Raw genomic sequence first — 224,274 nt, 5'->3', positions numbered from 1 at the left:
TACACCCGCGGACATGGAACTCGTTCGCACAATGGAACACAACCTGTGCACGCGGACGGAAGACGTGCAGACGAACGCGTTTTCTTACAAGGCGTGGACCTCTAGTTGCGTTGCGAGAGCGGGAAATATGAACAAAGTGATTTGGCCTTCCAAACAATTGCTTTGATACGCATCGAAACCAGATGTCGCGACCAACGCATATCTGATGCGTTCGCTGCGACATCACAGCGTCAACGATTTGCCTTGCCACGCCATAGCGCAAGTTATAATCTTCTATTCTAAGTTGTCGCCCCGCCAGCCCCGGGCGACGCTGAAGACCAAAAATAAACGGCGGGCTTTACGGCCCGCCGTTTATTGAGCGAAGGGTCGCAGCAGGCGCCTGGCGCCGCTCCTCGATGTGCTCTAGCAATCAAGACAGCCCCCCCAGCTGGTTAGCGCCCCGGCTCGATGCTGGTGTCGACAAACCGCCGAAGTCATTTGACTGCGGGCCCCTGATCGACGACAAGCCGCCATGGCCAAAAAACCTGGAACCAATCCCAAAGGCGAATTCGCCTTCTTCAACGTCTTCTATGAAGACGATTCCCAACGCTCCAACCGCCGCGTTCCTAGCGAATTGCTCGGCGGCCTCGACGGCGACGAACCCGCGCGCGGCTTCATCATGGAGCAGGACCGCGAGATCGCCGAAAAGTCCGGCCGCCCGGCGCTCGAGATCAAGCGGATCGAGCGGGTCGGGGCGAAGAAGAAGTAGGCGCTGGCCGCGAAGCGCGGACGTCAGCACAAACAAAAACGGCGGGCCTTGGGCCCGCCGTTTTCGTTTGGATGAATGCCCGGGTCAGGCCCTGGCATGACGATCCGAATTAGTTGTCCAGGAAGCTCCGCAGCTTCCGGCTCCGCGACGGATGCTTCAATTTCCGCAGCGCCTTCGCTTCGATCTGACGAATACGTTCGCGGGTCACCGAGAACTGCTGGCCGACTTCTTCCAGCGTGTGGTCGGTGTTCATGCCGATGCCGAAGCGCATGCGCAGCACGCGCTCTTCGCGCGGGGTGAGCGAGGCGAGCACGCGCGTGGTGGTCTCGCGCAGGTTCGACTGGATCGCGGCGTCGATGGGGAGGATCGCGTTCTTGTCCTCGATGAAATCGCCGAGATGTGAATCCTCTTCGTCACCGACCGGCGTCTCCAGCGACAGCGGCTCCTTGGCGATCTTGAGGACCTTGCGGACCTTCTCCAGGGGCATGCCGAGCTTCTCGGCGAGCTCTTCCGGGGTCGGCTCGCGGCCGATCTCGTTGAGCATCTGGCGCGAGGTGCGCACGATCTTGTTGATCGTCTCGATCATGTGCACGGGGATGCGGATGGTGCGCGCCTGGTCGGCGATCGAGCGGGTGATCGCCTGCCGGATCCACCACGTGGCGTAGGTCGAGAACTTGTAGCCGCGGCGGTATTCGAACTTATCAACGGCCTTCATCAGGCCGATGTTGCCTTCCTGGATCAGGTCGAGGAACTGCAGACCGCGGTTGGTGTACTTCTTGGCGATCGAGATCACGAGACGGAGGTTGGCTTCCACCATCTCCTTCTTGGCCTGGCGTGCCTCGCGCTCGCCCTTCTGCACCGAGTGCACGATCTTGCGGAACTCGACGATCTCGAGGCCGGTGAGCGCGGCGAGCTGGTGCACCTCGTGACGGAGGTCCTTGATGCGGTCCTTCTCGATATGGACGAAGTTCTTCCAGCCCTTGGCCGAGAGCTTCGAGACGCGGTTGAGCCAGCGCGGATCGAGCTCCGAGCCGGTGTAGTTGCGCAGGAAGTCCTCACGCGCGACGCCATGGCTGTCGGCAAGGCGCATCAGGCGGCCCTCGTGCGACACGAGGCGCTTGTTGATGTCGTAGAGCTGCTCGACCAGTGAGTCGATACGCGCCTGATTCAGGCGCAGCGACTTCACCTCGACGATGATCTCGTCCTTCAGCTTGCGATATTTGCGTTCCTGGTGCGGCGAGAGCGAGGGCCCGTGCGAGGTGCTCTCGAGCTGGTTCTGGATGTCCTGCTCCTGAAGCTTGCGCAGCTTCTTGTAGCTGTCCGCGATCTTGTCGAAGATCTCGACGACCTTCGGCTTGAGCTCGGCCTCGATGGCCGCGAGCGACATCTGGTTCTCGAACTCGTCGTCCTCGTCCATGTCGGCTTCGGCGGCGGCTTCGCCCGGATCCTTCTCGCCTTCGCCGGCACTGCCGGGCGCAGGCGTGGCGCGGAACGGGGTCGGCGACGGCGGCGCGGCGGGCGGCGCAACATGCGCCGGCGCAGCTCCGTTCACGGCTGCGGCCTCGCCGCCTTCGGCGGACGCTTCGCCGTTCTCGCCGGTCGGACCGCCGATCATCGCATTGTTCATGCCGCCCTTGGCGTCGGGCCCGGCATAGGTCGCTTCGAGATCGATGATGTCGCGAAGGAAGATCTTGCCTTCGTTGAGCTCGTCGCGCCAGATGATGATGGCCTGGAAGGTCAGCGGGCTTTCGCAGAGGCCCGCGATCATCGCCTCGCGGCCGGCCTCGATGCGCTTCGCAATCGCGATTTCGCCTTCGCGGGACAGAAGCTCGACCGTGCCCATCTCGCGCAGATACATGCGCACGGGATCGTCGGTGCGCTCGCCCGGCTCGCTCTTCTTGACCTCGGTGACGGCCTTCTGCGTGACCTCGACGAGCTCGTTGTCGGTCTCGTCCTCGCCGCCCTCGTCCTTGTCCTCCTCGCCGTCGCTATCGTCGGCTTCGGTGACGTTGATGCCCATGTCCGAGAGCATGGACATGATGTCCTCGATCTGCTCCGGAGAGGTCTGGTCGGACGGCAAAACTTCGTTGAGCTGATCGAAGGTCACGAAGCCGCGCTTCTTGGCCTGCTTGATCATCTTCTTCACGGCCGCGTCGGACAGATCGAGCAACGGCGACGGCGCGTCCTGGGAGTCCTTCTCCGGCGCGTCCGCTGCCTTGTCGTCTTTCTCTTTGTCCTTCGCCTGCAGCGTCTTTGCCTTGGTGGCCATCCATTGCTCCTAAACGCGCTTCATGCAGAAGGCCGAACGGCCCGCCCGCCTGAATTCACTTGAACCTGTTGTTCGACGCTCTCGCTTCGTCAGATCGCGACACGGAAAGGGCGGCGCGCCTATCTCTCGCCACCCCGACCTTTCTCTCGCCGGATTTGCCTAACGCTTCGTGAGCCCCTTTGTCGCAGCGGATGCAGGTGTAGTGCCAACAGCGATTGCGCGGATTCATTCCTGACGCGTCTGTTCTGCCTGCGGCCGCCTGGTGGCCAAAGTGCTACAAGACCGTTAAGCCTCGATTAACCCTGTTTTTGCCGCCAAACCTTGGATTTGGCGAGTCTTTTAGCGGTTCCGGTCCCGGCCGTCCGCATGATTCTTTCATCACACGCTCTTCTGGAACCGGCCCGACAGCTCGCCAAAACCCTCGATCAGGGCCTCGGTACCGTCGACTTCTCCTATCCGAGCCTTGACGTCACGCAGCCACGCCAAATTGGCCTCGCTGGGGTCCTCCCCCAAGGCCAGCTCGGCGTCCTTCAGCTCTCTAAGTAGTGAATGGTATTGCCGATGCAAGGCAACGAGCTGATGCCAGGTGGAGAGAACGTCGTCCCGGGCCGCGCCCTCGCGGGCACCCCACACCGCTGCAGTCGTGATACCGTTCTCAACCCTTTGAAGAAGCTGTGAGAATCCACCCTTCTCGATATCGGCTCGCATCTTCTCGGCCAGCTCGCCGGGGTCCGGCGAGTGGTGGTGGTCGTTGGCGAAGGCGGCGATGATACCGGCCCGGAGCTTATGGGCCTCGGGATGGGCCAGCTCCAGGGCGGCGACCTCCTCAAGGTGGTCATGCAGCAGCCAAGGGTGGTTGATCAGGATTTGCAGGATCAGGGCTTCGCGCCGGGATATGGCGCTGCGCTGGCCCTTCATGATCGGGCTGGCTGCCAGCTGGGGGCTCGCCGCCTGATAGGGGCCGGAGGGGATAAAGGCAGGCCCCGGGGCTCCACGCCGCCCTTGGCTACCGAATCCCTGGCCCCCGAATCGATTCGCCTGCCCCCCGTTGCGGGGCTGGAAGGAGCGGCCGGAATTGCCTTGGAAATTGCCCCGGCCGGCAAAGCCGCCGCGTCCGCCCTCGGGCGCGAAGGTGCGTCGAAGCCGTTCGGCAAAATCGTCGCGATAATAGCGCCGCACCACCTCGTCGCGGATGCCGTTGGACAGCTCCTTGACGCGCGCTTCCAGCGCGGCACGGCGTTCGGGCGTGGCAAAGTTGCCGCCTTCGAGTTCGCGCGACCAGATCATCTCGGCGAGCGGCTTCGCCGCCGCGATGACATCGTCGATCGCGCCGCGGCCGCCCGAGCGGACGAGATCGTCGGGGTCCTGCCCTTCCGGCAGCAGCGCAAAGCGCAGGCTCTTGCCCGGCGCAAGAAATGGCAAGGCGAGGTCGGCCGCGCGATAGGCGGCCTTCTGTCCGGCGCGATCGCCGTCGAAGCAAAGGATCGGCTCGTCCGCCATCTTCCAGAGCAGCGCGAGCTGGTTTTCGGTCAGCGCGGTGCCGAGCGGCGCCACGGCACCTGCAAAGCCTGCCGTCACCATGGCGATGACGTCGACATAGCCTTCGACCACGATCAGCGCGCTGCCAGCGTGGGTGGCTTTGCGCGCAGTCTGGTGATTGTAGAGATTGTCGCCCTTGTGGAAGAGCGGCGTCTCCGGCGAGTTCAGGTATTTTGCCGGAACGTCCTTTTCCAGCGCACGCCCGCCGAAGGCGATGACGCGGCCACGCAGATCCGTGATCGGAAACATCACGCGATCGCGGAAGCGATCGTAGGGCACGGGAATGTCGTTGCCGGCAACGAGCAGCCCCGTCTCGATCATGTCCTCGACGGAAACGCCGAGCTTGCCGAGATGCTCCTTCAGCGCGAAGCGCTCGGGTGGCGGCGGCGCATAGCCGAGGCGGAACTGCACTTGCGTCGCCGGCGAGATCGCGCGATCGGCGAGATAGCCGCGCGCCTTGGCGCCGACGCGCGAGGCCAGCGTCTCGGCGAAGAATTTCGCCGCGAGCTCCATGACATCATGCAGCGTGCGGCGCCGCTGCTCGTGCCGCGCCGCATCCGGCGTCACCGCCGGCAGCGGCAGGCCCGCCATGCCGGCGAGCCGCTCCACGGCCTCCGCGAACGGCAGGCCGTCGGTCTCCATCACGAAGGTGATGATGTCGCCGTGCTTGCCGGAGGAGAAGTCGTGGTAAAATCCCTTCTGGTCGTTGACGTAGAAGGACGGCGTCTTCTCCTGCTGGAACGGCGACAGCCCCTTCCATTCCCGCCCGGCCTTCTTCAGCTTCACGCGCTTGCCCACGACTTCGGAGACCGAAAGCCGGGCACGAAGCTCGTCGAGGAACTGGGGCGTGAAGCGCATGGCGTGTATGTAACGCGAATCCGGGTGAGTCGGGCGAAGGATCAGGGATATAGGTGCGGCCCGGCCAAAAGTCAGGTTTGTCAGGATTATACGCGCTGTTCACAGCCCTTCCGTCATTCCGGGGCGCGCGGAGCGCGAGCCCCGACCGACAGAAAGCTTGAATCCAACCCGGTTCCACGCTTCGATAGGCCATGTTCAGGACGTTTCGAGGCGGCCATAGCGGGGGTTGGCGCGTCACCTCGATTTCGCCAGTGACGGGCGAGCCCCTGCCCTTCATGCCGGCGCTGTCGGTCGTCGACAGCGATGCCGTCGCATTGCCGCTGGTGCCCTCGCGCAATGCGTGGCGACTGGTGGGCGTAGCGAGCAGCTTGCGCTACACCGAGCGCGCCGAGAAGCAGCAGCTCACCGCGGTGCAGGCCGGGCTCGGCCGGCTCGAGGCCACCTCCGCGGCGCTGATCCCGATCCGCAAGTCGCAAGCCTGGTGGGAGCTGACGCAGGAAGAGCGCCGCAAGATTTTCGAGGACAAGTCGCACCACATCGCGAGCAGCCTGCGCTTCCTGCCAGCGATCGCCCGGCAGCTCTACCACAGCCGCGACCTCGGCGGCCCCTTCGACTTCCTGACCTGGTTCGAGTTCGCACCCGCAGATGCCTCGCTGTTCGAAGAGCTGGTGGCGATGCTCAGGGAGACCGAGGAGTGGACCTACGTCGAGCGCGAGGTGGACGTGCGCGTGGTGAAGGAAGTGCTCTCGGCTTAATGATCCAGGAAGCGTCCGGTCTCGATGACGGGCAGATCGCCGACCGGCCAGTTGTAGACATAGGTCCAGGCCTTCTCCGTTGTGCCGTCAGGCAACGTCACGTCAATCAGCGCGCGCAGATATTCGGTCGGCTCCGGAAAGCCCTCGCCGCAGGCCTCGTACATGTCGAGCTCGCGCAGGAGCTCGTCGGGCACGCGCAATTGAAAAAGCTCACCATGGACGACATCGGAGGCTGCGTTCGACAGCAGCAATCCGGGATAATGCTTCACGAGAACGAGCCGGCCGCGACACGTCGCGTCGCCCAAAAAGTCCGCATGTCCTGCAAGCAGCCGCGCCATCGGATGGTCGAAGCCGCGCATCAGGGTGCCGTAGACGAAAAGTCGATCGGAGGTCATGGGGTGTCTATAGCCGTCAATCGAGCGAAACGACAGCCGCACATTTCCTTCGTCCAGCGAAGTCCCGGGGGCAAGCGAGATTTGGTCTTGTGATGAATCGCCGGCAACGGCATCGTCTGGCGATCATGACGATTTTGGGTGGACCGACCTGCAAGCCATTGCTGCCCAATTTAGACTGTAACTGCTTTTTCCATAGGCAATCAGGATGGACTTGAACACGGCCGACGCGACCGATCAACTGCTCGGCGCGGGGGACATTCCGCCGGTGCATGAGGTCAATGCGGATGGGGCATCGCCTTTCCTGCTCACCTCGGATCATTACGGACGGATCTTGCCGCGCGCGCTCGGCGACCTCGGCGTCGCGGCAAGCGAGCTCACGCGGCACATCGCCTGGGACATCGGCATTGCCGGCGTCGCTGAGCGGCTGGCAAGAATGCTCGATGCGCATCTGATCGCGCAGCGCTATTCGCGGCTCGTGATCGACTGCAACCGCTCCCCCGGCGTCGCAAGCTCGATCCCCGTGTTCTCCGAAGCGACCGCGATCCCGCGCAACGAGAGCATCTCCGAGGCCGAGCGTACGGCGCGGCGGCGCGAGATCTTCGAGCCCTATCACCGCCGCATCGATGCCGCGATCGACCGCCGCCTGCACCACGCGCGGCCGACGGTGCTGGTGTCGCTGCACAGCTTCACACCGGTTTATGCCGGCGTCGCCCGGCCCTGGCACATCGCCGCGCTTTATAACCGCGACACCGTGCTGCCGCAGCTGCTGCTGAAACATTTGCGCGCTGAAGGCGATCTCGTCGTCGGCGACAACGAGCCCTATGCGGTGAGCGACCTCAGCGACTACACCATCCCCGTCCACGGCGAAGCCCGCGGCCTCGTCAACACCGGCATCGAGATCCGCCAGGATCTGATCGCGGATCAGTCCGGCCAGCAGCAATGGGCGGAGCGGCTGGCGAGGATTTTTGCGGAGATCGAGCTGGAATTGCGCAGCGAGAGGCTAGTCGACTAGCCGCCCCGCGTCGCGACGAACACCGCGAGCGCAGCGAAAATCGCAGCGATGCCCCACAGCAGCCAGGCGATGCGGACGGGGCCGCTTGTATCGAGTGTTGCCTCGGCCGGGTTGTCGGGATTGACGCGCACCTCGACGGTCGCGCCGTGCTTGTAGCGCGACATCAGCTTCTTCAACATCTCGTCGGACCCCGACCGCGTCCCGGCCGCGACGCGCGCGCATTCATTGGTGTAGCTGACGTTCTGATAGCGATAGGTGTAGGTCACGCGCTTGCCGAACATCTCGGTGCCGCGGCGCTCGCCCGGCTCGCTGGCCTCGTGATATTGCTCGACCCCCGACAGCTTGATCGTGCCCGGCACCACCGGCCAGCGCGCCGCCTTCAACGCCTGCCGCCGCACCCCATACCCCATCAGCGCGATGACGAGGCCGAACGCGCCGAAGCCGACGACGAGGCCCGCGAGATCGGGCCGCCCGATGTGGTGCGCAAGGTAGGCATAAGTCTGGTTGAGACCGAACGCCGAGCCGAACACGACGCCAAACGCGATCGCCGTGCCGATGCCGAGGCAGCCCCATAGCCCCTTGGGCAGGTCGCGCTCGAGCACGGCCTGATCGGGATGGCGCGGATTGTAATAGACGGTGACGACACTGCCGGCGGGATATTTTGCGAGCTTCTCGGCGACCTCGAAATTGCCGAGATCCTCGCCGATCGAGATGCGGTTACAGCTCAGCTTGCGGCTGCCGACCGGATATTCGTAAGTCACGTTCGCAAAATTGCGGCTTTCGAGCCGATAGCCTTCCTCGCGGTCGCTGTCAGACACCCTGACCTCGCGCACCTCGGCGACCGAACGGACGACCTTGCCCGATGCCTGCGGCCAGCTTCGCGCCTCGCGCACCTGCCAGGTCTTCACGACGGCGGCGACCAATAACAGCCCGAGTGGTGCGAACAGCATCGCGTAGACGAACCAGGGCAGCTCGGGCACGGCCAAATTCCTTCGTCAGCGGCAATGCCCGATTGGACGCATCGCCGCGGACGAAGGTTCAACAGGCTATCGGCTCATTTGGCCCGGATGAGCGCCAGCCAGATGCCGCCACCGATCATGAAGCCGCCGGACACGCGCGACACCAAGCGGGTGCGGCGCGCCGAGAAAAAGCCGCGGACCTGACCGGCAAGCAGCGCGTAGATTCCGTCCGTCAGGCCGGCAAGCACCATGAAGGTGATTCCGAGCACCAGGACCTGCGAGAGGTGATCCTTGCTCATGTCCATGAATTGCGGAATGAACGCGCCGAAGAACACCAGCAGCTTCGGGTTCGACAACGCCACGACAAAGCCCTGCAAGAGAAAGCCGCCGCGAGGGGGAGGCGGAGGCGCGTCGGTGTCGACGCCTTCAACCGGAGCGCGGATCAGCTTGATGCCGAGCCAGACCAGATAGGCCGCGCCTGCGAAGCGCACCCAGTCGAACCAATAGCCCATCGTCGCCATGAGCGAGGTGAGGCCGACCGCAAGGATGCCAATCACGATTAACAGCCCCATCTGCACGCCGAGAATGTTGGTCAGCGCCGCGCGCGTGCCGTGACGCAGGCCGTTGGCGATGACGAGGGTGACGATCGGCCCCGGCAGCAGGGCCAGCGCAATGCAGGCGGCGACGAAGGCGAAATAGGCTTGCATGGACATCATGGGGAGGACTCGCTGAGAGCGGTTTGGCGCATTAATGCATGACACTCACTTGCCGTCCAGCGCCGCGGTCGCCCATACCTTCATCTCCGGCGTCTCCAGGAACGCCAGCGCCGCACGCTGCACGGCGCCTGCTTCGCCACGCCCCTGGGCCGCAGCGACGAAGAGATCGCAGCGGCGCGAGACGGCGATGCCGATCGCGGCATGGCGGACGCCGTCGGCCGTATCGAGATCATAGCGCCTGGCACGGCCGCGCATCTCGCCAAGTCCCACTTCCTCACCCGGTGCGACGGCGGCAAAGCGTGGGCTGATCAGATCGATGTCGGCCACGCGATCGACCTCATCATCGTCGGCGACGCCGCGGTCGCAATTGCAGAAGCCGCGCTTGGCGCGCACGTAGAGCTCGGTTCCCGCGCAGGCACCGTCGCAGCGGAACGCGCGGCCGGCGGGCCAGCCGTCGCGCGGGAACGGCCATGCGACTTCGCGCCAGCCCGCTGATTCCACCGCCGGCGCCGGCGCAAGCCGATAGGCCCCGACGCCGGACACGCCGAGCGCGATGGCCACAGTCGCAATCGCCGCCCCGCGCCGCACGTCAGTTCCTCGGCAGGCCGGCGGCCGCGCGCGCCGGTCCGGTCAGCTCGAGGATATGCAGACCGGTGTTGGCGCGGTCGACGATGTAGATGTAGCCGCGATCATCCGTCTCGACATTGTTGGTCTGGATCGCGACCTTGCAGCGCTCGCCGCCCTCGACGGGAATGCAGCGCTTGTCGGTGGCCTGCGTGATCGCCGGGATGAAATAGCCGACCTCCTTCGGATGATAGGGATCGCGGATGTCGAGCGCGCGCACGCCCGCATTGAAGAAGGCGATGAAGGCCATCTTCTTGTAATAGACCGGCGCCATGCTCTCGTTCGAGGAGTGCGAGCCGAAGCGGCCGCCGCGCTGGCAGAACTGTCCGCCCGCCTCCGGCACGGTGTAGCTCGAGATCATCATCGGCCGCGTCTCGGTGGTGACGTCGGCGAACCACACCATCTGCCGCGCCTCGCCGCATTCGTTCAGAATCGCCTCGTCGACGATCATGACGATGTCGCGGGTCTTGCCGTCCTTGTCCTCGGCGAATTCGGCGACGGGCATGTCGAGCATCGGGAACGTCGTGTGCGCGCCGTTGAAGGCGGACATCGGCATGCGCGAAATCTCGGGATAGCGCAGATTGTCCGGCGTCGGCTCCTTCGGCCCGTTCAGCAACTTGTCGCGATCGACGATCTGCAAAATGCCGCCCTTGTTGGTGCCGTAGCCGAAGAACACGCGATTGCCGTCGGGCCCGGTCGAGATCGGCCCGTGCAATTCGGTCGGCACGGCGCCGGTCGAGCCGGGCTCCTGGCCGGGCAGGCCAAAGTCGCGGATTTTCTGCGGATGCGCGGGATCGCCGAGGTCGTAGATTTGCGTCATGCGCCGCGTGCGCCAGTCTGGCGCGCCGGAGACGAGAAAGGCGATGCCGGTGTCGCACTCCCACCAGCTTTTGTGGGTGTCCTTCAACCCGCCGATGCGGGTGACGAGCACGGGATTAGCGGGGTCGGCGACGTTCCAGATCTCATGCGCCTCGCTACCGAAGGTGCGGAGCATGTAGACCGCATTGGGATCGCCCTTCGGCAACGACTTGCCGTCGCAAACCCGTACCATCTGCGCGCCGCCGGATTCGTACTTGCCTTCCTGTCCCGGCAGATGCCGCAGATATTTTGGACGCGCGGGATCGGTGACGTCGACGATGGACGTTCCGTTCGGTTCGGCCTGCCCCGTCATCGGATTGACGGGCGCGGGCACGTCGTCGGTGCCGCCGTGATGGCCGATATAGGCGATCCAGCGATCGCCCTGGCGATGGATGGTCGGCTGGTACGCGCTGCGCGCCCGCAGGTCGTTGGTGCCGACCAGCTTCATGTTGGACGCTTCCGGCGGCGCGCCGATGGTCTGCTTCTGTTGTGCCTGGGCCGTGATGCTGCAGGCGAAAAGGACAAGACCTGCAGCGAGTGGGACGCAACGGAACATCAAGGCTCTCCCGGAACCAATCTGCGTTGGCTGGGCTTCAAGGCTAGCACAGCCATTTCCGGGCGCCAAAGACACCATCTTGACATGCAACCATTTGGTTGCCTATTATTGCCGCCATGGATGAAGTCTTCAAAGCGCTCGCCGATGCGTCACGACGGTCGCTGCTGGACAGGCTTCACGCCAGGAACGGCCAGACGCTGAACGAACTCTGCGAGGGCCTTGCGATGACGCGTCAGGCCGTGACCAAGCACCTTGTCATCCTCGAAGAGGCCAACCTGGTCACGACTGTCAGGCATGGCCGCGAGAAGCTGCATTACCTCAATCCGGTGCCGATCCATCAGATCGGCGAACGCTGGATCAGGAAATTCGAACGCGGCAAGCTCGCCGCGCTCAGCGAGTTGAAACGTCAGTTGGAGAAGCGCGATGAGTAAGCCCCAATTCGTCTATGTGAGCTATATCGAGACCACGCCGGAGAGGCTGTGGGAGGCGCTGACGTCGAGCGAGTTCACGAGGCAATACTGGTTCGGCGCCGAGGTCCGGTCGGACTGGAAGGTCGGCTCACCCTTCGCGCTCACGCTCGACGGCGAGGTCACCGATTCCGGCGAGATTCTGGAGGCCGATCCGCCGCACCGCCTGTCCTACAGCTTCAAGCACCAGAAGTTCGAAGAGCTGCGCGGCGAGCCGATATCGCGTGTCGTCTTCACGATCGAACCGTTCGGCCCGCTCGTGCGTTTGACCGTGTTGCATGACGGCTTCGTCGAGGGTGGCAAATATCTCGGCGCCGTCTCCAACGGCTGGCCGGCGATCCTGTCCCAGCTCAAGAGCCTGCTCGAGACCGGCAAGCTACTCGGCATTCCACGCGCAGCCCTCAACAAGGGATTCGACGCAAAATGAACCTCGATCAGTTCAAACCGCCGACGGTCTACACCATCTACATCGCCTCCACGCCGGAGAAGGTGTGGGAAGCGCTGACCTCGGCCGAGTTCAGCAGGAAGTACTTTTCCGGCTTTGCGGTGGAGATGGAACGGAGGCTCGGCGGCAGTTTCATCGTGCGCGCGCCTGACGGTTCCGAGCACATCTCGGGTGAAGTCTTCGAATACGATCCGCCGAACAGGCTGACGGTGACATGGAACGTCAACTGGCCCGACCTCATCGCAAAGCTCGGCAGCACGCTCGTCACCTACGAGATCGAGCAAGCAGGCGAAGCCGTCCGTCTCACCATGAGCGAACGCCACGACCGCGAGCTCAGCGACGACATCCTCTCCGGCGGCCGCACCGGCTGGCCTGCGATCCTGTCTGGGCTGAAGAGCCTGCTGGAAACGGGCAAGGCGCCGCAGATCAAAATGACACCGCCAGCGCGGATGCTGGCGGCGTTGAAGGCGATGGGGATCAAGGTGCCGTGAGCGGGACGGGTCTGTCTCCGCGAACTGGGAATCGTAGGGTGGGCAAAGGCGCATTTGCGCCGTGCCCACCATCTTTCTGAATGGTGGACACGCTTCGCTTTGCCCACCCTACGACACTGCCCAAGGGGCGAAGGAAAGCGGAGACGAGCTACACCGGCACCACCAGCCGCCGATAGAGGTGCCATGTCGCATGTCCGAGCACGGGCAGCGTCACGACCAGTCCGAGAAAATACGGCAGCGCCGAGACGATCAGCAACATCACGATCACCGCCGCCCACGAGATCATCGGCAACGGGCTGGTCACCACGGCGCGCACGCTCGTCACCATGGCGGTGACGAAATCGACCTCGCGGTCGAGCAGCAGCGGAAACGACACCACCGTCAGCGAAAACAAGATCAGCGACAGCGCGGCACCGACCGCGTTGCCGATGGCGAGGAACAGCAAGCCCTCATTCGTCGTCAGCACCACCGTCATGAATTCCTGCAAGCTCGAGAACGAGGCGTGCAGGCCGAGCAGCAGCGCGATGAGCAGCCGCACCTGGTACATCCAGATCACGAACACGAACAGCGTGACGAAGGCCATCCAGCCGATCTCGCTGCGCGCGCGTATCGCCGACCAGATCGCGCCGAAGGAGACCGGCTCGCCGCGCTCGCGGCGGCGGCTGACCTCGTACAGACCGATCGCCACGAACGGCCCGATCAATGCGAAGCCGGCCGCAAGGGGATAGACGAGATAGACCATGCCGAAGGCGGTGAGACAGAGCATGATCGCGATGCCGCCGCCTGCGTAGAGCGCGCCGAAGCAGAGCCCGTAGAGCGGCAGCGCCTGGAAATCCCGCAAACCCTCGACCAGCGCCTCGGCGATGTCGGTCGCCGCCACGCGACGCACCACTGGATCGACTTTGCCCGAGATCGACATGCGGCTCCCTCTCCTCGTCACCGGCACGATCTCCGTCGCGCGCAATCCCGATATTAGCGCCCTCGCGACCTGCGCGCACGCGCGCGTTGATTGCGGGATGACGGTATCCCGGGAGGCCCGACACCAGCCCAACAAAGCCTCGCGGGCGAAGTTTCCGGGGGCTCATCCGTGATGTGCGCGGCGGAAATTTTCCCCGCGGGGGCCTTTTCGGCGCGATGCCTATGGACTGAGCGGAGGGTGGTGCCGCAGATTGCATCTTCGAACCAGCACGCGCGACGACCAAAATTGGACCGCCCGACCGATGAGCTTGCGTACCCGGCTACTGATACTCGTCATTGCGGCCATGCTGGTGCCGGCCATCCTCGTCGGCTTACGTTTCGTGCAAAATCGCAGCAGCGAAATCGACGCAGCCCTGGCCAATCTGACCGCGACAGCCGACGACATTGCAAGCGACCTGGACGAGAAGATCCAGGGCACCACCCAGCTTCACTATGGTCTCGCCCGTGCACGTGACCTCGACACGCGCGACAAGGCGGCGTGCTCGGCGTTCCTGTCGGAAGTGCGCGAGGAATACCCACAGTTCACCGGGATATTGACCATCGATCCCGACGGTAGCCTGTTCTGCGATTCGCTGCGGACCAACCGCACCCTCGACCTCCGGGATCGCGCCTATTTCAAGCAGGCCCTGGCGTCGCGCGACATCGCGCTCGAGCCGGTATTCGGCCGGCTGACCGGACTATCGGTGCTCCAGATCGCCTATCCGGTGCGATCGGAGACGGGCGCCCTGAAGCTGGTCCTGCTCGCCTCCTTCAACCTGCGCAAATTCGCGGAGTTTCACGACAAGCGGCTGCTCGGCCAGAAGGAGATCCTGCTCCTCGACAGCAAGGGAACGGTTCTGGTCGCCCCCTCCCGCGGAGGCTGGACCGAGCCGGTCGGCACGTCGATCGCGGGATCCGACCTGCTCCGCTTCGCCGCAACGCCCGACCGGAAGGCGTATCAGGAGGTGACCGATCGCGACGGCCGGACGCATGTCTGGGCTGTCGCCGCCCGCTCGCCTTCGACCCGCGATGCCGGCCTCTACATCATGGTCGGACGGTCCAAGGATGGACTGGTCGCGGCGGCGAATCGCCGGCTCTACGAGGATGTGGCGATACTCGCGGTGGCCTCGCTGCTGCTGCTCGCGGCCGTCTGGATCCTTGCGACCGTGAGCGTCGGGCGCCAGGTCGGACGCCTCGCCACCATGGCGAAGAAACTTGGGCTCGGAGATCTCAGCGCGCGAATTCCGCCTCCCCACCCGGGCGGGGAGCTGGGCGGATTGATGACCCTGCTCAACGGCACCGCCGAGTCGCTCGAGCAGCAACGCGCCGCCATCGCCGACCTCAGCCACAAGCTCAGCCAATCCCAGAAGATGGAAGCCATGGGCCAGCTCACCGGTGGCGTAGCGCACGATTTCAACAACCTCTTGACCGTCATTCTCGGCAACTCCGAGCATCTTGCCGACAGGCTGGCCGGCAACCAGGAACTGCACCGGATCGCCAACGACATCGCGACCGCCGCCGAGCGCGGCTCCGACCTGACGCGGAGCCTGCTCGCCTTCGCGCGCAAGCAGCCCCTGAGGCCGCGAGACATCGACATCGCCGCGAAGATTGGCGAGATGGAGCAGTTGTTGCGCCGGCCCCTGGGCGAGCACATCGAATGCACCTTCGCGCTCGAGCCGGATGTGTGGCTGACCAGCGTCGATCCCGGCCAGCTGACAACGGCGCTGCTCAATCTCGTGCTCAACGCACGCGACGTCATGCCGCTCGGCGGCAAGCTGACGATCGAGGTGCGCAACACCTCGCTCGGTGAATCCGACCTCGACGTCAACGGCGAGCCGCGGCCGGGCGACTACGTCATGGTGGCCGTGACCGACACCGGCAGCGGCATGACTGCCGAGGTGGCGAGCCGGGCGTTCGAGCCGTTCTTCACCACCAAGGAGGTCGGCAAGGGCACCGGGCTCGGCCTGAGCATGGTCTACGGCTTTGTGCGGCAATCGGGCGGCGTCGTGCAGATGCAGTCCGAACCGGGACGAGGCAGCGTCGTCAGGCTGTTCTTTCCCCGCCTTGCGACGCAACCGAACGAGCATCCGTCACCCGCGGAACGGATCGTCACCCCCGACGGAAGCGAGACCATTCTTGTCGTCGAGGACGACGACATGGTTCGGGCCTATGTCGAGAGCGAGCTGAAGACGCTCGGCTATCGCGTCATCGCGGCGTCGAACGGTCCCGCGGCTCTCGAATTGTTGCGCCGCCCCGGCGACATCGACCTGCTGCTCACCGACGTCGTGATGCCCGGCGGCATGTTCGGGCCGGAGCTTGCCAGGCAAGCGACCGGCTTGCGGCCCGGGCTCAAGGTGCTCTTCACCTCGGGCTACACCCAAAATCCCGTCAAGACGCCCGACGGGGTCGGCGACGCCCGCATCCTGACAAAACCGTTCCGGCGGAAGGATCTTGCCGCGATGCTGCGATCCGCCCTGTCGGCGCCGCCGCGCTGAAATCAGGAAGAGAACGCCAGCCGAAGCGCCACGCCGAGATTGGCCGCGAAGAGAGCCGCGTCGATGACGAAGATCCTGAGCATCGGACCTTTCAGCACGGGCCAGTAGGCCACTCCGACGCGCCCTCCGCGCATCAGGACCGGAAGGTTATAGGCGAATTGGCTGAAGTGGCAGGCGGCAAAGAACAGGAATAGCGCGAGCTGCGCCTCGATCGGCTGGAAGAAAGCCGGACGAGCGGCCAGAAGATACAACGACAAAAGCCCGATCGGCAGATTCATCCCGCCCAGGAACGCCACGCTGGCGGCAAGCGTCGGCGCGATCGGATTGCCGCGCTCTTCGCGCGGCAAGAGTATCTTCAGCGTGTTGCCCTGGGCGATGCTGAACTGGATGAAGGCGCCGCCGAACCAGAGCGTGTTGAGGAGCAGGACGAAATCCGAAAGGCGCATGATCATTTTCCGTAGAAGGCTTCGCTGCGCACCACACGGCCCGCATCGTCGAAATCCATGAACTCGCTGGCGCGCGTCTCGCCGAGCTGCCACCACACCGTCAGGCGCGCGATCGCCTCGTCCCAGCTCCAGTTCAGGATCTTCAAGTCGGCGCTTTCGATATGGCCATAAGCCTCGCGCCAATAAGCGCGGATGTTCTCGGCGCCGGTGACGACCGGAGAACCGGTCAGTGACAGAGCCAGAGGGCTGCGCATCTGCGCATCTTCCGCAAAATGCGCGACGACCGCGTCGATATCGACCCGGCACCAGCTCGCACACCATGCCGCGATAAAGCGCTCGGCGGCCGCGCGATCCATTCTCCGTCCGCTCATGGCGGAGCCCTCCCCTGGCTCGTTGCCGGGAAAGTGGCAAAGCTCGCGCTTCATGTCAACTATATTGACTTGAAGAATCGTCAGTTGTTGTCGGCGATCGCCCCCATGACGGCCATCCATGCCGTCGCACCCGGCACCCCGGCACGATCGAACGCTTCGCGTAGGACCTTGCGTTCGTGGTCCGATGCTTTTTGCTCGATGCGTCGCCCGGCCTCCGTCAGGCGCAACAGTTTGGAGCGGTGCTGCTCGGGCGCTCGCTTCGACGTCAGCAGCTTGCGCTCCAGCAGCAAATTGAGCGGCCGGTTCAGGGCCTGCTTGGAGATGCCGAGGATCTCGATCAGCGCGCCGATCGCGATATCGGGACGGCGCGCCACCACGTAGAGGATGCGGTGGTGTGGACGCGACAGGCCCTGCTTCGCAAGATATTCGTCGGCCTCCAGCGTCATCCCGCGCCAGCCGTAATACATGAGCTCCAGCGCCGCATCGAGATCGTGCAGCTTCGGAAGTGAGGCGCGGTGAAGCCCCGCAGCTTGAGACGTCTTTGCCATTGTCTGAAAGAGCCTAACCTCGTGCCCGCAGCTCGCGCCGCAGCACCTTGCCCGTGGCCGTCATCGGCAGTGTCTCCGCGAACGCGACGAAGCGCGGATATTCGTGGGCGGCGAGTTGCACCTTCACGAATTCCTGGATCTCGCGCGCGAGCGTGTCGCTTGCCGCGAAGCCGGGACGCAGCACGATCCAGGCCTTGATCGATTCGGTGCGGATCGGATCGGGGATGCCGACCACCGCCGCCATCGCCACCGACGGATGCTTCATCAGCGTGTGCTCGATCTCGGACGGGCCGACGCGATAGCCAGCGGTGGTGATGACGTCGTCCTCGCGGCTGACATACCAGAAATAGCCGTCCTCATCCCGGGTACCGAGATCGCCGGTCAGCAGGAATTCGCCGGCATATTTCTTCGCCGTCGCGTCCGGATCGCGCCAGTATTCGAGCATCGTGCACGGACACGGCTGGCGCACGCCGATGATGCCGCGCTGCCCCGTCGGCAGTTCCTCGCCCTTGTCGTTGACGATGCGGACGTCGAAGCCTGGCGTCGCCTTGCCCATCGAACCCGGGCGGATCGGAAACAGGTTCGAGTTGCTACCGATCACGAGGTTGCACTCGGTCTGGCCGAACACCTCGTGCGCATCGATGCCGAACGTCTCGCGCACCCAGCCGAGCAGCTCGCCGCCGAGCGATTCACCGCCGGTGAAAATGCTGCGCAGCTTGACGCCCGGATGCTTCACGCCGGCCTGCCGCATCAGCTTCAGCGCGGTCGGCGGCAGGAAGACGTTGCGGACACCGAGGTCGGCCATCATCTGCATTGCCGCCTGCGGCTCGAACTTTCGCGCGCGGTGTCCCACCAGCGGGATGCCGTGATACCAGAACGCGAACAGGCCGTTGACGAGGCCGCCGATCCACGCCCAGTCCGCCGGCGTCCACATCAGATCGCCGGGGCGCGGCAGGAAGTTGTGGCACATCTCGACATTCGGCAAATGGCCGAGCACGACGCGATGCGCATGCAGCGCGCCCTTCGGATTGCCCGTCGTGCCTGACGTGTAGATGATCAGGGCGGGGTCATCGGCGGAGGTATCGACGGTCGCAAAGTCCTCGGACGCGGTTTCGATCGCCGACCAGAACGGTTTTGCGCCGGCGTGGACGGCGCCGCTCGCGACATAGATGTCCTGCAGATAGGGCAGCCGATCGCGGACCCTCGTGAGCTTCTCCCAGCCCGCCTCATCAGTGATGATGGCTCTTGCTTGCGAATTCGACAGGCGGAATTCCAGCGCGTCCTCGCCGAACAGCGCGAACAGCGGGATCGAGATCAGCCCGGAGCGGAACGCGGCCATATGCGCGATCGGCAGCTCCAGCGACTGCGACAGGAACACCGCGACGCGGTCGCCGCGCACAAGCCCGTCGGCCTTCAGCACATTGGCGAAGCGGCGCGACATCTCCGCGACCTCGTCGAACGAGGTGCGCGTGGTTGCGCCGTTCTCGTCGACATAGAGCAGCGCGAGGCGGCCCGTGCCGTCGGCATGGCGGTCGCAGCACGCCTCCGCCATGTTGAAGCGCGCCGGGACGTCCCAGCGGAAGTTGCGATAGAGCTCTTCGTAGGTTGCGGCTTCGGTCAGCATGGGCTTGGATCGTTTCCCGTACTCTCGGCGTCATGGCCGGGCTCGTCCCGGCCATCCACGTTCTTCTTGCTTGGCAACCACTTTAAGCGCGTGGATGCCCGGGACAAGCCCGGGCATGACGATGCGGAGGCATCCCCTAACGGCGCAGCGTCCGAAAGAATTTCCTGACGTCGCCAACATACAGCTCCGGCTGCTCGAATGCGGCGAAATGCCCGCCCTTCTCCATCTCGCTCCAGTGCGTGATGTTAGGAAAGTTCGGCTCCATCCAGCGCCTGACCGGCGTGATGATCTCCTTGGGGAACACGGCGACGCCGGTCGGCACCTTCACGATCGGGGTCGTTCGGCGCCTGCCAAAACTCTCCCAATAGAGCCGTGCGGAGGAGGTCGCCGTCTCCGTTGCCCAATAGAGCATGACGTTGTCGAGCAGCTCGTCCTTGTCGAAAATGTTTTCGGGATGGCCGTCGCAATCGGTCCAGGCCCAGAATTTTTCCAGTATCCAGGCCGCCTGCCCGCTCGGTGAATCCGTCAGACCATAGCCGAGCGTCTGCGGCCGGGTCGATTGCTGCCTGGAATAGCCGGAATCGAGATCGACATAATGCTTGAGGCCGGCGAGCGCGCGCTTCTCTTCCGCCGTCGGCTCGCCCTCGACCTTCGGCGCCGCGTTGAAGGCGAGCGTGATGTGGATGCCGGCGCAGTGCTCGGCGTCCTGCGCGCCCAGCGATGTCGTCACCGCCGAGCCCCAGTCGCCACCCTGCGGGCCGTAACGCGCGTAACCGAGCCGATCCATCAACTTCGCCCAGGTTGCGGCGATGCGGTCGACGCTCCAGCCGGTGGTCTTTGGCTTGGCGGAGAAGCCAAAGCCCGGCAGCGACGGACACACCACATGAAACGCATCCGCAGGATTACCGCCATGCGCGGCAGGATCGACCAGCGGCGCGATCGCCTTCTGGAATTCCACGATGGAGCCGGGCCAACCATGGGTGATGATCAGCGGCAGCGCCGACGGCTCCTTCGAGCGCGCATGCAAGAAGTGGATGTCGAGCCCGTCGATCTCGGTGGTGAATTGCTCGAAGCGGTTCAGTTTTGCCTCGCGCGCCCGCCAGTCATAATTGTTCGCCCAGTAGGCGCAGATCTCCTGGATCCATTTCAGCGGCGCGCCCTGGCTCCAGTCGTCGACCAGCTCCGCATCCGGCCAGCGCGTGCGGGCGAGGCGCGATTTGAGGTCGGTGAGAATGTCGTCGCTGATGGCGATGCGAAACGGTTTGATGGCGCCGGTCATCGGTTGCCTCCGATCTTTTCTGGCGGAGAGACTAGGCCGGATTGCCGCGGCGACAAAGGTGCCCCTCCTCCCCTGGAGGGGGAGGATCGGTTCGCATAGAGCGAAGCGGCATGCGAACCGAGGTGGGGTGACAGTCTGTCCACCGACGCGCTGCCCGAGTGGAGAGATCACCCCACCCCGCTCGCGCTTCGCGCGATCGATCCTCCCCCTCCAGGGGAGGGTAAGAGCTCAGCCCGTCAGCGCGGCCTTCACCAGGCCGCTGGCCTTGCCGAAATCCATCTGACCGGCGTACTTCGCGCGCAACACCGCGATCACCTTGCCCATGTCCTTCATGCCGGCAGCGCCGGTCTCGGCGATGGCATCCGCGATCGCCTTCTTGACCTCGTCGTCCGACATCTGCTTCGGCAGATAGGCCGAGATCACCGCGATCTCTTCGCGCTCCTGGGCGGCGAGCTCGGCACGGCCGCCCTTGTCGTAGAGCTCGACCGACTCCTGGCGCTGCTTGATCATCTTCTGAAACACGCCGAGCAGATCGGCGTCCGACAGCGGCGGCTTGCCGTTGCCGCGCGCCTCGATGTCGGCGTTCTTGATGGTCGAGTTGACCATGCGCAGAGTGGACAGCTTGCGCTCGTCCTTGGCCTTCATGGCCTCCTTGACCGCGTTGTTGATGTCGTCGCGCAGCATGATCGTGATCCCTTCGAATATCCGACGCCTGATCTAGGCCGTTCGCGGCCCTGAGACAACCGGGGCCTCCAGCCATTCGACCAGCGCCCGCGTCGCCGCCTCGGGCTGCTCCGGCTGCGGCAGATGCCCGCAACGCTCGAGGATCACCAGTCTAGCGCCCGCTATGCCCTCCGCCATCTCCTTGGAGAACGCGTTCGGAATCGTGTTGTCCTGATCGCCCGTCAGCACCAGCGTCGGGCATTTGATCGTCGCCAGCGTCGGCCGTGAATCCACCCGCGTGATGATCGCGGTCTGCTGTCGCAGATAGCCTTCGACGCCGACGTCCTCACCCTGCTCGTGCACGAGCTTCCGAATGCCGAGGTCGTCGCGGCGAGAGGGATGCACCAGCTCGGGAAAAATCTCCTCGCGCGTCGCGCTCAGCTCGCCGCGCCTGGCCCGTTCCATCAGGCCGCGGCGGCGCGCGGTCGCTTCCGGTGTATCGGGCCCGGCCTGGGTGTTGATCAGCGCGAGCTTCAAAACCCGCTGGGGCGCCTGGCGCATGATCTCGAGCGCGATGTAGCCGCCCATGGAGTGGCCGGCGAGCGCGAAGCGCGGCGGGGCCTCGCTCAGCACGCGCCGGGCGATCGCCGCCATGCTGTCGTCGCGGATATGGTTGGCAATCATCACCGGGCCGAACCGCCAGAGTGCGGGGACCACCGGGGCGTAGATCCGGGCCGAGGAGGCCAACCCCGGAACCAGCAGAAGCGGGGTGGTCTGATCCATTATTGCCTCGCGAGCCCGGGAAATTGGCGGAAATTATTCTGCCAAGCTTAAGTGCCTGAGGAGGCCTGTCAAATATGCAAAAACGCATGTGAATCGGCGCTGGTCCGCTTTGACGGCGGCGACGGCCCGGACTATGAACCGGGCTCATGACACAACATGACAGCGATACCGCCTGGCCGGACCACAAACCGACCGCGCTCCTCGTGCTCGCCGATGGCACGGTGCTCGAAGGCTTCGGTCTCGGCGCCGAAGGCCATGCCGTCGGTGAGGTCTGCTTCAACACCGCGATGACCGGCTATGAGGAGATCCTCACCGATCCCTCCTATGCCGGCCAGCTCATCACCTTCACCTTCCCGCATATCGGCAATGTCGGTACCAACGAGGAAGACATCGAGACGGTGAACATGGCCGCGACGCCCGGCGCGCGCGGCGTGATCCTGCGCACCGCGATCACCGATCCCTCGAACTACCGCGCCACCAAGCATCTCGACGCCTGGCTGAAGGCCCGCGGCATCATCGGCCTGTCCGGCATCGACACCCGCGCACTGACCGCGCTGATCCGCAGCAAGGGCATGCCCAATGCCGTGATCGCGCACGCCAGGAACGGCGAGTTCGATCTGCATGGCCTGAAGGAAGAAGCGCGCGAATGGCCTGGCCTCGAGGGCATGGACCTCGTGCCGATGGTCACCTCGGGCCAGCGCTTCACCTGGGACGAGACGCCCTGGCTGTGGGACAAGGGTTTTGGCCGCCAGGAAAACCCGCAGTTCAACGTCGTCGCCATCGACTACGGCATCAAGCGCAACATCCTGCGCCTGCTCGCCGGCGTCGGCTGCAAGGTGACGGTGGTGCCGGCGACGACCTCTTCGGAAGACATTCTGGCGATGAAGCCGGACGGCGTGTTCCTGTCCAACGGCCCCGGCGATCCGGCCGCGACGGGTAAATACGCGGTGCCGGTGATCCGGGACGTGATCAAGTCGGGCACACCGACGTTCGGCATCTGCCTCGGTCACCAGATGCTCGGCCTCGCCGTCGGCGCCAAGACCAAGAAGATGCATCAGGGCCATCACGGCGCCAATCATCCCGTGAAAGACGAGACCACCGGCAAGGTCGAGATCACCTCGATGAACCACGGTTTTGCGGTGGACGAGGCGACACTGCCGAAGGGCGCGACGCAGACCCACATCTCGCTGTTCGACGGATCCAATTGCGGCATCCAGCTCGACGGCAAGCCGGTGTTCTCGGTGCAGTACCACCCCGAGGCCTCGCCGGGCCCGCGCGACTCGCACTATCTGTTCCAGCGCTTCGCGGATCTGATGCGGCAGAAGAAGAGCGCGTAACGCTGGCTCTCCTGCAATTGCCTTGACGACACCGAGCCCGGGCCTTGACCCGGGCTCTTGTCATCCCGGGCTCGCCGCCGCGGTTCGCCCGGACGCGAGGAACGTCGTTTCACGCCCCTCGTTGATTCCTGCTACGCTCACGCAGGAGCCCTGCCATGTCCGTTGTCAGCGACAATGCCGAGCCACTCGCCATCGTGTTCGAAGATGACGGGCTCGTGCCGAACAACATCCTGCCCTTCCTGGTCTATCAGGGTGCGGTGAAGCTCGATTCCAGGCGTCCCGAGGCGACCATCGAAAACCTGTTCGAAGCGAATAGCTGGGGCGGCACGTGGCGCAACGGCGTCTACGACTATCTGCACTATCACGCGACGGTGCATGAGGTGCTCGGCGTCGCGCGCGGAAGTGCCCGCGTGCGCTTCGGCGGCGATCATGGCCAGGAGCTGGAGATCAAGGCGGGCGACGTCGCGATCCTGCCGGCCGGCACGGGGCATCAGTGCATCAGCGCGAGCGACGATTTCTGCATCATCGGCGCCTATCCGCCGGGATCGAAGATGGAGATCACGCGGCCGACGCTGGAGAATCACACGAAGGCGCTGAGGACAATTCCGACCGTGAAGGTACCGGAGTCCGATCCGGTGAGAGGCAAGGATGGTCCTCTTGTCAGATTGTGGAAACGGCGCTGACCTTCTTGCACGGTTAAGCGTGATCATCTTCGCGCGATCGCGACATCGCTGCGCCTTGACTCCGTCGACCTCCGGCACATAGTCGCGAAGGTTGTATTTCTTCATTTTGCTATGTTGTTTTCCCCGCGCACCGTTGGAGTCGATCATGATGTTCTCCAGCCGTTGCCAGTGCATCAACTGCATCACCCCGCCCCACATTCTCAAGAAGCTGCTCAACAACAGTGACAACCGGATTCGCGACGCCGCCTTGCGGACCTTGTTGTCGACGTCGCGCCTGAGAGGCGAGCGCGCCGTCCGCGGACTCCTTGCGGCAGCAGCCGCCCCGTCATCGCACGGCCGGCGAACGATATCGGACTGCGGCAACTCCACCCAGCTCGGTTCAGCGACGGTCGCCCGCACCGAGGATGGCGCCAAGTCGAAAGACAACACCGTGAATCGGGCGTTCGAGGGCCTGGGCGATACGCGAGAATTCTACCAGCAGATCCTCGATCGCGACTCGATCGACGGACGGGGGATGCGCCTCAACGGCTTCGTGCATTACGGTGACGCCTTCAACAACGCATTCTGGGATGGCACCCAGATGGTGTTTGGCGATGGAGATGGCGTTCTCTTCACCGACTTCACCAAGTCGATCGACGTCATCGCTCACGAACTCACGCATGGCGTCACCGAGATGACTGCAGGACTGGTCTATCATAATCAATCGGGCGCCCTAAACGAGTCGGTCTCCGACGTATTCGGTTCGCTCGTCAAGCAATGGACGCTGAAGCAGACAGCCAATCAGGCGGACTGGCTGATCGGCGCCGAGGTGTTCACGCCCGATATCGGCGCGGACGCGTTGCGATCGATGAAAGACCCCGGCAAGGCCTTCAACAATCCGACGCTCGGCAAGGACCCGCAGCCGGACCACATGCGGAAATACGTCAACCTGCCCGACACGGATGACGGCGACAATGGCGGCGTGCACATCAACTCCGGCATTCCCAACAAGGCATTCTTCCTGACCGCGACCGGCATCGGTGGATTTGCCTGGGAGGCGCCGGCGCATATCTGGTATGCTGCGCTCCAGGCGTCGACCCCGACGACGGAATTCCAGGAGTTCGCCGACACGACCTATCTCAAGGCGGGGCAGCTTTTTGGCAGCACTGAGCAGCAGGCGGTGGCCGCCGCATGGAAGGAGGTCGGTCTCTCGATCAGCGGCGCCCGTTCGCTGGGAGGGACCATCGGTCGGATGCGGCGCGTGGCGACGAATGGCCACGACGATGCGGCAGACATCTCGCGGCAGATTGCCGAATTGACCGCACAGATCACGGCGCTGTCGCGTACGGTGGAAGGCATGCAGCAGGGCCGGCCGCATTAGGAGCGGCAGCTCGGTTATCCCGTGACCAGGAGGCCGAGCGTAGATAACATGCGGCCATGAAGATCAGCCTAGCTCAACACGGCGGACAGGGCGCGGGAGTTTTTCTCCAGCGCCCGCCGCTCGTGGTCGATTCGGCCGTGCTCGATCCTGCCAAGGCGAAGGAGCTCGGCGAACTCGTGGCAGACGCCGTCGCCGCCCGCCCCGCGCCGCCGCGCACCGATAGCGGACGCGACCTGATGTCGTACGCGATCTCGATCGAGAACGACGGTCAGCACACCGTGCTCTCGGGGGCCGATACCGCCATGTCGCCTGAATTCGCCAAATTGCTGGCATGGCTGCAGCGCCACGCCAGATCGCGATGACGGCGCTCAGGCCGCCCTATCCTATGGTCCCAATTCCGCCGTCGTCCCCGACAGGCGAGCGGAGCGAGCGATGATCCGGGTCCATAATCCCAAGAACAAGTTTGGCGAAGACTCGTGATGACCAGCCCGCGCCACAACCACTCCTGTGGTTATGGTCCCGGATCGGCCCGCGCTTAAGGCGCGCTTGTCCGGGACGACAGCGGAGTATGCGTCCACTGATGTAATGGCACGGCGCGCAAGAAGCGCGCCTTTGCCCACCCTACGCAATTCCCTACGCCTCGTTGCCGCCTTCCTGGCGCGTGGCCTCGAACAGGAACCACGTCCGGCGCTCGGTCTCGTCGATGAAGTTTTCGAGGATGCTGGCGCTGGCGACATCGCCGGCGTCGTCGCAGACCTCGTGTGCCTTACGCATCGCCGCGGCGACGTGCCTGTTGTCCTGCATCAGCTCGCGCAGCATCTCGCGTGGCGGGACGTAGTCCTCGTTGTTGTCCTTGATGGTCTGGAGCTTTGCGACCTGGCCGATCGACTTCAGCGTGGTGCCGCCGATCTTGCGGACGCGTTCGGCGAGCTGGTCGGTGGTGGCGAAGATCTGGTCGGACTGCTCGTCGAGCAGCAGATGATAGTCGCGGAAATGCCGGCCGCTGATGTGCCAGTGGAAATTCTTGGTCTTCAGATAGAGCGCGAACGCATCGGCCAGAAGCACGTTGAGCGCCTCCGAGACCTTCTTGACCCCGTCCGGCGACAGATCGGTGGGGGTATCGAGATCGGGCGAGACCTTGGTGGGGGCTTTGCTCACGGGAGACCTTCCTGTTAGGACGCGGACATTGACGGCGCACCGTCGCACCCCTAACGCAAGGCGGGCAGCGCCGGTTCCTTGACAGGAACCGTTTGGCCGGGACCTACAAAATACCATGGACGATTGGATCGATTATTACGACTCCACGCATACGATCTATGTCAGCAAGCTGCATCGCGACTTGCACTTCCAGATCATCGCGCGGGACATCATCGGCTACATCTCATCGCCCGAGGCGACCGTGCTCGACTATGCCTGCGGCGAGGCGTTGTCGGCGAGCCAGGTGGCCGCGGCCTGCGGCAAGCTGATTCTCGCCGAGCCCGCCCCCGGCGTGCGTGGCCGGCTGATCGCGCGATTTGCCCCGAACACCAAGATCCGCGTCCGCTCACTCGACGACGTCCGCAAAATGCAGGACCAGTCGATCGACCTCGCGGTGATGAACTCGGTCGCGCAATACATGACGCCGGAGGAGCTCGATGCCGCGCTTGTCAACATGCGGCGATTGCTGACCCCGTCCGGCAAGCTCGTGCTCGGAGATATCTTGCAGCCCAATGTCGGCATGTTCAGGGATGTGATGGCGCTGCTCAGCCTCGGCCTGCGTCACGGCTTCCTGAAGGACGCGCTGATCGGGCTGATCAGCACCGCGCTGTCAGATTACCGTCATCTGCGCACGCGCATCGGGCTTCAGCGCTATGGCGAGGACGAGATCGTCGCCAAGCTGACCGCGGCCGGCTTCGCTGTCCAGCGCGCCCACACCAATATCGGCCATAATCGCTGGCGCATGACCTTCATCGCGCGGCCGCCTCTGGTTCGTTAAGCATAATGACTGCCCGAGGTGGCTTGTCACACGCCGATAGGTAAAGATCGTCGCGGCCCGGTGGCGGAAGCGTCTACGCGAGGGCGGTGCAACGCTCTTCATCCTGGTTCAAATCCAGGCCGGGTCTCCACGCTTCGCCCCTGCGGGGCTACGCGTGGCGCAGCCACGCCAGGCCCGAAGGGGCGTAGCGTGTCCGGCGTAGCTGTAGCGAAGCGAAAGCGAAGACGGACGGGATCTCAGCTGTCTGCGCGCAACCCGCTCAACTTCAATCCACTTCGACCGTCTCGCACTCGGGCAGCAGCTGTAGCCGGTCGGCATCCTTGGCTGCGGAGCTGAGGACAGCATCGAGCAGCCCCGGAAAGCGCACGTCCAGATCCTCGCGGCGGAGCCGCATGAAGCGGTTGGTGCCAGCCACGCGCGTCAGCATCAGGCCGCATTCGCGCAGCTTGGCGAAATGGTAGGCGAGGTTGGATTTGCCGGCGAGGCCGCTGAAGTCGCCACAGCAGAGCTCGCTGCTGACACGTTCCTGCTGGGCGAGCTGATAGACGATGGCCAACCGGATCGGATCACTCAGGCAATCCAGAACCATCGGCAGCTCGATCTGCTCGCGGGTGGGATGAAGAGGCGTGCGGCTCATGGTTCGGAATCATAGCAAACTGGCCGCGATGTTCAATAGTTCTTGAACCAATTGACTTCTCAGCCATCGCGTTCAATAGTTCAAAAAACGTTGAACATGGGATATTGTCCAATGAGCGTGTTCTGGCTGGCTCTCGCGGCCTTCGCGATTGGTACCGAAGGCTTTGTCATTGCAGGGCTTTTGCCGTCGATCGCCGCCGATCTTTCGATTTCCGTCCCGGCCGCCGGCCAATTGGTCACCGCCTACGCCCTCACCTATGCGGTGGGTTCGCCGATCCTGGCGGTGACACTGAACAATATCGACCGGCGCACCGTGCTGGCCCTGGCGCTATCGACCTTCATCGCCGGAAATCTCGTCGCGACGCTGGCTTCCAGCTACGCCCTGCTGCTGGCCTCCCGCATGCTGATGGCGCTGGGCTCCGGACTGTGCATGCCGACGGCGCTCGCCGTATCGGTGGCCGTCGCCGCGCCCGAACGGCGCGGCCGCGCGGTGGCGCTGGTCACCTCGGGCCTCACGGTTGCGACCGTGATCGGCGTCCCGCTCGGCAATCTCGTCGGCAGCCTGCTCGGCTGGCGCGCGACCTTTGCCATGGTGGCGCTGATCGGCGCGGTTGCGCTTGCCGGCCTGCTGCTTGGCCTGCCCCGTGGCCTGCCGCGCAACACCGCCTCGCTCAGCGAACGGCTGGCGGTGGCGCGTCACAGCAATGTCGTGATCGCGCTTCTGATCACCATCTTATGGGCGCTCGGCGGCTTCACCGTGTTCACCTATTTCGCAGTCCCGTTGCGCGGCCTCGGCTTCGACGCCGCGCAGATCAGCCTCGCACTGCTGGTGTTTGGCGGCGCCGCCGCCATCGGGAACATGCTGGGCGGCGTCCTGGCCGACCGGCTTGGGACGCTCGCCACCGCAGGTCTCGGGCTCGCCGGCATGGCGAGCGCCCTGATCCTGCATTCGCTGGTCCTGAAGTTGATGCCGGGACAGGCGCATTATGCGGTGCTGGGCGCGATCTTCCTCTGGGGCATCTCGGGCTGGGCGTTCTATCCGGCTCAGATCGCCAGCATCATCCGGATCGAGCCGCAGGCCTCGATGATCGCACTCTCGCTCAACGCCTCCGCCATGTATCTCGGCTTCGCCATCGGCGGGGCCCTGGGTGGCGCGGTGCTGGCCACCCTCTCGCCGACCGACCTTGGCTGGATCGGCGGATCGAGCGTTGCGGCCTCGCTGCTGGTGCATCTCGCCCGTGGCTGGCAGGCACGTCCAAAACCCGTCAAAATTGCCGGTTGATGGGCGTTTTTCGGGGTTTCGCCGCCCCGAAAACTGGTCTAAGACCCACCCGCGCGCGAGGGGAGACCCCGCGCTCTCGGCTCAAGGGGACGCGCGGCAAGCGCGCCCTTTTTTTGTGCCCAAATTCCACTTCGGCGAGAGTTGATGCCCAAACGTACAGACATCACCACCATCCTGATCATCGGCGCCGGTCCCATCGTGATCGGCCAGGCCTGCGAGTTCGACTATTCGGGCACGCAAGCGGTGAAGACGTTGAAGGAAGAGGGCTATCGCATCGTCCTCGTCAATTCCAACCCGGCCACCATCATGACCGACCCGGAATTGGCCGACGCCACCTATATCGAGCCGATCACGCCCGAGATCGTCGCCAAGATCATCGAGAAGGAACGTCACGTCATTCCCGGCGGCTTCGCGCTGCTGCCGACCATGGGCGGACAGACCGCGCTGAACTGCGCGCTGTCGCTGCGCCGGCAGGGCACGCTGGAGAAGTTCGACGTCGAGATGATCGGCGCGACCGCGGATGCGATCGACAAGGCGGAAGACCGTCAGCTGTTCCGCGAGGCCATGACCAAGATCGGGCTTGAGACGCCAAAGTCGCGGCTCGCCAACGCGTCCGAGTTGAAGAAGTCCTTCCGCGACAAGCACCGGGCCGAACGCGAGAAGCTGTCGGGTGCCGCCCTCGAGGAACACGAACGGCAATGGGTGCTCGGCGAAAGCGACCGCCGCAAGCGCTACCAGGAATATGCGCTCGGCCAGGCGCTGATGGCGTTGTCCGAGATCGGCCTGCCCGCGATCATCCGTCCCTCCTTCACGATGGGCGGCACCGGCGGCGGCATCGCCTACAACAAGGAAGAGTTCCTCGACATCATCGAGCGCGGCCTGGATGCGTCTCCCACCAACGAAGTGCTGATCGAAGAATCCGTGCTCGGCTGGAAAGAGTACGAGATGGAGGTCGTGCGCGACAAGAAAGACAATTGCATCATCGTCTGCTCGATCGAGAACCTCGATCCGATGGGCGTGCACACGGGCGACTCCATCACGGTCGCGCCGGCGCTGACGCTGACCGACAAGGAATATCAGATCATGCGCGACGCCTCGCTGGCGGTGTTGCGCGAGATCGGCGTCGAGACCGGCGGCTCCAACGTGCAGTTCGGCGTCAATCCCGAAGACGGCCGCATGGTCGTGATCGAGATGAACCCGCGCGTGTCGCGGTCGTCCGCACTGGCCTCGAAGGCCACCGGCTTCCCGATCGCCAAGGTCGCCGCCAAGCTCGCGGTCGGCTACACGCTGGACGAGATCGCCAACGACATCACCGGCGGCGCGACGCCGGCCTCGTTCGAGCCGACCATCGACTACGTCGTCACCAAGATTCCGCGCTTCGCCTTCGAGAAATTCCCCGGCGCATCGACCACGCTGACCACGTCGATGAAGTCGGTCGGCGAAGTGATGGCGATCGGCCGTACCTTCCAGGAGAGCCTGCAGAAGGCACTGCGCGGACTCGAGACCGGCCTGACCGGGCTCGACGAGATCGAGATCGAGGGGCTGGGCCAACACGACGACAAGAACGCGATCCGCGCCGCGCTCGGCACGCCGACGCCGAACCGTATCCTTCAGGTCGCCCAGGCGATGCGGCTCGGCTGGACCAACGAGGAGATATTCAACTCCTGCAAGATCGATCCGTGGTTCCTCAGCGAGATGCGCGGCATCGTCGACATGGAAGAGAAGGTCCGCAAGAACGGCCTGCCCGGCAACGCCTTCGGCATGCGCTCGCTCAAGACCATGGGCTTCTCGGACGCGCGGCTTGCCGTGCTGGTGGCGTCGACGGAGGCCGAGGTGACAGCCAAGCGCCACGCGCTCGACGTCCGCCCGATGTACAAGCGCATCGACACTTGCGCGGCCGAGTTCGCCTCGCCCACCGCCTATATGTATTCGACCTATGAGGCGCCGTTCGCGGGCGCACCGGCGGACGAGAGCGCGCCGTCTGACAAGAAGAAGGTCATCATCCTCGGTGGCGGACCGAACCGCATCGGCCAGGGCATCGAGTTCGACTATTGCTGCTGTCACGCCTGCTTCGCGCTGCATGACGCCGGCTATGAATCCATCATGGTCAACTGCAACCCCGAGACGGTGTCGACCGACTACGACACCGCCGACCGGCTCTATTTCGAGCCGCTCACCGCCGAGGACGTGCTGGAGATCATCGCGAAGGAGCGCACGAACGGCACGCTGCACGGCGTGATCGTGCAGTTCGGCGGCCAGACCCCGCTGAAGCTGGCGCGTGCGCTGGAAGCCGCCGAAGTGCCGATCCTCGGCACCTCGCCCGACGCCATCGACCTTGCCGAAGACCGCGACCGCTTCAAGCGCGTGCTCGACAAGCTCCGGCTGAAGCAGCCGAAGAACGGCATCGCCTATTCGGTCGAGCAGGCGCGCCTGGTCGCAACCGATCTCGGCCTGCCGCTGGTGGTGCGCCCGTCCTACGTGCTCGGCGGCCGCGCGATGCAGATCATCCGCGAGGAGAACCAGCTCAGCGACTATCTGCTCGGCACGCTGCCGGAGCTGGTGCCGGCCGACGTCAAGGCGCGCTACCCGAACGACAAGACCGGGCAGATCAACACCGTGCTCGGCAAGAACCCGCTGCTGTTCGACCGCTATCTGTCCGATGCGACGGAGATCGACGTCGACTGCCTCTGCGACGGCAAGGACACCTTCATCGTCGGCATCATGGAGCACATCGAGGAAGCCGGCATCCATTCCGGCGACAGCGCCTGCTCGCTGCCGCCGCACTCGCTCGATGCCAGGATGATTGAGGAGCTGGAGCGGCAGACGCGCGAGCTGGCGCTCGGCCTCGACGTCGTCGGCCTGATGAATGTGCAATACGCGATCAAGGACGGCGAGATCTACGTGCTCGAAGTCAACCCGCGCGCCTCGCGCACGGTGCCCTTCGTCGCCAAGGTGGTCGGCACGCCGGTCGCCAAGATCGCGGCGCGCATCATGGCCGGCGAGAAGCTCGCCGACTTCAAGCTGAAGAAGGCGGACTTCAAGCATGTCGGCGTGAAGGAATCGGTGTTTCCGTTCGCCCGCTTCCCCGGCGTCGACACGGTGCTCGGCCCCGAGATGCGCTCGACCGGCGAGGTCATGGGCATCGACAGCTCCTTCGCGGTGGCATTTGCCAAGAGTCAGCTCGGCGGCGGCACGCGGGTGCCGCGCAAGGGCACGGTGTTCGTCTCAGTTCGCGAGAGCGACAAGACGCGCATCGCCGAGGCCGTTCGCGAATTGCATTCGCTCGGCTTCAAGGTGCTGGCGACATCGGGCACGGCGCGCTTCCTGACCGATCAGGGCATCCCGACCGAGAAGGTCAACAAGGTGCTTGAGGGACGGCCGCACATCGTCGATGCCATCACCAATGGCGACGTCCAGCTCGTCCTCAACACCACCGAAGGCCCGCAGGCCCTCGCCGACAGCCGTTCGCTGCGGCGCGCGGCCCTCTTGCATAAAGTGCCGTATTACACCACTCTTTCCGGGGCCGTGGCGGCCGCGCAGGGCATCCGCGCCTATCTGGGCGGGGACCTTGAGGTTCGGACCCTGCAGAGCTACTTTTCGGAAACCTGATCGCTAGTGGCGGCTAGGCTGCCGGTAAGTAATTGGCAATGAAGCCACAATGGCCGGAGGAACTGTCCGGGCATTGTGGTTGTTCTGTTCCGGCGCCAGACCCACATAACGCTCCGGCGGCGGCGTGTTCAGCCCCCCGGACATACTGACGAATCAAGGTTGCCGCGCCCTCTGTTTTCGTGGGGCGCGCGATCGAAGGACGAGAGAAGAGATGGAAAAGGTTCCGATGACAGCGGGCGGCTTTGCCGCGCTCGGGGAAGAATTGAAGAAGCGCCAGTCCGAGGACCGTCCGCGCATCATCGAGCATATTGCGGAAGCGCGCTCGCACGGCGACCTGTCGGAAAACGCGGAATATCATGCCGCGAAGGAAGAGCAGTCCCACAATGAAGGCCGCATCGCCGAGCTCGAGGACAAGCTCGCGCGCGCCGACATCATCGATATTTCCAAGCTGTCCGGCGACACCATCAAGTTCGGCGCCACCGTGACGCTGGTCGACGAGGACACCGAGAAGAAGACGGTGTGGCAGATCGTCGGCGAGGTCGAGGCCGACGCCAAGAAGGGCCGCATCTCCATCACCTCGCCGCTCGCGCGCGCGCTGATCGGCAAGAAGAAGGGTTCGACCGTCGAGGTCAACGCCCCCGGCGGCGCCAAGGCGTATGAGATCACCAAGGTGGAGTGGCGGTAAGGATTTGCCGCCGGGCGTGATGATGTTTCGAAAAGGCCGCGCACTGCGCGGCCTTTTTGTTTCGGGGTATTGCCGAGTGCCGTGTGCCTCCCCGCAAGAACCGGGAGAGGGAGAAGGCTTACCTTCTTCCCTTCACATCAAGCGGCACCGCCGCCTCGTATTTCGAATTATGCAGCACCAGCGACGTCCGCACGTTACGCACATGGGGCGCGGCGGTGAGGTGCGTGACGAAATCCTGGAAGGTGGCCATGTCCGGCGCGACGCATTTCAGGATGAAATCGACCTCGCCCGACAGCATCCAGCATTCCCGCACCAGGGGCTCGGCGCGGACGAACTCCTCGAAGGCGCGCAAATCCGCCTCGGCCTGGCTGGACAGGTGCACGGCGGCGAACACAGTGACGTCGAAGCCGAGCTTGCGGGCGTCGAGCAGGCCACGATAGCCGTGGATATAGCCCTCCTCCTCCAGCGCGCGAACGCGGCGGAGGCAAGGTGGCGGCGAGATGCCGACGCGCTTGGCCAGCTCGACATTCGTGATTCGACCGTCGGCCTGGACCTCGGTGAGAATTTTCAGGTCGATCTCGTCTAGGTTCCGCGACACGTGATTGGAACTCCTGGCCTTTGCGGTTGTATTGGTGGATTTGACGCAATCCTCATAGCCAGTCCGCAGCAATTGCGCAATTTTATTGCGCGTGCAGCGCAATCGACTTTTGTTCCCTGTTGGAAAAATCCGCCGACAGGGAATGCAATTCTTGCATAGCTCACCAGAAGGCTTAGATTAGCTCTGATATTTCAGCGCTTCCGCGAGGCCTCCCGGCACGTTCCGCACCCGCGCTGCAGATCCCCCGTGAAAGGCGTCCGTCAAAATGTCTGCCACTGTTCATGCAAAGGTCGTCATTATTGGCTCCGGCCCCGCTGGCTACACGGCGGCGATCTACGCCGCGCGCGCAATGCTCGAGCCGATCCTGATCCAGGGGATCCAGGCGGGCGGCCAGCTCACCATCACCACCGACGTCGAGAACTATCCGGGCTTCGCCGACGTGATCCAGGGCCCCTGGCTGATGGAGCAGATGGAGAAGCAGGCGGTCCATGTCGGCACCAAGATCGTCTCCGACCTGGTCACCAAGCTGGAGACGACGCAGCGGCCGTTCCGCCTCACCTGCGACAGCGGCGACGTCTATCTCGCCGAGGCCGTCATCCTCGCCACCGGCGCGCAAGCGCGCTGGCTCGGGCTGCCGTCGGAAACGAAATTCCAGGGCGGCGGCGTGTCGGCCTGCGCCACCTGCGACGGCTTCTTCTACCGCAACAAGGAAGTCGTGGTGGTCGGCGGCGGCAATACCGCGGTCGAGGAAGCCCTGTACCTCACCAACCATGCCTCGCAGGTCACCATCGTGCATCGTCGCGATCACTTCCGCGCCGAGCGCATCCTGCAGGAGCGCCTGTTCAAGCACCCGAAGATCAAGGTGGTCTGGGACTCCGCGGTCGACGAGATCTGCGGCACCGAGAACCCGAACAAGGTCACCCATGTGCGACTGAAGAACGTCAAGACCGGTGCCTTGACCGATGTGCGGACCGACGGTGTCTTCATCGCCATCGGCCACGCGCCGGCGACCGAGCTCGTGAAGGACCAAGTCAAGCTGAAACGGTCGGGCTATGTCGAGGTCGCCCCTAACTCGACCGCCACCTCGGTGCCCGGCCTGTTCGCCGCCGGCGACGTCGCCGACGAGACCTATCGCCAGGCCGTGACGGCCGCCGGCCTCGGTTGCATGGCAGCTCTCGAAGCCGAACGTTTCCTGGCCCTGCGCGCCAGCGAGCGCGCTGCAGCGGAATAAAGATCATGCCTCGAACACGCGACGGATTTACGGATATGGATTGGGACAAGCTGAAGGTGTTTCACGCGGCGGCGGAAGCGGGCAGCTTCACGCATGCGGGCGAGCAGCTCGGCCTGTCGCAATCGGCGGTGTCCCGCCAGGTCTCGGCGCTGGAGCAGGAGCTCTCGGTCTCGCTGTTCCACCGCCACGCCCGCGGCCTGATCCTCACCGAGCAGGGCGACCTGCTGTTCCGCACCGCGCATGACGTGTTCATGCAGCTGCAGGCGGCGCGCGCCAAGCTGACCGACAGCCGCGAGCGGCCGAGCGGCGACCTCAAGATCACCACCACGCCCGGCGTCGGCATCAACTGGCTGATCCCGCGGCTCGGCGAGTTCACGGCGCTCTATCCGGAGATCCGGATCTCGCTGATCGTCACCGACGAGGAGCTCGACCTGTCGATGCGCGAAGCGGACGTCGCGATCCGCACCCGCAAGCCGACGCAGCCGGATCTCATTCAGCGCAAGCTGTTCGCGATGGGCTTCCACGCCTATTGCTCGCCTGACTACATCAAGCGCTTCGGCACGCCGCGCACGCTCGAGGAGCTCGACTCCCACCGCATCATCACGCTCTCCGACGGCAACTTCGCGCCGCATCTTCAGAACCGCAACTGGCTGGTCGAAGCCGGCCGCAACGGCTCTGGTCCGCGCGAGGCCTATTTCAGAGTGAACAACATCCTCGGTCTTGTCCGCGCCTGTCAGCAGGGCCTCGGCATCGCGGCGCTGCCGGACTATCTGATCGAGGAACAGAGCCGCCTGGTGCAGCTGTTCGGCGAATCGGATTCGATCCAGCTCGACACGTATTTCGTCTATCCCGAGGAGTTGAAGACGGTCGCACGCGTGCAGGTGTTCCGCGACTTCGTGGTGAGCAAGGCGCAGCGCTGGCCTTCCTGATTTCCGCATGTCTGACATGCGGCCTCGGCTGTTGCTGCATGGCGCTCGCCAAGCTCATACTGCTTGCACGCTGAGCCTTCGCGTTGCGCATTTGTCCCCCTCCTCCAGTGGCGCGGGAGTTCAGTAATCCCTCTTGGAAGGTGATTGTGTCGGCCTCACGTGGCCAATACCTTAAGCCGGGCTCGCTTGAGCCCGGCTTTTTTTCTGTCCCATTCGGGTATCGCGCTCCGCGTGTATTGACAGTTCCACGCACACCCCGCATCATTTGCGAATGATCACGAAGTCGTGCGCAATCTCGTTCAAGGCAGTCGCCTCGAAAAAAGGGCCCCATGCGGGGACCTCGGATTTTTGCGCGCGCTAACACGGCTTCGTCATCGCAAGCAAATCCCGAAAACCCCGCCGCCTGGACGGGGTTTTTTCATGTGCCCTCCGTCTCAGGTTTTTTTCCCGAGAAGGAGATGGAAAATGACCGGTCTACAAGATCATCTGCACGGACTCTGGCTGCCGCTGGTGACGCCGTTTCGCGACGGCGCTCTCGACGAGAGGTCGCTGCGGCGGCTGACGCGACATTACAGCGGACAGGCCGTCGACGGCTTCATCCTGGGGGCGACCTCGGGCGAAGGCATGACGCTGCGCGAGGCCGAGCTCGAACGCCTCGTCGCCATCGTTCGCGACGAGATGGCGGCGGGGCGCCGCAGCATTCCGATCTGCCTCGGATTGTCAGGCGCGGACACCTCGCGGCTGAAGGAGCACCTCGACGAGACCGCCGACTGGCCGATCGACGGTTATCTGATCGCGAGCCCCTATTATGTGCGGCCCTCGCAGCGCGGGCTGCTGGCTCATTTCGAAGCCCTTGCCGATCACGCCGCGTGGCCGATCGCGCTCTACAACATCCCCTATCGCACCTCGGTCAACATCACCAACCAGACGCTGCTGCGGCTCGCCGAACATCGGAACATCGTCGGGCTGAAGGATTGCGGCGCGAGCCGCGAACAATCCATCGCGCTGCTGCGCGACAGGCCGAAGGACTTTCGCGTGCTCACCGGCGAGGACGCGAACTATTTTGAGGCGCTCACCGACGGCGCCGACGGCGGCATCGTGCTGTCCGCCCATGTCGAGACCGCGACGTTTGCTTCCGTGTATGCCGAGGTGAAGCGAGGCAACCACGACGCGGCGCAGGCGCGCTGGCACGAGGTCGCCGAGCTGACGCGCCTGTTGTTCACCGAGCCGAGCCCGGCGCCGGCGAAGTACTGGCTGTGGCGGTGCGGCCTCATCGACAGCCCCGAAGTGCGCCTGCCGATGGTCGAAGTGAGCAGCGAGCTCGCCGCCCAGATCGACCGCGAGATCGAGCGACGGATCAAAGTCGCCGCGTAGCGCCACCGCTTCCTCTCTTCACACGCACGCCGCCCCCCTTCTCCCGGCGCGGGAGAGGGAAGGCAGCGTCGTGTCCACTCGACACCATCTCAATCCGGAAAAAGAGATCGACCTATGGACATTCGTCAATGGCGCGAAGCGCTGAAGGCGGCATGGCAACGCGTTTCATATGCGAGCGAGTTATCCGACTGGCTGCGGCGCGATATCGGATTGACCGCGGATGAGGTGAAATCGCGCGCGGACTACATCGACGAGATCAGAAGGAAATACAGCGACTGGGTCTAGCGGTGGCGCGAGTCCTTCACCCTCCCCTGGAGGGGGAGGGTCGATCGCGCGCAGCGCGAGCGGGGTGGGGTGATCTCTCCGCTCGGGCACCGTTCGATGCGGCGAGACTGTCACCCCACCCCGCTACGCATTTCGCTTCGCGCAATGCCTAGCGACCCTCCCCCTCCAGGGGAGGGTAAGAACGGGCCCCGTGGTTAAACCGCGCGCGAACGCGCGCACCGCGCCGGCATGGTTAATCCGTGGTAGCACCTGTGTTCGAATGCGCCCGAAATTGCGACCCGGAATGTTAAAACATCGCGGCTATCACTGGCGCCCATAAGCGAAGAAATCGCGGGGGCGTTTCGTGAATACCCAGAATGAAGTGGCGTCGCATTACGACGCCGGACAGCAGAGCTTTACCACCGAGGACATTCTCTGGGCCGCCGTCATCTGGTCGGTGATCCTGACGCTGTCGCCGGTCATCGTGTTCTACATGCTGATGGTGGCGTAGCTCGTCTCCACCGGACCAAAACGCAAAACGCGCGGACTTCCGCGCGCTTTCCGTCCGGGGAATGATTAATGAAAATTATGCCGCCTGCTTGTGCATTGCGCCGGATGCCGACGCCGTGCCGCGAATAGCCTTCACTGAACGCTCGATCGCCGCCCACAGCCTTGCGATTTCCTGGGCCGCACGGCTCTCGGCCTGATACTCGCGCGCGCCCTCGCCGTGGCTGAGCGCCATCAGCAAATCCGAACGGTTGGTGATCTGGCCGCCCCACACCGGCGCGCGGAATTTCGCCAGAGCCTCGCGGGCGATGGTGACGATCGGGCTTTCGGACTCGTCGCGGCGCGCCGGCGCACCGTTGAGCACGACCGCGTAGGGCTTGCGCGCCGCGCGGCACATCTGGATCGTTTCCTGCACCGCGTTGACGTCGAACACGCCGGGGCGCGCCGGAATGACCACCATGGTCGCGTTCTTGATCGCGTCGTCGACGACGGCCGACAGATTCGGCGGCGTGTCGATCAACACCCATTCATAACCGTCGCGCTTAGCAGCGGAGACGATGCCGCTGACCGAGTTCACCGCAGCCTTGATCGGCGGCTCGTTGGTGCCGCGCAGCTTGTGCCACAGCGTGAGCGAGCCCTGCGGATCCGCGTCCACCAGCATGACCTGCTTGCTCGCCTTGATCTGCGCGGCAAGATGTGCGGCGAGGGTACTCTTGCCCGAGCCGCCTTTACGCGATGCAAAAACAATAACGTTCATACCCTTGGCCTCCAGATTGACCCCAGGTCACGAAAATGAATCACCGCGCTGATTCGGGAAAGAAAAATTTATCGGCAGTTGCCTCAGAGCCACGAAATAACAAGACGTGTTGGCTTTTGAGTCACACTGCTTCGCGCGACCAGGATACCAATCGCAACGAAACGCCCTTCACGCCGGCAATCCCACGCTTTTCGGCGCCAACGCGGGAAATACGGAATGCAACCTCGCCGCGCAAACCCTCTCGCGACTCTTTTCCGTCGAACGCGCTGGTAATTGTCGCAGGCGTCCGCACGCGGAGGCGAACAAAAGGAGTCCGGGGGCTGGCGCGCAGCTGATGCCGGCAACGCCCATGCAGGACACGTCGACGCGACGGCGCTTCGCGCTGTTGACCTGACATGACGAGCTTCAAGGAAAGAACGCAGGGTCCCGCGCTCAGCTTTCGCTGGATTTCTTCTTCTTGGCCGCCTTCTGCGAAGGCTTGGTGCTCTTCTTGGCCGTCGGCTTGCCGGCGCGGGCCTCGCCCGGCTCGGGTCCCTGGCGGAAGAACACTTTGCACTGCGGCGAGAGCTGCGCCTTCTTCCGGATCATGCAGGCGGTGATGGCATCGACGTTCGGAACGAACTCGCCGCACAGCCGCATCGCATCCGGCGAGCAGGCCTGCTGCTCCTCCTGCGTGTAGGCGAAGCCGGCGCCGGGATGGACCAGGACGGCGAGGGCAAGGCCCGAGATCGCTGCAGCCAAGGATCTTTTAAAACGGAACGCCGGCATCGATGCCCCCAAATGTCGAGTGAGAGGGAATAGTGGGTGAACGGGCGTTCGTTGGCAACGAGGCGTGAAGCGAAAGCTCAGACGTGTGCGGTCTCGGCAACAGGCGGGGGCCGGGCTGCCGGCTACACTCTCAGGTGTCGTCGCCCGGCTTGACCGGGCGCCCCAGTATTCCAGAGACGCCAAACGTTCCACGAGAGGCCGCGGCGTACTGGATCCCCCGCTTTCGCGGGGGATGACAGTTGCGGGTGGGGAAGGGCTCCGCGCTACACCGCTTTCCCCTTTGTCGATACTGGCCAGATCGGCCCTCAACCCGAGCCCCACCGCCCCCTTCCAACAAAAAATGCGAAAACAACCCCATGCACAGTAGGCCGGGTCTTGATATCCCTCGCAAAATCCACCTCTACGGATTTTTCGAAATCGTTTTGACTCGTCGGGCAAAACAGGGGCATAATGGCACGATCGAGGATGTGGGGTGGTCGTGTGATGTCCCCGTGAGATGAGGGGCGCATGGCCACAGTGTTGATTGTCGCGCCGGTGTTCGCCCTGATCGCGGCCGGCTATGCGTCGGTGCTGTTTCGCTTCGTCTCCGAGACCGCGCACAAGGGCATCTCCGAATTCGCCTTCAGCATCGCGATCCCGGCGCTGCTGTTCCGAACCATCGTCGTGTCGGAATTCCCCGATGTCAGCCCCTGGCGGATGTGGGGCGCCTATTACGGCGCGCTCGCCATCACCTGGATCGCGGCGCTGGCGATCTCGGCATGCTTGCGCGAACGGCGCGAGGACCGCGAGGACGGCGTCGTGTTCGCGATCGGCTCGGTCTACGGCAACATCGTGATGCTCGGCATTCCGCTCGTGCTCTCGGCGCTCGGCAACGAGGCCGCGGGCCCGATGTCGCTGATCCTGTCGGTGAACACGCCGCTGCTCTGGCTCTGCGGCATCCTGCAGATGGAGCTCGTCAGCCGCAAGCGGACAGGCTCGGTCCTGTCGGTCATCCGCCCCGTGCTCGCGGATCTCGCGCGCAATCCGCTGATGCTGGCGATCGGTTTTGGCGTGATCTGGCGTTTTACGGGACTCGGCCTCAACCCCGTCGTCGACCGCACCATCGAGCTGCTCGCGCAGGCGGGATCGCCGGCGGCGCTGATCGCGCTCGGCATCAACCTGTTTCGGTTCGAGGTGAAGGGCGAGATGTTGAGCGTCGTGGTGATGAGCGCGCTGAAGCTGCTGGCGATGCCGGCGGCGGCGTTCGTGCTGGCCAAGTTGCTCGGTTTGCCTCCGGTCGCAGCCGGCGTCATCGTGCTGTTCGCGGCGATGCCGACAGGCGCCAACGCCTACATCTTCGCGGCGCAGTATCAGCGGCTGGTGAACCCGGTGTCAGGCGCGGTGGCGCTGGGGACGCTGCTGGCGGCGGTGACGTTGCCGGTCGTGGTGATGGTGGTGGCGGGGGCGAGGTAGCCGCACGAGCGGTCACGCGGTCATCCCGGTTGATCCGTGCGAGGAGCTGACCTCCGCAAGCGCAGGATCAAACGTATCGCCAGCCAGAGCATCAGAACGACGAGCACGAAGGCGGCAACCGGCGCAGCCAGGGCAAGAAGCGATACGAGGAGTGCACCTCCCAATTCGGCGGTCGCGACGGTCGAGTTGCCGAGGCCAGCCGTCAGGACCGTCGATTTGGCCCGCACGGCCGCGGTGACGCCATGCACGATGCCGGCCGCGCCGCCACCCGCGACGATGGCAGCCGTCCATTTCATCATCGGTGGAAGATCTGCCATGGTCGCCGCCGACAGGATGGCTCCGGCGATCACGGCGACCGGCGCGGCGATGACATCGAGCAAATTGTCCACGCCGGGAATGAAATACGCACCCACCTCCAGGAGGGCGGCCACGCCTAGCATCAGCATTGCAGCAGGTGTTCCAAGCCACGCGAAACCGTCGCCCAAAGGAAGCGAACCCGAATAAGCGGCCACGCTGGCAACCAGCATCGGCAGGAACACCCGGACGCCCGTTGCGGCCGCAAGACCGACACCGAGCGCAATCGACAACGCGAGATCGGAGTTCGACATGAGATCCCCAACGATTGTTGCGCTCGAATTTCCTCGGGAAGGCTAGGCGCGATGCGGCCGAGGTCATTGGGATGAGAACGGCCATCGACGCAGATTGCAATGCGCAATCAGGCTACATCGCGGAGGATGAGCAAACCAAGCCAGAAATGTTGACGCAGCCGATCACTCCGCGCATTTCTTCCGCTTCGAGATCAAAGACGAGCAGCACCGCAGTGATGGGCGCGCTCAAGCTTCTGGCGACGCCCGGTGGGCTTTGATTAGCGCTGCGGATTGGGGCCGCCCAGTGAGACCGATCGTAACGGAAGCTCGGCCCGACAGATCGAGGTGCATGATCACCCTGATTTACATGCCCGTCAGGCTATGAGCCTGACGATTGCCCAAAGGATTATTCAACACGCTGACCCGCGCGCCAGGCCATCTCCCAGAAGTCTGCCTCGAGCCGGGTGGCTTCCTTGAAGATCGCAATCAGCTCGGCCTCGCGGGCCGGCGTGGCGTAGAGATCGGCGAGATGCTCCAAGTGCGCCCGCGCTTTGGCAGCGACCTCCTGGTACGGCACGCTGGCGTACTCGGCGATCCAGACGCGATAGGCGTTCGCCGCAGCGTCGGCATCGGGTCGCGAGGCGAGCCGCGTTGCGATCTCAGCGTACCCGATCACGCAGGGAGCAAGCGCCACCTTGAGTGCCAGCAGATCGCCGCGCATTCCCGCGTCGAGCACGTAACGTGTATAGGCCAGCATCTCGACTGCCGGAGGGGTTTGTTCAAGATCGGTCGGGGATAGACCCCAATCGGCACAGAGCTTTACATGCAGGTTCATCTCGACATCGAGGATGGCCGAAAGGCCGGCCGCGGCTTCACGCATGTCGGCAAGCCTGGGCGACTTGTAGACCGCGAGCGCGTAGGCGCGAGCAAACTCGATGAGGAACAGGTAGTCCTGAACGAGGTAGTGACGAAACGCCGCTTCGGGGAGCGAGCCGTCTGCCAATCCGTTCGTGAAGGGATGTTCGGTGTAGGCCCGCCACTCAACGGATGCTTCTGTCTTGAGACGCTCGAAGAAACTCACGATCTTTTCCGCCTGGCTTGTTTTTCCACGAACATCTTTGGCTCGCTACCGATATCGCATTGCGACTCGCGGTACTACGGTGACAACGCACAAAACCGGCTTTGAGCGTTGCGGATAGGGCCCTCCCCGCGCCGAAAGTTTGGTGCACTGTCACCGCAACTCTAGAGAGCACCTGACCTCACAAGATAAGCCTCATGCGCCTTCATCGCCTCCAAGATACGACTTGATAGTTCACCGAATCTCTCGTCGATAAACTCAAGTGGCCCCTCCCCCAAATGTCTGAAGTAGTCCCGCACGGCTTCTGTAGCGAGATGAGCGATAGTCTGCGCGATTTGAGGCCTTGGATTGCGCCATTCAAAGCTTGGAGCGAAGGTTCCTTCGTCGTGATCCGTGTCTAACTGAAATTCGAGGAGGTCCATCCAATTGCCATGAACCGACGCGGATGGGCCGCGGAACGCGCCAAGATAGCTCTCTCCCAGCCCAACAGCTTCGGCTCGTTCAAATATATTCTTATCAGCCCACTCCTTGGGACGAGATGCCGAAGCGTCCTCAATACGCACACCAGAAGCGTTCGCTACCTTTGCAATCGAATTGAGCATTCTGGTTTCGACAGGAAGAATTTTGCCTTCGCGAGCTGCAATGCGCTCTTCGATCTTATCCTGAAGCCTTCGCTCGTTCCGCATCGAATAAGCAACGTAGGAATGGAAGACGGTTGGGTCACCCGCATGTTTTAGCAGGAACCGCAAATTGACGATGCATTCAAACGTGAGACGACCAATAATGAATGTTATCTCTCGCCGACGTTGGCAGATCTGATCCAAGAGCGCCGAAATAAGCTTGTAGAGGCGCACGACGTGGCCACCGAGAACAGCTTCATTTCGGCTCCAACGTCCTCCATGTGGCAATAGGTTAGCTGCCACGCAGATGAACGAACCGACTTCAATGAGGAGTTCAACTGAAAGACCATTAAAGTCGTCCTCAGATGTGAATGTGTTGGTGCGGCTAGCGGAGACGTCTGTGGTCCGGATGCTATCGAACGCAGCAATGAATGCTCCGGCGTTGTCGTTAGGGTCATCGCTAGGCACGCTTGTGCGCCCCGATCATCTAAAGCCCCACTTTAGTAGGCAGTGGTAGCGTCTTCATCTCGCGCATGGCTTCAAGGAGCTGCATCGTGGCATCCGCGTCGAGGGTGTCACCCTTATATCGGACCTCGAAGAGACCCTGCAGGTTCGAAGGTAGCTTCACGCCGTCGCGCACCAACAGGACGAAGCGGCGACCATAGAAGGCCATGGCAGCGCCGATCTCGATGAGGACGTTCGGGTTGATGATGACGTGCTCGTTGCTGTCATCGTCTTTAAGTATCCGCTCTGCATCGACGTGGATGATCGCGGCACCGGACATGCGCATATCGTCCATCACCTTATCCGGCACTGGTTTGGAGACGGAGGTGCGTTCTACCGACACGATAGGCTCAAGCTCGCCATACTCCAACATGCGCTTGATGGGATCGACAAAAGTCTTGTCCTTGCCGTGGGTGACGAACACCTTCCGCCTTCGTGCATCGTCGGCCACCGCCGCAACCATAGTTGCGTTGTGCGAAACGTCGCTGTTGGGCGTCGTGAGAGGGGCAAGGGTGGAAAGCGAAGGTGGCAACACCGCCGTTGGTGGCGCCGGTGCAGCTGGCTCTGCTGGCTCATCTTGTTGTTGGGGCCCAGCATCATCAAGCGCGCCCGGCTGTTCCTGGTTCGCTGGTGTAGCTATTGCTACGTCGCCAAGAAAAACATAGGTCTTGTCCTTGCCAACCTGTAGGAAACCAGCTGCGTTTGCACTTTCCTGCAGGCGGTCGAGCACTTCGGTGCACTTCTCTCGAGGGACACCAAGCTCTTCCAGCACGTTAACGGCAATGTCTGCGCGCGGGAACGCGTGCTTATCATACCTCTCAAGGAATTCCTTGAAGACGCGTGGGCGAAGGACCGCCTCGCGCCGAGCTGCGGCGTCTTGCTCTTCGGATGTCGGACGCAGGATGCTTCTCGCGAGAGGCGTCAAGGAAATGGTTTGGGCCTGAGCACCACCCTCAATAAGCCCGAAAGCCATGCTAGCTCCCGGTAGCACTCGCAATTGCGAACCGCCTGGATCGACCTTGAGGGCTAGTGCGACCTGTAGTGGGGCCGTGGCCCTTCCACCGAAGTTCTCGTCAATTGCTTTCGGAATGCGGAGCGCGTCAGCAAGAGACGCATTCGGAACGTCCGTTTGCTTAAGGTAGGATCGCTTGGGTGCGGTCTTCGTTGTCTTCGCGGCATTCTTTTTCGTTGTCTTCGCGCGAGGCATGCGGGTCCCCCTATCTACCCATGGTCGCATGCCATCAGAAAAGAACGCAAGCGGAGTGGCCGACTACACACAAGTGTCTTGGTAGTCGCGGCTTGTAAAAATCCTAAATGGTCGATTGAGCGGTGGACGGGCTTTCGCGGCCATTGGCAGAGGTGAGCAATACTCACCTCTCCCATTCCTGGGAAATGAGACCAGCCAAAATTTGATGATCAGGGGCTTTGCGGCTTTACGGGCTAAGTCATTATCACCGCTGGTACAGTTGGGTGGGCTCGAACCACCGACCTCCTGTTCCACAGACACAGCAAGGACTCCGCCGGTGCTACGCCATTCTCGCCGTTAGCACGAAAATGGCAATCTTATCATCGATTAAGTCCGCCGCGCGCCGCCTTACCTGCGCTGCAATTGGCGCTATAGTGGTAGCTACTTGGTAGCTACAGAGGCGATCGATGGCTGTTTCCAGTGTAACGATCCGCACAGTGCAGGCGCTCAAGCCGGGCGAAACCATTTGGGACGCCGACCACCGCGAAGCTGTGCGGGGCTTTGGCGTTCGGCGCCAACGCGACCGGGCGACCTACGTCCTCAAGTACCGCGTCTTTGGTCGACAGCGCTTCGTCACCATCGGTCCTCACGGCGCCCCTTGGACACCCGAGCTGGCACGCAGGGAGGCCAAGCGGCTTTTGGGCCTCGTTGCCAATGGCAAAGATCCGGCGGACGAGAAAGCTAAGGCGCGCCTGCAGGCGGCCGACACACTCCTGGCAGTCGCGGATCAGTATCTGCGGAACGCGAAACAACGGCTGAAGCCCCGAACCTATTCGGAAATAGAACGCTACTTGCTGGTCGTTTGGAAACCCCTGCACCCGGTTTCGGTGTTCCAGGTCACCCGCCGTCATATCTCGGGTCGTATTGCCGACATCGCATCAGTTCATGGAACGGTCTCCGCGGCCCGCGCCCGGACGGCCGTGTCCTCAATGTTCAACTGGGCAATACGCGAGGGCCTCGACATTCCCGCGAACCCGGTTCTCGGCACTAACCGACCCGCCCAGCCGGGAAGCCGCGAGCGGGTCCTCACGGAGACGGAGCTATCAGCCATCTGGCAGGCCTGTGGTGATGACGACTATGGACGCATTGTGCGTCTGTTGCTGCTCACGGCCCAACGCCGTGATGAAGTAGGCAGCATGCAATGGACCGAACTTGATACTATTTCAGGGCTCTGGACGCTGCCACGCGCCCGGACCAAGAACCATCGCGAGCACTTGCTTCCATTGGTGCCTGCCGCCTTGGCTCTACTCCCGCCCCGCCGAGACGACCGTGACTTCCTCTTCGGTGATGGACCCCGACGCAGCGGTGACCCTTATCGTGGGTTCTCCGGCTGGTCCAAGTCGAAAGCAGCGCTTGATGCGCGCGTCACGGAGACTCTGGGCGCGCCCCTGCCCCATTGGACAGTTCACGACCTTCGGAGATCAGCGTCAACAGTGATGGCCGATCGGCTTGGCGTGTTGCCTCACATCGTGGAGGCGATTCTCAACCACGTCAGCGGGCATCGGGCTGGCGTTGCCGGCGTGTATAACCGCGCTCGGTATGCGACCGAGATGCGCGAGGCGCTTGAACGCTGGGCGGAATACGTTGCGGCCTTGCAAGCCCAGAAGCCGGCGCATGACACGGTGATAGCGGGCGCCCCTCTCTCTCATTCCAGCGTCTCCCATGGGGCTGTTGGAGTCCACTCCTAGTTCACAGAGCTCGCCGACGAGCGGTCGGGGGTTGGATTCCAGGAACGCACCGCCTTACCCCACACCAGCGCAATTTACGATATTTTCTACGGGCGTCCGCCTTAATGGCCGGATCCCATTAAGTGGTAGGTTTAAATCGGAAACCCGCAGCGCCCCCTAGACTGAAACCGATCGGAATTTCTCTGCATTGTAAAGGCTTAGACCGGCAGTCTGCTCTACACCGTATAGCGGACATTGGTGACAACTGCCAACAGGTCGGCTAAGGGCCGATAGTGTTGCAAAAGTCGAGAATCGAACGGCCCTAAAAACCTCGCGAAACCAAAAAGACTTTTGCAACACAATCGGCCAGACTCCGAAATCATGGCCGATCAGACCCGTGTCGGTACTGCCCTCACAGCGGACAGGATCGCTCTGGTCGCTCAGGTCAACTCGGGGCCAGAACCGAAGCCCGCGAAGCGGCCCGTTGCATCTTAGCAATCGACATGCTCTTCCAGCACGGGTGCCCGGTCCATCGCTCCTGGAAGCAATATTTACCACCCGAGCGTTCCCATCGAGGGATGCGCTAGCGCGAGCATGACAATTTCATGACGCGGAATGCGCCGACGGATGTCTGATCCTCATATTCGATATGGGTAGAACTGCAGATCGGTGTTACGCAACGCCGGTGGAGAAGAGCACCTTTGCAGCCTCGATACTTTGACGCTGCAACTGCATCGATACTGACACTCTCTTCCATTACTCGCCGCACTCATGTTGCGGACAATTCCCCAAAGTCGACCCATTCGTGTCTACGAGGACTCAGGCTTGAGCCGATGCACAGCTGGAATATTCGTGTTTGAAGGTGAATTTGATCTCAATGTGAGTAGTGACGGCAGATCTAAACATAGATTAAGGCCGCCGTTCCTCGCCGTCCGGAATGAAGTGGACGGAGGACGCCTCACTGCGGGTCGTCTGCCGTGACGCATCGGGGCGGAATGCATAACCGCCTTCTGGCAACACTGCCGCAAGCGGATCTTGATATGCTGGCGCCAGAGCTACAGAAGGTTGCGCTTGATCAGGATGCCGTCCTCTCGCGGCCGGGTGATCAGATTGAGAATGTCTTCTTTCCTCATAGTGGCGCCATCTCGCTGATGATGGCGGACGGGCAGACGGTTTCCACCGCCGTGGTCGGGCGCGAGGGCGCAATCGGCATTCTTTCCGTGCTAGGGCCATCGCCTTCGGGGGTCACCGCAGTCGTTCGCGCGGCAGGTACCGCGTCGCGAATCCGCGCGTCGCGGTTTCACGCCGTTTTCAACCGAAGCCCAGCGATCCGGCACGCGGTTCAGATCCACGCCAGGACCATGCTGATGAAATTTCAGCTCGGCATGGCCTGCAACGCATTGCATCCGGTCAAAGCTCGCATAGCCCGCTGGTTACTCCATTTTAGCGACCGCATCGACCACGACCTCCTTCCGCTCACCCAAGAGGCCCTATCGCAAATGATTGGTGTCCGACGAACGACGGTGACGGTCTTGATGCACGATCTGCGCGCATCCGGCGCGATCAAATCTCATCGACGAGGTCAAATCGAGATCGATCGGTCGCGGCTCGCGATCGCGGCGTGCGAATGCCACGGCACCATGCGTCTCGAACTCGAGAAGATCTTCGCGATAAGTACGGCCCGACCGATCTCATTGGCTATGCCGGATTGAAGGGCGAAGCCCTAAAGCAGTTGCCATGTCGCAGAAGGGTCAGAATGAAGAACTCAGGTTGAGCAAATCTGGTCCGCTCTGTCGCGATGAGCGGACCTCAGTTAGACAGGGCGCAGTTTCACGGATGGGCCAGGAGCGGCCCATGGCTGCTATGCGAGAAGCACGCTAACGCCCCAGGAGCAAACGAGCGTCATCTCGCCCGTTTGAATATTAGCTCCAAGGTAATGCCGGCCGGGATGCGCGAATTTGTAACTTCAATTCTTCATTGGCGATCGATTGGACGATCCGCCGTTGATTATGCGCTACGACTAATCCGGAGACGAAATCGTTTCAATGTTGACGTAGATCGTTTTGGTGGTCTCGTCCACTTTGTATGTCCCGGTAATACTGAGAATGGCTGCATATCTAGATTCACGACGTGAAGACTGCGGGCAGGCTCTCAAGAAGCCCCGTCCGATCCGTTCGGACGGGGCTTGATTGAGCGCTCTTACTCGCCGTTCTTGCGCGGCCGCGACCACAGAAGGGTGTAGCCCTCACCGCCCTCGTCATCGAACAGGTTGGCGTAGATCGGCGCGTTGAACGAGGGGTCGTCGAGCTTGAGCGAGAGGTAGTCGCGGCCCTCTTCAGAGCGCTTCGACCAGGCCGCGCCGATCTCCGCGCGGCCCACATAGATGCGGTGGCTGGGAGCGTTGTCGTTGGATCGGTTGGTCTCGGCGACGATGCGGACGTCCTTGGCCTTCAGGCTCAGGGTCACGATCTCGCCCTGGAATTCATTACCGACCTTCTTGAAAGAACCGATGTTAGCCATGTCACTTCTCCTGTTGTGTTTCGAGCCCGCGACCCCCGCGGCCTCGATGGCGATCTAGGGCCGAGGACGATCGGCGACGCACCCGCTCGGGCCGGAGCGCAGCGGAGGACGTCGTTGTGGCGAGTTTCTTGTCTCGCGAGGAATGGGCGAAGCCCAGGGGAAGAAAGTCGCATCGACGGCGTTGCGGCTCAGACGATCGAGGCGAAGCCGGTCTTCGGCCAGATCAAGCCATCAACGAGGCCACGTGCGTCCGCGTGCTGAACCACAATCTCTGGAGAAGCGTGGCTATCTCGGTTTTGATGAACAAGAGGCCGGAGCGATTCAGCGCAGAAAGAGAAACAATCTGCTGCAAAGGGCGGTATCGTCTCCCAAGAACGGATCGAGGTAACACCGCTCCGCCGCAGGTGCGTGGGCCAGACCGAAATGCCGGCGGCTTGATTGAGGAGTTCCGAGGAGGACTGCCTCTCCCGCGCTTAGGCTTCGATCATCGCCCGTTCAACGCACAGATCTAAGCGCACCTGTTCGACAATGAAGGCTAGAAACGGTCATCCTTCGGACCATGCGGCGTTGAGAAACTGCTTAGGACGGGTTCTCCACCACCCCGCCCGGCTCGATCGGACGAGCCTCCGCCAGAATCATCAGGCGCGTCCATGACGTGACGCCAATGCAAACCGCCCCTAGGCAAGCGAAGACCTCACGCCAGGCCAGCGAGGGCACCCCGATCTGGGACACGGCTAACACCACGTGATAGCCTGCGACGGCGGCGGGAACAGCGAATGCTGTCGCGATCGCGATGCGCAAGGCCGAGGACCGAGTAACGGCGAAGGCGACCTGGCCGAGGACGAGCGTCAGCGCACCGCCGGCCGTTGCGATAACCAGCGAGCCAGCGAGGCCGGCACCGCTCTGGAACGCCGTCATCCCGATACTCAGTGCGACGAAAAACGGCAGAGCGTAAACAGCGAGCGCAAAGATCGCCCAGCAAAACAAGCCAATGCCGAGTGTGTTGAGAACAAGCCCGAGGGCGAGCATGGTGGTGGCTCCATGTGCATAGATGTATCAGTCGCGCCTTCCACCACCACCACGGCGCAACTCTGGATATGAAACCGAAACGAGGCAGAGTTGCGGCGCGTGCAACTCCGCCTCGAAGGCTTGGAGTCGAGAAGACGGCGCTCACGCGCCTCCGAACCTCCAAACAGGAATGCCGAGGCGCTTCGCCTTATCGGCGAGGTTGTCCTGGATTCCCGTGCCCGGGAAGTGCATGACGCCTATCGGCAGGAGTTCGAGCATGGCATCGTTGCGCTTGAATGGCGCCGCCTTGGCATGCTTAGTCCAGTCGGGCTTGAAGGCGATTTGAGGCACCTTGCGGTTGGTCGCCCATTTGGAGGCGATCAGTTCGGCCCCTTTGGGCGAGCCGCCATGGAGCAGGACCATGTCGGAATGCTTCGCGTGAACCTTGTCGAGGCGATCCCAGATCAGGTGATGGTCGTTGAAGTCGAGGCCGCCGGTGAGTGCGATCTTCGGTCCCGGCGGCAACATGATCTCGGTCTCGGCGCGGCGCGTGGCCGCGATAAAATCGCGGGAGTCGATCATAGCTGCCGTCAGCGTGCGATGGTTCACCAGTGATCCCGATCGGGGACGCCAGAATGAGCCGGTCTGGGTCTCGAAGCGCTCGATGGCCTGGTCACGAGCGAGCTCCAAGCAGTTGCGGCGCTCGATCAGCGAGATGCCTTCCGCCGTCACGCGCTCGAGTTCAACCGATCGAACTTCGGAGCCGTCTTGCTCGCGCTGGCGCTTCTGCTGCGCCTGTTCGTTGTCGTCGAGTTGGCGTCCGATGCGGTCGACGGCTCGGTGGAACAGGTTGACGGTCGACCAGAGCAGATCGTCGAGGTCCGGTTCAAGCCGGGTGTCGCTCAACGTCGCGACCAGGGCATCGAAGATATCGGCGACGGCGACGGCGATGATCCTGCCCTCGGGGAGCGGCCGTGGATCAGGCTGATCGTTGAACGGGCGGTAGCCGTAAAGTTGCAGTTCGGTGAGAACGTGGTCGGTCGGAGAAGAGGCGTGCGGCGGTTCGATGTCATCGTGGTCGGTCATGGAGGCGATCCTTTACCGGATCGGCCGCGACCATCGCGGCCTTCGTGGCGATCACTCGGACGGCAGGCGGAACGGGCCAGAACCCGGAGCAGAGCGGAGGGCCGAAGCGGCAGCGGAGGATGGCGGAGGCCGGCCATTTTGCTTCGCGATGCAAAGCGCGCTCACCAGATGGCTAATGTGTCATCTCGTCGCCGGCGCGCGGCGGAAAATAGCCGGACGCAGCCATTGCCGGGCCGAGCCGCTTGCCGTCCGATCGCCCGCTAGAAGGCCGTGGTCGCGTCCTCTTCCGGCAGTGGCCGGCACCGCGACCGACCTGTCGACGCCCATCGAATTGCCGGTGCTATTCCGCGGTTGCCATCGACGAATGCAGGAAACGGACGACGTCCTCCGGTACGAGTTGCAGTAGCAACGCTGCTCGGAGGGCCTCGAGGCCGAAGATGTGCAGATCTTCGTTGAAGTCGCCCAGCCGGGGCGACAATGCGATCGCTTCAATGCCGGCGGCTTCTGCGCGCTGGGTGAGAATAGCCTGTACGGCATCTCCGGCGGCATCTGCGTCACGGGCGATATAGAGTCGGCGCAGGCCAGGCGGCAGCAACATGGCTGAGAGGTGATTGGCCGAGAGAGCAGCGGTCATGGGCAAAGTCGGCAGTACATAACGCAGCGACAGCATGGTCTCGATCCCCTCGCCCGCAGCGAGCACGTCGTCCACCACGCCGAAGCGAACGGCGTTACCAAGCAGGTCGCCCATGGCCCGTCGTGGCGTGTCGATCGGGGCTTTGCCGAGCCGCACGCGATCAAAGCCGTGTGGATCTAGCCAGGTGCGATGCACGCCGGTGATCCGTCCTTCGAGGTCCGTGACAGAGCTTATCATCGCCGGCCAGGTTTCAGTCGGCAAATGCTCGTCCGGTCGGTAGTAGCAACGTGGGTGGAAGCGCAGGCTACCACCATGGTGGATTTGGCTTATTCCACGACGTTGCAAATACGCTTCCACCAACGTCCCTTCGATCGGCCCGGATATCGCAAAAAGTCGACGGGCGGCTTTCTGCGATCCGGCCGGCACGACTGGACGAATTGGTTTCTGAGCTGGCTGCTGCTCAGAACGAGGTAGCTTTAGAAAGCGCTTCGCCTCCTCGGTGACCTCGCGAAAGTCTCGCAACGCCATAGTTTCGCGGATGATGTCGAGGAGATCGCCATGTTCTCCGGTCGCGGCATCGGTCCACTTGCCCGCGGGCCCCTTTGGCGATTCGTGCAGCCGCACGAACAACGAGCGGCCCGGGGTGTTGTGGACGTCGCCAACCACCCAGTACCGCCCCGCGCGCTTACCATTGGGCAGATAGTGTCGGCACACCGCCTCGGCCTCGCGCGCGAGGCGGCGTGCCAGCTCCGAGACATCGCCGGACATCACGCGGCCTCCCGCTCACTGACGCCCGTAACCGGATAGGTGTCGAGCACCCTCGACAGGACCTCGATGCCGCTCGCGTCCGTGGGTACGAACATGCGCAGCTTCCAAGAGATGATCTCCCCAAACAGACCATAAGCCCGCAGTCGATCACGCATTGTGTCGTTGAAACCCGACAGCTCGATGCGATATGCACCCATCACGCGGACACGGCGAAGCTGAAGTCCCTCCGCGAGGTCGAGGACGGTGCGTCCTTCCATCAGCGCGGCAAAGGCAGCGTCCGGCGTCAGCGCGGGCGCGTCCGCCGCAAGGAAGTTTGCGACCCACGCGGCAGATACCCTGCGGCCGATGACGCGTTCGCCTGTATCGGTCTGAAGCCGATAGACGCGGGTCGATTCGTTCGGCAACCGCTTCCAGATCGGTAGCAGCAAGCCCGCCACGACGTGGATCGTGCTTTCCGTGAACTCGGACACCTCGGCAAGCTCCGCCAGCCAGGTCGCGACGAAGCGTTCACGATCCGCTTCGTCCCAATGACTTTCGGCCATTATGGTCAAGGGGACCGTGTGCTGATCCATCGGCCGGATCAGGCGGACGCGCCGTTCGATCTCGCCGTCGTCGAGCATGACGCTCGCCGCGGGGACCTGCACGGCGGCTCGTCCCGAACGCTCATTGACGAGCAGGACGGCCTGACGATCGGAAAGACGAGCAAGAGCGTCATCCAGACTCACCGGATGATTGCGCTGGCGCTGGGCGACCGTGAGCAGCCGGGTCTCGGCGCCGGTCCCCGGATGGTCATAGATCGTCCGCCGGTCGGTGACGACAAAGCTCTCGGCACGGAGGGTTTCCAACCCCACGTCGTAGGTGCCGGATGCAACCGCGCCTTCGATCCGAGCGGTCAAGAGCTGCTCGAAAGTGGTGAACAGGATATTCTGCAGGTCGATCGTGAGCGCCAGCAATCTGTTCAGAAAGGTCGTGATCGGCGGCAGGTCGTCCCTGAGCCCATTGGCATCTGTCAGCTTCAGGCCGGTCGCATCCTCGAACCTCCCCAGCGAGCAGCCGTCGACCTTGCCTCGGGCGAGCAGCGTGTAGAGTTGACGCAAGGCATCACGGCCGTACTGGCTTTCGAGGTTGTCCTCGGGCCGGAACAGGCCCTGCCCTCCGGTCTGGCGCTGGCCGCGAGTAATGGCACCCAACGTGTCGAGCCGACGAGCAATGGTGCTGAGAAAGCGCTTTTCGGCCTTCACATCAGTTGCGATGGGACGAAACAGCGGTGGCTGAGCTTGGTTGGTCCGGTTGGTCCGGCCGAGCCCCTGGATCGCGGCGTCGGCTTTCCAACCGGGCTCGAGTAGGTAATGGACTCGCAGGCGACGATTCTGGGCCGACAGTTCGGCATGGTAGCTCCTCCCCGTGCCGCCCGCGTCGGAGAACACGAGGATGCGCTTGGCGTCATCCATGAAGGCCGAGGTCTCGGCGAGGTTGGCGGTGCCGGCTCGATTTTCGACCACCAGCCGGTCGCCCTTGCGAACGATGCGGCGCGAGCGGCCCGTCACCTCCGCGACCATTTCGGTGCCAAAGCGCTGGATGACCTGATCCAATGCGCCTGGTACCGGCGGCAGCGAGGCGAGCTTCTCAATCAGGCGGCCGCGGCGGGCGACGGCCTCCCGGCTCTCGACCGGCTGGCCGTCGCGATAGACAGGCCGGGAGCAGAGGTTGCCCTCAGAGTCGGTAAAAGGCTCGTAGAGCCGGACCGGGAAGGAATGGGCGAGATAGTCGAGGACATACTCGCGCGGGGTGATGTCGACCTGGACGTCGCCCCATTCTTCAGTCGGGATCTCGGACAGCCGGCGCTCCATCAGGGCTTCGCCCGTCGAGACGATCTGGATCACGGCGGCATGGCCGGCCTCGAGATCGCGCTCGATCGAGCGGATCAGCGACGGCGTCTTCATCGAAGTCAGGAGATGACCGAAGAAGCGCTGTTTTGCACTTTCGAAGGCAGATCGCGCCGCGGATTTTGCTTGCCCGTTCAGCGTTCCGTTTTCGCCGGTAATGTTGGCCGCTCGCATCGCAGCGTCGAGATTGTTGTGAATGATGCCGAACGCATCGGCATAGGCGTCGTAGATGCGAACCTGTTCCGGCGTCAGCTGGTGCTGAACGAGATCATACTCGACGCCTTCGTAAGAGAGCGAGCGAGCCGCGTAGAGGCCGAGCGCCTTGAGGTCACGCGCCAGCACCTCCATGGCCGCGACCCCACCCTCCTCGATCGCTTCGACGAACTCGGCACGCGCGGCGAACGGGAAGTCGGAGCCGCCCCAGAGACCGAGGCGTTGGGCATAAGCGAGGTTATGGACCGTGGTGGCCCCCGTCGCCGATACATAAACTACGCGTGCATTCGGCAAGGCGTGCTGAAGCCTCAGGCCCGCGCGCCCCTGCTGGGAGGCGGCCTGGTCGCCGCGCTCGCCCTTGCCCCCGACCGCATTCTGCATGGCGTGGCTCTCGTCGAAGACAATCACTCCGTCGAAGTCCGAGCCCAACCATTCGACGATCTGCCTGACACGCGAAAGCTTTGCGCCGCGCTCGCCGGTCCGTAGCGTGGCGTAGGTGGTGAAAAGGATGCCTTCCGAGAGCCGGATCGGGGTGCCATGGCGAAACCGCGACAGTGGCGTAACAAGCAATCGCTCCATACCCAACGCAGACCAGTCGCGCTGCGCATCTTCGATCAGCTTGTCGGATTTGCTGATCCAGACCGCACGGCGGCGGCCCTTGAGCCAGTTGTCGAGCAGAATCCCGGCGACCTGTCGTCCCTTGCCCGCGCCGGTGCCATCACCCAAAAACCAGCCGCGGCGGAAGCGGACGGCATTCTCGACATCGTCCGGCGCGGCGGCCACAACGTCAAACGTGGCGTCGACCGTCCAAGAGCCTGCCAGGAATTCGGAATGCGCCTCGCCGCCATAGATGACGCTCTCCAGCTGAGCAGCCGACAGAACTCCGTCGGCCACGACATTGGCCGGCAGGTGCGGACGATAGGATGGCTTCGGTGGCGCAACGGAGGCCATCGCGGCAGACTGCACGAGCTTGGTCGGATGTGCGCACGATCCGGGAATGCGGATCGACTGCAATCCGTATTCCTCATAAAGCGCATCGGTCAGCCGGGCGCCTTCCGGCGACGACCATTCGACCGTCTCGTAGATCAGTTCTGCGGCTACCGGCGTGGCGTCTTTCGAGGTGGACGATGGGCTTGGTGCAACGGCGCCGAGCGATCGCGACATAGCCGGCCGCTCGATAGCGACGATTTCCGGTGGCACGACGACGGGCAGCCTTGGAGGCACATGCTGGTTCACCCAGCCAAGCAAGGTGGCGACGTTGGCCGCCACGCCTGGCGAGGGAGGAAAAGCCGTCGGATCTGCGGCGGGCCGCTTGTCGATCACAAGCAGCCGTGTGTCGATTTGTGTTCCGTGTTTCGCGTAGACGGAACCATCGACGGCGGCAGAAAACACCACGCGCCCGCGTTCCTGGAGCCGAACAAAGGCATCAGTCCATGCCGGATTGTCCGGCGTGAAGCTTGAGCCAGCGATGGCGACGAGACGCCCACCGCCGCAAAGACGCGCAAGCGCTGAAGCGATGTGCCGGAGAGCCGCGTCCGCCATCCGTCGATCGACATTTACCATCGCCGAGAACGGCGGGTTCATCAGGACGACGCTCGGCACAACACCCGCATCGAGGTGGTCATCGATCTGCGCGGCGTCGAACCGCGTGACATTAACGCCCGCGAATAGCTGCTCGAGCAGCCCCGCCCGGATCTCGGCCAACTCGTTCAATAGCAAGACGCCGCCGTCAAGCTCGGCAAAGACGGCAAGCAAACCAGTCCCCGCGGAGGGCTCCAGAACGCGATCGGCCTGTGTAATGCCGGCTGCGGTGCATGCGGCTAGCCCCAGCGGGATCGGTGTCGAGAACTGCTGAAGCGCCTGACTATCCTCGGAACGTCGCGTGTGGGTCGGGAGAAGACCAGTCACTCGCGCAAGCATCGGCAGCATGGCGACGGTCGAGCCGGCCTTGGCGCGCATGGCCGGACCGAACTTGCGAAGGAACAGAACGGTTGCCGCCTCGCAGACGTCATAGGCGGTCTTCCAGTTCCAAACGCCGGCCGTGTCCGAGGCGGCGAAGGCAGACTCCATAGCGCTACGCAGAACAGCGGCATCGATGCGACGGCCGCGTTCGAGCTCGGTCAGGACCTGTCGCGCGGCCCTGACAGCAGCAGAGGTGAGATTTGCAGCGGCATGCATAGAGAGCGGCGTGGCAGCGCCGCCGGAGAGAGATTCGGTCATGGCAGGATTCTTTCGGAGAGCAGGAACGGGTCGAACCGCCCGGCGCTCTCCTCAAGACCACGGCGATTCAAACCCTTCCCGGCCTGCCTCTCCCTCTGAGCCCTCGCCCATAAGAATGGGGACCGGCGCTGGGCACCGGTCCCCAAGCAACCGCGGGACGGCCGGAGCCGTCCCGCTCTGTGATGTCACTCAGCCGCGCCGAGCTGTTGCGGATCTTCGTCGCCGGCGATCTCCTGACCCTCCTCGTCGGCGAGGAATTCGGGCAGCGGGCCCGCTTCACCCGCCTGCTCCAGTGGTGCCGCATTGCGATCGACGAGGCGTAGCGGCTCCGGCAACCAGCCCGAGTCATCCAGAAGGCGCTCGGCCTCCTTGGCCATGTCCGCCTTCTTCAGATGGTCGATCAGTTGGGCCGACGGCTCGCCCTTGGCTTCCCGCACCGCTTCCAGAATACGCGGCTTGGTGACCCGGCCGAGATAGTTGTCGACGGTCGGTCGCCAGCCAGCCTGCACCATGTCGAGCCCGACCGCGCGCGCCAGCATATCAGCTTGGTCGAGGCGCGTGCGGACACCGTGGGGGGAGACGCGACCCTGATTGTAGCGATTGGACGGCTCATAGACGGCGTTGACGGCAAATGACGCACAGTGGGCGAACAGCGACGCCTGAGCACCACCATCGAGAGCCGTCAGCGCATCCCAGAGATCGTTCTCGCTCTTCGGCAACCGTGCCTTCCAGGCCTCATGCCGCGCCTCGACTGCTTTGGCCGAGACGCTTTCCCTCAGCCCCGGAGCTTGGGCGGGAAAGTTCGGCGTGCGAAGGCTGATCTCAAGACAGCTCCCCGACGACGCGAACCGATAAAAGGCCGTCAGCACGAAGTTATGCACCTGGAACGCAACCGCTGGATTTTCGGCCAGCGCATCCCGCAACGCCAGCGTGCGATGTGCGGTCAGGTCGATGATCAGTCGATCCGGCAGAGGCCTGGCCGCGTCGTCATCATCTTCATCGGCATCAGGAGCACTACCCGCGAGCGCGATCACCGTGCGCTGGACGGAAGGGCCCTCTTCTTGACCTTCGGTCGACGACGCATCGACGCCCCGCCCGACATCAGCATCAGTTGCCGGCACCTCATCCTCTGGCCGGACGTAACCCCGGTCAACCGAGAGGCGTCCTTCGGAATCGATGCGGATGAAGACACCCGGGCGATCTCCGTCGGTTCGTAAAGCATCGGCCGATCTTCGAATGCCGCCAGTGCCACCTCGATTTCACCGAGACGCTGATCGACCTCTTCGGGCAATTCGTCGGCATCCTGGTAGTCGGTTTCCAGCTTGGCCTGCTCGGCGTTCAGCGCATCGATGGTGGCCTGCTCCTCAGGCGAGAGATCGACAGGTTTGCCCTCGATTTCTCGTAGGTCTTGAGTGTGACCGTAGGAGAACTCTACGGCGACCGAGATCCACTTCCAGCCTTCGGTCGCAATCGTCTCAGCTTCGGCTTTGAGCTTTTCGGTTACGAGGCGGTCGAGCAACAGGACATCCTGAAACCAGCCGCCGTCGTCGTGCTCGAACAGATCCCGCAGAACGTCGCCACCCGCGTGCTGATAAGCATCGAGGCCCACAAATTGGGCCCGGCGATCGGACCCGCGCACGGTGTTCTCGGTGAGCATGCGGCGGATCTGGTATGGCTCGTCATAACCGGAACGGCTGACGTTCTCCCAGACTTGCTCCTGGCGGGCATGATCCGCAGTGACTGAGAACGCCATGAGCTGCTCGAGCGTCATGCCGTCTTCGGCGTAGACGTCATGCAACTTGGGCGAGACCGACGCCAGGCGCAGGCGCTGCTTGACGATTGCGGAGTTCACGAAGTGTCGCGCGGCAATGTCTTCCTCGCTCATGCCGACATCCCGGAGCGTCTGGAAGGCCCGAAACTGATCGAGCGGATGCAAACCGACCCGCTCATCGTTCTCCGCCACCGAATCGTCCGCGGCAATGCCCCCTTCACGCACAACGCACGGCACCGCCTGCGTCTTTGACATGCGTTTCTGTTTCACCAGAAATTCGAGAGCACGAAGCGCCTGCCGCCCGCCGGCACCTCGAACATGCCGGTCTCGTTGCCATCTGCATCAACGACGGCCCGAACGCTCAGACTTTGCAGAAGAGTACGCTGCGCGATGCTCTCGGCCAGTTGCTCGATCGAGACAGCGGCCTTGACGCGGCGAACGTTCGACTGGCTGAGCACGAGCTTGTTAAAGGGAATGTCCCGGGAAGGCGACAGCGTGATCTTTTGTACGGCTTTTGTCATTTCGGCTCTCCACGACGGGCGGCCGTGAGACTCTCGCTCGGCTTCCAACCCGTCGCGAGCAGCCTCCCCTCCTCTCACTCTCGCGCAGCCACCAGGCCAAGCATCACGTCGTCTCGTGATCGGCGACAACCGAATCCCGCGACGGGGGCTCAAAAGACCCGGGAACGAAGCCGAGCAAATAGTCCGCGGCCTTGCTCGCCAGCGAGGCGGCACGCACGATGGCCCGATTGTCTTCGCGCAGGACTTCAAGCCAGGAGCCGATATAGTCGGCATGGCGCACGGTCGGGACGATCCCGAGCGACGCGCAGCTGAATGCGGAACTCAACTCGGCGACCAGTTCTTCGAAGGCATATCTCTTCGTACCGTAGGATCCGCTCTGGTCGCGATTGAGACGCGAAGGATGCCCGGTCGCATGACCGAGTTCATGCAAGGCCGTACGGTGCCAGTTGATGGGTTCGAAATAGGCCTGCGGCGGCGGTACCTGAACATAGTCTTCGGCGGTTGCATAGAATGCGCGATCTCCACCGATCCGAAATGGAATTCCACTGGCCTTGATCAGGGCGTCGAGCGTAGGTTCGATGAGGCTAGCCGGCGGTGGCGGCGCAGCAGTGGCAATGCCGTCGGGCAGTTGCTCGCACTGATCGACGTTGAAAACGGTAAATCGTTTGAGGAATGGAATCGCCTGCGCGTCTTCGCCGGTCTCGGCGGCGCGTCGCTTTTCGTCATTCGGCACGAAACGATCCGCGTAGACAACAGTGGTACCGCGTTCTCCCTTGCGGACGTGACCGCCAAACGAGAGTGCCTGACGAAATGTGAGCCAACTTTGCCCGGTAAATCCGCGTTCGATCACGGCTCCCCAGAGGATGAGGATGTTAACCCCACTGTATTGCCGGTTGGTCGACGCATTTTTCGGCATGGCCAGCGGCGCTTTCGCCGCGGCCGTACCCCAGGGCTGAACCCAGGGAACGCGTCCGGCCTCAAGCTCGGCGATGATCTTGTCGGTGATTTCGTTATAGAGGTTCGCCCGGTCCTGGCCGGCGCACGCGCGAACAGTAAGGTTTGACATCGCGGGTCTCCCCGACGGGCACCGCGAGCCTCTCTCGCAGCTTGTAACCCGTCACGGAGAAACCCAGCCTGCACTCTTACTCTGAGCCTCTTCGCAATCCGCCTCAGGGCCGCAGGCCCTGATCGGGCGTGCGCCAGGGGCGCATCGCCTTAAGAGAAATGGCACCCGGAGAGCGGTGAGCATAGCGACCCGAAGGGGCACGCGGGTCCGAGTGCAGCGACGAGACCGGTTCAATAGCGGCACCCGGGAACGGGGCAGTGATAGCGATCGCCGCAGGCGAGCCCCCTTTCCCGAGTGCCCCCGGCGAGGAGCACCAAAGCTCTGCGCGAGCTGGGGTAATCCGATCCCCAGCCCTTCGCTACCCTGGTCTGGGACTGATTCGGCCCAGCAAGGGAGACGCAAAATGGCTTTGTTCGTCGGACTTGATGTTTCGCTCAAGACCACTTCGATCTGTGTCGTCGAAGCAGACGGCTCGCCGGTATGGGAAGGTAAAGCCGAGAGCGAACCTCTCGCACTCATCAAAGCCCTAGTTGGATGGCGCGATGAGATTGCGCGGGTTGGTATTGAAGCTTGCCCGTTGTCAGAATGGCTTTACGGCGCATTGGTAGAGAGTGGCTTTGAGACCGTGTGCATAGAGACGCGCCACGCTCAGCGCTTCCTATCGTCTCGGCCCAACAAGACGGACCGTAGCGATGCGCGCGGCATTGCCGAGATGATGCGGCTTGGCCACTACCGCGCAGTACACGTCAAGAGCGAGGCTTCGCAGATCCTAAGGACCGTCTTGATCGCCCGTCGGAAGTTCGTCGATCACATGCTGGCGATCGAAGATACCGTTCGCGGCTTGCTAAAGGTGCATGGCCTCAAGCTGGGGCTCGTGCATCGCGCCCGCTTCGCCGCAAAGGTCGAGGCCATGCTTGCTGACGCACCGGAACTGCGATTGGCAATCGAGCCCTTACTCGACGTACGGAACGCCATATGGGCAAAGAAAGCCCTGTTGGACCGTCAGCTTTCGCAAGTGGCCCGTAAAGATGGGGTCTGCAGGCGTTTGATGACCGTCTCAGGCGTGGGACCGATCGTGAGCCTGTCCTTCAAGGCGACGATTGACGATCCGGCACTATCAGATAGCCGCTGACGCTTGGAACGAGTTGATCGGACATATCGCGAGCTTGCTCGTCTGCATTTTGTCGTCATCGCTCGATCTGCTGCTGGAAAGCTACGAGGGCCGAAAACGGGCAGCCGCGGTGCTCGACTTCGATGACCTCCTCTTGCATGTACGGTCCCTTGTCCGCCGTCACGAAGAAGTCCGTCGCGCGATTGGACGACGTTACAAGTATATACTGGTCGACGAATTTCAGGATACGGACCGCATTCAGAGCGAAATCCTCTTCTCCATTGCAGCAACTGACGACCGAGTGGAACACTGGGAAGACCGTCGGCTGCGGCCCGGCTCTCTATTCCTGGTAGGCGATCCGAAGCAGGCAATCTATCGGTTCCGAGGCGCGGATATCGAGATCTATGAACTTTGTCGCCGGCTCATCGACGCACAGGACGGCGGGGCCGTCATCGAAGTAACGGCCAACTTTAGATCTCAAAAGGCGATCATTCGACACGTTAATTCGTGTTTTGAGACGGTCTTCGGCAAGACCGGGCAGCCCAGATACGTCGCGCTTGCGCCGACCATCGCTGACGGCTCCTACCCCGTTCCGTGCGTAGCTCGGTTTACGATTCAAGTTGCGACTGAAGGACGTATCTATGCGGAGATGTTCCGCGAGGCCGAAGCCGAAAAGATTGCGGACATCTGTTCCCGCCTAATCGGCAACGTGTTGATCCGGCGCGCAGATGACTCATTGTCTCCTCTTCAGCCCGGGGACATTGCACTTGTATCGCCAGGGCACACCGAACTCTGGCGCTACGAACGCGCGCTGGAGCAACGAAACCTTGCCGTATCGTCGCAAGCCGGTCAGTCGCTCATGCGTCGGCAGGAGACTCAGGATATCCTCGCACTCCTTCGTGTACTGGCGGATTCCTCCGACACCCTCGCCTTCGGTGCACTCATGCGCGGACCATTGGTCGGGCTGAGCGACCAGGAACTCTTGGACATCACTGCGGGGCTGCCGGAGATGAACGGGCGCCCGCACTTCTTCAGCGTAAGGACCGATCCTTCGGCGATCCGACATCCCGTCGCGAAAGCAATCCTACCCGGACGATGGCTTCTTCTATGTTGGCGTTACGACGCGAAGCTGGCAAAAACGCTGGGCAGAGCATCGTCGGGCTGTTGATGCCGGGAGCCCACTGCTGTTTCATCGCAAACTCCGCGAGGAACTACGCGAAGGACGCGTCACCTATATCCACCATAAGATCATGGGGATTACAGACGATCTTGAGGCTCTTTACGCGACGGAGGAATGGCTCGTCAAAGGACACTGGTCTGACGCACGGCGCTTGAACATGATCCCCGGCGGGAAGTCTGGGCTGAAATATCTTCGAGAGAACGGGATGCTGGCCGAGCGCGTTGTGCCGATGCCCGACGAACGCGATCGGCTGTTAGAGGCCTGGTTACGGGATAACCCGCGTAAGGGTCTCCCGGCACCGTGGGTGTCGGATAAATGGAAAGACGACGCTTGGGCCATCGCGCAGATCTGCGGGCGGGATGACCGCCTTTCAGTTGAGCAAGTGCGCGCCATTCGTGAGCTCGCGGCTCTCTACTCACCGGAGACCATAGCCGAGAGGATCGGAGCGAGAAATAAAGAACAGGTTCAGCGCGTGGTCGACGGTGAAACCTACACTCGTGTGGTTTGAACACACCGGCGACGGCCCGGATTGGCAGATTTGGAACTGGGGACCAGCCCTTGGGATGACCCGCTGAAGTCACGGTTCAACGCAGTTTTTCGGGGCATCGACATCTTGTTAAGCGGAAAGATTCTGGAAGGCGGATACCTCGATCATTAGACCTAGTTCGCGTGCGACTACAGCGACGATCCGGATTTCGCCTTTGCGCACCGTATCGTCGACGCTCGAAAGTTCGTGTTCTCCCGAACTCTTCGCGAAACCAAACGGGCTGGAACCGAACTTGCGAGGGTGCCCTTGGGGGACGAAATCGTCGCGCTCAAGGCGGAGTCGGGCCGCAATCTCATCGCCTTTGGCGGCGCGGGTTTTGCCTCGGCCTTGGGGGCAAATGACGTCGTCGACGAACATCAATTCTACATGAACCGGGTCGCGCTGGGCGAAGGGCTTTCTATTCTCAGCGAGCTGCCCCGCGCTTCCAATCGAGCCGCAGGAGGTGAGGGCTACGGGTTGTAGAGTCGTTGTCGGTGGTAAAATGCACCCTCATTCGTAGGGCAGCTCCCCGAACAGCCCGATCATGAGATCCCCGTCGTACAGAGAAAACGGAATCTCGACGTAGTGGTCGGGATGACGAGGAAGAGCGCGCCCGTCGTTCGGGCCATTTTTGGTATGGCCGCGGATGTACTCGCCATTCTCCTTGATGTAGGGCAGCACGACCAGCCGACCGTGGTTGGTCGAGAGAATTGTGCCCTCTTTCCAGACCGTCGCCCCTTCGGCCTCGCGTGTCGAAGAGGTCTCCTTCACCTGCCAGCCAATGCCACCGTCGGCCTCGTACCAAAAGACGATACCATTCGAGACCAGGACGCGTTCGCCTCGCGCGAGCGCTTCGGCGAGGAGGCGCCGCACGCTTGCAAGCTGGAGCAATTGATTGGCGCGGGGCAGCAGGATTTGTCTGATCCTAGCTTTCGCCTTGCCCCAATGCATGGTCGTGCTGAGACCGAAGCCATTCGTAATCTTCGCTCGCTCGGCGGTCTGCGCCGCCTTTTCACTAGCGAGATACGGCTTCGACCAGATGCCGTCGTGCCCGAGGAACAGCAGGTAGTGTGCCCAACGGTTGTTCGATCGACCGACCTTGGCGACCTTGAGATAGGGCATAGCCGCAAGCTGTTCCGCGAGATCGGCACGATAGCGCTCTGCCTCTGGTGCGAGCTTCAGCGCATCGGCACTCGGCTGCTCGTCGTCAGCATGACGACGCAGGGCTTCGGCGAGCATCAGCGCCTCTTCGTCCTGCAAGCGCTGCTTTGCTTGCAGGGCTTTATCGACCTTCAGTTGCAGAGATCGCTTGGCGACCGGGTCCATCGCACGATTAGAGAGCGCCGCTTGTAGAACAGGATTGAGCGCGCTGGCCGCCGCAATGGCGGCGTCTCGATCAGGATAGTGGTCGGCAAAAACCGCGTCATTGTCGCCCCGCACCAGGCGCTCGCGCCAGATTGGAGCGAGTTCACCTTTGTCGACAAGCTCCTGCATGAACCAACGTTCGTGCAGCGGGCGGTAATGGGGCCAGACCGCGAGGATGGTATCGGACGCGCGCTTTAGCTCGGACCATTTCATGCCGCTTTATCCTGACGGGTCCGCACGTCGGCGATCCATTTTTCCAGGACATCGATCTCGCCCTCGATAAGCGCGGGGGCTGGCAAGCGCGGATTGATCTCACCGGGCTGACTATGGAGGAGTGCCGAACAGCGCCCAAAGGCCTCCCGCATCACGGTACAATCAGCGTCGGTAAGCACCGTCAGTTTGATGAGCCCCGTCGTGTCGACCTTGCGCGACAAGCGGCGGATCACCGGCCCCACCACTTCCTCGACGGCGCGTTCCCATGTCGTGCGAAGTTGATCCTGGAAGGACGTCACCTCGCGAAGCCACTTCGCCTGATCGCCGCGCTCGTGATGGATTTTCACGTTCGCAAGATGCGCCTTCATCCCCTCGATCACTTTGTCGAGCGGCATGACGCTGGCCGGCGGCTCCTGGTGACAATAGCCGGCGTTGTCGGCGCCGCGGCTGATCAGCCGATAGGCCACCGGTGTCGCCTCCCGCTCTTTGGTCGCCCGGCAGGCTTCATCAAGAAGGAGCAGGAAGGCCATATCGTGGGTGAAGACGATCACCTGCCGGGTCTGCCCGGCCTCGGCCAGTCGGGCGGCAACCTTGTCGCGGTGTAGATGGTCGAGTGAGGAGACGGGGTCGTCGAACACGATCGCCGACTGGGCGTCGATGGTCGAAAGCTCCGCCATGAAAGCGGCGAGCGCCACGCAGCGATGCTCGCCTTCGCTCAGGACTTTACCGACCGGCTCACTCGGCCTGTTGATGAGCCGGATCTGGAAGAAGGGAACGCCCGCGCTGGTTTTCGCCTGCTGAAGCTCGATGGCAAGACCGGCGACGCCAAGCTTGTTTACCTCGATGGCGAACTGGCCACGCAAGCGGTTGGTGACGAGCGCCTGCGCGATACGGGCGCTCTGGGTCGTGATCTTGTTCGTCGCCGTGTCCTTGTTGGCCTTCTCGATCGCCTCGATCGCCTTGAGGCGTTCGATCTGGGCCAGCACATCGGCTTTCACCATACCGAGCCATTTGCGGTCGGTGAGGCCATCACGCTCCGCGATGAGCGCTGCCCGCTGTGGAGAATTGGCCTCCGCCTGGAGGCCGGCAATGCGGGCGGCTATATCATCGAGCACCGTGCGCAAAGGGACGACGGAAGGGACTGCTGCAGGCGGAAGGACTGGCATCGCCGCCAAGTGGTGAGTTCTGAGAAGCGCGCGCAGCCGCCAGGCCAGTTGCAGGATTTCACGGCGAAGAGTGGCCGCCAGTTTTTCCTGACCGATGTCATCCCGCATCAGGGCGACGATTGCCAGCAGATCCGTCATCGAGATAGCTTTCGACGAGACAACCTCGCACTTCTCACTGTAGGCGTCAGCGGCTTCCTGCTCGCGGCGCTTGCTCTCGTCCTGAACGAAGGTCTCAAAACTGCGGAGCCGCTGCGCGGCCTCCTCGCTGAGCGGCTGTTGGCAGAGGACGCAATGGGCGCCGCCTTCCGTTACCGGAAACGGCCGATCCGGGTAGGCAGATGCGCGCGAATAATCGCGGGCGGCCTCCCACAAGACCTTCCAAACGTCAGAACCGATGTCGGGCAGCGGTTCATCGGCGAAGAGATTTGCGGATGCGGCTGCGGCGGCGGAGCGCGCGTTCGACAAATGCGTGTGGGCTTCGCTGAGCTCTGTCCACGCTTCATCCGTGGCGACCGCAGCCAGGTGCTCGAGCTGGCTGACAATAGTCTTGATGCGGCTTTCCTGGCCCTGGAGCTGACGAACGGTCCGGGTCGGATCACTTGAGAGATCTGTTGTGAGCGTCTGGAGGCGTGCTTCCTCGTCGGGCGAAAGCCCGGCGAGGTTCTCGATGTCTTCCGGTTTGGTCTTGCCCGACAGCCCGGTGATCAGCTTGCCGACTGCAGTGTCCTGCTTGCATTCGGGTGTGGAGAGGACAGCCGGCGTCTGTCCCTGGAGCGCCTTAATCTCCGCAGCCAGCTTGGCCTTTACGTCCTGACAGGCCTGCGCGAGGCCGGCGAGAATGCGGAGCGGAAGCGGAGTGTAGGCGAGATCGTTGGTGTTCTCGACATGGACGTTGGCGGTTCGGGAATCGAACACGCTCACGGCGGAAAGCATGGCGTCCGGCGCGCTGCCCTGGGTCCACGACGCGCTTCGCTTCTGTGCGCCGATAAAGAAGTCGATGCAGGCGGCGGGAGTGCCGGGGCTGGCCGCGTAGATGTTAGGCAGGATCGCATCGCCTTTCGGCGAACGCGCGCGGCAAAGCTGCTTGAGAACGCGAGCATATCCGGACTTACCTGCGCCATTGTCACCATAGATGACCGTGAGGCCGGCTTTGCCAAAGGATAGCCGCTCGCCGGGCGCGAGGGCATTGACGTGCGAGAGGCCATGAAGGGCGCCAAGGCTGACGACGGCATGGCTGGCCGACGGGTCGCGGACGTGGCTGGCGTCGAGGGGCACTCCCTGTTCGGCGGCCTTGCAGATGGCGACAAGCGTTATGATATCGGCGCTTTCCAGCAGGGGCTGACTACATAGCCGCCGCAGCGCATCGCGCTGCCAAGCCGGCAAATCCGCCGACCATTTGAGAATGTCGGCAAGAGCTGCTGCTTCGTTCGAAAGATCCTCGTCCTGTCCGTCCATGGTTTCCCCCGCCCTTTACCTGCTGCCACAGGCCACGTTTCTATGTTTCGTTCTCGCAATCACCATCTCAGGTCCCTCTGATGATGCGGCGTTCCTGGCCGAGCGGCACGATCCAGCCCCCCGCACGATCAGACCGTGCAAAGTCATCCGGCTGCGCGGTCTCGGTCAGCCGGACGCGCACTGCGTCGGGCTCGGCGTCGATGGCGGCGCGGATGAGATCCCGGTCTATCCCAACGAAGATCGGCCGGAGATTGAGGCGGGCGAGCGCTTCCTGATCGGCACCGGAAATATCGGCATCGTTTACAGGTCCGGCGCGTGTGACGATTCCACCGACAAGCCCGCCGATCGCGCTCGCCTTTTCAACATCGCCCACCGGGGCGGCGTCGAGCAGCGATCGTGCCGTCTGGACGTCAGCCTGGAGCCGGTTGGCGAAGGGCTGATGGGTCATGCGCTTCAGGGCATCCGACAGTTCGACATGACCAAGTGGCCGAATCAGATTGGCGATGTGGAGGCGGAGCAGCCCAATGAAGAGTGCGTCCGTCTCCTCTGGCTTGATGGGCTCGCCCTCGTCCACGGGGTCCTTGACCGAGAGATGGGCACTAGCCGGGCCTGAGACGGTCATGCCCCAACGTGTTGCGACGGCGATGCGCTTCACGGTGACTTTGCGGCCTCGGGCCGTCACATCAATTCGCGCGGCCTGCTTCCAGGCGCGGGCCAATGCCGCTGCCGGACCTCCTGCATCATGGCAGCCCTTGGCCTCCGCGACGGTCAGGGAGGCCAAGTCGGAGGCACAAGCGACCCAGTCAGGCAGATCACCTCGGGACAAGCGCTTGATCTTCACCTTTCGGCGCCCGTCGAGATCGATGACGCGGCTGCCGAGATGCGCGAAGATCGACAGGCTAAAGTACCGCTCAAGGTAGGCGCGCGCGATGAAGCGCCCGAACAGACCAGATAGGGCCACCTTCACCTCGCGGGCCTGACCAAGTGGCTCCTTGAAAATGAAGGGCGTTCCAAAGCCGGTTGGGGTGAGCAGCGCATCCAGAATGGACCATGCGCCATAGGCAGCGCCCGGCGTTTGCAGCACTTCCCGGATACCGGCGTCCTCGATGGCTGCGACATCGAGGTCGACGGTGGGACCAGTGACGGGATTGGCGGTCGGCGGGTCGAAGCTGTGAAGAAAGGTTCTCGTCATAAGGCGAGCGCTCGGTTCAGGTCGTCGTGCTCGAATGCGCTGGCCATGCGGTTGATCTCGGCCCCGCGGGCGCCCACCGCCTTCGCGGTGTGGCGCCAGGTCGCGGTGACGGTGGCGACTTCCTTGATAATCGCGCGAGCCTGCACCAGCGTCAGCGCGAAGAACTCGGAAGCAGCCTCCAGCAGATCGAGCGAACAGGTGCCCTCGTCAAGATCGATGTTGGTAGTCAGAACCCGCGCCTTGAGATCCGTCGGGACAGGATTGAGATCGTAGGCCGGAGAGAGCGACCATCCTGCCTTTCCGAGCCACAGGAAACCGTGGTTGCGCAGATGATCGTCGACATTGGAGATCAGCACATTGAAGACGACGCGCCGATAAAGAGCATGGGCGTCGGTCTTGCTCTGCGCGCCATATTCAGCGAGGGCATCGACGATTTCGGGATAGCTGCCGCGTTCGCCGTCCCGGACGCCCATCATCGCCATGGCTGACAAGAACGGAATGCGGATTGCGCCACGCCGATCGAAGCGCCGTGACAGCATGACCTTCTTACCGGCGACATCGATCAATTCATGTCTGGGGGTGACGATGCCGGCCTGGCCCGCGAGGCGCAGCGCGATCTCCTCCCATGTCTCCATGCTGTAGTCGTCAGTTTCCTTGGGGAATTTGGCGATGGAGAGTTGCCCGTGTTGGTCGATCACCGACGCCTTGGGCCGCGCCCCGCCCAAGGAGGATCCAGGAGCGAAGATGAGTTGCATATCTTCGTCGGTTTCCTCGTCGCGAAGGATACGTTCGGTGATCTGAAGCAGGCGGCCAAGCTCGACCAGGGCAGGCACGCCCGTGCGAATCGGCGCCTGGAAGGTATCGTCGCCAGCCCAGCGAAAGCGCAGCGCGCCCAATCGGGTCTCGTCGGCGACGCCTAGAAGATAATCGCTCTCCGCGAGCGTACGGACCGCACGGCCTTCGCGTTCGGCGAGGCGGCGCGCGGAACGCTGCATGAGGCGACGGCCCCAGGTGTCAGGAGCCGAATCGCCAATGGAACCGAAAGTTGCAAGGCCGGCGGGCGGCGCGAAGGCGCCGCGGCCCAGAGCGAGGGCGGGTTCAAGCGAGAAGGCGTCGGGGTCTTCCAGCCACGCGCCGTCATATTCGAAGAGAATCGTCTCGGCGCCGCGAACGCGATTGCTCCGCGCCAGCCCGATCTGGCGCGTGCGACCTTCGAGATCGATATGGACCTCGAAATCAGCCATTACGGGGCGGTCCAGCCGGCCGTTTGAGATGGATGCGCTTGGGTAGCTCGGCACTGGCGAGGGCCCGCCCGACGCTATCGTTGCTGATGTCGGCAATCTGGCTCAGGCCGTCGAGGAGACCGAGCGCTTGGAGGACACCGGCATAGATGCCGATGCTGACGTTGGTGTCGCCGGCTTCGACTCTCTGGAGGGTGGAGCGGGACGTGAAGGCGCGTTCCGCCACGACCGCCATGGGCAGCCGTCGTCGGCGGCGGGCGTCATGGATGTCCGCGCCCAGCTTGCGCAGGGCGCGCCGCACAGCGGCGGGAGGATTGTGAGGAGTCGGCATTTGACACCTTCGCACTACAAAATTGGAATATATGTAGCACGAAGCTAACAGTTTCGCCAGTCCTTCGGGCTGCCGCTACCCTGGAATGGCGCCGCCCAATGGAGACAGCCAGCGAGGCCTCGTCGGACACGGGCAGCTGGCTACCATGAACCTCCTTGCGAACAAAACAAGAAACACAGATCGTGAGGGTTCCACCGTGACTGATTCGAACAACGCGCAAGCGCCATATCGACGTCTGCATTCGTAGTGGAGTTGGGGAGATTGATGCAATCAAGGAATGCCAAACGGCAACTCGATACGCTTGAGCAACGCTTCGAGCTCGATGAAACCTTCCTGTCATCCCCAAATACGGCCGCGCTGAAATCTGCAGTGATCCGTGCGACCGACCGTCGTACTGACGATCCGGTGGTCCTCAAATACTGGGCAAAGACCGGAACCGCGGTCGACGCGGACTTCCGAGAACTGTGGCGGCATGAAATGCGCCAGAGCGAGCGCGTGCGTGCTTTCCCGCGGGGGAATGAAGTCGTTGTCGAGGTTCTGGCCTCGGGAGAAAGTGACGATGCATTTTACATTGTCATGCCAAGCGACGTCGCTCCGCTGGAACACGCCTCCCGATTTGTGCGCCCCGATCATTGGCTCCGCAGCCTACACGGACCGCGTCAGCGCGTTCTCCTCTGGAAGAATTTGCGCCGTTTGGCGGAAGCTCTCGGTGCCGTTCACGGCCAGGGGTTGGTCCATGGCCGGATCGATGGCCGGGCCGTCTATTCTACTGGAGCCGCGACAACCCCGGATTTTCGCGTGGGCGGGTTTGAGTTTTGCCTGCGGGTCGCAGAACTCAACAGGGCTCCACTGCATGTCATCGCCAAGAGCCGTCCGGTCGGCTCGGTCATCTTTTCCTTCCTCGACGACTGGCGCGCGCTGGGCAAGGTCATCGCCGATCTCATCGGCCTTGATGCAAACAAGCTCGACGAAGAGGATATTCCGTTCATTGAAGGGCGCGCGAAAATCGATTTGCGTGCCTCAGAAATTGACCTGATCCGGCTGCTATTTGAACCAGAACGCAATCGTATCCTCGATGCCGCAACGGTCACGAACCGAGTTGACGCTATTCTCAACGAGCTGGATGCGGAAGCATTCGCCGATAACGGCCGTTATGTGCTATCGAAGATGACAGAGAGCTAGGTGATTGGATCACTGAATTAGTGTTGCGGAGTTCGCCAACGTTCGCCGACGCTTATTCAACGAATATTCGACGACTTCACCAGAGTAGACCTAAGCCATTGAAATAACTGGCGCTCCCTAGGGGGAATCGGACCCCTATTTCAGCCTTGAGAGGGTGACAGCAAAGCGCTTGGAGAGTGGCAATTGCTGAGCCAACCCGAAGCATTCTGCCGCGACCGTTTACTTGCGATCCTTCTGAGCCACTACGGACAATGACACGCAAGTATCTCCCATCTTGTCTAGAACAGCAGCTCCGCTCCTGATCTTTCCGCTTCTGAGAGTGTATCCGTTCTGCCTTCAATCGTATCCAATTCTACGACCGACGTGTGAGCGGCCTGCCGTTCGTGGAAACCACGCGGCATCCTGCCGGGATGAAACGTACGAAGACGAGGGACGTGTTTCATCGTGCACTACAATGTGTACCCCCACGTGAGATTGATCCTGCTCTGTTCAAGTTTGTTGAAGCCCTTGCAATAGCCGACGCGAGGCGCGATCATCTGCTTGAGAGTGAGCGGCTGATGAAAGATCATCTCGATGCCGCCGGCGATAAGCGCATCAGCGGTGGTGTCCAATATGAAGCCCGCAGCAGTTTATGCTCGGTTCTCGACCGAGCTTCAGAACGAAAAGTCGACTGAAGATCAGATTGCGTTGTGCAGGGCCTATGCGGCCCGTCATCAACTCGACGTCGTTGCTACTTTTGCGGACAAAGCTCGTTCTGGGGCCTCTGTATTCGGGCGTGATGGCTTGATGCAGCTTATGGATGCGGCGCGCCAACAACATTTTACCGTTGTCATTGTGGAAGCGCTGGATCGACTTTCTCGTGATATGGAAGACTTGGCCGGCATCCACAAAAGGCTAACATTTCCAGGGATCGAAATCCAAGCCGTTCATGACGGGACCGCGGACTCGATTTTGATTGGAATTCGCGGCCTCGTTGGACAGATGCAGCGCGAAGACGGAGCGAAGAAGGTTCGTCGCGGCATGGCCGGTGTGATACGAGACGGTCGCCACGCCGGGGGGCGTGCCTACGGATATCGAGCCGTTCCCGGCAAACCCGGTGAACTTGAAATCGTCGAAGACGAGGCTGCGATCGTGCGGCGCATTTTCACGGCATACGCCGCGGGACGAACGCCCCGGGACATCGCACACGATCTCAACCGAGAGAACGTTCGTCCACCGCGAGGCCAGCGATGGAACGCGTCGACGATCAATGGCAACGCCCAACGTGGTGCCGGGCTCATCTTCAACGAACTCTATGCCGGCCGTATCGTCTGGAACAAAGTCCGGATGGTCAAAGATCCGGATACGGGCAAGCGATTATCTCGCCCGAACCCTCGTGATGAGTGGCAGAGCATCGAGGCGCCTCAGGTACGCATCGTCGAACGGTCCATTTGGGAGCAGGCTCACGCTTTAAAGACTAAGAAGAGCCACTTGGCCAGCCACGTAAAGCGACGGGCGCCGCATCTCCTCTCAGGTCTTCTTCGCTGCGGTTGTTGTGGGTCGGGAATGTCGGTTCATGACCGTGACAAGACTGGAAAGACAAGGATCCGCTGTTCTGCGGTTCGCGAGAGCGGGAGTTGTTCAAATCGTAGGATCATCTACCTGCGCGATATCGAAAGGCTTGTGCTCAGCGGCATGGCCGAGGAATTAAAGGATCCGCGGCTGATCGAGACTTATGTGCGCGGCTATAACAGTGAACGAGAGCGGCTTGCGGGGGACGCAGTCGCGGTGCGTGCGCGATTGACGGCGAAACGTGACCGAATAGAAGGTGAGCGGCAACGCAACATTGATCTTGTGATCAAGTACGTCATATCCGAGGAGGACGCCAAGCAGCGGATCGGCGAGCTCAAGGAGGAGCGGCTGCGCGTCGAGGCCGAAATGGCCGCGCTCGAAGAAGCCCCCGTTCCGATCGCGCTCCACCCATCTGCCTTGGATCGCTACATCGGTGCAGTGAAGGCGCTTGCCGAGACAATGGCTGGCCATTCGAAGGCAGAGGACGACCGCGGTTCCCTAGTGGAAGATTTTCGGGCCCTCGTGCACAGCGTCACTGTCCATCCAAAGTGTCCATGGAAGGGCTTCGAAGTCGAAGTGAAAGGTAGACTCGCCACCCTGATAGGCGGGGAGGTCTTTCCGGAGGCCCACCACAATAGTGGGGGATACGTGGTAGCGGGAGAGGGACTCGAACCCCCGACCCCAGGATTATGATTCCCGTGCTCTAACCAGCTGAGCTACCCCGCCACAGGGTCGCGAACGGCGGAACGGCCGATCTCGCGAACGCGCGGCATATAAGGAAGGGGGCGGCGGGCTGTCAATCCGCCTTCGCTAAAGCTTTGGCGTGACAAGGCCGTTTGTGCCGAATTTAGCACCAGAATCTGCAATTTTTCGGCACCAGACTCGTGGATAGTCCCCCCACCCGGATCGCATCTTCGATGCGCTCCGGCCTCTCCCCGCATCCGCCTTCGCCAAGGCTTCGGCGGGACAAGGGCGGGGAGAGGCGAAGGAAGGGAAGAGCCCTATTTCGGCCGCACGGTCGGGTCGCCGCCAGGGCTGCCGGGGGGTGGGATGACCGGCATGGCGCCGTCCGTAGAGGGCGCCGGGGCATGCATGTCGGGGTCGACGCCGGAGGGGGGGCAGAGCACGCCGTCGGATTTTGCCAGTTTATCGCCGAGCGGTTCCCGGGACTGGCCGGTGGTGGTGCCGTCGGGCGCGGTGGCCCGGTTCGGGCGGTCCTGCGGGGTGCAGTTGGCGGCGTGTTGCGGGGATGGCGGCGCGGTCGCTTGCGGCGGCGTGGCCGGGGCGGGCGGCGCCTGCGCGATCGCGGCGCCTGAGGCTGCGATCACGAGGCTGGCCAGGATGATGTTTGATGTCGTGCGCATGGAAGGGAAACGTCTCCGGCCATGCGGAGGTTCCGGCCGACGCACGGCGAATTGAAGCGCTGGAATGTCGCGGGTTTCGTGGCGGCGCATCCTTCGAGACGCCCGCTGGCGCGGGCTCCTCAGGATGAGGTCTCGATTCGCGGCGACAGGGCGCCGACTCGCGGCGCGAGCCCGGCCGATCGCAGTCACGATTTGACGTAGCGGATCAGCGAAAAGTGTCCCATCGGCGGCATCGGGCGGCGCTCGGCGAGCGTGACGCCGCCGTGTTTGGCGGCCCAGTTGACGAGGCGGTCCCACGGGAATTCCGGACGCCAGCCGAGGCGGCGGGCGACGGGCGCGAAGGCCAGCTCGAACAGCTTGCGCGGGCCGCTCTCGGCGCCGATGTGGTTGACCAGGATCAGCTCGCCGCCGGGCTTGAGCACGCGCACGAACTCGTCGAGCGTGCCTTCGGGATCGGGCACGGCGGTGATGACATATTGCGCCACCACCGCGTCGAAGAAGTTTTCGGGGAAGGCGAGGTTCTTCGCATCCATCACCGAGAGCACTTCGACATTGCTAAGCCGCAGCGCACGCACGCGCGCCTGCGCCTTGCGCAGCATCGGCTCCGAGATGTCGACGCCGCAGATCTTCGTGGTGCGCGAATAATCGGAGAGCGACAGCCCGGTGCCGACACCGACGTCGAGGATGCGGCCGCCGATGCGGTCGGCCTCCGCGATGGTCGACTGCCGTCCGGCGTCAAAAACCTTGCCGAACACGAGATCGTAGACCGGCGCCCAGCGGCCATAGGCCTTCTCGACCCCGGCCCGCGAGATGTCTGCTGCCATGCCCCTGCCCCGGAAATTTTCTAGCCGCGTACCGCTTCCACCAGCGGCCTCGCAGTGCTCGTTGCGACCTTCGCGGCGGCGCTCTGGATGAAGCCGCCGCCGAGCACGCGCGCCTGCCCCGAAGGCGCGTCGTAGAACACGCAGGCCTGGCCGGGCGAGACGCCCTCCTCGCCGGCGACGAGCTCGACTTCGTAATGGCCGTTGCCGCCGCGCAGCCAAGCCGGCTGCGGGCTGCGGGTCGAGCGCACGCGCACGAACATCTCGAGGCCGGCGCCGATGGCGCGGTCGATGTCGCCGCCGCCGATCCAGTTGACGTCGCGCAGCACGATGCGGTGCATCTTCAGCGCATCGCGCGGGCCGACAACGACGCGGCGGCCCGGAGCATCCAGCCGCACCACGAACAGCGGCGCGTGAGCGGCGATGCCGAGGCCGCGGCGCTGGCCGACGGTGAAATTGGCGATGCCGTTGTGCCGGCCGAGCACGCGGCCGTCGAGATCGACGATGTCGCCGGGGTCCATCGCGTTCGGGCGCAGGCGGGTGATGATGTCGGTGTAGCGGCCGGTCGGCACGAAGCAGATGTCCTGGCTGTCGTGCTTGTCGGCGACCGCGAGACCGAAGCGGCGCGCAAGCTCGCGCGTCTCGGGCTTGGTCATGTCGCCGAGCGGGAAGCGCAGGAAGTCGAGCTGCTCCTGCGTGGTCGCGAACAGGAAGTAGCTCTGGTCGCGGTCGCTGTCGGCGGCGCAGACCAGCGCGCGCGAGCCGTCGTCGCGGCGGCGCGAGGCGACGTAATGGCCGGTGGCCAGCGCCTGGGCGCCGAGCTCGCGCGCGGTCTTCAGGAGGTCGCGGAACTTGACCGAGCGGTTGCACTCGATGCACGGCACCGGCGTCTCGCCGAGCGCATAAGAGTCGGCAAAATTGTCGATGACGGACTCGCGAAAGCGGTCCTCATAGTCGAGCACGTAATGGGGAATGCCGAGCTTGGCGGCGACGTCGCGGGCGTCGTGGATATCCTGGCCGGCGCAGCAGGCGCCCTTGCGGTGGGTCGCCGCGCCGTGGTCGTAGAGCTGCAGCGTGATGCCGACGACGTCATAGCCTTCGGCCTTGAGCAGCGCAGCCGTCGTCGAGGAATCGACGCCGCCCGACATGGCAACGACGACCCTGGTGTCCTCAGGACGGCCTTCGAGATCCAGACTGTTCAGCATGGGCCTTAAAGCGTTGTGACGGCGGCGTTCGCGATCCGCGATGACGTGGACATTTCGGCTTCCGGCGGGACATCGACGATCCCCGGGAACTTTGGTTCCCCCGGGGGCACGACTGCCCGGTCGAAAGCGGCTGAGAGCAGCTCTTTAATATAGGCGGCATTCCGGTGAAGCAATCATGCGGGCGGCCGCTTAGGGCAATTCTTGCCGGGGAGGCAGAAATGGCGGGGCTCTTGCGCCTCTCGCGGCGAAGGCGAGAATCAATCAATTAATTGATTTTGCTAGCTAAAATAGCTCGCCAGGAAGCTGGCCCGCTCCTTGCTACCTCTATGCCGCCGAAGATGTTTCCAAGAGGTTTTCCGTGGTCGGTCGGACGTCAGATGTAGCAGCCAGCGTGCAAGTCCAGAGCGCGCAGCAAAGGCCTGCCCGGTCGCAGAGCTCCAAGGACACGTCCAGCAACGATTCCTTCGGCTCGTTGGTCGACAGCAACACCCAGGCGATAAGCAACGACGCAGCCTCGCAGGACACCGCGCCGCGCCGGACCGAGTCGTCATCCTCGTCGTCATCCGCCTCCGACAAGGGCCCGCGCGATACCGCCCCGACCGACCAGCCCTCGCAGAGCAGGGCGAACGACGACACCGACACATCGGCCCCCACCGCGAGCGACGCGACGGCCGATCCGGCCAAGCCGACCAAGGACAAGTCCGAGACCTCCGACGCCAAACCGGCGGATAAGTCCGACGATACCAAAGGCGACAAGACCGACGGCACCGCTGCCGCCACCGTCGATGCCGCCGTGCAGCCCGACGCGACGCAGGTCGCCGTGCCGGATCCGAACGCCATCGTGGTGGCCCCGCCCGTGGTACCGGTCGATCCGAACGCGGCCGCGAGCCAGGCCGGCGATGCCGCCGCCTCCCCGCTGACGATTGCGGCCGCCGGCATCGCCGCCAGCGCCTCGACCGCGGCGCAGATCGCAGGCGGCAAGACCGATACCGCCACGGCGAGCGACAAGAGCGCCAAGACCGCGGGTGCCAAGGTCGATACCGACACGACGACAAAGCTGGGCGATGCCGCCACCGGCACGACCGACGGCACCGCGACCGACGCCAAGACCAATGGCGGCCTGGTCGCCGCCGTCGACCAGGGCACGCCGAAGCCTTCGTTCAAGGCCGTCGCGACCGCGCAACGCGAGAGCGACGTCTCCAATATCGGCCAGGACGCGGGCAAGGCGAACGCCACGCAAACCGCGACGACCGCCAACGCCGCGCATGTGCAAGCCGCCAAGCCGCAGGCCGATTCCGCTGCGACTGATGCGAAGGCCGATGTGAAAGCCGGCGCCACTGACGCGACGCCCACTGCCGCGAACACGCACGCGCATGCCGGCACGCAGGCCGCCGTGCCCACGACCGACACCAGCGCGCAGGCGGCTTCCGCCATACAGGCGCCGGTGACCAATACGACCTCCGCCGCGACAGCTTCGACCGCAACGCTGACCGCGACCGCGGCCAACACGAATGCCGTGCGGATCAGCGGCGTGCCGGTCGAGATCGCCGCGGCCGCACGTGCCGGCAAGACGCGGTTCGACATCAGCCTCGATCCGATCGACCTCGGCCGCATCGACGTCCGCATCAATGTCGACCGCAACGGCCAGGTCACTTCGCATCTCACCGTCGAGAAGCCGGAGACGCTGCAGATGCTGCGGCAGGACGCGCCGCAATTGCAGCGCGCGCTCGACGATGCCGGCCTCAAGACCGGCAGTAACGGGCTGTCCTTCAGCCTGCGCGACCAGAATTCATCGGGCCAGAATTCCGGCCAGAACAACGACAATGGCGGCAATGCCCGCCGGCTGATCATCAGCGAGGACGACACCGTTGCTGCCGCGCCCGTCGGGCGCGGTTACGGCCGCATGCTCGGATCGAGCAGCGGCGTCGACATCAGAGTGTGAGGAGTATTCGAACATGACCACCACGAATGCCGCCACCGCCCCGACGCCTGTCTCCGGGACGACCGACGTCCCGAAGTCGTCCTCGTCGAACTCGCTGAGCTCGAACACGGGCGCGACGCTCGCCGGCAACTTCCAGACCTTCCTGACGCTGCTGACGACGCAGCTGCAGAACCAGAACCCGCTCGATCCGCTCGACACCAACCAGTTCACCCAGCAGCTGGTGCAGTTCGCCGGCGTCGAGCAGCAGCTCAAGACCAACGATTCACTGTCCCAGCTCGTCACCCTGCAGCAGACCACGCAGGCGACCCAGGCGCTGGGCTTCGTCGGCAAGACCGCGCTGGTCGACGGCTCGACCGCGACCATGACGAAGTCGTCGGCGACCTGGCATCTCAACGTGCCCAGCGACTCGACCGTCAACATCACGGTTGCCAATTCCAGCGGCCAGACCGTGTTCACCGGCAAATATACCGCCGCGGCCGGCAAGGACATTCCCTTCACCTGGAACGGAATGGGCAATGACGGTACGCAATGGCCCGACGGCAAGTACACGATCACGGCGACGGGCAAGGACGTGGCGAACAACAATGTCGGCATCGCCGCGCAGGTGCAGGGCGTGGTGTCGTCCGTCGACCTGACCCAGTCGCCACCGCTGCTCACCATCGACGGCGCCAGCTACACCCTGAGCCAGGTCAAGAGCATCATCGCCACCAGCAGCAATTAAGGGCGCGCGCCTCGCCACACACGAGATGTCATCCCCGCCTAGTGCGCAATTGCGCACGGGGGCGGGGATCCATAACCACAGGACGTCGTTTTCGCGTGAGACGTAACCCCGAGTCGTCGTCAAACTACTCCCTGGGGTTATGGGTCCCGGGCTCGCGCGACGCACGCCCCCGGGACGACGGCTGAGGGCTTTGCGGCACCGCGCGCAGGCTCCGTTTGTTAGTAAAGTATTTACCTTCTGCCCGCTCGGACGGCTCGGATCATGGTGTCCAGCCCTCCGGGCCGGCTGTGTTCCAGCCATTTTCAACGAGAATTGTATTGAAGCCTTAGGCTTAGCGGATTTTTAAGCCCGCACGCGTAGGGTTACGGCGTGAGTTCAGTGGTTGAGAGTTTGTGAGTACGCCATGACAGAACCCCATCGCCCGAGGGTAAAATACGTCATCGGGCCGGACGGCAGTCCGCTGACGATCGCAGATCTGCCCGCACCCGGCACCAAACGCTGGGTCATCCGCCGCAAGGCCGAAGTCGTCGCCGCTGTGCGTGGCGGACTTCTCTCCCTCGAGGAGGCCTGCAGCCGTTACACCCTGACGGTCGACGAATTCCTTTCCTGGCAGTTTTCCATCGACCAGCACGGTCTGGCGGGTCTTCGCACCACCCGCATCCAGCAATATCGCCAGTAAGCGATCCGGAAATCTGCAGCTTTTGACGAAAATCGGCCCCGCCCCGCGAGGCCGATTTTTTTCATGTTTCCTTTTGGCGCGACTTTTGTCCCAGCTCTTAACCTTCGTTAACCATATCGAAACCATCACCTAGGCAATAATTGCCCACTCGACCGCTCGGTTGCGGGTCGAAGCTTCGGGGCGGTTGCTTGCAAGGTCTTGCGGACTTTTTGAAGGGTATCGGCGCCGCCCGGTTCGGGGCGATGATCGCGGTCACCGCCGCGCTCATCGGCTTTTTCGCGTTCGTCATCATGCGCGTGACCACGCCGCAGATGACGACGCTGTTCACCGACCTCTCGGTCGAGGATTCTTCGGGCATTATCAAGGATTTGGAGCGACAGGGCATCCAGTTCGAGCTGCGCAATGAAGGCAGCATCATCATGGTGCCCAAGGACAAGGTCACCCGTCTGCGGATGAAGCTCGCCGAGGGCGGCCTGCCCAAGGGCGGCGGCGTCGGCTACGAAGTGTTCGACAAGTCGGATGCACTCGGCACCACCTCTTTCGTCCAGAACATCAACCATCTCCGCGCGCTCGAAGGCGAGCTCGCCCGCACCATCCGTGCCATCGACCGCATCCAGGCCGCCCGCGTCCACCTCGTGCTGCCCGAGCGCCCGCTGTTCTCGCGCGAGGCGCCGGAGCCGTCGGCCTCGATCGTGGTGCGGGTCCGCGGCTCGCTCGAGGCCCAGCAGATCCGCGCCATCCGCCACCTCGTCGCCTCCGCCGTCAACGGGCTCAAGCCGCAGCGGGTCTCGATCGTCGACGAGGCCGGCTCGTTGCTCGCCGACGGCGCCGCGACCGATCCGGAGCAGGCGGTCGGCGACGAGCGCCGCACCGCCTTCGAGAAGCGGATGCGCAAGCAGGTCGAGGACATCGTCTCCTCCGTGGTCGGCTCCGGCCGCGCCCGCGTCCAGCTCTCCGCCGATTTCGACTTCAACAAGGTCACCCAGACCTCGGACAAGTTCGATCCCGAGGGCCGCGTGCTGCGCTCGAGCCAGACCCGGGAAGAGAGCAGCCTCACCGCCGACAATAACGGCCAGGTCACCGTCAACAACGAGCTGCCCGGCAACCAGCAGAACAGCGGTCCGACGGCGAAGGACCAGAGCAAGAAGACCGAAGAGACCAACAATTACGAGATCTCCCGCACCACCAAGACCGAGGTGACCGAGGCCGGCCGGGTCAACCGCATCTCGGTCGCGGTGCTGGTCGACGGCATCTATTCCAAGAACGACAAGGGCGAGCTCGCCTACACGGACCGCACCAAGGAACAGCTCGACCGCATCGCCACCCTGGTGCGCTCGGCGATCGGCTTCGACCAGAAGCGCGGCGACCAGGTCGAGGTCGTCAACCTGCGCTTTGCCGACGCCCCCTCCACCGCCCCGATCGCCGAGCCCTCCGGTTTCCTCGGCACGCTGCAGTTCACCAAGGACGACGTCATGTACTTCGTCGAGCTCGGCGTGATGATGCTGCTCGGCCTGGTCGTGCTGTTCCTGGTGATCCGCCCGCTGGTCAAGCGCATCCTCGCCTCCGAGGAGGTCGCCGCCGCCATCTCCGGCGCCCTCACCGGCCCCGCCGCTTCGGAGGAGGCCGCGCCTGCCGGGCAGGCGCTGCTGCCGGGCGGCGCCGCCAGCGCGATCGACGTCGCCACCATTCAGGGCCAGGTCCATGCCCAGTCCGTTCATCGCGTCGGCGAGCTCGCCGAGCGCAACCCCAACGAAACCGTCGCCATCATCCGCCAATGGCTGACCGAACCCGCGAAATAATCGAGAAGTGAACTGACATGGCCGGCAACCTGCAAAACGCCAATTCCAACGACATCACCAGCGTGATCTCGACGCTCGGCGCCCGCCAGGGCAGCCGCGCGGGCGGCAAGAGCGAAGCGGTGACGGGACCCAAGCGCGCCGCGATCCTGATGCTGGCGTTGGGCGAGCAATATGGCGGCAAGATCTGGTCGATGCTCGACGACGACGAGGTGCGCCAGCTCTCGCTGGAAATGTCGACGCTCGGCACCGTCGAGGTCGACACGGTCGAGGACATGCTGCTCGAATTCGTCTCGCGCATGTCGGCTTCCGGCGCGCTGATGGGCAATTTCGACGCCACCGAGCGGCTGCTGCAGCAATACCTGCCGCCGGAGCGCGTCAACGGCATCATGGACGAGATCCGCGGCCCCGCCGGCCGCAACATGTGGGAAAAGCTCTCCAACGTGCAGGAAGAGGTCCTCGCCAACTACCTCAAGAACGAATATCCGCAGACCATCGCGGTCGTGCTGTCGAAGCTGAAGCCGGAACACGCCGCGCGCGTGCTCGGCATCTTCCCCGAGGAGCTCGCGCTCGACGTCGTCAACCGCATGCTGAAGATGGAAGCGGTACAGAAGGAGGTGATCGAGAGCGTGGAGAAGACGCTGCGCACCGAATTCATGTCCAACCTGTCACAGACCCGCCGCCGCGACGCCCACGAGGTGATGGCGGAAATCTTCAACAATTTCGACCGCCAGACCGAAACCCGCTTCATCACGTCGCTGGAAGAGGACAATCGCGAATCGGCAGAGCGCATCAAGGCGCTGATGTTCACCTTCGACGACCTCGTGAAGCTGGATTCCGGTTCGGCCCAGACCCTGATGCGCAATGTCGACAAGGACAAGCTCGGCGTCGCGCTCAAGAGCGCCAACGAGGACGTCCGCAACTTCTTCTTCGGCAACATGTCCTCGCGCGCGGCCAAGATGCTCCAGGACGACATGGCGGCGATGGGCCCGGTCCGCCTGCGCGACGTCGACGAGGCCCAGGCGCTGCTGGTCAACCTCGCCAAGGACCTCGCCGCCAAGGGTGAGATCATGCTGACCAAGAACCGCGCCGACGACGAGCTGGTGTATTGATGGGCGCCCCGGCAAAATTCCTGTTCGACACCGACTTCGCAGCGCCGGAGCGGTCGCCGCGGGAGAGGGCTGCGACCGCCGCCGAGATCGCCCAGAAGATCGCGGAAGCCGAGGCGCGCGCCTATCAGGACGGCTTTGCCGCCGGCCAGCGCGAAGCCAAGGCCGAGAGCGACCGCCGCGTCGCGCTCGCCATGGAAGAGATCAACATCGGTATCCGGGGCGTCGCCGCCGGCATCGGCAACATCGAGACCAAGATGGAGACCGAGGCGGTCGACGTCGCGGTGGCGGTGGCGCGCAAGCTGTGCGCCGATCTGGTTGCCGCCGAGCCGCTCGGCGAGATCATGGCGTTGGTCAAGGACTGCTTCTCGCACCTGGTCGCGACGCCGCATCTCGTCGTCCGCATCAATGACGCGCTCTACGACAGCGCGCGCGAGAAGGTCGAGCGGCTCGCCAAGCAGAGCGGCTTCGAGGGCCGGCTGGTGATCCTGGCCGAGCCCGATATCGCCACCGGCGACTGCCGGATCGAATGGGCCGACGGCGGCGTCGTGCTGGAGCGCGGTGCCATCGCGGCCAAGATCGACGAAATGGTCGGACGCTATATCGCGTCCCGCAGGGGAGCTAAGCCATGAGCGACACGGACGGACAGGTCCCGCTGCCCGATCTCAACGGTCCGATGCCGCCTGCCGGCACCGACATCGGCTACAACGAGGACGAATATGCGGCGCGCGCCGCCGCCGACCTCGAGGCGGTGTTCGACGTGCCGGTGCAGGTCTCGGCCGTGCTCGGCCGCTCCAAGATGGACGTCAGCGAGCTGTTGAAGCTCGGGCCCGGCACTGTGCTCGAGCTCGATCGCCGCGTCGGCGAGGCCATCGACATCTACGTCAACAACAAGCTGGTCGCCCGCGGCGAAGTCGTCCTGGTCGAGGACAAGCTCGGCGTGACCATGACCGAAATCATCAAGACCGAACGCAGCTAATAGCGCAAGGAATGACGCGCGGCAGCGCGACCAGACGGACAGGAGACTGACATGCGGCTTCTCATCGTTGGCACATTGAAGGGCCAGCTCACCACCGCCACCAAGATCGCGATGGAGAACGGCGCCACCGTGACCCACGCCGAGGATCACGAGCAGGCGATGCGCGTGCTGCGCGGCGGCAAGGGCGCCGACCTCCTGCTGGTCGACGTCGCCCTCGACATCCGCGACCTCGTGATGCGGCTCGAGGCCGAGCACATCCACGCGCCGATCGTCGCCTGCGGCATCACCAACGACGCCCGCGCCGCGGTCGCCGCGATCCACGCCGGCGCCAAGGAATACATCCCGCTGCCGCCGGATCCGGAGCTGATCGCCGCAGTGCTGGCCGCCGTCGCCAACGATTCCCGCGAGCTGGTCTATCGCGACGAGGCCATGGCCAAGGTGATCAAACTCGCCCAGCAGATCGCGGGCTCCGATGCCTCGGTTATGGTCACCGGCGAATCCGGCACCGGCAAGGAAGTGCTGGCCCGCTACGTCCACACCCGCTCGGCCCGCGCCAAGCGGCCGTTCATCTCGATCAACTGCGCCGCGATCCCCGAGCATCTGCTGGAATCCGAGCTGTTCGGCCACGAGAAGGGCGCCTTCACCGGCGCGATCGCGCGCCGGATCGGCAAGTTCGAGGAAGCGACCGGCGGCACGCTGCTGCTCGACGAAATCTCGGAGATGGACGTCCGCCTGCAATCAAAACTGCTGCGCGCCATCCAGGAGCGCGTGATCGACCGCGTCGGCGGCACCAAGCCGGTGCCGGTGGACATCCGCATCATCGCGACCTCGAACCGCAACCTGGCTGAAGCCGTGCGCGAAGGCACGTTCCGCGAGGATCTGCTGTTCCGCCTCAACGTCGTGAATCTGAAGATCCCGCCGCTGCGCGAACGTCCCCTCGACATCCTCGAGCTCGCCCAGCATTTCGTGAAGAAATATGCCGAAGCCAACGGCGTACCGGTGCGCCCGATCTCCGCGGAAGCGCGCCGCGTGCTCTCCACCAACCGCTGGCAGGGCAACGTTCGCGAGCTCGAAAACACCATGCACCGCTCGGTGCTGATGGCGCAGGGCGACGAGATCGGCCCCGACGCCATCCTCACCCCGGACGGCGACCGCCTCGACCTCGCCAAGACCGCCCCGGCCGTGGCACATGCGACCATGGCCGCCGAGCAGGTGACACGGGCGCTTGTGGGCCGCACCGTCGCTGACGTCGAACGCGACCTGATCCTGGAGACGCTGAAGCACTGCCTCGGCAACCGGACCCATGCCGCAAACATTCTGGGCATCTCGATCCGCACGCTGCGCAACAAGCTCAACGAATATTCCGACGGCGGAATTCCGATCACACCGGCGGGGACGCCGGGCGAATATCCGCGGATGCCGATGGTGGGGGCGTAGGTCTCCACACTGGTTGAGAATGCAAATGCCCGGGCTGGTCCCGGGCATCTTGTTTTGCGCGTCCACCGGCAGAGTCCCGTAGCCCGGATGGAGCGAAGCGCAATCCGGGGTTAGCTCCGCGATCGGGATTCCCGGATTTCGCTTCGCTCCATCCGGGCTACGGGACCTATCACATGGCCGCACCGCATCCGGCGACTAGGTCGCGCCTACGCGAGGCTCTATAAGCAAAGCCCTAGAACCACGCGAGGATACACATGTCGGAAGCTCAAATCACGGACTGGCTGGCGTCGCAGCGGCAGGCGATGATCGATCTGCTGCGCGACGTCGTGAACATCGATTCCGGATCCTATGACAAGGAAGGCGTCGATTCGGTCGGTGCGCGGTTCGAGCGGCATTTTGCCGAGCATGGCATTCCGTTCCGGCGCGAGAGCAACGCCACCTTCGGCGATGCGATCCATGCCGAGATCGCCAAACCCGGCAGCAACGAGAAGCCGGTGCTGTTGATGGGCCATCGCGACACCGTGTTCGGCAAGGGCGAGGCCGGACGGCGTCCGTTCACGATTGAGGGCAAGCGCGCCTATGGACCCGGCGTTGCCGACATGAAGTCCGGCGTCGTCATGAACATCTTCGTGGCGACCGCCTTCCACAAATTCGGCGGCAGCCCGCATCCGATCAAGGTGCTGATCACCTCGGACGAGGAGATCGGCTCGCCCTCTTCGCGCCCGGTGATCGAGCGCGAGGGACGCGCCGCACGCGCCGTGTTCAATTCCGAGCCGGGACGGCCGACCGGCAACATCGTCACCGGCCGCAAGGGCGGCATCTTCATGCACTTCGCCATCACCGGCAAAGCCGCGCATTCCGGCGCCAATTTCGCCGCGGGCGTCAGTGCGATCGGCGAGCTCGCGCACAAGATCGTCCATATCCACGCGCTGACCGATCTCGACAAGGGCATCACGCTGAATGTCGGTCTCGTCTCGGGGGGGCAGTCGGTGAACACAACGGCGCCCTCAGCAGAGGGCCAGATCGACCTGCGTTACGTCGATCCGGCGGATCGTGCGAGGATCATGGCCGCGATCGAGACCATCATCGCGACCTCTTACGTGCCGGGCACGAGTGCGACGCTGACGGTCAAGGGCGAGTTCGTGCCGGTGGTGCAGAGCGCGGAGTCGAAGACGCTGTTCGACGGCTATCAAGCGGCCGCAAAGCAGGTCGGCCTTACGACGCTCCAGGGCGAGTTTTCCGGCGGCTGCGCCGATTCCGGCTTCACCGCCGCAGTCGGCACGCCGACGATCTGCGGCCTCGGGCCGGTTGGCGGGCTCGCGCACACGCCGGAGGAATATCTCGAGCTCGACAGCATCGTGCCGCGCGCCCAGGCGCTGGCGCTGGCGATTTTGCGGGGGTGAACACAGGTGCCGTAGGGTGGGCAAAGGCGCGTTTGCGCCGTGCCCACCATTCGTCTCGTTCGATAGCAGCGGTGGGCACGCTTCGCTTTGCCCACCCTACGAGACCTACCAAGTCCTACGAATAACTCGGCGCGTCCGGCTTGCGGAAGATGTGGATGGGGTCGCCCGGCACGATCGGCTGGCCGCTGAACATTGCATAGGCGTAGAGCGCGAGGTAGCCGATTGCGAGCGCGCCGATGGCGTAGAAGGCCCAGGTCGCGACGCGTTTCATCGTTCCGCTCCATTGCCGTCCCGGACGGGACCGCTTAGGGCGCTTCTAGAGCGATGACGGGGAAAAGGCCAGCCTGAAGGCCCGCTTGTCAGCGGCGATCAAACGCCGCGCAGGCCCCGGGCGGGAAGGCTGACGTCTGCGAGCCGAGCCGCGTCCTCGTCCTGGTCGACCGCCACATACTGGCCGTGCCAATAGGCCAATGCAGCATTGCGGGTCGAATTCCTGACGCTCCTGACGCGGCCGATGACGATGCCGTGCGAGTGGCGTTCGACGATCTCCTCGACCTCGCAATCGACCGCGGACAATGCACCGACGAGCAGCGGAACGCCGGAGACCGCCGTCACCCACTGGCTGCCGGCAAAGCGATCGGCGCCCTTCAGGCCGCCCTTGCCGGCAAAACGCTCGGCGACGTCCAGCTGATCGGCCGCCAGCATATTCACCCCGAAGGCACCGTAACGCTTGATCAGCGGGAAGGACGAGGCATCGCGGTTGATGCTGACCAGCAGCGTCGGCGGTTCGACCGACAGCGAGGTCACCGAGGTGACCGTCATGCCGGTGATGTCCTTGCCCCGCCCGGCGGTGATGACGCTGACGCCGCCCGTGAGGTGGCGCATGGCGCCGCGGAAATCGGCGGACGAGACGGCAGTTTCAGTCATGAGATCGCGGGGCACTACATTCATGGCATGGTCCCCGAACCGGGGTTCCCTTGTATTTAGGTACGATCTTCCGCCGACAAAAGATGGCTCAGGATCGAGCCTTCGAGGCTTGCGAGCTCGGCGGAGCCGCGTTCGCGCGGCCGGGCGGCGTTAACCGTAACGTCGTGGGCAATCCGGCCCTCATCGATCACCAGCACCCGGTCGGCCAAGGCAACGGCCTCGGAGACGTCGTGGGTCACCAGGATCGCGGTAAAGCCCTGGTCGCGCCAGACCCGCTCCAGCAGACGCTGCATCGAGATGCGGGTCAGCGCATCCAGCGCGCCGAGCGGCTCGTCGAAGGCGAGCACCCGGGGACGGGAGACCAGCGCGCGGCCGAGCGCGACGCGCTGCTTCTGGCCGCCCGACAGCACCGACGGCCACTGGTCACGCTTGTCGGCCAGCCCGACCTCGGTCAGCGCCTTTTCGGCGCGCGCATGCGCGTCGCCGGAGGACCGATCTCGGCCGAGGCCGACCTCGACATTGGCGAGCACGCGCGCCCAGGGCAGCAGGCGCGGCTCCTGGAACATCACGCGGATGTCCTCGGGCTGGACATCCTGGCCGAAGCTGATGCTGCCGGCCTCGAACTTTTCCAGACCGGCGATCAGACGCAGCAGCGTGCTCTTGCCGCAACCGCTCTTGCCGACGATGGCGACGAACTGGCCGGCGGGGATGTGCAGGTCGATGCCGCGCAGCACCTCGTTGTCGACGAAGGACTTGCGCAAGCCGCGAATGCTGAGCGGCAGGCCTGTGGTCTGCGCTTGACGTTCTTCTTGGCGCTCCTCGCGCACGACGCGCGCCTGCGGCACGAAATTGGCGCGGCTGGCGAGCTCGGTTTCGGGAAGGGTCGTACGAAGAGCTGTCTGCATGTGATTCCCAGTATTTCTGCTCAGCGTTTCTGGAAGGCGGGGTGCCAGGAGAGCGTCAGGCGCTCCAGCACACGGGAGGCGCTGTCGGCGAGCTTGCCGAGCAGGGCGTAGATCAGGATCGAGAGCACGACGACGTCGATCAGCATGAACTCGCGCGCCTGCATCGCCATGTAGCCGAGGCCTGAAGACGCCGCGATGGTCTCGGCGACGATCAGGGTGAGCCACATGATGCCCAGCGCGAAGCGGATGCCGACGAAGATCGAAGGCAGCGCGCCGGGGAAGATCACCCGTCGGAACAGCTCGCTGTCGGTCATGCCGTAGATGCGGCCCATCTCGATCAGCTGCGGGTCGACGGTTCGGATGCCGTGCAGCGTGTTGAGGTAGATCGGGAAGAACACGCCGAGCGCCACCAGGAACAGCTTTGCGCTCTCGTCGATGCCGAACCACAGAATGACCAGCGGGATCAGCGCCAGATGAGGCACGTTGCGCACCATCTGGAGCGTGGTGTCGGTGAGCTTGGCCGAGAGCTGCGACAGGCCGTTGGCGAGACCGAACGCGAAACCGATGCCGCCGCCAATCAGGAAGCCGATCGAGGCGCGCCAGAACGACACCCAGATGTTACGGACGAGCTCGCCGGAGAGCAGCAGCTTCCAGCCCGCGAGCACGACGTCGCTCGGCGCCGGCAGCACCCGCGTCGGCACGAAGCCGGTGACGCTCGCGACCTGCCAGATTGCGATGATGGCGAGCGGCACGATCCACTGGATCAGGCCGTCAACCCGCGGCAGGCGGAAGCTGCGCGGAAGTGAAACGCTGTCGATCAGGCTCATGACTCGGACACTCGCTGCTGCGGACGGTAATCGCTGCCGACGGTCTCGCCGAACGGACCGCCGTTGAAGTGCAGTTTGGTTACGTTGCTCGGCTGCTCAAGCGAGAGCAGCGGGAATACCAGCTCGGCGAAGCGATAGGCTTCCTCCAGATGCGGGTAGCCCGACATGATGAAGGTATCGATGCCGATGTCCTGATACTCCCTGATGCGGGCCGCCACCGTCTGGGCGTCGCCGACCAGCGCCGTGCCGGCGCCGCCGCGCACGAGACCAACACCGGCCCACAGGTTCGGGGCGATCTCGAGCTTGTCGCGTTGGCCGCCATGGAGCTGCGCCATGCGCTGCTGGCCGACCGAGTCCATGCGGGCAAAGTTCTTCTGCGCCAGCGCGATGGTGTCGTCGCTGACATGCCTGATCAGCTCGTTCGCAGCGCGCCAGGCCTCTTCATTGGTCTCGCGGACGATCACATGAAGACGAATGCCGAAGGAGAGCTTGCGGCCGCGCGTAGCTGCGACCTCCCTCACCTTCGCGATCTTCTCGGCAACCAGCGCCGGCGGCTCGCCCCAGGTGAGATATTTGTCGACGGCGTCGACGGCGACGTCGATGCCGGCATCGGATGAACCGCCGAAATAGAGCGGCGGCCGTGGCGCCTGCACCGGCGGAAACAGCAGCTTGCCACCCTCGACATGGATGTGCGTGCCCTCGACATTGACGGTCCTGCCGGCGAGCAGGTCGCTATAGACGTTGAGGAACTCGCGGGTGACCTCGTAGCGTTCGTCATGGCCGAGGAAGATGCCGTCGCCCTTGTTCTCGACGGGGTCGCCGCCGGTGACGACGTTGACGAGCAGCCGGCCATTGGTGACGCGGTCGAGCGTCGCGGTCATGCGCGCCGCCACGCTCGGCGATTGCAGGCCGGGGCGGACGGCCACGAGATAGCGCAGCCGCTCGGTGAACGGCGCAACCGAGGAGGCGACGATCCAGGAATCCTCGCAAGACCGCCCGGTCGGCAACAGCACGCCGTAATAACCGAGCTGGTCGGCGGCCTGCGCAATCTGGCGCAGATAGTTGAAGTTGACCTCACGGCCGCCGATGCCCGTGCCGAGATAGCGGCCGTCGCCGTGGGTCGGCAGGAACCAGAGGATGTTGGCGTTGGACTGCTTACTCATATGCTTGCTCACGATCCTGGTTTCCGGGCCACGTCGGAAATCTTGATGGATTTGGGGATCAGGTTGAGCGCGAAGAACGCATCCGCAACCTGCTGCTGGTCGGCGATGACGGCATCGGTGATCGGCTTGATGCCGTAGGCCTGCCGCTTCAGCGCCACCTCGACCACGGGGACCGACAGGCCGATCGCCGGAGCCAGCTGCTCGGCAACCGCGTGGATGTCGCCCTTGGCCCAATCGTCGACCGAACTCAGCTCGGCCAGCACGGCGTCGACGATCTTCGGGTTGGCTTCGAGGAATTTCTTCGAGGCGAAATAGAACTGGTAGTTGGCGACGATGCCGGTGCCGTCGGCGAGCGTGCGCGCGCCGGTGGCGGCTTCCGCGGCGGCCTGGAAAGGATCCCAGATCACCCAGGCATCGACCGCGCCGCGCTCGAAGGCGGCGCGCGCATCGGCCGGCGCCAGGAACACCGGCTCGATCTCGGAATATTTGACGCCCGCCTTCTCCAGCGCCTTGACCAGGAGATAGTGGACGTTGGAGCCCTTGTTGAGCGCGACCTTCCTGCCCTTGAGATCGGCGACCGATTTCAGCGGGCTGTCCTTCGGCACCAGAATCGCCTCGCCCTTCGGCGCCGGCGGCTCGTAGGCGACGTACTGAATCGGCGCGCCGGCGGCCTGCGCGAAGATCGGCGGGGCCTCACCGGTGTTGCCGAAATCGATCGCGCCGACATTGAGCGCCTCAAGCAGCGGCGGGCCGGACGGGAATTCTGTCCACACCACCTTGTAACCGTCCGCCGCGAGCTTCGGCTCCAGCGTGCCCTTGCTCTTGAGCAGCACCAGCTTGCCGTATTTCTGGTAGCCGATGCGGACGACCTTGTCTTGTTTGTCCTGGCCGTAGGACGTGCCGACCGCGGCGGCGACGATGCCGATCGACAGCACGATGGCCGCGATCAGACGTTGAATGATACGCCTCATGTTCAAACCCTTGTGCGTGGGAAGAGTGGTCGGCACGATCAGGCTGCCGGGTTACGCCAGACGATGTCGCGAACGACGATCGGCTTCGGGATCAGGCCGAGCTTGTAGAAGCGGTCGGCGACGCCCTGTTGGGTCACGACGATGTCGTCGGTGACGGGGCCGACCACGAAGTTCGCGCGGTCGGCCGCGACCGTCTGGATGTCCAGCGGGACGCCGGTGACTGCGGCGAGCCATTTGGCGACCTCGCCGCGATTCTGTTCGGCCCATTTGCCGGTCGCGGTCGTCACGTCGACGATCTGCTGCAGGATGGCGCCGTGATTCTTCGCGAACTCGCGGTTGGCGATCTAGAAGGAATTGGTCTTGGTGACCTCGCGCGCATTGATCAGGATGCGGCCACCCTGTTTGGTCTCGCCGATCGCGAAATACGGATCCCAGATCGCCCAGGCCTCGATGCTGGCATTGGCAAACGCAGGGCCCGCGTCCGGCGGCGTCAGATAGACCGGGGTGATGTCGGCATAGGTGAGACCGGCCTTCTCCAGCGTCTGCACCACGACATTGTGGGCGCTGGACCCCTTGGTGAAGCCGATGCGCTTGCCCTGCAGATCGGCGATGGAGCGGATCGGCGAATCCTTCGGCACCAGGATGCCCTGGCCGTTGGTGATGGGCTGGCCCGCGGCATAGACGATCGCGGCGCCCGCGGCCTGCGCGAACACCGGCGGGGAATCGCCGACCGCGCCGAAATCGACGCTACCGACGTTCATCGCCTCCATCATCGGCGGGCCCGAGGAGAACTCGACCCATTTCACGTCGATGCCTTGCGGATTGAAATGCTTTTCCAAGGAAGCCTGCTGGCGCGTGATAACCAGCACGCCTGTCTTCTGGTAGCCGATACGAATTTCCTTCACCGCGCCCTGCGCGTTCGCGCGCGAGGCGAACGCTGCCGCCACTGCGGTTCCAGCGGACAATTTCAAGAAGTCACGACGCTGCATTCCAAAACTCCCGGCCACACGCGGCCGTCATTCATTTCTGATGAATGATGGTGCGGAGCGGGAAGAGTGTCGAGACGCCAAGGAAAATAGCGATGCGAGCACTGCGCGTGTGGCGAAGCGCATGATTAATCTTTCAAGCGGCCGCGCTCATGCAGAGGGATTTTTTTCCGCACGCGAATGTGAGAGCCGCGTGGATCTGGTCAACGCTCCCAGCGCCGGAACATAAAATGTCGAAAACAACCCCATGCACAGTAGCCGACGATAGTCCGATCAATGACTTACGTATTATCCGAAGTTCGTTTGACACGTCGGGCAAAACAGGCGCATGATGGCACCGTGGCGAACAGGATCTGTGGTGACGGAGAGCTCCATCCACCACCTCGTTGTCATTCCCCGCGAAAGCGGGGAATCCAGTATCCCAGAGACGTCAATGCTTCACACGACTGCCGCAGCGTACTGGATCGCCCGCTTTCGCGGGCGATGACAACGCCTTTGTGGCGACGGCGCGCCCTGTAAGCTAATGCAACCATCTCACCGGCAGGTTCTGCAGCCCGCGGAACGCCCAGCCACCGATCCGCACCGGCTCGTCATCGGCGATCTCGAGCTGTTTGGCGCGCGCGAACACCGTCGGCAGCGCGACATCCGCGATCATCGCACGCGAGGCCCAGGCGCCGGCGCAGAAATGCGGGCCCGCGCCGAAGGCGACGCTCTTGGAGGTGTCACGCCGCACGTCGAACTGGTCGGCGCGCTCAAAATGCTTCTCGTCGCGATTAGCGGAGCCGAACATCAGGAACACGCGCTCATCCAGCTCGAACGAGACGTCGCGGATGCTCCACGGCTTTGCGATGCGCCGCGGCGACATGCCGATCGGCGAGATCCAGCGCGCGTATTCCTCGAACGCCTCGAGCCAGGACACCTCGCCCTTGCGCACGAGAGCGAGCTGGTCGGGATGGCTCAGCAGCGCCCACACCGTGCCGGCGATCGCCTTGCGCGGCTCGTTCTGGCCGCCAGAGATCGCGAGTTTTACATTTGCGCGCACGTTCTCCATCGGCATGCCCGCAGCGAGGAGTACGCCGAGGATACTTTGATCGGGATGCTTGCGCATCACGGGCAGGATGTCGTCGATCGCAGCATCGATGCCTGACGTCGCGGCATGGCAGCGCGCCTCGACGGCGGGATCGCCGCCATAGTTCGCGATGCCCTCGATCATGCCTTGCGACCACGCGTCCATGTCCTGGAAGCCGATATTGGTGAGGCCGGTGATCGACTTCAGGCATTCGCCGGAAAACGGCAGCGCGAAGTCGCGCATAAAATCGATCCGCCCCGGCTCGATCGCACCGATGATGCGGTCGGCATGGGCCTGGAACAGCGCGGTCCAGTGCGCCTTCACCGTCTTCGGCGACACCGTCGGAAACATCGCGCGCCGCTCGATTTGATGCGCCTCGCCATCCTTGCGCATCATGTTGTGGCCCATCAGCCGATTCATCAGGCCGGCGGGCTGGTGCGAGGAGAACACGTCGATCTGCTTCTCGGAGATCGAGATGTCGTCGCGGCTCGCAAGCAGCGTCGAGCCGAGCTGCGGCACGAAGGCGATCGGCGCCTCCTTACGCATTTTTGCGAGCATCGGATAGGGATCGGCCCAGAACGCTGTAGGGTCGATGTCGATGCGCGGCGCGGTGCTCAAGGCGGTCTCCCCTGATCCTCGTGTGCTTCAGGCGAGACTACCGGACTCTGCTGCCGGCGTCTGTCCCTAGCGATAGGGACGGACGGCATTGGGGCGTGTGTTCATAAGCTTGATCCGCGCGGGCGCGATAGCGAGGTCCGCATGGCCCACAACAGCGGACATCGACAAACGCAGGAGCGACGGTCGTTATGGTCCATAAGTGGACGTCAAAACGTGAGGGTTCAAGACGCGACGTCGGTCACCGGAACTCAGTCGAAGACCGCCAGAGTCTTGTCATCGCGGACCTCGAGGAAGCGAGCCGCCACGACCTCGCGGCTGGCGCCACTGGCTTTCGTTGCCAGTATACAGGCGACATAGTCGGGACGCTTTACATCCGGCTGCGACATCATCGATTCGATCCAGGATGTCGCCAGAATACGGCAGACTCTTCGAGAGAGCAGACGCACCCAGAAACTGGCGTCGAGACGGGCAAAGCCGATCAACGCAGTATGCGGGCCTCCATCGGACTGCATCAGGCAAATCGAACTCGTATCGACACCAAGGTCTGAGCTGTACAACGGAAACCCGAACTCAGGTGGTTTGGGGGAATGGCAGTGAGCCGGCCGCCATTCACGGTTGCCAAATTCAAGCGCCTCCGCCGGGGCCGTCTTCGCGAAGCTAGCCTTGACCTTGTCGACGGTCTTGCCCGGCTTAACAGGATCTTTTGGTTCGATCGAAAGCTCGAACGGAAAGCTCTCCACGTTCGACACCATGAACACGCCAAGGAAGCCGTACACGGAAAATCCAAAGGGACGTGTTTCGACCACCTTGTCTCCGACACGGGCGACCCATGTCAGCTCATGGGAAGACATCGACGCAGATGTCGACGCATCCGGTCCATACTTGGCTTTAGCTGCACGATTCCACTCGTCGATGTGGGAGAGGTCCGACTTTTCCGATGTCGTAACGGCGAAATACCCAGTCCGGCGCGAATGCGGGACAGGCCAATCCGTCACCAGGAGGACAACGGACATTGCTGCCGCCCCGCAAAACAGCGCCGCCGCGATCACTTTCTTGAGCACCAGCGTCACCGATTGAACAGAGCGACCAGACCATTGCGGCAGCTAAGATTCGCGCCGAATGTTGTCCCTTTCGTTTGATTGAAGCTGACTACGTAAGCAACCAAAGGTTAAGCTCTGGTATCTGCAGTACGTGACGGTGCTGAGGGCCGCTCCGGGGCACAAGCTGACCTAAAGGCGACAACTGGATGCCTCCTTGTCCTCAGTTGCGGCCCGAGGACGGAGCACTGACTTACCGGACCTCGGCGATCTTCGGTCCAGGTGACAACATCTGCGCGTTAGCCGCCAGGGGCCGCTTCGACGGCGATGCCGGGTCCGGCAACCGGAAAGCGGCGTCGGCCGGCGCTCCCTGGGATGGTCGACGTGCCGCCGTTGCCGGAAGCACGATCACTTTCGCTCCGACTTTCACCCGCTCATAGAGATCCGTGACGTCGTCATTGGTCAGCCGGATACAGCCGGACGAAACCTTCTTCCCGATGGTAGCGGGGTTGTTGGTGCCGTGAATGCGATATTCGGTCTCGCCGAGATACATCGCCCGGGCGCCGAGCGGATTGCCGGGACCGCCCGCCATGAACCGCGGCAGATAAGGCTGACGCGAGACCATCTCCACAGGCGGATGCCAATCCGGCCATTCTGCCTTACGGGCCACAGTCTGCTCACCGGACCATGTGAAACCTTCGCGGCCGACACCGATGCCGTAGCGCATCGCTTGGGCGTCGTTCAGAACGAAATAGAGGAATGTGTTTCCGGTATCGATGATCACGGTGCCCGGCGCCTGACGGCTGGCGTAGTCAACCACCTGCCGGACAAGTGCTCCGGGAACGCCAGCGTCGGCTTTGGGTGGTTCGACCAGAGGCGCCGGGGCCGGGATCGGAGCCGGGACCGGAATCGCAGCCGGAACTGGCGCTGATGCACGAACTGGAGTCGACACGTAAACCGGAGTTGACGACGCCTGGGCCTGCTGTGCGGACGGCTTTCGTATCGGTTGCACGTCCGCCGGGCTAGACAGCAAGCTATACCCCACGACGGCGACGGCCACGGCGCCAATCGCAACTCTCGCGGCCATGGGTATTGCGAGGGCCTCTGCCTTCTTACGTTTGGCCCGCTTGCTCATGTCTTTCCCCAGGTCACCATGCCCAAGAGAGGTACCCAGCAAAATTTAAGAAACTTCGAAGCGATGCCGCTCAGACTGGAACCGTTAGTCGTGGTTAACGCCGAACTCTTGTTCGACGCATCCGCTTTGCTCTCGGAAATGGACATTCCGGACTTGGTGTCCCCTCAGTTCAGACCGCGCGGACCCGCCAGCAAGCCCAGCACGATCGAAAACAGTTCATTCTGCGAGGAGATGCCGAGCCGCTCATAGGCGCGCTTGCGGTAGGTCAGGGTCGAATGCAGGCTGATGCCGAGCGCTCGCGAGATCGCCTCGGAGCTGAAGCCGAGCAGGATGCGGCGGCAGACGTCCTGCTCGCGCGGCGTCAGCGCGGAGAGCGGCGCGCGCGTTGCGAACAACGCGGCGAGGTTCTGGTCGGGCGTCGCGGCGGCCGCCTGCTGGAAATGACGCGCAACGCTGGCGCTGATCGCGGGCGCAATGGCCTGAAGCCGCGCACGCTCGGCGTCGCCAAAGCGGCCCTGGGCCGTGATGCGGTAGAAGTTGACATAGAAGCAGGTGTCGTCGACCCAGATCGCAGTGGCGCATTTGTCGATGATGTCAGAGTCGTTGAAGAAGATTTTCCGGTAGCGTGCGCCATACATGCGCGGCGCGAACGACGGCAGCATGATCGGCGCGCTGCCCTCGCCTTCGAACAGCGCATCACGATTGGGATCGGATTCGTGGAACTGACCGGCATAGGCCGCGCCGAGATCGCTGCCGATCGGGATGTTGCCGGCATCGAGCAGGCAACTGGCCGCGCCGGTGCGCGTCAGGGCGAACACCATGCAATGGCCGACGCCGGCCTGCCGGCGCAGTGTGTCGATGAGGACATTCGGGAAATCAGGTCGGCCGATGGCGAGCACCGCCGGCGCGATGTCGTTCGCCGCTGGAGTCGAGGCCATGTCGTGGGGCCGCATTGGTTTCCTCCGCAAAAGTTCTTTTGGCGGAAGATATCAGCAAGAGGATTTGGCAGGAAGTCGGAGACGGCGGCTTTTGCCGCTTCTGGGTCCCGGCTCTGCGCAGCAACGCTACGCGTTGCAGCGCGTCCGGACACGAGAGTGTTGCTGGTCGATGCAGAGGATGGTCTCGTGCCCCGGACGCAGCGCAGCGTGACATAAGCGCGTTTACGCGCGTCTTCGACGCGCTATGGCGCTGCTGAGCCGGGGCCCATGCCGCCGCAGCGGGACTACCCCTACCCCGCCGCGGCCTTCGCCGGCGCGACGTTGATCGCGAGCTTGCCGTAACGGTCCGTGAACGCCTCGGTGTCGATCTCCTCCAGCTTGATCTCGCCGCTCATCACGCCCTGCTTCCAGGCGGCCTGCACGGGATCGTTCTGGAACTCCGGCATCACCTCGCGGCCGAACAGCTCGAGCGATTCGCAGATGTGCTCGTGGCTGTTCTTGCCCGCTTGATTCAGCAGGATGACCTGGTCGATATGGGAGGACTGGAACCGCTTCAGCTTCTTGCGGATGGTCTCGGGCGAGCCGATCAGGCCACCGCGCAGCGCCGCCTCCTGCGCCTCCGGATTGTCGCGCTTCCACTTGTTGTACTCGTCCCACATGTTGACGGTGTAGGGCGCGGGACGCTGGCGGTTCTGCGAGGCGCCGTAGAAGCGCAGCGCGAACTGGAAGAAGGTAGCGCCGTCGGCGCGCGCACGCGCCTCCTCGTCGGTCTTCGCGCACATGAAGAACGACACCAGCGCCATGTTCGGATTGATCTCGTAGTCGGCGAGCTTGTGCAACCGCTTGGTCATCGCGTTGTAATAGGCGTGCACCCAGGCATGCGCGGCATCGGCGCTGACGAACTGGAAGCCGAGCGCGCCAAAGCCGTGACGGCCGGCGCGCTCGATGGTCGGCAGTTGCGAGCAGGCCATCCATAAAGGCGGATGCGGCTTCTGCACCGGCTTCGGCACGACATTGCGCAAGGGGATGTCGAAATACTTGCCGTGATGCTCGGAGCCGGCATCCCTGAACATCGGGAAGATCGCGGCTACGGCCTCCTCGAACACTTCCTTCTTCGTCTCCATGTCGCGGCCGAACGGCGTGAGCTCGGTGATGGAGGCGCTCTCGCCCATGCCGAATTCGCAGCGGCCGTTGGAGAGCAGGTCGAGCACCGCGACGCGCTCGGCGACGCGCGCCGGGTGGTTCGTCGTGAGCTGGAGGATGCCGTGGCCGAGCCGGATGTTTTTCGTGCGCTGGCTGGCGGCGGCGAGGAACGATTCCGGCGAGGGTGAGTGCGAGTACTCTTCGAGGAAGTGATGCTCGACGACCCAGGCGTGGTCGTAGCCGAGCTTATCGGCAAGTTCCATCTGCGAGAGCGCGTTCTGGTAGAGCTTCAGCTCGTCGCCGGCCACCCAGGGCCGTGGCAGCTGCAGCTCATAGAAGATGCCGAACTTCATGACGCCTCTCCCGCTTATTCTTGTTGCGCTCATCTTAGTGAGCGGGGAGGCGCTGTCTACGCGGTCGCAATTCCGCCGCGCGGGAGAACGCGCTTTTCGGTGCGGCGGCCATTCAGCACCACGCCGATGAAGGTGAAGCGCACCAGCAGATGATAGCTCGCCAACATCGGGAGAATCGCGACGACGAGAATGATGGCGAACTTGGCCGGCCCGGGCCAGTCGAGCTGCGACAGCGCGACCTGCAGCGCCATCACGATCGGCATGTGGATCAGATAGAGCCAGTAGGAGGCATCAGCGAGGTAGCGCCGGGTCGGGCTGAAGCCGGACATGAAGCGGAGCGCGAGGCCGAGGACAGCGAAGGTCGAGATCCATATCGCCGGCGCATACAGGATGGCGGAGACGAGCCTGAGCGTGGCGAAGCTGACCGGCAGTTTCGGCGCACCCGGCACGGACATCATCACCCCGACAAGCACGAAACTGATCAGAATGAGGCCGAGCGCCGGCAGGAGATTCCACAGCCAGCGTCGCTCCAAAATCCGCAGTAGATCGGTCTGACGATGCAGCAACCAGCCGACGCCGAATGCGGTGCCGAAACCGATCCAGGCCTGCGCGTTGGTGATGAGTGATTGATCCGGCGTCCTCACGCCCATCACGTTGATCCACCGTGGGTCCAGGCTGAACGCGATGCCGATCGGGATCGCCAGGACCAGGGGCGCCAGCGGATTTTGCATGATCTGCGCAAAGAGGCGGTCGACAACCGTTCTCAGCGTGCCTGATACATCGAGCCAGACAATTGCGCCGCGCAGCAGGAGCATGGCGACATAAAGCTCCAGCAGCACATAGAGAAACCAGAGATGGGTCAGCGGGAAATTCGGCAGCACCGGCGGCCAGCGAGGTGCGCCGGGGATTGGGCCGCCGTTCGGAAAGCCCGCGGCCCAGATGACGACCAGAGCCATCGGCGTAAACACGATCGGCCAGCCGATCACGAGCGGCAGTCCGATCCTCTGCAACCTGTCCCTCAAGAAGCCCAAGGTCCCACGGCGATGGAAACTCATCCGGGCGAAGAAACCCGCCATCAGGAAGAAGGTCGTCATCCGGAAGACGTGGATGACGAAGAACAGCAGGCCCAGGGCCAGGCTTTGATGGGTGTCCTGGATGATCCAGATCCTGGTCGGGGCCGGCACGAACGACAAGGTCGCATGCAGGACGATGCCGAGCAGCAGCGCAAAACCCCTGACCGCGTCGAGCGCGTGCAGCCGTTCCGATGCGGGGGCGATGGCGGTCGATCGGGACATGGACGGACTCGGCTTGCTGGTGAAAGGCTTGTTTCCGGCAATCTGCCCGATCATGTCACGTTTCTCTTGCCCAATCCCATAATCGGCTAGCCGATTTCTCGGCGCAGCTGGCCGATTTCGAAATAGCGGTCGGCATCCGGCGCCGTTTGCGGCCGGCTCAGCGCCTCGCGCCGGAATTCGGTTGGCGTCATGCCGGTCTCGGCCTTGAAGGCGCGATTGAAAGGCCCGATCGACTGGAAGCCTGCATCCATGGCGATGGTCAGCACCGGCACCTCCCGTTGCGTCACATCGGACAGCGCCAGCTTGGCATCCTCGATGCGATAGTGATTGAGGAACGCGTTGAAGTTGCGATAACCCAGCCCTTCGTTGATGGCCTGGCGAAGTCGGTGCTCGGGAACATCGAGCCGCGCCGCGAGCGCGCCGATCGCAAGACCTTCCTGCCGGTAGATTCGCTCCACGGTCATCAGATGGTCGAGGCGCCGCAACAGGACGGGGTCGGCCGTGCCCCGCCCTGTGGGTGCACGATCGGTCACCGGTCGCCCGGCCGTGTCGCCGGGTCCGATCGCCGCCGCGGCATCATTGACGGTGACAATCGCCCGCAGGTCCAAAACGCCGAGGCCGGCGAGCATCGCCAACACGAACAGGCTGATCGCGGTCGGAAGACTGCTGGGCTCGCCGGGAACCGCGACGGGGACCGCGGCGACGCCCGCTCCGGCCACGACCCCGATGAACACGACATTGATCGCGAGCACAGCCAGCCGCAGCCGGCGCCGCCGCGCGACCAGATCGACTCGCCAGGTCTTGACCGTCTGGACCGCGGCCGCGAGCGCCAGCAGCACGGCCACGGCCGACAGGACTTTGCTGCCACCGCTGGCCAAGTTGGGCCAGGTCGTCCAGCCAAGCGACACCGCAAATCCGACGGCCAAGATGGTCAGCCACAGGACGCCATGCCGTCGCCGGAGCACAAAATCGTCGTCGAACGACGCGCGCGCCCACAACCAGAAGACGGCGGGCAGCGAGGACAGGATCGGCAACGTCCACCACAATGACGATTTGGGAAAGACCGGCGCGGTGACGATCGCATAGAACGCTCCGCCGGCGGCCATGGCCGTGCCGAGCAAGGCGAGCTGATTGGTGGCACGACGCTGCAGCACCATGAGAACGATCAACAGGAACACGCCGCTCGCCGCGCCGCGAAGCCCGAGATCGATGGCCGAGAGCCCCATCGCGTTCACAATCCGCGTTTCCCCGTTCGAGATCAGACTCTCGCACCGCCCTTGCGCGGGCACAATCCAAAATTGCGGCGGTGGTCCCGGCCCGCCAATCTCCCCGCGGTGACCGACGAGATCGCGAAGCAAATCACGTTTAACAAATTCAGGACGTTGCCCGGTTCAGAGCGGCAACAGCCAGGGCACGAACAAGGTGCAGACGATCAAGACGACCCGGGAAAACGGTACGCCGATGCGCACAAAGTCACCGAACGTGCAATGTCCGGGGGCGACCACCAACGTGTTAACCGGCGACGACACAGGCGTCATGAAAGCAGTCGAAGCAGCCAGCCCACCGTCATTGCAAACGGATACGGCGAGGCATGCATTTCCTTCGCGACAGTCACGCGCAGCCGTTATTCGCGGTCCGCGAGTTTGTACTCATCGATCCAGACCGAGAGGTTCGGGTTGCCGACGTTAGCACAATGTTCGGATCGCTGAAACCTGCCAATGCTTCGCTCATGGTGAGGACACCGGTGAAGGGGAGCGCAAGGAGCATGATCAGTGCGACCACATCCAGGCGCGGCCTGTTGATCGCGAACATCAGGATCGCAGCCCCGAGAAGGACCAAGACAATCGTCGGATCAAACATGGATGCCTGCCATGGAAGTCGCCGACTTCAATTCAAATGATGATGACAAGACGGACGAGGGATCAAGGACACACCGACTGGCCGCCAACCCGCGCTTGCCGTGATCGACCGTGGACTACGATCATGGCGATGCTGGTATTGATATGACTTGCACCGAGACGTTCATCCGGCTGAATGCATCCGCCGGACCATCCCACGTCCCGGAAAGCGGAGAGGCCCTTTCCTGTTCGCGCGTCACGGCGACGGGTATGTGTTCACTGCCGACGATCTTGTTGTTGGTGGGATCATAGCCGCGCCACCCGGCTCCGGGGATATAGATCTCGGTCCAGGCGTGCGTGGCGCCGTGTTGTCCCTCGGCCATCTGGATGTAGCCAGTGACAAAGCGCGCACCAAATCCCCAGTAGCGGGCAGCTTCCATCATGAACACGGCATAGTCACGACAGGTCCCGCTGCCGAGCCGCAGCGTTTCGTTGGGTGATTGAACCCCGTGAGCCTCGCGGGAAACGTATTTGAACGATCGGTAGATGTGAGTATTCAAATTGTTCAGAAGGTCCAGCGTGCCGATCAACTGGCCGGGTTTGTAGAGATCGCGCAACCATTCGAGCAGGGCGGTCGCGTCGTAGAGATAGCTCGGGAGACGATACACCGTCAGCTCAAGTTGCTCCTCCGGGGGATATTGGAAGGGAAATGAACTGGCGAATGGCGCAATCCGCCATTCAATGGGGTCGTCGTGGTAAAGGTCGACGTCGACCTCGCTTGCGATCCTGAGCGTGTCGGATAATTCCAAAAAGGTCACGACTGCGATGGCATTGTCGTAATTGTCGCGCAACCAGCGAACTTCAGCGTTCGGCTCGATATCGACCGACCCTCTCACGATGTGGACGTCATGTCCCTCGCGAGGCCGCATCATGGCTCGATGAGTGCCGAAGGTGACCGGCCGATTGTAAAAATATTCGGTCTTATGAATGATTCGGATTCGCCTCATATGTAGCTCCCGCCACGTAGCAGCGATGGATGTTGCGGCGCCCGCTACCACTGGTAGTAGGTCGCGGGCATTTCCGAGGCAAGAGAAGATGTATGCGGCCTGACCCCCGAGCCGCAAAGCATCTTCGCTTTTGGGTAACGATCGTTGCCGCTTGCTTCTCTCGCGCTCACGGAGCGCCGCGGCACGGTCCGTTGGCCGCGCCGCGACATCCGGTCAAGTCGACGGGTTGATCCAGATCAACGCGTTAGCGGCCCTGCTCCATTTAAATTGCAGCAAGGCAACGGCCCGGATGCCGTCCCGATTCCTATACCTTTCAGAGAGACCGAATATGTCGGCCCCTGACGACACGACTTCGCGCGTGCGCCGTAAGCGCATGGAGATTTTCGCTTTCCTGTTCCTGACCGCGGTCGTGATGCCCGTCCTCGCGGTCGGAACGGTCGGCTCATACGGGCTCGGCGTCTGGATCTACCAGATGTTCGCCGGTCCTCCCGGCCCGCCACCCTCCCCGCATTGACCTCCGAACAGCGAAAGACAGGCATCATGGCCCAATCCACACTCAACCGCCGCGCATTGATCACCGGCCGGGTGCTCACCGCCGACCGCGTCGTCGCGCCGCCAGGCTGCGAGATCGCCAGCATCATCGTGCAGGCGCGCCCCGAGCACCTGGATGAGCTGGAAGCCGAGATCGCCGCGATGCCCGGCTGCGAGATCCACGGCCGCGACGCCCGCGGCAAGCTCGTCGTGGTGACCGAAGCGCCGGATGCCGGCAGCCTCGGCACCCTGCTCAACACCATCCAGTCGCTGCCCAACGTCTATTCCGCGGCGCTGGTCTTCCACGCCATCGAAACCGCCTAAGAGCCGGGAGAGCCATCATGACATCGCCGAAGCTCGACCGCCGCCAGATGCTGAAGCTCGAGGCCGCCGCGATCGCGGCCGCCGCTGCGGGCATGCCGGCACCGGCGCTCGCCGCCAATCTCGTCGCCGAGCGCGACAACAGCGAACTGAAATGGGACAAGGCCGCCTGCCGCTTCTGCGGCACCGGCTGCTCCGTGATGGTCGCGACCAAGGACAACCGCGTCGTCGCCACCCACGGCGACATCAAGGCCGAGGTCAATCGCGGCCTCAATTGCGTCAAGGGCTACTTCCTCTCCAAGATCATGTACGGCCACGACCGCCTGACGCAGCCGATGCTGCGCAAGACCGGCGGCAAGTACGACAAGAACGGCGAGTTCACGCCAATCAGCTGGACCGAAGCCTTCGACATCATGGAGGTGAAGTGGAAGGAGACGCTGAAGAAGCGCGGGCCGAACGGTCTCGCCATGTTCGGCTCCGGCCAGTGGACGATCTGGGAAGGTTACGCCGCCTCGAAGCTCTACAAGGCCGGCTTCCGCACCAACAACATCGACCCCAATGCGCGCCACTGCATGGCCTCCGCCGTCGCCGGCATGATGCGCACCTTCGGCATCGACGAGCCGGCCGGCTGCTATGACGACATCGAGGCCACCGACGCCTTCGTGCTGTGGGGCTCCAACATGGCGGAGATGCACCCCATCCTGTGGACGCGCCTCGCCGACCGCAGGCTGTCCGCGCCGCATGTCCGCGTCGCCGTGCTCTCGACCTTCGAGCACCGCTCGTTCGACCTCGCCGACATCGGCATGGTGTTCAAGCCGCAGACCGACCTCTACATCCTCAACGCCATCGCCAACCACATCATCAAGACCGGACGCGTCAACAAGGACTTCGTCGCTGCGCATACGATTTTCAGGCGCGGGCAGACCGACATTGGCTATGGATTGCGGCCCGAGCATCCGCTCCAGAAAAAAGCAACCGGTGCGGCCAAAGCCAACGACTCCACCGACATGAGCTATGACGAATTCGTAAAATTCGTCTCGGACTACACGCTTGAGAAAGCTGCCGAGATGTCCGGCGTGCCGCTGAACCGGCTAGAGGCGCTCGCCGAGCTGTACGCCGATCCGAAGACAAAAGTGGTCTCGTTCTGGACCATGGGCTTCAACCAGCACACGCGCGGCGTCTGGTGCAACAACCTCGTCTACAACATCCATCTCCTGACCGGAAAGATCTCCTCGCCCGGCAACAGCCCGTTCTCGCTGACCGGCCAGCCCTCGGCCTGCGGCACCGCGCGCGAGGTCGGCACCTTCTCGCACCGCCTGCCGGCCGACATGGTCGTGACAAACAAGGCGCACCGCGACAAGGCCGAGCATCTCTGGCTGCTGCCGGAAGGCACCATTCCCGACAAGAACGGCGCCCACGCCGTGCTGCAAAGCCGGATGCTGAAGGACGGCCTGATCAACGCCTATTGGGTGCAGGTCAACAACAACCTCCAGGCCGGTCCCAACGTCAACGAGGAGACCTATCCGGGCTTCCGCAACCCCGACAATTTCATCGTGGTCTCGGACGCCTATCCGTCGGTGACGGCGCTGGCCGCCGATCTGATCCTGCCGACCGCAATGTGGGTGGAGAAGGAAGGCGCCTATGGCAATGCCGAGCGGCGCACGCAGTTCTGGCACCAGCTCGTCAACGCGCCCGGCGAGGCCAGGTCCGATCTCTGGCAGCTCATGGAATTTTCAAAACGCTTCAAGATCGAGGAAGTCTGGCCGGAGGAGCTGATCGCAAAGAAGCCGGAGGTTCGCGGCAAGACGCTGTTCGACGTGCTCTACAAGAACGGCCAGGTCGACAAGTTTCCGACCTCGGAGATCGAGGAAGGCTACGCCAACACGGAATCCAAGGCGTTCGGCTTCTACGTGCAGAAGGGGCTCTTTGAAGAGTACGCCTCGTTCGGCCGCGGCCACGGTCACGACCTCGCGCCGTTCGAGGCCTATCACCGCGAGCGCGGCCTGCGCTGGCCCGTCGTCAACGGCCAGGAAACCAAATGGCGTTTCCGCGAGGGCAGCGATCCCTACGTCAAGCAGGGCACCGACGTGCAGTTCTACGGCTATCCCGACGGCAGAGCGCGCATCTTCGCTCTGCCCTACGAGCCGCCGGCGGAATCGCCCGACAGCGAATATCCGTTCTGGCTCTCGACCGGCCGCGTGCTGGAGCACTGGCATTCCGGCACAATGACGCGCCGCGTGCCCGAGCTCTACAAGGCGTTCCCCGAGGCCGTCTGCTTCATGCATCCCGACGATGCGTCGGAAGCCAAGCTCCGGCGCGGCGACGAAGTGAAGGTGGAATCCCGCCGCGGTTTCATCCGCGCCCGCGTCGAGACGCGCGGCCGCGACCGGCCGCCACGTGGCCTCGTGTTCGTGCCGTGGTTCGACGAATCCAAGATGATCAACAAGGTGACCCTGGACGCCACCGATCCGATCTCGCTGCAGACCGATTACAAGAAATGCGCCGTGCGCATCGAGCGGGTGAACCTGTCATGATGAAACGATTTGGCATAGCCCTGCTCGCGGTCGCGATCGCCGCGGGCGCGAGCTCTCTCACCGCACAGACGGTGAATTCAGGCCTGCGCGGCCCGGCCCCGCTCAATGACGAGGGCGCGGCGCCGCCGATGCTGCCGAACCGCAATACGTCCGAGAGAGAGGTGCGCAACTACCCGGAGCAGCCGCCGGTGATCCCGCACACCATCGACGGTTACCAGATCGACCTCAACGGTAACAAATGCCTGTCCTGCCATGCGCGGGCACGCATCGCGGAATCACAGGCGCCGATGGTCTCGATCACGCATTTCATGGACCGCGACGGCCAGTTCCTGGCCTCGATCTCGCCGCGGCGCTTCTTCTGCACGGAATGCCACGTGCCGCAGAACACCGCGACGCCGCCGGTGAGCAACGATTTCATCGACATCGACACGCTGCTCTCCCGCTCAAGCCCCGGTGGCCGCCGATGACGACGGCTGCTGACGAGCCCAAGGGAAAGGTGGAAGCCAAGCGTAGCTTTATCCTGCGCTGCTGGGACTTCGCGCTAGAGCTCTGGCAGGTGCTGATCCGGCCGAGCTCGGTGTTCGGGCTCGGCGTGCTGGTGCTCGCGGGCTTTGCGGCCGGCGTGATCTTCTGGGGCGGCTTCAACACCGCGCTGGAACTGACCAACACCGAGAAGTTCTGCACCGGCTGTCACGAGATGCGCGAAAACGTCTTCGCCGAGCTGAAGTCGACCATCCACTTCACCAACCGCTCCGGCGTGCGCGCGACCTGCCCGGACTGCCACGTCCCGCACAACTGGACCGACAAGATCGCGCGCAAGATGCAGGCCTCCAAGGAGGTCTGGGGCAAGATCTTCGGCACCATCGACACCCGCGAGAAATTCTTGGATCACCGGCTCGAGCTCGCCGCGCACGAATGGGCGCGTTTCAAGGCCAACGATTCCCTGGAGTGCCGCAACTGCCACAGCGCCGATTCCATGGACATCACCAAGCAGTCGCCGCGGGCCTCGGTGGCGCACCAGCGCTTCCTGTTCACCAAGGAAAAGACCTGCATCGACTGCCACAAGGGCATCGCCCACCATCTGCCCGACATGCGCGGCGTGCCTGGGTGGCAGTAGGGCGGGTCCTGAGCAAGCGCCTCGTCCTTCGAGACGGCTGCTTCGCAGCCTCCTCAGGATGAGGCTAAGCGGCATCCTGGCCTGTTGAAACCGGCGCCACACACTCCGTCCTCATCCTGAGGGCCCGCCAAAGGCGGGCGTCTCGAAGGATGGCCGCAGGGAACGGTGGTCCCGCGCTTGAACCGGCGGGGCGAATGGTTAGTTTTGGGGGATGGCGAATCGCATCGTTTCGCCCCTTCCTCAAGACAGACATGGCCACTTTCACCCCGCATCAGGATGCCGCGCTCAAAGCCGTTGGCGACTGGCTCAAGGCAAAACCCGGCCGCAACGGCACGCCGCCGGTGTTCCGCCTGTTCGGCTTTGCCGGCACCGGCAAGACCACGCTGGCGCGGCACATCGCCGAAGGCGTCGACGGCGAGGTGAAGTTCGCCGCCTTCACCGGCAAGGCGGCGCTGGTCATGCGCAACAAGGGTTGCGATGAGGCCTCCACCATTCACTCGCTGATCTACCGCGCGCGCGAATCCGGCGAGGAGCAGCCGAGCTTCGAGCTGTGGGACGACGCGCCGGCCTCCAAGGCCAAGCTGATCGTGATCGACGAATGCTCGATGGTCGATGCCGAATTGGGCCGCGACCTGATGTCGTTCGATTGCCCGCTGCTGGTGCTGGGCGATCCCGCCCAGCTGCCGCCGATCCAGGGCGGCGGCTTCTTCACGAACACCGAGCCCGACGCGATGCTGACCGAAGTGCACCGCCAGGCCCAGGACGATCCGATCGTGCGGATGTCGATGGACGTCCGCGAGGGCCGCGAGCTCGACATCGGCCGCTACGGCGAGAGCGAGGTGGTGTCGCGGAAAGAGCTCGATCCCGACCGCGTCATGGGCGCCGACCAGGTGCTGGTCGGCCGCAACAACACGCGCCGCGCCTACAACATGCGGGTGCGCCAGCGCCAGAACATCGAGGACGTCTTCCCGGTCGCCGGCGACAAGCTGGTGTGCCTGCGCAACAACCGCAAGAAGGGCCTGTTCAACGGCGGCCTGTGGCGCGTGAAATCGCGCAACACCTCGCGCTCGAAATCGCGCATCCTCAGTATGCGGCTGTCGCCGGATGAAGACTTCGGGCACAAGGTGACGAAGGTCTCGGTGCGCGCCGACTGCTTCGAGGGCGGCGTCGAGGCGATCGCCTGGGAGCAACGCAAGCCCTATGACGAGTTCGACTACGGCTATGTGCTGACGGTGCACAAATCGCAGGGCTCGCAATGGGACGACGTCGTGCTGTTCGACGAGAGCTTTGCGTTCCAGGATAGCCGGGCGCGGTGGCTGTACACGGGGATTACGCGCGCGGCGAAGCGGTTGAGTATTGTCGTTTGAAGCTGCCGTAGGGTGGGCAAAGGCGCGAAGCACCGTGCCCACCATCTATCCGAGCGCGCCGTGAAAATGGTGGGCACGCTTCCGCCTTCGCTCTTCGAGCTACGGCGGACAAGTCGCTTTGCCCACCCTACGGCACTGTTGTAGCCCGGATGGAGCGAAGCGTAATCCGGGGGGCGGGTCCGCGCTCGCGATTCCCGGATTTCGCTGCGCTCCATCCGGGCTACGGCCTCTCAACCCCTCATTTCCCCGCCACGAAATAAAAATCCTCGCGTCCCGGCGGCGAGCCGTATGAAAACGGCTGCTGCTCGTGCTTGGTGGCGGACCAGACGTCGTCGCGGACGATGTCGAACAGTTTCCGGATCTCGACCTTCGGCACCTTGATCTCGCGGGCGAGCGCGGTGGCGAAGGGGCTGTCGGCGCCGCCGTCGCCGTCCAGCGCGGTCTCGCCGTGCTTGGCGGCGTAGACCACCATGAAGCCGGCGCCGGGCTCGATGTTGGAAAAGCCCTTGTCCACCAGCTTGAGCGACAGCGTGCGTTGCATGGCCGGCGCAAAGGGATTGTCGCGGCAGGCATCCAGCATCACCAGACGCACTTTTCTCGCAGCGCCCACCGCTGCGATCACCTGCTCCAGCGCAACCGCCTGGGTCTCGGCGTCCCTGTCGGCGGCAAGCTTGGCGTCGACAGGGACGAGATAGTTCACGCCGCCGATCTCGAAACCGTGCCCGGCGTAATAGACCACCGCCCAATCCGCATTCTCCGCTTCGGTGGCAAACGTCTGCAGCGCCTCGAAGAACTTGTCGCGGGAGAGGTCGCTGACGGAGATCACGGTCTGGAAGCCGACATCGCGCAACACGTTTGCAATCATTTTCGCGTCGCGCGGCGGATTGGGCAAGGCGTGGACGTTCTTGTAGGCGCCGTTGCCGATCACGAGCGCCACGCGGCGCCCGGTGGACCCGGCCGGCGCCTGCGGCGTCAGTGCGGCCAGGCGCTCCTGCGCGATGGCGCGGGCGCGTGCGACGTCGGGCTCGTCGAACCTCGTCAGCGAATAGGCCGCCGCACGATAATCGGCACGGGCCTGGGCGAGATCTTTCCTGCGCTCGTAGATCTGGCCGCGGCCGGAATGGGCGCGCACACTGTTCGGATTGAGCTGGATGACCGTGTTGTAGTCCTTCAGCGCGGCGTCGAGGTCGCCCTTCATCACGTTGACCTCGGCGCGATTGTTGATCGCGAAGGTATTTTTGGGCTGCTTCTGGATCAGGCCATCGCAGTCGGCGAAAGCCTGGTCGTACTTGCCCATCATGCCGTAGGTGATGCAGCGGTTGCCGGCGATCTGCGGCGCGGCGGGGTCGATCTTCTCGGCTGCCGCAAAGTCGGCAATCGCGCCGTCGAAATCCTTGTTCAGCGTGCGCATGCGGGCACGATTGGTCCAGCCGAGCAGGAACGCGGGCGTGTATTTGATCGACAGGTTGAAGTCGTCGAGCGCGCTTTGCAGCGCGCCCCGGCGCAGATGGATGGTGCCGCGATTGTTGTAGGCATAGCCGAAATTCGCGCGCTTCTGGATGGCGAGATTGTAGTCGGCCATGGCGAGATCGTCCTCGCCCTTGCGCTCATGGGAGAGCCCACGCAGGTTGATGGCGCCGACATTTTCCGGATCGAGATCGATGGCGGACGACAGCGCCTCGATGGCGCGGTCATAGTCGCGCTTGTTGATCAGCGCATTGCCACGCACGACGAGCGCGAGCGACTTGTCCTTGCCGCCGAGCTTATCGGCCTTCAACAAATTGTCGCAGGCCGTCGCGCGGGCCTGGCCCTCCGCCTGGCGGTCGCGACAGGTGGCGAGGTCGTCGCCGGCTTGCGGCTCGGCCGCGGCGATCGCGGCATTTGAGATCAGGATGGCGAGGGTCAGGGGAATGACGCGCAGCATGTTGTCAGGTCAGCTCCAGCCACCACATATTTGAGTCGAGCGCCGATCGCGCGCGTTCATCTAGCCCGGAGTTCCCGGCCTCGCCAAGCCGCACCGTCTGAGGCTATTTTTCACAGACTCGTGTCCGTTTCCCCGTAACAATCGCCGTCTGCGCCCGTATTTCAGATGTCCGAAAACGCGGCCAAACAGGCTGTTCGCCCGTCCCCGGCCGCCCTACACTGTCAGACCTTCCGAAGAGGATCGCCATGCGCCGCACCGCCCTCGCCTCGCTGCTCGCCGCCACCGCCGCACTGACGCTGGCCTTCGCCTTGCCGTCCAGGGCCGCGGAGGATGCGGTCGTGATCCCCGCTCCCACCGTGGATGCCGCGCCCGCAACCGGGATCCAGACCGCCGTCATCGCGGGCGGCTGCTTCTGGGGCGTCCAGGGCGTCTTCCAGCACACCGCCGGCGTCGTCAACGCAGTCTCCGGCTATGCCGGCGGCACCAAGGCGACGGCCGATTACCAGACGGTCTCGAGCGGCCGGACCGGCCACGCCGAGTCGGTCGAGATCAAGTACGACCCGAAGAAGATCTCCTACGGCAAGATCCTCCAGATCTACTTCTCGGTGGCGCACGACCCGACCCAGCTCAACCGCCAGGGCCCCGACACCGGCACGCAATATCGCTCGGCGATCTTCACCACCTCCGACGAGCAGAAGAAGGTGGCGGATGCCTATATCGCCCAGCTCAACTCCGCCAAGGTGTTCGGCAGGCCGATCGTGACCAAGGTCGGCGCGCTGGAAGCGTTCTACCCGGCTGAGGCCTATCACCAGGACTATCTGACGCTGCACCCGAACCAGCCCTACATCGCCTACAACGACATTCCGAAGGTCGAGAACCTGAAAAAGCTGTTCGCGGATAACTACATTGAGAAGCCGACGCTGGTGAGCGCCAGCAAGGCCACCAACTGATCGCAAGATCACCGAAAACAAGTTCACCAAGCAAACGGGAGACCCATGCCCGACACCAAGACGAAAACCACCGACGACAAGGTCATCAAGAGCGAAGAGCAGTGGCGCAGCGAATTGTCGCCGATGCAGTACGCGGTGCTGCGCGAGAAGGCGACCGAGCGTCCCTTCTCCGGCGAATATGAGCACGACCACCGCGCCGGCACCTATGTCTGCGCCGGCTGCGGCAATGAGCTGTTCGAGTCCGATGCCAAGTTCGATTCCGGCTGCGGCTGGCCGAGCTTCACCCAGCCCGCGGTCGAGAGCCATGTCGACGAGGAGCACGATGCCAGCCACGGCATGGTCCGCACCGAGGTGCTGTGCTCCAAGTGCAGCGGCCATCTCGGCCACGTCTTCCCCGACGGCCCCGGCCCGACCGGCCTGCGCTACTGCATCAACTCGGCCGCGCTGAAGCTCGAGCCCAAATAACATTGCGCGCCGCCCGGTTCCGTCATGGAACCCGGCGGCGCGATGTGCTTTTCTCTTCTGGCGGTGCGGCCGATGCGCGCGATCCGGCAGCCGCCAGGGAGGATGCCATAACGCTTGGGACCATCCTGATCATCCTGGTGATCATCTATCTGCTGGGCGGCATGTCCGGCCGGTTCGGTGGTTACGGCTATGGCATGGGCCATTCCGGCATGGGGATCGGCGGCGTCGTTTTGGTGATACTGATCGTGCTGCTGCTGCTTGGCAAACTGTAAACCATCTAACGCATTGGAATTACTTGGTTTATAGCGCTCGCGGAGCTGCCATGCGCGGATTCATCATCTCCCATCGCGGGGGTCGCATTTCTGTCAAAACAGCCTATATTAGAGGGCGAAAATGACATGTGCGGCGGGCCCACTCGATGGTGGCCCCTGCCTTTCAAAACCCCACGCGCTTAAAGCCCCAGACAAGATCACGAGGTCTTTGACCATGCGTCCACTGCGTCCGTTCAACTTCAACACCTCCGCCGAGCTCTTCCCCGCCGCGATCCGCAAGAAGAAGCGCGCGGGCTTTACCTATCGCCGGTTCGGCACCGCGGCCGAAGCCGTGCAGTTCGCGATGGAGCAGTTGCCGACGGATTCGCTGAACGGCGCCTATCTCCAGGTCGAGGAAGCACGCTTCGACCAGAACGGCATCCGCTCGCTCTATGAGAGCGAAGCCTTCCCGCTGCCCCGCCGGCCCCGGCCGGCGCCGGCCGCCGAGACCGACGCCGACGCGGCGTAAGTTTTCGCTAAGCCCGATATGCGCTGAAAGCGCGATGGCCGAAAGGCCGTCGCGCTTTTCGCGTTTGGAGGCGACGCCTCTTCTCTTCTTTTCTTTCCCCTCTCCCCGCTCGCGGGGAGAGGCGAAGAAGCGCCACGCTAAATCCGCGGCTGCTTGTCGAGCCAGCGGCGGAGCAGTCGGACGTTGCGCATGTTGGCGCGGAACATGACGTCGAAGGCATCGCCCGCGAACGGCACTATGCCAACCACGCCGTCGACCGCGACATTGCCGAGCATGCGCGCGGTGAGATACCACGGCGCGCCGAGCGCGCGGGCCTCGCGCACCAGCCACAGCGAGATCGCGGTGGTGATGATGTCGCCGACGACCGGGATCAGCCCGATCAGCCCGTCGATGCCATAGCGGATATTCGTGCCGGGCAGGACGAAGGCGACATCGAGCAGCTTTGCGATCGCCTCGATCCGCGCCACCCGCTGCTCCCGCGTCAGATTGCCGAACGGGTTTCCCTGGCCGAACTCGAAGCGAAACTCGCGAAACCCCTGCTCCAGCGTTTCGGGACGGATCTCGTGGCCGTCCTGGTCGATGATCGGCCCGCGCGCTTCAGTGCCCGAAAAACTCCCGCGCGGGCGGGACTCGGCACGGGGTCGGCGCGGAGCAAGAATATCGTCGTCGGGCATGGCCATGGCCTTTGGAGAACGCACTGGTGTGGCGGAAGTTGCCGCGCCGCGCCCGAACGTCGCGCGTTCAGGTCTGAGCCGCAGCCGGCTGCGGCTCCTCGACATATTTATGCACGAGCCAGGATGAAAGCACTGCCGGCACAAATCCGACCAAGCCGTACAGGATGAATTGCACCGCGCCCGAATCCGGCCCGCGCGAGCTGTAGGTCAGTGACGCCAGCACGAAGGCGAACAGGCCGACCAGGAGCATCCGCAGCACCGGGCCGATCCGGCGGATATGGATCAGGATGTCGTCGACCGCACCGATCATCAGCGAGGGCAGGAAGCCGAACAGATAGCTGTATTGCAGCGATTTGAAGAACACCGCGAACAGCTTTCCGACCTCGCCGAGATTGGTCTGGGCCCAATAACCGGATTGATAGGTCGTCGTCAGCAGCAGCAGGAACCCGCCGACGAACGGACCGACCAGAGCAAACACCAGATAGCGTTTCATCAGTATCCTCATCCTTCGCCGCTGTTATAGCAGCGACGCGGGAACCTTGAATAGCGGGGCCCCGGCCCGTCCTGACGGGAACAAGCGGCAAGGCGACGAGTTCAGACAGGACTGAAATTCATACCAGCAGTCAGATTGGAGTTTGTCGATGTCCCGGAAATCCGTCCTTATGGCGACGCTCGCCCTGACAACCCTGAGCGGTATCTCGATCACGCCTGCTCTCGCGCAAGGCCACATGGGTACGCCGCAGGAGCAGAACGCCTGCTCGCGCGATGCCTCGCGGTTCTGCCGCAAGGACCTCGGCAATGACGGCGCGGTGCAGGGGTGCCTGCAAGCCAACCGGGCCAAGCTCTCGAAGTCCTGCAGCAAGGTGTTTCAGAGCCACGGCATGTAAGGCCGGGAACGATCCCCGGCGCACGGAGAGTGAAGCCATGTTGCGCGACGAACAGCTCTCGATCCTGCGGGACATCAGCCAGTCGGTCGCCTTTGCCGACGACCGGCACGGCAAGATCGGCGAGCTGATCGCCGACGGCTACGTGATGAAGGACGGCGATCTGTTCGAGCTCACTGCGAAAGGCGTCACCGCCGTCGAGGAACACCCTGCAGCATCAGGCGCGAGCGATGCGGAAGAAGCGAGCGCGTCGTCCGATCGGTTGATCTGATCTCGCGCCGCATGCTGCGTGACGGACACGCAACAACTGCGAATTCATTCGAGCGGACCATTGCAGCCGCGTGACAATGGCGCATACTCGAATCGGGCGGCGCAGCACTTTTCGATTCGAACACCACGAGAGATCGAGCGACCACATGCGGGACCAAAGTTCCCGGCGTGAAGGCTGTGACATGCGGCAGATCAAGCCGCGTGCGGCGCCCCAAAACCAAGTGGTTCAAACCACGGAACTTGGGGACGCATTCGTCATGACACGCTACACGACCATCGTTTCGCTGTTCGCTTTCGCAACCACCGCCATCGTACTCCAGACATCGCCCGGCCTCGCCTTCTCGTCCGAAGCACAGCAGATGTGCACAGGTGATGCGATGCGCCTGTGCTCCAGTGAGATACCCGACATCTCGCGCGTCAGGGCCTGCATGGTGCAGAAGAAGGCGCAGGTCAGCCCCGGCTGCCGCGCCGTGATGGACCGCGAGCACGCCGCCGCGCGCAAGCGAGAGGCCGCCGCGCAGTAGGCCGGTTCATTCCCGATCGGATCGTTTGAGAGTTCGATTCACCTCTCTCATCGAGAGAGGTGAACATCGGTCGCGCGCCGGCCCTAATCGCCCCACTGCGCGAACGCATCGTTGAAGGCGCGCTCGCCGGGTGCGCCCTTCTCGATGGCGATGATGGCGCGGCGCTGGTTGGCGTAGACCAGCGGCACGTCGAACCATGAGCGCTCTTTCAGGAGCTGGACGTTACGGGCGCGGTCGGCGTCGACATTGGAGAGGCCGACCAGGAAGAAGCCGTCGGTGACCTTGACCGCGAGACCCGCGAGCGGCGTGCCGCGCGCCTGCTCGTTCGACTTCATCAGGATGCCCGGCACGTTGGAGATGCTGCCGCCCGGAAAGTCCGGCGGCAGGATGAAGGTCAATTCCGCAGTGTGGCTCGCCGGCAGCGACGAGTCGGTGTTGCGGCGGAACGACATCGTCATCTTGAACTTGCGGTCGGGGATCTCGATGTCGGCGCGCACGGCGACGTCGGCCTTCTGGTTGCCCGAGGCCTTGATCGGCTCGAGCCGCCACACCACCGAGCCGACATATTGCTTGCCCTTCGGGTCGGACGGATCCTCGTCATAGAGCACGACCTTCTGCGCCACCGGCGCGACCGGCTGGTCGCTGGCCGAAGGCTGGCCGACGCGATCCGGAATCTTGGGCTTGCTCTGCGGCTGGGCCGGATCCTTCGGCGCCTCCACCACCTGGGTCGGCGAGGACTTGAACAGGCCGCTCACGGTCTGGATCAGGGGCTTGCCCCAGAGGATCCCGGCGCCGACCAGGATCAGCACGATGCCGACGGCGATCGCGCTCTTGAACGGGAAGGCAGAGCCGGTGCGGGCGCGCTTCTTGGCTTCGCGCTCGGGCGCGACGCGCGAACGCGGCGACGGCGGCTGCGGCGTGTAGCGCTCGGCCTCCTCGATCGACTCGTCGTAGGAATAGGGCGCGTCCTGCTCGCCGGCGCGATTTTCCAGGCTCGGCTCCAGCCGGTCGAACTCCGGCGAGGGCGAGGGCACATTGGCGTAGGTGCGACGCGCGGCGCGGTTGGCCTGCGCGGCAGCGCCGCCGAGATCGTTCACGTCGGCGGTGATGTCGCGAAAACCGCGGACGCCCGGTGCCGGCGGCTGAGGCGGCGGCGGCCCGATGTCGGGCGGACGGCGCCCGGGCGGGCGGTCACGTCCGGCCGGCGGAGCAGCCGGCGGCTCCGGCATCGGCGGCGCGGCCGGGGGACCCGGCTGGCGCGGCGCGTCGAAACGCGGGGCCCGCGGCGCACGCGGGGCGTCGCCCGGGTCATCGACATTGAAGGACGGGCGGTCGGCACGCGGCGGCGGCGGAGCCGGACGGGTGCGCGGAGCGGCCGGCTGAGACGGCGGCGGGTTGCCCTCGGCGGCGCGGGTGCTGGCCCGGCGGAAGGCGTCACCGCTGCCGCTGCTGCGGGCGCCGCCACCGGGACCGGGGCGCGAGGCCTCCCGGGCGCGCTGGGCGGCTTCCGATTCGACCTTGCGGACGGCCTCTTCCAGCGACAGCCGTTCGCGGGTGATCTCGGATTCGGAGAGCGGCGGTTGCACGCTGCGGAGCTGCGCGATCAGGGCCGTGCGCGCGCGCTCATAGAGCGCGCGACGGCTTTCGCCGGGAGCGTTGGGGTCCAGGGCGGCAATAGCGCGGGCGATCAGCGGATAGTAATCAGCCATTTCAACTCAACTAGCGCACGTCCCGGTAAGATATCGTTAAGCCTCAAACGGATTTTGCACCAGAATAGTATCCTCGCGTTCGGGGCTGGTGGAAAGCAGTGCGACCGGACACCCCACCAATTCCTCGATCCGGCGGACATATTTGATGGCCTGGGCCGGCAAGTCTGCCCAGGAGCGGGCATTGGCGGTCGGCTCCTTCCAGCCCTCGATGGTCTCGTAGATCGGCTCGACCCGGGCCTGGGCGCCCTCGCCGGCCGGGAAGTGGTCGATCTCCTTGCCGTCCAGCCTGTAGCCGGTGCAGACCTCGATCGTGTCGAAGCCGTCGAGGATGTCGAGCTTGGTCAGCGCCAGGCCGTTGATGCCGCAGGTCCGCACGGTCTGGCGGACCAGCACGGCGTCGAACCAGCCGCAGCGGCGCTTGCGTCCGGTATTGACCCCGAACTCGCGGCCCCGGCGGCCGATCTCCTCGCCGATCTCATTCAGAAGCTCGGTCGGGAATGGGCCCTGGCCGACCCGGGTCGTGTAGGCCTTGCAGATGCCGAGCACATAACCGACCGCGCCCGGGCCCATACCGGTGCCGGTTGCCGCCTGCGCCGCCACCGTGTTGGACGACGTCACATAGGGATAGGTGCCGTGATCGACGTCGAGCAGCGCGCCCTGCGCGCCTTCGAACAGGATGCGCTTGCCGGCGCGCCGCTCCTGATCGAGCAGGCGCCACACCGTCTCGGCATAGGGCAGAAGCTGAGGCGCCAGCGCGCTCAGCTCCTTCAGAATGTCCTTGCCGTCGAACTCGGGCAGGTTCAGGCCGCGGCGCAATGCATTGTGGTGAGCAAGCAGCCGGTCGATCTTGTGCGGCAGGGTGTCGAGGTCGGCGAGGTCCATCAGGCGGATGGCACGACGGCCGACCTTGTCCTCATAAGCCGGCCCGATGCCGCGACGTGTGGTGCCGATCGCAGTCGCCGAGTTGGAGGACTCGCGCAGAGCGTCGAGCTCGCGGTGCAACGGCAGGATCAGCGTGACATTCTCTGCGACGCGCAGGTTCTCCGGGCCGACCGCCACGCCCTGTCCGCGCAGCTTGGCGACCTCGTCGAGGAAGGCCTGCGCATCGAACACGACGCCATTGCCGATCACCGCCAGTTTCGACGGGCGCAGCACGCCCGAGGGCAACAGCGCGAGCTTGTAGGTCTCGCCATTGATGACCAGCGTATGGCCGGCGTTGTGGCCGCCCTGGAAGCGCGCGACGATGTCGGCCTGCTCCGACAACCAGTCGACGATCTTGCCCTTTCCTTCGTCGCCCCACTGGGCTCCGACGACGACAACGTTGGCCATTCGCGGGTAATCCTCTGAAGATTTTAGATGCGCCAGCCCAGCTGACGGCCGGAGCCGTTCGCACGCGAGGCAGCCAACCGGATAAAGGAAGCAGCCTCTCTAGGCAAGCAAGAACGGGGCTTTTTCGGGGCTCAGGACGCACTTTAACCCTTTGATATCCCCGGAAAATCCAGAAGCCTTCCATGGCCATTTCGTAAGCTTCCGCCAAAGCGCGAGGCTGACCCGCCACTGCATGGTCGCGATGCGTCCGCCCCCCGTTGATGCAGGCTCGATTTCCGTGTCTTTGGGGAGCCGCCGGGCTATCTGCCGGCCCGACCTCGCCGGGCCGGGGCTCCGGCGCATGACGGGGCCATAACAATCACAATGTCCGCCACCGGCCAGACCACGGGCTCCGAATCATCCAGTCACAGCTGGATCGCCAACCAGCCTTACCTGCTGCTCAGCATCACCGCGCTGTGCTGGGCCGGCAACGCCATTGTCGGGCGGCTCGCCGCCGGCCACATCCCGCCGGTGACGCTGTCGTTCCTGCGCTGGACCTTCGCCTTCCTGCTGGTGCTGCCGTTCGCCTGGAAACATCTCGCCCAGGACTGGCCCGCGATCCGCAGCAGGCTCGGCCTGATGATCGTGCTGTCGATCACCGGCATCGGCGCCTTCAACACGCTGCAATATTGGGCGCTGGAACATACCCAGGCGCTCAACACGCTGCTGCTGCAGTCGGCAGCGCCCCTGATCGTGGCGCTGTGGTCGCTGGCCATCCTCGGCGTCCGCCTCACCGCGGCACAGGCGTTCGGCGTAGCTCTCTCGATGTGCGGCGTGCTGACGATCCTGCTGCATGGCGATTTCACCACGCTGTCGAACATCGCGTTCAACAAGGGCGACCTCATCTTCATCGTCGCGCTGATCATCTTCGCGCTGTATTCGGTGCTGACCCTGAAGCGGCCGCCGATGCACGGCCTGTCGTTCCTCGCCTTCACCTTCGGCGCCGGCGCCGCCTGCCTCATCCCGCTCGAGATATGGGAATTGTCCGCGCGTCCCGTGATGAAGCTCGACGGGCCGAACCTGCTGACGCTGTTCTATGTCGCGGTGTTCCCGTCGACGCTCGCCTATCTCTGCTTCAATCGTGGCGTGCGCCTGATCGGCGCCAACCGCGCCGCGCCGTTCTTTCATGTCGTGCCGGTGTTCGGCTCGATCATGGCGATGGCATTCCTCGGCGAACACCCGCAGGCGTTCCACTTCATCGGCTTCGCGCTGGTGCTGGCCGGTGTGTTCGTGGCGTCAAGGAAGCAGACGACGTAGGGTCGCCTTCAGATATAGCGCGCAGCCCCCATGCAAAGCGCGGTGATGCCGAGCAGGCCCGCCGCCACGCGCTGGGCGATCGCGATGCGCGAACGCACGCCCTGGAGATCGCCGGCACCACGGCGCAGGGTGAGGACTGCGCGAGGACCGATGGCCGCCTGAACGCCGACCGCGATCAGCGCGCAAACCGCGCCAAGCGCCAGCACCTGCTCCGCCGTACCGAAGCTGCCGGCATGAACGAGATGGCCGAGATAGCCCCCGGTCAGGATCGCAATCGTCGCCGCGCCAAGCTGGGGAAAGACGAGTTGCTCGCCGCCGGCTCCGCCGGTGCGTGCCAGCGCGAAACTTGATCCGGCCCAAAACACGGACGACAACACATGAAGCGACAAGGCGATCACGAGGGCAGTCTGCATGGCAAGCTCCAAACCGGCTTCTATATTGGATATACAACTTGTATAGTCAATGCGTCAAGATGAAGGCGAGGCGATGCCGAAGCGCAGCTATGTGAGCCCGACGCGGGCGTCCGCGGCGGCGGAAACGCGCGAGCGCATCATCGCGGCCGGCGCACGCCTGCTGCGAAAGGACGCGAGCATCGCGAACTTCTCCCTCGACGTGGTGGCGAAGGCGGCCGGCGTCACGCGACTGACCGTCTACAACCAGTTCGGATCGCGGCGCGGCTTGCTGGAAGCCGTGTTCGACGACATCGCGCGCGAGGGCGGCCTGTTCGAGCTGGCCGAGGTGATGACGATGGCGGACCCGCGTGCGGCGCTCGACCGCGTCGTATCGATCTTCTGTACTTTCTGGTCGCACGATCCTGCCATTGACGGGCTCAACCAAGCCATGGCGACCGATCCCGAATTCGGCGAGGCGCTGGTCGCGCGCAACGAACGGCGTCGCGAGCTGCTGACGGGGCTCATCACGCGCATCACGGAGAAGCGCGCGGGCAAACGGGCCGTGCAGGACGCAGTCGACCTGATCTTCGTGCTGACGAGCTATCCGACGTTTGGGGCGCTGAGCCAGCAGCGTTCGACGGAGGACGTCTGCCGCCTGCTGCAGATGACCTGTCGTGACGCTGTGGATGCGGTGACGCAGGAGCGGAAGAAGTGAATGTTCCGCTTCCTTCTCCCCTTGCAAGGGGAGATGGGAAGATCGCGCGCTATTTCGTCTTGAACTTGCTGTACGCCTCACTCGTGGCAATGATCACGTGCTCGGCGCAGCCGTTGACGCGATGCGGATCGGCCTGCGTCTCGTAGGCCTCCGACGTCATCATGTCGATGAAAGCCGCAACCGTCGGGTAATGGACCAGCGCGACGAAATCCCAGTCGTTGCCGTCGTGCGGACCGAGCGCGACGGCTCTGGCTTCGCCGGTCCAGAGCAGCGTGCCGCCGCGTGCCTTGATCATCGGCACCGTGATCGCGCTGTAGCGCAAGTACGCGTCCCAGCCGGAACCGTCGCCGTCGCGCGAGCGCTGGTGAAAACGCATCAGGTTCAGCATCACAACCGGCGCATTTGCATCGAGCCGCTCCAGGCCCTCGATGTTCAACATATTAACCGCCAATGACACCTCCTCAAGCCATGCCTGCATTGTAGCCTTGCGGCCGCGTGACTTGTGTCACAACAGAAATCCGGCACAAGCTTGTATCCAACGCCAATGACGATTGCCTCGCCCGCGCCACCGGCCTCGAATCCGGCCAGTTGGCTCAACAACCAGCCTTACCTGCTGCTCAGCCTGAGCTCGCTGTTCTGGGCCGGCAACATCGTGCTCGCGCGCCATGTCGGCGCGCATGTGCCGCCGCTGACGGTGACCACGATCCGCTGGTTCGGCGTGTTCCTGATCCTGTTGCCGTTCGCCTGGCCGCATCTGAAGCGCGACTGGCCGAATTTGCGCAAGAGCCTGCCGCTGATGCTGTTCCTGTCGCTGGTCGGCTTCGCCTTCAACAACGCGATCTCGTACTGGGCGATGCAATACACGGAGGCGCTGAACGCGCTGCTGATCCAGTCGGCCGGACCGCTGTTCGTGGCGCTGTGGTCGCTGGTGCTGTTCGGCGTGCGGCTGACGGGTGCGCAACTCGCCGGCATCGCGATCTCGCTTCTCGGCGTGCTGATCATCATCCTGCGCGGCGATCTCGCCGCGCTCGCGAGCATCAGCTTCAACAGGGGCGACATCATGTTCGCCTCCTCGCTGGTGGCGTTCGGGCTCTACTCCGCCTTTATCCCGCGGCGGCCTAAGATCCACCAGCTCTCCTTTCTCTCCTTCACCACCTTTTGCGGCGCAACGATGTTGCTGCCCGCCGCGATCTGGGAAGCGCTAAGCGGCCGTGTCCTGCAACTCGACGCGGTGACGCTGGCGACGCTGGGTTACATCCTGATCTTTCCCTCGACGCTGGCCTATCTCTTCTTCAACCGCGGCGTGGCGCTGATCGGCCCGAACCGCGCCGCACCGTTCTTCCATCTGGTCCCGGTGTTCGGCTCGGCGATGGCGATCCTGCTGCTCGGCGAAAAGCTCCAGCCGTTTCATTTGATCGGCTATGCACTCGTGCTCGCCGGCGTCGTGTTCGCCTCTCGCCAGGGATCGTCGGTGAAGTAATTCCGCAACGCGGGCGACAAACTCCCGTCTTCCGATTTTTGCGAAGAGAAGCTAGGTTCCCCGCCAACGAAAAAGAGGGAACGTCCAGACATGCTGTCATCACTGATCCGCGCTCTGCGCGCTGCCGGCGCGGCCGCACTTTGTCTCGCCGCCACATCCGCCGCGCAGGCCGACAATTATCCGAACCGCAACATCACGCTGGTGCTACCGTTCGCGGCCGGTAGCGGCACCGACACCACGACGCGGCTGATCTCGCAGCATTTGTCGCAGGCGCTCGGCGTCGGCATCGTGATCGAGAACAAGGCCGGCGCCAACGGCATGATCGCCGCGACCTTTGTCGCGCGCGCCGCCCCCGACGGCTACACGCTGCTGGTGACGACCAACACCACGCATTCGGCCAATCCCTATCTGCTCAAGAGCCTGACCTACGATCCGGTGAAGGATTTCACCCCGATCGCGCGGACCGGCGACCTGCCCTTCATGCTGGTGATTCACCCGGAGGTGCCGGCCAAGACCGTCGGCGAGCTCGTCGCCTACGGCAAGGCCAATCCGGGCAAGCTGAGCTACGCGTCGGGGTCGTCCTCGGCGATCGTGTCGGGTGCGACCTTTGCGCACAATGCCGGGCTCGAGCTCCTGCACGTGCCCTACAAGAGCTCGCCGCCGGCGCTCAACGACGTCATGGGCGGCCGCGTCTCGATGATGTTCGTGGACATCCTGACCGGCCTGCCCCACGTCCAGGGCAACGCGCTGCGCGCGCTCGCCGTCACCACCAAGGACCGCTCGCCGCTGGTGCCGAACCTGCCCTCGATGCAGGAGGCCGGCGTGCCGGATTTCGACATCTCGTCGTGGCAGGGCTATTTCGGCCCCGCCGGCATGCCCAAGGAGATCGTGACCAGACTCAACGCCGAGATCAGGAAGATCGTCGAGAAGCCGGAGATCAAGGCCCAGCTCGCCACGCTCGGCATGGACGCCTTCTCCGGCACGCCGGAGCAGCTCGGCACGTTCGTCAACGAGCAGCTGGTGCTGTGGGAGAAGCTGATCACGAACGCGAAGATCGAGAAGCAGTAGCAGCTCTCGTAGGGTGGGCAAAGCGAAGCGTGCCCACCGAGACGTCACCGCGCACTCAAAAAGAAAAGGTGGGCACGACGCTTTCGCGTCTTTGCCCACCCTACGAATTCAGCGCAAGAATTTACGCCGCGCGGACCTTGGCGAGGAAGCCGTCGACGGCGCTGCGTAGCGCGCCGGACTGGCTGTCCAGCTCGCGGGCGTTGGTGAGCACGTCGGTGGCGGCAGTGCCGGTCGCTTCCGCGGCCGAAGTGACGCTGCCGATATTGGCGTTGATCTCGCTCGAGCCGGCCGCGACCGACTGGATGTTGCGGGCGATCTCGCGGGTCGCTTCGCCCTGCTGCTCGATCGAGGCGGAAATGCCGGCGGTGATCTCGCTCATCTCGGCGATGGTCTGGGTGATGCCGGAGATCGCCGTGACCGCGTCGCTGGTCGAGGTCTGCATCGCCGCCACTTGCGCGGAGATTTCCTCGGTTGCCTTCGCGGTCTGGTTCGCCAGCGCCTTGACCTCGGAGGCCACCACCGCGAAGCCGCGGCCGGACTCGCCGGCGCGCGCCGCTTCGATGGTGGCGTTGAGCGCGAGCAGGTTGGTCTGCGCCGCGATCGAATGGATCAGCTTGACGACCTCGCCGATCTTCTCGGCGCCGGTCGAGAGCACCTGCACGGTGGCGTTGGTGCGCTCGGCATCGTTGACGGCCCGGCTCGCGACTTCGGTCGAGCGCGTGACCTGGCGGGAGATTTCCGCAACCGAGCTCGACAATTCTTCGGCGGCTGCGGCAACCGTGCCGACATTGCCGGAGGCTTTTTGCGAGGCGGCGCCGACCGTCGCCGCACGCGACGAGGCGTCGCTGGCCGTCGCAGTCATCGACTGCGCCGTGCTCTGCATGCCAGCGGCGGCCGAGGAGACCGAGCGGACGATGCCGTTGACGCTGCGTTCGAAGTCGCTGGCGATGCCCTCCATCGCGCTGCGACGTTCCGCCGCGGCACGCTGCTTGGCATCGGCCTCGGTCTTCTCGAGGTCGCGGATGCGGACCGCGTTGTCCTTGAAGATCTGGACGGTCGAGGCCATCGCGCCGACCTCGTCGCCACGGCCGACGCCGGGAATCTCACCCTCGAGCTTGCCGTCGGCGAGATCCTTCATGCGGGTGCCGAGCAGCGCCAGCGGGCGGCTGATGCTGCGGCCGAGCAGCCAAGCGACGCTGCCGGCGACAATGACGATGCCGAGCATGGCGAAGCCGAGCAGCCAGTAGACCGGGCCCATCTTGGCGTCGATGTCGTCGAGATAGGCGCCGGTGCCGAGATACATGTCGAAGCCGGGGACCGCGACCGCATAGCCGATCTTGCGGATCGGCGTTTCCTGGCCGGGCTTCACATATTCATAATAGAGCAGGATCGAGCCGTTGGCCTTGACACCGTCCATCAGCTCGACGGACAGCTTGCGACCGTTGGTCACGACGTCCATGCGGTTGGCGCCGACCTGCTTCGGATCGGGCGCGAGCTGGGTGATGCCGTCGTAGGATGTGCCGAACAGATAACCCGAGCCGTTGTCGTAGGTCATCGCATTGCCGTAGCGGCGAAGGTCGGCCATCGCCACATCCTTCGTCAGCTCGCCGGCATCGACGCGTTTCTTCAGCGCCGCGGCGTAGTTGCGACCGAGGTCGACGATCGATTTGGCCTGGTCGATGCGCGCATTCACCATCTCGCGCTTCATCAGATAGCCGGCGAGAACACCGGAGACGCACAGGCCGAACAGGGTGACGCCGACGAGGATACCGAGCTTCGGGACGATCTTCAGATTGCTCAACTTCACGGGACAGCTCCGGCAATAATGGGATACGGACGCGCAAGGGAATCGAAAAATTTGAATCAACTTTTAGTGGGTGACCTCTTATCAACCTGTTACGGGCGGCTCCGTAGAAGCCCGGACGGAAGGCAGAAACAGCCAAACAAATCGCCGCGGCGGCAACCGACGATTGTACGCGACCGCCCCGATTTCGCGTAAAAGACGCAAAGGCCCACCGCGAAGGCCGGGCCACAACAAGAACCGACAGACCAAATCGGGAGCAGGAAATGCCGAAATACAGGGTGGTGACGCCGAAGGGCGCGAGCTTCACGGTCGCAGGCAGCGACTATTCCTTCGAGCGCGAGGCGCTCGATCCGATCGATGCCGAGATCGTCGAAGCCCCCGCCAACGAGGCCGAGTTCATCGCCGCCGCGAAAACCGCCGATGCCATCTACGCCAAGGGCATCCCGATCTCCAAGACCATCATCGACGCGCTGGAGAGCTGCAAGGTGATCACGCTCGGCTCGGTCGGCGTCGACAGCGTCGACGTGAAGGCCGCGACCGCCCGCGGCATTCCCGTCACCAACATTCCCGACACCTTCATCGAGGAGGTCGCCGACCACGCCATGATGCTGCTGCTCGCCGGCTTCCGCCGCCTGGTCGAGCAGGACAGGATGGCGCGCGACGGGCGCTGGGCCGAAGGCCGGCCTGCGCTGTTGAAGATCCCGCGGCTGATGGGCCAGACGCTCGGCTTCATCTCGTTCGGCCGCGTCGCGCGTGCCGTTGCGAAGCGCGCCGCCCCGTTCGGGCTGCGCATGATGGCCTACGATCCCTTCATCCAGGAAACGCTGATGTACGACCACGGCGTGATCCCGGCGACGCTGAACGAGGTGCTATCGCAATCCGACTTCGTCTCGATGCACGCCCCCGCTCGGCCCGAGGTGCATCACATGCTCACCGAGAAGCACTTCCGGCAGATGAAGAAAGGCTCGGTCTTCATCAATACCGGCCGCGGCGCCACCGTGGACGAGGAAAGCCTGATCAAGGCGCTCCAGGAGGGCTGGATTGCGCACGCCGCGCTCGACGTGCTGGAGAAGGAGCCGCCCTCGCACAACAATCCCATCCTCAGCATGGAGAACGTGACGCTGACCGCCCATGTCGCCTCGGCCTCGGCACGCTTCGATGAGGCGCGCAAGCGCCGCGTGGGCTACGAATTGTCACTGGTGCTTCAGGGCATGTGGCCGGTAAGCTGCGTCAATCCGTCGGTGCTGCAGAACACCGCGCTCCGTCGCTGGCAGCCCGTCAGCATGGATCGCGGCCCGAACAGCTAGGCGGCCGGCGCCAAGCGCGCCGGGAATCGGCAAGAGACCGAAACGGCCCTTCACCGGCGATCAACGCCGGGAAGGGAGACATCATAGGGAGGAACTGATGAGGAACGACATCACGCGTCGTGATGCCTTGGTGCTGGGCCTGTCCGCTACGGCGCTCGCGGCAACCGGTGTTGCAGCGCACGCTCAATCCGCAATCAAGGCCGCCGACGTCCCCGCACCGAAACTGCCGATCGAAAAAGGCGCAACCCTGCGCATGCTGCGGCCGGTGCGCTTCGTCCAGGCCGACGAAGACGTGTTCCGCGCCAACGCAGCCAAGTTCACCAAGGAGACCGGGGTCGAGGTCAAGGTCGACTTCGTCGGCTGGGAGGACATCAACCAGCAGACCGCGGTAACCGCCAATTCCGGCGCCGGCCCCGACATCATCATCGGCTTCTCCGATGCTCCGCACATCTATATCGACAAGCTGATCGAGCTGACCGACGTCGCCGACTATGTCGGCAAGCGCTATGGCGGCTGGCTGCCGCTGGCGCAGCGCTACGGCAAGAGGAACAAGAGCGACGCCTGGATCGGACTGCCGTTCGGCGCCACCGCGGGCCCCCTGATCTACCGCAAGTCGATCCTGCAATCGGTCGGCTTCGACAAGGTACCGGAGGACCACGCCGGCATCGTCGACCTCTGCCAGAAGCTGCAGAAGGCCGGCAAGCCGGCCGGCTTCGCACTCGGCAACGCCAAGGGCGACGGCAACGGGTTCGCGAACTGGGCACTGTGGTCACACAACGCCGCCCTGCTCGACGAAGAGGGCAACGTCGTCATCAACAGCAAGGAAACGATCGCCGCGCTGAACTGGGTCAAGCAGCTCTACCCGACCTTCATCCCCGGCACGACCTCGTGGAACGACGTCAGCAACAACCGCGCCTACGCCTCCCAGGAGATCTCCCTGAGCGCCAACGGCGTCTCGCTGTATTTCTCCCTGAAGAACGATCCGGCGACCAAGGCGATCGCCGACGATACCGAACATCAATTGCTGCCGAAGGGCCTGGCCAAGGTTTCTCCGATGGCGGGCCTGACGCTGAACGCCATGGTGTTCAAGCACAGCCAGTATCCCAACGCCGCGAAGGCCTTCCTGCAATACATGCTGGAGAAGGACCAGTACGAGCCGTGGCTCAACGCCAATTCCGGCTATTGGGCCCAGCCGCTGGCGGCCTATGCCGATGCCGCCGTGTGGTCGCAGGATCCCAAGGTCCAGCTGTTCAAGAACACCATGAACAGCACCTATTACGACGGCTATGCGGGTCCGATCTCGACGGCGACCGGCGCCGTCAGCGCCGACTACGTGCTGATTCAGATGTGCGCCTCGGTCGCGACCGGCGCTGCGACGCCGGAGGCCGCAGCCGCGGAAGCCGAGCAGCGCTGCAAGCGGTACTTCCGGCGGCAGAAGTAGAGACCGTCATTGCGAGCGAAGCAATCCAGTCCGTCCCCGCGGCAACAACCCGGATTGCTTCGTCGCTTCGCTCCTCGCAATGACAACGTGGTGAAAGCCTAGAACAGGACAACACACTGATGTCCGTGACCACACTTCCCCCTCTCGCCCTCGCCCACCGGCAGCCAAACTGGCTGGTCCGCCTGTTCGACTACAAGCCGTTCCTGATCGTGATGTGTCTTGCGCCCGCGATCGGGCTGCTCGCGGTGTTCCTGACCTATCCGCTCGGCCTCGGCATCTGGCTCGCCTTCACCGACACGACGATCGGCCGCAAGGGCGTCTATGTCGGCCTGGAGAACTTCCAGTATCTGCTCACCGATTCCCTATGGTGGAACGCGGTGTTCTACAGCGTCGTCTACACCGGGATCGCGACCTTCGGGAAATTCGCGCTCGGCTTCTGGCTTGCGCTGCTGCTCAACAACCATTTTCCGTTCAAGAGCCTGCTGCGGGCGATCATCCTCCTGCCCTGGATCGTGCCGACGGTGCTGTCGGCGCTGGCGTTCTGGTGGATCTACGATCCGCAATTCTCGATCATCTCCTATTTGCTGGTGGACGTGCTGCATTGGCGCACGACCAATGTCGATTTCCTCGGCTCGCCCTGGCCGGCGCGCTTCTCGCTGATCGCTGCCAATATCTGGCGCGGCATTCCCTTCGTCGCGATCTCGCTGCTGGCGGGCCTGCAGACCATCTCACCCTCGCTCTACGAGGCCGCGATGCTCGACGGCGCCAGCGCCTGGCAGCGCTTCCGCTACATCACCTTCCCGATGATGATGCCGATCCTCGCCATCGTCATGACCTTCTCGATCATCTTCACCTTCACCGACTTCCAGCTGGTCTACGCCATCACCCGCGGCGGTCCCGGCAACTCGACCCATCTGCTGGCGACGCTGGCCTTCCAGCGCGGCATCGCCGGCGGCGAGCTCGGCGAAGGTGCCGCGATCGCGGTGTCGATGATCCCATTCCTGGTGTTCGCGACGGTGTTCTCCTATTTCGGCCTGGCGCGCCGCAAATGGCAGCAGGGAGAGAGCAATGACTGATACCGTCGCCCAACCTGCCGTGGCCGACGCGAAGGCGGCGCCCGACACCATGGCCTGGGATTCCGGGCTGCGGCGGCTCATGATGATCTACCTGCCGCTCGGCTGCTTCGTGCTGATCCTGCTGTTTCCGTTCTACTGGATGGCGATCACGTCGTTCAAGCCGAACGCGGAGCTGATGAACTACAAGGAGCACAATCCGTTCTGGATCTCCTCGCCGACGCTGGCGCACATCAAGCACCTGCTGTTCAACACCTCATATCCGCGCTGGTTGTGGACGACGATGACGGTCGCGATCGGCTCGACCACGCTGTCGCTGATCGCCAGCACGCTCGCCGCCTATGCCATCGAGCGCCTGCGCTTCCGCGGCAGTCCCTATGTCGGCCTCGGCATCTATCTCGCCTATCTCGTGCCGCCGTCGATCCTGTTCATCCCGCTCGCCACCGTCGTGGTGCAGTTCGGCCTGTTCGACTCACCGATGGCGCTGATCCTGGTCTATCCGACCTTCCTGGTGCCGTTCTGCACCTGGCTCCTGATCGGCTATTTCAAGTCGATCCCCTACGAGCTCGAGGAATGCGCGCTGGTCGACGGCGCCACGCGCCTGCAGATCCTGCGGCGGATCACGCTGCCGCTGGCGGTGCCCGGGCTGATCTCGGCCGGCATCTTCTCCTTCACGCTGTCCTGGAACGAGTTCATCTACGCGCTCGCCTTCATCCAGAGCGGCGCCAACAAGACCGTGCCGGTCGCGATCCTGACCGAGCTCGTCACCGGCGACGTCTACCAGTGGGGGGCGCTGATGGCGGGATCGCTGCTCGGCTCGCTGCCGGTTGCGATCTTCTATTCGCTGTTCGTGGATTATTACGTCTCCTCGCTGACCGGCGCGGTAAAGGAGTAACGGACCACGGCGCGCAATCGTCGCGCATCGTGCAATCCTGATAGACGGCTTTCGTCCTTGGTCGCACCTTGCCGCGTCAGCGGCAGGGGCGACCGTGGGCACAGTCGATACTCGCCCCAGAAAGCGAGCATCGCATGGGATCGCCAAAGCTCCATTCCATGTCTCGACGCGGCTTTTGCCTGTGCTGCGTCGGCGCTACGTTCGCCGCCACGGCGGGATGGCTTAGCCCTCGACAGGCCTACGCAGAAGTCCGCGGCCTCGTCAGTCTGATCAAGGACAGCGCGGCAACGTCTCCCATCACGACCTACAAGCTGCGCAACAATGTCAGCGTGCTCGAAGGATCCGGCGGCAACATTGCCGTCCTCACGGGACCTGACGGCAAGCTTCTGGTCGATGCCGGCATCGGCGTCTCACGCCCTCAGCTCAGCAAGGCGCTGACCGAACTCGGCAGCGAACCAATCGCGCATCTGATCAATACGCACTGGCACTTCGACCACGCTGACGGTAACGAATGGCTGCATGCGGCAGGCGCGACGATTCTCGCGCACGAAAATACCCGCAAGCACCTTTCCGTCGTTCAGCGGGTCGAGGATTGGGACTACAATTTCCTCGCCCTACCAGCCAGCGCTTTGCCTGCGGAAGTGTTCGCCAAGGACCACAACTTGAAGCTCAACGGCGCATCGATCACCCTGAAATATTACGGGCCCGCGCATACCGACAGCGATATTTCGGTGATGTTCGCCGAAGCCAACGTTCTGCATGTCGGAGATACGTTCTGGAACGGCATCTATCCATTCATCGACTATTCGACCGGCGGCAGCATCGACGGCATGATTGCGGCGTCCGACGCCAATCTCGCCGCGGCCAAAAGCGACACCATCATCATTCCCGGTCATGGCAAGCCCGTCAGCAACAAGGCGGAGCTCCAGGAATTCCGCGACATGCTGGTCGCAATCCGGGACAATGTCGGCAATCTCAAGAAGAAGGGAAAGACGCGCGACGAGGCCGTTGCCGCCAAGCCGACGGCCGCGTTCGATGCGAAATTTGGCCAGTTCGTCATCGACCCCGGCTTTTTCACCAGGCTGGTCTACGAAGGCGTATGAGACGTAGCGATGCGGCGACCGAGGTAAAGGAGTAGATGTCGGCTGCGGCGTTTCGCCCAGTTTCACAAAACTGCAATATGCCATCCGCATAAGGCGTCGTCCGCTAACAGGAGACGCACATGCGCGCGATTTTTCTTGCCTCCGTCGCAACGATCATTCTCACCGCGAGCACCGCGCTTGCACAGAACGAGGGTGAATTCCCGGCGAAGCTCGCCGGCCACGTGGTGATGCCGGCCGCGACCTTCATCGACGCGCCGGCCGACGCGCCTGCCGATCTCAAGACCTCGGGCAAATACACCACCGGCAAGCGCGTCGACGCGCTCGGCACCGTGATGGGCAAGTCCTACGAGCGTGCGACCGGCGTGTCGCTGCCGTTCAAGGGCCAGCCGCTGCAGGGCCATTCCGGCATCAAGCACATGCCCGACGGCAGCTACTGGGTCATCACCGACAACGGCATGGGCGCACGCGCCAACTCGCCGGATTCGATGCTGTACCTGAACCGCTACAAGATGGATTGGGCCAGCGGCAAGATCGAGCGTCAGGAAACCATCTTCCTGCACGATCCCGACAAGAAGGTGCCGTTCCGCATCGTGCATGAGGACACCCAGAAGCGTTACCTGACCGGCTCCGATTTCGACACCGAGGGCTTCCAGATCATCGGCGACACCTTCTGGATCGGCGACGAGTTCGGCCCCTATATCCTGAAGGCCGACAAATCAGGCAAGATCCTCGGCGTGTTCGAGACGGTTGCCGACGGCAAGCCGGTGCGCTCGCCGGACAACTGGGCCGTGGCAACGCCGGGCGCGCCGGGCGCGACCTACACCAATGTCAACCTGCGCCGCTCCAAGGGCTATGAGGGCTTTGCGTCGTCCAAGGACGGCAAGTTCCTCTACGGGCTGCTCGAGGGCCCGCTGTGGGATGCCGACAAGAAGGACTGGGAGAAGGTCGACGGCAAGGAAGCCTCCCGCATCCTCGAATTCGACGTCGCCGCCGAGAAATTCACCGGCCGCTACTGGCAATATGTGTTCGAGCAGAACGGCAACGCCATCGGCGACTTCAACATGATCGATCAGGCCTCCGGCCTCATCATCGAGCGCGACAACGGCGAAGGCACCGCCGACAAGGCCTGCCCGCAAGGCACCCGCGGCGAGAACTGCTTCCCCGACATCGCCAAGTTCAAGCGCGTCTACAAGATCGAGCTGACCGACGCCAATGTCGGCAAGCCCGTGCGCAAGATCGGCTATATCGACCTGATGAAGATCCAGGACCCCGATAAGAAGGCGCGCAAGCCGCTCAATGACGGCGTCTACACCTTCCCGTTCTTCACCATCGAGAACGTCGATCGCGTCGACGAGACCCACATCATCGTCGGCAACGACAACAACCTGCCGTTCTCGTCCAGCCGCGATCCCAACAAGGCCGACGACGACGAGTTCATGCTGCTCGAGGTCGCGGATTTCCTGAAGGCGAAGTAAGCCGAACTCGCTCCTCTCCCTCTCCCCGCTTGCGGGGAGAGGGTTGGAGACGACAGCGTCGCCTCAACCTCCATCATTGCGAGCGCAGCGAAGCAATCCAGAATCTTTCCGCGGAGGCAGTCTGGATTGCTTCGCTGCACTCGCAATGACGAGGGTAGAGCTTTATTCCGCACTCTCGATGAGTCCGCGGAGAGGCATCATCACCTCACCGTAAACTCCACCGGAATCGTAAAGCCCATCGAACCGTTCTTGATCTCGTCCGGGATCGGCGGAAACGGCGCGGCCTGGCGGACCATCGACATGGCCTGGGCATCGAAGGCGGCGACGCCGGATGAGCCGGCGAGGCGGCTGGACGTGACCTGCCCGCCGCGGCTGAGCGTGAAACTGAGCCTCGCGACACCGCGCGCGCCGCCACCACTCGAAGGATATTGGTGAAAGCGCATCAGATGCGCGCGAACGCGTTGATTGTAGGACGCGATTGCTGAAGCCACGGCGCCTGCACTCATGGCAGACGCCATCGGCGCCTCGCGCTCGGCCCGCGGCGGCGCGCTGGTCCGTGGCGCAGGCGTCGCATCCGAGCGCTTTTTGGCTTCGCGGCGAACCACCTTGGGCTTCTCCGGCGCGGTCTTTTCGACCGGCACGATCTTCGCAGGTTCGGGCTTGGCAGGTAGCGGCTCCAGCTTCTGCTCCGGTGGCGCAACGACTTCAGGCTTTTCCTGCGGCGGCGTCGGCGCGATGGTCTCCTCGACGGCCTGCTGCTGCATCGGCTCCGGAGGCGAGGCGTCGGCCTCCTGCATCACCGGCCCGGGCGCGACGTTGTCCGGCGTCGGCTGCGGTGCCGAGGTCACCGGCGCCATATCGACCATGATCGCCGGGAAGGTGACGCCCTGCTCCGGCTGCGACCTGAGCCAGCTCATCGCCAGCACCGCAGCGGCAACATGCAACGCCACGATCACCGCGCCCGATACACCCCAGCGCGCGGTTTCGCGCTCGCCAAGCGGCTCGTGCAGGGCAAAGGCGTTCGCGGCCATCAGCTGCGTCCGTCGAGACCGACCAGCGCGACCTTGAGGTAGCCGGCATTGCGCAAGGTGTTCATCACCTCCATCAAATCGCCGTAGCTCACGGCCTTGTCGGCGCGCAGATAGATGCGCTCGTCCTTGCGGCCATTGGTGGCCGCAGCGAGCGCAGCGGCGAGGCCGTCGCGTGCCATCGTGTCTTCGCCGACGGCCACGGTGAGATCCGGCTTCACCGTCACGAAGGTCGGCTTGTCCGGCCGTGGCGCCGGCTCGGCTGCGGTCGCCGGCAGCTCGACGCCGATATCGACGGTCGCGAGCGGGGCGGCCACCATGAAGATGATCAGCAGCACCAGCATCACGTCGATGAACGGCGTGACGTTGATCTCATGGGTGACGTCGAGATCGCCGGGGTCGCCGCGCCTCAGCGGCGATCCCCCGCGTGCACCGAGCTTGGCAGCCATGGCCTACTCCGCCGCCCGCGCCAGGCGGAACTCTCTGTTGTCGCGTTGCCGGCTGACCAGCAGCATGAGCTGCGCCGAGGCGTCCCCAAGCAGCGCGCGGTAATTGGCGATGCCGCGGACGAGATGGTTGTAGATCACCACCGCCGGAATAGCCGCGACGAGTCCGAGCGCTGTCGCAAGCAGCGCCTCGGCGATGCCGGGCGCGACCACCGCAAGGCTCGTGGTGTGGCTCTCGGAGATGCCGATGAAGGAGTTCATGATGCCCCAGACGGTGCCGAACAGGCCGACGAACGGCGCCGTGGCGCCGATGGTCGCGAGCACGCCGGTGCCGCGCGCGATCTGCCTGGACATCGCCGCCTCGACCCGTTCCAGCCGCAGCGCCACGCGCTCCTGGAGGCCGTCATCGACAATGCCGCCGGAGAGCTCGGCCTCCTTGGCACAGGACTGGATGAGCTGGGCGACCGCATCATGCGCGTCGCCGGTCCGCTCCGCCGCCTCCGCCAGCTTCATCCTGCCCTCGAGCGCGCGCGTCCGCTGCACGGCGAGCGCGCCTTTGCGGCGCAGCTCGATGGTCTTGGCGAGCCACACCGTCCACGTCACCAGCGAGGCGATGGCGAGCCCGACCATCACCGTCTTCACGATGATGTCGGCACCGAGGAACATGCCCCAGGGCGACAGATTGCGCGGCAACAGCGCTTCGTCGATCGCGAAGGCCGGGGCCGGCGCGAGCGCCAGCGCGATTGCTAGGATCATGTGCCGAAGCCCAAAATTGCCCTGCATCCTGATCTCCCGACAGACAGAAGGAAATTACGCCGCGCCCCGTGCCGCGACGCGATCCGCCAGTTGCCGGAATCGCACGAGCTGATCCGCCCGCAGCGCCCGGGTCTCGTCGCGGCCGACAAAGACCTTGAACATGATGCCGCCGTCGGCATTGACGAAGGCAACGAAGGCCGAGGTCTTGCCCATGAAGGGACGCTCGACGAAGGCTAAGGCCGCGCAGCGCTCGTGGCGGAGATGGCCGTGCAAGCCCTTCGGCTGCATCAGGTTGAAATAGCCGCGGCCGATCTCGCCCGCCGGGACCGCGCCCGTGAACTCGAAGATCGCGTCATCCGTATGCACGATCAGCGTGACCTCGCCCCACGCGGCGATGTCCTGCATGGCGGCGGCGAAGTGATCGCCGCCACCGATACGCACCATCGACGACGGCAGCGCCTCGATCACCGCGCGTGGAGTGACCTTGCGCTCGCGCGCAACGTCCTCGATCACCGCACCGGGATTGTCAGCCATATACGCCTTGAGATCGGCGAGATCGGTGCTCAGCATGTCCGGCTCCCTTTCGTGATCCGCCGCGATCTCAAGCGGCCGCGTTCGTCTTGCGCTCGGTCATGATGACCTCGAACCCTTCGAACTTGGGATGGCCGAGATAGAGGCTTTCGCCGGTCTTGTTGTCGGCGCGCGCGTGGGCGCGACGGAATTCGTCCGATCGCGTCCAGGCCTCGAAGGCTGCCTTGTCGACCCACACCGTGTGCGAGGAATACAGCGTGTGGTCCTCGAGCGCCGGCCCCTTGAGCAGGTGGAATTCGACGAAGCCGGCCATGCTGCCGAGATAGGATTCGCGGGTGCGCCAGACGGTCTCGAAAGCGACCTCCGAGCCGAGCTTCACCTGGAAACGATTCATGGCGATGAACATAAGAGTCTCTCCTTCTGATCAAGACGAAAATGCGCCGAAGCCGCGCTGGAGCATCAGCGCGGCCCGGCGAGGATTGCGGGTGTCGCGAACCTTTCGGCTTACGCACCTCCAAAGTGAATCTTCAAGCCGGCCTTGTAGACCCTGCCAGGTCCCGGGCTCGACCACAGCACGTCGTTCTGCGTGGTGCCGTCGGTCGAGGTGCCGGGAATGGCGTAAGGCCGGTAGTACTGGTTCAAGAGGTTGTCGATCGAGGCCGAGAACACGATGTCCCTGGTCGCGTTGTAGGTCAGGTACAGGTTGACCAGCTCGTACCCGGTCGCAGGCAAATAGCCGGCGGGCACGTCGTTGTTGGGACCGAACGAGGCCCACTGTGCGGACAGGATCAGCGTGCGATCGAGCAGGCGGACACCACCGGTCGTGACGACCTTGCGCGGGGTGATGCTCGCGAGCCCGACATTGGTGACAGCGTTCTTGCCCTGGATGTAATGGCCGGCGACGCCGATGAACCAGTTGCCGGCATCGTACATCGTCTCCGCTTCGAAACCCTGGATACGGGCCTGTGCGATGTTCTGATACTGGTAGTACTGGCTGAAGGAGCCGAACGGCGGCACCGCAACCGGCGCCGAAGCGACGAGATCGATGTAATCCGAAACATCGTTGCGGAACAGGTTGATCTTGCCGCGGAAGGAGTCACTGGCGCTGAAGATGTTGTCGTACTTCAGATTGAAGCCCACTTCCTTGTTCTTGCCGACTTCGGGACGAAGATTCGGGTTGGGCAGGAAGCAGAACAGACCGACAGTTCCGTCGGGACAGGGGAAGAAGGCCGGTCCGCCGCCGGTCGCGTGCGCGCCGGAGATCACGGTCTCCGTGATCGATGGAGCGCGATAGCCTTCGGCGTAGCTGACATAGGGCTGGAAGCCGGCAACCGGCGTCACGCCGAGAGTGATCTTCGGCGAGAAGCGGTCGCCGCTGCCATTGGTCTTGCCCGATTCCAGATCGTAGCGGTCGTAGCGGATCGCACTCACCGCCTCGAACCAGGTGCTGTAGTTCTGCTTCAACTGCAGGAACCCGCCCGACACGGTGCGGATGCCGCTCGGCGTCGTGATGTTGGAGTTGCCGCGGCTGTCGGTCGTGATCACGTCATCCTGGAACGCGTCGAAGCCCACGGTGAGCGCATTGCGCCAGTCGCCGACGTTGAAGCGCGTGGTGTTGTTCGCGTCGATACCGTAGGTATTGAGGACATAGCCGCGCTTGTCGCCGACGCAGCCCGAGATGTTGTTGCCGAAATTGCCGGTGCCGCACAGGGCCGCGCCCGATGTCGAATAGTGATAGGTCTTGGTCTGGTCGTTATCGACGCGGTTGCCGTAGACCGACATGTGCCAGTCGAACAGATTGTCGCTCGGCAGCGCATAATTCCAGGTGATCGTGCCGGTGTAGTTCTTAGCGTCGGAGGCGTAGACCGACGAGCCCTGATAGAGCGCGCGCTGGGCTGGGGTCGCGACTGGCCCCCTGTTGAACTGGCCGATATCGTATTGATAGTCCTGGAAGATGGCGCCGAACTTGACCTCGTGGCCGAGGGCGGGACGCACCGTGAGCTTCATCAGGCCGCTCTCGACCTGGTTGCCGGTGTTACCGATCTCGGTGCCGTTGCCGTCCTTGTAATTTCCTTGCGTGCGGTAGACCGCGCCGCCGAAGATATCGACGTCGGGCGTGGCGCGCACGCCGCCGAACACCGAGCCGAGGCCGCGATTGTTGTTGGAGCCGTAGGAGCCGGAGAGATCGACGCCCCAGCGCTCGCCGGGACGCAGCACATCATTGATGTCCTTGGTGCGGAACGAGACCAGGCCGCCGATCGCACCGGAGCCGTAGATGTTGGCAGTCGGGCCGCGCACGACGTCGACACCACCGACCAGTTCGGGATCGAGGAAGAAGGAGCCGCTCGCATTGTGACCGGTGCGCTGGTAATTCTGCCGCGCACCGTCGACGACGACCGCGACGCGCCCGAACTCCTGCAAACCGCGGATGTTGATGACGGTCGCGGGATCATCGCCGCGCTCCTGGAACGACACGCCGGGCACGGCATAGAAGATGTCGGACAACCGGTTCGGCTGAAGCCCCTGGATCTGGTCGAGCGAAATCGAGCTGACCGGCGCGAGCGCATCGATCGCGCGCTCCTTGGTCTTCGTTGCTGCGACCGTAATGGTGTCGAGCACCTGAACCGGCGCCGTGCCGCCGGTCTGGGCGCGGGCGTTCATGATTTCAGGCGTTGCCTGCTGTGCAACTTGCGGCTTGGCTTGCCTGCGCTTGGCCTGCTTCGCCCGTTCAGACGACGTACTTTCGGCCTGCGGCGATGCGGTCTGCGCAAAACTGCTCACCGGCGACACCGCCGCAATTGAAACCACCGACGCGCCCAAAATCAGCGCGCGCGAATACCTAGCCCCGTCAGCCATACACCCAACCCAATCATGAGATGTCTTGTTTGGCTGGCGTGCGCTCGCGCGGCGAGCGACTAGCTGGCTATTCTCTGGTGCAGACCCCCGGCCCGCATTGTTCCATTTGGTTACGTGGCAACACCCTGACGGTCAATGTCATCCGGTTGCAGTTTATATCGATTGTAAATTGCCGCCGTTGGAATGCGCCTGATGCCGCTTATACAAACAAGACGCATCTGAAATTTCGAAAGCGCATCACACCTACCATGTCAGCAGCGTCCGGAGACAATAGCGGCGATGCGGCGGGGCCGACACAAAGCCCTTCTGCAACAACGAGAACTCTAACCATGCGCGGGAGCCGGATCGACAGCCGCGAGCTCTTTGCGGCGGAGCGCGAGATCATCATCGCGCATGGCGAGGACGCCTATCGCCTTCGCCTGACCTCGCAGAACAAGCTGATCCTGACGAAGTAACCTGCAATGACATTTTGTCGCACCCTCGCAAACCTGCTGCTTTCCGGCACAATCGCGCTTGGCTCCGCCGCGCACGCCGCCGGTATCACCGTGCATGATGCGCGCAATCGCGATGTCGCCGTTGCCGACTTCGCGCGCACCGTTTCGATCGGCGGCGCCATCACCGAGATCCTCTATGCGCTCGGGCTGGAGAATCGCCTGGTCGGCGTCGACACCACGAGCCTGTATCCGGCGGCGGCGCTGCACGACAAACCCAATGTCGGCTACATGCGTCAGATTTCGGCCGAGGGCGTGCTGGGCCTCAACCCGACCCTGATCCTGGCGATCCAGGGATCGGGCCCGCGCGAGACCATGGACCTGCTGGAGACGGCGAAGGTGCCGCTTGTGCTAGTGCCCGAGACCTTCTCCGAGGAGGGCCTGATCGAGAAGATCAAGCTGGTCGGCCATGCCATGGGCGTCGATGCGCGCGCCGAATGCCTGGCGACCGCAGTGGCTGCGGATCTTGCGCAGCTGCGCGCACTGCGTGCCAAGGTCACGAAGCCGGTCCGCGTGATGTTCGTGATGTCGCTCCTGAACGGACGGGCGATGGTCGCCGGTCACAAGACCGCTGCCGACGAGATCATCCAGCTCGCGGGCGCCACCAACGCGGTCGAGGATTACGACGGCTACAAGAACATCGGCGACGAGGCGATCGTCGCGGCAAAACCCGACGTCGTGCTGTCGATCGAGCGCGGCAAGGATTCGCTCCAGGCCGACGCGGTCTACGCCCATCCCGGCTTCGCCCTGACGCCGGTCGCTGCCAACAAGAGCTTCATCACGATGGACGGCCTCTATCTGCTCGGCTTCGGACCGCGCACGGCATCTGCGGCGCGTGATCTCTCCGTCAAGCTCTATCCGGCATTGGCTAACGGCGGCGCCTTCACGTCGGCTCTGTCGGCGGCGAACTGCCGGCAATGAGCGTGGCGATCGGGACGGACTCGCGGAGCCCGCGGCGCGCGGGCGCAGGACGGCGATTTACGTCGATTGCCATTCCCCTTCTCTTGGTGATCCTCGCGGCCACCGCCATCGTCGCGCTGACCGTGGGCGCAGCCGGCATTCCCCTCTCTCGCTTGCCCGCCGCGCTCGGTCTTGCAGGCAACACCACCGCCGACGCCATGACGGCGCGCGACCAGCTCGTGTTGTGGTCGATCCGCATTCCCCGGATCGCGGCGACCGCGATGGTCGGCGGCCTGCTCGCCGCGGCCGGCGCGATCATGCAAGGATTGTTTCGCAACCCGCTCGCCGATCCCGCGCTGGTCGGCGTCTCCAGCGGCGGCGCGTTGGCGGCCGCGAGCGCGATCGTCTTCACCGATTCGCGCTTCGGCGAGACGCTGCGTTTCCTTCAGACCGAGCTCTTGCCGCTCGCGGCCTTTGCGGGCTCGCTGGTGACCACCGCGATCCTTTACGGCATCTCCAGCCGCGCCGGGCGGACCTCGATCGCGATCTTCCTGCTCGCCGGCGTCGCCATCACGGCCATCACCAATGCCGGCATCGGGCTTCTGGTGTTCATCGCCGACGACCGCCAGCTTCGCGACATTACATTCTGGCTGCTGGGCTCGATGAGCGGCGCGACCTGGACCAAGACCGCCGTGCTCGCGCCGATCCTCATCATCGGGCTCGGCGCCTTCGCCTTCATCGCACGCGGTCTCGATCTCCTGGTGCTTGGCGAGGCCGACGCGTTTCACGGCGGCGTCGACGTCGAGCGTCTGAAGCGGATCTCGATCGTCATGGTCTCCGCCATGACCGGGGTCGCGGTGTCGATCAGTGGCGTCATCGGCTTCGTCGGCATCGTCGTGCCGCATCTGCTCCGCCTCATCATCGGGCCGGCGCACCGCCTGTTGCTGCCGGCCTCGGTGCTGCTCGGCGCGATCCTGATGGTCGGCGCCGACACGCTGGCGCGCACCATCGTGGCGCCCGCGGAGATGCCGGTCGGCATCCTGACCGCGGCCGTCGGCGCGCCTGTCTTCCTCGGCATCCTGCTGCGCCAGCGCGGGCTCGCCTCACTATGAGCGCCGTGATCGAGGCGCGACGCTTAAGCAAGCGCGCCGGCCGCGCCACGCTGCTCGATGGGGTCGGTCTCTCGGTTGAAGCCGGCGAGATGGTCGCGATCATCGGCCCGAACGGCGCCGGCAAGTCGACGCTGCTGCGGCTACTCTCCGGCGATCTTCGTCCGAGCGAGGGCGAGGTGCGGCTGAAGCAACGCGACATAACGAGCTATACACCGCGCGAGCTCGCCGCGCGCCGTGCGATGCTGTCCCAGCACATCAACGTCACCTTCCCCTTCACGGTCGAGGAGATCGTGCTGATGGGCGCGGGCGACCGCAGCCTGCGCGATGCCGTGCCGCTCGTCGACGCCGCGCTCGATGAGGTCGGCCTCGCACATTTCCGCGAACGGCAATTGCCGACGCTGTCGGGCGGCGAGCAGCAGCGCACTCATTTCGCCCGCGTGCTGGTGCAGCTCGCCTGCGGCGAGGCCGAGCACGGACCAGGACTTCTGCTGCTGGACGAGCCGACATCGAGCCTCGATCTGCGTCACCAGATCGACCTCGTCGAAGCCGCGCGCCGCCGCGCTGCAGGCGGCACGGCTGTCATCGCAATCCTGCACGACCTCAACCTCGCGATCCGCTTCGCCGACCGGCTGATCGTGCTGAACGGCGGCAGGCTTGCCGCCGACGGCCCGCGCAGCAAAATCGTCACGCGCGAGACCATCCGCGACATCTTCGAAATCGACGCCGTCGTTCATCAGGCCGACGACGGCGTGCCCTACGTGCTGCCGCAATCGATGCGCGCGGCGACGCCTGCTTCGCGGTGAAGGTGCACTCCCTCGCCCCGCTTGCGGGGCCGCGACGAGCTTCGCTCGCGCTGTGAGGGTTGGGGTGAGGGGCCTCCCTCCACACGCGAGATCGTCGAGAGACCTGTACCCCCTCACCCGGATTGCATCTTCGATGCAATCCGACCTCTCCCCCGCAAGCGCGGCGAGGTAAGAAGGCATCACGCCTCAGGCTCCTAACCCGCCGGCGCCATGACGATGCCCTTGTCCTTGGGCCAGCGGATGCGCCAGGCGAACTTGATCTCCTTGATCTCGCCGGGTTTTCCGTCGAACGCCCATTCCAGCACGCCGCGCTTGTCGCGCAGATTGGTGGTCGTGGGCGGCGTGGTCGAGGACAGCATCTCGACGCCAATATCCTCGCTCTCGCTGACCGGAAGCTGATCCTCGATCGCGATGCGGATCGGGAAGTCGTGCCCGTTACGAACGACGGTGCGGAACGAACGCGTGTCGGTCTTGGATGACGCGATCACGCCGGCCGTGCCTTCGTTCTGCCTGATGACGGTGCGCTCGATCTTGATCTTGTCGTCGGCACCGAAGCCGAGCCGGATCGCGTCGTTCCGCGCGCCGGTCGAGAATTTACTGCGACCGACGAACGTGCCGTCGCGGAAGATCGCGACCTTGCCGGGCAGCAGATTGGTATCCTCGGCAAGCTTGAATGACGCCTCGAGGTAAGCGGTGGGATCCATGACCGGGGCGGCGCGGATGGCGAGGTCAGGCGTCACCGTCATGGAGGAGATGAGCAGGCTCTTGGCGCCCTCATTAGCGCCGAGACTGACGCGGCCGCTGATCTGATACACGGCCTGGAAATCGCCGATCTCGGCGTTGGCCTGCTGCTCGTCCGCGCGCTCACGCAGCTCGGGCTCCGCCGCTTTCGCCATCGCCGGAGATTGCGCCTGCCGCGTCATCGGCTGCGCGGGCATCGCCATGTCCGACGCCGTGCCCAATGCCAGCGGCTTCGGCAGTTGCGGATACCTCACGACCAGCGAATTCAGCTCCGGCGCGCTACCGCCGCGGCTGACGCGAACGGTGGAAACACCGAGGCTGACATTCGACCAGTCTTCGCCGGTCGACTGCGTAACCTCGGCGCGGCGAACCAGCTCGAGCTGCGGCTTGCGATCCTTGGCACCGGTGTCGAGCCGGGCGTCATACAGCGGCAGCCAGCGCGCATTGCGGACTGCATAAGTCACCCGCAACGTCGCCTTCGTCGCGGCGGCGGAGGCGACATCGATGCGAACCTCGAGCTTGCTCGGCGGCTTGGCGGAACGCTCCGCTTCAAGTTGCGCGAGCTGCCGATCGATCTCGCGCTGCTTTCGCGTGGCGTCGCGGATCGCGGTGTCGGCGGTCGCGATCTCCTCGGCGACCGCGGCAAAGGCCGCACGCCATTCGGTGATCGGCCGAGCCTCGCCCTTCTCGCCAAGGCCGGCGGGAGAAGCCTCCGCAAAGTGCTGCGCGAATTTGCGCCGGGCGTTGGCCGCATCGATGTCGCCTTGCAGATCGGCGCGCTGATCCTTCAACGCTTCGATGCGCTTGTCGAGCTCGGGCAAGTTGATGGGAGGCGCCGCGCGCGGCGGCCGCGCGTCGATGGTCCCGATGGTGAGTTTGGCGCCCGCCTCGCCCTCGACCCGGAGGGAGGATGGATCGAGCGAAAGCGGAAAGTCCTTGGCCACCAGCGTGCTGTCGCCGGAGGCGAGGTCCAGCGCGATGATACGGGTGACGGTGGCGCCATCGGGATAGACGGTGACGGTGTCGATGGCCGATGTGGCGTCCACATCGGCGGCCCATGATGGCGACGCGGCCGCCATGGTCACCAGAACCAGGCTCGTCGTTGCCAAACATCTTGCGGTGATGCGCATAAAGTCCCTCCTGCCTTATCGCCGCGCCGCCAGCCGGACGCGTGCGATCAAATGCCTCGCCAACATGGTTGGACGCGGCAGCGAAGGAACTGGTTCGATTGAGGTTTCCGTGGGGCGTCGCCGCGGCGGCACCAAGGCCGCGGAACGTGTCGTCGTCCCGTGGCGAAGCCGTTAAACTCAGATCCTTAGACCTGGATGGGCGACCCCTGGCCGAAGATGCGGCGGAGCAGATCAGTCACGTTCCGGGCGCCTGCCTTCTTCAGGATGCCGGCGCGATAGCCTTCGACCGTGCGCGCGCTCAGATGCATGCGCCGGGCGATCTCCTTGTTGGTCAGGCCGGCAGCAAGGTGCTCGAGCACATCGCCTTCGCGCCCGGTCAGGGGCTCGCAGCCGGGCAGCCAGCGTTGCCGGTTTGAACCCGGCTGCGCGAACTCGTCGATGGCGGCATCGATCCGGTCGACGATGTCGCGGGTGCGGAACGGCTTCTCGATGAAGTCGGCCGCGCCGCTCTTGATCGCGTCGACAGCCATGGCGATGCTGCCGTTCGCCGAGGTTACCAGAACCGGCGCCATGCAGTTCTCCTCGCGCAGGCGCTTGAGCACGTCGAGGGCGGAACGATCCGGCGGCATCTCCAGCAGCACGCAGGCCGGCATCCGCGCCTTGGCTTCCGAGAGCAGCGACGCGCCGTCGGCAAAGCAGATCACGTCATAGGCGCTCTGTTGAAGCGCCATTGAAAGTTGTTCGCGGGAGGTCGCGTCAGTTTCAATGACGAATACCTCACCCTTGGAAAGCAAGTTTCCCGGCATCATCCCGATCCAGCAATGTCTTGGTCAAATGGCCCGAGACGGCAGCGGGGCTTCGTCGCGCCGCGTCGTCATACGCACGGCATTCACGCCCGTGCTTCGGTTTCCCTTATGTATGTTCCATCCTGTTCCCGGATTTGACGGATCGGGACAGAAACTTTACATTTCGGGACATCTGCGGGAATGGCTGGCAGGAACGGGTCGCATGACCGACCTCATTCGCAGCGCAGGCTTGAGCTACTACCCGGATGTCGCCCGGTCGGTCGGACTCGACCCGAAACAGATGATGCGCAAGGTCAGGCTGCCGCTGGCCGTGCTCGACAAGCCCGATACCCCCATTGCCGTGACCAGCCTGCGCCGGCTGCTCGAATTGTCGGCAGAGGCGTCGGGTGCCGAAGATTTCGGCTTGCGGCTCGCCGAGCGCGGCGGGCTGACCAATTTCGGCGCGGTCGGCCTGATCGTGCGTGAACAGGCGACCGTCAGTGAGGCCATCGAAGCGTTCTCGCGCTTCATCCACGTTCATCACGACGGCATGAAGCTTGAGGTCACGCGCGACAAGCAGACCGTGACGGTCACACTGCATCTGCGCGGCCGGCAGCCGACCGCGCCGCGCCAGTCGATCGACATGGCGCTCGGCAGCGTCCACCGCATCATCCAGTCGCTGTTCAGCAGCGATTGGCGGCCGCTCGAGGTACATCTGCATTATCCGCCACCGCACGACCGCAAGCGCTACCGCGACTTCTTCGGTTGCCGCGTCACCTTCAATGCCGATGACGATGCGATCCTGTTGTCGGCGCATGACATGGAGCGGCGGATCCCGAGCGCGCATCCGCTGATCGCGAGCTATCTGCGCAAACGGATCGAGGCGATCGAGACGCGGCCGGCAAGCTGGGAGGGGAAGGTCGACGAGGTGGTACGCATCCTGCTCGCAAGCGGCGACTGCACGGTCGAGCGCGTGGCCGAGCATCTCGCCTGCACCCGCCGCACCATCCATCGGCACCTCGCCGCATCAGGCACCAGCTTTTCTGCCATCCTCGACGCGCAGCGCGCCGATCTCGTGATCCAGCTGATCGACGACCCCGGCCGGCCGCTGGCCGATGTCGCCGCGCAGCTCGGCTTCTCCGCGCAGAGCGCGATGGCGCGCTGGTTCCGCGGCCGCTTCGGCTGCACCATCACTGCATGGCGCAAGGGCGTGCGGCCACTGGCCAAGCCCGTCGGCGTTCCCTCGGCGTCCGCGGCCTAGGCTCAGCGTGCCGGAGCGGGCACGCCCATGATGGCAAGGGCGCGCCGCGGATTTCCGGCGAGCAGCGGTCCGAATGCGACGGCAAAGCCGAGGAACGCGACGATCCAGCCGCAGGCCGCAATATGCAGCAGCACATCGCTTTGCGCCGGCAACGCAACAGCAGCCACCCGCGCCAGTGCCGCGATGATGATCGCGACATAGATGCCCTGGGTGGCGAGTGACGCCGTCAGCGCCTGCCCGGTATGGCCAAGGCTCGCGCGCGTCATCACCGCAAGTGTCATGATTCCGGCAGCCCCCGTCATCCAGGCGTGAATGCCCGCGCTCGGCGGCAGCAGGCCGAAGCCGGCCAGGGCGTTGAGGAGAAAACCGAGCGGCACGAAGACGTACCCGACATGCAGGATCAGCAGCAGCGGTTCGCGCGACGTGCGGTCGCCGGCCCAGCGCGCGAACCGCACCAGATGGAGCACACCGACGAGCGCCATCACCACGCCGGTGACCGTGTTCAGCGGCGCCACGATCCATGCGATCAGCGCGAGCGCGCTCAATCCGACCACCGCGCCGTCAAAACGCCCGAACGTCACCGGCAGGCGGCCGGGATTGAACTTGACCAGCCAGTTGCGGGTGAAGCTCGGGATGATGCGGCCTCCGATCAGCGAGATCAGCAGCACGACCACGCCGATGCCGACGCGGATGCTGACATCGGCCGCGCCCTCGAAGTGCGCTTCGAGATGGAAGGCGACGTTACCGGCGAGCAGCACCAGCACGAGCACCACCACCGGCAGATTGCGCCAATTGCCGCCCGCGATGATTTCGCGCGTGGCCGCGGCAACGACCAATGCCAGGAAGGCGGCATCGACGACGAGCGCGAACGCCCAACCGATATCGGCGGACACAGTCACCGCGGCGCGTCCGGCAAGCCAGACGACCAGCAGCGCGCCCAGCGACGTCCCCTGGATCGGCAGCCGCCCGGTCCAGTTCGGGATCGCCGTGAACAGGAATCCCGTGATCACCGCCGGCAGGAAGCCATAGAGCATTTCGTGGACGTGCCAGTCGCGCGGCGCGAAGGCCGAACTCACCGACAAGTCGCCGTAGAACATCGGCAGCCACGCCAGGATCGACAGCCCCGCCTGGATCGCGGCGAGCAGGAAAAACGGCCGAAAGCTGTTCGCAAACAGCGGCCAGCCCTCAAAGTTACGGGATCGGGCGCCAGCCATGGGAGCAACTCCTGTGAATTCGGACGGTCACTTGGATCGTCATTTGGAAAAATACTGCCGTCCGGCCGGCCCGTTTTGCGCTATCGCAAACTGCCTGACGAATACAGGTGCCATCACACTCCCTGATGCCAAGGAGGCAGAATGGCCAAGGTCGACACATCGCTGGTTGCGCATTTGCCGCTGTTTTCAGGCGTCAAGCCGGAGGACCTCGAGGAAATCCTGCGCGAGGCCCGCTCGGCGCGCTATCCCAGGAACAGCGCCATTTTCGAACAGGGCGCCGACGCGCAATCGTTCTTCCTGCTGCTGCACGGCCACGTCCGCGCGGCCAAAACCACCCCGACCGGCGAGCAGATCGTGGTGCGCTATGTCGCCCCCGGCGAGACCTTCGGGCTCGCGATGGCGATCGGAGCGGCGCACTATCCGGCGACCGCGATGGCGGTCGACGACAGCGTGGTGCTGATCTGGCCGAATTCGGCGTGGCCGCGGCTGATCGAGCGATTTCCGGCAATCGCCGCCAACACGCTCCAGACTGTCGGCGCGCGACTGCAGGAGAGCCACACCCGCATCCTGGAAATGTCGACCCAGCAGGTCGAGCAGCGCGTCGCGCATGCGCTGCTGCGGCTCGCAAAACAGTCCGGCAGGAAGCTCGACCACGGCATCGAGATCGACTTCCCGATCAGCCGCCAGGACATCGCGCAGATGACCGGCACCACGCTGCACACCGTCAGCCGCATCCTGAGCGGCTGGGAGAGCCAAGGCCTCGTCGAGAGCGGCCGCCAGCGCATCATCCTGCGCGATCCGCACAAGATCGTCGTGCTGGCGGAGCGTACGGCGGACGGCAATTCTGCGTAAGATAGGGGTGAGGGCGCTTCCGCTTACGGCGCAAGCCCGCCCTCACCCGGGAGTCCGCGCGCGACCCGCGCGAACTCCGACCTGCCTCACGCCGGCACGCATTCGCACAGCGCAGCGAGGAATTTGTCGCGATCGATGCCATGCTCGCGGCAGGCGTCTTCCACGGTATGGAAGGTCGCGATCGGACAGCCGACGCAAGCCATCCTGAAGGCGAGGAACACGCGGATCGTGTGCGGCGCCGCACGCATGATGTCATCGACCAGATCGTCGGATCGGAAGGGCATGGACAACTCCGTTCCGAAGTGACGATAGCCGAGGGGGGCCGAGCTTCTTTGTTGAAGCGCAAGCTGGTGGTTGCTTCTTCGTTTCCCCGTTCTTACGGGGAGACGTGAACTACACCGCCCTGCTGTGCAACTGCTTCGCCGGGTCCAGATGCGCATCGAACGCCGCGGCGACGCTGCGGACCAGGAAGCGCGAGTCGGTTGCGACCGCAAGACGGTCGCCGTCGAGCCTGACGATGCCGTCCGAGATCAACGGCTTCAGGCGCGCGGCCGATTGCAGCATCGCTTCGGGTTCCGCGCCATGGCGCGCGCAGATGTCGCCGAGATCCGCGCTGAACTCGCACATGATGCGCTCGATGATATCGGCGCGCAGCCGGTCGTCGTCGGTGAGCCCGTAGCCCTTGGCCGTCGCGAGGCGACCGGCGGCGATGCTTTGCGCGTAGGCGCCGATCTGCACCTGGTTTTGCACATAGCCCTGCGGCAGATGTCCGATCGCGCTGGCGCCGAAACCGAGCAGGACCTCGCCTCTGTCGGTGGTGTAGCCCTGGAAATTGCGCCGCAGCGTCCGTTCCTCGAAGGCCACGGCCATCGCATCGTCGGGTCGCGCGAAATGATCGAGTCCGATCTGCACGTATCCGGCCTCCTTCAGCGCATTGGCGATCGCGCAGGCCTGATCATGACGCGCGAGGCCGTCCGGCAGCGCGGCCTCGTTGATCATGCGCTGGTGCTTCTTGAAATCAGGCACGTGAGCATAGCCGAACACCGAGAAACGATCGGGCCCGAGTTCGAGGCTGCGCCGAACGGTGTCCAGACAGGACGCGACGGTCTGGTGCGGCAGCCCATAGATGAGGTCGAAGTTGATCCCGTTGATGCCGGCGCGATGCAGCCTATCGACGACGGAAGCCGTCTGCTCATAGCTCTGCACGCGATTGATCGCGCGCTGCACGACCGGATCGAGGCTCTGCACGCCCAGGCTGGCGCGGTTGACGCCGGAGAGCCGCATGGCCTCCACCATCTCTGATGTCAGCGTGCGTGGGTCGATCTCGACCGCGATCTCGGCCGAGGGCAGCACGAAGAACGAATGGCGCATCGCTGCCATCAACTCGGCAAAGGCCTCCGGCGCCATGATGGTCGGCGTGCCGCCACCGAAATGGATATGCTCGACCTTGATGCGGCGGCCGATGGTTTCAGACACCTGCGCGATCTCGCTGCGCAGCGTCCGCTGATAGGCGGCGATCAGCCCGTCGCGGCGGACGATCTGGGTATGGCAGCCGCAATACCAGCACATCTCGCGGCAGAACGGCACGTGCAGATAAAGTGACGCGCTGGCGCCTGCCGGGAGTCCGGCGAGCCATTCGGCATAAATATCCGGGCCGACCGCCGGCGAGAAATGCGGTGCGGTCGGATAGCTCGTGTAGCGCGGCAGACGTTCTTCGCCGTAGCTCGCTGCGAGATCGGTCCTCATATCTCACCCATTCGTAAATCGATGCCACGCGGTGGCGCGGCAAATCCCTGTTAGCATTGGATGACGCGTTTTCGGGCGGACCACCTTGCGCTCGCTCAAAGTCCGAGCGCCGGATCGGAGCCATGATCACGTTCAATCATGACTCACTGGAGATAGGCCATGGCGTCGCTCGCGCTCGATCTCGTTCTCTGGCTCACCGGCGTTCGCGGTCATATCCCGCGCTTCGACGATTTTCGTCCCGTTCCCGCGGCACATTCTGCCGGCGCAGGTCATCTCATGCGGGTGCTGGCGATCACCGCCGCCATCTTCGCCGCGCTGTCGCTCGCGGTCTGGGGCACGGTCTGGATTGCGATCCAGCTTCTCTGATCGACAACCATAGATTCACAATCGAGCGCAGCTGAACATGCGAACGATTTGCCGCTGGCGCAACTGACGCCGCGCGACGTCGTGCATTTCGCACGGCCGATACGCGCTTCGGCAAACCTCCTAAGGATTTTACCGGAGGCGAATTCGGCAAAAGCTTGTCGCAGCGCAAACACTCTTGCCGTAACAGGCGCAGACTGCATCCGTCATCAAAACCCTTTCAGATGAAGGATGCTTCCGATGTTCACCCGCAGAGCCGCATTGATCGGCGCCGCCGCGACCGCCCTGATGCTCGCGACACCCGCGTTCGCCGCCGGCGACCTCAAGCTGCCGCGGCAGAAGGTCGAGCTGGTCGCCCCGCCCTTCGTGCACGCGCACGAGCAGGCCACGACGCAGGGGCCCAAGATCGTCGAGTTCAAGCTCAACATCGAGGAGAAGAAGGTCGTCATCGACGACAAGGGCACCACCTTCCAGGCCATGACCTTCAACGGCTCGATGCCGGGCCCGCTGATGGTCGTGCATGAAGGCGACTACGTCGAGGTGACGCTGGTCAATCCCGCGACCAACACCATGCCGCACAACATCGACTTCCACTCCGCGACCGGCGCGCTCGGCGGCGCCGAGCTCACGCTGGTCAATCCCGGCGAGCAGGTCGTGCTGCGCTGGAAGGCAACGCGGACCGGTGTGTTCGTCTATCACTGCGCCCCGGGCGGCCCGATGATCCCCTGGCATGTCGTCTCCGGCATGAACGGCGCGGTGATGGTGCTGCCGCGCGACGGACTGAACGACGGCAAGGGCCACGCGCTGAAATACGACAAGGTCTACTATGTCGGCGAGCAGGACATGTATGTGCCGCGCGACGAGAAGGGCAATTTCAAGTCCTATGATTCGCCGGGCGAAGCCTTCACCGAGACCGAAGAGGTGATGAAGAAGCTGATCCCCACGCATGTGGTGTTCAACGGCAAGGTCGGCGCGCTCACCGGCAAGAACGCGTTGACGGCCAAGGTCGGCGAGAACGTGCTGATCGTGCATTCGCAGGCCAATCGCGACAGCCGTCCGCATCTGATCGGCGGCCATGGCGACTATGTCTGGGAGACCGGAAAATTCTCCAATGCGCCGGAGACCGGGCTCGAGACCTGGTTCATCCGCGGCGGCTCCGCGGGAGCGGCGCTCTACAAATTCCTGCAGCCCGGCATCTACGCCTATGTCACGCATAATCTGATCGAGGCAGCCGACCTCGGCGCCACCGCGCACTTCAAGGTCGAAGGCAAGTGGAACGACGATCTGATGACCCAGGTGAAGGCGCCCACGGAGATACCGGCTCCCAACACCAACTAGACGCGACAAGGGGCCGGTCATCGCCGGCCCCTTCCTTCTTCGGGGGACGACCATGCTGATCGCATTCAAGCTGAAACTGCTGCTCGCCTGCGCCGCCGGGCTCGCAGGGCCGATCGCCGTGGCGCCGCTGGTCTCGGACATGGCGGTCCACGGCACGGCGACGGAGCCTGCCATCGTCAGGGTCGCGCCGGGCAGTCTCTCCTATCGCGAGGCCGGCGATTTCACCCGCGCCGGGCAACAGGCCGAAGTGCCGCTGCGCGCGATGCGCTTCAACCGGCCGCTGCACATCATGCGGCACCAGGTCTCGTCATCCGACTATGAGCTCTGCGTGCAGGATAGCGCGTGCCGGGCGCTCGATCGCGGCGTCGCGATTGCGTCTGATCGTCCCGCGGTGCAGGTGAGCTGGCACGATGCGCAGGCCTATGCGGGCTGGCTGTCGCGCAAGACCGGCCACACCTATCGCCTGCCGAGCGACGCGGAATGGGCCTTTGCGGCAGGCTCCCGGTTCAGGGACGACGGCGCGCCTGTGGACGCAGACGATCCTTCAAAGCGCTGGATCAGCCGTTACGAGCGTGAATCCGAGCGCGATTTCTCCGACACCACGGCCCATCCGTTCGGCAAGTTCGGCCCCAACGAGCACGGCATCGAGGACATTGCCGGCAATGTCTGGGAATGGACCTCGACCTGCTTCGTGCGCTCGCGGATCGACGAAGCCGGCAATGCCGGCCGCCCGACCGTGAATTGCGGCGTGCGCGTCGAGCCGAGGGCGCGCACCGCGCCTACGTCACCGACTTCATCCGCGACGCTCGCGCCGGCGGCTGCGCGCAGGGCGTACCGCCCGCCAATCTCGGCTTCCGCCTGGTGCGCGAGGAGCCGTCATGGGTCGCGAGCGTGTCGGCGCGGTGGGGCAAGGTGTGGGCGGCGAGGTCGTAGCGGCACGCCTCTGCTGTCGTTGCCCGCGAAGGCGGGCAATCCAGTGCTCCGAGACGGTTGTGCTGGAATCGATAGGCCGCGGCGTACTGGATGCCCCGCCTTCGCGGGGCATGACAGCGTCAAATGCGGGAGGCGCGAGCGTCAAACAACGCCCCGCCCGGGCTACTCCTCAAACGAAAATGGCCGGGACGAAGCCCGGCCATTTCACAATCATTCGAGACTGCTCTCTTACGTATTCTTCAGCGCGACGCGGAATTCGGCTTCGGTCTTGGCCTTGACCTCGTCGAGCGAGACGCCGTCGGCGAGCTCGATCAGGGCCATACCGCCGTCGCCATGCTTGTCGATGGTGAAGACGGCGAGATCGGTGACGACCATGTCGACCACGCGCTCGCCGGTCAGCGGCAGATTGCACTTCTTCAGCAGCTTCGAGCCGTCCTTGGCCGAATGCTCCATCACGACGACGACGCGCTTGACGCCGGCGACGAGATCCATCGCGCCGCCCATGCCCTTGACCATCTTGCCGGGGATCATCCAGTTGGCGAGATCGCCGTTCTGGGCCACCTGCATGGCGCCGAGGATCGACAGATCCATGTGGCCACCGCGGATCATCCCGAAGGAATCCGCGCTCGAGAAATACGAGGTCGACGGCAGCTCGCTCACGGTCTGCTTGCCGGCATTGATGAGGTCGGCATCCACCTCGTCCTCATAGGGGAACGGTCCCATGCCGAGCATGCCGTTCTCGCTCTGGAGGCTGACATCGACCCCGTCGGGGATGAAGTTCGAGACCAGCGTCGGGATGCCGATGCCGAGATTGACGTAGTAGCCGTCGCGCAGTTCCTTGGCGGCGCGCGCAGCCATCTGTTCACGGGTCCAGGCCATGTGAGTCTCCTGACGCTTAAGCGGCGGTGCGCGGACGGGTGTTGCGGAATTCGATGCGCTTCTTGGCCGTACCGACCTCGACGATGCGCTTCACGAAGATGCCGGGCGTGTGGATGTGGTCGGGATTGAGTTCACCGGCCGGAACCAGATGCTCGACCTCGGCGACCGTGATCTTGGCGGCGGTCGCCATCATCGGGTTAAAGTTGCGCGCGGTCTTGCGGTAGATCAGGTTGCCGGCGGTGTCGCCCTTCCAGGCGTGGACGATGGCGAGGTCGGCGAACAGGCCGCGCTCCATCAGGTACTTCTCGCCGTCGAACTCCTTCACTTCCTTGCCTTCGGCGATCAGCGTGCCGACGCCGGTCTTGGTGTAGAAGGCCGGGATACCGGCGCCGCCGGCGCGGATGCGCTCGGCCAGCGTGCCCTGCGGATTGAATTCGAGTTCCAGTTCGCCGGCCAGGAATTGCTGGGCGAACAGCTTGTTCTCGCCGACATAGGACGAGATCATCTTCTTGATCTGGCGGGTTTCGAGCAGGCGGCTGAGGCCGATGCCGTCGACGCCGGCATTGTTGGAGACGACCGTCAGGCCCTTGACGCCGGATTCGCGGATCGCGTCCGACAGCTCCTCGGCGATGCCGCAGAGGCCGAAGCCGCCCGACATGATCATCATGTTGTCCTTGAGAACGCCCTCAAGAGCCGACTTGGCGTCGGGATAGACCTTGTTCATGCAAAAAACCTCGACTGAACCTTCGGCTGGCAGGCGTCGCGCCTCATTGGCGGCGATTATTAGGCGAAATCCTCCAAAGCCGTCAATGATACGGGGTTCTCCGTTCCGCGGTCCGGTGATAGAAGCTGCCCACGCCGTGGGCAGAGCCGTCCGCGGCCTTGAAAGCGACAAGAAAACCCATCAAGTTGCGGGGGTTGGGCGTGGGCACGCAGGTTTCCGGTCCGCCCTTCTGGCTCCAGCGACCAACCCGATCAGGACATGCCATTGACCATGGCCCAAGGAATGAAGCGCCTCGGGACGCCGATCGCGGCGCTGCTCGGCCTCGCGCTGATCGCCCTGATCGCGACCTCCTGGCTCATCAACCGCGACGCGCTGCGCAAGGCGGTGGAAACGCAGATCCGCGACGTCACCGGGCTCGAGCTCAGCGTGGCAGGCAGCATCGACATTTCGCTGCTGCCGGCGAGCTACATTTCCTTCCATGACGTCGGCCTGAAGGGCGGCGGCACCAGCGATCCCGCGCTCCATGTCGACGTGCTCACCGCCAATCTCCGGCTGCTGCCGCTGCTGCTGCAGCGGTTCGAGATCGCCGACCTGACCCTGCTGCGGCCGCGCATCCATGTCAGCCTGAAGCAGGATGGCGAAAGCAACTGGACGCCCTTCATCCAGACCATTGCGCGCACCATGAAGCCGGGCGCCGACAACCAGGTGTCGTTCTCCGAGATCAGAATCCAGGACGGTGTGCTCAATTACGAGGACGCCACCACCCACGCCCCCGAGAAGTTCGAGGACATCGACCTGTCGCTGGCCTGGCCCTCGATCTCGCGGTCCTTCGCCGCGACCGGACAATTCGACTGGCGCGGCGAGCGCGTCGACGGCTCGATCAGCTTCGCCGATTTCGTCGCCGCCCTCTCCGGCGACCGCTCCGGGCTGAAGGCGCGGATCGCCAGCGCCCCGCTCAAGCTTGCCTTCGACGGCAGCGTCGCCAACCGCACCAGCCCGATGATGGAAGGCACGCTCACCATCGACAGCCCGTCCTTGCGCAACGCGCTGCGCTGGACCGGTCAGCCGCAGCCCGGCAGCGGCGGCTTCGGCCGTTTCGCGCTGAAGGCGCGCGCCAATGTCGTCGGCGCCTCGATCGCGCTCACCAACGTCAATGTCGAGCTCGACGGCAACACCGCCGAGGGCGTGATGACCTACGCCAATAACGGCCGGCAGACGCTGCAAGCGACGCTTGCCGCCGACGCGCTCGACTTCACGCCTTATATCTCGACCTTCCGCCTGCTCGCCAGCGGCGCCCGCGACTGGAACAGGCAGCTGTTCGATCTCAACGGGCTTTCGACCACCGACCTCGACATGCGCCTGTCGGCAGCCAGGCTGACAGTCGGGTCGTCGAAGCTCGGCCGCACCGCGATCGGCGCCAATCTGCGCAACGGCACGCTGGCGCTCTCGGTCGGCGAAGCTCAGGTCTATGGCGGCATCGCCAAGGGCTCGTTCGGGATCGCGCGCTCCGACACCGTCGCCGACGTCAAGGCGCAATTCCAGTTCACCGATGTCGATCTTCAGGCCTGCGCCTCCGAATTGTTCGGCCTCAACAAGCTGTCCGGCCGCGGCAACATCAACGTCTCGCTGCTGGCCTCCGGCTCCAGCCCGTTCGGCCTCGTGCAGTCGCTCGACGGCACTGCCACCGTGACCGGGCACGACGGTGCGATCTCGGGCTTCAACGCCGAGCAGCTCCTGAAGCGGCTGGAGCGGCGGCCGCTGTCGGGTGGCGGCAATTTCCGCAACGGCTCGACCCCTTATGACACCCTCACCATCGCGGTGAAATTCTCCGATGGGATCGCCACCGCCGAGGACATCCGCATCGAGGGGCCGGCTGCGAAGATCACGCTGACGGGCACCGCCTCGGTGCCGACGCGCGAATACGACATGAAGGGCGTGGCGAGCCTCAATACGACGTCCGGCTTTCAGTTGCCCTTCATGGTGCAGGGTCCCTGGGACGATCCGCTGGTCTTCCCCGACCCCGAAAGCCTGATCCGCCAGTCGCCTGCGGCGTCCCCCTTCCTGGACCTCCTGAAGCGGCGCATCACCGGCGAGAAGCACCCTGCGCCGGCAGATTCGCCGACGGCGGAGAATGCCAAGGAAAACGCCAAGGACAACGCGAAGTCCAACTGAGGACGGCGATCGTCCGGCGCTGCCGGACCATCGCGAATTGATCCGGCCGAATTGATGCGGCGATTGGATCGATGCGCGGATTAAGCATCTCCGCTGGCCCCACACCCCACGACCTATGTCTGACAAGATGCCGCTAGATCGGCTGACGGCCATGCGCTAGTGTTTTATACGACCGGTTAAAAACACCGGCCGTTTGAGGGAGAAAAACGTGAGATCCAAGGTTATTGGCGCAGTATCATTGGCGGTCGCTGCGGTTGGGCTTTTTGCGGCCACTGCACCCGCCTTTGCGCAGCAGAAGACGATCACGGTCTGGTGGGGCAAGGGCTTCTATCGGTCCGAAGACGACGCGCTGATCGAGACGATCAAGAAGTTCGAAGCCAAGACCGGCATCAAGGTCGAATTGTCGCAGTACGCGATCCAGGACATGATTCCGAAGACGGTCGCCGCGCTCGATGCCGGCACCGTGCCCGATGTTGCCTATTCCGATTCCTACGACGTGCAGGCGCAGGGCAAGTGGGCCTATGAGGGCAAGCTCGAGGACCTCACGGACGTCATGGAGCCGATCAAGGGCCGGTTCGTGCAGAACACGCTCGACGCGTCGATCCTCTACAACGACGTCACCAAGAAGAAGGCCTATTACGGCTTCCCGCTGAAGCAGCAGAGCATGCATGTCGAGATCTGGAACGACATGCTGGAGAAGGCCGGCTTCAAGCTCGCCGACATCCCGACCGATTGGGCGGGCTACTGGACGTTCTGGTGCGACAAGGTCCAGCCGGGTATCCGCAAAGCCACCGGCCAGCGCATCTACGGCGTCGGCCAGCCGATGGGCGTGGAATCCACCGACGCCTTCCAGTCGTTCTACACCTTCATGGACGCCTACCACGTCAAGCTGGTCGACGACGATGGCAAGCTCCTGGTCGACGATCCCAAGGTGCGCGAGAATCTGATCAGCGCGCTGAAGGATTACACCGACACCTATATCAAGGGCTGCACGCCGCCCTCCTCCACAACCTGGAAGGACCCCGACAACAATGTCGCCTTCCACAACAAGACCATCGTGATGACCCACAACTTCACGATCTCGATCGCCGCGAAGTGGTTTGAGGACTCGCAGAACCAGGCTCTCACGCAGGAGCAGCGCGACGCCGGCAAGAAGGCCTATGAGCAGGACATCGTCACGGCGTCCTTCCCGAAGGCGCCGGATGGTTCGACCATCCGCTACCGCTCGGACGTCAAGACCGGGCTGGTGTTCACCGCGGCCAAGAACAAGGCCGAGGCCAAGCAGTTCATCAGCTTCCTGCTCCAGGAAGAGAATGTTCGCCCCTATATCGAGGGCGCGCTCGGCCGCTGGTTCCCGGTGACCAAGGAAAGCCAGGCCAGCCCGTTCTGGCAGGCCGACAAGCACCGCAAGGCGGTCTACGCCCAGTTCACCGGCGGCACCGCCGCGTTCGACTTCACCAAGAACTGGAAGTTCACGATCCTCAACAACGAGAACGTCTGGGCCAAGGCGATGAACCGGGTCGTCAGCGAAAAGGTCCCGGTCGACAAGGCCGTCGACGAGTTGATCGTCCGCATCAAGCAGGTTGCAGGCTAAATCTTCTTTCTTCCTCTCCCCGCTGGCGCGGGGAGAGGCGAAACGCTAATACCGGCCGCCTCGTGCGGCCGGAAGTCCTTTCAAAGAGTCCTGAAGAATGGCGATTACGCTCTCTGGCGATCAGTCGATGCCCGCTCCGCCCTTGTCGTCGCGGCTGACCCCGGCGCAGGTCTGGGGCATCGTGCTGCTCGCGCCCTATCTGCTCGTCTTCCTCGCCTTCGTTGTCTATCCCGTCTGCTACGGGCTGTGGCTGGCGCGGGCCCCGTCGAATTATGTCGCGCTGTTTCACGATCCGATCTTCGCGCGCGCCGCGGTCAACACGCTGATCTTCCTGGTCATCGGCATCAACATCAAGATGCTGATCGCGCTGTTCCTGTCCGGCTTCTTCGCGCAGCAGCGCACCTGGATCAAATGGCTCTCGGTGATCTTCATCCTGCCCTGGGCGGTGCCGTCGATCCCGACCATCCTGTCGGTGCGCTTCATGTTCAATCCCGAATGGGGCGTGGTCAACCACCTCATCTTCTCCCTCACCGGCGACGACGGCCCGAACTGGCTGAACGACCCGACCGTGGCGCTGAGCATGGCGATCGGCGTGCACATCTGGAAGTCACTGCCGTTCTGGACGCTGATCCTGATCACCGGACGCCTTGCGATCGCGCACGATCTGTTCGAGGCCGCCGAGGTCGATGGTGCGAGCTGGTGGCAGAAATTCCGCTACATCACCTGGCCGTCGATGCAGACGCTCTACATCACCTGCACGCTGCTCTCGATGATCTGGACGCTCGGCGATTTCAACAGCGTCTATCTGCTCACCGGCGGTGGCCCGGCTGACCTCACGCACGTGCTGGCGACGCTGGGTATCCGCTATCTCCGGCTCGACCAGCTCTCGCTCGCGATGGCCTCCATCGTCTGCGCGATGCCGTTCGTCCTGCCGCTCGTGTACTTTATGATGAAACGGTTGTCGCGATGAAGCTTCCCGGCGTAAGCGAATTTTCCTGGCGCGACGTCGCGGTCGAAGCGCGGCTGCTGCTGATCGGAATTCCCGTCTTCCTGTGGACGATGATTCCGATCTACCACATGTTCCTGTTCGCGATCTCCCCGAAGGAGGACGCGTTCTCGGGCAAGCTGTGGCCGGATCATCCGACGCTCCACAACTTCGAGATCGTGTTCAAGCAGCAGCACTACTTCCTGCGCGACTTCTACATCCAGTTCTGGAACTCGACGGTGATCGCAGTCTCCGTCGGCGTGCTAACGCTGTTCATTGCGACCGCGGCTGCGTTCTCGATCTCGCGGCTGAAGGTGCCGGGCGGACGCAGCGTGTTGAACCTCGCACTCTTCACCTATTTCATTCCGGCCGCGTTCCTCGCCGTGCCGATGTACCGCACCATGGGCAATTACGGCCTGCTCAACAATCACTGGTCGCTGATCCTGGCCATGGTGACGATCGCCAGCCCCTACGCGATCTGGGTGCTCAAGCAGGCCTCCGACAAGCTGCCGGTCGAGCTGGACGAAGCCGCGGTGATGGACGGCGCCACGACGCTCCAGATCTTCCGCCTGGTCTACCTGCCGCTGATGATGCCCTCGCTGGTCGCGATCGGCACCTATGCGGTGCTGCTCGCCTGGAACGAATATCTCTACGCGTTCCTGCTTCTATCCAACGACCGCGAGATCACCCTCCCCGTCGCACTCGGCAACTTCCTCGCTGCCGACGATTCGCCCTGGGAGCTGTTGATGACCACCGGCTTCATTTACGCGCTGCCGCCGGCCGCAGTCTACTACGCCTTCCGCCGCTACATGGTGGGCGGGCTCACGGCAGGCGCGGTGAAGTCGTAGGGACTTTTCGTCATTGCGAGCGTAGCGAAGCAATCCAGAATCTCTCCGCGACGGCAGTCTGGATTGCTTCGCTGCGCTCGCAATGACAGCCGGACCTATAGCGGCGCCGCGCTCTCGCCCTGCGAGCTCGACAGTTTCGAGGCAAGCGAGGCGATGACGATGACCACCGCGATCAGGGCGATCACCAGCGTGCAGATCGCGTTGATCTCGGGCTTCACGCCAAGCCGCACCTCCGAGTAGATCCGGATCGGCAGCGTCGCCGAGCCGGGGCCGGTGGTGAAACTCGCGATTACGAGATCGTCGAGCGACAGCGTGAAGGCCAGCATCCAGCCCGCCACGATCGCGGGCGCGATCAGCGGCAGCGTCACGGCGACGAAGGCGCGAACCGGGTTGCAGCCGAGGTCCATCGCCGCCTCCTCCAGCGAACGGTCGAGCGAGCCGAGGCGGGACTGCACGACCACCGCGACGAAGCACATCGTCAGCGTGGTGTGGGCGATCGTCACCGTCCAGAAGCCGCGCTCGGCGTTGAGCGCGACGAACAGCAGCAGCAGCGACAATCCGGTGATCACCTCCGGCATCACCAGCGGCGCGTAGAGCATGCCCGAGAACAGCGTGCGGCCGCGAAACCGCTCGCCGCGCGACAGCGTAACGGCTGCGAGCGTGCCGAGCAGCGTGGCGATGGTCGCAGAGGAGACCGCGACCCGCAGGCTCATCCAGGCCGCCTCGATCATGGCGCGGTCGTTGAAGAACTCGTGGTACCAGCGCAGCGACCAGCCGCCCCACACCGTCACCAGCCGCGAGGCGTTGAAGGAATAGATGACGAGGATGAGGATCGGCAGATAGAGGAATGCAAGCCCCAGCGCGAGCGAGGCGATGTTGAAGCGAGACAGGCGGGAGACCTTGCGCATCGCTTCAGCGCCCCTGTTCCAGCTGCCGCTTCTGCAGCCGCTCGTACAGCAGCAGCGGCACCAGCAGCAGCACCAGCAGCACGATCGCCGCTGCGGAGGCCACCGGCCAGTCCTTGTTGGTGAAGAATTCGAGCCACAGGGTCTGGCCGATCATCAGCGAATTGGAGCCGGCCAGAAGGTCAGGAATCACGAACTCGCCCACGATGGGGATGAAGCACAGCAGCACGCCGGCACCGACGCCGGGCAGCGACAGCGGAAAGGTGACGAGCCAGAACACCTGCCAGGGCGGCGCGCCGAGATCAGAGGCCGCCTCCTCCAGCACCGGCTCCATTTTCGCGAGCGTCGCGTAGAGCGGCAGGATCATGAACGGCAGATAGGAGTAGACGATGCCGATATACATCGCAGTGTCGGTCGAGAGCCACACCACCGGCTGGCTGACCAGATGCAGCGCCAGCAGGATCTGGTTCAGCAGGCCGTCATGCTGGAGGATGTTGATCCAGGCATAGATGCGGATCAGGAACGAGGTCCAGAACGGCACGATCACCAGCACCATCGCCACCGCCTGCCAGCGCTTCGGCAACCGCGCCATGCCATAGGCGATGGGATAGCCGATCACGAGCAATAGCGCAGTCGCGGTGACGGCGACGGTGAGGCTGCGCACATAGGCGAACACGTAGATGTCGTCGGAGGCGATCAGCCTAAAATTGTCGATCGACAGCGCGGCGAACGCGGCCTTGAGCGCCTCCCATCCCGCCATCAGGTCGAACACCGGTTCGTAGGGCGGCTGCGCGATCGCCGTCTGCGACAGGCTGATCTTGAGCACGAAGCCGAACGGCACCAGGAAGAACAGCAGCATCCAGACATAGGGCGCGATCGCGGCAAAGCGCGCCGGCCGCGCGAAGATGCGGCGCGAGCTCATGATTGCAGCACCACGCAGTCGTCGGGCGTGAACCAGGCGACGACATGCTGGTTCAGGCTGTAGGCGTCGACGTCGAGGCGCGCGCTGTTGGGGACCGACGCCTGCACGATTCCGCCGGCATCGAGCTTCACCTTGTAGGTGGTGGTGCCGCCGAGATAGCAGATGTCGGCGACCACGCCGTCTAGGCTGTTGATCGCCGTCTCACGACCGGCCACGCTCACCGGACCGCGACGCGACAGCTTGACCTTCTCCGGGCGGATCGCGACCGCCAATTTTCCCGCGCCGACGCCTTCGCGCGGCTCGGCGACCACCAGCGCACCCGCATCACGCGTGCCAATGATCAGACGATGACCGTCGCGCAATTTGGACTCGCCGTCGAACAGATTGATGTCGCCGACGAACTCCGCGATCCAGCGCGAGCGCGGCGCTTCATAGAGTTCGCGGGGGCTCGCGACCTGGGCCAGCTTGCCGGCCTTCATCACGCCGATCCGGCTCGCCATGGTCATGGCTTCCTCCTGGTCGTGGGTGACGATGATGAAGGTCATGCCGAGCCGGCGCTGCAGCTCCATCAGCTCGCCCTGCGTGCTCTCGCGCAGCTTCTTGTCGAGCGCCGCGAGGGGCTCGTCGAGCAGCAGAAGCTGCGGCCGCCGCGCCAATGCACGCGCCAGCGCCACGCGCTGACGCTGACCGCCGGAGAGCTGGTCGGGCTTACGCTTCTCCAACCCCTCGAGCTTCACCAGCGCAATCATTTCCGCCACGCGCGTGGCGATGTCGCCGCGCGCCATGCCGGCCCGCTTCAGGCCGAACGCAATGTTGTCGCGCACGGAGAGATGCGGAAATAGCGCGTAGTTCTGGAACATCATGTTGATCGGGCGCTCATGCGGCAGCGCCTGCGCGATGTCCCGGCCGCCGAGCAAGATGCGCCCTTCGTCCGGCGCTTCGAACCCGGCGAGCATACGCAAGAGCGTGGTCTTGCCACAGCCGCTGGGGCCCAGCAGCGCGAAGAACTCGCCGGCCTTGATGTCGAGCGACACGCCGTCGACGGCCCGGAACGTCCCAAAGGTCTTGGCGACGCCCTCGATGCGCAGCAGCGGCTGCCCCGCCGCAGGAAGCGCATCTCCGCCGGCGTCTATCTTGGGCAATTCGTCCGTCATGGTCCCTGCCAACCCCGATTCCGCCGCACGCTAGCGGCCGATCGTCCCCAGCTCAACCGGTTCAGGGGGTAACTTCCACCGCAGTCCCGTAGCCCGGATGGAGCGCAAGCGTAATCCGGGACGGTCCATCGGTGGTGAGACTTTCCCGGATTGCGCTTCGCTCCATCCGGGCTACGCCACTAGCTCACACTCGCCATGAACGCGGCCAGCGCGTCGCGATCCGCCGCCGGCATCGTCAGACCGAGCTTGGAACGCCGCCACAGAATATCGTCGGGAAAACGCGCCCATTCGTGGGTCATGAGATAGCGCACCTCGGCGCCGGTCAGTTCGGGACCGAAGGCCGGACCGAGCTCCTCACGGCTCTTCGCCTCGCCGAGCACTGCGGCTAATCGCGAGCCATAGGCGGCAACCAGACGCTGGGCCTGCGGCTCCGACAGAAAGCGCCAGCGGTCGCGGGCGAGGTCGACTTCGGTGTCGAAACGATCCCAGGCAAAGTCTCCGCCGGGCAACGCTGCGCCAGCCGTCCAGGGCGGCGACATCGGATAGAACGGCGTCAGCTTCGTCACGGCCCGCTCGGCGCGCAGGCGCGCGGTGGTGACGTCGCCGCCGAACATCGTGATCAGCGGCGCCTTGCGCCGGCGCGCGTGGAACAGCGTCGTCCCGTCGCGCCGCCGCACGGACGCCAGCGTCAGGTTGACGCCGGAGACCGCACGCACCACGTCGGTGGGCGCGACGCGCTCGCGGAAATAGCGGCTGGCCGCCTCGCAGAGATAGCTGACGTCGGCCCCAGGCATCGCCACGATCGCGGGATCACCGGTGAAATCACGGGTGACCGTTCCGATCAGCGTGAAATCGCGTTCGAGGGGGCTCGCGAAGATCAGCCGCCCATCGCTGTTCTGGAAGACGTAGACGTTGTCGGACTCGAACAGCCTGGGCACGATGATCTGGCTCATCTGCATGGCCGCCATGGTGGGCTGCGGCTGGCGCAGCACGGTCTCTGCGACGATCGACGTCCAGCCGCCGCTGGCATTGGCCAGCGCCCGGGCCGTGATCACGCGGCGATGGCCACGATCGACCACCGCGAGGCGCCATGTATCGGTTCGATCGGCGCGGACACAGCGCGCCCCGGTCCGGATCGCAGCGCCGCGTTCGGCGGCGTCCAGCGCCGTCAGCACCACCAGGCGGGAATCATCGACGACGCAGTCCGAATATTCGAAAGCCGTGCCGAACGGGCGCTTCAGCGCGTTGCCGACCGGATGATGCGTGATGTCGAGGGTCGTCGCGGCAGGCAGGCCGCTCCGACCGGTGAGGCTGTCATAGAGGTACAAGCCGGCGCGCAGCAGCCAGGGTGGACGCTCCTCGGAATGGGCCGGGATCACGAAACGCATCGGCCGGACCAGATGCGGCGCGATGGCAAGCCAGGTCCGGCGCTCGGCCAACGCCCGGCGCACCCGCCAAAAACCGCGGCGTTCCAGCACCGACAGATCGCCATGGATCAGCCGCGGCGTCGCCGATGACGCCGCGCCGCCGAGATCGCCCTGCTCCAGCAGAATGACCCGCAGGCCGCGGCCGGCCGCATCGCGAGCGAGGCTGACACCGTTCAGGCCGCCGCCGATGATCGCAAGGTCGTAATCCGCCATGAAGCCGTCGAATGGGAGCTAGCGCCTGCCATCACTAGAGCCATTTCCATTCCGATGAAATCGGAACGGAGCTTTGGATTCTTGTTTTGACGTGTTTTCTTTGCGCGAACCGGTATCCACTTGGCTCGAAAACGCTCTAGCCGGTCTTGAGCGCAAGCTCCATCGTCTCGGCGCGGCCGACGAGGCCGGCATATTTGCCGATCGGCAGCGGCTTGCCGAGCAGGTAGCCCTGCACGCCGTCGCAACCTTCCTTGGCAAGGAAGGCGAGCTGATCGAGGGTCTCGACGCCCTCGGCGATGATCGACATTTCGAGGCCGTGGCCGAGATCGATCACGGCGCGCACGATGGCCGCCGATTGCGGATTGCGGCCGAGATTCATGATGAAGGCGCGGTCGATCTTGATCTTGTCGAACGGGAACGCCTGGAGATAGCTCAGCGAAGAGTAACCGCTGCCAAAATCGTCCATGGAGATGCGCACGCCGAGCGCCTTCAGCCGGCGCAGCAGCGCGAGACCGCGATCAAAGTCCTCGATCAGCACGCCCTCGGTGATTTCCAGCTCGAGCCGGCCGGGCGCCAGGCCCGTCTCGATCAGGATCGAATGGACCAGCCCGACCACGTCGCCGTGCATGAACTGCGCCGGCGACAAATTGACCGCGACCTGGAGCGGCTTCGGCCAGGACGCCGCCTCGCGGCAGGCCTGCCGCAAAATCCACTCGCCCATCTCGACGATCAGGCCGCTCTCCTCGGCGATCGGGATGAATTCGGCCGGGGAGACCTGGCCGCGCACCGGATGCTGCCAGCGCGCCAGCGCCTCGAAACCGATGATCTCGCTCTCGGCGACACTGTGGCGCGCGATCCCCTGCGGCTGGAAGGCGAGCGAAAGCTCGCCGTTCTTGATCGCGTTCGACAGGTCCTGATGCAGCACGCGGCGATCGCGGATCTGCTGGTCCATCTCCGGCTGGTAAAGGCTGATCGTGCCGCGCGACTTCTGCTTGGCGCGGAACAGCGCCGCGCCGGCATTGGCCAGCAGCGACGCGCCGTCGGCACCATTATGCGGGAAGATCGACATGCCGGTGGTGACGCCGGCGCGGACCGCCCGGCCGTCGATCTGAAATTCCCGGGCAACGGCCTCGCCGAGCTGCTGCGCCAGCGCAAGGCCCGCCTCCGGCTGCTTGCCGTCGATGATGAGGCCGAACTCGTCGCCGGACAGGCGCGCCACCACGCCGCCGCGTGCGGAATCCTGAAGCCGGTGGGCCACCTCGATCAAGAGCTTGTCGCCGAGCGCATGACCGAAGACGTCGTTGACCTCCTTGAGGCCGTCGAGGTCGAGGCAGAGCACGGCGAACTCCTCGCTGGTGCCTTCGCAGGCCTCGATCATCTGGGTCAGCGCCTGAAGGAAGGCGGCGCGGTTCGGCAAATCGGTGAGGCCGTCGTGATAGGCCATGTGCGCCATGCGCGACTCGGTCTGCCGGCGGTCGGTGACGTCTTCGTGGGTCTTGATCAGATATTGCGGCTCGCCGGCATCGCTGAGCACGGTCGCCCGCCGGGTCAGGAACAGCCGCAGGCCGTCCTTGGTGGAGATCGGGTGCTCCTCGGTGATCATCCCGCGCTTCTTGATCGCGGCCTCGTCGCGCGCGATGATCAGCTTGGCTTCCTTGGGATTGAAGATGTCGGAGGCGGTCAGGCCCGTGGCTTCCTCGCGCCGGCGGTTGAGGATGGTCTCGGCGCTGCGGTTGGCGAGCAGGTAGCGGCCGTCCTTGACCTGCTCCACGATCAGCGCCACCGGGATGTTGTCGACCACGAGCTCCAAGAACTTTTTCGTGCTCTCCAGCTCCTGCGACAGCGAGCGGCGGTCGGTGATATCCTCGAACACGAGCATCAGGAATTCGGGCTTGTTGCTCTCGTTGCGGACCACGATCCGGATCGAGGCAACCATGCGCCGTTCACCGGCGCGGTCAACTTCGAATTCATTGCGGAACTGGCCGTCCGACGAATTCAGCGCCGCCTTGTCGGCCGCCTCGATGCTGGCCGCCGAGATGGGCGCGAACAGCTCCCGCGCATTCTTGCCGACGGCGTGGTCGCGCGAGAACCCCCAGAACCGTTCATAGGCGCTGTTGGCGAAGATGTAACGACCGTCCTCGATGTTCTTCGCGGCGACGCAGGCCGGCACGTTGTCCAGCACGGTTTCCAGGAATTGCTTGGTGGAGGCGAGCTGCCGTGACAGCTTGCGCTGATCGCTGACGTCCAGATGCGTCGCGACCGAGCCGCCGTTCGGCAACACGAAATATTTCACCAGGATGGCGCGGCCATCAGGCAGTTCGGTGATCAGGCCGTTGGCGCTCGCCGCCTTCTCGTAGAACTCGTCGTCGGAGACACCGCCGAGGACGTCGCGCTTGCGCCTGAGTTCGAGGATGTCGTAGCCGGTCATGCCGGTCCACAGGTCCGAGCGCGCCAGGCCGTAGATCTCGAGATAGCGGTCGTTGCAGAACATGATGCGTCGTTGCGCATCCGTCATCACCACGCCCTGGTTGAGATTGTTCATGGCGGAGGAGACGAAGGCGTTGCGCCGCAGCTGCAAGCGCCTGGTGCGACGCAGCGAGGAATGGATCCATAGCGCGATGGCGGCCAGGAACGCACAGACGACGATGCCGCCGATCAGCGCTTCCCAGACCAAATTGGGATCGAGCTTGCCGAGATAGCTCGGCGGGGCGAAGCTGTCCGCGAGCGCGAAGGCGCGCGCGGGCGCGACCGCGCTGCCCAGGCACACGACGGCCTGCACAGCAATCGGAAGCGTGCTGCCCACGTGCCAGTTCTTCTCAGCCATCAGCCACCCGCGATTTCAACGTCGGATTGTCTGGCTTCACGGGTTTGGATCGGGTAAACGCCTGTACGCGCAACAGAAAAATGTGACGCCAAATACGGCAATTGCCCTGACATGATAAATGTTTCCTTAATGGAAAACGGCCCGGCGCCGTGGTTCTCGGGCCTGATGCCACCGATGCTTTCAACGGATAAACTGCACAACCATGGATAGGGTCGATTGCGTCGTCATCGGAGCTGGCGTCGTCGGGCTCGCGGTGGCTCGAAAGCTTGCCCAGGCCGGGCGCGAGGTGATCGTGCTCGAGGAAGCCGAGGCCATCGGCACCATTACCTCCTCGCGCAACAGCGAGGTGATCCATGCCGGGATCTATTACCGCGCCGGCAGCTGGATGGCGCGCATGTGCGTCAGCGGCAAGCATGCGCTGTATCGCTACTGCGGCGAGCGCGGCATCCCGCACAAGAATTGCGGCAAGCTGATCGTCGCGACCAGCGCCAAGGAGACCGAGAAGCTGCAATCGATCAAGGCGCATGCCGAGGCCAATGGCGTGCTCGACATGCAGCTGCTCACCGGCGAGGCCGCACGCGCGCTGGAGCCGGCGCTCGCCTGCGATGCCGCGCTGCTCTCGCCATCGACCGGCATCATCGACAGCCACGCCTACATGCTCTCGCTGCGCGGCGAGGCCGAGGCGGCCGGCGCGGCCTTTGCGTTTCACACCCCGCTGATCCGCGCCAAGGCATCAGGCGATGTGATCGAGATCGACGCCGGCGGCGAAGCGCCGATGACGCTGCAATGCGGCCTGCTCGTCAACGCCGCCGGGCTCTCGGCAACAACGGTCGCACGCCACATCGACGGCATGCCGATTGACCGGATTCCGCCGGCCTATCTCGCCAAGGGAAATTATTTCAGCTGCAACGCCAGGGCACCGTTCTCGCACCTGATCTACCCGGTGCCCGAGCCGGGTGGGCTCGGCGTGCACCTGACGCTGGACATGGCCGGGCAGGCACGCTTCGGCCCCGACGTCGAGTGGATCGAGACGATCAATTACGAGGTCGATCCATCACGCGCCGAGCGCTTCTATCCGGCGATCCGGAAATACTGGCCGACGCTGCCCGACGGCGCGCTGATCCCGAGCTATTCAGGCATTCGCCCGAAGATCGTGCCGCCGGCGGTGGCTACGCAGGATTTTCTGATGCAGGGCCCGCGCGATCACGGCGTCGAAGGACTGATCAACCTGTTCGGCATCGAATCGCCGGGGCTGACGTCATCGCTCGCGATCGCGGACCACGTCGCTGAGCTCGCAAACGTCTAGAGCGTTTTCGAAGCGAAGTGGATACCGGCTCGCGTAAAGAACGCCGCGCAAATAGCTTTGCACGGCGCTAACCTTCACGCAGGGATGAGCAATAGCTCTCACCCCTGCGTGAAGGGTAGGTTCAATTCTACGCTGTTACAGGGGTTACTAGTGGAGCGTGTCGCCGGTGTGCTTCAAACGCTCGATCTGGTCCTTGACCATCAACTTCCGTCGCTTCAACTCAACAATTTGCAGGTCGTCTGTTGAAAGGTGCACGAGAGCTTCGTGCAATTCGTTTTCGAGCGTTTTGTGCTTCCGCTCCAATTCAACCAGATGTGCCTGAATTGTCATTCGAAACCTCCTCGGTAGGGGGAAACCTTGGATTCGATCCGGACGAGCAAGTGTACATCACCGATTCGCTCTGTCGATATGTATCCGTCGTCGCAGCGTCATTTTTGAAAATTCATATGTAATGAAGCGTGAGTAAGGAACCACGCTGAAAAAATCCATGATATCAATGTGCTTGCGCAACGTCGCAACGAATCGTCGAAATATCTTGCGAGAGTTCGGTGAGCGGCGGCCCGAGATCGCTTGCGATCACGGCGCGCAAGGACGATAATTTCCACAGGGCATCCACAGCCTTGAATCTCACGCCCATCGGGTTTTCGGCCACCGCGAACATGACCAATGAAGACGAGCGTGAGCTCGAAGCCGAGCTCACCCGGTTGCAGCAAGAACACCGAGATCTCGATGCCGCGATCGATGCGATGCATCAATCGCCTGCCCCCGACCTATTGCGGTTACAACGGTTGAAGAAGCGCAAGCTGTTGTTGCGCGACCGTATCGCGTTCATCGAGGACCAGATCACGCCGGACATCATCGCCTGATCCGCGAAGCCCTTTTGGGGCGCCTCGCGGCATCCGAATCCGCTTGACTCGAAAAGAACAAAATAGGAACATTTGGGTATCCTACCGCCCCAGGAAACGCCCAGGAAACCCCCGAGGACAACGCAGATGTCGGCAACCGCCCTTCTCGACAACAGCCATTATGAACAGGCCTGCGACCAGGCGATCGCAATGTGCGACGGCAACCTGCGCAGCACCATCAAGGCGCTGATCATGGCCAACGAATATCTGGAAGCAGAGCTGGAAGAATTACAGGCGGCGATTTCAGCCGGCTGCATTCCCGAGACCGCACGCAGCAAAGTGCGGAGCAACAGCAGCGCCGCCTGAGTTCAAAGCGCGATCGAGATCGCGCTTTTATTTTTTGAGCATGATCTCGTCGGAAAACCGCTTCACACTTTTCCGGATCATGCTCCATCGGAGCAACGCCATGTCGGATGTGACCTACTACGTTGCAATGCCCTTCCTGATCGATGCCGACGGATCGCCTGTCGCGGGCGCCGCGGAGGAATGCCAGAGCTCGGCGGCCGCGTTGCGGCGCGCCGAGATCCTGGCGCACGGTGCCGGCCATATCGGCGCGGTTGCGTTCAGCCGCAGCGGCGATCCTATGACCGGCGAATTCGGCGACGCGACGCTGCTGCGCAAGTTCGGCAACGTGCCGGAAGATCTGGCCACGCTGTAAGGGTTGTTGCGTGAGCATGATCTCAGCGCAAACGCGGTCCGCGTTTGTCGCGAAGATCGTGCCCTAGTTGCTGACCAGCCTGATCCGCGGCTCGTGCCGGCGGTGCGCCTTGCGCACATACATGGCGGCATCAGCCTCCTCCAGCGCGCAGCCTGCGTCGGACTGCGCCCCCAGCAGCGCGACACCTGCGGAGGCGCCCGCGGTCACGCGCTGACCGCGAAAGGCAAACGACAATTCGTCGATCGCCTGTTCGAAGGTGGCAGCCTTCGCCTTGGCGTCGGTCTCGCTGAGATTCCAGAGCAGCAGCGCAAACTCGTCGCCGCCCAGCCGGCCGACCACGTCCGAGGCACGGACCTGCCGCGTCAGGGTGGCCGCAATCGCCTTGAGCACCTCGTCTCCGGCGGCATGGCCGAAGGAATCGTTGATCGGCTTCAGGCGATCGACGTCGAGGACGATCAGCGCGCCGCTGGCGCGGTAGCGCTTCATGTAGGCGATGGCGCGCGCGAGCTCGCGCTCGAAGCCGCGCCGGTTCGGAATCTCGAGCAGGAAATCGGTGTCGGCCGCAGCTTCCAGTTCCGCAACCCGCCGCTCCGCCTCCCTGAGCTTGCTCCGCAAGCCGCGGATGGTCGCCCTGGTGTCGTCGGCGGCCGACGCTCCGCGCCGCGCCGGCTTGCCCAGAATCTTGGCCGAGCGCTTCGCCAGCCGCCTGGGGGCGGCTTTGGAGCGGCTGGCGCTGGCTTTCCGGCCCTTTTTGGCCTTCGCAGCGCTCGCCCTTTTTGGTTTCTTCATGGGCATCCTGCTCAATGAAGGCTTGCGGGGATTCACCAAGACAGGATAGTGCATTCCCTTCTCCTTGCCACCGCCTTGCGAGCCACCGGCCGGAACCGTTAATCTGGCCTATCTTTCTGTTTTCCGAGCACAATTGACGTCATGACCGCGCCGATCGCCATCATCATAGGAAGCCAGTCGGACTGGGAGACGATGCGGCATGCCGCCGACACGCTCGCAGCGCTCGGCGTTGCCGCCGAGACCCGCATCGTTTCGGCACACCGCACCCCCGACCGGTTGTTTGCATTCGCCAAGGGCGCCAAGGCGGCAGGCTACAAGGTCATCATCGCCGGCGCGGGTGGCGCTGCGCATCTGCCCGGCATGGCGGCGGCGCTGACGGAACTGCCGGTGTTCGGCGTTCCCGTCGAATCCAGGACGCTCAAAGGCATCGATTCGCTCTATTCGATCGTGCAGATGCCCGCGGGCATCCCGGTCGGCACCCTCGCCATCGGCAAGGCTGGCGCGATCAACGCGGCGCTGCTTGCAGCTTCGGTGCTCGCATTGTCCGACCCGGCCCTATCCGACCGCCTCGTCGCCTGGCGCAAGGCACAGACCGAGGCGGTTGCGGAGCGCCCGGAGGACAAGGCGTGACTGACGCAAAGCAGGTGAAGCTGAAGCCCGGCGACACCATCGGAATCCTCGGCGGCGGACAATTGGGGCGGATGCTGGCCATGGCCGCGGCGCGACTCGGCCTGCGCTGCCAGGTATTCTCGCCCGATCCGGACTCGCCCGCCTTCGACGTCGTGCTGAACGCGACCTGCGCCGAATATGCCGACGTCGAAGCACTCGAGCTGTTTGCCAACGATGTCGACGTCATCACCTACGAATTCGAGAACGTGCCGTCTGCCGCCGCGATGGTGCTCGACGCGCGCCGCCCGGTGCTGCCCAACCGCAAGATCCTCGAGACCACCCAGGACCGGCTCGCCGAGAAGGATTTCGTGACGCGGCTCGGCATCGGCACCGCAGCCTATGCCGACGTCACCTCGGTCTCCTCGCTGCGCGAGGCGATCGTCCGGATCGGCCTTCCGGCCGTGCTGAAGACCCGCCGCTTCGGCTATGACGGCAAGGGCCAGGCCATCATCCGCGAGGGCGACGACATCGCCAAGGTCTGGACCAGTCTCGCCACCAAATCGGCGATCCTCGAAGCCTTCATCCCGTACGAGCGCGAGATCTCCGTGATTGCGGCGCGGTCGGCGACCGGCCAGGTCGAGTGCTTCGACGTCACCGAGAACGAGCACCGCGACCACATTCTGAAGATATCCCGCGCCCCCGCACAGATTCCGGATGCGCTCGCGGAAGAAGCGCGCAGCATCGCCGGCAAGATCGCCGGCGCGCTCGATTATGTCGGCGTGCTCGCGGTCGAGATGTTCGTGCTCGCCAACGGCACCGGGCCGAAGGTGCTGGTCAACGAGATCGCCCCGCGCGTGCACAATTCCGGACACTGGACGCTCGACGGCGCCTCGGTTTCGCAGTTCGAGCAGCACATCCGCGCCATTGCCGGCTGGCCGCTCGGCAAGGCCGTGCGCCACGGCGAAATCGTCACCATGACCAATCTGATCGGCGACGAGATCAACGATTACGAGAAGTGGCTGAGCGTGCCGGGCGCGACCGTGCATGTCTACGGCAAGGGCGCGCCGCGCCCCGGCCGCAAGATGGGCCACGTCACCGAAGTCAGGCCGACGAAGGGCAAGTAGCGGGACCGCGGCGCATGCCGCGATCCCGTCTTTCGATCAGGCCGTCTTCACGCCCGCGACGACGCCAGAGGGCTCCTCGCTGAGCCAGCGATAGAGCACCCCGCCCAGCGCGCCGCCGATCAGCGGTGCGACCCAGAACAGCCAGAGCTGCGACAGCGCCCAGCCGCCGACGAACAGCGCGGGCCCGGTGCTGCGCGCCGGGTTCACCGACGTGTTGGTGACGGGGATGCTGACGAGATGGATCATCACCAGCGCGAGCCCGATCGCGAGCGGGGCGAAGCCCGCTGGCGCGCGGCCATGGGTGGCGCCCATGATGACGAACAGGAACATCACGGTCATCACCACCTCGGTGACGAAGCAGGCGATCAAGCTGTACTGGCCGGGCGAATGCGCGTCGTAGCCGTTCGACGCAAAACCCTTGCTGACATCGAATCCGGGAGCACCGCTGGCGATTATGTAAAGCAGCTGGGCGGCGACGATTGCGCCGCAGACCTGCGCGATCACGTAAGGCAGGATCTGTCCCGCCGGGAAGCGTCCTCCGGCGGCAAGCCCGACGGTGACGGCCGGGTTGAGGTGGCAGCCCGAGATGTGCCCGATCGCATAGGCCATGGTGACGACGCTCAAGCCGAACGCCAGGGACACGCCGACCAGGCCGATTCCGACCTGCGGAAAGCCGGCGGCGATCACCGCGCTGCCGCAGCCTGCGAATGTGAGCCAGAATGTGCCGATCGCCTCGGCAGCGTATTTCTTCATATCCATGTGACGTCTCCCCTAATTCCAGGAATTTCCGGAGCAAAGCTCCGGGAACTGCCCCACCCTTGGCGCCGAATCACCCAAATCGGGGCCGTACGGAGGTATTTTCGCCTCATTTAATGGCTGAACTTGGCCCGAAAACCTGCTTGGCAGGTGGACATCGCGGGTTTTGTCTGATACATCCGCGCGCTCAAGGTTAAGGGCTTGTGCGTTTCGCCATCCCCTTTGACTTACCAGAATTCAAATCCGATCCACTGAAGAGGATGCCGCGTGCAGGTTCTCGTTCGCGATAACAATGTCGATCAAGCCCTCAAGGCGCTGAAGAAGAAGATGCAGCGCGAGGGAATTTTCCGCGAGATGAAGCTCCGCGGTCATTATGAGAAGCCCTCCGAGAAGAAGGCCCGCGAAAAGGCCGAGGCCGTGCGCCGCGCGCGCAAGCTGGCCCGCAAGAAGCTGCAGCGTGAAGGCCTGCTGCCGATGAAGCCGAAGCCGGTGTTCGGCGCCGGTCCCGGCGGTGATCGTGGCGGCCGCAGCGGCCCGGGTGCAGGTCCGCGCGGACCGCGCTGATTCTGCCTGGCTTGCAGGACTTCAGTTTTCCAAGACTTCAGTTTTCCAAGACTTCAGATTCCGATGACGCGGGCCCCTGGCCCGCGTTATTGTTTTGTGAGCGGTGCCTTCTCTGGGACGGGGGCACTACCGATGCGGCACCAGCGCGAGCGAACCGTAGATGGCCTCCCCTTTCCCCGAACGCCGCTTGGCGCGCCTACGCCAGATCTGGCGACAGCCGTTCGCGCTCGGCTTGATGGGGATTGCGCTGTGCGGCTGCTCCTTCGATCTCGGCTCCATGATGCCCGAGAAGGAGAAGCCGCAGGAGGCGCCCAAGGCGGCTGCGACTGCCGCCGACAGCGCGGTCAGCGCCGGCAATGTCAGCGAGGCCCAGGCTCACACCGCAAAAGGCCAGACCCTGGCAAAGGCGGGGGAGACGGCTGGCGCCCTGGACGAGTTCAACCGGGCCGTCGCGCTCGATCCCTACAACGCACAGGCGCTTTATGGTCGCGCCCTGATCTATCAGGGCAACAACGAGCATAATTTCGCCATCGCCGATTTCAGCGCCGCCAACGGGCTCAATCCGCAAAAGGTCGAGCCGTTGCTCGGCCGCGCCATCAGCTATCTCGCGATCGGCAAGGTCAAGGAAGCGGCGGCCGATCTCGATGAGGCCTCCGAGGTCGATCCGCACAACGCGCAGGTGTGGACCGCGCGCGGACAGGCCTATGAGCGGCTCGGTGACAAGGCCAAGGCGGCCACGTCCTACAACAAGGCGGTCGCGCTACGTCCACGCGACGATACCGCCCGCAGCGGCCTCGCCCGCGTCGGCGGCTGACACTGACAGGGCAGCCAGGCCGCCGTCTAATCGGGGGTGGAGCTCTTCGGCAGGACCGAGTGGAACATCGACTTCATGCCGGACAGCATCTCGTCGGCCACATTGGTCTTCTTCGGCCGCGGCATGGCCCCGCCAGCATCGGCACGCAGATCAAGCGGGGGCGCGATCATCGGGACCGGTATATCGGCCGGCGGCGTCATCCGGTTCGGATCGTCATTGCCGACCGAGGAAGTGTAAGACGGCGACGAACCGCTATTGCCATAGGCCTCGGGCGAAGGCGTCGACACCGTGATCGGCGGCGGCAGCGGACGCACTGAGGACGGCTCCGTGGAGATGATACGCGGGGCCTCCGGGGTGCGGGCGGCTTCCCGCACCGCAGGCTCCGGGGTCCGCTCGACCGGCTTGGTCTCAACCGATTTGGTTTCGGGAGATCTGGCCTCAGCGGCCTTCTCAGCAGCCTTGCCCTCAGGCGACTTGCGCAGGCGCTCGATGGCCGCCCGCGCGAGATCGTTGGCGTCGGGGGTCGCGGCCGGCGCCGAATTGGCCTCCACCACCGGAGCTGCGGCGGGAGCCGTGACAGCCGGATTGGACTTGGCGGCCGCCTTTTCACGCGCGGAGCTACGGCTGCGCGGGCCAGTCTCGGCGGGAGCGACGTCTGCGGCCTTGGTCTCGGCGGCTGGCTGATGATCGGCCGGCTTTTCGGCCGCCACCTTGTCCACGCCCTTTTCGGAAACGTTCTTCTCAGCAACGCCCTTGGCCTTCACGCCGGGCGCGGGAAGGTTGGCGGTGTCGGTCGGCTTGCCGTCACTGCCAGCCTGGGCAGGCGCTACCACGGCCGCGGGGGCGTCAGTCGCCGGCTTGGCGTTGATGTAGTGGTTAACAATGTACGCCCCGATGATCGTCGCGAGCACCGAGGGTAAAATATCCATCGAGATTTTAGCGAGGTATTTCAACATTTCTCGGCCACTCCCCGCGCGATCAGATGCGGGAACTTTGGGGCATTGTAAGGGATCAACTGCGACGGATCGATGGCAAAGGTAACGGCAGACTTACGGCTTCAGCTCGATCTCAAGGAACACGATCTCGGTTGAGGTTTCGTTAAGTACGTCATGTTGGACCCCGGCCTTGCGAAAGTAAGATTTTCCGGCCGCGAGCTGCGCCTTGGAACGCTCGCCGCCGGGCGCCACGATGGTCATCTCGCCGGCCACGACGGGAACAATCACATAGTCCATGCCGTGGGTGTGATGCCCAGTCGCGCTGCCCGGGGAGAGCCGCCATTCGGTCACCCGCACCTGCTCGTTGTCGACCTGAACCTCAGATTTGGCGGCAAGCATCGGGAGTTTCCTTCTACGGCACGAAAACCATGAACACGTAGACGGCAAATACCACCATATGGACCAGCCCGAACAGGACATTGGTCCTGCCGGTGCCGAAAGTCAGCATGCTCAACAAGAATGTCAGGAACAGCAGGGCCGTGTTCTGGGGATTGAGGCCCAGCACGAGCGGCTGGTCGAGCACGTAGGTGGCGACCCCGACCGCCGGAATGGTCAGGCCGATGGTTGCGAGCGAGGATCCGAGCGCCAGGTTGATGCTCTTCTGGAGGTCGTTCTTGCGCGCCGCCGCAATCGCCGAGACGCCCTCCGGCATCAGGATCAGGAGGGCGACGAGGAGGCCCGCGAACGCCGGCGGGGCGCCGATCTGAACGGCGACAGCGTCCACCACCAGCGAGAACTTCTTGGCGAGGAGGACGACCGCCAACAGCGAGATCAGCAGCAGCACGATGCTCAGCACCAGCATCCTGCCCGACAAATGCGCCTCTCCGCCCTCGCCGTCCGCCCGCTCGTGGACGAAATAGTCCTTGTGCAGGACGATCTGGGTGTAGAGGAACACGCCGTAGAGCACGATCGTTGCGAGATCGACGAAGCCGAGCTGGAGCGTCGAATAGATCGGGCCCGGCGTCGTCAGCGTATAGTTGGGCATGATCAGGGTGATGGTTGCCATCGCAATCAGCACGCTGAGATAGACGTTGGCGCCCGAGACCTGAAAGCCCTGCTCGCGATAGCGCATGCCGCCGATGAAGACGCAGAGGCCGACCAGGCCATTGCAGACGATCATCACGACGGCGAACACGGTGTCGCGGGCGAGCTCCGGGGCCGGCTTGTCGCCCAGCATGATCGTGGTGATCAGCGCGACCTCGATGATGGTCACCGCCAGCGTCAGCAGCAGCGTGCCGTAGGGCTCGCCGATGCGCTCCGCGATCACCTCGGAATGATGAACGGCCGCGAACACGGTGCCGAACAGGATCACCAGGAGCACGATCGCGAACAGGGCTCCGCCCGCCGTTAGCGTAAAGCTGTAGCCGGTCGCGGTCACGATCAGGAACAGCAGCACCGCCAGAGCGGGGAAGATCCAGGACGACCGCGGCATCGGTCCGTGTGCGCTCATGCGGGCGATTCCTTCAAATGGGAGGCCGATTATGCGCGAGAAGATCGCGTCCGTCAGCCCTCAGGTCCCATTGATGAAGTTTCGTGCGATGTCGATGGCGCCAAAGCTGCCGAGATCGTCGTGCCCGCCGCCGGGAATGCGGACGAACTGCTTCGGCCCGCGGGCCAGCGCAAACAATTTCTCGCCGAATGCGATCGGGATGGTCTGGTCCTGCGCGCCATGCACGACCAGGAGCGGAGCCGTGACGCGTGCGATGCGCTCATCCGAGTGGAAGGGGTCGCGGATCAGGAGGCGAACCGGAGCGAACCAGAAATGCGCGGCGGCGACGTCGGCGATCGACGTATAGGGCGCCTCGAGGATCAGCTTCCCGACCGGATGTTCGGAGGCGACGGCGACCGCAACGCCGGTCCCGAGCGAGAAGCCCCAGACGACAAGGCGCCGGGCGTCATAGCGCGCCGCCGCGAACGCATACGCAGCCGCGCCATCGCGCAGCAGACCATCTTCGCTCGGTGCGCCGCCGGAGCCCGCGTAGCCGCGATAAGACAGCGCGACGAGACCGGTGCCGTCAGCCGTGATCGCCTTGAAGCGGCCGGCAAGGCCGGCGAGAGAATCGCCGTTGCCGTGGAAGAACAGCACCACGGCACGGCCAGGCTTTGGCGGCACGTGCCAGACGATGACCTTCTCGCCGTCGGACGTCGTCAGGACATGCTCTTCGGCGTCTGGAAGTCCCGCGGCAGCGGGCGCCGTGCGCTCGGCCGTCGGTATCGGAAACAGCATCGCGCGCTGTTTGGCAAACAGCAGGACGAGACCGGCGAGGTAGCCGGCCGCAAGGATGGTGGCGGTCCATTTCAGGAATGTCATCGCGGCCCCCACCATTTCCGGAGTTCAGGGCTTGCGACGGCGCTTGAGCAATTTGAGGACGTCGGTGCGGATGCTCAAGGGAATCTCGCGGCAGCCGCACGCCGCCGCATGGGCGACGTGCCATGCGACACGCTGCTCGCGCGTCGCTTTCGGTGGCATGCGATGGGACCGGTGCCACTCCTTGTTCAGGGCCACGGTCCGCTCGCCTTCCGCGCTACATCGCCTTGACGATGTTCTCGGTAACCTTCTTGGCGTCGCCGAGCAGCATCATGGTGTTGTCGCGATAGAACAGCGGATTGTCGATACCGGCATAGCCCGAGGCGAGCGAGCGCTTGATGAACATCACGGTGCCGGCCTTCCAGACCTGCAGGACGGGCATGCCGTAGATCGGCGAGGTCTTGTCCTCTTCGGCCGCCGGGTTGGTGACGTCGTTGGCGCCGATCACGAAGGCGATGTCGGCCTGCGCGAATTCGGAGTTGATGTCCTCGAGCTCGAACACCTCGTCGTAGGGAACGTTGGCTTCGGCGAGCAGCACGTTCATGTGGCCGGGCATGCGGCCCGCGACCGGATGAATGGCGTACTTCACCTCGACGCCTTCCTTCTTCAGGATATCGCCCATTTCGCGCAGCGCGTGCTGGGCCTGCGCCACCGCCATGCCGTAGCCGGGCACGATGATGACCTTCTGGGCGTTCTTCATGATGAAGGCGGCGTCGTCGGCCGAGCCGAGCTTGGCGGGCTTCTGCTCACCGCCGCCACCGCCGGCCGCGGCGGTCTCGCCGCCGAAGCCGCCGAGGATGACCGAGATGAAGGACCGGTTCATCGCGTGGCACATGATGTAGGACAGGATCGCACCGGACGAGCCGACCAGCGCGCCGGTGATGATCAGCGCGGAATTGCCCAGCGTGAAGCCGATGCCGGCCGCGGCCCAGCCGGAATAGGAGTTCAGCATCGAGATCACGACCGGCATGTCGGCGCCGCCGATCGGGATGATCATGAGCACGCCGAGCGCCAGCGCGATGATGACGATCAGCCAGAAGTCGAGCGCGCTGCCCGACATCACCAGCCCGACGATGAAGACGACGAGCAGAACTGCAAGCACGATATTGATGGCGTGGCGGAACGGCAGGATGATCGGCGCGCCGCTCATCCGCGCGGACAGCTTCAGGAACGCGATCACCGAGCCGGTGAAGGTCAACGCGCCGATGGCGACGCCGAGCGACATCTCGACCAGGCTCTGCGGATGGATGTTGCCGGGGGTGCCAATGTCGAAAGCCTCGGGCGCGTAGAACGCGCCGGCGGCGACCAGCACCGCGGCCATGCCGACGAGCGAGTGGAAGGCGGCGACCAGTTCGGGCATCGAGGTCATCGGCACGCGGCGGGCGATGACCGCGCCGATCGCGGCACCGATGGCGATGCCGACGATGACGAGCACCCAGGCGAGGCCGTCTGCCGGCGGATGGTTGGCGAGCGTGGTGGCGACCGCGATCGCCATGCCGATCATGCCGAACAGATTGCCCTGGCGCGACGAAGCCGGGCTCGACAGCCCGCGCAGCGACAGGATGAACAGCACTCCCGCCACGAGATACAAAAATGCAGAGAGGTTGGCGCTCATCTCAGGTCCCCATTGATCCCATCAGCCCGAGGTGGCCGCTTACTTCGACTTCTTCTTGTACATCGCCAGCATGCGCTGGGTGACAAGGAAGCCGCCGAAGATGTTGATGCAGGCGAAGATCAGCGCGACGAAGCCGAAGGCGCGTGCCCAGCCCGAGCCGCTCGAGACATTGGCGACGCCGCCGGCGAGGAGCGCGCCGACCACGATCACCGACGAGATCGCATTGGTCACGCTCATCAGCGGCGTGTGCAGCGCCGGCGTCACCGACCACACCACGAAATAGCCGACGAAGACGGCGAGGACGAAGATCGACAGCCGGAAGATGAAGGGGTCGACGACCTGTGCTGCATGCTCCATGGCGGCTCTCCTTAAACCTTCGGCTGGAAGTTCGGGTGGATCACGGCGCCGTCCTTGGTCAGGGCGGTGGCCTTGACGAGCTCGTCGTCCCAGTTCACGGCGAGCTTCTTCTCGTTCTTGTCGACCATGGTCTCGATGAAGGAGAACAGATTGCGTGCGTAGAGGCTGGAGGCCGAGGCCGCGACGCGGCCGGCGACGTTGGTGTAGCCGACGATCTTGATGCCATCGAGGTCGACCACCTCACCGGGCCTGGCGCCCTCGACATTGCCGCCGCGCTCGACCGCGAGATCGACCAGCACCGAACCCGGCTTCATCGACTTGACCACTTCAGCACTGACGAGCTTCGGCGCAGGCCGGCCCGGAATCAGCGCGGTCGTGATCACGATGTCCTGCTTCTTGATGTGCTCGGCGGTGAGCGCGGCCTGCTTGGCCTGGTACTCCTTCGACATTTCCTTGGCGTAGCCGCCCGCGGTCTGCGCGTTCTTGAACTCCTCGTCCTCAACGGCGAGGAATTTTGCGCCGAGCGATTCCACCTGCTCCTTCGTGGCCGGACGCACGTCCGTGGCAGTCACGATGGCGCCGAGACGGCGCGCGGTCGCGATCGCCTGGAGGCCGGCAACGCCGACGCCCATCACGAATACCTTTGCGGCGGGCACGGTGCCGGCGGCGGTCATCATCATCGGAAAGGCACGGCCGAAGGCCTCGGCCCCCTCGATCACGGCGCGGTAGCCGGCAAGGTTCGCCTGCGACGACAGCACGTCCATCACCTGTGCACGGGTGATGCGCGGCATCAGTTCCATCGCGAAGGCGGAGACGCCGGAATCGGCGATCGTCTTCAGCGCGGCCTCGTTGCCGTAGGGGTCCATGATGGCGATGACGAGTGCACCGCGCTTGTACTGTGCGAGCTCGGAGGCCTCAGGACGCTTCACCTTGATGATGATGTCGGCGTCCTTCAGCGCATCGGCGCTGACGGTGGCGCCCACGGCGGTGAATTCGGAATCCGGCAGGCCCGATTTGAGGCCGGCGCCCGGCTCGACGGCGATCTCGGCGCCCAACGCCTTGAACTTCTTCACCGTATCAGGCGAAGCGGCGACACGCGGCTCCGACGGATCGATTTCCTTGGCAACGGCGATCTTCATAGGCCCTCCGGCGACGCGGGACAGCGCGCGCGCAAACTTAAGCGTTACTCCCGCAGCGTTCGATACCGGTTTTGGGACCGGCTTGGATGCAAATTTTGTAGGCGGCAGCTGCTGCTGGCGTGTGCGGCTGCCGATAGGTCAGGTCAGGAAGATCGCCATCAGGATCACGATGAGCGCGACCGAGGCCGTGCCGTACTTCACCAGCTTGATGAAGCCCTCATAGGTCTGCTCGTGGGCAACGTAGTCGTTGCCGTCGGCGGTGGTGTACGCCACTTCGCTATGGTCAGCCATGCATTGTCCCCAGTCGAAAGTCGAATTCTTGGGCTGGGATACCGCAAACCTTCGGGCAGGGCAACGGCACCGATGGCCGGTTTTCGGGCAAATCAGGTGATTTGGAATTCCGATTGCCGGGAATCCGGCTGTCGCGCTGCTCAGCCCTGATCGATCATCGTGGCGGTGACGCTCGCGGTTTGCCGCCGGGGCACCGGAAGACCGAGCGCCGCGCGCACCGCGTCGATCGCCGGCTCGCCCGCTTCAGTGAATCGGGCCATATGCGGATCGACGCCGCACCCGACCGCGACCGGATTGTCACCGGACAGGAAACCGTGCGCCATGTGGAAGCCGAGCGCGCGGTAGACCTCGAACTGCTCTTCCGAGAAGAACTGGTCACCTGTGGTCTCGTGCGGGAAGCGATCGTTTCGCCGCGCGTAGTCCCGGATATAGTCGTTCTCGTCGCCGTTGAGCGACGATTTGACGTAAACGAGATAACCCTGCTCGTCGCCTCCATAGTCGATGGTGCCAATCGCGACGTGGACGTGGTCTCGCGCAATCTCGTCGTGCTCGTCGGCCGCGCCGGGATCACCCGCCTTGTCGGCATTGCGCGCCATCAGCGCGCGCGTGCGCTCGCGGATCGGCGTCCATGGCAGGTCGATGCGGACGCCGAGATCGATGCGGGCGTAACGCTGCAACGTCATCAGGGAACCGAAATTCATCGGCGCATCGGCTTCCGCATCGACCGCGATGATCACCTTGCAGCGGCGCCGCAACAGCTCGTAGACGCCGAGATTCTCGATATGGCCGCCGTCCGTCAGATAGACGCTGTCGCTGTTCTCGTACAGGCGCCCCGATATCTCCGACCAGAAATAGATCGGCGTGGAGCGGCGCTGCGGCCGGACACGCTCATCGACGTAACGCGGGTTCTTCAGCCAATAGCCGAGCCGGACGTTGAGGAGCGCAAGCGTGGGCGTCAGCGCCTTGATCGAACTCGAACCCATGTTCGAGGAGGCCGCAGCTCCGGAAATCGCCATTGCGGTGGCGAGATCGAGACTTTGCTCGTCGTCCTGCACCAGAGCGGTGGGCGCATAGCCCGTCGCCTCGCTGCCGACGTTCAGGGCGGAGAACACGAAGAAGTCCGCGTTGCGTCCGCGCCGGTTGGCAAAGTCGGAGCCTTGAATGTTCAGCGCCGTATTGATGAGCTGATAGGGCGCGTGCAGCTTCGGCGCGGCCGGCTGCCCTGGAACCCGGGCCGGCGCGGCCGGCGCGGCGTAGAGATCCGTCAGCTTCATGCGATCGAGCGCCTTGAAATCGCGCCCCTGGTCGAGACTGGCTTCGGCGGGCGCGACGCGCCCGTCGGCCGAACGCGTCGGATCGAACAGGAAGGCCTTGCTCAGGCGATCGCGATAGAGCCGGTGCAACGAGTTCGCATTCGGCGTCAGAAAGAACGAGATGGCGAACAGCAGGACGCCGGCGAACGTGTAGAGGATCACCATGTCCAGACTGTAGGAGTAGGCGAGCTCCGAAGCGTTGCCCTGGAACAGACTGGGAAAACGCACCTGAACCACCTGCCCCGCTTTGCGAGCCAGGAACAGGAGCCAGGCGGGCGTGTGCCAGGTCGGCGTCAACTGCTCGGCATCTGCCACGACCTGCGGTGCGGCGTTCGGCGTGATTTCCGCCGACAAGGTCCCCTTGCTGGCGTCGAACTGAATCCTGCCTGCGAGGCTGCCGGACGGCGCGTTCGATTTGGCATTGACCAGGCACTCTCGCTGGGAGGTTGCGCCCATAACCGAAGGGCACCTCTCGAACAGGTCGTTGGCGATGCCCCAATAGGACAGATAGAGGTATGCGACCCAGATGACGAGCGGAAGCGCAAGGCCCGCGATCCATAGCGCGACCTTGGCGACGACCGCGAGCACAAGCGAACCCCATTGCGAGGATGCGCTGTTGCCCTTCAGCAATTCCACGAATTGCTGCCTGAACGCGGTGACGAAGACGCCGATTGGCGCGGCCACCGCCGCGAGCGACTTGATCCAGGTGATCGCAACCGCAGCAGCCGGTCCACCGATTGCGCTGCTCTCGGCGACATCGAACATCTGCTCCAGCATGAAGGGCTGAAACTCGAAGAAGGCGATCACCGCCAGCAGCACCAGGACGGTCGCGCCCATGCTCGGCCAGTGCGATCGAAACTCCTGCCGCTTGCCGGGGCTCGCGAGCGACTGCTTGAGCGCCCATCCGAAAAACAGGACGCCCTCGAGGATTGCGATCGACAGGCTCAACGCAAAATGCTGGACCTTGAGAAACCGCGCGAAGTCGCACGCGACGCCCAGCAACAGCGCGATCCCGCCGATATAGGCGAACACGACGCTGGGACCGCTGCCGCGGACGGAGCGGGAGGTGAGATAGGCGAGCCCGCTGCAAGCGAACATCACCAGCGCGACGACCAGGCCGAATGTGCTGAAACCGTAACGATCGATGTCGCTGAAATCGTGCAGCTCGCACAACGTCCTGTTGTTGAGACTGACGCCGAAGATGTTCGCATCCGTCAGGCAGCTCCGCAGCGGCGTCGACCAGATGGTGACGGCGGCAAGCAGCAGCACGACGGGTAACGTCAACCCGATATTGGCGACCAGTCCCCGCACGACGATCGCAACTCCGGTCAGAAGATCGCGGACACCGGCAGGGATCAGATAGTTGGAATAGTTGCGCAGGTGTCCGACCGACGGCGTATCACTGATCTCGGCGGACGTGACGGTTCCGCCGGCAGGTCTTTCGCCGAATACAAAGCGCCGTGCCGTCGTCATGGTGGCGCTGAGAGAGGTGCCGATATAGCCGCCGCCCGACACCGTGGAGAGATAGTCGATCCGGCCGATCAGATTGTGGTGGTTCAGTGCCTGGAGCACGCCGAGGCAAACGGCCGACGAGCGAATGCCACCGCCGGACAACGCAAGCCCGACGACGTCGAGCAACTGGCAGGGTTGCAGGCCGTCGGCATCGAGGCGCCGTTCCGGTTCGCGTCGGGTGTTGATCGCCTCGATCTCATCGCAGACGATCTGATGGTGCTTCTCGCACCAGGGCGTTTCCTGATCGACGGCGGCGGCATTTCTCGCCATCGGAGCCGGCGTGGCGGGCCCTTGATGGAGCATGGGTGCCTCCCCAGGGAGAAACCGATCAATCCACAATCAATAGTAGAAAATCATTTTCCAAGTATCTGTTGAGTTAGTCTTGCGGGCCGCGCGAACGTTCAATCCCACGTAGCAAATAGCCGGCCTCCGCCGCGAAGATCGCCCGCGCCCACGGATGGAACTGGGGGCCGCAAAACTTGCGGCACCCGCATTCCGTGCGCCGGGAAGGAACTCGCGCTTCGCCTCAGCCCATCGCCTCGAGCTCGTCGATCATCCCGGCAATGACCGAGAGGCCGCCGTCCCAGAATTTGGGATCCTTGGCATCGAGCCCGAACGGCCGCAGCAGCTCGGAATAATGCTTGGTGCCGCCGGCGGCGAGCATGTCGAGGTAGCGCTCGGCAAAGCCTTCGGCCGCATTCTCGTAGACGGCGTAGAGCGAGTTCACGAGACAATCGCCGAAGGCATAGGCGTAGACGTAGAACGGCGAGTGGATGAAGTGCGGGATGTACATCCAGTAGTTCTCGTAGCCCGCCTTGATCTCGATCGCAGGCCCCAGGCTCTCGCCCTGCACCGACAGCCAGATCTCGCCGAGCCGCGTCGCGGTGAGCTCGCCATTCTTGCGCTCGGTGTGGACCGCGCGCTCGAACGAATAGAACGCGATCTGCCGCACCACGGTGTTGATCATGTCCTCGACCTTGCCGGCGAGCAGCGCCTGTCGCTGTTTCGCATTCTTGGTCTGGGCCAGCAGCCGCTTGAAGGTGAGCATCTCGCCGAACACGCTCGCGGTCTCGGCCAGCGTCAGCGGCGTCGGCGCCATCAGCGCGCCGTTCTTCGCGGCCAGCACCTGGTGCACGCCATGGCCGAGCTCATGCGCGAGCGTCATCACGTCGCGCGGCTTGCCCTGGTAGTTCATCAGCACGTAAGGATGCGCCGACGGCGTGGTCGGATGCGAGAACGCGCCCGGCGCCTTGCCCGGACGCACCGGCGCGTCGATCCAGCGATCGGTGAAGAAGCGCTCGGCGATCTCGGCCATTTTGGGCGAGAAGCCGCGATAGGCCGTCAGCACCATGTTGCGCGCATCGGGCCAGCCGATGACGTCGGTCGCGGCGAACGGCAGCGGCGCGTTGCGGTCCCAGTAAGCGAGCCGCTTCTTGCCGAACCACTTCGCCTTCAACGCATAGTAGCGATGCGACAGCTTTGGATAGGCGGCACGGACGGAGGCAACCAGCGCATCCACCACCTCGCGCTCGACTCGATTGCTCAGATGCCGGGAATCCGCGACGTCCTTGAACCCGCGCCAATTGTCGGAGATGTCCTTGTCCTTGGCGAGCGTGTTGGTGATCAGCGCGAAGGTGCGCTCATTGGCCTTGAAGGTTTTGGCCAGCGCTTCGGCCGCAGCCTTGCGCTTGGCGCCATCACGGTCCTGCAGGAAATTGAGCGTCGGCTCGATCGCCAGTTCTTTTGCACCGACCTTGAAGCGCAGGCCCGAGATGGTCTGATCGAACAGCCGGTTGAAGGCGGAATAGCCGGTTTGCGACTTCTCCAGGAAGAGCTGCTCGAGCTTGTCGTCGAGCTGGTACGGCTTCTCCTTGCGCAGATCCTCGATCCAGGGACGGTAATGCGCGAGCTCGGCGGCCTGCATCGCGCGGTTCAAAATATCGTCATCGACGCGGTTGAGCTCGAGCGCGAAGAACAGGAGATGCGTGGACGCCGCCGTCAGCCGCTCGGAGACATCGCCGTAAAACTTTGAAATCTTGGGATCAACGCTGTCGCCGGCATGGACGAGACCGGCATAGGAGCCGAGACGGCCGGCGAGATCGTCGATCGCCTCATAGCGTCGCACCGCCTCGGCGAGCCATTTTCCGCCATCTTCGTTTGCTGTCCCTGTGGCGAGCTTGCCCTTGTAGTCGGTCTCGAACGCGACGCAATCGGCGTCCATGCTTTCGAGATCGCGCGCCACTTCCGGCGCATCGATCCCGGAATAGAGGTCGGCGAGGTTCCACTCCGGAAGCCTGCCGGTCTTGCCCGCAGGCTTTGCGGGCGAAGATTTGGAGGACTTTGCCTTGGCGGCGGATTTCCTGGTGCTTGGCTTGCGGAGAGCGGGCTTGCTGGAGGCAGACTTCTTGAGAGCAGATTTGGAGCGCGAATTCATTGTGTGGGAAACCTGTGTCAACAAGCGCGACGGCGGGCGGGGGCATCAAGGTTTAAGAGTGCGTTAATCGGCTTCGGCCAGAGTGACCCGATTCGAGACAGATAGTAGTAGCGTGCGGGGAACACCATGGCTGCCTGTATTTTGATCGCCGACGATGACGCTGTAGCCCGCCGGCTGGTCGAGAACATGGTGCAGAAATGCGGCTATGAGACGGTCGTCGTGGACTCCGGCGACGCCGCGATCGCCGCCCTCACCGCCCCCGATGCACCGGCGATCGACGCCGTCATCCTCGATCTCGTGATGCCGGGCCTCGACGGCATGGGCGTGCTGGCGAAAATCCGCGAGGCCGGCCTCGGCGTCCCCGTCATCGTGCAGACCGCCCATGGCGGCATCGACAACGTGATCTCGGCGATGCGCGCGGGCGCGGCTGATTTCGTCGTCAAGCCGGTTGGCTTGGAGCGGCTCCAGGTCTCTCTGCGCAACGCACTCAATGCCTCCGCGCTCAAGGGCGAGTTGCAGCGTATCCGTCACAGCCGCGAGGGCCGGCTGACTTTCTCCGACATCATCACCCGCGCCGAGGCGATGGCGGCCGTGATGCGCGCCGCGCAGAAGGCCGCGGGCTCGTCGATCCCTGTGCTGATCGAGGGCGAGTCCGGCGTCGGCAAGGAGATGTTCGCACGCGCCATCCATGGCAGCGGCGAGCGCAAGGCAAAGCCGTTCGTCGCGGTCAATTGCGGCGCGATCCCCGACAATCTGGTCGAGTCGATCCTGTTCGGCCACGAGAAGGGCGCCTTCACCGGCGCCACCGAACGGCACACCGGCAAGTTCGTCGAGGCTCATGGCGGCACGCTGTTCCTGGACGAGGTCAGCGAGCTGCCGCTCACCGCGCAGGTCAAGCTGCTACGCGCACTTCAGGAAGGCGCGGTCGAAGCCGTCGGCGGGCGCAAGCCGTTGAAGGTCGACGTCCGGATCATCTCCGCGACCAACCGCAGGCTGCTGGAGCGGGTGAAGCAGGGCCATTTCCGCGAAGATCTGTTCTATCGCCTCCACGTGCTGCCGCTGACGATCCCCTCGCTGCGGGCGCGGCGTGAGGACATCCCGCATCTGCTCCGGCATTTCCTGGCGCGCTTTGCCGCCGAGGAGAACCGCCCCATCGCCGGCATCAGCGGCGAGGCCGTGGCGTACCTCGCCCAGCTCGACTGGCCCGGCAACATCCGCCAGCTCGAAAACGCGGTCTACCGCGCGGTGGTGATGAGCGAGGGCGACCAGCTTGACCTTGCCGACTTCCCCCTGCTGACCTCGCAGTCGCATCTCGAGACCGACATCCCGACCGCGCCGCTGATGCTCGAGCCGATCGCGGCGCCCTCGGTGGTGTCGGGTGGTGAAATACCGATCGCCCCGCTGCCGCTGGCGGGGACCCTTTCCATGCTGACCCCCACCGGCGACGTCCGCCCGCTGGACGACATGGAGAACGAGATCATCCGCTTCGCGATCTCGCATTATCGGGGGCAGATGTCCGAGGTCGCCCGCCGCCTCAAAATCGGCCGGTCCACGCTCTACCGCAAGCTCGACGAAGCCGGGGTTCCCGGACATGGCGGCAAAAGCGGTGAGGAGACGCCCTAAGCCTCATGCGAACGGAGGTTCGCCTGGCGTTGCGATGCGGCCGCAAGCCCTTCGCATTACGGCAAAATCCGGCTGCGACGTGAACCGTGACTTGGAAGTGACAGACACATGGAAAAGCGTCTGCCAAAGCCGCACAATCCGTTGCAAACGGGCTTTCTTGAAGTCAGTTTGTCGTGAGTTGTCCCGGCTAGCGCTGGCCGCCAAAACGGGGCCTGTATATCGTCTGCGTAGGATTCGTTCGTCCGCGTATGAATCGTTGCGTGCAGGCGTGCAACTTTCGAGCGGCCGGCGCAGTTTAGCCGAAGCTCATTAGGCGATAATGAAGCTGTTCCACGAGGGACAGTTCACCCGAGGGGTGCGACACAATGCGTGACTGTTTGAACCACCGTGCGGGCTTTGACCGCGTCTTGATGACGGTCGCGGCGACCTTCCTCACGGTATCGGCCAGCTCGGCCCTGGCGCAGGATCAGGCGCGCAGCAGCGCCGCCGAACTCGCGATCGAAGCCGCGATCCCGCGCCCCGAGCCCGCAAACGTGCCGCCCCCGACCGCATCCGATATCAAGCTCGACACCACCGCGACGGTTCAGGATTCCGCAAAGGAGCCGACCAAGGAAACTGCGAAGGAACCGGTGAAGGCCGAAGCCGCACCGGCCCCCGACAAGGTCGAGACCAAGCCTTCCGACGTCGCCACCACGCCTACACCTGAGGCGCCGAAGAGCGAAACCGCCAAGATCGAGCCCGCCAAGATCGAGCCCGCCAAATCCGAACCAGCAAAGGCCGACACCGCGACGGCAACGCCGGCCGCGCCTGCGGCCCCCGCTGCGGCTCCGGCCGCCGAGCCGGTGAAGGCCGCGAGCAACGTGCCCGCCGCCGACCAGCCGGTCGCCGACAAGCTCAAGGACATCATCGGCGCCAAGACCTCGCGCCATTTCGACCGCAAGAACGAGCGCGCCGCGATCGAGAAGTTTTACGGTGCACGCGACTTCGCGCCGGTCTGGACCCAAGGCGGCAGCCTCACCTCTGCGGCCAAGGGCGTGATCGCGCGGCTGAAGGATGCGGCCTCCGACGGTCTCAATGCCGCCGACTACCCGGTGCCGGATTTCGCCGCCGCCACGATGCCCGATGCGCTCGCCGATGCCGAGCTGAAGCTCACCGCCAGCATGTTCGACTATGCGCGCCAAGCCCAGAGCGGCCGCATGCACTGGTCGCAGGTCAGCGGCGACATCCTCTATCCCGAGCATCCGGTCGATCCGAGCGAGGTGCTCGCCAAGGTCACGACCGCAGCCGATGCCTCCGCAGCGCTCGACAGCTACAACCCGCCGCAGAAGCTCTACAAGGAGCTGAAGGCCAAGCTCGCCGAGCTGCGCGGCCTGGGCAGCGGCCCGGTGATCGAGATCGCCGACGGTCCGGCGCTGAAATACACTCCGGCCGGCAAGAAGCAGGCTGAAATCGTCGTTGAAGATCCGCGCGTGCCGCAGCTCCGCACCAAGCTCGGCCTCGCCGAGAACGCCAGCGACACCCGCTATGACGCCACCGTCGCCGAAGCCGTGCGCAAATTCCAGAGCGGCGCCGAGATGAAGGTGACAGGCATCCTCGACGACAAGACCGTCAAGGCGATCAACACCCCGAAGCGCGACAAGCAGATCGACACGGTGCTGGTGAACATGGAGCGCTGGCGCTGGCTGCCGCGCGACCTCGGCGTCCCCTCGCTGGGCGATGCCTATGTCATCCTCAACATTCCCGACTACACGCTGAAGGTGATGCAGCGCGGCCAGCAGGTCTGGACCACCCGCGTCGTCACCGGCAAGCCGGGCACGCATGCGACCCCGCTGCTGACCGAGACGATGAAGTACATCACGGTCAATCCGACCTGGAACGTGCCGCCGTCGATCGTCTACAACGAATATCTGCCGGCGCTTCAGCAGGACCCGACCGTGCTCCAGCGCATGGGCCTCAAGCTCGAGCAGAACCGCGACGGCTCGGTGCACATCTCGCAGCCGCCCGGTGAAGCGAACGCGCTCGGCCGCATCCGCTTCAACTTCCCGAACAAGTTCCTGGTCTATCAGCACGACACGCCGGACAAGAACCTGTTCGCCAGGGATGACCGCGCCTTCAGCCATGGCTGCATGCGCGTGCAGAATCCGGATCAGTACGCTTCCGTTCTGCTCAACATCGCCATGCCGAACGAGAAGTACACGCCGGAGCGCGTGCGCAGCATGTACGGCAAGAGCGAGATCGACCTGAAATTCCCGACGCCGATCCCGGTCAACATCACCTACCAGACCGCGTTCGTGGACGATGGCGGCAAGCTGCAAATCCGCAAGGACGTCTATGGCCGTGACGCGACCATGATCAACATCCTGAAGAACAGCCGCGGCAAGGACCTCGAGAACGTCGTTGCTCACTCGCAGCCGAGCTATTCGCGCCCGGCGACGACGCTGCCCTCGGGCGTGGCGATTGCCAACAATGGCGGCGGCTTCGGCTCGTCGGGTCCGAACTTCTTCGAGCGGCTGTTCGGGGCCCCGACCCCGCCGCCGGCACCGGTCGGCCGCCGGCCGCAGCAGCAGCGGGTGTTTACCCGCTGAGGCCTCCCCGACCGGGCTTTGTCGGAAATTCTCAAGCAAGATCAGCGACCTCATCCCCTGGATGGGGTCGCTTAACGTTAACCATTCTCCACCCGAACTCCGGCAGCGGGCGTTTTTTTGCCACACTGAGCCGCTTAGGTTCTTATTCTGACTTGGTTTGGGGTCGGGAAGGTCAACCTCGAATTAACCTTCTCGCTTTAAGAAAGCGTTCATCCTCTTTCGCGCGCTAACGGGGTTGCCGGGAGAGTCCATTTTGAACGCTCGTCGACTGGGTGGGCTCATTCGTGCTGACTGGTCTCGCACGCAAATTCGCAGTGCTGTCGTTGTCCCATGCGGGAGTGAAGGCCGGATCCCGGATCGGCCTCGCGTCCGCACTGCTGCTTGCTGCCGCGGGCTCGGTCCATGACGCCGCCGCGCTGAACGAGACCAAGACGCTCTCGTTCCACCACACCCATTCCGGCGAAGACCTCACCGTCACCTTCAAGCGCGACGGCCGCTTCGACGAGGCCGCGCTGAAGCAGCTCAACCACTTCCTGCGCGACTGGCGCACCCAGGACGAGACGGTCATGGACCGTCGCCTCTTCGACATCCTCTGGGAAGTCTATCGCGACGTCGACGGCAAGCAGCCGATCCAGATCATCTCTTCCTACCGCTCGCCCGCCACCAACGCGATGCTCCGCCGCCGCTCCTCGGGCGTGGCGCGCTTCAGCCAGCACATGCTGGGGCATGCGATGGACTTCCACATTCCGGGCGTGCCGCTGGAGCAGATCCGCTTCGCCGGCCTGCGCCTGCAGCGCGGCGGCGTCGGCTTCTATCCGACCTCCGGCTCGCCCTTCGTGCATCTGGACACCGGTAGCATCCGGCACTGGCCGCGCATGACGCATGACCAGCTCGCCCGCGTGTTCCCGGATGGCCGCACGGTCCACGTTCCGACCGACGGCACGCCGCTGAAGGGCTATGAGCTGGCCAAGGCCGACATCGAGCGCCGCGGCACTGGCGACGATTCCGGCGGCAAGCCGAGTTTCTTTGCCGCCCTGTTCAAGAGCAAGTCGGCTCCGGCCGCCACGAGCAGCGACGAGGATGACGAGGGCGCGCCCGCCCCGGCCGCGAAGCCTGTTGCGCCGACCGTGGTTGCCGCCGCGGTCAAGCCGGCGGATCCGGTGCCGACACCGCGCGCCAAGCCGCAGATCGCCGCTGCGATCCAGCTCGCTTCGGCCGATGCGCAGCTCGTTGCGCCGCCCAAGCCGAAGCCCGCGCCCGTGGCTGACAAGCCGACAGCCGGCAAATCTGTTGAGGGCAAGCCCGAGACCCCGGCCGACATTATCAATGCCCGCGGCTTCTGGGATACCCCTGCGACCCCGCAGCAGGCGACGCCAGCTCAAGTGGCTGCGCTGAAGGCCCGCCAAGCGCTCGCCGCCGCCACCGATCCGCAAGCAACCGCAAGCGTCACGAACGCTGCCTTCCAGGCGCTGGCCTATGCGCCGGCCGCCTCTCCGGTCGACCGCGCCAACGTCGTCGCCGCCTCCGCGCCGGTCCCGCGCACAGGCCGCCCCGCCGCCGGGTCCCGCAACGTCGCTCAGGCGACCGAGATCAACACGGTAGTCGGCAAGAGCGTCGACGGCAGGGTCGCGACCGCGACCCGCCTCTCCGCCGCCAGGGGCGAGAGCATCTGGCTCAAGATCGTGATGCTGTCGCCGAGCGCCAGCCGCGCGATGTCGGTGACGCTGATGGGCGAGCTCGATACCGTTGCCCTGCGCGGCTATTTCGTCAAACCGCAGGCCGTGATCGCGATGGGCTTTGCCGACGATCCGATGCAGGGCCTGTCCTGCGACAGCTTTACGGGCAGCGCGACCGCGAAGCTCGAGACGACGTCGTTCGTCATGCGCACCGCCGCGCTGCGCTGAGATCTTTCCCCTCACGCCGTTCGGTAGTCCCGCAAGCCGGGATGAAGCCAACGGGTCGGCGCGAAGCGCCGCCCGATTACAGGCTCCGCGCAATCCTGGAGCACGACAGCGCCACACGCTCAAGTGTCGTCCCGGCCTGGTGCGCATCTGCACTAAGGGAGATTCCCCCACTTCCAACGGGTAATCCACCCGGTATCGCTACGCATTCCAAACGCGCATTGTGGCAATGCGCCCAGAACGGACGCGATGACAAAGTCCGAGGACGCGATTGCGTTTGCCTTGGTGTTCCGCGTTTCCGCAGCGGCGCCGCATCTCAAGGGAAGTCGCCACAGCGAAGTAGGAGCATGCGATGTCAGTTCCATGCAAGTCTGAGCTCAGCCTTCTGAACCACGACGAGCGCGAAGTCATATTGAGTACGCACCATCCCGTGGTCGGAGAGATGGAGCGCGATGGACTTGAGAGCCTTCGCGCCCGACTTCGGGATCTGCGCGACAGGGAGCGCACATTGTCGCGGCATCGACGCCGCGAAACAAAGGGAACAGCCGACCCGCGCGGCAAGAGTTTCTCCGGCACGGCAGAGCATGCAAACCGGCGCCAATCGGTTTTCGCTGCCGCCATCAAGCGCGTCAAGAACGAGCTGAGGCGCATCCGAAAGTTTGAAGCACGACGGGAGCTCGGGGAAGCGGCGCGACGGGCGTTAGCACTCCGTCGGGCGCGTCAGTTTTCTCGCCCGCAGACGACCCCAACTTCACAGGACGGCATGCGGTCCATCCCAAGCCGTCGCCGGATCAAGAAACTCCCACCGGAAAAAATCGGAAGAGTCTCGCAGGCCAACAAGCGGGCGCAGGCCCGACGAGACGCCAAACGCGGACGCGGCAATTGAGACCGAGACCGACAATCTTGCGGATCGAGGCTGCGTGCCGGACCGGCGCAATGGCGTGCTCGCCACTTCCAAGACTACAGTGTCGAAGCCTGCAGCTTCTATCTCGCTTTCCTGACCCGCCGATCCAGATGATATGTCAACGCCAGCGAGAGGCAGACGGTGAGCTCCTGCTTCGGCAGCGCGCCGGATAGGGGCAACAGCAAAGCCCTGGTCTGCCGATATTCGAACTCATCGGGAAAGCGCTCGCGGAACGTATCGACCAGCGTCGTCTTGCAGTTGAACAAAATGGCGGCGTGCTCGGAGTCCTTGAGGCGGCCGAGCCGAATCGTGGAGCCGCTGCCGGTCTCATCGGTCAAGTAAGCCGGCTCGCCCCATTTCAGCGTTTCGGTGAGCTTGCCAACCTCTTCATGCGCCGCAGCGGTCGCGAAGATCAGCGCACGTACCTGAAGCAACCGCTTGCCGATCGGCGCCGGAAGGGCGCGAAAGGCACGGTCCACCTCGCGCGGCAGCGACGGGGCAGTCACAGCGGTCTCCGTTCACAAACGAAGTGCAACACGCCACGCTTGTAGCCCGGATGGAGCGAAAGCGTAATCCGGGGAATGCTTCTGTACTGCGAGAACCCGGATTTCGCTGCGCTCCATCCGGGCTACGGCAGCAGTGCTAGAGGCGCATCGCCTCAGAGCATTCCCAGCGCCTGCATATAGGTCTCGAGGATCGTCTCGGCCTCGGCGCGCTCGTTCGGGTCCTGCTTGCGCATGCGCACGATGGTGCGCAGTGCCTTGACGTCGTAGCCATTGCCCTTGCTCTCGGCATAGACGTCGCGGATGTCGTCGGAGATCGCCTTCTTCTCTTCCTCCAGCCGCTCGATGCGCTCGATGATGGATTTGAGCTGGTCCTTGGCAAATTTCGTCGCGGGCTCGTCGTCGCGGACGGCGGCGGTGGTGGCCATCTTGGTACTCCAAATAGAACTGGCAAAACGAGGTGACGCCGGCATCCTCACCGCGCGTGCTGGTTGACCCTTAGGGTTCGCGGCTCTCGCGTTCAAGGCAGCATCGCGCTCGTCCACAGCGCGCCCACACCTTCCTGCGACGGAGCGAAGAAAGAAGTTGTGTGGTGCGACTCACCGCCGGACTGCCGGCGAGGCCGTTCAGTGCCCGGGGTGAACCTTCTTCATGGCTTCGAGCTGCTCGGGCGCGGCCGTGCCCTGGTATTTCGACTTCCAGGTCTCGTAGGGCATGCCGTAGACGGCCTCGCGGCTCTCGTCCTTGGTCAGCGCGACGCCTTGGGCGTCGGCGGCGTCCTTGAGCCAGTTGGACAGGCAGTTGCGGCAGAAGCCGGCCAGATTCATCAGATCGATGTTCTGGACGTCGGTCCGCGTCTTCAGATGATCGACCAGGCGCCGGAAAGCGGCCGCCTCGAGCTCCGTTCTGGTTTTGTCGTCGATTGCCATGGCTGGATCCCTTCGGCCTGAATTGGTTCTGCCCCCGATGGGGGTCACCCTTACGGGATCAGGTGGGCCCTTGTCACAGATTTTGCCATATCACGGCGCAAACGGCGCCAGAGCCAACCCGAAGGCCGGTTCCCCGGCCCTACGCCAAATCGTCAATCATCTGGTATACGTTCCGCGACAATGATCGCCGAATCTCCCCGCGCCCCCCTTCGCCTGCTCGCCCGGTTGGTCCCGGTGCTGGTGGTTGGCCTGCTGTGCCTGTGGGCCAGCCCGGCCTCCGCCGACTTCCGGCTTTGCAACAACACCTCGAGCCGGGTCGGCATTGCGCTCGGCTACAAGGACGCCGAGGGCTGGACCACTGAGGGCTGGTGGAACATCTCGTCCCGCTCCTGCGAGACCCTGCTGCGGGGAACGCTGGTCGCCCGCTACTATTACATCTACGCGATCGACTATGACCGCGGCGGCGAATGGTCGGGGCAGGCCTTCATGTGCTCGCGTGACAAGGAATTCACCATCCGCGGCACCGAGGATTGCCTCGCGCGCGGCTACGACCGGACCGGCTATTTCGAGGTCGATACCGGCGAGCAGCGGGCCTGGACGGTTCAGCTCACCGACGCCAACGAGCAGCCGTCACAGCAGCAGCGCGTGCCCGGCCTGCCGGGCCCGGTCGGCCCGGGTGGCGGCGTTCCGGGTTTGCCCAATAGTCCGCCCGGTGGTACGCCCCCCGCCGCGCCTGGCCTTCCGCCAGCTCCCTCGCCACCGTCTGGAAATAAGCCATGAGGCGTCTTCGCCGTATCAAGATTCTCGCGACCCTGGGGCCTGCCTCTTCGGACCTCGCGATGATCCGCCGCCTGTTCGAGGCCGGCGCCGATCTGTTCCGCATCAACATGAGCCACACCCCGCATGACAAGATGCGGGAGCTGGTCGCGACGATCCGCAACGTCGAGAGCAGCTATGGCCGGCCGATCGGCATCCTGGTCGATCTTCAGGGGCCGAAGCTCAGGCTCGGCGCCTTCGCCGAAGGCGCGGTCCAGCTCCAGAACGGCCAGATCTTCACGCTCGATTCAAACAAGGCGCCGGGCGATGCGACGCGCGTCAATCTCCCGCATCCGGAGATCCTGGCTGCGCTCAGGCCCGGCCATTCGCTGCTGCTCGACGACGGCAAGGTGCGCCTGATCGCTGAGGAGACCTCGAAAGAGCACGCGGTGACGCGTGTCGTGGTCGGCGGCCGGATGTCCGACCGCAAGGGCGTCAGCCTGCCCGACACTGATCTGCCGGTCTCGGCGATGACGCCGAAGGACCGCGCCGACCTCGAGGCCGCGCTGGTGACCGGCGTCGACTGGATCGCGCTGTCCTTCGTGCAGCGCGCCGACGACGTGATCGAGGCCAAGAAGATGATCCGCGGCCGCGCCGCGGTGATGGCCAAGATCGAGAAGCCGCAGGCGATCGACCGCCTCGCCGACATCATCGAGGCCTCCGACGCGCTGATGGTGGCGCGCGGCGACCTCGGCGTCGAGCTGCCGCTGGAACGCGTGCCGAGCCTGCAGAAGCAGATGACGCGCATGGCGCGCCGCGCCGGCAAGCCGGTGGTGATCGCGACCCAGATGCTGGAATCGATGATCCAGTCGCCGGTGCCGACCCGCGCCGAGGTTTCCGACGTCGCCACCGCCGTCTATGAGGGCGCCGACGCCATCATGCTGTCGGCGGAATCGGCGGCCGGCAAATTCCCGGTCGAGGCGGTCTCGACCATGAACCGTATCGGCGAGGAGGTCGAGCGCGACCCGACTTATCGTTCGGTCATCACTGCTCAGCGCCCCGCGCCGGAAACCACCGCCGGCGACGCCATCGCGGACGCCGCGCGGCAGATCGCCGAGACGCTCGACCTGCCGGCGCTGATCTGCTGGACCAGCTCGGGCTCGACCGCCGTGCGCGTGGCTCGCGAGCGACCGAAGCCGCCGATCGTGGCGATCACCCCGAACATAGCCGCCGGACGCCGTCTCGCCGTCGTCTGGGGCGTGCATTGCGTGGTGGCGGACGACGCCCGCGACCAGGACGACATGGTGAGCCGCGCCGGCCAGATCGCCTTCCGCGACGGCTTTGTCCGCGCCGGCCAGCGCGTCATCATCGTCGCCGGCGTGCCGCTCGGCATCCCCGGCACCACCAACATGGTGCGCATCGCCTCGGTCGGCCCCGAGGGCGACGCGAATTTGTAGGCCCGCCGGGCAGGCCAAACAAAAATGTCGAAAACAACCCCATGCACAGTAGCCGGCGTTGCCGGCGAACGTGCTTGGGTTTCGTGGAAAGGCGTGCTCCGGCAATGACCTGAGCGGAAGCAGGTCCCGGCCCCGGCCGCGCCCGGCTTTTTAAGCCCCGACCAGCGCTTTCGCCGCCGGCAGCAGCGTCTGCTGCACCACCAGACCCCTGGCACGGGCATCCATCACGCCGACGGCGCGCAGGGCCAGCAGCGTCACGGTCTGCACCGCATCGCGCATCCTGGCGGGATCGTCGAGATTGTCGGGCGCGAGCGGCCCGACCAGGGCCTCATGCAGCGCCCCTAACAGCGCGGTGGCGGCGAGCGCGGTATCCTGAGCCGGCAAATGGCCGGCACGTACGGCGGCGTCGATCCGTGCGGCGATCTCGCCGGCGATCTCGCGGCGGCTGGCCAGGCGGGACGCGCTGACATCGACGTCGACCGGCTCAGCCAGAATGCCCCAGGCCAGCCTGCGCTGCGACAGCGTATGGACCGCCACGGTGGTGACGGCCGCCGCCAGCGCCGAGGATGGGCCGGGCGCGGCATCGGCCGCCCGGCGGATCGCCGCGAGCTCGTCGCGCGACACCTCGGCAATCAATTCGGAGATCAGCTCGGACTTGGACGGGAAGTAGCGGTAGACCGTTCCGGCCGCGACACTGGCCCGGACCGCAACCGGCGCGATCTGCACCGCCGCCATCCCGCCTTCCGCCGCAGCTTCCCGCGCCGCAGCAAGGATCGCACTGCGCCTGGCCGCAAGGCGCTTCACCACTTGATGCGTTCGCCGATAAACCATGGCGCGCTTCCTGTCCCGCACGCGAGCCGCACGCCCCGCGGCCGAACGCGTCGTCAATGCAATAGATGCAAATCGTCCCGCAAGGACTGAACAACTATTCAAAGTGAATGACAAGATGCAAATGCGTCAGGCGTCACGCCGAACGGACGGGAGCGCCATGGCTGGTGACACCGACTGGAGGGCTTTGAAGAAGAACGTGCCGGGAAGCTTGCCTGCGGGCCCATCCTTCGAGACACCCGCCTGCGGCGGCCCCTCAGGACGAGGTCGCGTTTCGCGGCAGGATATCAGACCTTCATGGTGAGGAGCCCGCCAAAGCGGGCATCTCCGGACGATGCTCTGCATCGCCGGGCGAACCATGCAGCCTGAGCAGCCTCCGGCTCACGCCACCGCCCAAAAGAAAAGAGCCCCGTCCGGGACGGGGCTCTCGAAATTCTCAGATCGTCCGGACTTACTTGAGGCTGGACGAGATCGAACCGAACTTGGTGTTCAGCGAGCTGCCGAGGTTGTTGACGACGGTGATGATCGCCAGCGCGATGCCGGCAGCGATCAGGCCGTATTCAATGGCGGTGGCGCCGGATTCGTCCTTCACGAAACGCGAAACGAGGTTCTTCATAGACTGCTCCCAAAGAGTACACGAGGCTTACGAATGGTGTGGTCTTCGGCTTCCCAGCGCCGCCCAACCATGGAACCGAACCTAGAGGCAAAGAATTGCGCCGCAGTTAATTCGACTGCGTAAACACGGAGCGGATTGCACGTATTCGACGATGGTAAAGGAGAATTGAAAACAATCCGTTAAATCGTAGCCATCCGCGGCAATGCCGCGGCGGCGCGATTTACCCGAAGTTATGACCGCGCATGGTCCAATGCCGCCCGCTCGGCCTGAAGCGCGATGAGATGAATCGTTCATCGTGCTTCAGGTTGTTGCTTGAGCATGATCTTCCCGGAAAACCGCTACACGCTTTGCGCTAACGCGGCCCTTCGGGTCCGGATCATGCTCCGGCGGACAAGAACAAGCAGGACGACGAGGCGGCATGTCCCTTTCCTTTGCCAACAGCATTGCGATGCAGAGCCGCGCGCGAGCACTGCTGCCGCTCTGCGTCGGTGCCGGCACCTATCTGTTCTTCCTCTTCGTCGGCGACACGCTGCTTCAGGACTCCGACTCGTTCTGGCAGATCAAGATCGGGCAATGGATCCTCGATCACGGCGCCCTGCCCTACACCGACTTCTATTCTTTCACGCGCCCGGGGGAATCCTGGATCTCGACGTCGTGGCTGTCGCAGGTGCTATTCGCCTTCTCCTATGCGCAATGGGGCTGGGCAGGTCCGGTCATCCTCACCGCGACCGGGATGGCGCTCACCGCGGCGGTCTTCGTCTATCTGCTCGACGCGCAGATCGAGGCGCCGCGCGCGGTGCTGTTCGCAATGCTGGCGCTGGTGCTGTCGATCCATCACGTGCTGGCGCGTCCGCATATTCTGGCGCTGCCCGTCATGGTGGCGTGGGTCGGCCTGCTGATGGCGGCTGCCGACCGCAGAAGCGCGCCGTCCTGGTATTGGCTGCCGCTGATGGCGCTCTGGGCGAATTTGCATGGCGGCTTCGTGCTGGGCCTCGCGCTGATCGGTCCGATCTCGCTCGAAGCGGTCGAGCATGCCGAGAAGGGACAACGGCTGAAGCTGTTCATGCGCTGGGTGCTGTTCGGCGTCGGCGCGCTGGTCGCTGCCTGCTGCACGCCTTACGGCTGGCGGACGCTGATGGGCGCGACCAACATCCTCAGCCTCGGCGAATTGCTGTCGCTGATCTTCGAATGGATGCCGGCGAACTTTGCCACCTTCACCGGGTTCGAAGGCGCACTGCTCGGCCTGATCGCGCTCGGCTATTATCGCGGCCTCGTGCTGTCGGCGCCGCGGATCTTCCTGATCCTGTTCCTGACCTGGGGCGCGCTGACCCATGTCAGGAATATCGAGGCCTTCGCCTTCCTGGTGCCGCTGGTGCTGGCAAAGCCGCTCGGCGAGATGTTCCCGCGCCCGCCAGCGGACACCGCCGGCGCCGACCGCCGGCCGGCCCGCTATGTCACCGCGCTCGGCGCGCTCATGATCGTGGCCGCGAGCTGGACCTCGACCTCGCTCTACATGGGACACCATCGCTTCACGTTCACGATGACGCAGACGCCGGTTGCGGCGGTCGACCTGCTCGAAAAACTCAGGGTGCAGCGCATCTTCAACGCCTATCAGTTCGGCGGCTATCTGATCTCGCGCGACATCCCCGTTTACGTCGACGGCCGCGCCGAGCTCTATGGCGAAAAGTTCGTCATGGACTTCTTCAAGGCGACGGAGGGCAAGAAGCCCGAGCTGCTGCCGCGCCTGCTCGACCAGTACAAGATCGACGCGACGCTATTGGTCGCCGATGCGCCGGGCCCGCAAATCCTCGACCAGCTCAAGGGCTGGAAGCGGATCTATACGGACGACATCGCGGTCATTCATGTGCGGGACAATGCGGACGGCGCGGCGGTGCCGTTGAAGTGAGGAAGCGGCTTCAGCCGTGTCCTCCCAGAGGCGACATTCGCGTAAAGATGTGAAGCGGACCCAGGCGCGCACTCCGGCCATTTCGTCGTTTGCCCCATACGCGACATAGGTGCAGTGCCATTGCGGCGAGGGACACGCCCGACGACTAGGCGCGTCCCAAGTCACCAATAGGGCATCGCTCGGCATGCCGCGAACGCCTCTGCAAAGGCATAGTTGTTGTCCTAATTTTCAATTGCCGCGTTGTCGCTCGGTGGCATAGATTATCTGTGAGCGGTTGTTAAACCGCGCACCGCATTCATTGACGAAAAGTTAGACTACACTCGTTTGATCCAAGCCCGGCCATCGACATGCTGGACTTGGGTCGAGACGCGCGTCGGCCCGCCTACCAGTGCGAGGTGATCGCGTGACATCAGACCCAAACCGACAGCCTGATCTTCCGTGCCGTCACCGACCTTCGGTGAGGGCCCTGACACGTGCAGGCGTTTCCAGGGAAAGGAAAACTCATGAGCATCAAGCGAACTGCTATTGGCTTCTTAACAGTCGCGTGCCTCATTGGAGCCGCGATGCTTTTGCCGAACGTTGGCCAAGCTCAGGATGCAAAGGTCAATACAGCGATGGATCTCTTGGAGTCGATGGCGAACAAACTTGGCTCGCCAAAGATCGAAGGGGCTGACACTGTCGCTGGGAAGGATGTGCCCGCCATTTATTTCGGTTCAACCAAGATGAACAACAACTTTGACCTGGTTGATCAGGTCGTGAAGCAAGCTCAGGGGACGGCAACGATCTTCGTGAAGAGCGGTGACGAGTATGTCCGCGTTGCCACCAACGTCAAAAAGGACGATGGCTCGCGAGCGATCGGAACCATTCTGGATCCCAAAGGCAAAGCGATCGAGTCTATCAGGAAAGGCGAGGCGTTCTATGGAGAGGTGGACATCCTCGGCAAACCCTACATCACAGGGTACAAGCCGATACGCGATTCGGCGAAAGACGTGATCGGCATCTATTATGTCGGTTATTTGAAATAAGCCGTACACGCGCGACCTCACCGGGGCTTAGCGCTGTCTGTTGCGGCGCGTGAGTCGCCTGTTGGCCCATCAGCGAAGTGGCGACACCTTTCATTGAGGTGCGCTTGATGGCGTAGAGCGGACTGACTTTGCTCGCTCTGAGTTCTTCGCATTTTGACCCTGACCTGACATTGACCCTAGCCCAAAAGGAACACCCTGTGCTTTGATACGTGGGACGGAATCTACCGATCTCGCGGGGGCCGTTTTGGCCGACAATTGCGTGGAACGGAGGCTTGCGGCAATTCTGGCGGCGGATGTTGCCGGATACAGCCGCCTGATGGGTATGGACGAAGAAGACGTGCTGGCTCGCCTCAAGGCCGCCAGAAAGTCTCTTTTCGATCCCTCCATCGCCGTGCATCGCGGACGGATCGTCAAGACGACCGGCGACGGCATGCTGGTCGAGTTCGCCAGCGCCGTCGATGCAGCGCGATGCGCCATCGAGGTGCAGCGCGGCATGGTTGAGCAAAATGCCGCGGTGCCGCAGGCCAAGCGGATCGAATTTCGCGTCGGCATCCACGTCGGCGACATCATAATCGACGAGAATGATATCTTCGGGGACGGCGTCAATATCGCCGCCCGCCTTGAAGGCATCGCCGAGCCCGGCGGCATCTGCATCTCCGAGGACACGCAACGTCAAATCCGCGGCAAGGTCGATATCGCCTTCGAGGACATGGGTCCGCAGAACCTGAAGAACATCGTTGAGCCGATGCGCGCGTGGCGATTGAGGATAAACGCGGATGGTTCTGCGGCAATTTCGAAAAGGTCGCCGGTCGAGACCACCCAGGCTCTGGCGCTGCCCGACAAGCCGTCCATCGCCGTGCTGCCGTTCCAGAACATGTCAGGCGATCCCGAACAGGAATACTTCGCGGACGGAATAGCGGAGGACATCATCACCGCGCTGTCCCGTTTCAAGGCGCTGTTCGTCATCGCCCGCAATTCGAGCTTCACATACAAGGGACGCGCTGTCGACATCAAGCAAGTGGGGCGCGAGCTTGGCGTGCGCTATGTGCTGGAAGGAAGCGTTCGCAAGGCGGCAAACCGGGTGCGCATCACGGGACAGCTCGTCGATACCCCTACGGGGGGACATCTCTGGGCTGACCGGTTTGACGGTGGACTCACCGACATCTTCGACCTGCAGGACCAGGTCACCGAGAGCATAGTCGGAGCGATCGCACCGGCGGTTGAAAAAGCCGAGATCGAGCGCGCCAAGCGCAAGCCTACCGAGAGTCTTGATGCCTATGATCACTACTTACGCGGTTTGGCCAGCTCTTATCAGTTTGCTAACCGGCAAGCGAACGAAGAGGCGTTACGCCTATTCAACAGGGCGATCAAGCTCGACCCAGGTTTTGCGTCAGCTTACGGTCGTGCCGCCCTTTGCTACACCTTTGCCAAGACCAATGGCTGGATTTCAGTCACACCGAGCGAGACTGCCAAAGTAAAGAAGCTCGTTCAGAGGGCGGTTGAGCTGGGAAAAGACGACGTGATCGCCCTCGCGGCGAGCGGATATGTATCAGCGTTTGTATTACTCGATCTCGGGGGAGGCGCCGCCTTGATCGATCGCGCGCTCATGTTCAATGCCAATTGGGCCGAGGCATGGTTTTGGGGTGGCTGGGTGAAGAACTGGCTAGGCGAGCCGGAAACGGCAATCGAGCGCTTCGCCCGTGCCATCCGCCTCAACCCGCTTGATCCGTTTATGAGCGGGATGCGAACTGGGACCTCGCATGCCCATTTCTTCCTGGGCCACTATGGCGACGCGGCATCGTGGGCGGCAATGGCGTTGCAGGACAATCCGGACTTTCAACCTGCGTTACGTATGGACGCCGCAAGCAAGGCAATGGCCGGACGACTGGAGCAGGCACAAAAGGCGGTGGCTCGGCTGCGACAATTGAATCCTTCGGTGCGTGTCTCCAATCTCAAAAGCGTGCTCGGCCCCTATCGGCGCGCCGAAGATCTCGCTCGATACGAGGAAGGGTTGCGGCGAGCCGGGCTGCCCGAATGACCTCTACGGCCACGGTGCGGCAAGAGAGTGAGAGCCGCAACTTCCGCCCTTGGCCCATCAGCGAAGTGATGACACCTTTCATTGAGGTCCGCTTGGTGGGGTAGAGCGGACTGACTTTGCTCACTCTGAGTTCTTCGCATTTTGACCCTTAGCCGTCCTAAGCCACTTGCCGCATTCGCGACGCAGCATTTGCAGCCACAGAGTGCGACGACTGTACAGAGTGCGACGACTATCGTGACGTGATACTTTGCGCCCTCGTCCTTACGCTGCGATGAGGGGCGAATGAAACGGCGGGAGTTCATAGCGGGCACTGCGGCGCTGCTTGTTTCGCCAGGTTATTCGCGTGCGCAGGGAAAGCGCCGTCGGCTCGGCTTTCTTGCTGTGGGAGATGGAAGCGGGAAAGCCCTAAATCAAGCCGAGCTTGTGCTTCTCGATGCTCTGAGAAGCCTCGGCTGGATCGAGGGAAAAAATCTCGTCATAGATTATCGCTTTTCCCAACCCTCGGATCGACTGGCGGCTTCCGTCGCCGATCTGATTGCCCTCAGTCCCGAGCTGCTCATCGCTCCGGGACCGCATGCGGCCGTAGCGCTGAAGTCGGCAACAACCACCATTCCGATTGTATTCGTGAGTGTGGCCGATCCCGTGAAGCTTGGTCTCGTGCAAAGCCTGTCGCGACCCGGAGGCAACGTGACGGGCCTTTCAACCATGGTACCGGACGACTTCCTGGCGAAACGTCTCGAAATCCTTCGAGAACTTGTTCCCGGCGCCTCGAAAATCGCGCTCTTGGTCAATCCGACCAACCCAATGCAAAGGATATATCTCGCAGAAGACGTCCCCCAAGCCGGGAACTCGGCGTGGTTTTGATGCCGGTCGAAGCGACCACGGCCGACGAAATCGACGCCGCCTTTGCGTCCGCTGCCGCCGAGCACGCCGATGCGATCATCGATTTTGGCGATACGCTCACCTATGTCCAGGCACCGCGGATCATCGCGCTCGCTGCGAAGTATCGCCTGCCGGCAAACTATCTGTTCCGGCACTATGCTGATGGCGGACTGTCGGTGTACGGAGCCGACGCCCGCGATCTGTTCCGCCGCGCGGCGAGCTACGTGGACAAGATACTCAAAGGTACCAAGCCTTCTGACCTCCCGGTGGAACGGCCAACCAAATTCGAGCTTCTGATCAACATGAAGACCGCCAAGGCGCTCGGCCTCACCGTGCCGCCCTCGTTGCTTATCCGCGCCGACGAGGTGATCGAATAGCAACGACAATTGCGGCGGTGCATGAGTCCTTCCTGGCCCCGCGGCAGCCATTTCCGCGTTCAAAGCTGACGTCGGCTTTCGCCCCGAAGCGGGCACTTGCGGTTTAAAGACCGATTGGTCTATATATTTGTCATGAGCCGCCAAACCCCAGTGCAGTCGCCGCGTGGCCGCCCGCGAAGTTTCGACATGGACGCCGCCGTCGAACGCGCGATGGGCGTGTTCTGGTCACGCGGCTATCACGCCACAGCGCTGCCGGACCTGCTGCGTGCGACAAGGCTCTCGCGCGGCAGCCTTTACGCCGCGTTCGGCGACAAGCACTCGCTGTTCCTGCTTGCGCTTGATCGTTACATTGCCGATGCCGTTGCGCGGATGGATGTCGAACTCGCTCCCGCCAGAGAACCGATTGACGGCCTGCGGGCCTTCCTTGCCGGCTATCTCGACCGCATGAGCGGTGCCAATGGCCGGCGCGGCTGCCTGCTGGTGGCCACGGCCATGGAGCTGGCTGGCCAGGACGCGGAAGCCGGCCGTCGCATCGCAGGCTTTTTCAAAGTAATGGAGGCCCGGGTGGCGGATGCGTTTTCGCGGGCGAAGACGGCAGGCAAGCTGGTCGATGGTGTTGAGCCTTCAAGTGCCGCCCGAATTCTGGTCTGTTTCCTTTGGGGGCTCCGAGTGGTCGCCAAAACGGCACCGACACGGATCACATGGCAAGCCACCGTTAACGCGCTTCTCGACCGCTTCATCAGGTAGACAACCCATATGAGCCTTGGACGCCTCCGCCATCGACGCGTCGATATATAGACTGATCGGTCTTGAAAAGGAATGACGCCATGTCTGCTCTCCAGATCGTCTGCGCTGTGGCCGTTCCCCTGCTCTGGGGTTATCAGTTCGTGGTCATCAAAGTGGGCGTTACGGAGTTTCCGCCTCTCTTCTTCCTCGCACTGCGCTTCCTCGCCATGGCGCTGCTGCTCGTTCCGTTCGTCAAAAGACCCACGCGTCAACAGTTCGGCCCTGTCGCAGCTATTTCGTTCTTCCTTGGTGGACTGAACTTCGGGCTCTTCTATGTTGGCCTTGGGCTCGGCTCGGGAAGCCTGTCGGCCGTCGCCTATCAACTCGCCCCGCCCTTCACCGTCCTGCTGGCCTGGCCGCTGCTCGCGGAGCGGCCGTCTCTCGCCACGTCCGCCGGCGTGGTGCTGGCATTCGTCGGCGTGGTCGTGTTGGCAGCCGCGCCCGGCCTGTCGGCAAACGCGCTTCCGCTGCTGCTTGTGGTCGGGGCAGCCTTCGCATTCGCTACGTCCAACGTCCTGACGAAACGCTACGGACCTTTTGATCCCCTGATGTTGATGGGGTGGTCGTCGCTGCTCACGGTGCCGCAGGTCATGTTGATGTCGTTGCTGCTTGAATACGGACAAGTGGCGAGCCTCGTCACGGCGGATGGACGCGGCTGGCTGGCACTCGCCTACACGATCTTCATCGGAGGAATTGTCGGGTTCGGCCTTTGGTTCTGGCTCATCGCCCGCTGCTCCATCAGCCGCGTTGCCCCCTTCGGCCTGCTGCTTCCGGTGTTCGCCTTGACGTCGAGCGTGCTGTTCCTTGGCGAACGCATCACCCCCAACCTGATTGTCGGCGGACTGCTCGCGATATCGGGCGTGGCGATGACACAAGTCAGACCGAGCGCGCGACCCATTTGAGCCCGGACGTTGCGTTGTGGCATCGCTGTCGTCTGCCCGGCAACGGAGATCACGAGGCTTCACGTCTCGGTGGTAGACGGTGTTGCGACGTGACGTCCCCAACTTGCCGTGCGCTAATATCCGACGGTCGAACAGGAGGGCGTATCATCATGTTTCGCAATCTTCTCGCCGCACTTCTCGTCACGGTCGCGATCAGCGCGGCACATGCGGCGCCGCAATGGCTGAACCTGCCGCCGACGCCGACACTGCCCAAGGCGACGCAGAGCGGCTTCGCGCCCGTCAACGGCATCAAGGTCTGGTACGCAATTTTCGGCCGCGGCGAGCCCGTCCTGTTGCTGCATGGCGGCCTCGCCAACGCCAATTATTGGGGCCACCAGGTCCGCGCGCTGCAACGGCACTATCAGGTCATCGTCATGGACAGCCGCGGGCATGGACGCAGCAGTCGTAATCAGGAGCCGTATGGCTACGATCTGATGGCCTCGGACGTGGTCGCCCTGCTCGATCACCTCAAGATCAGGAACGCTGCGATCGTCGGCTGGAGCGACGGCGCGATCATCGGCCTCGACATCGCGATGAAGCATCCGGAGCGGGTCAGCAAGCTGTTCGCCTTCGCGGCGAATTCGGACCCGTCAGGCGTTGCCGACATCGCGTCGAGCGACGTCTTCAATGCCTACATCGCGAGAGCCGGCGAGGAGTACAAGCGCCTGTCGCCGACCCCGACCGAATACAAGAGCTTCGTCGCGGAGATCACCAAAATGTGGGAGAGCCAGCCGAAATGGACGGCGTCGGATCTTGCGGCGATCAAGGTCCCGACATGGATCGTGGACGGCGACCACGACGAGGCGATCAAGCGCGAGAACACCGAATTCATGGCGGCGAACATTCCGGGGGCCGGCCTGCTGATCCAGCCGGGGGTCAGTCACTTCTCGTTCCTGCAGGATCCCGAGCAGTTCAATGACGACGTGCTGCATTTTCTGGAGCGGAAGGATGCCGCGAAGTGAGATATCGTAGGGTGGGAAAGCGTAGCGTGCCCACCACTTCTGTCGCAATTGCCGAGAGATGGTGGGCACGGCGCAAGAGCGCCTTTGCCCACCCTACGAGACCGGAGCCTCGTTGCGAGCACGGCGCCTCCAATGACGGGGCCAACAAAAAACGCGGCGTTTCCGCCGCGTTTTTCAATTCGATTGGCCGCGTCTCGATTACGCCTGCGGCTGCGGCTCCAGGCCGGGATCCGGATCAGGCCGCGGGCGCGACTTGCCGGCCGGGGGCACGGCGGAGGCGCGCGGCGTGGTCGGCTCGAGCACGGACTCGCGGTTCGGCTTCTTGCCTTTGAGCAGGTCGACGATCTCGTCACCGGACAGCGTCTCGAACTCGAGCAAGCCCTTGGCGAGCGCCTCGAGGTCGGCACGCTTCTCGGTGAGAATGCGGGTCGCTTCGTTGTAGCCTTCTTCCACGAAACGCCGGATCTCGGTGTCGATCTTCTGGACCGTGGCTTCCGACGCGTTCTGGGTACGCGACACCGACATGCCCAGGAAAACCTCGTCCTGGTTCTCGCCGTAGGAGACGGTGCCGAGCGCCTCGGAGAGGCCCCAGCGCGTCACCATCATGCGGGCCAGGCGCGTCGCCTGCTCGATGTCGGAGGATGCACCCGAGGTCACCTTCTCACGGCCGAAGATCAGCTCCTCGGCGACGCGGCCACCCATCATGATGGCGAGGCGCGAGGTCATCTGCTCCAGCGACATCGACAGCTTGTCGCGTTCGGGCAGCTGCATCACCATGCCCAGCGCACGGCCGCGCGGAATGATGGTCGCCTTGTGGATCGGATCGGTCGCGACGACGTTGAGGCCGACGATGGCGTGGCCACCCTCGTGATAGGCCGTCAGCAGCTTCTCTTCCTCGGTCATGACGAGCGACTTGCGCTCAGCGCCCATCATCACCTTGTCCTTGGCCTCTTCGAACTCGGCCTGCGTCACCATCCGCTTGTTGCGGCGGGCGGCGGTCAGCGCGGCTTCGTTGACGAGGTTCATCAGGTCGGCGCCGGAGAAGCCCGGGGTGCCGCGCGCGATGGTCTTGAGGTTGATATCCGGCGCCAAGGGCACCTTGCGGACGTGAACCTTGAGGATCTGCTCGCGGCCGACGACGTCGGGATTGGGCACCACGACCTGACGGTCGAAGCGGCCCGGACGCAGCAGCGCGGGATCGAGCACGTCGGGACGGTTGGTCGCCGCGATCAGGATCACGCCCTCGTTGGCCTCGAAGCCGTCCATCTCGACCAGCAACTGGTTCAGCGTCTGCTCGCGCTCGTCATTGCCGCCGCCGAGACCGGCGCCACGGTGACGGCCGACCGCGTCGATTTCGTCGATGAAGATGATGCAGGGCGCGTTCTTCTTGGCCTGCTCGAACATGTCGCGGACGCGGCTGGCGCCGACGCCGACGAACATTTCGACGAAGTCCGAACCCGAAATGGTGAAGAACGGCACGTTGGCTTCGCCCGCGACCGCACGCGCGATCAGGGTCTTGCCGGTGCCGGGAGGGCCGACCAGCAGCACGCCGCGCGGAATGCGGCCGCCGAGGCGCTGGAACTTGCCGGGGTCGCGCAGGAATTCGACGATCTCCTGCAGGTCCTGCTTGGCTTCGTCGACGCCGGCGACGTCCTCGAAGGTGACGCGGCCATGGGCCTCGGTCAGCATCTTGGCGCGCGACTTGCCGAAGCCCATCGCCTTGCCGGCGCCGCCCTGCATCTGCCGCGACAGGAAGATCCAGACGCCGATCAGCGCGATGAAGGGCAGCCAGGAGACCAGCAGCGAGACGAACCACGGCACGTTGTCGCCGGGCGGCTTCGCGGTGATCTGGACCTTGCTGTCATAGAGGCGCTTCACCAGCGTCGGATCGTTCGGCGCATAGGTCTGGAAGCTCGAGCCGTTGGTGAAGGTGCCGTGGATGTCCGGGCCCTGGATCACGACGTCGCGCACATTGCCGCGGTCAACTTCGCTCAGGAGCTGGGAGAAGGCGATGTCCTGCGAGGAGGCGCGCTGGCCCGGATTCTGGAAGAGCGTGAACAACGCCAACAGCAGCAAGACAATGATGACCCAGAGGGCGAAATTGCGCAGATTGGCGTTCATCGATCTTCCTTCGTGGTCGCGCGGATCGCGGCCTGATCCTTGGGCGGTAGCAGTTATTTTGTCAGTGCGAGGAAATCCCCAAGGAATCCTCTTGGTTAGACGGATACAATCTAGGTGCCGCCCCGGTCGCTGCCAAGGGAACGAGATGGGACTATTTATCCCATCTTAGAGCGATTCCCGCTGAAATAATGGCGATCTGCCCGGGGTTTTTCCTGCCTGGTTCCTGCCTGGTTAAGGTGTCCTGACGGCGCGCGGCGGAAACGGCCGGTGTCATGATCCGCCCTCATCCGCCCCTCATCCGTCCCTTGGACCGCCGGGCCGGCGCCGGTGCGATGTGGATACGCCCCCCGGCAAGGCTGATCAAGGCTCCCGCAAGGGTCTGCTTCAGGACCGGCCGGCCATTTGCGGCTGCGCGGGGGCTTGCAGCGATGGCCTGATCGAGCGCGGCCAAGAGGGTTTCGACCTTGCCGAGTTCCGCCGGCCCCTCATGGCCAAGGGCATTGACGGCCCGCAGCAGGAGCCGCAGCCGGACCTCCTCCGGCAGATTGGCGAATGCCGAGGCCTCGAAGCTGCGACCGCGCGCCTGCGGCGCATCGCCGCGCATCCGAAGCTGAAGGAAGCGTTCGGCGCCATCGACCAGCACGTCGACCGCCGCATTGGCGCGCGCCAGCCTGCCTGCGAGCCGCGCCAGGCTCCTGCTGTCGCCCCCCTCGGCCGCGAGCTGCGGCAGCAGCGCGCGCAGCCGCGGCCGGGTGAAGGTGGTGTCGCGATTGGTGGGATCATCGGCAAAGCCGATCTTCGCCCGCCTCAAGGTCGCGATCAGCTGCGACTTCGGGACATCGAGCAGCGGCCGCACCAGCACGACGCCCTCACGCTCCGTGAGGCGCGCCATCGCCGACAGCCCCGCAAGCCCGCTGCCGCGGACAAGGCGCATCAACAGGGTCTCGGCCTGGTCGTCGCGGGTGTGGGCGGTCAGCACATGGCTCGCGCCGACATTGCGCGCGGCTTGCGCAAGCAGGCGGTAGCGGGCTTCGCGCGCAGCGGCGGGCAGTCCGGTGTTCGGCTTCGCGCCGTGCCAGCGCAGGGTCCGGTGCGCCAGCCCGAGTTCAGCCGCCAACCGCTTGACATCGCGCGCCTCGCGCGCCGCCTCCGGGCGCAGGCCGTGATCGACGGTGACGACGGTCAGTTGCGGACCGCGTGCCAGGCCGCGCCTCCAGCGTGCGGCGAGCCACATCAGCGCGACCGAGTCAGGTCCGCCGGAGACCGCGAGCACCAGCGCGGGCGCGCTTCTGAGCTCGGCGAAGAGTTGCTTCGCCGCGCGCGCCGAGATCGGTGAATTGTCGTCGTCTGACATGACGCTGCCCAGGCAATCGCCAGACTATTTAGCGCGGCGCCATCCGCATTGTCAGCGCGCAAATATTGCGCGTCAGCACTTCACCCGCTTCTGCTCGCGATCGACGGCGGATTTGACGCCGGCGGAGGCGCGCGGATATTTGCGGCCGACCTCGCCGAAGGCGGCGCAGGCGGCTTCCTTCTCCTTCAACGCGGCCAGCGACTGGCCGAGCCGCAGCAGCGCATCCGGCGCCTTGGCGGATTTGTCGTATTTGGTGGTGACGGCGAGGAAGGCTTCCGCGGAGTCGCGATATTGCTGGCGCTGGAAATAGCTTTCGCCGAGCCAGTATTGCGCATCGCCGAGCAGCGGATCGCTCGGATGTTTCTGCGCAAAGTTCTTCATGGTCTGCTCGGCGAGCGCATAGTCCTTGCGCTGCATGTAGCCGATGCCGAGGTCGAACTCGTCGCGCGGCGTTGCAGATGGCGGCAGGGTGGTCAGGCCGGCGCCCCCGGCGGGCCCCTGCTGGGCCGGCGGATAGCCGGGCTGGGCTGCCGGCGGCACGCCTTGCTGGTAGCGCGGGCTGGTGTTGGCGAGATCGAGCGGCTCGCCGGCAGCACGCCCGCCGGGCGCGCCTGCCGCCATCGGCTGCTGCCCACCACCGAGCGCGCGCGGCGCGCCGGGCGCATTCGGGTTCTGGTTCGGATCGAAGGAATCACCGCGGCGGCGCACGCCGGGCGCACCGGGCGCCGGCTGCTCCTGAACGATCGGCGCGGGAGCAGCGATCTGCGGCTGCTCGTAATTCGGCTGGGCCTGTTGCTGCTGGCGATAGGCCGGCGCCGACTGCGCCGGCGGTACGGCTGCGACAGAGGGTTGGACCGGCACCTGTCCGGGCGCGGCTTGCGCGCCTCCCTCGAGCGCCCGCAGCCGCTCCTCGAGCTGGCGGTTGCGATATTGCAGCTCCTCGTTCTGGCCGGTGAGCTGGCGCAGCTGGTTCTCCAGCCGCTCGATCCGCATCTCGGGATCATCGTCCGACTGCGCCAGTGCGGGCGAGCACAAAGTGAACAGCGCGGCGATTGCCACGGTGCCGGTAAAGACCTTGGATCTGGATGACATCTTGCCCTGACGACGAAAACGAAATCTGCGACGCGCCACACATTGAAAGGCAGTACGCCAAAAATGTGACTGGCACCACGGGGTTTCGGTCACAGATGGCTGAAACGAAACCGGCGCCCGAGAGGGCGCCGGCATAATCGGTTCCTGAAGATGAACGGCGCCTGACTGATCGTCAGGAGCTCGCGTTCAGCACCGTGACGGCGCGACGGTTCTGCGACCAGCAGGAGATATCGTTACAGACGGCGACCGGCCGCTCCTTGCCGTAGGAGATCGTGCGCATGCGGTTCGGATCGATGCCGCGCGAGGCGAGGAACGAACGCACCGACTGGGCGCGACGGGCGCCGAGTGCGATGTTGTATTCGCGGGTGCCGCGCTCGTCGGCATGCCCCTCGATGGTGAAGCTGTACTGCCGATAGTTCTGGAGCCACTGCGCCTGCTTCTCCAGGGTCACGATCGCCTGCGGCGTCAGATCGGTCTGGTCGCTCTCGAAGAACACGCGGTCGCCCACGTTAACGACGAAATCCTGCTGACTGCCGGGCGTCGCAGCATTGGCCATCGCATCCGTCGCTGCGTTCTTGTTCGCGCATGCGCCCATCGACAGCGCGATCGCAACCACCGCGGCCAGCTTCAATCCCTGGAGGATACGCATAGGATATTTCATTCCGGAGCCTCCACGCTCACGTTCGTCCACTGCTGTCCGGTCTACAGGGGGTTGGTTAAGCGAACGTTCCGTCAACCTTGATGGAACCTTGCTTCAGCCGGTCAAATGCCCCCAAACCGCGAAAAGCAACCGTCATGGTTAATGGGTTCTAAATGTGGCGCGAGGGTGAAGCAACCTGCAGCAACCGGCAAAAGTGCAGGTTTTTGCTGGAATTTTGGGCTCGGACGAATGATGGGGATGAACGGAGCCCCGGTCGAAAGGCGCGCGGCGGCTCGAGGCGGCGACGGCCGGCAATCAGACGTGAACGGCTTCCGGCACCAGTGAGGACCGCTGCGGGATCTCGCGCTGCCCGCCGCGCCCGAACAGCATCCGCCGCTCGAAGGCGGTGGAGCGCATGATCGGATAGCGCTCGAACACCTTCTTCCGGAAGGTCGGGAAATCGGCCGCCATCAGTCCGAACGGCTTGGTGAGACCCGGAACCAGGCGGGGCTCGGCAATCGTCTCGTGCAGGAACACCCGCCGGTAGAAGGCCTGATGCTCGGGACGCACGATGGCGAGGCCGAGATCGGCATTGAAGTGCTCGCACGCCATGTAGGCGAGCCGGGTCGTCAGATAGGGCAATTCCGGTACCCGCTTCACCTGGTCGGGATCGGCGACAAAGCGGGTCGGGTCGATCATGACCTCGCCGCGATCGAGCCGCGGCAGCAGGATGTCGGGGAAGACGTCGGCCGAAGTGGACTCGCGCCATTCCGAAGTCAGCACGCTGATGCGCACGGAGCTGCAGAGCTGGCCGCGGAGATAGACGCCGAAGGTCCACGCGTTCGGCAGCTCGTCGTAGCGGTCGGTGACCCGGGCTTCCGCGGATTCTCTGACGGCACCCTCGCGCAGATAGGCGCGGTAGCGGAGGTTGTAGATTTGCTCCTTCTCCGCGTCCGTCTCCGCGAGATGATAGTCGACGTCGGTCAGAAGCTCCGCTCCCCGTCCAACAGCCGAAATGACAGATCTGGCTGAGGACTGCATTCGAACTCCTTACCCACCACCTACAACGACACGCGAGCCCGGGCCATTTGCCGCTGAACAACTTACGCGCGCGTGACGATTTATTAACACCTCCTTAACGACGATGCAAAGCAATCGACGCGATAGGGTTAACCTCCGTAGCACTACGGTAGGTTCAGCAACTGCCTGAGACGACGTGCAATTTCTGGATGTGGACTCAGGCGAAGGAGCGTGAGCCGACGACCTGGAGCAGGCTCTCGCCGCGCCGCCCATGCGAGGCGTTGAGGAGCTGGCGCATCCGCACGGCGGGCACCGGACGGCTGAACAGATAGCCTTGCGCCTCGGAGACGGTGCCGTCGGCGCTGATCAGCTCGAGCTGCTCGTTGGTCTCGATGCCCTCGACCACCACCGCCATGCCGAGGTCGGCTGACAGCCGCGCCACGCCACGCAGCAGCGTCAACGGCCGGTCGGTGTCGATGCCCTCGAGGAAGGAGCGGTCGATCTTCACCTTCTGCATCGGGAAATTGTGCAGATAGCTGAGGCTGGAATAGCCGGTGCCGAAATCGTCGAGCGAGATGCGCACGCCGAGCGCATGCAATTGCGACAGCGTGTCGTGGGTGAGCTGGGTGTTACGAAGCAGCGAGGACTCCGTGATCTCGATCTCCAGCCGGTGGGCCGGCAGCCCCGAGACCTCGAGCGCGTAGCGGATTTCGCTGAGCACGTCGCGCTGGTGGAATTGCTGCGGCGAGAAGTTGACGGCGACGCTGACGCTGTCGGGCCACTTCATGCATTCCATGCAGGCGCGGCGCAGGATCCAGCGGCCGAGATCGACGATCAGCCCCATGTCCTCGGCGACCGGGATGATGTCGACCGGCGAGACCGTGCCGCGCACCGGATGATTCCAGCGCAGCAGCGCCTCGCAGGTGGTGATCTTGCCGGACTTCAGATTGACCAGCGGCTGGTAGAACAGCTCGAACTCCTCGTTGGCCAGCGCCTTGCGCAGGTCGAGCTCGAGGATGCGGCGGGCCTCGACGGTCGCCGCCATCTCGTCGCGGAAGAAGCAGAAGGTGCCGCGGCCGTCGGCCTTGGCGCGGTAGAGCGCCATGTCGGCGTTCTTGAGCAGCGTGTCGGCCCTGACGTCGCCGTCCGGCGAGGTCAGCGCGATGCCGACGCTGGCGCCGATCTCGACCAGATGATTGTCGATGCGGTAGCGCTCGCTCAGGCGTTCGACGATGCGGCGGGCGAGGCTCGCGGCATCCTCGGCCGAGCTGATGTTTTGCTGGAACACGACGAACTCGTCGCCGCCGAAGCGCGCGACGAAATCCTCGGGGCGCAGCATCTCGCGCAGGCGGTTGGCGACCGCGCACAGGAGCTGGTCGCCGCAGGGATGGCCGAGCGTGTCGTTGACCTGCTTGAACTGGTCGAGATCGACGAACAGCAGCGCGGAGAGGCGCTCGGCATCGTGCGAGATCGCCAGCAACCGTTCGATCTCGTCGCGGAACGAGACCCGGTTGGGCAGCGCCGTGAGCTCGTCATAGCGGGCGAGATGGGTGATCCGGGCTTCCGCGTTGGTGCGTTCGGTGATGTCTTCCAACAGCAGCACCGTACCGCCGCCGGTCATCGGCTGGAACGTCCAGGCGAGCGCGCGGCCGCGCGAGGAATCCGGATCGGCGGTGGCGATCTCGCAGATCCGCGCATGCTCGATCTCGGCCAGGATCTGCTTGCCGCTCTCGACCGAGATGGAGCCTGCGGCGACGCAGGCCGACACGATGTCGGCAGCGGTGGCGCCACGCTTGACCAGATCTTCGGGCAACGCCATCAGCTCGCCGAAGCGGTGGTTCATCACCGCAAGGCGGCCGTCCGCGCGAAACATGCACAGGCCATGCGGCATGTTGTTGAGCGCGGTGTCGAACTGGCTTGCCAGCGCGGATTCACGGAAGCTCGAGGTCAGCGCCTTGACGAAGATCGCATGCAGGCTGAGATTGATGTTCTTCAGCCCGACGAAGAAGAACACGAGCAGGATGGCGAGCCCGATGTGGTAGAAGCCGCCATGCAGCAGCAGCGCAAGCGACATCGGTGCGCAGGCGAGCGCGACGTGCCACTGGATCACCCGGGGCTGGCCGTAATTGCGGGCGGCGCCGCCGGCGGTGTAGCCGATGCCGATGGCGACACAGAGCATGTCGGCAATCGGATCATCGTTGTTATAGATGACGACGAAGGACCACAGGCCGAGCACCGCCGCATAGCTGAGCGCGCCGAGCCAGTAGCGCGGCTCCAGGTGCTTGGCTTCCTCGAATGACAATGGGTGCGTGCGGTTTTCGTATCCGCGCATCTGGAACGCGCGCGCGGTGCCGATGGCGATCAGCAGAAATGCGAGCGGCCACAGCCAGACGTCGCCGGTCTTCAACGCAGTCATGACCGCGGCCACGGCCGCGGAGGCCGAGCCCAGGAAGATCGCCCAGAAATTCTGCACCATAGAGTTGATGAGAGCGGCGTAGAGTATCGGCTCCAGCTCGTCTCGATCGCTCTGCTTCTGGTCGGCCAGCTGCATCGGCTTGTTACGCGTCCTGTTTGGCGCGTACTTTTACCCAGACCTGATGAAGCCTTTCTGAGGGAACATCGTTAAAGTCGAGTTGTTTTTCGGCAATAGCGAACATGTTTCCGCTGAAATATCAAGCAGCTAGGCAAGCGTTGCCGGGCACAAGGTGAAGGAAAGCTTGCGTCCTGCACCAAACCCCGAAAAAATCGGCATGTTTTTTCGGAAACATCGCGCGTCTGAACGCGCAATGTCTTAGCCCCGATGTTTCACGCGAACCTGTATCCACTTCGCTCGCAAGCGCTCTAGCCGGGTGTCGAGGACAGCAGCGGCGACCATGCCGGGTCGGAGGCGAAGCCCGGCGTCGGCACCTTGAGCTCGTTGCGGCCGGAGATGTCGACGGAGAACAGCGAGGGCCCGCCGCTGCCGCCGGGATCGCGGAAGAACATCAGCACGCGGCCGTTCGGCGAGAAGGTCGGCCCTTCGTTGTGATAGCCCGAAGTGAGGAGACGCTCGCCGGAGCCGTCCGGCTTCATGACCCCGATCGAGAACTGCCCGCCGCCCTGCCTGGTGAAGGCGATGTAATCGCCCTTCGGCGACCACACCGGCGTCGAATAGGTGGCGTTGGTGTCGTCCTTGGAGAAGGAGATGCGCTGCGCCTGTCCGCCGCCCGCGGCCATCACATAGATCTGCGACCTGCCGCCGCGATCGGACTCGAAGCAGATGCGGGTGCCGTCTGGCGAGTAGGACGGAGAGGTGTCGATCGCCGGCGTGTCGGTGAGGCGCGTGGTCGAGCGCGAGCGCAGATCCATCACGAACAGGTTGGAATTGCCGCCCTGCTGCAGGCTCATGATGACGCGCTGGCCGTCCGGCGAGAAGCGCGGCGCAAATGTCATGCCGGGGAAGTTGCCGACGATCTCGCGCTGGCCGGTCTCGATGTTGAAGAGATAGACCTTCGGATCGCCCTGGCCGAACTCCATGTAGGTGATCTCTTGCGAGTTCGGCGAGAAGCGCGGCGTCAGCACGAGGTCGGAGCCGCGGGTCAGATAGCGCACATTGGCGCCGTCCTGGTCCATCATCGCGAGCCGCTTGACGCGGCGCTCCTTCGGCCCGGTCTCGTCGACGAACACGACGCGGCTGTCGAAATAGCCCTTCTCGCCGGTCATCCGCTCGTAGATCTGGTCGGAGATGATGTGGGCGATGCGGCGCCAATATTCCGGCGACGTGAAATATTGCTGGCCCGCGAGCTGCTGGCCGGAGATGACGTCCCACAGGCGGAATTCGGCCTTGAGCCTTCCGTCCTGCTGCCGCGTCATGCGGCCGGTGACGAGGGCCTGCGCGTTGATGGTCTTCCAGTTCTGGAATTGCGGCGCGACGTCGATGTTGCTGATGCGCTCGATGAAGGCGGCCTGGTCGATCGGGGCAAACAGGCCCGAGCGCTTGAGATTGTTGGTGATGACCTGCGTAACGCCGTTGCCGACGTCGCCGTCGGACGGCGAGCCCGGCACGAAGTTGCTGATTGCGATCGGGATCGGCTGGAATTCGGTTGGGTCGATGCGAAGGCGCCCCTGCTGGCCCTGGGCGAAGGCGTGTCCGCCTCCGAGCATCGCAAGCGTCGATCCGGTCAGGGTCATGAAGCGGCGGCGGTTCATCGAGCTCACGTCATTCATCGCAAAAATCTTTTGTTCTGATGTCACAACATATCTTTCAGGCCGAAAGTCATCGGGATGAGCTTCCAGCTCTCGTACTGCTGCTTCGGCATGAACGAGTAGACCTGACACTGCACGATGGCGCGCTTGGCGCTCTCCGCCACCGCCTGGGCAATCGACCGCGAAGGTCCGCGCACCGCGACGACGATGGGCTCGGACGCGAGCGATCCGTCGATCTTCATGGGAATATCGATGTCGGCCTCGTACTGGTCGGCATCCTGCCCGTTATAGGTCGGCGTGAAGCAGCGCTTGACCGCGCCCTGGAACGCGCCGCGCCAGGTCGCGACATTGGCAACGGCCGTGCCGGTCGCCGATCCCAGCGAAGCCGACGCATTCAGCGCCGTTCCCGTGAGTTCGTGCCGGGTCGCGGCGCGCTTGTCGAGGTCGCGCTGGATCTGCGCGGGATCGAAGCTGCGCTCCTTGGGCTTCGGCTGCTGCTGCGGCTGCACGGCCGCGACCTTTTGCTCGACCGGCTTGGGCGGCGGCTTCTTGGTCTCCAGCTTCTTCTGGAGCTCGGCGATCGGATCTTCCTTGGCCGGATCAGGCTTCTTTTCCTGCGGCTTCGGCTCTTCTTTGGGCTTGGCCTCGGCAACGGGCTTGGGCGGCTCGGGCTTCTTCTCGACCGGCTTCTCGGCGGGTTTCGGCGGCGGCTCGGGCGTCGAGTTGGTCTTGATCAGCTCTTTCTTCTCGGTGACCTTGCCGACCGCGTCTTCCTCGGGCTTGGCCTCGGCGATCTTCTCGACCTTGGGCTTCGGCTCTTCCTTCTTGCCGGTCTTCTGCCCCGACATCATCTGCGCAAGCTGATCGGTGGAGATGATGTCGATCGGAAGCGACTCTTCCGCGACAAAGGCCTTGCTGCTAAAGGTGACCAGTCCCCATCCAAGCACGAGGACGTGGAGGGCAATCGACGCAACGAGTGTCTTGTCGACGTTCACCTTCACCGGTTTACCCCTGATCCGCCTCGGTCACGAGCGCCAGCTTCTTGAAGCCTGCGCCGGACAACAGGCCCATGACCTTGGCCACCGTTCCGTAATCCGCCTTCTTGTCCGCGCGCAGATAGATGCGCTCCTCGAGCCCGCCGCGCGCGTCCGTGATCGCCTTCAGCTTCGGGATCAACTCGTTGATCGCGATCTCGGCGTCGTTGATGAACACCTTGCCCTTGATGTCGACCGACATCTGGATCGGCTTCTGATCGTTGTTTTCGAGGCTCTTGGCCTGGGTCTGAGGCAGGTCGAGCGGCACACCGACCGTCAACATCGGAGCCGACACCATGAAGATGATGAGCAGCACCAGCATCACGTCCACCATCGGCGTGACGTTGATCTCGGCCACGACCGGCTTGCGCCGGCCGCGGCGCCCGCCGCCTCCGGACGAACTGGCTACGTTCATCGCCATGATCGAGTGCCCAAATTGCCCCTCACACTATACATGCCGTCCGTCAGCCCCGCTCGTCGATCTGACGCGACAGAATGGCGGAAAATTCATCGGCGAAACCTTCGAGCCGCTGGGCCTGCCGGTTCACCTCGGACGTGAACTTATTGTAGAAAATAGTGGCAGGAATGGCGGCGATAAGGCCGACGGCGGTCGCAAACAACGCTTCGGCAATGCCGGGCGCCACCACCGCCAGGGAGGTATTTTTCGACGCCGCGATCGACTGGAAGCTCGACATGATGCCCCAGACCGTGCCGAACAGGCCGACGAAGGGGCCGGCGGAGCCGACGGTGGCGAGCACCAGCAGGCGGCGTTCCAACCGCTCGACCTCGCGCGCAATCGAGACGTTCATGACCTTGTCGATGCGCATCTGAAGACCGGCGACCGAACGGGCCTGGTTCTCGAAGGAACGCTTCCACTCGCGCATCGCGGCAACGAAGCAGGCCGCCATGGAATGCGTCGGCTTGGCCGAGAGCTGCCGATAGAGCTCCTCGATCGATTCGCCAGACCAGAATGCCTGCTCGAACCGGTCCATCGAGCGCCGCGTGCGCGCGTAAAGAAAGATCTTGTCGATCGCAATGGCCCAGACCCAGACCGAGCAGGCGAGAAGCCCCAGCATCACCGCTTTCACGATCCAGTGAGCCTGCCAGAACAGCGCAATCAGCGACACGTCCGCGGAAGCGGCAACCGGAAGGGCTGACTGAGCCACGTCGGCCGGATTCATAAGCAGTATCCTCTCAAGGCGATCATTTACCTGACCTCTCCGGCCAGCAAATGGCTGCCGGTTCCCCAACAGCCGCGCTAGAACCGGCGCGGCCGGCAAGCCCGCTCAAAGCCTTGTCTTTCTGGGGTGCAGGGGCTCGTCCAAAGCCGGCCGTCTGCATTCCCTGCCAAGATGTCAAAACTATGGGCCTTGAGCACGGCTCCGGGCACGACTGTCCGCAATTACCAGAGCCCGCCGATGGTTAACGTGCGGTTACCACGGCCGAATTTGGCTGCCGGAAAGGTAGGCAGCGCAGGCGGTTGGCCGCTTTGCCGCGGGACATGGCCGCCGACGGATAGGAGCCGCCCGCTCCGGGCAAGATCGGTTCCCTCCCTCCTTGCGGGGGAGGGCCAGGGAGAGGGGTACCACACGGAGACTCCAACGAAACGAAGAAATCGGAAGCGCGCAACGGCGCCTTTTCCTGGGCTACCCCTCTCCCCCGCCCTCCCCCGCAAGGGGGGAGGGAGCGCAGTGTGCTCCGTGCGGGCACCCGATTTCTTACGCTGTCCGTTCGATCACCGCTGCCATCAGCGGTCGATTTGCCCGACGGATTCAGCCTGATAGGCTGCATAGACCAACAAGGGCCGGGACAGCCGGCCTCGCCAAGGGAGCAAGCCGTGCAAAATGCGGGAACACACCTGCGGTCGATGGCCGCCGCGATCATATCGATCAGCCTCGTCACGTTCATCCCCGCGCGCGCTGCGTCGGTCGCGCCGGTCGCCGCGCAAAACGGCATGGTGGTGTCCGCGCAGCATCTGGCAACCCAGGTCGGTGTCGATGTGCTGAAGCGCGGCGGCAATGCCGTCGATGCCGCTGTGGCCGTCGGCTATGCCTTGGCCGTCGTCTATCCGGCCGCCGGCAATCTCGGTGGTGGCGGCTTCATGACGATCCAGCTCGCCGACGGCCGCAAAACCTTCCTCGATTTCCGCGAGACCGCGCCCAAGGCGGCGACGGCCAACATGTATCTCGACAAGGATGGCAACGTCATCAAGGGCATCTCGACCAAGGGGCATCTGGCTGTGGGTGTGCCAGGCTCCGTCTCGGGCATGGAATATGCGCGCGAAAAATACGGCACCATGAAGCGCGCCGACCTGCTCGCTCCCGCGATCCAGCTTGCCGAACAGGGATTTGTGCTCGACCAGGGCGACATCGACCTGCTGCGCACGGCAACGGACGATTTCAAGGACGATCCGGCATCGAGCGCCATCTTCCTCAACAACGGCCAGCCGTTCGGCGTGGGCGATCGACTGCTGCAATCCGAACTGGCGAAAACCCTGCGCGAGATCAGCAGCAAGGGCACCGACGGCTTCTATAAAGGCTGGGTCGGCAGCGCCATCGTGGCATCGAGCCAGGCCGGCAAAGGCCTGCTGACGCAGGACGACCTCGACGGCTACAAGACGCGCGAGCTTGCACCTGTCGAATGCGACTATCGCGGCTATCACGTGATTTCCGCGCCGCCGCCGAGCTCGGGCGGCGTCGTCATCTGCGAGATCCTGAATATCCTGGAGGGCTACCCTCTGAAGGAGCAGGGCTACCATTCCGCGCAGGCCGTGCACGTGCAGATCGAGGCCATGCGGCATGCTTACGTGGACCGCAACAGCTATCTCGGCGATCCGGATTTCGTGAAGAATCCGCTCGATCGCCTGCTCGACAAGAATTACGCGACCAAGATCCGCGCCGTGATCGATCCGAACAAGGCCGGGATCTCCAAGGACATCAAGCCGGGCGTCGCGCCGCACGAGGGCAGCAACACCACGCACTATTCAATCGCGGACAAGGACGGCAACGCGGTATCGGTGACGTACACGCTGAACGATTGGTTCGGCGCCAAGGTGACGGCGGCCAAGACCGGCGTGCTGCTGAACGACGAAATGGACGACTTCACGGCCAAGGTCGGGGTGCCGAACCTGTATGGCCTGGTGCAGGGTGAGGCCAACGCTATTGCTCCCGGCAAGCGTCCACTGTCCTCGATGAGCCCGACCATCGTCACCAAGGACGGCAAGACGGTCATGGTGGTGGGCACGCCCGGCGGCAGCCGCATCATCACGGCGGTCCTGCAAACCATGATCAATGCGATCGACTACGGCATGAACGCGCAGGAGGCCGTCGACATGCCGCGCATCCACCAGCAATGGCTGCCCGATCTGACCAACGTCGAGAACTATGCGCTGTCACCGGACACGCAGAAGATCCTGGAAGGCATGGGCCACAAATTCGGACCGCCGCAGCCGGCGAACCATCTCGCGGTCATCATCGTCGGCGCGCCGTCACTGAACGGCGAGCAAGTCGGCAATAATCGTTATTACGGTGCGAACGATCCGCGTCGGAACAGCGGGCTAGCTGCGGGATATTGATCGTCTACGCCATCCTCACGACTGTCATACCCCGCGACCCGGCTACGTCAAGGCTTCGCCGGGGCTGCCGTCCAGGGGCGCCGAAGCTTTAGCGTAGGCGGCAAGCGGGGTATCCAGTACGCCGCGGCCCCCCCCCCGCATCTCAATGCTGCCTCTGGAATACTGGATTGCCCGCTTTCGCGGGCAATGACGGCGGGAGATGTGGTCGGGATCCCTGCCCCTCACCACTTCTCCTTCGACGTCCGCACGTCGAGCTCGAACGACCAGGCGCGCTCGGGCTGGCGATAGAGGAAGGCGAAGGCATCGACGATGCCATCGATGTCGATCAGGCTGTCCTCGCGGCCGGCCGCATCCAGGAACCGTGAAAAAATCTTGTCGCCGGCGATCGCGCCGTCGACCACGACATGGCCGACATGGATGCCGTCGCTCGCGTATTCCTTGGCCATCGCCTGCGCCAGCGTGCGCAGGCCGGCCTTGGACGAGTTGAAAGCGCCGTAGCCGGAGCGTCCGCGCAGCGAGGCACTGGCGCCGGTGAACAGCAGCGTGCCGGTCTTCTTCGGCACCATGCGGCGCACCGCCTCGCGGCCGAACAGGAAGCCGCCGAAGCAGACCACGCGCCAGGCGTTCTCGAAATAGTCGGCCTCCATGTCGATGATCTTGCCGGGCGTGTTGTTGCCGGCGTTGTAGATGGCGAGGTCGAGGTTGTCGCCGGCGGCATCGAACAGCGCGACGATGTCTCCCTCCTTGGTCGCATCAGCAACGAAGGGCACGGCTGCGCCACCCGCCTTCGTGATGTCGTCGACAACGGCCTGCAAGGCAGACAGCGTCCGGCCCGCGACGATCACCTTGAGCCCATCGGCCGCAAAACGCTTGCAAAGCCGGGCCCCGAGCCCGCGGTCCGGACCAACGCCGATCACGATTGCCGTCTTCATTGCAACTCTCCTGGGGTTGATAGGGTCAGGCCGCCGAGGCGGGCTCGGGGCAATTGGTCAGCCGCGCGGGATTGCCGATCGCGGTGCAGCCGGCGGGCACGTCGCCGGTCACAACGGCGCCGGCGCCGATCTTTGCGAAATCGCCGATATTGATGTCACCGAGAATGGTCGCGCCGCCGCCGATGTAGACGCCGCGGCCGATGCGCGGCGAGCGCGCCGGCAATTCACCGCGGCGGCCGATGCTGACGTTCTGGAGGATGGTGACCTCGTCGCCGATCACCACATTCGCACCGATCACGATGCCGGTGGCGTGGTCGAGATAGACGGACGATCCAATGGATGCGGCCGGATGAATGCTGATCTGCAGCAGGTTGGACGCCTCGTTCTGAAACAGCAGCGCCGCGTCGCGATGGTCATGACGCCAGAGCCAGTTCGAGACGCGCCAGGCTTGCAGCGCGACATAGCCCTTGTAGTGCAGCAGCGGCGGCAGCAGTTCGGCGATGGCGGGATCGCGCCGTGCGATGGCCTGCAAATCTCGGCTGGCGGTTTCGATCAGGTCTGGCTCACCTTGAAAGGCGTCGTGGGAATAGGACGTGAAGCGCGTGCGCCCGGCGGGGCCGCTGCCGAGCCGCTGCCCGATCAAATCGGCCAAAGCGGCGGCAAAATCATCATGAGCGAGAATGGCACGCGCAAGGGCCTTGCCGAACACGGGGTCTGCATCGGCCGCGCGCTGCGCCTCGCTGCGAACCTGTTGCCAGAGGCCGTCGCTCGCCGTGATCGCAGCTTCCGCCATTGTCGCCTCCGGTCCGCCCACTCTTGTGAAGGCGAATATAGGCGGTCCGGATCGGGGCGCCAGTCACGCCGCCGGGACGCGCTTGCTTTCGCCCTGAAGACCGGGCCGGGCCTGCTTGCGCAGGCTGAGCGCGTAGAGCCAGCCGCCCGCCGCGATCAGGATGGGCAGGACGAAGAGCACGAAATCGCGGAGCAGGATCATGGGGCGATGCTCCCCTTCGCAAACGAGACCGCGCGGCCGAGTGCGAACGAGGCGAACCAATAGAGATAAAGGCTGAGAAAGAACCGCCAGGATTCGCCGAGCTGCCACTGCGGATAGAGCTGGACCTCCGTCGGCCATCCATTGAGGAACGCGATCGCCACCGGCACGGTGTTTCCGAACCGGTCGAACAGCGCCGCGGCGCGCTCGAGGAGCGCGATGCTAAGGCTGATCTCTTTGCGTTCGGCGTTGGCCATGCTCGTACCCGTTGGCGCCGCGGAAGGCGCGCCGTCAGGGCTTGGTCGGGCCCGGCGCGGATCGGGTTCTACCGGTCCTGCACATGTACGTGATCAACGCCGCAGAACGCACGCCCGCCGGCGCAGAGGCGAAAATGGCAATCGGGATCGGACGCGCAGCTGCCATAGACCAAGCCGATGTAGCCCAACACCGCCAAGGCGGTCACGCCAAGCAGCAGGCGGGTGTAGAGGTCCATGATGTGTCGTCCAGACAAGAGCAGCCCGGCGGATCGAGGTGGCACGCGCAAGTCTTCGCGCAAGTCTTGGTGTCGGATCGTCGGCAGT

The 224,274-nt window shown here is 64.0% G+C and carries 211 protein-coding genes, 2 tRNA genes and 4 pseudogenes; 100 read left to right on the top strand and 117 right to left on the bottom strand.

Features of this window, described 5'->3' with window-relative positions; all coding sequences use genetic code 11:
* The first annotated feature begins 511 nt into the window (after positions 1-511).
* Positions 512-748 carry a hypothetical protein gene (locus AC5ZFO_RS17805; RefSeq protein WP_028159444.1) on the top strand — a complete coding sequence of 79 codons (237 nt, stop codon included), beginning with the start codon at positions 512-514 and terminating at the stop codon, positions 746-748.
* Between the two features lie 109 nt (positions 749-857).
* Here the strand turns inward: AC5ZFO_RS17805 and rpoD are convergent, their stop codons facing one another.
* Together rpoD and dnaG are read right to left on the bottom strand one after the other, a co-directional pair.
* On the bottom strand, positions 858-3,017 hold the full coding sequence (gene rpoD, locus AC5ZFO_RS17800) for an RNA polymerase sigma factor RpoD (RefSeq protein ID WP_282523259.1): 2,160 nt from the start codon (positions 3,015-3,017) through the stop codon (positions 858-860).
* Between the two features lie 378 nt (positions 3,018-3,395).
* Positions 3,396-5,414, bottom strand: coding sequence for a DNA primase (gene dnaG / locus AC5ZFO_RS17795; protein ID WP_282523258.1), 2,019 nt, complete (start codon positions 5,412-5,414; stop codon positions 3,396-3,398).
* A gap of 191 nt (positions 5,415-5,605) precedes the next feature.
* On the opposite strand from dnaG, the gene AC5ZFO_RS17790 reads away from it, so the two are divergent.
* Complete coding sequence (locus AC5ZFO_RS17790; RefSeq protein WP_282523257.1) at positions 5,606-6,169, top strand: chlorite dismutase family protein; 564 nt, start codon at positions 5,606-5,608, stop codon at positions 6,167-6,169.
* On the opposite strand, the gene AC5ZFO_RS17785 is transcribed toward AC5ZFO_RS17790, so the two are convergent.
* Complete coding sequence (locus AC5ZFO_RS17785; protein WP_282523256.1) at positions 6,166-6,564, bottom strand: gamma-glutamylcyclotransferase family protein; 399 nt, start codon at positions 6,562-6,564, stop codon at positions 6,166-6,168. The genes AC5ZFO_RS17790 and AC5ZFO_RS17785 overlap by 4 nt on opposite strands.
* 205 nt (positions 6,565-6,769) lie before the next feature.
* Here AC5ZFO_RS17785 and AC5ZFO_RS17780 point away from each other — a divergent pair, with 205 nt between their 5' ends.
* Positions 6,770-7,576 carry an N-formylglutamate amidohydrolase gene (locus tag AC5ZFO_RS17780; RefSeq protein WP_282523255.1) on the top strand — a complete coding sequence of 269 codons (807 nt, stop codon included), beginning with the start codon at positions 6,770-6,772 and terminating at the stop codon, positions 7,574-7,576.
* On the opposite strand, the gene AC5ZFO_RS17775 is transcribed toward AC5ZFO_RS17780, so the two are convergent.
* From AC5ZFO_RS17775 to AC5ZFO_RS17760, 4 genes are all read right to left on the bottom strand, one after another.
* A complete protein-coding gene (locus AC5ZFO_RS17775) occupies positions 7,573-8,556 on the bottom strand; it encodes a DUF3592 domain-containing protein (protein WP_282523254.1) in 984 nt (327 codons plus the stop codon). The genes AC5ZFO_RS17780 and AC5ZFO_RS17775 overlap by 4 nt on opposite strands.
* 74 nt (positions 8,557-8,630) lie before the next feature.
* Positions 8,631-9,248, bottom strand: coding sequence for a LysE family translocator (locus AC5ZFO_RS17770; protein ID WP_028159437.1), 618 nt, complete (start codon positions 9,246-9,248; stop codon positions 8,631-8,633).
* Between the two features lie 48 nt (positions 9,249-9,296).
* Positions 9,297-9,839 carry a hypothetical protein gene (locus AC5ZFO_RS17765; RefSeq protein ID WP_496122276.1) on the bottom strand — a complete coding sequence of 181 codons (543 nt, stop codon included), beginning with the start codon at positions 9,837-9,839 and terminating at the stop codon, positions 9,297-9,299.
* Position 9,840: 1 nt separating this feature from the next.
* Positions 9,841-11,289: an LVIVD repeat-containing protein gene (locus tag AC5ZFO_RS17760; RefSeq protein WP_496122275.1), complete on the bottom strand. Its 1,449-nt coding sequence runs from the start codon at positions 11,287-11,289 to the stop codon at positions 9,841-9,843.
* Positions 11,290-11,405: 116 nt separating this feature from the next.
* Between AC5ZFO_RS17760 and AC5ZFO_RS17755 the strand changes: the two genes are divergently transcribed.
* The 3 genes from AC5ZFO_RS17755 to AC5ZFO_RS17745 are packed head-to-tail and all read left to right on the top strand — an operon-like array spanning position 11,406 to position 12,692.
* Entirely contained in the window at positions 11,406-11,720 is a 315-nt protein-coding gene (locus tag AC5ZFO_RS17755) for an ArsR/SmtB family transcription factor (RefSeq protein ID WP_282523251.1), read from the top strand.
* A complete protein-coding gene (locus tag AC5ZFO_RS17750) occupies positions 11,713-12,183 on the top strand; it encodes an SRPBCC family protein (protein WP_282523250.1) in 471 nt (156 codons plus the stop codon). The genes AC5ZFO_RS17755 and AC5ZFO_RS17750 overlap by 8 nt, the downstream gene beginning before the upstream one ends.
* Positions 12,180-12,692 carry an SRPBCC family protein gene (locus tag AC5ZFO_RS17745; RefSeq protein ID WP_282523249.1) on the top strand — a complete coding sequence of 171 codons (513 nt, stop codon included), beginning with the start codon at positions 12,180-12,182 and terminating at the stop codon, positions 12,690-12,692. The genes AC5ZFO_RS17750 and AC5ZFO_RS17745 overlap by 4 nt, the downstream gene beginning before the upstream one ends.
* Before the next feature lie 148 nt (positions 12,693-12,840).
* On the opposite strand, the gene AC5ZFO_RS17740 is transcribed toward AC5ZFO_RS17745, so the two are convergent.
* Positions 12,841-13,611: a DUF2189 domain-containing protein gene (locus AC5ZFO_RS17740; RefSeq protein WP_282523248.1), complete on the bottom strand. Its 771-nt coding sequence runs from the start codon at positions 13,609-13,611 to the stop codon at positions 12,841-12,843.
* Positions 13,612-13,912: 301 nt separating this feature from the next.
* Here AC5ZFO_RS17740 and AC5ZFO_RS17735 point away from each other — a divergent pair, with 301 nt between their 5' ends.
* Positions 13,913-16,144 (top strand): ATP-binding protein, encoded by a 2,232-nt coding sequence (locus AC5ZFO_RS17735; protein WP_496122274.1) that lies wholly within the window; start codon positions 13,913-13,915, stop codon positions 16,142-16,144.
* A gap of 2 nt (positions 16,145-16,146) precedes the next feature.
* Here the strand turns inward: AC5ZFO_RS17735 and AC5ZFO_RS17730 are convergent, their stop codons facing one another.
* The 7 genes from AC5ZFO_RS17730 to AC5ZFO_RS17700 form a co-directional block, all read right to left on the bottom strand.
* Positions 16,147-16,590 (bottom strand): hypothetical protein, encoded by a 444-nt coding sequence (locus AC5ZFO_RS17730; RefSeq protein WP_282523246.1) that lies wholly within the window; start codon positions 16,588-16,590, stop codon positions 16,147-16,149.
* A gap of 2 nt (positions 16,591-16,592) precedes the next feature.
* Entirely contained in the window at positions 16,593-16,961 is a 369-nt protein-coding gene (locus AC5ZFO_RS17725) for a YybH family protein (protein ID WP_496122273.1), read from the bottom strand.
* Positions 16,962-17,041: 80 nt separating this feature from the next.
* The gene (locus AC5ZFO_RS17720) at positions 17,042-17,509 is read right to left on the bottom strand and encodes a MarR family transcriptional regulator (RefSeq protein WP_282523244.1); all 468 of its coding nucleotides are present in this window, start codon (positions 17,507-17,509) and stop codon (positions 17,042-17,044) included.
* Between the two features lie 13 nt (positions 17,510-17,522).
* Positions 17,523-19,133: an acyl-CoA synthetase gene (locus AC5ZFO_RS17715; RefSeq protein WP_282523243.1), complete on the bottom strand. Its 1,611-nt coding sequence runs from the start codon at positions 19,131-19,133 to the stop codon at positions 17,523-17,525.
* Between the two features lie 136 nt (positions 19,134-19,269).
* Positions 19,270-20,412 (bottom strand): epoxide hydrolase family protein, encoded by a 1,143-nt coding sequence (locus AC5ZFO_RS17710; RefSeq protein WP_496122272.1) that lies wholly within the window; start codon positions 20,410-20,412, stop codon positions 19,270-19,272.
* A 228-nt stretch (positions 20,413-20,640) separates the two neighbouring features.
* Positions 20,641-21,096 (bottom strand): GatB/YqeY domain-containing protein, encoded by a 456-nt coding sequence (locus AC5ZFO_RS17705; protein ID WP_028150679.1) that lies wholly within the window; start codon positions 21,094-21,096, stop codon positions 20,641-20,643.
* Positions 21,097-21,129: 33 nt separating this feature from the next.
* Positions 21,130-21,858 (bottom strand): alpha/beta fold hydrolase, encoded by a 729-nt coding sequence (locus tag AC5ZFO_RS17700; protein ID WP_282523241.1) that lies wholly within the window; start codon positions 21,856-21,858, stop codon positions 21,130-21,132.
* Positions 21,859-22,004: 146 nt separating this feature from the next.
* Here AC5ZFO_RS17700 and carA point away from each other — a divergent pair, with 146 nt between their 5' ends.
* The 4 genes from carA (at position 22,005) to AC5ZFO_RS17680 (ending at position 25,600) form a co-directional block, all read left to right on the top strand.
* Positions 22,005-23,195, top strand: coding sequence for a glutamine-hydrolyzing carbamoyl-phosphate synthase small subunit (gene carA, locus AC5ZFO_RS17695; RefSeq protein WP_282523240.1), 1,191 nt, complete (start codon positions 22,005-22,007; stop codon positions 23,193-23,195).
* Positions 23,196-23,350: 155 nt separating this feature from the next.
* Positions 23,351-23,878 (top strand): cupin domain-containing protein, encoded by a 528-nt coding sequence (locus AC5ZFO_RS17690; RefSeq protein ID WP_496122271.1) that lies wholly within the window; start codon positions 23,351-23,353, stop codon positions 23,876-23,878.
* Positions 23,879-24,023: 145 nt separating this feature from the next.
* Positions 24,024-25,238, top strand: coding sequence for a M4 family metallopeptidase (locus tag AC5ZFO_RS17685; RefSeq protein ID WP_282523238.1), 1,215 nt, complete (start codon positions 24,024-24,026; stop codon positions 25,236-25,238).
* A 56-nt stretch (positions 25,239-25,294) separates the two neighbouring features.
* The gene (locus AC5ZFO_RS17680) at positions 25,295-25,600 is read left to right on the top strand and encodes a protealysin inhibitor emfourin (protein ID WP_282523237.1); all 306 of its coding nucleotides are present in this window, start codon (positions 25,295-25,297) and stop codon (positions 25,598-25,600) included.
* 271 nt (positions 25,601-25,871) lie between these two features.
* Here the strand turns inward: AC5ZFO_RS17680 and AC5ZFO_RS17675 are convergent, their stop codons facing one another.
* Complete coding sequence (locus AC5ZFO_RS17675; protein ID WP_496122270.1) at positions 25,872-26,396, bottom strand: Dps family protein; 525 nt, start codon at positions 26,394-26,396, stop codon at positions 25,872-25,874.
* A 115-nt stretch (positions 26,397-26,511) separates the two neighbouring features.
* On the opposite strand from AC5ZFO_RS17675, the gene AC5ZFO_RS17670 reads away from it, so the two are divergent.
* On the top strand, positions 26,512-27,213 hold the full coding sequence (locus tag AC5ZFO_RS17670) for a class I SAM-dependent methyltransferase (protein ID WP_496122269.1): 702 nt from the start codon (positions 26,512-26,514) through the stop codon (positions 27,211-27,213).
* A 54-nt stretch (positions 27,214-27,267) separates the two neighbouring features.
* Positions 27,268-27,343, top strand: a tRNA-OTHER gene (locus AC5ZFO_RS17665).
* 135 nt (positions 27,344-27,478) lie between these two features.
* On the opposite strand, the gene AC5ZFO_RS17660 is transcribed toward AC5ZFO_RS17665, so the two are convergent.
* Positions 27,479-27,850 (bottom strand): ArsR/SmtB family transcription factor, encoded by a 372-nt coding sequence (locus tag AC5ZFO_RS17660; protein WP_282523235.1) that lies wholly within the window; start codon positions 27,848-27,850, stop codon positions 27,479-27,481.
* Positions 27,851-27,961: 111 nt separating this feature from the next.
* Here AC5ZFO_RS17660 and AC5ZFO_RS17655 point away from each other — a divergent pair, with 111 nt between their 5' ends.
* The 3 genes from AC5ZFO_RS17655 (at position 27,962) to greA (ending at position 33,425) form a co-directional block, all read left to right on the top strand.
* A complete protein-coding gene (locus AC5ZFO_RS17655; RefSeq protein WP_282523234.1) occupies positions 27,962-29,131 on the top strand; it encodes an MFS transporter in 1,170 nt (389 codons plus the stop codon).
* 144 nt (positions 29,132-29,275) lie between these two features.
* On the top strand, positions 29,276-32,740 hold the full coding sequence (gene carB, locus AC5ZFO_RS17650) for a carbamoyl-phosphate synthase large subunit (protein WP_496122268.1): 3,465 nt from the start codon (positions 29,276-29,278) through the stop codon (positions 32,738-32,740).
* A gap of 211 nt (positions 32,741-32,951) precedes the next feature.
* Positions 32,952-33,425: a transcription elongation factor GreA gene (greA, locus tag AC5ZFO_RS17645; RefSeq protein ID WP_007596674.1), complete on the top strand. Its 474-nt coding sequence runs from the start codon at positions 32,952-32,954 to the stop codon at positions 33,423-33,425.
* 118 nt (positions 33,426-33,543) lie between these two features.
* Here the strand turns inward: greA and AC5ZFO_RS17640 are convergent, their stop codons facing one another.
* Positions 33,544-34,023, bottom strand: a complete 480-nt coding sequence (locus AC5ZFO_RS17640; RefSeq protein WP_028150670.1) for an Lrp/AsnC family transcriptional regulator — start codon at positions 34,021-34,023, stop codon at positions 33,544-33,546.
* A gap of 265 nt (positions 34,024-34,288) precedes the next feature.
* On the opposite strand from AC5ZFO_RS17640, the gene trxB reads away from it, so the two are divergent.
* From trxB to AC5ZFO_RS17615, 5 genes are all read left to right on the top strand, one after another.
* Complete coding sequence (gene trxB, locus AC5ZFO_RS17635; protein WP_282523232.1) at positions 34,289-35,254, top strand: thioredoxin-disulfide reductase; 966 nt, start codon at positions 34,289-34,291, stop codon at positions 35,252-35,254.
* Between the two features lie 5 nt (positions 35,255-35,259).
* On the top strand, positions 35,260-36,183 hold the full coding sequence (locus AC5ZFO_RS17630) for a LysR family transcriptional regulator (protein WP_027534296.1): 924 nt from the start codon (positions 35,260-35,262) through the stop codon (positions 36,181-36,183).
* A gap of 465 nt (positions 36,184-36,648) precedes the next feature.
* Positions 36,649-37,557, top strand: coding sequence for a 4-hydroxy-tetrahydrodipicolinate synthase family protein (locus AC5ZFO_RS17625; protein WP_282523231.1), 909 nt, complete (start codon positions 36,649-36,651; stop codon positions 37,555-37,557).
* A gap of 114 nt (positions 37,558-37,671) precedes the next feature.
* Entirely contained in the window at positions 37,672-37,842 is a 171-nt protein-coding gene (locus AC5ZFO_RS17620) for a hypothetical protein (protein ID WP_282523230.1), read from the top strand.
* Between the two features lie 343 nt (positions 37,843-38,185).
* On the top strand, positions 38,186-38,332 hold the full coding sequence (locus tag AC5ZFO_RS17615) for a hypothetical protein (protein WP_496122267.1): 147 nt from the start codon (positions 38,186-38,188) through the stop codon (positions 38,330-38,332).
* A 75-nt stretch (positions 38,333-38,407) separates the two neighbouring features.
* Here the strand turns inward: AC5ZFO_RS17615 and AC5ZFO_RS17610 are convergent, their stop codons facing one another.
* Positions 38,408-39,085, bottom strand: coding sequence for an AAA family ATPase (locus AC5ZFO_RS17610; RefSeq protein WP_028150667.1), 678 nt, complete (start codon positions 39,083-39,085; stop codon positions 38,408-38,410).
* Between the two features lie 432 nt (positions 39,086-39,517).
* Positions 39,518-39,853 carry a hypothetical protein gene (locus AC5ZFO_RS17605; protein ID WP_282523229.1) on the bottom strand — a complete coding sequence of 112 codons (336 nt, stop codon included), beginning with the start codon at positions 39,851-39,853 and terminating at the stop codon, positions 39,518-39,520.
* A gap of 507 nt (positions 39,854-40,360) precedes the next feature.
* Between AC5ZFO_RS17605 and AC5ZFO_RS17600 the strand changes: the two genes are divergently transcribed.
* Complete coding sequence (locus tag AC5ZFO_RS17600) at positions 40,361-41,305, top strand: AEC family transporter (protein ID WP_282523228.1); 945 nt, start codon at positions 40,361-40,363, stop codon at positions 41,303-41,305.
* A 20-nt stretch (positions 41,306-41,325) separates the two neighbouring features.
* Here the strand turns inward: AC5ZFO_RS17600 and AC5ZFO_RS17595 are convergent, their stop codons facing one another.
* The gene (locus AC5ZFO_RS17595; protein ID WP_282523227.1) at positions 41,326-41,913 is read right to left on the bottom strand and encodes a DUF4126 domain-containing protein; all 588 of its coding nucleotides are present in this window, start codon (positions 41,911-41,913) and stop codon (positions 41,326-41,328) included.
* A gap of 71 nt (positions 41,914-41,984) precedes the next feature.
* Here AC5ZFO_RS17595 and AC5ZFO_RS17590 point away from each other — a divergent pair, with 71 nt between their 5' ends.
* Complete coding sequence (locus AC5ZFO_RS17590; protein ID WP_282523226.1) at positions 41,985-42,170, top strand: hypothetical protein; 186 nt, start codon at positions 41,985-41,987, stop codon at positions 42,168-42,170.
* 128 nt (positions 42,171-42,298) lie between these two features.
* On the opposite strand, the gene tenA is transcribed toward AC5ZFO_RS17590, so the two are convergent.
* The 3 genes from tenA to AC5ZFO_RS17575 form a co-directional block, all read right to left on the bottom strand.
* Positions 42,299-42,973, bottom strand: coding sequence for a thiaminase II (gene tenA / locus AC5ZFO_RS17585; RefSeq protein ID WP_282523225.1), 675 nt, complete (start codon positions 42,971-42,973; stop codon positions 42,299-42,301).
* Positions 42,974-43,134: 161 nt separating this feature from the next.
* Positions 43,135-44,058, bottom strand: a complete 924-nt coding sequence (locus tag AC5ZFO_RS17580; RefSeq protein WP_282523224.1) for a DUF5677 domain-containing protein — start codon at positions 44,056-44,058, stop codon at positions 43,135-43,137.
* 19 nt (positions 44,059-44,077) lie between these two features.
* The gene (locus AC5ZFO_RS17575) at positions 44,078-45,067 is read right to left on the bottom strand and encodes a TIR domain-containing protein (RefSeq protein WP_282523223.1); all 990 of its coding nucleotides are present in this window, start codon (positions 45,065-45,067) and stop codon (positions 44,078-44,080) included.
* A 680-nt stretch (positions 45,068-45,747) separates the two neighbouring features.
* Between AC5ZFO_RS17575 and AC5ZFO_RS17570 the strand changes: the two genes are divergently transcribed.
* Both AC5ZFO_RS17570 and AC5ZFO_RS17565 read left to right on the top strand, forming a co-directional pair.
* Complete coding sequence (locus AC5ZFO_RS17570; protein ID WP_496122266.1) at positions 45,748-47,028, top strand: tyrosine-type recombinase/integrase; 1,281 nt, start codon at positions 45,748-45,750, stop codon at positions 47,026-47,028.
* Between the two features lie 974 nt (positions 47,029-48,002).
* Positions 48,003-48,719, top strand: a complete 717-nt coding sequence (locus AC5ZFO_RS17565; protein WP_496122265.1) for a Crp/Fnr family transcriptional regulator — start codon at positions 48,003-48,005, stop codon at positions 48,717-48,719.
* A 487-nt stretch (positions 48,720-49,206) separates the two neighbouring features.
* Here AC5ZFO_RS17565 and AC5ZFO_RS17560 read toward each other — a convergent pair whose 3' ends face one another.
* From AC5ZFO_RS17560 to AC5ZFO_RS17530, 7 genes and pseudogenes are all read right to left on the bottom strand, one after another.
* Positions 49,207-49,527, bottom strand: coding sequence for a DUF736 domain-containing protein (locus tag AC5ZFO_RS17560; protein ID WP_496122264.1), 321 nt, complete (start codon positions 49,525-49,527; stop codon positions 49,207-49,209).
* A gap of 579 nt (positions 49,528-50,106) precedes the next feature.
* Positions 50,107-50,556: a hypothetical protein gene (locus tag AC5ZFO_RS17555; protein WP_496122263.1), complete on the bottom strand. Its 450-nt coding sequence runs from the start codon at positions 50,554-50,556 to the stop codon at positions 50,107-50,109.
* A gap of 141 nt (positions 50,557-50,697) precedes the next feature.
* Positions 50,698-51,621: a DUF2493 domain-containing protein gene (locus AC5ZFO_RS17550; protein WP_282525212.1), complete on the bottom strand. Its 924-nt coding sequence runs from the start codon at positions 51,619-51,621 to the stop codon at positions 50,698-50,700.
* 340 nt (positions 51,622-51,961) lie between these two features.
* Entirely contained in the window at positions 51,962-53,023 is a 1,062-nt protein-coding gene (locus AC5ZFO_RS17545; protein ID WP_282525211.1) for a DUF7146 domain-containing protein, read from the bottom strand.
* Positions 53,023-57,342, bottom strand: coding sequence for a strawberry notch-like NTP hydrolase domain-containing protein (locus AC5ZFO_RS17540; protein WP_496122262.1), 4,320 nt, complete (start codon positions 57,340-57,342; stop codon positions 53,023-53,025). The genes AC5ZFO_RS17545 and AC5ZFO_RS17540 overlap by 1 nt, the downstream gene beginning before the upstream one ends.
* A gap of 185 nt (positions 57,343-57,527) precedes the next feature.
* Positions 57,528-59,634 (bottom strand): annotated as a pseudogene (locus AC5ZFO_RS17535) (ParB/RepB/Spo0J family partition protein).
* A gap of 103 nt (positions 59,635-59,737) precedes the next feature.
* The gene (locus tag AC5ZFO_RS17530) at positions 59,738-60,700 is read right to left on the bottom strand and encodes an ArdC family protein (RefSeq protein WP_282525209.1); all 963 of its coding nucleotides are present in this window, start codon (positions 60,698-60,700) and stop codon (positions 59,738-59,740) included.
* A gap of 403 nt (positions 60,701-61,103) precedes the next feature.
* Here AC5ZFO_RS17530 and AC5ZFO_RS17525 point away from each other — a divergent pair, with 403 nt between their 5' ends.
* The 4 genes from AC5ZFO_RS17525 (at position 61,104) to AC5ZFO_RS17510 (ending at position 64,000) form a co-directional block, all read left to right on the top strand.
* Positions 61,104-61,832, top strand: a complete 729-nt coding sequence (locus tag AC5ZFO_RS17525; RefSeq protein ID WP_496122261.1) for an IS110 family RNA-guided transposase — start codon at positions 61,104-61,106, stop codon at positions 61,830-61,832.
* Complete coding sequence (locus AC5ZFO_RS17520; protein WP_496122260.1) at positions 61,801-62,979, top strand: UvrD-helicase domain-containing protein; 1,179 nt, start codon at positions 61,801-61,803, stop codon at positions 62,977-62,979. Before AC5ZFO_RS17525 ends, AC5ZFO_RS17520 begins: the two co-directional genes overlap by 32 nt.
* A gap of 82 nt (positions 62,980-63,061) precedes the next feature.
* Complete coding sequence (locus AC5ZFO_RS17515) at positions 63,062-63,499, top strand: hypothetical protein (protein WP_496122259.1); 438 nt, start codon at positions 63,062-63,064, stop codon at positions 63,497-63,499.
* A 225-nt stretch (positions 63,500-63,724) separates the two neighbouring features.
* Positions 63,725-64,000: a dihydrofolate reductase family protein gene (locus AC5ZFO_RS17510; protein WP_496122258.1), complete on the top strand. Its 276-nt coding sequence runs from the start codon at positions 63,725-63,727 to the stop codon at positions 63,998-64,000.
* A 27-nt stretch (positions 64,001-64,027) separates the two neighbouring features.
* Here the strand turns inward: AC5ZFO_RS17510 and AC5ZFO_RS17505 are convergent, their stop codons facing one another.
* The 5 genes from AC5ZFO_RS17505 to AC5ZFO_RS17485 all read right to left on the bottom strand — a co-directional run bounded on the left by AC5ZFO_RS17505 (position 64,028) and on the right by AC5ZFO_RS17485 (position 70,480).
* Positions 64,028-65,095 carry a hypothetical protein gene (locus AC5ZFO_RS17505; RefSeq protein ID WP_496122257.1) on the bottom strand — a complete coding sequence of 356 codons (1,068 nt, stop codon included), beginning with the start codon at positions 65,093-65,095 and terminating at the stop codon, positions 64,028-64,030.
* Entirely contained in the window at positions 65,092-67,716 is a 2,625-nt protein-coding gene (locus AC5ZFO_RS17500) for an AAA family ATPase (RefSeq protein WP_496122256.1), read from the bottom strand. Before AC5ZFO_RS17500 ends, AC5ZFO_RS17505 begins: the two co-directional genes overlap by 4 nt.
* 67 nt (positions 67,717-67,783) lie before the next feature.
* Entirely contained in the window at positions 67,784-68,800 is a 1,017-nt protein-coding gene (locus AC5ZFO_RS17495; RefSeq protein WP_496122255.1) for a hypothetical protein, read from the bottom strand.
* Between the two features lie 104 nt (positions 68,801-68,904).
* Complete coding sequence (locus AC5ZFO_RS17490; protein ID WP_282525205.1) at positions 68,905-70,152, bottom strand: type II toxin-antitoxin system HipA family toxin; 1,248 nt, start codon at positions 70,150-70,152, stop codon at positions 68,905-68,907.
* Entirely contained in the window at positions 70,145-70,480 is a 336-nt protein-coding gene (locus AC5ZFO_RS17485; protein ID WP_282525204.1) for a helix-turn-helix domain-containing protein, read from the bottom strand. The genes AC5ZFO_RS17490 and AC5ZFO_RS17485 overlap by 8 nt, the downstream gene beginning before the upstream one ends.
* Positions 70,481-70,744: 264 nt before the next feature.
* Here AC5ZFO_RS17485 and AC5ZFO_RS17480 point away from each other — a divergent pair, with 264 nt between their 5' ends.
* The 3 genes and pseudogenes from AC5ZFO_RS17480 to AC5ZFO_RS17470 all read left to right on the top strand — a co-directional run.
* Positions 70,745-71,662 (top strand): serine/threonine-protein kinase, encoded by a 918-nt coding sequence (locus tag AC5ZFO_RS17480; protein ID WP_282525203.1) that lies wholly within the window; start codon positions 70,745-70,747, stop codon positions 71,660-71,662.
* Positions 71,663-72,027: 365 nt separating this feature from the next.
* Complete coding sequence (locus tag AC5ZFO_RS17475) at positions 72,028-72,336, top strand: hypothetical protein (RefSeq protein WP_282525202.1); 309 nt, start codon at positions 72,028-72,030, stop codon at positions 72,334-72,336.
* Positions 72,236-73,273, top strand: a pseudogene (locus AC5ZFO_RS17470) (recombinase family protein); the annotation flags it as partial. The gene AC5ZFO_RS17475 and the pseudogene AC5ZFO_RS17470, both read left to right, overlap by 101 nt.
* Before the next feature lie 75 nt (positions 73,274-73,348).
* On the opposite strand, the gene AC5ZFO_RS17465 reads toward AC5ZFO_RS17470, so the two are convergent.
* The 5 genes from AC5ZFO_RS17465 to mnmA all read right to left on the bottom strand — a co-directional run bounded on the left by AC5ZFO_RS17465 (position 73,349) and on the right by mnmA (position 76,603).
* The gene (locus AC5ZFO_RS17465; RefSeq protein ID WP_282525201.1) at positions 73,349-73,621 is read right to left on the bottom strand and encodes a hypothetical protein; all 273 of its coding nucleotides are present in this window, start codon (positions 73,619-73,621) and stop codon (positions 73,349-73,351) included.
* 241 nt (positions 73,622-73,862) lie between these two features.
* Positions 73,863-73,939, bottom strand: a tRNA-Met gene (locus tag AC5ZFO_RS17460).
* A 275-nt stretch (positions 73,940-74,214) separates the two neighbouring features.
* Positions 74,215-74,577 carry a hypothetical protein gene (locus AC5ZFO_RS17455; protein ID WP_282525200.1) on the bottom strand — a complete coding sequence of 121 codons (363 nt, stop codon included), beginning with the start codon at positions 74,575-74,577 and terminating at the stop codon, positions 74,215-74,217.
* A 185-nt stretch (positions 74,578-74,762) separates the two neighbouring features.
* Positions 74,763-75,401: a class I SAM-dependent methyltransferase gene (locus AC5ZFO_RS17450; protein ID WP_282525199.1), complete on the bottom strand. Its 639-nt coding sequence runs from the start codon at positions 75,399-75,401 to the stop codon at positions 74,763-74,765.
* A gap of 20 nt (positions 75,402-75,421) precedes the next feature.
* On the bottom strand, positions 75,422-76,603 hold the full coding sequence (mnmA, locus tag AC5ZFO_RS17445; protein WP_028160966.1) for a tRNA 2-thiouridine(34) synthase MnmA: 1,182 nt from the start codon (positions 76,601-76,603) through the stop codon (positions 75,422-75,424).
* A 358-nt stretch (positions 76,604-76,961) separates the two neighbouring features.
* On the opposite strand from mnmA, the gene AC5ZFO_RS17440 reads away from it, so the two are divergent.
* The 9 genes from AC5ZFO_RS17440 (at position 76,962) to AC5ZFO_RS17400 (ending at position 86,669) form a co-directional block, all read left to right on the top strand.
* Positions 76,962-78,545, top strand: coding sequence for a flagellar hook-length control protein FliK (locus AC5ZFO_RS17440; protein ID WP_282525198.1), 1,584 nt, complete (start codon positions 76,962-76,964; stop codon positions 78,543-78,545).
* Positions 78,546-78,558: 13 nt separating this feature from the next.
* Positions 78,559-79,266, top strand: coding sequence for a flagellar hook assembly protein FlgD (locus AC5ZFO_RS17435; RefSeq protein ID WP_282525197.1), 708 nt, complete (start codon positions 78,559-78,561; stop codon positions 79,264-79,266).
* A gap of 403 nt (positions 79,267-79,669) precedes the next feature.
* Positions 79,670-79,945, top strand: a complete 276-nt coding sequence (sciP, locus tag AC5ZFO_RS17430) for a CtrA inhibitor SciP (RefSeq protein WP_002714638.1) — start codon at positions 79,670-79,672, stop codon at positions 79,943-79,945.
* 188 nt (positions 79,946-80,133) lie between these two features.
* A complete protein-coding gene (gene fliF, locus AC5ZFO_RS17425) occupies positions 80,134-81,744 on the top strand; it encodes a flagellar basal-body MS-ring/collar protein FliF (RefSeq protein WP_282525196.1) in 1,611 nt (536 codons plus the stop codon).
* A 17-nt stretch (positions 81,745-81,761) separates the two neighbouring features.
* The gene (fliG, locus tag AC5ZFO_RS17420; RefSeq protein ID WP_282525195.1) at positions 81,762-82,853 is read left to right on the top strand and encodes a flagellar motor switch protein FliG; all 1,092 of its coding nucleotides are present in this window, start codon (positions 81,762-81,764) and stop codon (positions 82,851-82,853) included.
* Positions 82,853-83,482, top strand: coding sequence for a FliH/SctL family protein (locus tag AC5ZFO_RS17415; protein ID WP_282525194.1), 630 nt, complete (start codon positions 82,853-82,855; stop codon positions 83,480-83,482). The genes fliG and AC5ZFO_RS17415 overlap by 1 nt, the downstream gene beginning before the upstream one ends.
* On the top strand, positions 83,479-83,829 hold the full coding sequence (gene fliN, locus AC5ZFO_RS17410) for a flagellar motor switch protein FliN (RefSeq protein ID WP_028160971.1): 351 nt from the start codon (positions 83,479-83,481) through the stop codon (positions 83,827-83,829). Before AC5ZFO_RS17415 ends, fliN begins: the two co-directional genes overlap by 4 nt.
* 51 nt (positions 83,830-83,880) lie before the next feature.
* Positions 83,881-85,266: a sigma-54-dependent transcriptional regulator FlbD gene (gene flbD, locus AC5ZFO_RS17405; protein WP_014492540.1), complete on the top strand. Its 1,386-nt coding sequence runs from the start codon at positions 83,881-83,883 to the stop codon at positions 85,264-85,266.
* Positions 85,267-85,520: 254 nt separating this feature from the next.
* Positions 85,521-86,669 (top strand): M20 family metallopeptidase, encoded by a 1,149-nt coding sequence (locus tag AC5ZFO_RS17400; RefSeq protein WP_282525192.1) that lies wholly within the window; start codon positions 85,521-85,523, stop codon positions 86,667-86,669.
* Between the two features lie 115 nt (positions 86,670-86,784).
* Here AC5ZFO_RS17400 and AC5ZFO_RS17395 read toward each other — a convergent pair whose 3' ends face one another.
* The 16 genes and pseudogenes from AC5ZFO_RS17395 to AC5ZFO_RS17320 form a co-directional block, all read right to left on the bottom strand.
* Positions 86,785-86,940, bottom strand: a complete 156-nt coding sequence (locus tag AC5ZFO_RS17395) for a hypothetical protein (RefSeq protein WP_028160973.1) — start codon at positions 86,938-86,940, stop codon at positions 86,785-86,787.
* A gap of 98 nt (positions 86,941-87,038) precedes the next feature.
* On the bottom strand, positions 87,039-87,620 hold the full coding sequence (locus AC5ZFO_RS17390; protein ID WP_282525191.1) for a flavin reductase family protein: 582 nt from the start codon (positions 87,618-87,620) through the stop codon (positions 87,039-87,041).
* 32 nt (positions 87,621-87,652) lie between these two features.
* Positions 87,653-88,501 carry an ATP-binding cassette domain-containing protein gene (locus AC5ZFO_RS17385; protein WP_282525190.1) on the bottom strand — a complete coding sequence of 283 codons (849 nt, stop codon included), beginning with the start codon at positions 88,499-88,501 and terminating at the stop codon, positions 87,653-87,655.
* A 20-nt stretch (positions 88,502-88,521) separates the two neighbouring features.
* Entirely contained in the window at positions 88,522-89,328 is an 807-nt protein-coding gene (gene ssuC, locus AC5ZFO_RS17380) for an aliphatic sulfonate ABC transporter permease SsuC (RefSeq protein WP_282525189.1), read from the bottom strand.
* Positions 89,325-90,491: an FMNH2-dependent alkanesulfonate monooxygenase gene (gene ssuD, locus AC5ZFO_RS17375; RefSeq protein WP_282525188.1), complete on the bottom strand. Its 1,167-nt coding sequence runs from the start codon at positions 90,489-90,491 to the stop codon at positions 89,325-89,327. Before ssuD ends, ssuC begins: the two co-directional genes overlap by 4 nt.
* A gap of 8 nt (positions 90,492-90,499) precedes the next feature.
* On the bottom strand, positions 90,500-91,462 hold the full coding sequence (locus AC5ZFO_RS17370) for a sulfonate ABC transporter substrate-binding protein (protein ID WP_496122254.1): 963 nt from the start codon (positions 91,460-91,462) through the stop codon (positions 90,500-90,502).
* Between the two features lie 38 nt (positions 91,463-91,500).
* Positions 91,501-92,451: pseudogene (locus AC5ZFO_RS17365) on the bottom strand (sulfonate ABC transporter substrate-binding protein).
* Positions 92,452-92,968: 517 nt separating this feature from the next.
* A complete protein-coding gene (locus tag AC5ZFO_RS17360) occupies positions 92,969-94,135 on the bottom strand; it encodes a cytochrome P450 (RefSeq protein ID WP_282525185.1) in 1,167 nt (388 codons plus the stop codon).
* A 248-nt stretch (positions 94,136-94,383) separates the two neighbouring features.
* Positions 94,384-95,196: a hypothetical protein gene (locus AC5ZFO_RS17355; protein ID WP_282525184.1), complete on the bottom strand. Its 813-nt coding sequence runs from the start codon at positions 95,194-95,196 to the stop codon at positions 94,384-94,386.
* Positions 95,197-95,425: 229 nt separating this feature from the next.
* Entirely contained in the window at positions 95,426-96,307 is an 882-nt protein-coding gene (locus tag AC5ZFO_RS17350; RefSeq protein WP_282525183.1) for a L,D-transpeptidase, read from the bottom strand.
* Positions 96,308-96,471: 164 nt separating this feature from the next.
* The gene (locus AC5ZFO_RS17345; RefSeq protein WP_282525182.1) at positions 96,472-97,260 is read right to left on the bottom strand and encodes a helix-turn-helix transcriptional regulator; all 789 of its coding nucleotides are present in this window, start codon (positions 97,258-97,260) and stop codon (positions 96,472-96,474) included.
* Positions 97,261-97,535: 275 nt separating this feature from the next.
* Positions 97,536-98,741, bottom strand: a complete 1,206-nt coding sequence (locus AC5ZFO_RS17340) for an LLM class flavin-dependent oxidoreductase (protein WP_282525181.1) — start codon at positions 98,739-98,741, stop codon at positions 97,536-97,538.
* A 56-nt stretch (positions 98,742-98,797) separates the two neighbouring features.
* On the bottom strand, positions 98,798-100,036 hold the full coding sequence (locus AC5ZFO_RS17335) for an acyltransferase family protein (RefSeq protein WP_282525180.1): 1,239 nt from the start codon (positions 100,034-100,036) through the stop codon (positions 98,798-98,800).
* Positions 100,037-100,122: 86 nt separating this feature from the next.
* Positions 100,123-101,262 carry an AraC family transcriptional regulator gene (locus AC5ZFO_RS17330; RefSeq protein ID WP_282525240.1) on the bottom strand — a complete coding sequence of 380 codons (1,140 nt, stop codon included), beginning with the start codon at positions 101,260-101,262 and terminating at the stop codon, positions 100,123-100,125.
* A gap of 385 nt (positions 101,263-101,647) precedes the next feature.
* Positions 101,648-101,896, bottom strand: coding sequence for a hypothetical protein (locus AC5ZFO_RS17325; protein WP_166080580.1), 249 nt, complete (start codon positions 101,894-101,896; stop codon positions 101,648-101,650).
* A 121-nt stretch (positions 101,897-102,017) separates the two neighbouring features.
* Entirely contained in the window at positions 102,018-102,881 is an 864-nt protein-coding gene (locus AC5ZFO_RS17320; RefSeq protein WP_282525179.1) for a transglutaminase family protein, read from the bottom strand.
* Positions 102,882-103,209: 328 nt separating this feature from the next.
* Here AC5ZFO_RS17320 and napE point away from each other — a divergent pair, with 328 nt between their 5' ends.
* The 6 genes from napE to AC5ZFO_RS17290 all read left to right on the top strand — a co-directional run bounded on the left by napE (position 103,210) and on the right by AC5ZFO_RS17290 (position 108,751).
* A complete protein-coding gene (napE, locus tag AC5ZFO_RS17315) occupies positions 103,210-103,395 on the top strand; it encodes a periplasmic nitrate reductase, NapE protein (protein ID WP_027532529.1) in 186 nt (61 codons plus the stop codon).
* 26 nt (positions 103,396-103,421) lie between these two features.
* Entirely contained in the window at positions 103,422-103,736 is a 315-nt protein-coding gene (locus AC5ZFO_RS17310) for a chaperone NapD (protein ID WP_282525178.1), read from the top strand.
* Positions 103,737-103,753: 17 nt separating this feature from the next.
* Positions 103,754-106,267 (top strand): nitrate reductase catalytic subunit NapA, encoded by a 2,514-nt coding sequence (gene napA / locus AC5ZFO_RS17305; protein WP_282525177.1) that lies wholly within the window; start codon positions 103,754-103,756, stop codon positions 106,265-106,267.
* The gene (locus AC5ZFO_RS17300) at positions 106,264-106,734 is read left to right on the top strand and encodes a nitrate reductase cytochrome c-type subunit (protein WP_496122253.1); all 471 of its coding nucleotides are present in this window, start codon (positions 106,264-106,266) and stop codon (positions 106,732-106,734) included. The genes napA and AC5ZFO_RS17300 overlap by 4 nt, the downstream gene beginning before the upstream one ends.
* Positions 106,731-107,384 (top strand): NapC/NirT family cytochrome c, encoded by a 654-nt coding sequence (locus tag AC5ZFO_RS17295; RefSeq protein WP_282525175.1) that lies wholly within the window; start codon positions 106,731-106,733, stop codon positions 107,382-107,384. The genes AC5ZFO_RS17300 and AC5ZFO_RS17295 overlap by 4 nt, the downstream gene beginning before the upstream one ends.
* A 251-nt stretch (positions 107,385-107,635) precedes the next feature.
* A complete protein-coding gene (locus AC5ZFO_RS17290) occupies positions 107,636-108,751 on the top strand; it encodes an ATP-dependent DNA helicase (protein ID WP_135216357.1) in 1,116 nt (371 codons plus the stop codon).
* Between the two features lie 238 nt (positions 108,752-108,989).
* On the opposite strand, the gene AC5ZFO_RS17285 is transcribed toward AC5ZFO_RS17290, so the two are convergent.
* On the bottom strand, positions 108,990-110,675 hold the full coding sequence (locus AC5ZFO_RS17285) for a caspase family protein (RefSeq protein WP_496122252.1): 1,686 nt from the start codon (positions 110,673-110,675) through the stop codon (positions 108,990-108,992).
* A 245-nt stretch (positions 110,676-110,920) separates the two neighbouring features.
* Here AC5ZFO_RS17285 and msrA point away from each other — a divergent pair, with 245 nt between their 5' ends.
* The 4 genes from msrA (at position 110,921) to AC5ZFO_RS17265 (ending at position 112,870) form a co-directional block, all read left to right on the top strand.
* Positions 110,921-111,625 (top strand): peptide-methionine (S)-S-oxide reductase MsrA, encoded by a 705-nt coding sequence (msrA, locus tag AC5ZFO_RS17280; protein WP_282525174.1) that lies wholly within the window; start codon positions 110,921-110,923, stop codon positions 111,623-111,625.
* Between the two features lie 45 nt (positions 111,626-111,670).
* The gene (gene msrB / locus AC5ZFO_RS17275) at positions 111,671-112,090 is read left to right on the top strand and encodes a peptide-methionine (R)-S-oxide reductase MsrB (protein ID WP_282525173.1); all 420 of its coding nucleotides are present in this window, start codon (positions 111,671-111,673) and stop codon (positions 112,088-112,090) included.
* A gap of 107 nt (positions 112,091-112,197) precedes the next feature.
* The gene (locus AC5ZFO_RS17270) at positions 112,198-112,362 is read left to right on the top strand and encodes a DUF3309 family protein (protein ID WP_282525172.1); all 165 of its coding nucleotides are present in this window, start codon (positions 112,198-112,200) and stop codon (positions 112,360-112,362) included.
* 214 nt (positions 112,363-112,576) lie between these two features.
* Complete coding sequence (locus AC5ZFO_RS17265) at positions 112,577-112,870, top strand: hypothetical protein (protein WP_014492502.1); 294 nt, start codon at positions 112,577-112,579, stop codon at positions 112,868-112,870.
* 137 nt (positions 112,871-113,007) lie between these two features.
* Here AC5ZFO_RS17265 and AC5ZFO_RS17260 read toward each other — a convergent pair whose 3' ends face one another.
* Together AC5ZFO_RS17260 and AC5ZFO_RS17255 are read right to left on the bottom strand one after the other, a co-directional pair.
* Positions 113,008-113,550: a DUF4112 domain-containing protein gene (locus AC5ZFO_RS17260; RefSeq protein WP_496122251.1), complete on the bottom strand. Its 543-nt coding sequence runs from the start codon at positions 113,548-113,550 to the stop codon at positions 113,008-113,010.
* 61 nt (positions 113,551-113,611) lie between these two features.
* Complete coding sequence (locus AC5ZFO_RS17255; protein ID WP_282525170.1) at positions 113,612-114,037, bottom strand: DUF5413 family protein; 426 nt, start codon at positions 114,035-114,037, stop codon at positions 113,612-113,614.
* A 148-nt stretch (positions 114,038-114,185) separates the two neighbouring features.
* On the opposite strand from AC5ZFO_RS17255, the gene AC5ZFO_RS17250 reads away from it, so the two are divergent.
* The 3 genes from AC5ZFO_RS17250 to AC5ZFO_RS17240 all read left to right on the top strand — a co-directional run bounded on the left by AC5ZFO_RS17250 (position 114,186) and on the right by AC5ZFO_RS17240 (position 115,222).
* Positions 114,186-114,431 (top strand): hypothetical protein, encoded by a 246-nt coding sequence (locus tag AC5ZFO_RS17250; RefSeq protein WP_282525169.1) that lies wholly within the window; start codon positions 114,186-114,188, stop codon positions 114,429-114,431.
* Positions 114,432-114,468: 37 nt separating this feature from the next.
* Complete coding sequence (locus AC5ZFO_RS17245) at positions 114,469-114,699, top strand: hypothetical protein (RefSeq protein ID WP_014492498.1); 231 nt, start codon at positions 114,469-114,471, stop codon at positions 114,697-114,699.
* Between the two features lie 256 nt (positions 114,700-114,955).
* Positions 114,956-115,222, top strand: a complete 267-nt coding sequence (locus AC5ZFO_RS17240) for a hypothetical protein (RefSeq protein WP_028151045.1) — start codon at positions 114,956-114,958, stop codon at positions 115,220-115,222.
* Between the two features lie 83 nt (positions 115,223-115,305).
* On the opposite strand, the gene AC5ZFO_RS17235 is transcribed toward AC5ZFO_RS17240, so the two are convergent.
* Together AC5ZFO_RS17235 and AC5ZFO_RS17230 are read right to left on the bottom strand one after the other, a co-directional pair.
* Positions 115,306-116,931: a hypothetical protein gene (locus tag AC5ZFO_RS17235; protein WP_496122250.1), complete on the bottom strand. Its 1,626-nt coding sequence runs from the start codon at positions 116,929-116,931 to the stop codon at positions 115,306-115,308.
* A gap of 36 nt (positions 116,932-116,967) precedes the next feature.
* On the bottom strand, positions 116,968-118,260 hold the full coding sequence (locus AC5ZFO_RS17230) for an adenylosuccinate synthase (RefSeq protein ID WP_282523869.1): 1,293 nt from the start codon (positions 118,258-118,260) through the stop codon (positions 116,968-116,970).
* Between the two features lie 363 nt (positions 118,261-118,623).
* Here AC5ZFO_RS17230 and AC5ZFO_RS17225 point away from each other — a divergent pair, with 363 nt between their 5' ends.
* Complete coding sequence (locus AC5ZFO_RS17225) at positions 118,624-119,556, top strand: DMT family transporter (RefSeq protein ID WP_282523868.1); 933 nt, start codon at positions 118,624-118,626, stop codon at positions 119,554-119,556.
* A gap of 8 nt (positions 119,557-119,564) precedes the next feature.
* Here the strand turns inward: AC5ZFO_RS17225 and AC5ZFO_RS17220 are convergent, their stop codons facing one another.
* Positions 119,565-119,969: a hypothetical protein gene (locus AC5ZFO_RS17220; RefSeq protein WP_282523867.1), complete on the bottom strand. Its 405-nt coding sequence runs from the start codon at positions 119,967-119,969 to the stop codon at positions 119,565-119,567.
* 49 nt (positions 119,970-120,018) lie between these two features.
* Here AC5ZFO_RS17220 and AC5ZFO_RS17215 point away from each other — a divergent pair, with 49 nt between their 5' ends.
* Positions 120,019-120,663 (top strand): TetR/AcrR family transcriptional regulator, encoded by a 645-nt coding sequence (locus AC5ZFO_RS17215; protein ID WP_282523866.1) that lies wholly within the window; start codon positions 120,019-120,021, stop codon positions 120,661-120,663.
* A 49-nt stretch (positions 120,664-120,712) separates the two neighbouring features.
* On the opposite strand, the gene AC5ZFO_RS17210 is transcribed toward AC5ZFO_RS17215, so the two are convergent.
* Positions 120,713-121,114, bottom strand: coding sequence for a DUF1330 domain-containing protein (locus tag AC5ZFO_RS17210; RefSeq protein ID WP_282523865.1), 402 nt, complete (start codon positions 121,112-121,114; stop codon positions 120,713-120,715).
* Positions 121,115-121,207: 93 nt separating this feature from the next.
* On the opposite strand from AC5ZFO_RS17210, the gene AC5ZFO_RS17205 reads away from it, so the two are divergent.
* Together AC5ZFO_RS17205 and AC5ZFO_RS17200 are read left to right on the top strand one after the other, a co-directional pair.
* Positions 121,208-122,143, top strand: coding sequence for a DMT family transporter (locus AC5ZFO_RS17205; RefSeq protein ID WP_282523864.1), 936 nt, complete (start codon positions 121,208-121,210; stop codon positions 122,141-122,143).
* A 90-nt stretch (positions 122,144-122,233) separates the two neighbouring features.
* On the top strand, positions 122,234-123,211 hold the full coding sequence (locus AC5ZFO_RS17200; RefSeq protein WP_282523863.1) for a Bug family tripartite tricarboxylate transporter substrate binding protein: 978 nt from the start codon (positions 122,234-122,236) through the stop codon (positions 123,209-123,211).
* A 121-nt stretch (positions 123,212-123,332) separates the two neighbouring features.
* On the opposite strand, the gene AC5ZFO_RS17195 is transcribed toward AC5ZFO_RS17200, so the two are convergent.
* Positions 123,333-125,018, bottom strand: coding sequence for a methyl-accepting chemotaxis protein (locus AC5ZFO_RS17195; protein WP_282523862.1), 1,686 nt, complete (start codon positions 125,016-125,018; stop codon positions 123,333-123,335).
* Positions 125,019-125,278: 260 nt separating this feature from the next.
* Here AC5ZFO_RS17195 and AC5ZFO_RS17190 point away from each other — a divergent pair, with 260 nt between their 5' ends.
* The 6 genes from AC5ZFO_RS17190 (at position 125,279) to AC5ZFO_RS17165 (ending at position 132,309) form a co-directional block, all read left to right on the top strand.
* Positions 125,279-126,322, top strand: a complete 1,044-nt coding sequence (locus AC5ZFO_RS17190) for a C-terminal binding protein (RefSeq protein ID WP_282523861.1) — start codon at positions 125,279-125,281, stop codon at positions 126,320-126,322.
* A gap of 97 nt (positions 126,323-126,419) precedes the next feature.
* Positions 126,420-127,763 (top strand): ABC transporter substrate-binding protein, encoded by a 1,344-nt coding sequence (locus AC5ZFO_RS17185; protein ID WP_282523860.1) that lies wholly within the window; start codon positions 126,420-126,422, stop codon positions 127,761-127,763.
* 119 nt (positions 127,764-127,882) lie between these two features.
* Positions 127,883-128,839: a carbohydrate ABC transporter permease gene (locus tag AC5ZFO_RS17180; RefSeq protein WP_282523859.1), complete on the top strand. Its 957-nt coding sequence runs from the start codon at positions 127,883-127,885 to the stop codon at positions 128,837-128,839.
* The gene (locus AC5ZFO_RS17175) at positions 128,832-129,731 is read left to right on the top strand and encodes a carbohydrate ABC transporter permease (protein ID WP_282523858.1); all 900 of its coding nucleotides are present in this window, start codon (positions 128,832-128,834) and stop codon (positions 129,729-129,731) included. Before AC5ZFO_RS17180 ends, AC5ZFO_RS17175 begins: the two co-directional genes overlap by 8 nt.
* Positions 129,732-129,865: 134 nt before the next feature.
* A complete protein-coding gene (locus tag AC5ZFO_RS17170) occupies positions 129,866-130,834 on the top strand; it encodes an MBL fold metallo-hydrolase (RefSeq protein ID WP_282523857.1) in 969 nt (322 codons plus the stop codon).
* A gap of 119 nt (positions 130,835-130,953) precedes the next feature.
* Positions 130,954-132,309 carry an esterase-like activity of phytase family protein gene (locus AC5ZFO_RS17165; RefSeq protein ID WP_282523856.1) on the top strand — a complete coding sequence of 452 codons (1,356 nt, stop codon included), beginning with the start codon at positions 130,954-130,956 and terminating at the stop codon, positions 132,307-132,309.
* Between the two features lie 200 nt (positions 132,310-132,509).
* On the opposite strand, the gene AC5ZFO_RS17160 is transcribed toward AC5ZFO_RS17165, so the two are convergent.
* From AC5ZFO_RS17160 to AC5ZFO_RS17135, 6 genes are all read right to left on the bottom strand, one after another.
* Complete coding sequence (locus tag AC5ZFO_RS17160) at positions 132,510-133,340, bottom strand: TonB family protein (RefSeq protein ID WP_282523855.1); 831 nt, start codon at positions 133,338-133,340, stop codon at positions 132,510-132,512.
* Positions 133,340-133,786, bottom strand: a complete 447-nt coding sequence (exbD, locus tag AC5ZFO_RS17155; RefSeq protein WP_208084677.1) for a TonB system transport protein ExbD — start codon at positions 133,784-133,786, stop codon at positions 133,340-133,342. Before exbD ends, AC5ZFO_RS17160 begins: the two co-directional genes overlap by 1 nt.
* 3 nt (positions 133,787-133,789) lie before the next feature.
* Entirely contained in the window at positions 133,790-134,566 is a 777-nt protein-coding gene (gene exbB / locus AC5ZFO_RS17150; protein WP_282523854.1) for a tonB-system energizer ExbB, read from the bottom strand.
* A gap of 27 nt (positions 134,567-134,593) precedes the next feature.
* Positions 134,594-135,109 carry a heme utilization cystosolic carrier protein HutX gene (gene hutX / locus AC5ZFO_RS17145; protein WP_282523853.1) on the bottom strand — a complete coding sequence of 172 codons (516 nt, stop codon included), beginning with the start codon at positions 135,107-135,109 and terminating at the stop codon, positions 134,594-134,596.
* Positions 135,110-135,140: 31 nt separating this feature from the next.
* Positions 135,141-135,476, bottom strand: a complete 336-nt coding sequence (gene hmuQ / locus AC5ZFO_RS17140) for a heme-degrading protein HmuQ (RefSeq protein ID WP_282523852.1) — start codon at positions 135,474-135,476, stop codon at positions 135,141-135,143.
* Between the two features lie 98 nt (positions 135,477-135,574).
* Positions 135,575-137,926, bottom strand: a complete 2,352-nt coding sequence (locus tag AC5ZFO_RS17135) for a TonB-dependent hemoglobin/transferrin/lactoferrin family receptor (protein ID WP_282523851.1) — start codon at positions 137,924-137,926, stop codon at positions 135,575-135,577.
* Between the two features lie 248 nt (positions 137,927-138,174).
* Between AC5ZFO_RS17135 and AC5ZFO_RS17130 the strand changes: the two genes are divergently transcribed.
* The 4 genes from AC5ZFO_RS17130 to AC5ZFO_RS17115 are packed head-to-tail and all read left to right on the top strand — an operon-like array spanning position 138,175 to position 141,232.
* On the top strand, positions 138,175-138,381 hold the full coding sequence (locus AC5ZFO_RS17130) for a hemin uptake protein HemP (protein WP_282523876.1): 207 nt from the start codon (positions 138,175-138,177) through the stop codon (positions 138,379-138,381).
* Between the two features lie 6 nt (positions 138,382-138,387).
* On the top strand, positions 138,388-139,338 hold the full coding sequence (locus AC5ZFO_RS17125) for a heme/hemin ABC transporter substrate-binding protein (RefSeq protein WP_282523850.1): 951 nt from the start codon (positions 138,388-138,390) through the stop codon (positions 139,336-139,338).
* Positions 139,335-140,429, top strand: coding sequence for a FecCD family ABC transporter permease (locus AC5ZFO_RS17120; protein WP_282523849.1), 1,095 nt, complete (start codon positions 139,335-139,337; stop codon positions 140,427-140,429). Before AC5ZFO_RS17125 ends, AC5ZFO_RS17120 begins: the two co-directional genes overlap by 4 nt.
* Positions 140,426-141,232 (top strand): heme ABC transporter ATP-binding protein, encoded by an 807-nt coding sequence (locus AC5ZFO_RS17115; RefSeq protein WP_282523848.1) that lies wholly within the window; start codon positions 140,426-140,428, stop codon positions 141,230-141,232. Before AC5ZFO_RS17120 ends, AC5ZFO_RS17115 begins: the two co-directional genes overlap by 4 nt.
* 194 nt (positions 141,233-141,426) lie before the next feature.
* Here AC5ZFO_RS17115 and AC5ZFO_RS17110 read toward each other — a convergent pair whose 3' ends face one another.
* Complete coding sequence (locus AC5ZFO_RS17110) at positions 141,427-143,103, bottom strand: mucoidy inhibitor MuiA family protein (protein ID WP_282523847.1); 1,677 nt, start codon at positions 143,101-143,103, stop codon at positions 141,427-141,429.
* A 185-nt stretch (positions 143,104-143,288) separates the two neighbouring features.
* The gene (locus AC5ZFO_RS17105) at positions 143,289-143,909 is read right to left on the bottom strand and encodes a response regulator transcription factor (RefSeq protein WP_282523846.1); all 621 of its coding nucleotides are present in this window, start codon (positions 143,907-143,909) and stop codon (positions 143,289-143,291) included.
* Positions 143,910-144,111: 202 nt separating this feature from the next.
* Here AC5ZFO_RS17105 and AC5ZFO_RS17100 point away from each other — a divergent pair, with 202 nt between their 5' ends.
* Positions 144,112-145,149 carry an AraC family transcriptional regulator gene (locus tag AC5ZFO_RS17100; protein WP_282523845.1) on the top strand — a complete coding sequence of 346 codons (1,038 nt, stop codon included), beginning with the start codon at positions 144,112-144,114 and terminating at the stop codon, positions 145,147-145,149.
* A 2-nt stretch (positions 145,150-145,151) separates the two neighbouring features.
* Here AC5ZFO_RS17100 and AC5ZFO_RS17095 read toward each other — a convergent pair whose 3' ends face one another.
* Positions 145,152-146,363 (bottom strand): NnrS family protein, encoded by a 1,212-nt coding sequence (locus tag AC5ZFO_RS17095; RefSeq protein ID WP_282523844.1) that lies wholly within the window; start codon positions 146,361-146,363, stop codon positions 145,152-145,154.
* Positions 146,364-146,504: 141 nt separating this feature from the next.
* Here AC5ZFO_RS17095 and AC5ZFO_RS17090 point away from each other — a divergent pair, with 141 nt between their 5' ends.
* Entirely contained in the window at positions 146,505-147,215 is a 711-nt protein-coding gene (locus AC5ZFO_RS17090) for a Crp/Fnr family transcriptional regulator (RefSeq protein ID WP_282523843.1), read from the top strand.
* An 86-nt stretch (positions 147,216-147,301) separates the two neighbouring features.
* Here AC5ZFO_RS17090 and AC5ZFO_RS17085 read toward each other — a convergent pair whose 3' ends face one another.
* Both AC5ZFO_RS17085 and hemN read right to left on the bottom strand, forming a co-directional pair.
* On the bottom strand, positions 147,302-147,499 hold the full coding sequence (locus tag AC5ZFO_RS17085; protein WP_014492467.1) for a DUF1858 domain-containing protein: 198 nt from the start codon (positions 147,497-147,499) through the stop codon (positions 147,302-147,304).
* Positions 147,500-147,608: 109 nt separating this feature from the next.
* Positions 147,609-148,961 carry an oxygen-independent coproporphyrinogen III oxidase gene (gene hemN, locus AC5ZFO_RS17080; RefSeq protein WP_282523842.1) on the bottom strand — a complete coding sequence of 451 codons (1,353 nt, stop codon included), beginning with the start codon at positions 148,959-148,961 and terminating at the stop codon, positions 147,609-147,611.
* 159 nt (positions 148,962-149,120) lie between these two features.
* On the opposite strand from hemN, the gene AC5ZFO_RS17075 reads away from it, so the two are divergent.
* The 3 genes and pseudogenes from AC5ZFO_RS17075 (at position 149,121) to AC5ZFO_RS17065 (ending at position 151,595) form a co-directional block, all read left to right on the top strand.
* Positions 149,121-149,327 carry a hypothetical protein gene (locus AC5ZFO_RS17075; RefSeq protein ID WP_282523841.1) on the top strand — a complete coding sequence of 69 codons (207 nt, stop codon included), beginning with the start codon at positions 149,121-149,123 and terminating at the stop codon, positions 149,325-149,327.
* Positions 149,328-149,564: 237 nt separating this feature from the next.
* Positions 149,565-150,662: a copper-containing nitrite reductase gene (nirK, locus tag AC5ZFO_RS17070; protein WP_282523840.1), complete on the top strand. Its 1,098-nt coding sequence runs from the start codon at positions 149,565-149,567 to the stop codon at positions 150,660-150,662.
* 52 nt (positions 150,663-150,714) lie between these two features.
* Positions 150,715-151,595, top strand: a pseudogene (locus tag AC5ZFO_RS17065) (formylglycine-generating enzyme family protein).
* A gap of 228 nt (positions 151,596-151,823) precedes the next feature.
* On the opposite strand, the gene AC5ZFO_RS17060 reads toward AC5ZFO_RS17065, so the two are convergent.
* Together AC5ZFO_RS17060 and AC5ZFO_RS17055 are read right to left on the bottom strand one after the other, a co-directional pair.
* Positions 151,824-152,474, bottom strand: a complete 651-nt coding sequence (locus tag AC5ZFO_RS17060) for a 3-oxoacid CoA-transferase subunit B (RefSeq protein WP_011089829.1) — start codon at positions 152,472-152,474, stop codon at positions 151,824-151,826.
* A 16-nt stretch (positions 152,475-152,490) separates the two neighbouring features.
* A complete protein-coding gene (locus AC5ZFO_RS17055; protein WP_028151658.1) occupies positions 152,491-153,198 on the bottom strand; it encodes a CoA transferase subunit A in 708 nt (235 codons plus the stop codon).
* Between the two features lie 270 nt (positions 153,199-153,468).
* Here AC5ZFO_RS17055 and AC5ZFO_RS17050 point away from each other — a divergent pair, with 270 nt between their 5' ends.
* From AC5ZFO_RS17050 to AC5ZFO_RS17035, 4 genes are all read left to right on the top strand, one after another.
* Positions 153,469-155,370, top strand: a complete 1,902-nt coding sequence (locus AC5ZFO_RS17050; protein WP_282523875.1) for an AsmA family protein — start codon at positions 153,469-153,471, stop codon at positions 155,368-155,370.
* A 208-nt stretch (positions 155,371-155,578) separates the two neighbouring features.
* Positions 155,579-156,964: an ABC transporter substrate-binding protein gene (locus tag AC5ZFO_RS17045; RefSeq protein WP_071909773.1), complete on the top strand. Its 1,386-nt coding sequence runs from the start codon at positions 155,579-155,581 to the stop codon at positions 156,962-156,964.
* Between the two features lie 97 nt (positions 156,965-157,061).
* The gene (locus AC5ZFO_RS17040; protein WP_063981138.1) at positions 157,062-157,934 is read left to right on the top strand and encodes a carbohydrate ABC transporter permease; all 873 of its coding nucleotides are present in this window, start codon (positions 157,062-157,064) and stop codon (positions 157,932-157,934) included.
* Positions 157,931-158,797, top strand: a complete 867-nt coding sequence (locus AC5ZFO_RS17035; RefSeq protein WP_282523839.1) for a carbohydrate ABC transporter permease — start codon at positions 157,931-157,933, stop codon at positions 158,795-158,797. The genes AC5ZFO_RS17040 and AC5ZFO_RS17035 overlap by 4 nt, the downstream gene beginning before the upstream one ends.
* Positions 158,798-158,892: 95 nt before the next feature.
* On the opposite strand, the gene AC5ZFO_RS17030 is transcribed toward AC5ZFO_RS17035, so the two are convergent.
* The 5 genes from AC5ZFO_RS17030 to AC5ZFO_RS17010 all read right to left on the bottom strand — a co-directional run bounded on the left by AC5ZFO_RS17030 (position 158,893) and on the right by AC5ZFO_RS17010 (position 166,242).
* On the bottom strand, positions 158,893-159,705 hold the full coding sequence (locus AC5ZFO_RS17030) for an ABC transporter permease (RefSeq protein WP_028161035.1): 813 nt from the start codon (positions 159,703-159,705) through the stop codon (positions 158,893-158,895).
* 4 nt (positions 159,706-159,709) lie between these two features.
* Positions 159,710-160,624: an ABC transporter permease gene (locus AC5ZFO_RS17025; protein WP_282523838.1), complete on the bottom strand. Its 915-nt coding sequence runs from the start codon at positions 160,622-160,624 to the stop codon at positions 159,710-159,712.
* Entirely contained in the window at positions 160,621-161,778 is a 1,158-nt protein-coding gene (locus AC5ZFO_RS17020) for an ABC transporter ATP-binding protein (protein ID WP_282523837.1), read from the bottom strand. The genes AC5ZFO_RS17025 and AC5ZFO_RS17020 overlap by 4 nt, the downstream gene beginning before the upstream one ends.
* Positions 161,779-161,957: 179 nt before the next feature.
* The gene (locus tag AC5ZFO_RS17015; RefSeq protein WP_282523836.1) at positions 161,958-163,418 is read right to left on the bottom strand and encodes a glycerol-3-phosphate dehydrogenase; all 1,461 of its coding nucleotides are present in this window, start codon (positions 163,416-163,418) and stop codon (positions 161,958-161,960) included.
* Between the two features lie 136 nt (positions 163,419-163,554).
* A complete protein-coding gene (locus AC5ZFO_RS17010; RefSeq protein WP_282523835.1) occupies positions 163,555-166,242 on the bottom strand; it encodes a sensor domain-containing protein in 2,688 nt (895 codons plus the stop codon).
* Between the two features lie 202 nt (positions 166,243-166,444).
* On the opposite strand from AC5ZFO_RS17010, the gene AC5ZFO_RS17005 reads away from it, so the two are divergent.
* Positions 166,445-167,548 carry an NAD(P)/FAD-dependent oxidoreductase gene (locus AC5ZFO_RS17005; RefSeq protein WP_282523834.1) on the top strand — a complete coding sequence of 368 codons (1,104 nt, stop codon included), beginning with the start codon at positions 166,445-166,447 and terminating at the stop codon, positions 167,546-167,548.
* A 147-nt stretch (positions 167,549-167,695) separates the two neighbouring features.
* Here the strand turns inward: AC5ZFO_RS17005 and AC5ZFO_RS17000 are convergent, their stop codons facing one another.
* Positions 167,696-167,878 (bottom strand): YdcH family protein, encoded by a 183-nt coding sequence (locus AC5ZFO_RS17000; RefSeq protein ID WP_008131172.1) that lies wholly within the window; start codon positions 167,876-167,878, stop codon positions 167,696-167,698.
* 329 nt (positions 167,879-168,207) lie between these two features.
* Here AC5ZFO_RS17000 and AC5ZFO_RS16995 point away from each other — a divergent pair, with 329 nt between their 5' ends.
* From AC5ZFO_RS16995 to AC5ZFO_RS16985, 3 genes are all read left to right on the top strand, one after another.
* On the top strand, positions 168,208-168,414 hold the full coding sequence (locus tag AC5ZFO_RS16995) for a YdcH family protein (protein WP_063986093.1): 207 nt from the start codon (positions 168,208-168,210) through the stop codon (positions 168,412-168,414).
* Between the two features lie 126 nt (positions 168,415-168,540).
* Positions 168,541-168,759 carry a hypothetical protein gene (locus AC5ZFO_RS16990; protein ID WP_014492449.1) on the top strand — a complete coding sequence of 73 codons (219 nt, stop codon included), beginning with the start codon at positions 168,541-168,543 and terminating at the stop codon, positions 168,757-168,759.
* Between the two features lie 100 nt (positions 168,760-168,859).
* Positions 168,860-169,111, top strand: a complete 252-nt coding sequence (locus tag AC5ZFO_RS16985) for a hypothetical protein (protein WP_063981128.1) — start codon at positions 168,860-168,862, stop codon at positions 169,109-169,111.
* Positions 169,112-169,174: 63 nt separating this feature from the next.
* On the opposite strand, the gene AC5ZFO_RS16980 is transcribed toward AC5ZFO_RS16985, so the two are convergent.
* Positions 169,175-169,900 carry a GGDEF domain-containing protein gene (locus AC5ZFO_RS16980; protein WP_282523833.1) on the bottom strand — a complete coding sequence of 242 codons (726 nt, stop codon included), beginning with the start codon at positions 169,898-169,900 and terminating at the stop codon, positions 169,175-169,177.
* Positions 169,901-170,041: 141 nt separating this feature from the next.
* On the opposite strand from AC5ZFO_RS16980, the gene purE reads away from it, so the two are divergent.
* Together purE and AC5ZFO_RS16970 are read left to right on the top strand one after the other, a co-directional pair.
* Positions 170,042-170,530, top strand: a complete 489-nt coding sequence (gene purE, locus AC5ZFO_RS16975) for a 5-(carboxyamino)imidazole ribonucleotide mutase (protein WP_496122249.1) — start codon at positions 170,042-170,044, stop codon at positions 170,528-170,530.
* On the top strand, positions 170,527-171,633 hold the full coding sequence (locus tag AC5ZFO_RS16970; protein WP_282523831.1) for a 5-(carboxyamino)imidazole ribonucleotide synthase: 1,107 nt from the start codon (positions 170,527-170,529) through the stop codon (positions 171,631-171,633). Before purE ends, AC5ZFO_RS16970 begins: the two co-directional genes overlap by 4 nt.
* A 36-nt stretch (positions 171,634-171,669) precedes the next feature.
* On the opposite strand, the gene aqpZ is transcribed toward AC5ZFO_RS16970, so the two are convergent.
* Complete coding sequence (gene aqpZ / locus AC5ZFO_RS16965; RefSeq protein ID WP_282523830.1) at positions 171,670-172,392, bottom strand: aquaporin Z; 723 nt, start codon at positions 172,390-172,392, stop codon at positions 171,670-171,672.
* Positions 172,393-172,656: 264 nt separating this feature from the next.
* Here aqpZ and rpsU point away from each other — a divergent pair, with 264 nt between their 5' ends.
* Together rpsU and AC5ZFO_RS16955 are read left to right on the top strand one after the other, a co-directional pair.
* Positions 172,657-172,953: a 30S ribosomal protein S21 gene (gene rpsU / locus AC5ZFO_RS16960; RefSeq protein WP_014492442.1), complete on the top strand. Its 297-nt coding sequence runs from the start codon at positions 172,657-172,659 to the stop codon at positions 172,951-172,953.
* 160 nt (positions 172,954-173,113) lie between these two features.
* Positions 173,114-173,767: a tetratricopeptide repeat protein gene (locus AC5ZFO_RS16955; RefSeq protein WP_282523829.1), complete on the top strand. Its 654-nt coding sequence runs from the start codon at positions 173,114-173,116 to the stop codon at positions 173,765-173,767.
* A 26-nt stretch (positions 173,768-173,793) separates the two neighbouring features.
* Here the strand turns inward: AC5ZFO_RS16955 and AC5ZFO_RS16950 are convergent, their stop codons facing one another.
* The 11 genes from AC5ZFO_RS16950 to AC5ZFO_RS16900 all read right to left on the bottom strand — a co-directional run bounded on the left by AC5ZFO_RS16950 (position 173,794) and on the right by AC5ZFO_RS16900 (position 185,731).
* A complete protein-coding gene (locus AC5ZFO_RS16950) occupies positions 173,794-174,723 on the bottom strand; it encodes a hypothetical protein (protein WP_496122248.1) in 930 nt (309 codons plus the stop codon).
* A 93-nt stretch (positions 174,724-174,816) separates the two neighbouring features.
* The gene (locus tag AC5ZFO_RS16945) at positions 174,817-175,101 is read right to left on the bottom strand and encodes a cupin domain-containing protein (protein WP_282523827.1); all 285 of its coding nucleotides are present in this window, start codon (positions 175,099-175,101) and stop codon (positions 174,817-174,819) included.
* Between the two features lie 13 nt (positions 175,102-175,114).
* Complete coding sequence (locus tag AC5ZFO_RS16940; protein ID WP_282523826.1) at positions 175,115-176,212, bottom strand: calcium:cation antiporter; 1,098 nt, start codon at positions 176,210-176,212, stop codon at positions 175,115-175,117.
* A 60-nt stretch (positions 176,213-176,272) separates the two neighbouring features.
* Positions 176,273-177,073 carry an alpha/beta hydrolase gene (locus AC5ZFO_RS16935; protein WP_282523825.1) on the bottom strand — a complete coding sequence of 267 codons (801 nt, stop codon included), beginning with the start codon at positions 177,071-177,073 and terminating at the stop codon, positions 176,273-176,275.
* Between the two features lie 24 nt (positions 177,074-177,097).
* Positions 177,098-177,268 (bottom strand): hypothetical protein, encoded by a 171-nt coding sequence (locus tag AC5ZFO_RS16930; RefSeq protein ID WP_282523824.1) that lies wholly within the window; start codon positions 177,266-177,268, stop codon positions 177,098-177,100.
* A gap of 19 nt (positions 177,269-177,287) precedes the next feature.
* A complete protein-coding gene (locus tag AC5ZFO_RS16925) occupies positions 177,288-178,685 on the bottom strand; it encodes an NAD(P)(+) transhydrogenase (Re/Si-specific) subunit beta (protein ID WP_282523823.1) in 1,398 nt (465 codons plus the stop codon).
* A gap of 39 nt (positions 178,686-178,724) precedes the next feature.
* Positions 178,725-179,042, bottom strand: a complete 318-nt coding sequence (locus AC5ZFO_RS16920) for a proton-translocating transhydrogenase family protein (RefSeq protein WP_014492434.1) — start codon at positions 179,040-179,042, stop codon at positions 178,725-178,727.
* Between the two features lie 11 nt (positions 179,043-179,053).
* Positions 179,054-180,181 carry a Re/Si-specific NAD(P)(+) transhydrogenase subunit alpha gene (locus AC5ZFO_RS16915; protein ID WP_282523822.1) on the bottom strand — a complete coding sequence of 376 codons (1,128 nt, stop codon included), beginning with the start codon at positions 180,179-180,181 and terminating at the stop codon, positions 179,054-179,056.
* A gap of 138 nt (positions 180,182-180,319) precedes the next feature.
* Positions 180,320-180,472: an aa3-type cytochrome c oxidase subunit IV gene (locus tag AC5ZFO_RS16910; RefSeq protein ID WP_008136857.1), complete on the bottom strand. Its 153-nt coding sequence runs from the start codon at positions 180,470-180,472 to the stop codon at positions 180,320-180,322.
* 140 nt (positions 180,473-180,612) lie between these two features.
* Positions 180,613-183,600, bottom strand: a complete 2,988-nt coding sequence (locus AC5ZFO_RS16905; protein ID WP_496122247.1) for a cell division protein — start codon at positions 183,598-183,600, stop codon at positions 180,613-180,615.
* 223 nt (positions 183,601-183,823) lie between these two features.
* A complete protein-coding gene (locus AC5ZFO_RS16900; protein ID WP_282523819.1) occupies positions 183,824-185,731 on the bottom strand; it encodes a M3 family oligoendopeptidase in 1,908 nt (635 codons plus the stop codon).
* Between the two features lie 126 nt (positions 185,732-185,857).
* On the opposite strand from AC5ZFO_RS16900, the gene AC5ZFO_RS16895 reads away from it, so the two are divergent.
* The 4 genes from AC5ZFO_RS16895 (at position 185,858) to AC5ZFO_RS16880 (ending at position 192,726) form a co-directional block, all read left to right on the top strand.
* Entirely contained in the window at positions 185,858-187,354 is a 1,497-nt protein-coding gene (locus tag AC5ZFO_RS16895; RefSeq protein WP_282523818.1) for a sigma-54-dependent transcriptional regulator, read from the top strand.
* Between the two features lie 365 nt (positions 187,355-187,719).
* Positions 187,720-189,939, top strand: a complete 2,220-nt coding sequence (locus tag AC5ZFO_RS16890; protein WP_282523817.1) for a L,D-transpeptidase family protein — start codon at positions 187,720-187,722, stop codon at positions 189,937-189,939.
* Between the two features lie 284 nt (positions 189,940-190,223).
* The gene (locus AC5ZFO_RS16885) at positions 190,224-191,843 is read left to right on the top strand and encodes a peptidoglycan L,D-endopeptidase MepK (protein WP_282523816.1); all 1,620 of its coding nucleotides are present in this window, start codon (positions 190,224-190,226) and stop codon (positions 191,841-191,843) included.
* Between the two features lie 349 nt (positions 191,844-192,192).
* Positions 192,193-192,726, top strand: coding sequence for a hypothetical protein (locus AC5ZFO_RS16880; protein WP_208073010.1), 534 nt, complete (start codon positions 192,193-192,195; stop codon positions 192,724-192,726).
* A gap of 98 nt (positions 192,727-192,824) precedes the next feature.
* Here AC5ZFO_RS16880 and AC5ZFO_RS16875 read toward each other — a convergent pair whose 3' ends face one another.
* From AC5ZFO_RS16875 to AC5ZFO_RS16865, 3 genes are all read right to left on the bottom strand, one after another.
* Positions 192,825-193,250 (bottom strand): DUF1801 domain-containing protein, encoded by a 426-nt coding sequence (locus AC5ZFO_RS16875; RefSeq protein WP_282523815.1) that lies wholly within the window; start codon positions 193,248-193,250, stop codon positions 192,825-192,827.
* 152 nt (positions 193,251-193,402) lie between these two features.
* Complete coding sequence (locus AC5ZFO_RS16870; RefSeq protein ID WP_094976882.1) at positions 193,403-193,675, bottom strand: DUF2312 domain-containing protein; 273 nt, start codon at positions 193,673-193,675, stop codon at positions 193,403-193,405.
* Positions 193,676-193,873: 198 nt separating this feature from the next.
* Positions 193,874-194,176: a DUF1244 domain-containing protein gene (locus AC5ZFO_RS16865; RefSeq protein ID WP_282523814.1), complete on the bottom strand. Its 303-nt coding sequence runs from the start codon at positions 194,174-194,176 to the stop codon at positions 193,874-193,876.
* 180 nt (positions 194,177-194,356) lie between these two features.
* On the opposite strand from AC5ZFO_RS16865, the gene AC5ZFO_RS16860 reads away from it, so the two are divergent.
* Complete coding sequence (locus tag AC5ZFO_RS16860; protein WP_014492424.1) at positions 194,357-194,956, top strand: DUF1036 domain-containing protein; 600 nt, start codon at positions 194,357-194,359, stop codon at positions 194,954-194,956.
* Positions 194,953-196,389 carry a pyruvate kinase gene (gene pyk / locus AC5ZFO_RS16855; RefSeq protein ID WP_282523813.1) on the top strand — a complete coding sequence of 479 codons (1,437 nt, stop codon included), beginning with the start codon at positions 194,953-194,955 and terminating at the stop codon, positions 196,387-196,389. The genes AC5ZFO_RS16860 and pyk overlap by 4 nt, the downstream gene beginning before the upstream one ends.
* Positions 196,390-196,539: 150 nt before the next feature.
* On the opposite strand, the gene AC5ZFO_RS16850 is transcribed toward pyk, so the two are convergent.
* Positions 196,540-197,220, bottom strand: coding sequence for a TetR/AcrR family transcriptional regulator (locus AC5ZFO_RS16850; protein ID WP_028161058.1), 681 nt, complete (start codon positions 197,218-197,220; stop codon positions 196,540-196,542).
* Between the two features lie 448 nt (positions 197,221-197,668).
* On the bottom strand, positions 197,669-197,833 hold the full coding sequence (locus AC5ZFO_RS16845) for a Flp family type IVb pilin (protein ID WP_014492421.1): 165 nt from the start codon (positions 197,831-197,833) through the stop codon (positions 197,669-197,671).
* A 418-nt stretch (positions 197,834-198,251) separates the two neighbouring features.
* Here AC5ZFO_RS16845 and AC5ZFO_RS16840 point away from each other — a divergent pair, with 418 nt between their 5' ends.
* The 8 genes from AC5ZFO_RS16840 (at position 198,252) to AC5ZFO_RS16805 (ending at position 206,750) form a co-directional block, all read left to right on the top strand.
* A complete protein-coding gene (locus AC5ZFO_RS16840; protein WP_282523812.1) occupies positions 198,252-199,739 on the top strand; it encodes a hypothetical protein in 1,488 nt (495 codons plus the stop codon).
* 503 nt (positions 199,740-200,242) lie between these two features.
* Complete coding sequence (locus AC5ZFO_RS16835) at positions 200,243-200,764, top strand: Cache 3/Cache 2 fusion domain-containing protein (RefSeq protein ID WP_282523811.1); 522 nt, start codon at positions 200,243-200,245, stop codon at positions 200,762-200,764.
* A 244-nt stretch (positions 200,765-201,008) separates the two neighbouring features.
* Complete coding sequence (locus AC5ZFO_RS16830; RefSeq protein ID WP_282523810.1) at positions 201,009-202,802, top strand: adenylate/guanylate cyclase domain-containing protein; 1,794 nt, start codon at positions 201,009-201,011, stop codon at positions 202,800-202,802.
* A gap of 282 nt (positions 202,803-203,084) precedes the next feature.
* Complete coding sequence (locus tag AC5ZFO_RS16825; protein ID WP_282523809.1) at positions 203,085-203,666, top strand: ABC transporter substrate-binding protein; 582 nt, start codon at positions 203,085-203,087, stop codon at positions 203,664-203,666.
* Entirely contained in the window at positions 203,666-204,061 is a 396-nt protein-coding gene (locus AC5ZFO_RS16820) for an ABC transporter substrate binding protein (RefSeq protein ID WP_282523874.1), read from the top strand. Before AC5ZFO_RS16825 ends, AC5ZFO_RS16820 begins: the two co-directional genes overlap by 1 nt.
* Positions 204,062-204,247: 186 nt before the next feature.
* A complete protein-coding gene (locus tag AC5ZFO_RS16815) occupies positions 204,248-204,808 on the top strand; it encodes a TetR/AcrR family transcriptional regulator (RefSeq protein WP_282523808.1) in 561 nt (186 codons plus the stop codon).
* 80 nt (positions 204,809-204,888) lie between these two features.
* Positions 204,889-205,749 (top strand): DMT family transporter, encoded by an 861-nt coding sequence (locus tag AC5ZFO_RS16810; RefSeq protein WP_282523807.1) that lies wholly within the window; start codon positions 204,889-204,891, stop codon positions 205,747-205,749.
* 149 nt (positions 205,750-205,898) lie between these two features.
* A complete protein-coding gene (locus tag AC5ZFO_RS16805) occupies positions 205,899-206,750 on the top strand; it encodes an alpha/beta fold hydrolase (RefSeq protein WP_496122246.1) in 852 nt (283 codons plus the stop codon).
* Positions 206,751-206,948: 198 nt separating this feature from the next.
* On the opposite strand, the gene ftsH is transcribed toward AC5ZFO_RS16805, so the two are convergent.
* The 10 genes from ftsH to tolQ form a co-directional block, all read right to left on the bottom strand.
* Positions 206,949-208,871, bottom strand: coding sequence for an ATP-dependent zinc metalloprotease FtsH (gene ftsH / locus AC5ZFO_RS16800; RefSeq protein WP_008136887.1), 1,923 nt, complete (start codon positions 208,869-208,871; stop codon positions 206,949-206,951).
* A 283-nt stretch (positions 208,872-209,154) separates the two neighbouring features.
* A complete protein-coding gene (gene tilS, locus AC5ZFO_RS16795; protein WP_282523805.1) occupies positions 209,155-210,225 on the bottom strand; it encodes a tRNA lysidine(34) synthetase TilS in 1,071 nt (356 codons plus the stop codon).
* A 72-nt stretch (positions 210,226-210,297) separates the two neighbouring features.
* A complete protein-coding gene (gene ybgF, locus AC5ZFO_RS16790; RefSeq protein WP_282523804.1) occupies positions 210,298-211,317 on the bottom strand; it encodes a tol-pal system protein YbgF in 1,020 nt (339 codons plus the stop codon).
* Positions 211,318-211,489: 172 nt separating this feature from the next.
* Complete coding sequence (pal, locus tag AC5ZFO_RS16785; RefSeq protein WP_028152222.1) at positions 211,490-211,978, bottom strand: peptidoglycan-associated lipoprotein Pal; 489 nt, start codon at positions 211,976-211,978, stop codon at positions 211,490-211,492.
* Positions 211,979-212,272: 294 nt separating this feature from the next.
* The gene (locus AC5ZFO_RS16780) at positions 212,273-212,998 is read right to left on the bottom strand and encodes an N-acyl amino acid synthase FeeM domain-containing protein (RefSeq protein WP_014492409.1); all 726 of its coding nucleotides are present in this window, start codon (positions 212,996-212,998) and stop codon (positions 212,273-212,275) included.
* A gap of 196 nt (positions 212,999-213,194) precedes the next feature.
* Positions 213,195-215,528 (bottom strand): putative bifunctional diguanylate cyclase/phosphodiesterase, encoded by a 2,334-nt coding sequence (locus AC5ZFO_RS16775; protein ID WP_282523803.1) that lies wholly within the window; start codon positions 215,526-215,528, stop codon positions 213,195-213,197.
* Positions 215,529-215,818: 290 nt separating this feature from the next.
* Positions 215,819-217,165, bottom strand: a complete 1,347-nt coding sequence (gene tolB / locus AC5ZFO_RS16770; RefSeq protein ID WP_282523873.1) for a Tol-Pal system beta propeller repeat protein TolB — start codon at positions 217,163-217,165, stop codon at positions 215,819-215,821.
* A gap of 41 nt (positions 217,166-217,206) precedes the next feature.
* On the bottom strand, positions 217,207-218,163 hold the full coding sequence (gene tolA / locus AC5ZFO_RS16765) for a cell envelope integrity protein TolA (RefSeq protein WP_282523802.1): 957 nt from the start codon (positions 218,161-218,163) through the stop codon (positions 217,207-217,209).
* A gap of 4 nt (positions 218,164-218,167) precedes the next feature.
* On the bottom strand, positions 218,168-218,617 hold the full coding sequence (tolR, locus tag AC5ZFO_RS16760) for a protein TolR (protein WP_028152217.1): 450 nt from the start codon (positions 218,615-218,617) through the stop codon (positions 218,168-218,170).
* A 43-nt stretch (positions 218,618-218,660) separates the two neighbouring features.
* Positions 218,661-219,377, bottom strand: a complete 717-nt coding sequence (tolQ, locus tag AC5ZFO_RS16755) for a protein TolQ (protein ID WP_282523872.1) — start codon at positions 219,375-219,377, stop codon at positions 218,661-218,663.
* Between the two features lie 686 nt (positions 219,378-220,063).
* Here tolQ and ggt point away from each other — a divergent pair.
* Positions 220,064-221,770, top strand: coding sequence for a gamma-glutamyltransferase (gene ggt, locus AC5ZFO_RS16750; protein WP_282523871.1), 1,707 nt, complete (start codon positions 220,064-220,066; stop codon positions 221,768-221,770).
* 221 nt (positions 221,771-221,991) lie between these two features.
* Here ggt and AC5ZFO_RS16745 read toward each other — a convergent pair whose 3' ends face one another.
* From AC5ZFO_RS16745 to AC5ZFO_RS16725, 5 genes are all read right to left on the bottom strand, one after another.
* On the bottom strand, positions 221,992-222,702 hold the full coding sequence (locus tag AC5ZFO_RS16745) for an SDR family NAD(P)-dependent oxidoreductase (protein ID WP_282523800.1): 711 nt from the start codon (positions 222,700-222,702) through the stop codon (positions 221,992-221,994).
* 25 nt (positions 222,703-222,727) lie between these two features.
* Positions 222,728-223,495 (bottom strand): serine acetyltransferase domain-containing protein, encoded by a 768-nt coding sequence (locus tag AC5ZFO_RS16740; RefSeq protein ID WP_282523799.1) that lies wholly within the window; start codon positions 223,493-223,495, stop codon positions 222,728-222,730.
* A gap of 63 nt (positions 223,496-223,558) precedes the next feature.
* Positions 223,559-223,696, bottom strand: a complete 138-nt coding sequence (locus AC5ZFO_RS16735) for a hypothetical protein (RefSeq protein ID WP_282523798.1) — start codon at positions 223,694-223,696, stop codon at positions 223,559-223,561.
* Positions 223,693-223,950, bottom strand: a complete 258-nt coding sequence (locus AC5ZFO_RS16730) for a hypothetical protein (protein ID WP_282523797.1) — start codon at positions 223,948-223,950, stop codon at positions 223,693-223,695. Before AC5ZFO_RS16730 ends, AC5ZFO_RS16735 begins: the two co-directional genes overlap by 4 nt.
* A gap of 68 nt (positions 223,951-224,018) precedes the next feature.
* Positions 224,019-224,274: hypothetical protein (locus AC5ZFO_RS16725; RefSeq protein ID WP_496122245.1), on the bottom strand; the 256-nt coding region annotated here is incomplete at its 5' end.

The sequence above is a fragment of the Bradyrhizobium sp. Unk1 genome, from assembly GCF_059512345.1.
Note: the sequence above shows the minus strand (reverse complement) of the source record. Positions and strands in the feature narration are given on the sequence as shown.

Coding starts and splice junctions, on each gene's coding strand:
- AC5ZFO_RS17805 (WP_028159444.1), top strand. CDS start 512: ATGGCCAAAAAACCTGGAACCAATCCCAAAGGCGAATTCGCCTTCTTC.
- rpoD (WP_282523259.1), bottom strand. CDS start 3,017: ATGGCCACCAAGGCAAAGACGCTGCAGGCGAAGGACAAAGAGAAAGAC.
- dnaG (WP_282523258.1), bottom strand. CDS start 5,414: ATGCGCTTCACGCCCCAGTTCCTCGACGAGCTTCGTGCCCGGCTTTCG.
- AC5ZFO_RS17790 (WP_282523257.1), top strand. CDS start 5,606: ATGTTCAGGACGTTTCGAGGCGGCCATAGCGGGGGTTGGCGCGTCACC.
- AC5ZFO_RS17785 (WP_282523256.1), bottom strand. CDS start 6,564: ATGACCTCCGATCGACTTTTCGTCTACGGCACCCTGATGCGCGGCTTC.
- AC5ZFO_RS17780 (WP_282523255.1), top strand. CDS start 6,770: ATGGACTTGAACACGGCCGACGCGACCGATCAACTGCTCGGCGCGGGG.
- AC5ZFO_RS17770 (WP_028159437.1), bottom strand. CDS start 9,248: ATGTCCATGCAAGCCTATTTCGCCTTCGTCGCCGCCTGCATTGCGCTG.
- AC5ZFO_RS17760 (WP_496122275.1), bottom strand. CDS start 11,289: ATGTTCCGTTGCGTCCCACTCGCTGCAGGTCTTGTCCTTTTCGCCTGC.
- AC5ZFO_RS17755 (WP_282523251.1), top strand. CDS start 11,406: ATGGATGAAGTCTTCAAAGCGCTCGCCGATGCGTCACGACGGTCGCTG.
- AC5ZFO_RS17750 (WP_282523250.1), top strand. CDS start 11,713: ATGAGTAAGCCCCAATTCGTCTATGTGAGCTATATCGAGACCACGCCG.
- AC5ZFO_RS17745 (WP_282523249.1), top strand. CDS start 12,180: ATGAACCTCGATCAGTTCAAACCGCCGACGGTCTACACCATCTACATC.
- AC5ZFO_RS17740 (WP_282523248.1), bottom strand. CDS start 13,611: ATGTCGATCTCGGGCAAAGTCGATCCAGTGGTGCGTCGCGTGGCGGCG.
- AC5ZFO_RS17735 (WP_496122274.1), top strand. CDS start 13,913: ATGAGCTTGCGTACCCGGCTACTGATACTCGTCATTGCGGCCATGCTG.
- AC5ZFO_RS17730 (WP_282523246.1), bottom strand. CDS start 16,590: ATGCGCCTTTCGGATTTCGTCCTGCTCCTCAACACGCTCTGGTTCGGC.
- AC5ZFO_RS17725 (WP_496122273.1), bottom strand. CDS start 16,961: ATGAGCGGACGGAGAATGGATCGCGCGGCCGCCGAGCGCTTTATCGCG.
- AC5ZFO_RS17720 (WP_282523244.1), bottom strand. CDS start 17,509: ATGGCAAAGACGTCTCAAGCTGCGGGGCTTCACCGCGCCTCACTTCCG.
- AC5ZFO_RS17715 (WP_282523243.1), bottom strand. CDS start 19,133: ATGCTGACCGAAGCCGCAACCTACGAAGAGCTCTATCGCAACTTCCGC.
- AC5ZFO_RS17710 (WP_496122272.1), bottom strand. CDS start 20,412: ATGACCGGCGCCATCAAACCGTTTCGCATCGCCATCAGCGACGACATT.
- AC5ZFO_RS17705 (WP_028150679.1), bottom strand. CDS start 21,096: ATGCTGCGCGACGACATCAACAACGCGGTCAAGGAGGCCATGAAGGCC.
- AC5ZFO_RS17700 (WP_282523241.1), bottom strand. CDS start 21,858: ATGGATCAGACCACCCCGCTTCTGCTGGTTCCGGGGTTGGCCTCCTCG.
- carA (WP_282523240.1), top strand. CDS start 22,005: ATGACACAACATGACAGCGATACCGCCTGGCCGGACCACAAACCGACC.
- AC5ZFO_RS17690 (WP_496122271.1), top strand. CDS start 23,351: ATGTCCGTTGTCAGCGACAATGCCGAGCCACTCGCCATCGTGTTCGAA.
- AC5ZFO_RS17685 (WP_282523238.1), top strand. CDS start 24,024: ATGATGTTCTCCAGCCGTTGCCAGTGCATCAACTGCATCACCCCGCCC.
- AC5ZFO_RS17680 (WP_282523237.1), top strand. CDS start 25,295: ATGAAGATCAGCCTAGCTCAACACGGCGGACAGGGCGCGGGAGTTTTT.
- AC5ZFO_RS17670 (WP_496122269.1), top strand. CDS start 26,512: ATGGACGATTGGATCGATTATTACGACTCCACGCATACGATCTATGTC.
- AC5ZFO_RS17660 (WP_282523235.1), bottom strand. CDS start 27,850: ATGAGCCGCACGCCTCTTCATCCCACCCGCGAGCAGATCGAGCTGCCG.
- AC5ZFO_RS17655 (WP_282523234.1), top strand. CDS start 27,962: ATGAGCGTGTTCTGGCTGGCTCTCGCGGCCTTCGCGATTGGTACCGAA.
- carB (WP_496122268.1), top strand. CDS start 29,276: ATGCCCAAACGTACAGACATCACCACCATCCTGATCATCGGCGCCGGT.
- greA (WP_007596674.1), top strand. CDS start 32,952: ATGGAAAAGGTTCCGATGACAGCGGGCGGCTTTGCCGCGCTCGGGGAA.
- trxB (WP_282523232.1), top strand. CDS start 34,289: ATGTCTGCCACTGTTCATGCAAAGGTCGTCATTATTGGCTCCGGCCCC.
- AC5ZFO_RS17630 (WP_027534296.1), top strand. CDS start 35,260: ATGCCTCGAACACGCGACGGATTTACGGATATGGATTGGGACAAGCTG.
- AC5ZFO_RS17625 (WP_282523231.1), top strand. CDS start 36,649: ATGACCGGTCTACAAGATCATCTGCACGGACTCTGGCTGCCGCTGGTG.
- AC5ZFO_RS17620 (WP_282523230.1), top strand. CDS start 37,672: ATGGACATTCGTCAATGGCGCGAAGCGCTGAAGGCGGCATGGCAACGC.
- AC5ZFO_RS17610 (WP_028150667.1), bottom strand. CDS start 39,085: ATGAACGTTATTGTTTTTGCATCGCGTAAAGGCGGCTCGGGCAAGAGT.
- AC5ZFO_RS17605 (WP_282523229.1), bottom strand. CDS start 39,853: ATGCCGGCGTTCCGTTTTAAAAGATCCTTGGCTGCAGCGATCTCGGGC.
- AC5ZFO_RS17600 (WP_282523228.1), top strand. CDS start 40,361: ATGGCCACAGTGTTGATTGTCGCGCCGGTGTTCGCCCTGATCGCGGCC.
- AC5ZFO_RS17595 (WP_282523227.1), bottom strand. CDS start 41,913: ATGTCGAACTCCGATCTCGCGTTGTCGATTGCGCTCGGTGTCGGTCTT.
- AC5ZFO_RS17590 (WP_282523226.1), top strand. CDS start 41,985: ATGAGAACGGCCATCGACGCAGATTGCAATGCGCAATCAGGCTACATC.
- AC5ZFO_RS17575 (WP_282523223.1), bottom strand. CDS start 45,067: ATGGCTTTCGGGCTTATTGAGGGTGGTGCTCAGGCCCAAACCATTTCC.
- AC5ZFO_RS17570 (WP_496122266.1), top strand. CDS start 45,748: ATGGCTGTTTCCAGTGTAACGATCCGCACAGTGCAGGCGCTCAAGCCG.
- AC5ZFO_RS17565 (WP_496122265.1), top strand. CDS start 48,003: ATGCATAACCGCCTTCTGGCAACACTGCCGCAAGCGGATCTTGATATG.
- AC5ZFO_RS17560 (WP_496122264.1), bottom strand. CDS start 49,527: ATGGCTAACATCGGTTCTTTCAAGAAGGTCGGTAATGAATTCCAGGGC.
- AC5ZFO_RS17555 (WP_496122263.1), bottom strand. CDS start 50,556: ATGCTCGCCCTCGGGCTTGTTCTCAACACACTCGGCATTGGCTTGTTT.
- AC5ZFO_RS17550 (WP_282525212.1), bottom strand. CDS start 51,621: ATGACCGACCACGATGACATCGAACCGCCGCACGCCTCTTCTCCGACC.
- AC5ZFO_RS17545 (WP_282525211.1), bottom strand. CDS start 53,023: ATGTCCGGCGATGTCTCGGAGCTGGCACGCCGCCTCGCGCGCGAGGCC.
- AC5ZFO_RS17540 (WP_496122262.1), bottom strand. CDS start 57,342: ATGACCGAATCTCTCTCCGGCGGCGCTGCCACGCCGCTCTCTATGCAT.
- AC5ZFO_RS17530 (WP_282525209.1), bottom strand. CDS start 60,700: ATGTCAAACCTTACTGTTCGCGCGTGCGCCGGCCAGGACCGGGCGAAC.
- AC5ZFO_RS17525 (WP_496122261.1), top strand. CDS start 61,104: ATGGCTTTGTTCGTCGGACTTGATGTTTCGCTCAAGACCACTTCGATC.
- AC5ZFO_RS17515 (WP_496122259.1), top strand. CDS start 63,062: ATGGGGATTACAGACGATCTTGAGGCTCTTTACGCGACGGAGGAATGG.
- AC5ZFO_RS17505 (WP_496122257.1), bottom strand. CDS start 65,095: ATGAAATGGTCCGAGCTAAAGCGCGCGTCCGATACCATCCTCGCGGTC.
- AC5ZFO_RS17500 (WP_496122256.1), bottom strand. CDS start 67,716: ATGGACGGACAGGACGAGGATCTTTCGAACGAAGCAGCAGCTCTTGCC.
- AC5ZFO_RS17490 (WP_282525205.1), bottom strand. CDS start 70,152: ATGGCTGATTTCGAGGTCCATATCGATCTCGAAGGTCGCACGCGCCAG.
- AC5ZFO_RS17485 (WP_282525204.1), bottom strand. CDS start 70,480: ATGCCGACTCCTCACAATCCTCCCGCCGCTGTGCGGCGCGCCCTGCGC.
- AC5ZFO_RS17480 (WP_282525203.1), top strand. CDS start 70,745: ATGCAATCAAGGAATGCCAAACGGCAACTCGATACGCTTGAGCAACGC.
- AC5ZFO_RS17455 (WP_282525200.1), bottom strand. CDS start 74,577: ATGCGCACGACATCAAACATCATCCTGGCCAGCCTCGTGATCGCAGCC.
- AC5ZFO_RS17450 (WP_282525199.1), bottom strand. CDS start 75,401: ATGGCAGCAGACATCTCGCGGGCCGGGGTCGAGAAGGCCTATGGCCGC.
- mnmA (WP_028160966.1), bottom strand. CDS start 76,603: ATGCTGAACAGTCTGGATCTCGAAGGCCGTCCTGAGGACACCAGGGTC.
- AC5ZFO_RS17435 (WP_282525197.1), top strand. CDS start 78,559: ATGACCACCACGAATGCCGCCACCGCCCCGACGCCTGTCTCCGGGACG.
- sciP (WP_002714638.1), top strand. CDS start 79,670: ATGACAGAACCCCATCGCCCGAGGGTAAAATACGTCATCGGGCCGGAC.
- fliG (WP_282525195.1), top strand. CDS start 81,762: ATGGCCGGCAACCTGCAAAACGCCAATTCCAACGACATCACCAGCGTG.
- AC5ZFO_RS17415 (WP_282525194.1), top strand. CDS start 82,853: ATGGGCGCCCCGGCAAAATTCCTGTTCGACACCGACTTCGCAGCGCCG.
- fliN (WP_028160971.1), top strand. CDS start 83,479: ATGAGCGACACGGACGGACAGGTCCCGCTGCCCGATCTCAACGGTCCG.
- flbD (WP_014492540.1), top strand. CDS start 83,881: ATGCGGCTTCTCATCGTTGGCACATTGAAGGGCCAGCTCACCACCGCC.
- AC5ZFO_RS17400 (WP_282525192.1), top strand. CDS start 85,521: ATGTCGGAAGCTCAAATCACGGACTGGCTGGCGTCGCAGCGGCAGGCG.
- AC5ZFO_RS17395 (WP_028160973.1), bottom strand. CDS start 86,940: ATGAAACGCGTCGCGACCTGGGCCTTCTACGCCATCGGCGCGCTCGCA.
- AC5ZFO_RS17390 (WP_282525191.1), bottom strand. CDS start 87,620: ATGAATGTAGTGCCCCGCGATCTCATGACTGAAACTGCCGTCTCGTCC.
- AC5ZFO_RS17385 (WP_282525190.1), bottom strand. CDS start 88,501: ATGCAGACAGCTCTTCGTACGACCCTTCCCGAAACCGAGCTCGCCAGC.
- ssuC (WP_282525189.1), bottom strand. CDS start 89,328: ATGAGCCTGATCGACAGCGTTTCACTTCCGCGCAGCTTCCGCCTGCCG.
- ssuD (WP_282525188.1), bottom strand. CDS start 90,491: ATGAGTAAGCAGTCCAACGCCAACATCCTCTGGTTCCTGCCGACCCAC.
- AC5ZFO_RS17370 (WP_496122254.1), bottom strand. CDS start 91,462: ATGAGGCGTATCATTCAACGTCTGATCGCGGCCATCGTGCTGTCGATC.
- AC5ZFO_RS17350 (WP_282525183.1), bottom strand. CDS start 96,307: ATGAGCAAGCGGGCCAAACGTAAGAAGGCAGAGGCCCTCGCAATACCC.
- AC5ZFO_RS17345 (WP_282525182.1), bottom strand. CDS start 97,260: ATGCGGCCCCACGACATGGCCTCGACTCCAGCGGCGAACGACATCGCG.
- AC5ZFO_RS17340 (WP_282525181.1), bottom strand. CDS start 98,741: ATGAAGTTCGGCATCTTCTATGAGCTGCAGCTGCCACGGCCCTGGGTG.
- AC5ZFO_RS17335 (WP_282525180.1), bottom strand. CDS start 100,036: ATGTCCCGATCGACCGCCATCGCCCCCGCATCGGAACGGCTGCACGCG.
- AC5ZFO_RS17330 (WP_282525240.1), bottom strand. CDS start 101,262: ATGGGGCTCTCGGCCATCGATCTCGGGCTTCGCGGCGCGGCGAGCGGC.
- AC5ZFO_RS17325 (WP_166080580.1), bottom strand. CDS start 101,896: ATGTTTGATCCGACGATTGTCTTGGTCCTTCTCGGGGCTGCGATCCTG.
- AC5ZFO_RS17320 (WP_282525179.1), bottom strand. CDS start 102,881: ATGAGGCGAATCCGAATCATTCATAAGACCGAATATTTTTACAATCGG.
- napE (WP_027532529.1), top strand. CDS start 103,210: ATGTCGGCCCCTGACGACACGACTTCGCGCGTGCGCCGTAAGCGCATG.
- AC5ZFO_RS17310 (WP_282525178.1), top strand. CDS start 103,422: ATGGCCCAATCCACACTCAACCGCCGCGCATTGATCACCGGCCGGGTG.
- napA (WP_282525177.1), top strand. CDS start 103,754: ATGACATCGCCGAAGCTCGACCGCCGCCAGATGCTGAAGCTCGAGGCC.
- AC5ZFO_RS17300 (WP_496122253.1), top strand. CDS start 106,264: ATGATGAAACGATTTGGCATAGCCCTGCTCGCGGTCGCGATCGCCGCG.
- AC5ZFO_RS17295 (WP_282525175.1), top strand. CDS start 106,731: ATGACGACGGCTGCTGACGAGCCCAAGGGAAAGGTGGAAGCCAAGCGT.
- AC5ZFO_RS17290 (WP_135216357.1), top strand. CDS start 107,636: ATGGCCACTTTCACCCCGCATCAGGATGCCGCGCTCAAAGCCGTTGGC.
- AC5ZFO_RS17285 (WP_496122252.1), bottom strand. CDS start 110,675: ATGCTGCGCGTCATTCCCCTGACCCTCGCCATCCTGATCTCAAATGCC.
- msrA (WP_282525174.1), top strand. CDS start 110,921: ATGCGCCGCACCGCCCTCGCCTCGCTGCTCGCCGCCACCGCCGCACTG.
- msrB (WP_282525173.1), top strand. CDS start 111,671: ATGCCCGACACCAAGACGAAAACCACCGACGACAAGGTCATCAAGAGC.
- AC5ZFO_RS17265 (WP_014492502.1), top strand. CDS start 112,577: ATGCGTCCACTGCGTCCGTTCAACTTCAACACCTCCGCCGAGCTCTTC.
- AC5ZFO_RS17260 (WP_496122251.1), bottom strand. CDS start 113,550: ATGGCCATGCCCGACGACGATATTCTTGCTCCGCGCCGACCCCGTGCC.
- AC5ZFO_RS17255 (WP_282525170.1), bottom strand. CDS start 114,037: ATGAAACGCTATCTGGTGTTTGCTCTGGTCGGTCCGTTCGTCGGCGGG.
- AC5ZFO_RS17250 (WP_282525169.1), top strand. CDS start 114,186: ATGTCCCGGAAATCCGTCCTTATGGCGACGCTCGCCCTGACAACCCTG.
- AC5ZFO_RS17245 (WP_014492498.1), top strand. CDS start 114,469: ATGTTGCGCGACGAACAGCTCTCGATCCTGCGGGACATCAGCCAGTCG.
- AC5ZFO_RS17240 (WP_028151045.1), top strand. CDS start 114,956: ATGACACGCTACACGACCATCGTTTCGCTGTTCGCTTTCGCAACCACC.
- AC5ZFO_RS17235 (WP_496122250.1), bottom strand. CDS start 116,931: ATGGCTGATTACTATCCGCTGATCGCCCGCGCTATTGCCGCCCTGGAC.
- AC5ZFO_RS17230 (WP_282523869.1), bottom strand. CDS start 118,260: ATGGCCAACGTTGTCGTCGTCGGAGCCCAGTGGGGCGACGAAGGAAAG.
- AC5ZFO_RS17225 (WP_282523868.1), top strand. CDS start 118,624: ATGTCCGCCACCGGCCAGACCACGGGCTCCGAATCATCCAGTCACAGC.
- AC5ZFO_RS17220 (WP_282523867.1), bottom strand. CDS start 119,969: ATGCAGACTGCCCTCGTGATCGCCTTGTCGCTTCATGTGTTGTCGTCC.
- AC5ZFO_RS17215 (WP_282523866.1), top strand. CDS start 120,019: ATGCGTCAAGATGAAGGCGAGGCGATGCCGAAGCGCAGCTATGTGAGC.
- AC5ZFO_RS17205 (WP_282523864.1), top strand. CDS start 121,208: ATGACGATTGCCTCGCCCGCGCCACCGGCCTCGAATCCGGCCAGTTGG.
- AC5ZFO_RS17200 (WP_282523863.1), top strand. CDS start 122,234: ATGCTGTCATCACTGATCCGCGCTCTGCGCGCTGCCGGCGCGGCCGCA.
- AC5ZFO_RS17190 (WP_282523861.1), top strand. CDS start 125,279: ATGCCGAAATACAGGGTGGTGACGCCGAAGGGCGCGAGCTTCACGGTC.
- AC5ZFO_RS17185 (WP_282523860.1), top strand. CDS start 126,420: ATGAGGAACGACATCACGCGTCGTGATGCCTTGGTGCTGGGCCTGTCC.
- AC5ZFO_RS17180 (WP_282523859.1), top strand. CDS start 127,883: ATGTCCGTGACCACACTTCCCCCTCTCGCCCTCGCCCACCGGCAGCCA.
- AC5ZFO_RS17175 (WP_282523858.1), top strand. CDS start 128,832: ATGACTGATACCGTCGCCCAACCTGCCGTGGCCGACGCGAAGGCGGCG.
- AC5ZFO_RS17170 (WP_282523857.1), top strand. CDS start 129,866: ATGGGATCGCCAAAGCTCCATTCCATGTCTCGACGCGGCTTTTGCCTG.
- AC5ZFO_RS17165 (WP_282523856.1), top strand. CDS start 130,954: ATGCGCGCGATTTTTCTTGCCTCCGTCGCAACGATCATTCTCACCGCG.
- AC5ZFO_RS17160 (WP_282523855.1), bottom strand. CDS start 133,340: ATGGCCGCGAACGCCTTTGCCCTGCACGAGCCGCTTGGCGAGCGCGAA.
- exbD (WP_208084677.1), bottom strand. CDS start 133,786: ATGGCTGCCAAGCTCGGTGCACGCGGGGGATCGCCGCTGAGGCGCGGC.
- exbB (WP_282523854.1), bottom strand. CDS start 134,566: ATGCAGGGCAATTTTGGGCTTCGGCACATGATCCTAGCAATCGCGCTG.
- hutX (WP_282523853.1), bottom strand. CDS start 135,109: ATGCTGAGCACCGATCTCGCCGATCTCAAGGCGTATATGGCTGACAAT.
- hmuQ (WP_282523852.1), bottom strand. CDS start 135,476: ATGTTCATCGCCATGAATCGTTTCCAGGTGAAGCTCGGCTCGGAGGTC.
- AC5ZFO_RS17135 (WP_282523851.1), bottom strand. CDS start 137,926: ATGGCTGACGGGGCTAGGTATTCGCGCGCGCTGATTTTGGGCGCGTCG.
- AC5ZFO_RS17130 (WP_282523876.1), top strand. CDS start 138,175: ATGTCAGCAGCGTCCGGAGACAATAGCGGCGATGCGGCGGGGCCGACA.
- AC5ZFO_RS17125 (WP_282523850.1), top strand. CDS start 138,388: ATGACATTTTGTCGCACCCTCGCAAACCTGCTGCTTTCCGGCACAATC.
- AC5ZFO_RS17120 (WP_282523849.1), top strand. CDS start 139,335: ATGAGCGTGGCGATCGGGACGGACTCGCGGAGCCCGCGGCGCGCGGGC.
- AC5ZFO_RS17115 (WP_282523848.1), top strand. CDS start 140,426: ATGAGCGCCGTGATCGAGGCGCGACGCTTAAGCAAGCGCGCCGGCCGC.
- AC5ZFO_RS17110 (WP_282523847.1), bottom strand. CDS start 143,103: ATGCGCATCACCGCAAGATGTTTGGCAACGACGAGCCTGGTTCTGGTG.
- AC5ZFO_RS17105 (WP_282523846.1), bottom strand. CDS start 143,909: ATGCCGGGAAACTTGCTTTCCAAGGGTGAGGTATTCGTCATTGAAACT.
- AC5ZFO_RS17100 (WP_282523845.1), top strand. CDS start 144,112: ATGACCGACCTCATTCGCAGCGCAGGCTTGAGCTACTACCCGGATGTC.
- AC5ZFO_RS17095 (WP_282523844.1), bottom strand. CDS start 146,363: ATGGCTGGCGCCCGATCCCGTAACTTTGAGGGCTGGCCGCTGTTTGCG.
- AC5ZFO_RS17090 (WP_282523843.1), top strand. CDS start 146,505: ATGGCCAAGGTCGACACATCGCTGGTTGCGCATTTGCCGCTGTTTTCA.
- AC5ZFO_RS17085 (WP_014492467.1), bottom strand. CDS start 147,499: ATGCCCTTCCGATCCGACGATCTGGTCGATGACATCATGCGTGCGGCG.
- hemN (WP_282523842.1), bottom strand. CDS start 148,961: ATGAGGACCGATCTCGCAGCGAGCTACGGCGAAGAACGTCTGCCGCGC.
- AC5ZFO_RS17075 (WP_282523841.1), top strand. CDS start 149,121: ATGGCGTCGCTCGCGCTCGATCTCGTTCTCTGGCTCACCGGCGTTCGC.
- nirK (WP_282523840.1), top strand. CDS start 149,565: ATGTTCACCCGCAGAGCCGCATTGATCGGCGCCGCCGCGACCGCCCTG.
- AC5ZFO_RS17060 (WP_011089829.1), bottom strand. CDS start 152,474: ATGGCCTGGACCCGTGAACAGATGGCTGCGCGCGCCGCCAAGGAACTG.
- AC5ZFO_RS17055 (WP_028151658.1), bottom strand. CDS start 153,198: ATGAACAAGGTCTATCCCGACGCCAAGTCGGCTCTTGAGGGCGTTCTC.
- AC5ZFO_RS17050 (WP_282523875.1), top strand. CDS start 153,469: ATGGCCCAAGGAATGAAGCGCCTCGGGACGCCGATCGCGGCGCTGCTC.
- AC5ZFO_RS17040 (WP_063981138.1), top strand. CDS start 157,062: ATGGCGATTACGCTCTCTGGCGATCAGTCGATGCCCGCTCCGCCCTTG.
- AC5ZFO_RS17035 (WP_282523839.1), top strand. CDS start 157,931: ATGAAGCTTCCCGGCGTAAGCGAATTTTCCTGGCGCGACGTCGCGGTC.
- AC5ZFO_RS17030 (WP_028161035.1), bottom strand. CDS start 159,705: ATGCGCAAGGTCTCCCGCCTGTCTCGCTTCAACATCGCCTCGCTCGCG.
- AC5ZFO_RS17025 (WP_282523838.1), bottom strand. CDS start 160,624: ATGAGCTCGCGCCGCATCTTCGCGCGGCCGGCGCGCTTTGCCGCGATC.
- AC5ZFO_RS17020 (WP_282523837.1), bottom strand. CDS start 161,778: ATGACGGACGAATTGCCCAAGATAGACGCCGGCGGAGATGCGCTTCCT.
- AC5ZFO_RS17015 (WP_282523836.1), bottom strand. CDS start 163,418: ATGGCGGATTACGACCTTGCGATCATCGGCGGCGGCCTGAACGGTGTC.
- AC5ZFO_RS17010 (WP_282523835.1), bottom strand. CDS start 166,242: ATGGCTGAGAAGAACTGGCACGTGGGCAGCACGCTTCCGATTGCTGTG.
- AC5ZFO_RS17005 (WP_282523834.1), top strand. CDS start 166,445: ATGGATAGGGTCGATTGCGTCGTCATCGGAGCTGGCGTCGTCGGGCTC.
- AC5ZFO_RS17000 (WP_008131172.1), bottom strand. CDS start 167,878: ATGACAATTCAGGCACATCTGGTTGAATTGGAGCGGAAGCACAAAACG.
- AC5ZFO_RS16995 (WP_063986093.1), top strand. CDS start 168,208: ATGACCAATGAAGACGAGCGTGAGCTCGAAGCCGAGCTCACCCGGTTG.
- AC5ZFO_RS16990 (WP_014492449.1), top strand. CDS start 168,541: ATGTCGGCAACCGCCCTTCTCGACAACAGCCATTATGAACAGGCCTGC.
- AC5ZFO_RS16985 (WP_063981128.1), top strand. CDS start 168,860: ATGTCGGATGTGACCTACTACGTTGCAATGCCCTTCCTGATCGATGCC.
- AC5ZFO_RS16980 (WP_282523833.1), bottom strand. CDS start 169,900: ATGAAGAAACCAAAAAGGGCGAGCGCTGCGAAGGCCAAAAAGGGCCGG.
- purE (WP_496122249.1), top strand. CDS start 170,042: ATGACCGCGCCGATCGCCATCATCATAGGAAGCCAGTCGGACTGGGAG.
- aqpZ (WP_282523830.1), bottom strand. CDS start 172,392: ATGGATATGAAGAAATACGCTGCCGAGGCGATCGGCACATTCTGGCTC.
- AC5ZFO_RS16955 (WP_282523829.1), top strand. CDS start 173,114: ATGGCCTCCCCTTTCCCCGAACGCCGCTTGGCGCGCCTACGCCAGATC.
- AC5ZFO_RS16950 (WP_496122248.1), bottom strand. CDS start 174,723: ATGTTGAAATACCTCGCTAAAATCTCGATGGATATTTTACCCTCGGTG.
- AC5ZFO_RS16945 (WP_282523827.1), bottom strand. CDS start 175,101: ATGCTTGCCGCCAAATCTGAGGTTCAGGTCGACAACGAGCAGGTGCGG.
- AC5ZFO_RS16940 (WP_282523826.1), bottom strand. CDS start 176,212: ATGAGCGCACACGGACCGATGCCGCGGTCGTCCTGGATCTTCCCCGCT.
- AC5ZFO_RS16935 (WP_282523825.1), bottom strand. CDS start 177,073: ATGACATTCCTGAAATGGACCGCCACCATCCTTGCGGCCGGCTACCTC.
- AC5ZFO_RS16925 (WP_282523823.1), bottom strand. CDS start 178,685: ATGAGCGCCAACCTCTCTGCATTTTTGTATCTCGTGGCGGGAGTGCTG.
- AC5ZFO_RS16920 (WP_014492434.1), bottom strand. CDS start 179,042: ATGGAGCATGCAGCACAGGTCGTCGACCCCTTCATCTTCCGGCTGTCG.
- AC5ZFO_RS16915 (WP_282523822.1), bottom strand. CDS start 180,181: ATGAAGATCGCCGTTGCCAAGGAAATCGATCCGTCGGAGCCGCGTGTC.
- AC5ZFO_RS16910 (WP_008136857.1), bottom strand. CDS start 180,472: ATGGCTGACCATAGCGAAGTGGCGTACACCACCGCCGACGGCAACGAC.
- AC5ZFO_RS16905 (WP_496122247.1), bottom strand. CDS start 183,600: ATGCTCCATCAAGGGCCCGCCACGCCGGCTCCGATGGCGAGAAATGCC.
- AC5ZFO_RS16900 (WP_282523819.1), bottom strand. CDS start 185,731: ATGAATTCGCGCTCCAAATCTGCTCTCAAGAAGTCTGCCTCCAGCAAG.
- AC5ZFO_RS16895 (WP_282523818.1), top strand. CDS start 185,858: ATGGCTGCCTGTATTTTGATCGCCGACGATGACGCTGTAGCCCGCCGG.
- AC5ZFO_RS16890 (WP_282523817.1), top strand. CDS start 187,720: ATGCGTGACTGTTTGAACCACCGTGCGGGCTTTGACCGCGTCTTGATG.
- AC5ZFO_RS16880 (WP_208073010.1), top strand. CDS start 192,193: ATGTCAGTTCCATGCAAGTCTGAGCTCAGCCTTCTGAACCACGACGAG.
- AC5ZFO_RS16870 (WP_094976882.1), bottom strand. CDS start 193,675: ATGGCCACCACCGCCGCCGTCCGCGACGACGAGCCCGCGACGAAATTT.
- AC5ZFO_RS16865 (WP_282523814.1), bottom strand. CDS start 194,176: ATGGCAATCGACGACAAAACCAGAACGGAGCTCGAGGCGGCCGCTTTC.
- AC5ZFO_RS16860 (WP_014492424.1), top strand. CDS start 194,357: ATGATCGCCGAATCTCCCCGCGCCCCCCTTCGCCTGCTCGCCCGGTTG.
- pyk (WP_282523813.1), top strand. CDS start 194,953: ATGAGGCGTCTTCGCCGTATCAAGATTCTCGCGACCCTGGGGCCTGCC.
- AC5ZFO_RS16850 (WP_028161058.1), bottom strand. CDS start 197,220: ATGGTTTATCGGCGAACGCATCAAGTGGTGAAGCGCCTTGCGGCCAGG.
- AC5ZFO_RS16845 (WP_014492421.1), bottom strand. CDS start 197,833: ATGAAGAACCTCGTTTCGCGTTTCGTGAAGGACGAATCCGGCGCCACC.
- AC5ZFO_RS16840 (WP_282523812.1), top strand. CDS start 198,252: ATGTCCCTTTCCTTTGCCAACAGCATTGCGATGCAGAGCCGCGCGCGA.
- AC5ZFO_RS16835 (WP_282523811.1), top strand. CDS start 200,243: ATGAGCATCAAGCGAACTGCTATTGGCTTCTTAACAGTCGCGTGCCTC.
- AC5ZFO_RS16825 (WP_282523809.1), top strand. CDS start 203,085: ATGAAACGGCGGGAGTTCATAGCGGGCACTGCGGCGCTGCTTGTTTCG.
- AC5ZFO_RS16820 (WP_282523874.1), top strand. CDS start 203,666: ATGCCGGTCGAAGCGACCACGGCCGACGAAATCGACGCCGCCTTTGCG.
- AC5ZFO_RS16815 (WP_282523808.1), top strand. CDS start 204,248: ATGGACGCCGCCGTCGAACGCGCGATGGGCGTGTTCTGGTCACGCGGC.
- AC5ZFO_RS16810 (WP_282523807.1), top strand. CDS start 204,889: ATGTCTGCTCTCCAGATCGTCTGCGCTGTGGCCGTTCCCCTGCTCTGG.
- AC5ZFO_RS16805 (WP_496122246.1), top strand. CDS start 205,899: ATGTTTCGCAATCTTCTCGCCGCACTTCTCGTCACGGTCGCGATCAGC.
- ftsH (WP_008136887.1), bottom strand. CDS start 208,871: ATGAACGCCAATCTGCGCAATTTCGCCCTCTGGGTCATCATTGTCTTG.
- tilS (WP_282523805.1), bottom strand. CDS start 210,225: ATGTCAGACGACGACAATTCACCGATCTCGGCGCGCGCGGCGAAGCAA.
- ybgF (WP_282523804.1), bottom strand. CDS start 211,317: ATGTCATCCAGATCCAAGGTCTTTACCGGCACCGTGGCAATCGCCGCG.
- pal (WP_028152222.1), bottom strand. CDS start 211,978: ATGAAATATCCTATGCGTATCCTCCAGGGATTGAAGCTGGCCGCGGTG.
- AC5ZFO_RS16780 (WP_014492409.1), bottom strand. CDS start 212,998: ATGCAGTCCTCAGCCAGATCTGTCATTTCGGCTGTTGGACGGGGAGCG.
- AC5ZFO_RS16775 (WP_282523803.1), bottom strand. CDS start 215,528: ATGCAGCTGGCCGACCAGAAGCAGAGCGATCGAGACGAGCTGGAGCCG.
- tolB (WP_282523873.1), bottom strand. CDS start 217,165: ATGAACCGCCGCCGCTTCATGACCCTGACCGGATCGACGCTTGCGATG.
- tolR (WP_028152217.1), bottom strand. CDS start 218,617: ATGGCGATGAACGTAGCCAGTTCGTCCGGAGGCGGCGGGCGCCGCGGC.
- tolQ (WP_282523872.1), bottom strand. CDS start 219,377: ATGAATCCGGCCGACGTGGCTCAGTCAGCCCTTCCGGTTGCCGCTTCC.
- ggt (WP_282523871.1), top strand. CDS start 220,064: ATGGCCGCCGCGATCATATCGATCAGCCTCGTCACGTTCATCCCCGCG.
- AC5ZFO_RS16745 (WP_282523800.1), bottom strand. CDS start 222,702: ATGAAGACGGCAATCGTGATCGGCGTTGGTCCGGACCGCGGGCTCGGG.
- AC5ZFO_RS16740 (WP_282523799.1), bottom strand. CDS start 223,495: ATGGCGGAAGCTGCGATCACGGCGAGCGACGGCCTCTGGCAACAGGTT.
- AC5ZFO_RS16735 (WP_282523798.1), bottom strand. CDS start 223,696: ATGATCCTGCTCCGCGATTTCGTGCTCTTCGTCCTGCCCATCCTGATC.
- AC5ZFO_RS16730 (WP_282523797.1), bottom strand. CDS start 223,950: ATGGCCAACGCCGAACGCAAAGAGATCAGCCTTAGCATCGCGCTCCTC.